The sequence below is a fragment of the Bradyrhizobium sp. genome, from assembly GCF_035652035.1.
GTDB lineage: Bacteria > Pseudomonadota > Alphaproteobacteria > Rhizobiales > Xanthobacteraceae > Bradyrhizobium.
Genome location: NZ_DASREO010000022.1, coordinates 57,672 through 233,029, shown reverse-complemented (window position 1 = coordinate 233,029; position 175,358 = coordinate 57,672). Strand labels below are relative to the sequence as shown.

The 175,358-nt window shown below is 61.9% G+C and carries 158 protein-coding genes (1 of these 158 only partly in view); 61 read left to right on the top strand and 97 right to left on the bottom strand.

Translation table 11 applies throughout. From position 1 onward, the window contains the following. Positions 1-44: 44 nt before the first annotated feature. Positions 45-713, top strand: coding sequence for a DUF4272 domain-containing protein (locus tag VFB05_RS09025; protein ID WP_325011208.1), 669 nt, complete (start codon positions 45-47; stop codon positions 711-713). A gap of 265 nt (positions 714-978) precedes the next feature. On the opposite strand, the gene VFB05_RS09020 is transcribed toward VFB05_RS09025, so the two are convergent. From VFB05_RS09020 to hpaR, 8 genes are all read right to left on the bottom strand, one after another. After that, the gene (locus VFB05_RS09020; RefSeq protein ID WP_325011206.1) at positions 979-2,502 is read right to left on the bottom strand and encodes an altronate dehydratase family protein; all 1,524 of its coding nucleotides are present in this window, start codon (positions 2,500-2,502) and stop codon (positions 979-981) included. 150 nt (positions 2,503-2,652) lie between these two features. After that, the gene (locus VFB05_RS09015; protein ID WP_325011204.1) at positions 2,653-3,429 is read right to left on the bottom strand and encodes an HpcH/HpaI aldolase family protein; all 777 of its coding nucleotides are present in this window, start codon (positions 3,427-3,429) and stop codon (positions 2,653-2,655) included. A 140-nt stretch (positions 3,430-3,569) separates the two neighbouring features. Beyond that, positions 3,570-4,655 carry a malate/lactate/ureidoglycolate dehydrogenase gene (locus tag VFB05_RS09010; protein WP_325011202.1) on the bottom strand — a complete coding sequence of 362 codons (1,086 nt, stop codon included), beginning with the start codon at positions 4,653-4,655 and terminating at the stop codon, positions 3,570-3,572. A gap of 37 nt (positions 4,656-4,692) precedes the next feature. After that, positions 4,693-5,421: an ABC transporter ATP-binding protein gene (locus VFB05_RS09005; RefSeq protein ID WP_325011201.1), complete on the bottom strand. Its 729-nt coding sequence runs from the start codon at positions 5,419-5,421 to the stop codon at positions 4,693-4,695. Beyond that, positions 5,421-7,202 carry a branched-chain amino acid ABC transporter ATP-binding protein/permease gene (locus tag VFB05_RS09000; protein ID WP_325011199.1) on the bottom strand — a complete coding sequence of 594 codons (1,782 nt, stop codon included), beginning with the start codon at positions 7,200-7,202 and terminating at the stop codon, positions 5,421-5,423. Before VFB05_RS09000 ends, VFB05_RS09005 begins: the two co-directional genes overlap by 1 nt. Next, positions 7,199-8,074, bottom strand: a complete 876-nt coding sequence (locus VFB05_RS08995; RefSeq protein WP_325011197.1) for a branched-chain amino acid ABC transporter permease — start codon at positions 8,072-8,074, stop codon at positions 7,199-7,201. Before VFB05_RS08995 ends, VFB05_RS09000 begins: the two co-directional genes overlap by 4 nt. Positions 8,075-8,151: 77 nt before the next feature. Continuing rightward, the gene (locus VFB05_RS08990) at positions 8,152-9,300 is read right to left on the bottom strand and encodes an ABC transporter substrate-binding protein (RefSeq protein WP_325011194.1); all 1,149 of its coding nucleotides are present in this window, start codon (positions 9,298-9,300) and stop codon (positions 8,152-8,154) included. A 179-nt stretch (positions 9,301-9,479) separates the two neighbouring features. Then, the gene (gene hpaR / locus VFB05_RS08985; protein WP_325011192.1) at positions 9,480-10,004 is read right to left on the bottom strand and encodes a homoprotocatechuate degradation operon regulator HpaR; all 525 of its coding nucleotides are present in this window, start codon (positions 10,002-10,004) and stop codon (positions 9,480-9,482) included. A gap of 187 nt (positions 10,005-10,191) precedes the next feature. Here hpaR and VFB05_RS08980 point away from each other — a divergent pair, with 187 nt between their 5' ends. The 11 genes from VFB05_RS08980 (at position 10,192) to VFB05_RS08930 (ending at position 21,033) form a co-directional block, all read left to right on the top strand. Then, positions 10,192-10,590 carry a 5-carboxymethyl-2-hydroxymuconate Delta-isomerase gene (locus VFB05_RS08980; protein ID WP_325011190.1) on the top strand — a complete coding sequence of 133 codons (399 nt, stop codon included), beginning with the start codon at positions 10,192-10,194 and terminating at the stop codon, positions 10,588-10,590. Continuing rightward, the gene (gene hpaE / locus VFB05_RS08975; protein ID WP_325011189.1) at positions 10,583-12,121 is read left to right on the top strand and encodes a 5-carboxymethyl-2-hydroxymuconate semialdehyde dehydrogenase; all 1,539 of its coding nucleotides are present in this window, start codon (positions 10,583-10,585) and stop codon (positions 12,119-12,121) included. The genes VFB05_RS08980 and hpaE overlap by 8 nt, the downstream gene beginning before the upstream one ends. Positions 12,122-12,126: 5 nt before the next feature. Beyond that, complete coding sequence (gene hpaD / locus VFB05_RS08970) at positions 12,127-13,110, top strand: 3,4-dihydroxyphenylacetate 2,3-dioxygenase (RefSeq protein ID WP_325011186.1); 984 nt, start codon at positions 12,127-12,129, stop codon at positions 13,108-13,110. 10 nt (positions 13,111-13,120) lie between these two features. After that, complete coding sequence (locus VFB05_RS08965; protein WP_325011184.1) at positions 13,121-13,885, top strand: substrate-binding domain-containing protein; 765 nt, start codon at positions 13,121-13,123, stop codon at positions 13,883-13,885. 27 nt (positions 13,886-13,912) lie between these two features. Then, positions 13,913-14,785 (top strand): fumarylacetoacetate hydrolase family protein, encoded by an 873-nt coding sequence (locus VFB05_RS08960; RefSeq protein ID WP_325011182.1) that lies wholly within the window; start codon positions 13,913-13,915, stop codon positions 14,783-14,785. A 20-nt stretch (positions 14,786-14,805) separates the two neighbouring features. Beyond that, on the top strand, positions 14,806-16,431 hold the full coding sequence (locus VFB05_RS08955) for a thiamine pyrophosphate-dependent enzyme (protein ID WP_325011180.1): 1,626 nt from the start codon (positions 14,806-14,808) through the stop codon (positions 16,429-16,431). Between the two features lie 164 nt (positions 16,432-16,595). Beyond that, positions 16,596-17,375 (top strand): phosphonate ABC transporter ATP-binding protein, encoded by a 780-nt coding sequence (phnC, locus tag VFB05_RS08950; protein ID WP_325011178.1) that lies wholly within the window; start codon positions 16,596-16,598, stop codon positions 17,373-17,375. Between the two features lie 28 nt (positions 17,376-17,403). Beyond that, positions 17,404-18,279, top strand: a complete 876-nt coding sequence (gene phnD, locus VFB05_RS08945; RefSeq protein ID WP_325011176.1) for a phosphate/phosphite/phosphonate ABC transporter substrate-binding protein — start codon at positions 17,404-17,406, stop codon at positions 18,277-18,279. Beyond that, complete coding sequence (gene phnE / locus VFB05_RS08940) at positions 18,276-19,082, top strand: phosphonate ABC transporter, permease protein PhnE (RefSeq protein ID WP_325011174.1); 807 nt, start codon at positions 18,276-18,278, stop codon at positions 19,080-19,082. Before phnD ends, phnE begins: the two co-directional genes overlap by 4 nt. A gap of 12 nt (positions 19,083-19,094) precedes the next feature. After that, the gene (locus VFB05_RS08935) at positions 19,095-20,126 is read left to right on the top strand and encodes a phosphonate dehydrogenase (RefSeq protein WP_325011172.1); all 1,032 of its coding nucleotides are present in this window, start codon (positions 19,095-19,097) and stop codon (positions 20,124-20,126) included. Then, positions 20,050-21,033: a LysR family transcriptional regulator gene (locus tag VFB05_RS08930; protein WP_325011170.1), complete on the top strand. Its 984-nt coding sequence runs from the start codon at positions 20,050-20,052 to the stop codon at positions 21,031-21,033. Before VFB05_RS08935 ends, VFB05_RS08930 begins: the two co-directional genes overlap by 77 nt. On the opposite strand, the gene alkB is transcribed toward VFB05_RS08930, so the two are convergent. The 11 genes from alkB to VFB05_RS08875 are packed head-to-tail and all read right to left on the bottom strand — an operon-like array spanning position 21,005 to position 30,757. Then, a complete protein-coding gene (gene alkB / locus VFB05_RS08925; protein ID WP_325011168.1) occupies positions 21,005-21,658 on the bottom strand; it encodes a DNA oxidative demethylase AlkB in 654 nt (217 codons plus the stop codon). The two genes, VFB05_RS08930 and alkB, sit on opposite strands and share 29 nt — an antisense overlap. Before the next feature lie 37 nt (positions 21,659-21,695). Continuing rightward, positions 21,696-22,442, bottom strand: a complete 747-nt coding sequence (locus VFB05_RS08920; protein WP_325011166.1) for a 2OG-Fe(II) oxygenase — start codon at positions 22,440-22,442, stop codon at positions 21,696-21,698. A 47-nt stretch (positions 22,443-22,489) separates the two neighbouring features. Continuing rightward, positions 22,490-23,179, bottom strand: coding sequence for a DUF2848 domain-containing protein (locus VFB05_RS08915; RefSeq protein ID WP_325011164.1), 690 nt, complete (start codon positions 23,177-23,179; stop codon positions 22,490-22,492). Further along, positions 23,172-24,527 carry an amidase gene (locus VFB05_RS08910; RefSeq protein WP_325011162.1) on the bottom strand — a complete coding sequence of 452 codons (1,356 nt, stop codon included), beginning with the start codon at positions 24,525-24,527 and terminating at the stop codon, positions 23,172-23,174. Before VFB05_RS08910 ends, VFB05_RS08915 begins: the two co-directional genes overlap by 8 nt. Before the next feature lie 17 nt (positions 24,528-24,544). After that, entirely contained in the window at positions 24,545-24,865 is a 321-nt protein-coding gene (locus VFB05_RS08905; protein WP_325011160.1) for an AtuA-related protein, read from the bottom strand. A gap of 3 nt (positions 24,866-24,868) precedes the next feature. Further along, positions 24,869-26,212 (bottom strand): acyclic terpene utilization AtuA family protein, encoded by a 1,344-nt coding sequence (locus VFB05_RS08900; protein WP_325011158.1) that lies wholly within the window; start codon positions 26,210-26,212, stop codon positions 24,869-24,871. After that, positions 26,212-26,925, bottom strand: a complete 714-nt coding sequence (locus VFB05_RS08895; protein WP_325011156.1) for an ABC transporter ATP-binding protein — start codon at positions 26,923-26,925, stop codon at positions 26,212-26,214. The genes VFB05_RS08900 and VFB05_RS08895 overlap by 1 nt, the downstream gene beginning before the upstream one ends. Beyond that, positions 26,915-27,655: an ABC transporter ATP-binding protein gene (locus tag VFB05_RS08890; RefSeq protein ID WP_325011154.1), complete on the bottom strand. Its 741-nt coding sequence runs from the start codon at positions 27,653-27,655 to the stop codon at positions 26,915-26,917. Before VFB05_RS08890 ends, VFB05_RS08895 begins: the two co-directional genes overlap by 11 nt. Beyond that, positions 27,645-28,568, bottom strand: coding sequence for a branched-chain amino acid ABC transporter permease (locus VFB05_RS08885; protein ID WP_325011152.1), 924 nt, complete (start codon positions 28,566-28,568; stop codon positions 27,645-27,647). The genes VFB05_RS08890 and VFB05_RS08885 overlap by 11 nt, the downstream gene beginning before the upstream one ends. Next, the gene (locus VFB05_RS08880) at positions 28,558-29,484 is read right to left on the bottom strand and encodes a branched-chain amino acid ABC transporter permease (RefSeq protein WP_325011150.1); all 927 of its coding nucleotides are present in this window, start codon (positions 29,482-29,484) and stop codon (positions 28,558-28,560) included. Before VFB05_RS08880 ends, VFB05_RS08885 begins: the two co-directional genes overlap by 11 nt. 31 nt (positions 29,485-29,515) lie before the next feature. Beyond that, positions 29,516-30,757, bottom strand: a complete 1,242-nt coding sequence (locus VFB05_RS08875) for an amino acid ABC transporter substrate-binding protein (protein WP_325011148.1) — start codon at positions 30,755-30,757, stop codon at positions 29,516-29,518. Between the two features lie 366 nt (positions 30,758-31,123). On the opposite strand from VFB05_RS08875, the gene VFB05_RS08870 reads away from it, so the two are divergent. The 5 genes from VFB05_RS08870 (at position 31,124) to VFB05_RS08850 (ending at position 36,156) form a co-directional block, all read left to right on the top strand. Then, entirely contained in the window at positions 31,124-31,534 is a 411-nt protein-coding gene (locus VFB05_RS08870; RefSeq protein ID WP_325011146.1) for a Zn-ribbon domain-containing OB-fold protein, read from the top strand. Positions 31,535-31,539: 5 nt separating this feature from the next. Beyond that, complete coding sequence (locus VFB05_RS08865) at positions 31,540-32,679, top strand: thiolase C-terminal domain-containing protein (protein WP_325011145.1); 1,140 nt, start codon at positions 31,540-31,542, stop codon at positions 32,677-32,679. 108 nt (positions 32,680-32,787) lie between these two features. Beyond that, positions 32,788-33,702 (top strand): SDR family NAD(P)-dependent oxidoreductase, encoded by a 915-nt coding sequence (locus tag VFB05_RS08860; RefSeq protein ID WP_325011143.1) that lies wholly within the window; start codon positions 32,788-32,790, stop codon positions 33,700-33,702. A gap of 173 nt (positions 33,703-33,875) precedes the next feature. Next, positions 33,876-35,015 (top strand): SMP-30/gluconolactonase/LRE family protein, encoded by a 1,140-nt coding sequence (locus VFB05_RS08855; protein ID WP_325011141.1) that lies wholly within the window; start codon positions 33,876-33,878, stop codon positions 35,013-35,015. A 115-nt stretch (positions 35,016-35,130) separates the two neighbouring features. Next, positions 35,131-36,156 carry an SMP-30/gluconolactonase/LRE family protein gene (locus VFB05_RS08850; protein WP_325011139.1) on the top strand — a complete coding sequence of 342 codons (1,026 nt, stop codon included), beginning with the start codon at positions 35,131-35,133 and terminating at the stop codon, positions 36,154-36,156. Between the two features lie 175 nt (positions 36,157-36,331). Here the strand turns inward: VFB05_RS08850 and ppc are convergent, their stop codons facing one another. Continuing rightward, complete coding sequence (ppc, locus tag VFB05_RS08845) at positions 36,332-39,130, bottom strand: phosphoenolpyruvate carboxylase (protein WP_325011137.1); 2,799 nt, start codon at positions 39,128-39,130, stop codon at positions 36,332-36,334. Between the two features lie 130 nt (positions 39,131-39,260). Continuing rightward, positions 39,261-40,073: a crotonase/enoyl-CoA hydratase family protein gene (locus VFB05_RS08840; RefSeq protein ID WP_325011135.1), complete on the bottom strand. Its 813-nt coding sequence runs from the start codon at positions 40,071-40,073 to the stop codon at positions 39,261-39,263. Between the two features lie 93 nt (positions 40,074-40,166). On the opposite strand from VFB05_RS08840, the gene VFB05_RS08835 reads away from it, so the two are divergent. The 3 genes from VFB05_RS08835 (at position 40,167) to VFB05_RS08825 (ending at position 43,726) form a co-directional block, all read left to right on the top strand. After that, on the top strand, positions 40,167-41,039 hold the full coding sequence (locus VFB05_RS08835; RefSeq protein WP_325011132.1) for an SDR family oxidoreductase: 873 nt from the start codon (positions 40,167-40,169) through the stop codon (positions 41,037-41,039). A gap of 96 nt (positions 41,040-41,135) precedes the next feature. Beyond that, entirely contained in the window at positions 41,136-42,713 is a 1,578-nt protein-coding gene (locus tag VFB05_RS08830) for a fatty acid--CoA ligase (RefSeq protein WP_325011130.1), read from the top strand. Between the two features lie 8 nt (positions 42,714-42,721). Next, a complete protein-coding gene (locus tag VFB05_RS08825; RefSeq protein WP_325011128.1) occupies positions 42,722-43,726 on the top strand; it encodes a tripartite tricarboxylate transporter substrate binding protein in 1,005 nt (334 codons plus the stop codon). A 4-nt stretch (positions 43,727-43,730) separates the two neighbouring features. On the opposite strand, the gene VFB05_RS08820 is transcribed toward VFB05_RS08825, so the two are convergent. Beyond that, positions 43,731-45,392, bottom strand: coding sequence for an NAD(P)/FAD-dependent oxidoreductase (locus tag VFB05_RS08820; RefSeq protein ID WP_325011126.1), 1,662 nt, complete (start codon positions 45,390-45,392; stop codon positions 43,731-43,733). 205 nt (positions 45,393-45,597) lie between these two features. Here VFB05_RS08820 and VFB05_RS08815 point away from each other — a divergent pair, with 205 nt between their 5' ends. Beyond that, entirely contained in the window at positions 45,598-46,731 is a 1,134-nt protein-coding gene (locus tag VFB05_RS08815) for a nitronate monooxygenase (protein WP_325011124.1), read from the top strand. A 125-nt stretch (positions 46,732-46,856) separates the two neighbouring features. Next, on the top strand, positions 46,857-48,374 hold the full coding sequence (locus tag VFB05_RS08810) for an acetyl-CoA acetyltransferase (protein WP_414643168.1): 1,518 nt from the start codon (positions 46,857-46,859) through the stop codon (positions 48,372-48,374). Positions 48,375-48,519: 145 nt separating this feature from the next. Here the strand turns inward: VFB05_RS08810 and VFB05_RS08805 are convergent, their stop codons facing one another. The 5 genes from VFB05_RS08805 to ltnD all read right to left on the bottom strand — a co-directional run bounded on the left by VFB05_RS08805 (position 48,520) and on the right by ltnD (position 56,046). Beyond that, positions 48,520-49,713, bottom strand: coding sequence for an efflux RND transporter periplasmic adaptor subunit (locus VFB05_RS08805; RefSeq protein ID WP_325011120.1), 1,194 nt, complete (start codon positions 49,711-49,713; stop codon positions 48,520-48,522). Further along, entirely contained in the window at positions 49,703-52,882 is a 3,180-nt protein-coding gene (locus VFB05_RS08800) for an efflux RND transporter permease subunit (RefSeq protein ID WP_325011118.1), read from the bottom strand. Before VFB05_RS08800 ends, VFB05_RS08805 begins: the two co-directional genes overlap by 11 nt. Positions 52,883-53,050: 168 nt before the next feature. Beyond that, the gene (gene otnK, locus VFB05_RS08795) at positions 53,051-54,328 is read right to left on the bottom strand and encodes a 3-oxo-tetronate kinase (RefSeq protein WP_325011115.1); all 1,278 of its coding nucleotides are present in this window, start codon (positions 54,326-54,328) and stop codon (positions 53,051-53,053) included. Beyond that, a complete protein-coding gene (gene otnI, locus VFB05_RS08790; RefSeq protein ID WP_325011113.1) occupies positions 54,325-55,107 on the bottom strand; it encodes a 2-oxo-tetronate isomerase in 783 nt (260 codons plus the stop codon). The genes otnK and otnI overlap by 4 nt, the downstream gene beginning before the upstream one ends. 24 nt (positions 55,108-55,131) lie before the next feature. Next, positions 55,132-56,046, bottom strand: coding sequence for an L-threonate dehydrogenase (gene ltnD / locus VFB05_RS08785; RefSeq protein WP_325011110.1), 915 nt, complete (start codon positions 56,044-56,046; stop codon positions 55,132-55,134). 263 nt (positions 56,047-56,309) lie between these two features. Between ltnD and VFB05_RS08780 the strand changes: the two genes are divergently transcribed. Next, complete coding sequence (locus tag VFB05_RS08780) at positions 56,310-56,969, top strand: aldolase (protein ID WP_325011108.1); 660 nt, start codon at positions 56,310-56,312, stop codon at positions 56,967-56,969. An 84-nt stretch (positions 56,970-57,053) separates the two neighbouring features. On the opposite strand, the gene VFB05_RS08775 is transcribed toward VFB05_RS08780, so the two are convergent. From VFB05_RS08775 to VFB05_RS08750, 6 genes are all read right to left on the bottom strand, one after another. Continuing rightward, entirely contained in the window at positions 57,054-57,758 is a 705-nt protein-coding gene (locus VFB05_RS08775) for an ABC transporter ATP-binding protein (RefSeq protein ID WP_325011106.1), read from the bottom strand. Continuing rightward, positions 57,742-58,473 carry an ABC transporter ATP-binding protein gene (locus tag VFB05_RS08770; RefSeq protein ID WP_325011104.1) on the bottom strand — a complete coding sequence of 244 codons (732 nt, stop codon included), beginning with the start codon at positions 58,471-58,473 and terminating at the stop codon, positions 57,742-57,744. The genes VFB05_RS08775 and VFB05_RS08770 overlap by 17 nt, the downstream gene beginning before the upstream one ends. Further along, complete coding sequence (locus VFB05_RS08765; protein WP_325011102.1) at positions 58,470-59,450, bottom strand: branched-chain amino acid ABC transporter permease; 981 nt, start codon at positions 59,448-59,450, stop codon at positions 58,470-58,472. The genes VFB05_RS08770 and VFB05_RS08765 overlap by 4 nt, the downstream gene beginning before the upstream one ends. Then, the gene (locus tag VFB05_RS08760; protein WP_325011100.1) at positions 59,450-60,328 is read right to left on the bottom strand and encodes a branched-chain amino acid ABC transporter permease; all 879 of its coding nucleotides are present in this window, start codon (positions 60,326-60,328) and stop codon (positions 59,450-59,452) included. The genes VFB05_RS08765 and VFB05_RS08760 overlap by 1 nt, the downstream gene beginning before the upstream one ends. A 186-nt stretch (positions 60,329-60,514) precedes the next feature. After that, positions 60,515-61,765, bottom strand: a complete 1,251-nt coding sequence (locus tag VFB05_RS08755; protein WP_325011098.1) for an ABC transporter substrate-binding protein — start codon at positions 61,763-61,765, stop codon at positions 60,515-60,517. A gap of 80 nt (positions 61,766-61,845) precedes the next feature. After that, positions 61,846-62,664, bottom strand: coding sequence for a putative hydro-lyase (locus tag VFB05_RS08750; protein WP_325011096.1), 819 nt, complete (start codon positions 62,662-62,664; stop codon positions 61,846-61,848). Positions 62,665-62,778: 114 nt separating this feature from the next. Here VFB05_RS08750 and VFB05_RS08745 point away from each other — a divergent pair, with 114 nt between their 5' ends. From VFB05_RS08745 to VFB05_RS08735, 3 genes are all read left to right on the top strand, one after another. Continuing rightward, positions 62,779-63,735, top strand: a complete 957-nt coding sequence (locus VFB05_RS08745; protein ID WP_325011093.1) for a LysR family transcriptional regulator — start codon at positions 62,779-62,781, stop codon at positions 63,733-63,735. Between the two features lie 173 nt (positions 63,736-63,908). After that, positions 63,909-65,159, top strand: a complete 1,251-nt coding sequence (locus VFB05_RS08740; protein WP_325011090.1) for a Zn-dependent hydrolase — start codon at positions 63,909-63,911, stop codon at positions 65,157-65,159. Between the two features lie 31 nt (positions 65,160-65,190). Then, entirely contained in the window at positions 65,191-66,105 is a 915-nt protein-coding gene (locus VFB05_RS08735; protein WP_325011088.1) for an NAD(P)-dependent oxidoreductase, read from the top strand. A gap of 51 nt (positions 66,106-66,156) precedes the next feature. Here VFB05_RS08735 and VFB05_RS08730 read toward each other — a convergent pair whose 3' ends face one another. Next, positions 66,157-67,236 (bottom strand): tartrate dehydrogenase, encoded by a 1,080-nt coding sequence (locus VFB05_RS08730; RefSeq protein ID WP_325011086.1) that lies wholly within the window; start codon positions 67,234-67,236, stop codon positions 66,157-66,159. A 164-nt stretch (positions 67,237-67,400) separates the two neighbouring features. Here VFB05_RS08730 and VFB05_RS08725 point away from each other — a divergent pair, with 164 nt between their 5' ends. After that, a complete protein-coding gene (locus tag VFB05_RS08725) occupies positions 67,401-68,177 on the top strand; it encodes an SDR family oxidoreductase (RefSeq protein ID WP_325011084.1) in 777 nt (258 codons plus the stop codon). Positions 68,178-68,202: 25 nt separating this feature from the next. On the opposite strand, the gene VFB05_RS08720 is transcribed toward VFB05_RS08725, so the two are convergent. The 5 genes from VFB05_RS08720 to VFB05_RS08700 form a co-directional block, all read right to left on the bottom strand. Then, positions 68,203-69,048 (bottom strand): carbohydrate ABC transporter permease, encoded by an 846-nt coding sequence (locus VFB05_RS08720; RefSeq protein ID WP_325011082.1) that lies wholly within the window; start codon positions 69,046-69,048, stop codon positions 68,203-68,205. A 1-nt stretch (position 69,049) separates the two neighbouring features. Continuing rightward, positions 69,050-69,979, bottom strand: a complete 930-nt coding sequence (locus VFB05_RS08715; RefSeq protein WP_325011080.1) for a sugar ABC transporter permease — start codon at positions 69,977-69,979, stop codon at positions 69,050-69,052. A 12-nt stretch (positions 69,980-69,991) separates the two neighbouring features. Next, positions 69,992-71,017, bottom strand: a complete 1,026-nt coding sequence (locus VFB05_RS08710; protein ID WP_325011078.1) for an ABC transporter ATP-binding protein — start codon at positions 71,015-71,017, stop codon at positions 69,992-69,994. Between the two features lie 157 nt (positions 71,018-71,174). After that, the gene (locus VFB05_RS08705) at positions 71,175-72,521 is read right to left on the bottom strand and encodes an ABC transporter substrate-binding protein (RefSeq protein WP_325011076.1); all 1,347 of its coding nucleotides are present in this window, start codon (positions 72,519-72,521) and stop codon (positions 71,175-71,177) included. A gap of 214 nt (positions 72,522-72,735) precedes the next feature. Then, positions 72,736-73,581, bottom strand: coding sequence for an alpha/beta hydrolase (locus VFB05_RS08700; protein ID WP_325011074.1), 846 nt, complete (start codon positions 73,579-73,581; stop codon positions 72,736-72,738). A 97-nt stretch (positions 73,582-73,678) separates the two neighbouring features. Between VFB05_RS08700 and VFB05_RS08695 the strand changes: the two genes are divergently transcribed. From VFB05_RS08695 to VFB05_RS08675, 5 genes are all read left to right on the top strand, one after another. Then, positions 73,679-75,106 (top strand): amidase, encoded by a 1,428-nt coding sequence (locus VFB05_RS08695; RefSeq protein WP_325011072.1) that lies wholly within the window; start codon positions 73,679-73,681, stop codon positions 75,104-75,106. A gap of 133 nt (positions 75,107-75,239) precedes the next feature. Continuing rightward, positions 75,240-75,449, top strand: a complete 210-nt coding sequence (locus VFB05_RS08690) for a ferredoxin (RefSeq protein ID WP_325011070.1) — start codon at positions 75,240-75,242, stop codon at positions 75,447-75,449. Between the two features lie 47 nt (positions 75,450-75,496). Then, positions 75,497-76,690 carry a cytochrome P450 gene (locus VFB05_RS08685; protein WP_325011068.1) on the top strand — a complete coding sequence of 398 codons (1,194 nt, stop codon included), beginning with the start codon at positions 75,497-75,499 and terminating at the stop codon, positions 76,688-76,690. 40 nt (positions 76,691-76,730) lie between these two features. Next, on the top strand, positions 76,731-78,056 hold the full coding sequence (locus VFB05_RS08680; RefSeq protein ID WP_325011066.1) for an MFS transporter: 1,326 nt from the start codon (positions 76,731-76,733) through the stop codon (positions 78,054-78,056). Positions 78,057-78,120: 64 nt separating this feature from the next. Then, entirely contained in the window at positions 78,121-79,344 is a 1,224-nt protein-coding gene (locus VFB05_RS08675) for a bifunctional alpha/beta hydrolase/OsmC family protein (RefSeq protein WP_325011064.1), read from the top strand. A gap of 2 nt (positions 79,345-79,346) precedes the next feature. Here the strand turns inward: VFB05_RS08675 and VFB05_RS08670 are convergent, their stop codons facing one another. The 15 genes from VFB05_RS08670 to VFB05_RS08600 all read right to left on the bottom strand — a co-directional run bounded on the left by VFB05_RS08670 (position 79,347) and on the right by VFB05_RS08600 (position 91,927). Beyond that, positions 79,347-80,414: a YeeE/YedE family protein gene (locus tag VFB05_RS08670; RefSeq protein ID WP_325011062.1), complete on the bottom strand. Its 1,068-nt coding sequence runs from the start codon at positions 80,412-80,414 to the stop codon at positions 79,347-79,349. Positions 80,415-80,423: 9 nt separating this feature from the next. Continuing rightward, entirely contained in the window at positions 80,424-81,437 is a 1,014-nt protein-coding gene (locus tag VFB05_RS08665; RefSeq protein WP_325011060.1) for a zinc-binding alcohol dehydrogenase family protein, read from the bottom strand. Positions 81,438-81,476: 39 nt separating this feature from the next. Continuing rightward, the gene (gene paaK, locus VFB05_RS08660) at positions 81,477-82,808 is read right to left on the bottom strand and encodes a phenylacetate--CoA ligase PaaK (protein ID WP_325011057.1); all 1,332 of its coding nucleotides are present in this window, start codon (positions 82,806-82,808) and stop codon (positions 81,477-81,479) included. Positions 82,809-82,868: 60 nt separating this feature from the next. Next, entirely contained in the window at positions 82,869-83,309 is a 441-nt protein-coding gene (paaI, locus tag VFB05_RS08655; protein WP_325011056.1) for a hydroxyphenylacetyl-CoA thioesterase PaaI, read from the bottom strand. Beyond that, on the bottom strand, positions 83,302-84,378 hold the full coding sequence (gene paaE, locus VFB05_RS08650) for a 1,2-phenylacetyl-CoA epoxidase subunit PaaE (RefSeq protein WP_325011054.1): 1,077 nt from the start codon (positions 84,376-84,378) through the stop codon (positions 83,302-83,304). The genes paaI and paaE overlap by 8 nt, the downstream gene beginning before the upstream one ends. A gap of 103 nt (positions 84,379-84,481) precedes the next feature. Further along, a complete protein-coding gene (gene paaD / locus VFB05_RS08645) occupies positions 84,482-84,985 on the bottom strand; it encodes a 1,2-phenylacetyl-CoA epoxidase subunit PaaD (RefSeq protein ID WP_325011051.1) in 504 nt (167 codons plus the stop codon). Then, positions 84,979-85,773 (bottom strand): 1,2-phenylacetyl-CoA epoxidase subunit PaaC, encoded by a 795-nt coding sequence (paaC, locus tag VFB05_RS08640; RefSeq protein WP_325011049.1) that lies wholly within the window; start codon positions 85,771-85,773, stop codon positions 84,979-84,981. The genes paaD and paaC overlap by 7 nt, the downstream gene beginning before the upstream one ends. A gap of 128 nt (positions 85,774-85,901) precedes the next feature. After that, positions 85,902-86,189, bottom strand: coding sequence for a 1,2-phenylacetyl-CoA epoxidase subunit PaaB (paaB, locus tag VFB05_RS08635; RefSeq protein WP_325011047.1), 288 nt, complete (start codon positions 86,187-86,189; stop codon positions 85,902-85,904). Positions 86,190-86,201: 12 nt separating this feature from the next. After that, entirely contained in the window at positions 86,202-87,197 is a 996-nt protein-coding gene (paaA, locus tag VFB05_RS08630) for a 1,2-phenylacetyl-CoA epoxidase subunit PaaA (protein WP_325011045.1), read from the bottom strand. A gap of 76 nt (positions 87,198-87,273) precedes the next feature. After that, the gene (gene paaX, locus VFB05_RS08625) at positions 87,274-88,140 is read right to left on the bottom strand and encodes a phenylacetic acid degradation operon negative regulatory protein PaaX (protein WP_325011042.1); all 867 of its coding nucleotides are present in this window, start codon (positions 88,138-88,140) and stop codon (positions 87,274-87,276) included. A gap of 50 nt (positions 88,141-88,190) precedes the next feature. Continuing rightward, positions 88,191-88,958, bottom strand: a complete 768-nt coding sequence (locus VFB05_RS08620; protein ID WP_325011040.1) for an esterase/lipase family protein — start codon at positions 88,956-88,958, stop codon at positions 88,191-88,193. A gap of 231 nt (positions 88,959-89,189) precedes the next feature. After that, positions 89,190-89,666, bottom strand: coding sequence for a phasin (locus VFB05_RS08615; RefSeq protein WP_325011038.1), 477 nt, complete (start codon positions 89,664-89,666; stop codon positions 89,190-89,192). 184 nt (positions 89,667-89,850) lie between these two features. Beyond that, complete coding sequence (locus VFB05_RS08610) at positions 89,851-90,447, bottom strand: GNAT family N-acetyltransferase (protein ID WP_325011036.1); 597 nt, start codon at positions 90,445-90,447, stop codon at positions 89,851-89,853. Next, complete coding sequence (locus VFB05_RS08605; protein ID WP_325011034.1) at positions 90,444-91,541, bottom strand: alpha/beta fold hydrolase; 1,098 nt, start codon at positions 91,539-91,541, stop codon at positions 90,444-90,446. Before VFB05_RS08605 ends, VFB05_RS08610 begins: the two co-directional genes overlap by 4 nt. Then, complete coding sequence (locus VFB05_RS08600) at positions 91,538-91,927, bottom strand: poly(R)-hydroxyalkanoic acid synthase subunit PhaE (protein WP_325011032.1); 390 nt, start codon at positions 91,925-91,927, stop codon at positions 91,538-91,540. Before VFB05_RS08600 ends, VFB05_RS08605 begins: the two co-directional genes overlap by 4 nt. A 231-nt stretch (positions 91,928-92,158) precedes the next feature. Between VFB05_RS08600 and VFB05_RS08595 the strand changes: the two genes are divergently transcribed. Both VFB05_RS08595 and VFB05_RS08590 read left to right on the top strand, forming a co-directional pair. Next, positions 92,159-93,082, top strand: coding sequence for an alpha/beta hydrolase (locus tag VFB05_RS08595; protein ID WP_325011029.1), 924 nt, complete (start codon positions 92,159-92,161; stop codon positions 93,080-93,082). Between the two features lie 16 nt (positions 93,083-93,098). Further along, on the top strand, positions 93,099-93,512 hold the full coding sequence (locus tag VFB05_RS08590; protein ID WP_325011027.1) for a GFA family protein: 414 nt from the start codon (positions 93,099-93,101) through the stop codon (positions 93,510-93,512). A gap of 4 nt (positions 93,513-93,516) precedes the next feature. On the opposite strand, the gene VFB05_RS08585 is transcribed toward VFB05_RS08590, so the two are convergent. From VFB05_RS08585 to VFB05_RS08560, 6 genes are all read right to left on the bottom strand, one after another. Beyond that, positions 93,517-96,753: a bifunctional cytochrome P450/NADPH--P450 reductase gene (locus tag VFB05_RS08585; RefSeq protein ID WP_325011025.1), complete on the bottom strand. Its 3,237-nt coding sequence runs from the start codon at positions 96,751-96,753 to the stop codon at positions 93,517-93,519. 109 nt (positions 96,754-96,862) lie between these two features. Further along, positions 96,863-97,858 (bottom strand): alpha/beta hydrolase, encoded by a 996-nt coding sequence (locus tag VFB05_RS08580; protein ID WP_325011023.1) that lies wholly within the window; start codon positions 97,856-97,858, stop codon positions 96,863-96,865. A gap of 173 nt (positions 97,859-98,031) precedes the next feature. Then, complete coding sequence (locus tag VFB05_RS08575) at positions 98,032-99,582, bottom strand: wax ester/triacylglycerol synthase family O-acyltransferase (protein ID WP_325011021.1); 1,551 nt, start codon at positions 99,580-99,582, stop codon at positions 98,032-98,034. Between the two features lie 70 nt (positions 99,583-99,652). Beyond that, positions 99,653-100,462, bottom strand: coding sequence for an alpha/beta hydrolase (locus tag VFB05_RS08570; RefSeq protein WP_325011018.1), 810 nt, complete (start codon positions 100,460-100,462; stop codon positions 99,653-99,655). Continuing rightward, the gene (locus tag VFB05_RS08565) at positions 100,459-100,713 is read right to left on the bottom strand and encodes a DUF6489 family protein (protein ID WP_325011016.1); all 255 of its coding nucleotides are present in this window, start codon (positions 100,711-100,713) and stop codon (positions 100,459-100,461) included. Before VFB05_RS08565 ends, VFB05_RS08570 begins: the two co-directional genes overlap by 4 nt. Before the next feature lie 90 nt (positions 100,714-100,803). Further along, positions 100,804-102,045, bottom strand: a complete 1,242-nt coding sequence (locus VFB05_RS08560) for an FAD-dependent oxidoreductase (RefSeq protein WP_325011014.1) — start codon at positions 102,043-102,045, stop codon at positions 100,804-100,806. Between the two features lie 185 nt (positions 102,046-102,230). Here VFB05_RS08560 and VFB05_RS08555 point away from each other — a divergent pair, with 185 nt between their 5' ends. The 12 genes from VFB05_RS08555 to VFB05_RS08500 all read left to right on the top strand — a co-directional run bounded on the left by VFB05_RS08555 (position 102,231) and on the right by VFB05_RS08500 (position 116,180). After that, positions 102,231-103,826 (top strand): ABC transporter substrate-binding protein, encoded by a 1,596-nt coding sequence (locus VFB05_RS08555; RefSeq protein ID WP_325011012.1) that lies wholly within the window; start codon positions 102,231-102,233, stop codon positions 103,824-103,826. Positions 103,827-103,923: 97 nt separating this feature from the next. Then, positions 103,924-104,904, top strand: coding sequence for an ABC transporter permease (locus VFB05_RS08550; protein ID WP_325011009.1), 981 nt, complete (start codon positions 103,924-103,926; stop codon positions 104,902-104,904). A gap of 10 nt (positions 104,905-104,914) precedes the next feature. Further along, complete coding sequence (locus tag VFB05_RS08545) at positions 104,915-105,874, top strand: ABC transporter permease (RefSeq protein ID WP_325011006.1); 960 nt, start codon at positions 104,915-104,917, stop codon at positions 105,872-105,874. Next, on the top strand, positions 105,871-106,857 hold the full coding sequence (locus VFB05_RS08540; RefSeq protein ID WP_325011004.1) for an ABC transporter ATP-binding protein: 987 nt from the start codon (positions 105,871-105,873) through the stop codon (positions 106,855-106,857). Before VFB05_RS08545 ends, VFB05_RS08540 begins: the two co-directional genes overlap by 4 nt. Beyond that, positions 106,854-107,855, top strand: a complete 1,002-nt coding sequence (locus VFB05_RS08535) for an oligopeptide/dipeptide ABC transporter ATP-binding protein (protein WP_325011002.1) — start codon at positions 106,854-106,856, stop codon at positions 107,853-107,855. The genes VFB05_RS08540 and VFB05_RS08535 overlap by 4 nt, the downstream gene beginning before the upstream one ends. Before the next feature lie 267 nt (positions 107,856-108,122). Next, positions 108,123-109,925, top strand: coding sequence for a gamma-glutamyltransferase family protein (locus tag VFB05_RS08530; protein WP_325011000.1), 1,803 nt, complete (start codon positions 108,123-108,125; stop codon positions 109,923-109,925). 5 nt (positions 109,926-109,930) lie between these two features. After that, the gene (locus tag VFB05_RS08525; RefSeq protein WP_325010998.1) at positions 109,931-110,641 is read left to right on the top strand and encodes a DUF1028 domain-containing protein; all 711 of its coding nucleotides are present in this window, start codon (positions 109,931-109,933) and stop codon (positions 110,639-110,641) included. Then, positions 110,638-111,627, top strand: coding sequence for an ABC transporter ATP-binding protein (locus VFB05_RS08520; RefSeq protein ID WP_325010996.1), 990 nt, complete (start codon positions 110,638-110,640; stop codon positions 111,625-111,627). The genes VFB05_RS08525 and VFB05_RS08520 overlap by 4 nt, the downstream gene beginning before the upstream one ends. Next, the gene (locus tag VFB05_RS08515; RefSeq protein WP_325010994.1) at positions 111,624-112,703 is read left to right on the top strand and encodes a dipeptide ABC transporter ATP-binding protein; all 1,080 of its coding nucleotides are present in this window, start codon (positions 111,624-111,626) and stop codon (positions 112,701-112,703) included. Before VFB05_RS08520 ends, VFB05_RS08515 begins: the two co-directional genes overlap by 4 nt. Before the next feature lie 51 nt (positions 112,704-112,754). Beyond that, positions 112,755-114,266, top strand: a complete 1,512-nt coding sequence (locus VFB05_RS08510; RefSeq protein ID WP_325010992.1) for an ABC transporter substrate-binding protein — start codon at positions 112,755-112,757, stop codon at positions 114,264-114,266. Between the two features lie 82 nt (positions 114,267-114,348). Next, positions 114,349-115,290: an ABC transporter permease gene (locus tag VFB05_RS08505; RefSeq protein WP_325010989.1), complete on the top strand. Its 942-nt coding sequence runs from the start codon at positions 114,349-114,351 to the stop codon at positions 115,288-115,290. A 2-nt stretch (positions 115,291-115,292) separates the two neighbouring features. Beyond that, positions 115,293-116,180: an ABC transporter permease gene (locus VFB05_RS08500; RefSeq protein ID WP_325010987.1), complete on the top strand. Its 888-nt coding sequence runs from the start codon at positions 115,293-115,295 to the stop codon at positions 116,178-116,180. Positions 116,181-116,186: 6 nt separating this feature from the next. Here VFB05_RS08500 and cnbZ read toward each other — a convergent pair whose 3' ends face one another. From cnbZ to VFB05_RS08470, 6 genes are all read right to left on the bottom strand, one after another. Next, positions 116,187-116,942, bottom strand: coding sequence for a 2-amino-5-chloromuconate deaminase CnbZ (gene cnbZ, locus VFB05_RS08495; protein WP_325010985.1), 756 nt, complete (start codon positions 116,940-116,942; stop codon positions 116,187-116,189). 73 nt (positions 116,943-117,015) lie between these two features. Beyond that, on the bottom strand, positions 117,016-120,111 hold the full coding sequence (locus VFB05_RS08490) for a multidrug efflux RND transporter permease subunit (protein WP_325010982.1): 3,096 nt from the start codon (positions 120,109-120,111) through the stop codon (positions 117,016-117,018). Between the two features lie 39 nt (positions 120,112-120,150). After that, positions 120,151-121,344, bottom strand: a complete 1,194-nt coding sequence (locus VFB05_RS08485; protein ID WP_325011219.1) for an efflux RND transporter periplasmic adaptor subunit — start codon at positions 121,342-121,344, stop codon at positions 120,151-120,153. Between the two features lie 2 nt (positions 121,345-121,346). Continuing rightward, complete coding sequence (locus VFB05_RS08480) at positions 121,347-122,051, bottom strand: helix-turn-helix domain-containing protein (protein ID WP_325010979.1); 705 nt, start codon at positions 122,049-122,051, stop codon at positions 121,347-121,349. A 111-nt stretch (positions 122,052-122,162) separates the two neighbouring features. Then, positions 122,163-122,765 carry a thiamine pyrophosphate-dependent enzyme gene (locus VFB05_RS08475; RefSeq protein ID WP_325010977.1) on the bottom strand — a complete coding sequence of 201 codons (603 nt, stop codon included), beginning with the start codon at positions 122,763-122,765 and terminating at the stop codon, positions 122,163-122,165. Beyond that, entirely contained in the window at positions 122,762-123,307 is a 546-nt protein-coding gene (locus VFB05_RS08470; protein WP_325010975.1) for a phosphonopyruvate decarboxylase, read from the bottom strand. Before VFB05_RS08470 ends, VFB05_RS08475 begins: the two co-directional genes overlap by 4 nt. A 111-nt stretch (positions 123,308-123,418) precedes the next feature. Here VFB05_RS08470 and VFB05_RS08465 point away from each other — a divergent pair, with 111 nt between their 5' ends. Further along, on the top strand, positions 123,419-124,633 hold the full coding sequence (locus VFB05_RS08465; protein ID WP_325010973.1) for a cytochrome P450: 1,215 nt from the start codon (positions 123,419-123,421) through the stop codon (positions 124,631-124,633). 102 nt (positions 124,634-124,735) lie between these two features. Next, the gene (locus VFB05_RS08460; RefSeq protein ID WP_325010971.1) at positions 124,736-126,232 is read left to right on the top strand and encodes a hypothetical protein; all 1,497 of its coding nucleotides are present in this window, start codon (positions 124,736-124,738) and stop codon (positions 126,230-126,232) included. Between the two features lie 40 nt (positions 126,233-126,272). Here the strand turns inward: VFB05_RS08460 and VFB05_RS08455 are convergent, their stop codons facing one another. The 8 genes from VFB05_RS08455 to VFB05_RS08420 form a co-directional block, all read right to left on the bottom strand. Then, positions 126,273-126,590, bottom strand: a complete 318-nt coding sequence (locus VFB05_RS08455) for an antibiotic biosynthesis monooxygenase (protein WP_325010969.1) — start codon at positions 126,588-126,590, stop codon at positions 126,273-126,275. A gap of 94 nt (positions 126,591-126,684) precedes the next feature. Continuing rightward, positions 126,685-127,548 carry a sugar phosphate isomerase/epimerase family protein gene (locus VFB05_RS08450; protein WP_325010966.1) on the bottom strand — a complete coding sequence of 288 codons (864 nt, stop codon included), beginning with the start codon at positions 127,546-127,548 and terminating at the stop codon, positions 126,685-126,687. Continuing rightward, positions 127,548-128,741 (bottom strand): dihydrodipicolinate synthase family protein, encoded by a 1,194-nt coding sequence (locus tag VFB05_RS08445; RefSeq protein WP_325010964.1) that lies wholly within the window; start codon positions 128,739-128,741, stop codon positions 127,548-127,550. Before VFB05_RS08445 ends, VFB05_RS08450 begins: the two co-directional genes overlap by 1 nt. Before the next feature lie 13 nt (positions 128,742-128,754). After that, positions 128,755-129,906, bottom strand: a complete 1,152-nt coding sequence (locus VFB05_RS08440; RefSeq protein ID WP_325010962.1) for a Gfo/Idh/MocA family oxidoreductase — start codon at positions 129,904-129,906, stop codon at positions 128,755-128,757. Then, positions 129,903-131,306: a hypothetical protein gene (locus VFB05_RS08435; RefSeq protein WP_325010961.1), complete on the bottom strand. Its 1,404-nt coding sequence runs from the start codon at positions 131,304-131,306 to the stop codon at positions 129,903-129,905. Before VFB05_RS08435 ends, VFB05_RS08440 begins: the two co-directional genes overlap by 4 nt. A gap of 12 nt (positions 131,307-131,318) precedes the next feature. Continuing rightward, positions 131,319-132,161 carry an ABC transporter ATP-binding protein gene (locus VFB05_RS08430; protein WP_325010959.1) on the bottom strand — a complete coding sequence of 281 codons (843 nt, stop codon included), beginning with the start codon at positions 132,159-132,161 and terminating at the stop codon, positions 131,319-131,321. Between the two features lie 108 nt (positions 132,162-132,269). Continuing rightward, positions 132,270-133,253 carry an ABC transporter substrate-binding protein gene (locus VFB05_RS08425; RefSeq protein ID WP_414643171.1) on the bottom strand — a complete coding sequence of 328 codons (984 nt, stop codon included), beginning with the start codon at positions 133,251-133,253 and terminating at the stop codon, positions 132,270-132,272. 68 nt (positions 133,254-133,321) lie between these two features. Continuing rightward, positions 133,322-134,092, bottom strand: a complete 771-nt coding sequence (locus VFB05_RS08420; protein WP_414643170.1) for an ABC transporter permease — start codon at positions 134,090-134,092, stop codon at positions 133,322-133,324. 284 nt (positions 134,093-134,376) lie between these two features. Here VFB05_RS08420 and VFB05_RS08415 point away from each other — a divergent pair, with 284 nt between their 5' ends. Then, on the top strand, positions 134,377-134,646 hold the full coding sequence (locus tag VFB05_RS08415; protein ID WP_325010952.1) for a hypothetical protein: 270 nt from the start codon (positions 134,377-134,379) through the stop codon (positions 134,644-134,646). Between the two features lie 54 nt (positions 134,647-134,700). Here the strand turns inward: VFB05_RS08415 and VFB05_RS08410 are convergent, their stop codons facing one another. Further along, complete coding sequence (locus VFB05_RS08410; protein ID WP_414643167.1) at positions 134,701-135,411, bottom strand: TetR family transcriptional regulator; 711 nt, start codon at positions 135,409-135,411, stop codon at positions 134,701-134,703. An 86-nt stretch (positions 135,412-135,497) separates the two neighbouring features. On the opposite strand from VFB05_RS08410, the gene VFB05_RS08405 reads away from it, so the two are divergent. Together VFB05_RS08405 and VFB05_RS08400 are read left to right on the top strand one after the other, a co-directional pair. Further along, positions 135,498-136,655: a quinone-dependent dihydroorotate dehydrogenase gene (locus tag VFB05_RS08405; RefSeq protein WP_325010948.1), complete on the top strand. Its 1,158-nt coding sequence runs from the start codon at positions 135,498-135,500 to the stop codon at positions 136,653-136,655. 194 nt (positions 136,656-136,849) lie between these two features. After that, complete coding sequence (locus VFB05_RS08400) at positions 136,850-137,761, top strand: sugar kinase (protein WP_325010946.1); 912 nt, start codon at positions 136,850-136,852, stop codon at positions 137,759-137,761. On the opposite strand, the gene VFB05_RS08395 is transcribed toward VFB05_RS08400, so the two are convergent. Beyond that, positions 137,762-138,982, bottom strand: coding sequence for an NAD(P)/FAD-dependent oxidoreductase (locus tag VFB05_RS08395; protein ID WP_325010944.1), 1,221 nt, complete (start codon positions 138,980-138,982; stop codon positions 137,762-137,764). A 4-nt stretch (positions 138,983-138,986) separates the two neighbouring features. Next, positions 138,987-140,189, bottom strand: coding sequence for a cytochrome P450 (locus tag VFB05_RS08390; protein ID WP_325010942.1), 1,203 nt, complete (start codon positions 140,187-140,189; stop codon positions 138,987-138,989). Positions 140,190-140,318: 129 nt separating this feature from the next. On the opposite strand from VFB05_RS08390, the gene VFB05_RS08385 reads away from it, so the two are divergent. Then, complete coding sequence (locus VFB05_RS08385) at positions 140,319-141,113, top strand: enoyl-CoA hydratase/isomerase family protein (RefSeq protein ID WP_325010940.1); 795 nt, start codon at positions 140,319-140,321, stop codon at positions 141,111-141,113. Between the two features lie 112 nt (positions 141,114-141,225). Here VFB05_RS08385 and VFB05_RS08380 read toward each other — a convergent pair whose 3' ends face one another. The 5 genes from VFB05_RS08380 to VFB05_RS08360 all read right to left on the bottom strand — a co-directional run bounded on the left by VFB05_RS08380 (position 141,226) and on the right by VFB05_RS08360 (position 147,225). Then, positions 141,226-142,566 carry a TRAP transporter large permease gene (locus tag VFB05_RS08380; protein WP_325010938.1) on the bottom strand — a complete coding sequence of 447 codons (1,341 nt, stop codon included), beginning with the start codon at positions 142,564-142,566 and terminating at the stop codon, positions 141,226-141,228. A 2-nt stretch (positions 142,567-142,568) separates the two neighbouring features. Then, on the bottom strand, positions 142,569-143,144 hold the full coding sequence (locus VFB05_RS08375; RefSeq protein ID WP_325010936.1) for a TRAP transporter small permease: 576 nt from the start codon (positions 143,142-143,144) through the stop codon (positions 142,569-142,571). Between the two features lie 165 nt (positions 143,145-143,309). Further along, a complete protein-coding gene (locus VFB05_RS08370) occupies positions 143,310-144,314 on the bottom strand; it encodes a TRAP transporter substrate-binding protein (RefSeq protein WP_414643166.1) in 1,005 nt (334 codons plus the stop codon). A 32-nt stretch (positions 144,315-144,346) separates the two neighbouring features. Then, entirely contained in the window at positions 144,347-145,294 is a 948-nt protein-coding gene (locus VFB05_RS08365) for a TRAP transporter substrate-binding protein (protein WP_325010933.1), read from the bottom strand. Positions 145,295-145,521: 227 nt separating this feature from the next. Beyond that, positions 145,522-147,225: an IlvD/Edd family dehydratase gene (locus VFB05_RS08360; RefSeq protein ID WP_325010931.1), complete on the bottom strand. Its 1,704-nt coding sequence runs from the start codon at positions 147,223-147,225 to the stop codon at positions 145,522-145,524. Positions 147,226-147,375: 150 nt separating this feature from the next. Between VFB05_RS08360 and VFB05_RS08355 the strand changes: the two genes are divergently transcribed. Then, complete coding sequence (locus VFB05_RS08355) at positions 147,376-148,068, top strand: GntR family transcriptional regulator (RefSeq protein ID WP_325010929.1); 693 nt, start codon at positions 147,376-147,378, stop codon at positions 148,066-148,068. Between the two features lie 14 nt (positions 148,069-148,082). On the opposite strand, the gene VFB05_RS08350 is transcribed toward VFB05_RS08355, so the two are convergent. Beyond that, positions 148,083-148,901, bottom strand: a complete 819-nt coding sequence (locus VFB05_RS08350) for an NAD(P)-dependent oxidoreductase (RefSeq protein WP_325010927.1) — start codon at positions 148,899-148,901, stop codon at positions 148,083-148,085. Between the two features lie 132 nt (positions 148,902-149,033). Here VFB05_RS08350 and VFB05_RS08345 point away from each other — a divergent pair, with 132 nt between their 5' ends. Next, positions 149,034-149,999: an SMP-30/gluconolactonase/LRE family protein gene (locus VFB05_RS08345; protein WP_325010925.1), complete on the top strand. Its 966-nt coding sequence runs from the start codon at positions 149,034-149,036 to the stop codon at positions 149,997-149,999. Between the two features lie 144 nt (positions 150,000-150,143). Here VFB05_RS08345 and VFB05_RS08340 read toward each other — a convergent pair whose 3' ends face one another. Continuing rightward, positions 150,144-151,574 (bottom strand): aldehyde dehydrogenase family protein, encoded by a 1,431-nt coding sequence (locus VFB05_RS08340; protein ID WP_325010923.1) that lies wholly within the window; start codon positions 151,572-151,574, stop codon positions 150,144-150,146. Between the two features lie 281 nt (positions 151,575-151,855). Further along, positions 151,856-154,222 carry a transketolase gene (locus VFB05_RS08335; protein WP_325010921.1) on the bottom strand — a complete coding sequence of 789 codons (2,367 nt, stop codon included), beginning with the start codon at positions 154,220-154,222 and terminating at the stop codon, positions 151,856-151,858. A gap of 154 nt (positions 154,223-154,376) precedes the next feature. On the opposite strand from VFB05_RS08335, the gene VFB05_RS08330 reads away from it, so the two are divergent. Further along, positions 154,377-154,838 (top strand): Lrp/AsnC family transcriptional regulator, encoded by a 462-nt coding sequence (locus tag VFB05_RS08330; protein WP_325010919.1) that lies wholly within the window; start codon positions 154,377-154,379, stop codon positions 154,836-154,838. A gap of 6 nt (positions 154,839-154,844) precedes the next feature. Here VFB05_RS08330 and VFB05_RS08325 read toward each other — a convergent pair whose 3' ends face one another. Further along, positions 154,845-155,780: a DMT family transporter gene (locus tag VFB05_RS08325; protein WP_325010917.1), complete on the bottom strand. Its 936-nt coding sequence runs from the start codon at positions 155,778-155,780 to the stop codon at positions 154,845-154,847. 205 nt (positions 155,781-155,985) lie between these two features. Beyond that, positions 155,986-156,825: an aldo/keto reductase gene (locus VFB05_RS08320; RefSeq protein ID WP_325010915.1), complete on the bottom strand. Its 840-nt coding sequence runs from the start codon at positions 156,823-156,825 to the stop codon at positions 155,986-155,988. A 202-nt stretch (positions 156,826-157,027) separates the two neighbouring features. Here VFB05_RS08320 and VFB05_RS08315 point away from each other — a divergent pair, with 202 nt between their 5' ends. From VFB05_RS08315 to VFB05_RS08300, 4 genes are all read left to right on the top strand, one after another. Further along, positions 157,028-158,350 carry a sugar ABC transporter substrate-binding protein gene (locus VFB05_RS08315; protein WP_325010913.1) on the top strand — a complete coding sequence of 441 codons (1,323 nt, stop codon included), beginning with the start codon at positions 157,028-157,030 and terminating at the stop codon, positions 158,348-158,350. A gap of 17 nt (positions 158,351-158,367) precedes the next feature. After that, positions 158,368-159,288, top strand: coding sequence for a sugar ABC transporter permease (locus VFB05_RS08310; RefSeq protein WP_325011215.1), 921 nt, complete (start codon positions 158,368-158,370; stop codon positions 159,286-159,288). After that, entirely contained in the window at positions 159,285-160,112 is an 828-nt protein-coding gene (locus tag VFB05_RS08305; protein WP_325010911.1) for a carbohydrate ABC transporter permease, read from the top strand. The genes VFB05_RS08310 and VFB05_RS08305 overlap by 4 nt, the downstream gene beginning before the upstream one ends. Before the next feature lie 176 nt (positions 160,113-160,288). Continuing rightward, positions 160,289-161,287 carry an aldo/keto reductase gene (locus tag VFB05_RS08300; RefSeq protein WP_325010909.1) on the top strand — a complete coding sequence of 333 codons (999 nt, stop codon included), beginning with the start codon at positions 160,289-160,291 and terminating at the stop codon, positions 161,285-161,287. 25 nt (positions 161,288-161,312) lie between these two features. On the opposite strand, the gene VFB05_RS08295 is transcribed toward VFB05_RS08300, so the two are convergent. The 9 genes from VFB05_RS08295 to VFB05_RS08255 all read right to left on the bottom strand — a co-directional run bounded on the left by VFB05_RS08295 (position 161,313) and on the right by VFB05_RS08255 (position 172,272). Continuing rightward, the gene (locus VFB05_RS08295) at positions 161,313-164,027 is read right to left on the bottom strand and encodes a molybdopterin-dependent oxidoreductase (protein ID WP_325010907.1); all 2,715 of its coding nucleotides are present in this window, start codon (positions 164,025-164,027) and stop codon (positions 161,313-161,315) included. A 13-nt stretch (positions 164,028-164,040) separates the two neighbouring features. Further along, entirely contained in the window at positions 164,041-165,258 is a 1,218-nt protein-coding gene (locus VFB05_RS08290; protein ID WP_325010904.1) for an NAD(P)/FAD-dependent oxidoreductase, read from the bottom strand. Positions 165,259-165,266: 8 nt separating this feature from the next. Then, positions 165,267-165,692, bottom strand: coding sequence for a globin family protein (locus VFB05_RS08285; protein WP_325010902.1), 426 nt, complete (start codon positions 165,690-165,692; stop codon positions 165,267-165,269). Positions 165,693-165,803: 111 nt separating this feature from the next. After that, positions 165,804-167,186 carry an MFS transporter gene (locus tag VFB05_RS08280; RefSeq protein WP_325010899.1) on the bottom strand — a complete coding sequence of 461 codons (1,383 nt, stop codon included), beginning with the start codon at positions 167,184-167,186 and terminating at the stop codon, positions 165,804-165,806. A 538-nt stretch (positions 167,187-167,724) separates the two neighbouring features. Then, positions 167,725-168,435, bottom strand: a complete 711-nt coding sequence (locus tag VFB05_RS08275; protein ID WP_325010897.1) for an ABC transporter ATP-binding protein — start codon at positions 168,433-168,435, stop codon at positions 167,725-167,727. Further along, positions 168,432-169,187 (bottom strand): ABC transporter ATP-binding protein, encoded by a 756-nt coding sequence (locus VFB05_RS08270; protein WP_325010895.1) that lies wholly within the window; start codon positions 169,185-169,187, stop codon positions 168,432-168,434. Before VFB05_RS08270 ends, VFB05_RS08275 begins: the two co-directional genes overlap by 4 nt. Beyond that, entirely contained in the window at positions 169,184-170,137 is a 954-nt protein-coding gene (locus VFB05_RS08265) for a branched-chain amino acid ABC transporter permease (RefSeq protein WP_325010893.1), read from the bottom strand. The genes VFB05_RS08270 and VFB05_RS08265 overlap by 4 nt, the downstream gene beginning before the upstream one ends. Beyond that, on the bottom strand, positions 170,134-171,033 hold the full coding sequence (locus VFB05_RS08260; protein WP_325010891.1) for a branched-chain amino acid ABC transporter permease: 900 nt from the start codon (positions 171,031-171,033) through the stop codon (positions 170,134-170,136). The genes VFB05_RS08265 and VFB05_RS08260 overlap by 4 nt, the downstream gene beginning before the upstream one ends. A gap of 6 nt (positions 171,034-171,039) precedes the next feature. Next, the gene (locus tag VFB05_RS08255) at positions 171,040-172,272 is read right to left on the bottom strand and encodes an ABC transporter substrate-binding protein (protein WP_325010889.1); all 1,233 of its coding nucleotides are present in this window, start codon (positions 172,270-172,272) and stop codon (positions 171,040-171,042) included. Between the two features lie 191 nt (positions 172,273-172,463). Between VFB05_RS08255 and VFB05_RS08250 the strand changes: the two genes are divergently transcribed. Then, positions 172,464-174,140, top strand: a complete 1,677-nt coding sequence (locus VFB05_RS08250; RefSeq protein ID WP_325010887.1) for an NAD(P)/FAD-dependent oxidoreductase — start codon at positions 172,464-172,466, stop codon at positions 174,138-174,140. Positions 174,141-174,184: 44 nt separating this feature from the next. Then, positions 174,185-174,973, top strand: coding sequence for an SDR family oxidoreductase (locus VFB05_RS08245; RefSeq protein ID WP_325010886.1), 789 nt, complete (start codon positions 174,185-174,187; stop codon positions 174,971-174,973). 211 nt (positions 174,974-175,184) lie between these two features. Here VFB05_RS08245 and VFB05_RS08240 read toward each other — a convergent pair whose 3' ends face one another. Beyond that, positions 175,185-175,358 carry the end of an alpha/beta hydrolase gene (locus VFB05_RS08240; RefSeq protein ID WP_325010884.1) on the bottom strand. It continues 552 nt past the right edge of the window, so 174 of the gene's 726 nt are visible here — the last part of the coding sequence; the start codon falls outside the window, past its right edge — the gene reads right to left on this strand; its stop codon occupies positions 175,185-175,187.

Below are 175,358 nucleotides of genomic sequence, written 5' to 3'. Positions count from 1 at the left end.
AAGCTTCGTGATATCGTACGCCTGACAAGCGTGGGGGATTGGCGATGGTGTCGACGGAGAACGGAGAAATTTCAGCGGAAGCTATTGAGCGGAAGCTCAGATCAGAAGCGATCCTTCGGGCCGAAGGCGTACCTTTCATTTCCCATTTGCCCGTTATCGAGACGGCGGCTGAGGCGCTTAAGCGATCCAAGGAAGAGGTCGCGCTGCGCACGCTTTGTGTCGTTTTGGTTGCTGCAAAGGGCTCAGGACTCGAGGAAGAAATAGTAGAACGGGTTCTGAAATCATTGGAACTCCGGCCACATCTCTCGCCTAAAGAACTCGCCTTCGTGCTCGACAGTTCCCCCTCGCGGCAAGACCGGGTTCGATTCTCCTGGAGGCACGAAGCCGCCTGGGCCCTGCTTTGGGCATTGGGCTTCGTGGGCCAGCTGGGCAAGCCAGCTCAGATGTGCGACGCGGACTTCATCGGAAGCACGGTGTCCGGAAGGACAAGGTCACAGTTCATCAACGACGCCGAACTTCGTCCGATCGCCGACATTCTTGATCAGGCCGATCTGATTTACAGGTATCACTGGGCCGTTGTAGACGCACGGATCAACGGACGACAAATACCCGCAGCTCTCCACCCTGGCGTGACAGAAGAACGACACTACGCCTTGAACTGGCTTATCGGATACCTGGAGCAGGCGTGGGATGATGTCACGACCGACACCTGACAACTTCATTTAGCGAAGATCCTGCTGGCGCCGCGCCGTGCCCCCGCGCACGCGGGGATCCAGCTCGCCATCACGACGTTCATTCCGTCATTGCGAGGAGCCCCCGACAAAATTGCAGAGCAATTTTGCGCAGGAGCGACGAAGCAATCCAGAATCCTTGCGCGACTGGATTGCTTCGCTAACGCTCGCAATGACGGCAGCAGCACATATCGGTGGCCATGGGTCCCTGCTTCCGCAGGGACGACGAGAGAGCCCGTGGCTTTCGCTACATCGTAGCCCCAAGCACCCAGGGCGCGAATTCGGCGCCGCCGAAATCAAAACTCTCGCTCTTGGTCGGCTGGCCCGAGGCGGTCTTGAGCATGAGATCAAAGATGCGCTCGCCGCATTGCTGCACGGTCTCATCGCCGTCGAGGATGGTGCCGCAATTGACGTCCATGTCGTCTTCCATGCGCCTGTACATCGGCGTGTTGGTGGCGAGCTTGATCGAGGGTGCCGGCTTGCAGCCGAACACGCTGCCGCGCCCGGTGGTGAAGCAGACGAGATTGGCGCCGCCCGCGACCTGCCCCGTGGCCGCGACCGGGTCGTAGCCGGGCGTATCCATGAACACAAAACCCTTCTTGGTGACGGGCTCGGCATAGTTGAGAACGTCGACGAGATTGGTGCTGCCGGCCTTCGCCATCGCGCCCAGGGATTTTTCCAGGATGGTGGTGAGGCCGCCGGCCTTGTTGCCGGGGCTCGGATTGGCGTTCATCTCGGCGCCTTCGCGCGCGGTGTAATCCTCCCACCAGCGCATCAACCCGACGAGCTTTTCGCCGACCTCGCGGCTGACCGCGCGCCGCGTCAGAAGATGCTCGGCGCCATAGGTCTCCGGCGTCTCCGACAGAATGACGGTGCCGCCGTGGCGCACCAGGAGATCGCTTGCGGCGCCGAGCGCCGGATTGGCCGACACGCCCGAATAGCCGTCCGAGCCGCCGCATTGCAGCGCCACCGTGAGTTCGCTCGCCGGGACCGCCTCGCGCTTGACCTTGTTGGCGTCAGTGAGCGCCTCGCGCACGAAGGCAACGCCGGCCTCGACCGTCTTGCGCGTGCCACCGGTCTGCTGAATCTCCAGCTCGCGCAGCCGCCCGGCGAGTTTCTGTTCCTGCATCAGCCCGCCGATCTGGTTGACCTCGCAGCCGAGGCCCAGCACGACGACGGCGGAAAAATTGACGTGCCGCGCATAGCCGCCTAGCGTGCGGCGGAGAAGCGCGAGCGGCTCGTCCTGCGTCATGCCGCAACCGGTCTTGTGGGTCAGCGCAACGACGCCGTCGACATTGGGAAAATCGGCGAGCGGATTGTCGCCCGTGAACGGATTCTTCCGGAACACGTCTGCAACGAGACCCGCGACATGCGCGCTGCAATTCACCGAGGTGAGGATGCCGATGTAATTGCGGGTCGCGACCCGGCCGTCGGGCCGGCGGATGCCGTCGAACGTCGCCGGCAGATCGAAGTTCGGCACAGGTTTTACGTCGACGCCGAACGCATAGTCCTTGGCGAAATCGCCCATGCCGCAATTCTGGGTGTGGACGTGCTGGCCCGGCGCAATCGGCTGCGTCGCAAAGCCGATGATCTGGCCGTAACGGCGAACCGGCTCGCCGACCGCGATCGGTTTGATCGCGACCTTGTGGCCGGCCGGAATGCGCTCGACCGTGGTCACGCCCTCGGCGACCACCAAACGCGGTGGCAGGCTCGAGCGCGCGATCAGCACGCCATCATCGGGATGCAGACGAATGACGGGTGCCGGGGTCATGGGTGTCTCCTTCAAACCGGTATCGCAACAATCACGAACCTCATCCTGAGGAGCAGGCGCAAGCCTGCGTCTCCAAGGATGGCCGCGGAAACCGCGGGTGCCTCATGCTTCGAGACGGCTCTTCGAGCCTCCTCAGCATGAGGAACGCGCTCACGCCTTGCCGCCCGAATCCTTGCGGGTCTGCGCAACCTGCATCCGCGCATAGGTCGCCATCAGGCCCACTTCGTTGAACAGCGTCACCAACTGGAAGCCCATGTTGATGGCGCGCAGCGCGCCGTCGGCGCCCGAGCAATGGATGCCCGGATGCAGTCCGCGCTTGCCGCACTCCTTCACGATTTTCTCATAAATGTTGAGAATCTCGGGCTCCTCGCGATCGAGCTTCGGCACGAGGCCATAGGAGAAACCGAGATCGGACGGCCCGATGTAGACGCCATCGATGCCTTCGACATCGAGGATCGCCTCCATGTTGCCGATCGCGGTCCTGGTCTCCATCATCGGCAGCAGGACAATGTCGTCGTTCGCCGTCTTCTGATAGCTGCCGGCCGTGCCGTAGAGACCGGCGCGGATCGGGCCGTTGGACCGTGTGCCCATCGGCGGGTACTTGCTGTAGGAAACGAGGTTCTTGGCCTCTTCCGGCGTGTTGATCATCGGACAGATCACGCCATAGGCGCCGCCATCGAGCACCTTGCCGATGATGCCGGGCTCGTTCCACGGCACGCGAACCATCGGCGTCACCGGATGGCCGTGCATGGCCTGGAAACACTGGATCATCGACAGATAGTCCTGCACGCCGTGCTGCATGTCGACGGTGACGCTGTCGAAGCCGCATTGCGCAATCACCTCGGCCGAGAAGCCGGAGGGAATCGCAAGCCAGGAGTTCAAAACCACCTTGCCCGACGCCCAGATTTCCTTGACCTTGTTTGCCATCATTCTGTCCCTGAGTTTTGTCCCTGCTTTGCAAATCTGTTCCGGCCTCGCGAACGGAGGCGGCTAAAGACCAACTTGATACCCGCTTGTAGCGTCGAACCAGGCCCTTGGCTCGCCAAAATCGCGCATTACTGGGTTGCTTACTGGGTCGCCCTTTGAATGCTTGCCTCGCTGACGCCGACCTCGCGGGCGGTGTTGACGATGGCAGCCCAGGTGTCGTCCGGCAGCGGAATGCCGTTCTTGGTCCGCTCGGCGCGCGTCTTGCGCTCGACATCGCCCGGGATCATGACCGGCTCGCCGCCCGCAATCGGCTTGGTGCCGCGGATAAAGTCGACATAACGCGAGACCTCGCCATCGAAGAAATGGGCGGGGTCGACGACTTTGGGATCGATGTAGAACGCGAGCATGCCATTGGCGAAGCGCCGGTTGGGTGCGGTCGCGCCTGTTCCGGTCAGAGCGCCGCCGAGCAGCTCGCACATGAATGCAAGCCCCGACCCCTTGTGTTCGCCGAAGGCGCGGATCGCCCCTGTCCCCTTGGTGTGGTCGCGCGGACCATCAGGCGTGTACGGCCCGTAGAGCACGTGCGGGTCTTCGCTCAACGTGCCGTCGCCATCGATCAGCACGCCCTTCGGCAATTTCTTGCCGCCGCGGCTTGCAACGAGGCATTTGCCTTCCGCTACGATCGAGGTGGCGAAGTCGAGCACGATTGGATCCGCACCCTCGCGCGGCACGCCGACGCAATAGGGCGCGGTCGACAGCCGCTTCTCGACCCCGCCGAACGGCGCCACCAGCAGCGAGCCGGCCGCATTGACGAAATGCACGGAAACAAGACCTTCGGCCGCCGCCATTTCAGCCCAGTCGCCGACCCGGCCGATATGCCCGGCGTTGCGCAATGCGACAGCGGCAAGCCCCACCCTCTTGCACTTCTCGATGCCGACCTTCACCGCAACCGGCGCGACGGTCTGGCCGTAACCGAACCTGCCGTCCACGACAGCAAGCGACGGCGTGTCGACGACGACTTCGGCGGTCTGGTTCGGCACGACGTTGCCGGTTTTCTTCCAGCGCATGTAGACCGGCACGCGGATCACGCCGTGGCTGTCGTGGCCGGTGAGGTTCGCGGTCGTCAGATACGTCGCGATACGCCGCGCCTCTTCCGAAGAGGATTCAGCGTGACCGAAAATGTCGGCAACAAAATCGATGAGATGGGAAACCTTGATCGTGACCATTTCTTCGTCGCTCTTCTTTTTATGCGTGTCGTGGCGCTCAAGCGCTCACCTTGGCATGTCCGCCGAGATAGGCGGCGCGGATCGCTTCATTGCCCCAGAGTTCGTCGGGCTTGCCGCCGAGCACGATCCGCCCCGTCTCCAGAACGTAGCCGTGATCTGCGACCGACAATCCCATGCGCGCGTTCTGCTCGACAAGCAAGACCGTGGTGGTGCGGCGGATCTCGGCGATGATGCGGAACACCGCCTGCACGATGACGGGCGCAAGGCCCAGCGACGGTTCGTCGAGCAGGAGCAGCCGCGGCTTGGCCATGAGCCCGCGCGCAACCGCGACCATCTGCAACTGGCCGCCGGACAGGGTCCAGCCGAGCGCGTTGGCGAAGATGCGAATATCCGGAAACAGGTCGAACATGGCGTCGGCTTCACGCGACAGCTCGGCCTTGCCGGCGCGACGGTTCGATCCGCCGAGCATGATGTTTTCCTTGACGGTGAGCCCGGGAAAGACCCGCCGTCCCTCCGGCACATGCGAGATGCCGAGCCGCACGATCGCCTCCGGCCCGAGCCCTGCGATCGGCTTGTCGTCGAACAGGATCTCGCCCGACGCCGGCTTGATCAATCCGGAAATCGCCCGCAGCGTGGTCGACTTGCCGGCGCCGTTGGCGCCCAGCAACGTGACGACCTGACCTGCATCGACCGCGAGCGAAACGCCGCGCAAGGCTTCGATCTCGCCATAGCGCACCACCAGATCGTTGATTTGCAGCAGCGCCATTATTCGGTTCCAAGATAGGCGGAGACGACATCGGGATGGCGCAGCACCGAAAGCGACTCGCCGTCGGCAATGCGCTTGCCGAAATTGAGCACGGTGATGTGTTGCGCGGCTTCACTGACCAGCGTCATGTCGTGATCGATGATCAGGATGGTGAGACCCTGCGCTGCGATGCGCTTGAGCAGTGCGTGCAGTTCGAGCTTCTCGCTGGAATTCAGTCCTGCCGCCGGCTCATCGAGCAGCAGCAGCGTCGGATTGGCAGCGAGCGCGCGTGCGATCTCGATCAGGCGCTGATGACCATACGAGAAGCTTGAAATCAGTTCGTTGGCGCGCGAACCAAGCCCGACGAAGGTCAAGGCTGACATTGCGCGTGCGGTAAGCGCTGCATCGTCGCCCTTGCCCGTCAATGTATTGCCCGGCCGCTCCGCGCCGATCACGACGTTCTCCAGCGCCGTCATCGTGCGGAACAGGCGGATATTCTGGAAAGTCCGTCCAAGACCGGCAGCCGCACGCTGATGCGGCGGCATGTCTGACATGTCGGTGCCGTCGAGCACGACCGTCCCGCTGGTCGCCTTGTAGATACCGGAGAGGACGTTCAGCGTGGTCGTCTTGCCGGAGCCGTTCGGGCCGATCAGCGCATGCACCCCGCCGCGCCTGACGTCGATGTCGACGTTGTCGACGGCCTTGAGGCCGCCGAAATGCTTGGAGAGGCCGCGTACGGACAGCACGATGTCGCCGCCTTTGGCCGCCGGCGCGAGTTGCAGAGCCGGCCCCGCCGCAAGCGCCCTCGCCTTCAGCCACCAGCGCTCGGTTGCGAGTTTGACAAAACCCCAGATACCATCGGGCATGTAGCGGATGATCAGGATCACCGACAGGCCGTAGATCGCGAGATAAAGTCCGGGAACGCTCTTGAGGAAACGCAGCCACTCCGGGATCAGGATCAACAAGCCGGTGCCGATTGCCGACCCGATCGGCGAGGCCACGCCACCGAGCAGGGACATCGTCAGGAACACCACGGATTCGGCGAACGAGAATTGATCCGGGCTGACATAGGCAAAGCCGCCCGCGAACAGACCGCCAGCCAAACCGCCCAGCACCGCGCAGAGCGCGAAAGCGATAACCTTCGTGCGGAACACGTCGACGCCGACGACGCCGGCGGCGAGCTCATTGTCGCGCACCGCGCGCATCGCCCGACCAAGCCTTGTGTCGGCGAGATGCCAGACCACGTAGCCGACCAGCGCCAGCATCGCGACGCAGAAGGCAAGATACGACTGCGAGGATTGAAAAAGTTCGGGCCGTCCGATGCGCGACACGCCATCAGGACCGTGCGTGAGCCAGATCGAGTTGATCATGACGAGCGTCACGATCTGCTGGAACGAGATCGTCACCATGGCGAGGTAATGCCCACCGAGCCGTAGCGTCGACATGCCGAGAAAGGCGCCCGCCAAAAGCGCGATCACGCAACCGCCGGCGAGGCAAAGCCAATAGCTGAGATAATAGTCCGAGGTGCCGAGCCCGACGGCATAGGCGCCGAGGCCAAAAAACGCCGCCTGCGCCAGGTTGATCTGGCCGCACAGCCCCAACACGACCGACAGACCAAAGACGGCGATCGCGAACGTCGTCGCCTCCATCAGGATGTTGTGGATGTAACCGTCGAACTGAACCGTGGCGGCGAGCGCCACAAGAACGGCGCTGCCCGCGAAATACGGCAGGTGCCGCAGCAACAGCGGTTTCCCACGCGGCGCCATCGCAGGTACGGCCAGGTTCTCGCTCGGCGCGCTCATGCCTTCTCCGCGACGCGTTCGCCGAAGATGCCCTGCGGGCGGAACACCAGGAAAGCGACCAGCACCAGAAAGGCAAAGCCGTCCTTGTAAGGAACGGAGATATAAGCCGCGCCGAATGTCTCGATGATGCCGAGCGCCAGTCCACCGATGATCGCGCCGGCGACGTCGCCGAACCCGCCGATGATGGTCGCCGCAAAGGCCTTGAGCGCGATGGTCGATCCCATCTGGATCGACACGAACAGGATCGGCGCCACCAGGATGCCGGCCAGTCCGCCGAGCACGGCCGAATAGATGAAGGTGATCATGATCATGGCGGACACGGAAATGCCGAGCAGCGAGGCCATCTCCTTGTCCTGCGAGGTCGCCTGCAATTTCTTGCCCAGCATGGTGTGCTCGAAGAACCAGTAATTGAAGATGACGAGCACGATCGTCACCGCGATGATCAAGAGGTATTGGCTGTCGAGATAGACCGGGCCGAGCTGAATGCCAGGCGTTTCGAACCAGCCTTCCAACACCTGCGGCTGCGGCCCGTAGATCGCGAGCACCGAATTGGCGAGCAGGATCGAGGCGCCGATGGTTGCGATAATGACAGGCAGAAAGCTGCGGTGACGCAGCGGATAATAGACGCCGAGGTTGAAGATTACCCCGAGCAGCGCCATCCCTGCGAGCGCCAGCAGGAACGACAGCCAGTACGGCCAGCCGAGATCGACCGCAAACACCACCATCAGATAGGCGGCGACCATCGAGAACTCGCCTTGCGCGAAGTTCACCACATTGGTGGCGCGGAAGATCAGCACGAAGCCGAGCGCGACCAGCGCATAGACGGCGCCGATGCCGATGCCGGTGAAGAGCAGTTGCAGTACGAGATCCATGAAGGTGCCGGGCTAATGCTGGGAGCGAACGTCAAAAACGGCCTCGCCCGTCGCGGGCGAGACCGCAATCCGCGCGATCAGTCCTCGAACTCGATGTGTTTGTCGAAGACGATGTTCCCCTTGTCGTTCCGCACGACATTGTAGCCATGCAGGCCGTCGCCGTTCTGGTCGAAATTATATTCGCCCTCGGCGCCCGGGAATTTCTTCAAGCCGAGAATGGCCTCGCGGATCTTGCCGGGATCCGTCCCGCCTGCCTTGTTGATCGCGGCCGACAGAACCGTCACGGCATCATAGGTCCAGGCGCTCTGCAGATCCGGCGCGGTCTTGTAGGCCTCGCGGTAGGAGTTGCCGAAGTTCTTCGACGCCTCGCTTGATTGCTCGGCATAATCGGCAACGCCATAGGTGCCGTAGAGCGCGGGCCCGGCGAGCTTGATCGATGACACAGCAACCGTCGACGGCGATCCCACCCAGGGAATGTTGACGCCGAGCTGGCGCAATTGACGGGAGAAGATGCCGAGGTCGTTTTCAAATGTGAAATAGGTACCGAGCACATCCGCACCCGACTGCTTCACCGCGAGCACCACTGGCGTGAAATCCTGGCTCTGGTTGGCATAGCCCTGATCGAGGACTGCCGGCGTGCCCATTTTTTCCAGCGCAGCCGACAGCGCCTTGCCGCCGGCCGTGCCGAACGCGTCGGTCGAATGCACGATCGCCCACTTCTTCTTGCCGAGCGTGTTGACGCCGAAATCGGCGATCACGCGGCCGGAATAGCTGTCATTGGGGCGGAAACGAAACAGCCAGGGATTATTCATGTGCGTGAGGTTCGGGTCGGTGCCACCGATCATCACGGGCTTGCCGAGCTTGAGCACGTCGGGCGCCATCGCGTGGACCTGGGTCGAACGGACTGACCCCAGAAATCCGACGATGTCGGACTGCGCCGCGAGCTTCGAGAATGCCAGCACGATGCCGGGATTGGTGGTCTGATCGTCTTCGATCACGAGCTCCACCTGCTTGCCGAGCACACCACCGGCCTTGTTGACGGCCGCGAGCGCGAGCTTGGCGCCGTTCTGCGCCCAAAGCCCCTGCTCCGCCGCAGGCCCCGTGACCGGAACGCACATCCCGATCTTGATCGTGGAGGCGCCTTGCGCGCTCGCGCGGGTCACGACATAGGGCGCCGCAATACCGGCTGCCAAACCCGCGGCAAACTCACGTCTCGTCAGACTCATTCAATCCTCCCTGGAGCCGTGCTTTTTGCCGGCTCTTAATTCGCCTACTTACGAACTCTTCAACCGCGAGTAAATTGATATTGCAGCGATTTGGGCTCCAGCTCCATCAATGAGCCATGCGATTTGCGATCTTGCCTCTTGCGATATTGGCGATGCTTAAATTCGCGGCAGCCCTGCAGCTATCTTTCACTTTCCGAAGGCCCGCCATCCGTCGCCTCCAGCGTCGCCAGCTTGTTTTCCAGGACGGCCAACATATCCTGAAGTTCGGCAAGCTTTTGGGCGCCATAGCGCTGCGTGATCGCCGCGTAGACGGCTTCCGACGTCGGCGCCACCAGCTCGATGAGCTTCAATCCCTTCTGCGAAATCGAGACGACGCCACGGCGCAGATCATCCTTGGCCGTGCGGCGGTCGATCAGCTGACGCGCCTCGAGGTCGCGCAAGATCCGCGACAGGCTCGGCCCAAGCAGGAAGGCAACGCGCGCCAGCTCGGTTACCTCAATTGCTTCGACGGCCGACAGCGCGCGCAAAATTCGCCACTGCTGCTCGGTCAATCCATGACGGCGCAGCGATGGCCGGAACTGTTTCATCACCGCCTCCCGCGCGCGGAGCAGCGCCATCGGCAGCGACCTGGAAAAGTCCCGCATCGGAATTCGACGCTCAAGGGCATGCGCGGCGCGGCTGCCGGCCGATTTTCTCAATGTCATGGTCGTGTCCGTTCGCGCAAGGATGGGATCGATGCGCAACATCCGCTGCGCCGCACAAATCCCAATTCGGTTTGCGAGACGTAACTTAACATGTTAATCATTTTTCCGACACCGGGATTTTCGCGTTCCTTGATCGGGGACGACAAATCGCTGCCGATGATGGCGTCTCAACGTGGAGCAGCCCGCCATGCCGCATTTCACGCTTCAATACTCTGCAAATCTTGAGGGGCATGTCGACATCGCCAAAGCGGTGGAAATCGTTCGCAAGGCCGCGGTGGAGACCGGTATCTTTCCGCTCGGCGGCATCCGCGTGCGCGCGGTGCGCTGCGAACATTATGCCATCGGCGACGGCAATCCTGATTTTGCCTTTCTCGACATGGTGCTGCGGCTTGGCGAGGGCCGCGATCTTTCGACCCGCAAGGCGGCCGGCGAACATATCTTTCGCGCATTGTCGGCCCATCTCGATCCGGCTTTTGCGACATGTAAATTCGCCTTGTCATTCGACATGCAGATCAACGACAAGGACACCAGCTGGAAGCGCAACAACATTCATGAGGCTTTGAAATCGGAGGGCGTCCATGGATAAAGCGACGCCAAAAGCCGACCAGTTCCAGGTCAACATCGAGCGTGCCGCTCCCTTGCTCGCGAAACTCAAGGCGGAAGGCATCGCGCACATGATCGGTGGCGAGAGCGTACCGTCGATTTCCGGCGCGAGCTTCGAGACTCGCTCACCGATCGACAATACGGTGCTCGCTCATGTTGCGCGTGGCAACACTGAAGACATCGACCGCGCCGCAACTGCGGCCAGCCACGCTTTCAGTGCCTGGCGCAACGTCGATGCCGCGATGCGCCGCAAGCTTCTGCACCGTGTCGCGGATGCCATCGAGGATCATGCCGACGATATCGCCGTGCTCGAATGCATCGATACCGGGCAGGCCTACCGCTTCATGGCCAAGGCCGCGGTCCGCGCAGCCGAAAACTTCCGTTTCTTCGCCGACAAGTGCGCGGATGCCCGCGACGGCCTCAACATGCCGAGCGGAGAGCATTGGAATATCTCGACGCGCGTGCCGATAGGCCCGGTTGGCGTGATCACGCCGTGGAACACGCCGTTCATGCTTTCGACCTGGAAAATTGCGCCGGCACTGGCGGCCGGCTGCACCGTCGTCCACAAGCCCGCCGAATGGTCTCCGGTCACCGCCGACTTGCTTGCGAAACTTGTCAAACAGGCCGGTATTCCCGACGGCGTCCTCAATACGGTCCAGGGTCTGGGCGAAGAGGCCGGCAAGGCTCTCACTGAACATCCGGCGATCAAGGCGATCGGCTTTGTGGGCGAAAGCGCGACGGGATCTGCGATCATGGCTCAGGGTGCGCCGACCCTGAAGCGCGTTCATTTCGAGCTTGGCGGCAAGAATCCGGTGATCGTATTCGACGACGCAGAACTGGATCGCGCGCTCGATGCCGTGGTGTTCATGATTTACTCGCTCAACGGCGAGCGCTGCACCTCCTCCAGCCGGCTCCTAGTCCAGGAGAGCATTGCCGACACATTCGTTGAAAAACTCGCTGCACGCGTGAAGGCTTTGAAAATAGGACATCCGCTCGATCCGGCCACCGAAATTGGGCCGCTGATCCATGAGCGGCACCTGGCAAAGGTGTGCAGTTATTTCGACGTGGCGCGAACAGACGGCGCTGACATCACGGTGGGCGGCGCGGCGCATGCAGGTCCTGGCGGTGGGCACTACGTTCAGCCGACCCTCGTCACTGCAGCCCGACGCGACATGCGCGTGGCGCAGGAAGAGGTGTTCGGGCCGTTCCTGACCGTGATCCCGTTCCGCGACGAACAAGACGCTGTCGCCATCGCCAACGACGTGAAATACGGGCTTACCGGTTATGTCTGGACATCAGACATGGGCCGCGCGCTACGTGTTGCGGACGCGCTGGAAGCGGGCATGATCTGGCTCAATTCGGAAAACGTCCGTCATTTACCGACACCGTTCGGCGGGATGAAGGCTTCCGGTATCGGCCGCGACGGCGGTGACTACTCCTTCGATTTCTACATGGAAACAAAGCATGTCTCGCTCGCGCGCGGCACACACAAGATCCAGCGATTGGGGATTTAACGCCGATGCCCGTTCCACAACACGTGTTCGATCCGCCTTTCAACATCGTCAGGAGCAGCCATGTCGTCCTCGACGTGGTGGACCTGACCAAGGCTTGCGCGTTCTACGAAAACGCCGTCGGCCTGCATGTCGAGGATCGCGGCAACACGGCGATTTATCTGCGCGGCAGCGAAGAGCATCAGCATCACTCACTGGTGCTGCGCAAGGCGCGAGAGGCCGCCTGCCACCGGCTGGGGTTCAAGGTCGGCAACGAAGACGATCTCGACAAGGCCGCCGCGTTCTTTTCACAGCATGGCATCGCTCACACGTTTTCCGACCAGCCGTTCCAGGGCCGCACGTTGCAGTTTTCCGATCCCTTCGGCTTTCGGATCGAACTCTATGCGGCCATGGAAAAGCGCCCTCATCTCTTGCGTCGCTACGATCTCTACAAGGGCTGCCATCCGCAGCGGCTCGATCACTTCAATGTTTTTGCCGCCGAGGTGCAGGATACGGTCGACTTCTACGCGCGGCTCGGCTTTCGGCTGACCGAGTATGCCGAGGAAGACGGACCCAACGGGCGCATCGCGGCGGCCTGGTTGCACCGCAAAGGCAATGTTCACGATTTCGCTATCACCAACGGCAGAGGTCCTCGCCTTCATCATTTTGCCTATTGGGTGCCGACTGCCATGAACATCTTGCATCTTTGTGATGTGATGGCCTCGAGCGGGTACCTTAAGAATATCGAGCGCGGCCCCGGCAGGCATGGTATTTCGAATGCGTTCTTCCTTTACGTCCGCGATCCCGATGGTCACCGCCTTGAGCTCTACACCAGCGATTACTTCACCGGCGATCACGACCATGCACCGATGCGCTGGTCGTTGAACGATCCGCGTCGGCAGACGCTGTGGGGCGCACCCGCCCCGCGCTCGTGGTTCGAGCAGGGATCGCCGTTCCCCGAACAGGCCGTGCGCGAACCGCAATTCGTGGCTGACGTCACAGTTGCCGATTAATGGAGACCCTATGAAGATGTCCCTGATTGTCGCTGCGGCCTCGCTGCTCGGCCTGACGCCCGCGGTGGCACCCATGGACGGCGCGCACGCCGACGAGTTGAGGGTTTTGGCGGGCGGCTCATTGCGCAGCATTTTGACCGAGCTCGCGCCGCAGTTCGAGAAGGCTTCCGGCCACAAGCTTGCCATCCATTTCGACACCACGCCCAATCTGATCAAGGCCGCGACGACGGGCGAGCCCTTCGACGTCGGTATCGTTCCGATCGACGTCTTCTATGATCAGGCGGCAAAGACCCACTTCACACCGCCGGTCGAGTTTGCACGCGTCGGCTATGGCGTCGCGGTAAAAGCCGGCGCACCAAAGCCGGATATCTCTACGCCGCAGGCTTTCAAGAAAACGCTGCTTGAAGCAAAATCCATTACGTTCCTGCCGGCGAGCGCGGCTGGCTCCTATATCCTGAGATTGTTCGAAAGGCTCGGCATCGAAGACGAGATGCGGGCCAAGACCATCGCGCAGGACCAGCCGACCGGCATTATCCCGGCCGTCGTCAATGGCGAGGCGGAACTGGCCGTGTTTGTGAACAACGTCCTGACTGCTCCGGGCGTCGACATCGTCGGCCCCTTCCCCGCCAAATACCAGCAGGAGCTGGTTTTCCCGGCGGCGCTGGCCGTCGATACCAAACAAAAGGAAGCCGCCAAGGCGTTCATCGACTTCATCATGTCGCCGGCAGCCACCGTCGTCGTCAAAGCCAAGGGCATGACCCCCGGTCGCAGCTGAGGACCGCTCATCGGTTTCAAGACATTCATGATCCCCTCCCGCATCGCCACTTTCGCCGTCAATGGCGCCACCAAATACGGCGCCGTAACCGATCGCGGGGTCGTCGATCTCTCTGCGCGATGGGCCAAGGATTTTCCGACCTTGCGCGAGGTGATCGCAGCCGGCGCCCTGAACAGGCTCGCCGAGGATGCGGCGCGTCATCCAGCCGATCACGCGATCGAAGCCGTCACCTGGCTGCCGCCAATTCCTTCGCCGGAAAAAATCATCTGTATTGGCGTCAACTATCCCGACCGCAACGCCGAATATAAAGACGGCTCGGACGCGCCGAAATATCCGAGCATGTTCCTGCGTAACCCGCGCTCGTTCGTCGGCCACGAAACGCCGCTGGTGCGGCCGAAAGCCTCCGCGCAGCTCGACTATGAAGGCGAGCTCGTGCTCGTCATCGGCAAGGCCGGCCGGCATATCACCGAGCGTGATGCGCTTGGCCACGTCGCTGGCGTCACGCTGTGCAACGAGGGCACCATCCGCGACTGGGTGCGCCACGCCAAGTTCAACGTCACGCAAGGCAAGAATTTCGATTCCACCGGCAGCCTCGGCCCCTGGCTCGTTCCCTATCTGAGCGAGTCCCAGATCGCCGATGTCAGGCTGACCACCAAAGTGAATGGCGAGACACGGCAGGATGACCGCACCTCGCGGCTGATCTTCGGCTTCCGCTATCTGATCAATTATATCTCGACCTTCACGACGCTGGTGCCCGGCGACGTCATCGTCACGGGCACACCGACCGGCGCCGGCGCGCGTTTCGATCCGCCGCGCTATTTGAAACCCGGCGATGTCATCGAAGTTGAAGCCGATGATATCGGCGTGTTGCGCAACGGCGTGATCGACGAAGTCACGTAGCTTTTTGATTGGATCATTCAATGCCCCAAATTTCCGGCGGCGAAGCCATTGTCAGCGGTCTGGTCGCGCACGGCGTCGACACAGTGTTCGGCCTGCCCGGCGCGCAGATCTATGGCCTGTTCGACGCCTTCCATCAGGCACAGCTCAAGGTGATTGGCGCGCGGCATGAACAGGCCTGCGGCTACATGGCTTTTGGCTATGCGCGCGCCAGCGGCAGGCCTGGCGTGTTCAGCGTGGTTCCCGGCCCCGGCGTGCTCAATGCCAGCGCGGCGCTCTTGACGGCCTTTGGCGGCAACGAGCCGGTACTCTGCCTGACCGGACAGGTGCCGACAGCTTTTCTCGGCAAGGGACGCGGGCACCTGCACGAAATGCCGGACCAGCTCGCAACCTTGCGCAGTTTCGTGAAATGGGCCGAGCGCATCGAATATCCCGCCAACGCGCCTGCCCTGGTCGCTCGCGCATTCCAGGAGATGATGTCGGGACGCCGCGGCCCGGCCTCGCTGGAAATGCCTTGGGACGTGTTCACGCAGAAGGCGGAAACAGGCGCCGCCGAAGTTTACGATCGCTTTCCGGTGCCGCAGCCCGACCCCGACCGGATCAAGGCCGCGGCGAGTTTGATCGCGGCCAGCAAGACGCCGATGATCTTCGTCGGCTCAGGCGCAATCGAGGCCGGCGATGAGATTCTGGAGCTGGCTGAGTTGATCGACGCGCCTGTTGTCGCCTTCCGCAGCGGGCGCGGCATCGTCTCCAACGCACACGAACTCGGACTGACCATGGCGGCCGCCTATGGGCTGTGGCCGCAAACCGACCTCATGATCGGCATTGGCACGCGGCTGGAATTGCCGACGATGACGCGCTGGCCGTTCCGCCCCGACGGATTGAAGTCCATCCGTATCGATATCGATCCGATCGAGATTCGGCGATACCCGCCGACGGCCGCAGTTGTGGCCGACGCCAAGGCCGGCACATCGGAGCTCTTGGCCGCCGTCAGGAAGACCGGCTACTCCAAAACCCAAGGCCGACGTGCGGCAATCCGCGAGGCTTCGGCCGTGGCGTTGGAAGAGATTCAGAAGATCCAGCCGCAGATGGCGTACCTCAACATCCTGCGCGAGGTCTTGCCGTCGAACGCGATCGTCACCGACGAGCTGTCGCAGGTCGGCTTTGCGTCCTGGTATGGCTTTCCCATCTACGAGCCACGGACGTTTATCACTTCAGGCTATCAGGGCACGCTCGGCTCCGGCTTTCCGACCGCGCTCGGCGCCAAGGTCGCCCATCCCGACCGGCCGGTGGTCGCGATCACCGGCGACGGCGGCTTCATGTTCGGCGTGCAGGAATTGTCGACCGCCGTGCAGTTCAAGATCGGCGTCGTGGTCCTCGTGTTCAACAACAATTCTTACGGCAACGTGCGGCGCGACCAGCGCGAGCGCTTTGACGGACGTCTCGTCGCCTCCGACCTGGTCAATCCGGATTTCGTCAAGCTCGCGGACTCTTTTGGCGTCGGCGCGGCTCGCGTTACCTCGCCGGATCATTTCAAGCCGGCGCTGGAAAAGGCGCTGAAGGACGGCGGTCCCTATCTGATCGATATCGAAGTGCCCCGCGATTCCGAAGTCAGCCCCTGGGCCTTCATCCATCCGGCCAAGCCTTAGCTGAAATATCCACTTAGCGGAAATATCCACGACCGGGGCTCCCTCCGCGGCCTGCGGCTGCGAAGCCGTCATTTGATTGTCGTGTGCGGCTGCTAACCGGATTTACCGAACAAAACGGTCTTCTGTTTGCAAATGCCGATCACCTTCGCCACCAGGGCGGGGGCATGGCGGCTATTGGGAATCCAACGATGCTGCAATTGCGCGATGTTGCGATGACCTATCCCAACGGCATGCGGGCTGTATTGCCGACGAGTATCGACGTGCCGAAGGGGCAATTCCTCGTCCTGCTGGGTCCGTCCGGCGCCGGCAAGTCGACCCTGCTTCGATGCATGAACGCTCTGGTGAGGCCGACGCAAGGCGATGTTATCGTCGACGGCCTGGGCTCGATCTTTGGGGATAGCCGCACTCTCCGTGAACACCGGAAGCGAACGGGCATGATCTTCCAGCAGCATCATCTGATTGGCCGCCTGACGGCCCTGCAAAATGTCCTGCTCGGCCGCATCAGCGCACATGGCGTCCTGAGAACGCTGCTTCCCTTGCCACGCACAGACCGCCTGCTCGCGCTGCAAGCGCTCGACCGGGTCGGCCTGATCGATCGCGCCCTTGATCGCGCGGACGAGCTCTCCGGTGGACAGCAGCAACGCATCGGAATCGCCAGAGCCATGGCACAGCGCCCGCAGATCGTTCTGGCGGACGAGCCAATTGCAAGCCTCGATCCGGCAACCGGCGAGAAAGTGCTCGCCGATCTTCATCGTATTTGCCGCGAGGACGGCATCACCGCAATTGTCAGCCTGCATCAGGTTGAACTGGCCAGGCGCTTCGCCGATCGCGTGATCGGACTGACGAGCGGCCGCGTCGTGTTCGAAGGGCCGGCTTCGCAGCTCGGCCAGAACGTTCTCGATCAGATTTACCTCACCGCATCGTCCCGAATGGCCGCAGCTTAAGTCACGGCACATCAGAACAGGAAAAGTCATGGAACGCAGAAGCTTTCTGTTTGCTTGCACGATCGGCAGCCTTGGCTTCGTCCTCGGCAAGGCCGAAGCGGAGCAGGCGTCAAACCCCGCCAATTTGCGTGTGGCGCTCCTCCCCGACGAAAACGCATCCACGATCATCCAGAACGCGGCGCCCTTGAAGGCCTATCTGGAGCAGACGCTGGCGAAGAGCATCGAGCTCGTCGTCACCACCGACTATTCCTCGATGATTGAGGCGATGCGGTTCGGCCGCATCGAAGTCGCGTATTTTGGTCCGCTCTCCTACGTGCTGGCGAAATCAAAGGCTCCGGACATCGAGGCTTTCGCCGTTGGCATTTCGAAGGGCTCTCCCACCTACAAGAGCGTCATCATCGCGCGGGCGGACGGCCCCGTGAAGACGCTGGCCGACATCAAGGGAAAGATGGTCGGATTTGGCGACTTCGCCTCGACCTCCAGCCATCTGATCCCGCGTGCGCTGCTCGCCCGCCACGGCCTCGTCGGCGATACCGATTACAAATATGTTCTTCTTGGCGCACATGATGCGGTGGCGCGCGCCGTCCAGTCCGGTCAGGTTCAGGCGGGCGGCCTCAGCCAGGAGATCTTCAAATCGCTCGTTGCCAAGGGCTCGATCGACGGAAGCAAGATCACCGTTCTGGCGGAAAGCGATCCGATCCCGAACTATCCCGTCACCATGCAAGGATACCTTTCGCCGGACCTCAAGGCCTCCATCAAGAAGGCCTTCCTCGACCTCAACGACAAGGACATCCTGAAGACGTTCCGCGCGGAAGGCTTCGTGGCGACGGACGACCATGCCTACGACATTCTGCGCGAAACGGCGAAGCTGCTCGATCTCGATCTGGCAAAGCTCAAGGGATGAGTGGTGTTCCTTCAGCGTATGAAGCGCTCCTCGCCCGTGACGGCGCGGCGCGATTGAGACGCGGCGCTGCGGTACTGATGATTATCGTTCTGATCGTCATCGCGATGGCGCTGACCGGCCTACTCGACCCGAGACGCTTCGCGGATGCGTGGCCCGCGGTCAAGCAGCTCTCCAGTGAAATGTTTCCGCCCGACTTCAGGCGTTTCGACGCCTGGATCAGGCCGCTGGCAGATACGCTCGCGATGTCGGTCGCAGGAACTGCGCTCGCGGTCGCGATTTCGCTGCCGCTTGCTTTGTTTGCCGCGCGCAACACCACGCCAAATCAAATCGTCTACCGCGCCTCACGTGCGCTGTTGAATTTGCTGAGGTCGATTCCCGAACTGATCATGGGAATCATCTTCGTTGCGATGGTCGGCTTCGGAGCGTTACCCGGCGTCCTCGCCGTCGGCATCCACTCTGTCGGAATGATCGGAAAATTCTTTGCCGAAAGCATCGAACATGTCGATCCAAAGCCGATCGAGGCCGCCCGGGCAGCGGGCGCCTCGCCGCTCCAGGTCGTATTCCACGCGATCTTGCCGCAAGTGTTGCCGCAACTGGCGGACACGACGATCTATCGCTGGGAATACAATTTCCGTGCGTCTACCGTGCTCGGCGCGGTCGGCGCCGGCGGCATCGGCTTCGAGTTGATCGCGGCGCTCCGCGTCCTCGAATACGCCCAGGTCTCCGCCATTCTGATTTGCATCCTGGTCTGCGTGACCATGGTCGACGGGATCGGAGATCTCATGCGAAATCACCTCAAATAAGTAGACCACGACATGGCCCCAAAACCGAAGGTCCTTGCCACCAACCCCGTTTTCCCCGAGACGCAGGCGCTTCTCGAGGCGCATGCGACTGTCGAGATCAACCGATCGCTTGACCCGTGGAGTTATCAGGAAGTGCGGCAACGGTGCCGGGACGCCGCGGGCCTGCTTGTGTTCATGAATGACAGCATCGATGCGAATTTTTTCGCTGCCTGTCCCGATCTTCGAGTCATTGGAGCGGCGCTGAAGGGTTTCGATAACATCGATGTTCAGGCCGCAACGGATGCAGGCGTATGGGTCACGATCGTGCCCGATCTTCTGACGATCCCGACAGCGGAACTCGCGATCGGGTTGATGCTGTCTCTCGGACGAAACATCGTCACTGGCGATCGAAACATCAAGGCGAACGGATATAGCGGCTGGCGCGCCGAGCTTTACGGCGCAGGCCTTGCGAGCGCGACAGTCGGAATCGTCGGATTTGGCCTTGTCGGACGTGCGATCGCCGAAAGGCTCGCCGGATTTCAGTGCCGCCTGCTGGCGTACGATCAGTCGGTATCCGTCGCGCTTGCAGCGTCATGGCCCAGCGTCACCATGACGAGCCTTGAGGACGTGATGGCCCGGTCCGACTATGTCGTGCTGGCGTTGCCTTTGACGGACGACACCCGGCACCTGATCAATTCCAGAACCATCGCAGCCATGAAGCGAGGCGCCAGGCTGGTCAATCCTGCACGCGGATCGCTGGTCGACGAGAGCGCGGTGGCGGATGCCATCGGACGCGGGCACCTTGCAGGTTATGCCGCTGACGCGTTCGAGTGCGAGGATTGGGCGCTCGAGCACAGGCCGTCCGGTATCGATCGGCGGCTGACAGATTTGTCGGCGCCGACCGTATTCACGCCCCATATCGGATCAGCCGTCACCGACGTGAGACGTGAAATCGAACTGTCGGCAGCGCGGAGCATACTCGACGCTCTTGCCGGGCGCGTTCCGTCCGGCGCAGTCAACGATCCCGGCAAGCAGTTGGCTCATGCTCAACCTGCTGCACGCTAGGACATTCCTCGCCGTTCTCAGCGAGCGCGGGTTCCGAGCCGCAGCGCGGGACCTGAAGCTGTCGCCTTCGACCGTCGTCGAACATATCAGGCAGCTTGAGGAAGACCTGGCCGCACCACTGCTCGTGCGTCGTCACGGTGTCGTCGAACCGACCTCTCAAGGCGCAGCCTTTGTGCCGCTCGCACGGGCCATGCTGGAAACAGCCGAACGAAGTCGCGCCATGATTGCGCGGCCGTCCCTGCATGTCGCGGCATCGAGCAACATCGGCATCTACCTGCTGCAATCGATGCTCAGGGCTTTCCAGGCCGGCGACCCGCTTGCAGTCGATCTTTGGGTCGGTCCCAACCATGATGTCGCCGAGCGTCTGACAAACGGCAGCGCTGACGTGGCATTGATGGAATGGTGGAGCGATCGTCCGGGTTTTACCCAGTACAGCTGGCGCCGGGAGCCGCTCGTCGTCATCGTCGCGCCTGACCATCCCTGGGCAAGGCGCGGCGCGATCGAGGCAAGCGAGCTTGCCAGTCAAGCACTGCTCGGGGGCGAACCGGGCACCGGCACGAACACAGTTCTGAGGAAGCAGTTCGGGCACTTTGCAGACCAACTGACCGCCGTCAGAGGGCTCGGAAGCACGGAGGCCGTCAAACGGGCCGTCCGTGCCGGTCGAGGCATCTCGCTCGTGATCGAGGCCGCAGTCACGGACGAGGTCCGGGCAGGACAGCTCGTCGTCTTGCCGCTGAGCGGCATCGAACTTGCGAAAGACTTGAAGGTCATTTCACCAAGCGGGTTACCGGAAGCGGCGCCCGCGTCGCGCTTCATTGCCCATGTTCTGAAAGAGAGCCGTCAGCCGTTGACACGCCGTGACGGGCAAGCCCCTGATATCATCGTATCTTGCGAAACGTCAGATTGAGACGCTGCGGTCCCATCACGGGGTGATCGCCTTCGGCGAGCGGCGCGACGCCGTGATAGAACAGCCGAGACGGTCCGCCCCACACCGCGACATCGCCATGCTCGAGGCGAAAGCGCCGCGGCTTGTCGCTCCGCTTCAAGCCGCCGAACATGAAAATCGCAGGCAGACCGAGCGATACCGAGACAATCGGCGCGCCGAAGTCGAGTTCATCCTTGTCCTGATGCAATGACATTTTCGCGCCGGGCACATAGCGATTGATCAAGCAGACCTCTGGCGCGAAACCGGAGAAGCCGGCGGCCTCGGCAGCACGATCGGCAAGCTCGCGAAGGACCGGCGGCATTGCCGGCCACGGCTTGCCGGTTTCGGGATCGACGGGATCGTAACGATAGCCGCTGCGATCGGTGACCCAGCCCGCGCTACCGCAATTGGTCATTGAGACCGACATCTGGTGACCGCCGGGCGTGAACATCCGGCGAAATGGCGCGGCGGCCACGATCTCGCGCAACGTGGCAATCAGGTCCGCTTCGGACTCACCGATGAAGCCGCGCAACAGCACGGCGCCTTCGGCCATCTGCTCGCGCGACGCCCGAACCTTGGGAAGACAAGCAAACAAATCCGCCGTCAACGCGACCCATCCTCACAACAATTCGTCACACCGATCGCTACTTGGCGTCATGGAAGATCACGCCGACCGTATGACGTCGGCCGGAGCGAAGCCGGCTGACGCCGTGGCGCATATTGACACGATAGGCGCCACGCGTCCCCTGCACCGGGCGGACATGCACAGCAAACGCGACGCCGTCGCCTTGCCGAAGCGGAACGACTTCGGCCCGTGATTGCATGCGCGGGCGTTGTTCGGTCAGCACGAACTCGCCGCCTTCGAAGTCGCGCTGAGGCTCCGACAGCAGGATCGCGACCTGCAATGGAAACACGTGCTCGCCGTAGAGATCCTGATGCAGGCAATTGAAGTCGCCTTCCTCGTATTGCAACAGCAGCGGCGTCGGCCGCGGCTGGCCGGCATCATGACATCGCTTCAGGAATGCCGCGTGGTCTTCGGGGTAACGGATATCGATCCCCATGGTCTCGTTCCAGCGATTGGCGATCGGCTGAAGGCCCGCATAAAGCAGCGGCCGCAATTCCGCGATCGGCTGCGGCAGCGGATAGGAAAAATACTTGTATTCGCCGCGGCCAAAGCCGTGGCGGCCCATCACGACCCGACTGCGAAAAATCCTGTCTTCAGGATAGAGCGCCGCCAGCGCGCGGCATTCGTCCGGCGTGAGCAATCCCTTCAGAACGGCGCAACCCTGTGCGTCGAGATCGTTTGTCGCTTGCGTCCAATCGATCGCGGCCACGCGAGCGGCGATATCGGATTCAAGCTGGGGACGTCTATTTTGCGTTGCTGTTTTCATGCGGGCACCTTCCCAAAACAGGATGCCCGCAGCCACCCGATTTCTGGCTACCCCAACACCGGCAGCTCAAGCACATCATAGGCGTGGCGGATGGTGCGTTTCAGGGCTGGATCTTCCAGTTCATATTCGAACCGGCTGGCGGGGCGGATGCCGCCCTTGGCGGCAAATGTGCCGCCGAACATGGCGCATCCGTCGGGTAGTTTTCCGTCGGAAAAGCCGCGCACGAGCAACTCTGACACCGGCAGCATCGCGTCCAGTGTTCCCTCCTGGTAGAGTTCCCGTTTTCCCCCGATCCAGGCGTAGGAACGCAGGATCAGCTGGTCCCAGTGATCGATGACGTCCTCGAGTTCCCAGAGTGTCGCGGCCATCGGCTTGTCGCACATCTGCTTGGACACGGTGACGCTGTAACTCTCGACCCTGCGGTCGGTGTGATCGGAGCCGAGGCCGACGAACGTGCGGCCCTCCCAGCCGATCAGCACGAACTCGACCTCGCCGCTTGAATTGCCGCCGCAGACCTCGATGCTGTCTTCCTGGGTCAGCCGCCGCGCCGAGCACCGATAGTAGATCGGCGTCGTCGCCGGCCGGGCAATGCCGATCGCTTCGAGCTCCGCGATGTGCTTGTCGCGCGCCACCGGATCGCGCCCGGTCCACCCGGCGATCACGGCCTGGTCGATCGCGAGCGTTAGCGGCGTGGTGCCGCCATCCCTGGTTTGAATGGTGAAGGTCAGGTCAAACATGGATTGCAGCCTCCACGCCAGCGCCCAGTGCGAAGATGCGGCGGTCCGAACCGCCCACCGCGCTCAGCATGAACCCGACCGGCGCCTCGCCCGCTTGATGACAGGGCACCGAAATGGAACAGCCATCCATCATATTGATCAGCGTGCAGTTGCGCAGGGAAAGCAGATTGGCCTTCGCGAAGGCGCGGTCGTCGACAAGATCCAGGATCCGCGGCGGTGTGATCGCAGAAGTCGGCATCACCACCGCGTCATAGGGGGCGAGCCGCACGGTCGCGCGCGCGATCAACGACTTTCGCGCTTGCAGAATGTCGATGTAGTCGGCCGCCGTGATGGCTTCGCCGCGGGCGATGCGCGACGAGACGCGTGGATCGTAGATATCGCCATGGTTCTCGATCAGGTAGCGGTGCCAGGCATAGCTCTCTGCCGCGGCGAAGCCGCCCTTGCTGTTCATGACACCGACATCGAGAAATTCAGGCACTTCGATGTGTTCGATCGATGCGCCCTGGCGCGACAACTTGTCGAGCGTTCGCTCAAAGCTCTTTGCCACGTGATCGTCGAGATCGTCGAGGGCAATCGTCGTCGGCACCGCGAGCCGCATTCCCTTGACGGGACGCGGGTTGAGCGGCCGGACCGGCTCATCGGCGAGGATGGAATCGAGCACGGCGCAGCACTCGACGGTGCGCGCCAGCGGCCCAAAGCTGTCGAGTGTGAAAGAGAGAGGCACGCCGCCATCGCGCGGGATGCGCTGCTGCGTCGGCTTGTAGCCGACGATACCGTTATAGGCCGCCGGAATGCGGCACGATCCGCCGGTATCCGAGCCAAGCGCGCCGTAGGCCATGCCATCGGCGACCGACACGGCCGCTCCCGACGACGATCCACCGGGCACATGGCCGACTTCGCGTCGCCAGACGCTCTTCGGCGTGCCGTAATGCGGATTGATGCCGATGCCCGAATAGGCGAACTCGGTCATGTTGGTGCGCCCGATCAAGATAAATCCGGCGCGACGCAGGCGCGACACGACCGGCGCATCGGCCTCGGCCGGCGGTGAATCGTCGAGCGCGCGCGAGCCGGCCCGCGTCACCTGACCCTTGATGTCGAACAGATCCTTGATCGAGATCGGAATGCCGGCAAACGGCGACGGCGCGGCGCGCACTTCGCGAAGCCGGTCCATCGCTTTCGCAGCCTCGATCGCGGCCTCGACATCGACATGCACAAAGGCGCGAGCCCCCTCGCCTGACTTGTCGGCGATCTTGTCGAGGCATTCGTCGACGAGTTTCCGTGCATTGGTGCGGCCGCTTTCGAGATCGGCTGCGAGCGAGGTCAGTGTCGGCGTGTTCGGCATGGTCATCATTTCTCGTCGATCGGTTATATTTTATCCGGAACAGCATCAATCTCCAGATCGAGCAAGGCAGAGCTCAGCGATTTGCCATGCGCGTCGAGCGCCAGCGACCGTGTGACTCCGCCTCCCAGCGCCCGGTCCATCACGAAGTTGAGTGCGAAAATCTTCGGCAGCTCATAGCGGACCACTTCGCCTTCGACAACGCCGGCGAAATGCGCTTTCACACGCGCAGGCGTCACCTGCGCCACCAGCAGCGGGTAATTCTTCGCGTCATAGGCGATGACGGAAATATTGGAGATGTTGCCCTTGTCGCCGGTGCGGGAATGAGCGATCTCGCGCAGCTTCATCGCTTAAGTACCTCCGACGAACTGTACTTGCGGCGCCGCCAATTCGCGCGGCAGTAGCACGGAAGCAACCGCGACCACATCGCGCGCGGATTTGAATGCCCCGCCCCCACCGGCCGGACCATTGGTGTAGAGCGTTTCGACCTCGTTACCGATCCGAACCGCCTCACGCAGGTTTTCCGTGCGGCCAGTGACGCGAACGCGCACCTCATAGGGGTCGTTGGCGTGACCTGAGACTTGCGCGCCATGCAGGGAATCGACGCCGATCAAATCGAAGCGCAATTCGCTTGTCGCAACACCCGTGAGCTCGAGCCGCTCGCGCACGATGTCGAGCGCGAGCCGGCCACGCGCGAGCGCACCGGGACCGGCATAGGAGATCTGGCCCTCGCCAATAAAACTGTCGACATAACCGACCGATACCTTGAACGTCGGCGGGCGAGCGCTGCCCCGACCGCCGCTGATGCGCACACGATCCTTAGCGAGCTCCTCGATCTCGATTTGCGAGAAGTCCGCGACCACGTCCGGCTGGATATATCTCGCCGGATCATGCACTTCGTAAAGCAGTTGCTCCTTGCAGGTCTGCGCGGTCACCGCGCCACCGGAGCCATCAACCTTGGTGATGATGAGACTTCCATCCTCGCCGACTTCGCCGATCGGAAAACCAAGCCGCGCGAGATCAGCGACGTCCTTGTATAAGGGATCGGCGAAGTAACCGCCGGTGACCTGGCCGGCGCATTCCAGCAAATGCCCGGCAACGATGCCCTTGCCGAGCAAATTCCAGTCATCCATCGGCCAGCCGAAGGCATGGATCAGGGGCGCGAGGAACAGCGCAGGATCGGAGGCGCGGCCGGTGATCACGACATCGGCGCCGCCAGCGAGCGCTTCGACCATCGGCGCTGCGCCGAGATAGGCGTTGGCGGAAATCAGGCGGTTGCCGAGCTGGCTGATCCTGCCGTCGAACTCCATGATCGGCAGGTCGCGCTGCTTGCAGGCCTCGAGAACGTCGTCGCCGACGACCGCCGCAACTTTCAATCGCGAGAGATTCATTGACGCCGCGATGGCGGCGGTCTTGCGCGCCGCCGCGAGCGGATTGGCCGCACCCATATTGGTGACGATCTTGATGCCTTTGGCGGCGCAGATCGGCAGCACCGCCCGCATCCGTTCTTCCAGCAACGGGTCAAAGCCGCTTTCCGGATTCTTTAGGCGCGCCTGCTGGGCCAGCGCCACGGTGCGCTCGCCCAGACATTCGAATACGAGATATTGGATGTCGCCCTTTTCGGCGAGTTCCACCGCGGGCTCGATGCGATCGCCCGAGTAGCCCGCGCCTGACCCGATCCGGATGGTTCGCATTACTTCAGTCCGAAATATGCCTGCCGCAACGCCTCGTTGTCGCTCATTTCCGCGACCGTTCCGGAAAAGCGGATACGGCCGCCTTCGAGCACGAACACGCGGGTCGCCACCTCAAGGAAGCCGATATTCTGCTCGGCGATCAGCAAAGCCAATCCCCTTCCGCGCAGGTCGCTCAGGATCCGGATGACCTCCTTGACGAATAATGGCGACAATCCGGCGGACGGCTCGTCCATCACCAGAAGGCGAGGTTCGGCCGCTAGCGCCTTGGCGATGCCAAGCATTTTCCGCTGACCGCCGGAAAGGCTGGACGCGGGGTTCCGCCGTTTGTCGCGCAGGACCGGAAAGGTGTCATAGAGATCATCGATTTTTGGGTTGGGATGCCCGAGCGCCTGCGCGCCGATGCGAATGTTTTCCTCGATCGACAGGTCGGGAAATACGGCAAGCTCCGACATGTAGGTCATGCCGAGCCGCATCCGCTCGCTGGAGCGCATCCGCGTCACGTCAGCCCCACCCAACCGGATATGACCGTGGCGTGCCTCGATCAGGCCGACCAGCGATTTGAGGAAAGTGGTTTTGCCGGCGCCGTTGGTGCCGAGCAGCAGCACGGTTTCCCCGGCGCGGACGTCGAGGTCGACGCCCCACAGCACCTGCATCGTGCCGTAACCGGCATCGACGCCCTGCGCGGTCAACAAGGGCGTGGCTTCAGGCGGCATGTTCGCCTCCCAGGAACACCTCGATCACCTGCGGCACCTTGACCGCAACCGCAAGCTTGCCCTCGAAGATCTCCTTGCCGGCGTTGAGAACGATAACACGGTCGGTGATATGCTCGATGAAGCCCATGAGATGCTCGACCACGATGATCGCCATGCCGCTTTTGGCGAGCGCCTGGATGCGCCCGGCGATCCAGTCGAGCTCCGCCGGGTTCAGTCCCGCAGCAAGCTCGTCAAGCAACAGCAGCCGCGGACGGGTGGCGAGCGCACGCACGAGATCGAGCATCTTCTGCTGCGCATTGTTGAGATCGGCTGCCGGGCGGTCAGCCACGTCCGCAAGGCGATACTCGTCCAGCAAATCGGCCATCACAGGCGCCGCTGCAGCGCCGCCATAGGCCAGCGCAACCTCGACGTTCTGACGCACGGTCAGCGAGAGGAAGGGTTTTGGAACCTGGAAGGTGCGGTTGATGCCGCGATGAACGAGCTTGTGCGAGGCAACGCCGCCGATCGACGCCCCTTCCAGCATGACTTCGCCGCCATCCGGCGCATAAAGGCCGGAGATGACATTGATGGCCGTGGTCTTGCCGGATCCGTTGGGACCGACCAGCCCCAAAATCTCGCCGGCCGAGACATGGAAGCTCAAGCCGTCCAGCGCGAAGAAGCCGCCGAAGCGCTTCACGAGCTTGGAGACGCCAAGAATGGGTTCAAGGATGGGCGCGTTTTCAGGGGACATGCCACCCCCTGCGCGTTGCGAGCGATACGAGGCCAGCGGGCAGGAACAGCACGAGCCCCATGATCAAGAGGCCATAGATCAGCTGAAAATATTGCGGCGTCGTGAAGCCGATCAAATTGTAGATGCCATAGAGAATGATCACGCCGACGATCGGCCCCGTGATGGTGGCAACGCCGCCGAACAGCGCGAACACGATGGCGAAGATGCTGAATTCGCCGCTGAACACGTTGTCCGGATAGAACACCGAGACGTACCAGGCATAGACGCCGCCGGCGAGGCCGGCGACCAGCGCGGAGGCAAGCCAGGCAATGATGCGCATGCGCACGACGTTGACGCCGGCCATCGATGCGCTGACGGCATCTTCCCGCACCGCCTGTAACGCCAGGCCAAAGCGCGAGTTCTTCAGAAACACCACCGCAGCGAGCGTGAGCGCCAGCACGACCAGCGCCGCCACATAGGCGTGATCGGGGTTGAACGTGCCGGACAGCGAGACGCCGTACGGACCGCGCGTGATCTGTTCAAGCGCCGGATTGGCGATGAAGTGCAGCACCGCAAGCGACGCCGCCAGATTGGCGATCGCGAAATAGGCGCCGGAGAGACGCAACAGCGGCGTCAATATCAGCCCAAGCACGACGCCGACGGCACCACCGGCGAGCACCGCTATGACCGCCGGCGTCTGGAAATGCATCACCAGCACCGCAAAGCCATAAGCGCCGGCGCCGAAGAAGCCGACATAGCCGAACGGCAGATAGCCGGTGAAGCCGTAGATGATGTTCACGCCCTGCGCGAGGATCAGGAAGATCACGAAGTTGAACAGCAGCAGATGGTTTTGATAGACGCCCGGCAGCGCCGCGAAGATGACCAGCAGCGGTAGCGCAATGAGCAGTGTGTGTTTAAGGGCGTTAGGCAACACGCACCCGCCTTCCGAGCAGACCGCTCGGACGAAGCAGCAGGATGAAGATCAGGAGCACGTACGGCAGCAAGTCCGCCCACGAGCTCAAATAGGTCTGCACCACCATGTAGCAGATGCCGTAGACGACGCCGCCGAGCGCGGTGCCGAGGGGATTGCCAAGCGAGCCCAGCACGACGATGGCAAATGACGTGACGGTAGCGTCAGCGCCGAAAGCCGGGGTGACCGAGCCAAACATGAAGGGCACGAAAATGCCGGCGATCGCCGCCAATCCCAGCCCGATGCCGAACGCCGCCGCCGAGACGCGATCGACGTCGATCCCGGTTGCAAATGCCTCGTCACGCCGCGACATCACGGCGCGTGTCAGTGTACCGAGGCGAGTCTGATAGAGATAAAGGTAGACCAGCCCGATCGCGATCAGGCTGGTGACGGCCGCAATCACCCAGGGCGCGGGGAATCCCTGGCCCAAAATCTGCACTGGCCCGGTGCTACCAGGCGTACCGCCGAACAGCTTGACCTTGATGGTGGAAAACACGCTCCCCAATGTGCGGCTTGGTATCGAGCGCTCGCTGGTGCCAAGAAAGATCGTGGTGACGGCTTCGATGACCTGCGACAGGCCGAAGAACAGGATGATCGACAGCATTTCCGGGTTGGTCGAGCCCTGCAGCCGCGGCACCAGCACCCAGTACAAAAGAAGCCCTGCGATCAGAAAGATCACAAAGGCAAGCGGCACGGCGAACAAGGGATCGATCCCGGTCAGCGCCACCAGGCCGAATGCGATGAACGCACCCAGCATCAGGCAGTCGCCGTGCGCGAGGTTGACGATGCGCATGACGCCAAAGACGAGATTGAGGCCAATCCCAACCAGGCTGAAATACAATCCAAAGAGAACGCCGGCGACCAGCGCATAAGTCAGCATCGGCGCTCTACCCCCAACAGGCTACCAACGCTCACGGCCGCGGATAGACGGGCTTGCCGGTCGCTGTCTCATGCGGATAGATCGACACGAACTTCAGATGTCCGTGGTCGTCGAATTCGAGCTGGCCGAGCGGGGTCAATTCGCCGGTCTGCCCGCCCGTCTCATCAAGCGCAAAAGGTCCGCACAGGGTCTTGAGATTTCCGGACAGGCTGAACACGGCGCGACGCAACTCCATCTGGTCGAGGCTGGTCGCGACCGACAGCGCCTTCTCGATAACGAGCCCGGTGGTGTAACCAGCAATGGCATTGAGACCGAACTCCAGCTTGCCATCGGCATTCTTCTTGTCCCACGCCGCCTTGTAGTCCTTGAGGTTCATGCCGAAGTTGACCGGGTATTCCAGGTCGGACGGCGGCACGTAGGTGAACACGTGCTCAAGGCCTTTGTCGCCGACATTCTTCTCGAGAAGCTCCTTCTCGAGGCCCGCATAGATCACAAACAGCATTTTGAACTTGACGCCGACATCCGCGACATTGCGCAGGAAGGCGATGTCGTTTGGCGCGTAGCCGAAGGTAAAGACCGCATCAGGCTGGGCGTTGTTGATGTTGTTGATGATGACCGTGTAGTTGGTGGTCTCGGTCGGCACGCCCTGGTCATAGACGATCTCGACCGGCACACCGGAATCCTTGATGAACTTGCGGAACGCATTGGCCTGGGTGCCGGTGAACTCGTTGGTCGAGTACAGGATCGCGATCTTCTTGATGCCGAGCGCCGGGCCGTCATGGATGACGAAATCCGCCACGGGCTTGGGCCAGATGGTCGACACCGGGTCGGCCATCAGCGCGATGTAGGGATTGTCTTTCGAGAAGAAACTGGCGCCGGTGCCGGTCTGGTCGAACAGGAAGTACTTGTGGTCGCGCGCGATCGTCACGGCGGGCGCGGTCAGGACCGAACCGGAATCGGCGGCCAGCAAATCGACCTTATCCTGGGTGATGAGCTGATTATAAAGTGTGGAGGCCGTCGCGGTGTTGCTCTGGTCGTCATAGGCGACAATCTTCACGGGCAATTTCTTGTCGAACGCCTTGACGTAGACCCCGCCATCGGCGTTCTTCAGATCGGCCCAAAGCTTGAGGCTGGTGTAGACCGGCATCGAAATCGATGCGAAGCGCCCGGACGAGGCGTAGAGGGTGCCGATCTTGATTTCCGTCGGCGCATCCGCAGCATAAGCCTGCGCGGCAAACAACCCGGCAAGCGCCGCAACTACCACCCTCAACATGACTTTCTCCCGGCTTTTTCTTGAGTTCCGGCGGACCATAGCCCGGGGGGTTGCCGGGATACAAGCGCCCCCGTCTAGGCAAAAATCACTAGGGAATCGAAGCGCATCGGGCGGGTCGACTGGACCGTTGACGGCACGCGGTCCATTGTCGCATCAACGATCAAAACGCGGGGCCTAATGTCCCGTTCCTAGTGTGGCGACTCTGACGTTCCTTTCAGTTCTGCTGCGACCTCGTCAAAGGAACGTCAGAGTCAAAGCCACACTAGAATCATAGGTTTGCTAGTGTCCCTTGGGTTCTGACATTCGTAAACCAACCCGCCGCGACATCATACGAATGTCAGAACCGGGACACTAGTGGAGGATAAGATGGCCGAGCCGGCGCGTGCGCGACCAAAGCCGACACCCGAAACGCAACATTTCTGGGATGGCACGCGCGCGGGCGAGCTTCGTCTCCAGCGCTGTGACGCCTGCGCGACAGCCTACTTCCCGCCCCGCCCCTTTTGTCCCGCCTGCGGCTCGCGCGAGGTCAGCGTCTTCAAGGCCAGCGGCAAGGCCACGCTTTACAGCTATGTCATCCATCACCGGCCGGTCCCCGGCTTCACCCCGCCCTACGCGATCGCCGTGGTTGAGCTGGAAGAAGGCCCGCGCATGATGACCAACATTGTGGATTGCCCGCCGACGCCTGAAGCGCTCGAACTCGACATGAAGCTTGAGGTCGTCTTCGAGAAGCTCGACGACGCCACCACCCTGCCTCTGTTCCGGCCAGCGAAGGATTGAGCGGCATGCGCAGGAATGAAGTGGCCGTCGTCGGCGCTGCGGAGACCACCGAGCTTGGCGTCATCCCGCATATGTCGCAAATCCAGCTCCATGCCGATGCGGCGCTGAATGCGATCGCGGATGCCGGTCTGAAACTGTCCGACATCGACGGCTTTGCGACGGCGGTCGAGACCCCGCAGCAGATCGCGCACTATCTCGGCATTACGCCGACCTGGGTCGACGGCACGTCGGTCGGCGGCTGCTCGTTCATGCTGCATGTCCGCCATGCCGCCGCTGCGATCGAGGCTGGCCTTTGCAAGACCGTCCTCATCACACATGCGGAAAGCGGCAAATCGAATATCGGCCGCACCCCGCGCATGATCGGGCCCGACAGCTTGAACGGTCAGTTCGAATTGCCCTACGGCGTCTCGACGCCGGCAAGCCTCTTCCCCATTCCCGTGCTGCGTTACATGAAGACGCACGGCATCACCCACGAGCAGCTCGCGATGGTCGCGGTGGTGCAGCGCGAATGGGCGGCGAAAAATCCGCGCGCCACCATGAAGACGCCGATCACGGTCGAGGACGTCTTGAATTCGCGGATGATCGCCTATCCGTTTCGCATCCTGCAATGCTGCCTCGTGACCGACGGTGGCGGCGCGCTGATCCTGACGTCAGCCGACCGCGCCAGGGATTTTCCGCAGAAGCCGGTCTATGTTCTCGGTACCGGCGAGAGCGTGGAAGCGCCGATGGTCAGCCAGATGCAGAGCTTCGACAGCTCTCGCGCTTTTCGCGTCGCCGGCCCCCTCGCCTTCAAGGAAGCCGGCATCACCCACAAGGACGTCGATCATTTGATGATCTACGACGCGTTTGCGCATTTGCCGCTCTACGGCCTGGGCGACCTCGGCTTCATGCCGCATGAAGAGACGGGCAAGTTCATCGCCGACGGCCACACCAGGCCCGGCGGCAAGCTGCCGCTCAACACCAATGGCGGTGGGCTGAGCTATATGCACTCCGGCATGTACGGCATGTACGCGCTGCAGGAGAGCGTGCGGCAAATGCGCGGCATCGCGCCGGCGCAGGTTCAGGGCGCGAAAATCTCGGTCTGCCATGGCGTCGGCGGCATGTTTGCCGCGTCGGGCACGATCATTTTTACGAACGAGAAATAGCCTCGTCATTCCGGGATGGTCCGAAGGACCAGACCCGGAATCTCGAGATTCCGGATTCGACGCTGACGCATCGCCCCGGAAATGACAAAAGATAACCGGGAGATCCTCATGACAAAATCACTCGACGGCAAATCCATCATCGTGACCGGCGCTGGCCGCGGCATCGGGCGCGAAATCGCGCTGTTATGTGCGGCGGAAGGCGCCAAGGTCGTCGTCAACGATCCCGGCGGCGCGGCCGATGGTTCGGGCACAAGTGCAGCGCCGGCCGAGGAAGTCGTCGAGGAAATCAAGAAGCGCGGCGGCACGGCAGTCGCCAATTTCGAAACGGTTGCTGAAGCCGTTCCGGCAAGCCGGATCGTCAAGATGGCGGTCGATCATTTCGGCAAGCTCGACGGCGTCGTCAACAATGCCGGCATCCTGCGCGACGCGATCTTTCACCGCATGAGCATCGATGCCTTCGAATCCGTCATCAAGGTGCACCTGATGGGCTCATTCTATGTCTCGCATGCCGCAGCGCGCCTGTTCCGCGAACAGGAAAGCGGATCGTTCGTCCACTTCACCTCGACGTCTGGCCTGGTTGGCAATTTCGGTCAGGCAAACTATTCGGCGGCGAAGCTCGGCATTGTTGGTCTCTCAAAATCGATTGCGCTCGACATGAACCGCTTCAACGTGCGCTCGAACTGTGTGTCGCCCTTCGCCTGGAGTCGTTTGATCGGCACCATTCCGACCGAAACGGAAGCCGAGAAGGCCCGCGTGGCGAATATCCAACGGATGGGTCCCGAGCGGATCGCGCCTGTGGTCGCCTACCTGCTGGGCGATGCGGCCAAGGATGTCACAGGCCAGATTTTTGCGGTGCGACTGAACGAGATTTTCCTGATGAGCCAGTCGCGCCCGCTGCGCTCGGTTCATCGCGGCCAAGGCTGGACGGTGGAAAGTCTTGCGGAGCACGGCATGCCCGCGTTGAAGCCATCGTTCTACAAGCTGGACCGCTCGGCGGATATTTTCAGCTGGGATGCGATCTGAGAGACGGCTCCCAGCATTTTGTTCCTAATCGCGCTCGCGCTAAATCCAGTTGGCCGACGCCAATCTGCATAGCCGCCATACCCGCGATCTGCAGTTGCCTCTGTTGCGCCGCCCGTTTTGTGCCGGAATTCGGGCAGACGTTTCGCTGCCAAAGCAAAACAAACGGAGGAAACATGACGAACAGATTGCACTCTCATGATGGCGACCAAAGGTCAGGCGGCGTCGATCGGCGCAAGCTGATCAAGGGAGCAGCCGCCCTCGCCGCAACCGCGGTAACCGCGACGGCGGCCTCTGCGACCGAGCGGCCGTTGGGCGAAACGGCGGTTCGGCTCCGGGAGACCCAACCGTTCCCGTTGGGGCCACTGCCCGGCACGCGCTACCCCGACGCGCATATCGAAGCTCTGGACAAGAGCTTCAAGGGCAGTCCCGGGACCGGCGCGGTTGAGCGCGTGGCGACCGGCTTCCGCTGGGCCGAGGGGCCGGTCTACTTCCCGGCCGGGCGCTTTCTCTTGTTCAGCGACATTCCGAACAACCGCATCATGCGCTACAGCGAAGATGATGGGCACTTGAGCGTCTTTCGTCAGCCGTCGATGAACTCGAACGGCAACACCATCGATCGGCAGGGGCGGCTGCTCACGTGCGAACATAGCGGCCGACGCGTCACGCGCACCGAGCTTGACGGCTCGCTCACCGTCATCGCCGACAAGTACCAGGGCAAGAAGCTCAACGCGCCGAACGACATCGTCGTCGATTCCACTGGCGCGATCTGGTTCACGGATCCGGGCTACGGGATCAAGGGAGACTATGAGGGCCTCAAGGAGCCGTTCGAACAGGACAAGCACAATGTCTTCCGGGTCGATCCAAAATCCGGCGAGATCAAGGTCGTCGCCGACGATTTCGTGATGCCGAACGGCATCACGTTCTCGCCCGACGAGAAGAAGCTCTATGTCATCGACACCGGCCTCACCGAGGGAGAGGGAAATCCGGCGTGGATCCGCGTGTTCGACGTCGATATCGATGCGGGCAAGTTGTCGAACGGCAAGGTCTTCGCCAAGGACTTCGCGCCCGGCTTTACCGACGGAATGCGCTGCGACACCGACGGGAATGTCTGGTGCTCCATGGGTTGGGGTGACCCCAAGGAAGATGGGGTGCGCTGCTACAATCCCGAAGGCCACCTGATCGGCAAGATTCATCTGCCGGAGACGGTTGCCAATCTGACCTTCGGCGGCCAGCAACGAAACAGGCTCTACATCTGCGGCTCGACGTCGCTTTATGCGCTGTACACCAGCGCGAAAGGCGCCATGAAGCCGTGATCGCTTCCTCTTCGCATAATTGCTGAGAAGCGCAGTTCGCGTTAGCTTGCCTCATTCGGGACGCGGTGACGCGTCCCGAATGTCATGTAAGGGCGGCTAAAGGCGAGAAGCGAAAATGACCAACGAGTTGCGGCCTCCGCGCGGACCCGCGCGTGATTTCGGACCGAACGCGCCACCCCAGCGCTATCCCGATCCCGACATCGTCGTCATCGATCGCAAGCGCTTCAAGGCAAAGGTCGGCAACACCTCCATCAAACGACTCTATACCGGCTGCCTGTGGGCGGAGGGCCCGGCCTGGAATGCACAAGGCCAGTATCTCGTCTGGAGCGACATTCCGAACAACCGGCAACTGCTTTATCTCGAAGGCGATGGGCACGTCTCCGAACAGTTCCGCAAGCCCACCAACGAAGCCAACGGCAACACCTTCGATTTTCAGGGACGGCAGATCACCTGCGAGCGGACGCGCGTGGTTCGCTTCGAGCACAACGGGTCGGTCACGGTACTCGCCGAACATGCAGGCGGAAAGCCGTTGAACAGTCCGAACGATGTCGTCGTCCATCCCAATGACGGCTCGATCTGGTTCACCGATCCCGGCTATGGCGCGATTGTCCTTTACGAAGGGCAACGCACCACCGACGGCTCGGTCCAGCCGTATCAGAAGGAAGCCGTGTACCGCGTCGATGCGCAAACGGGCGAGGTCAGGAAGGTCGCCGACGAAGCATTCAAGCCGAACGGCATCGCCTTCAGCCCGGACTACAAGAAGGTCTATATCTGCGACAGCGGGATCACCCACTATCCGCAGGCCAGAAACGTCGTCTGGCAGTACGACCTCAACGGCGACAAGCTCTCAAATCCGCGCCCGCTGATCGACATGGCGCTCAATGGAAGATCGGGTTTTCCAGACGGACTGCGGGTCGACACCGAAGGCAACATCTGGGTCGGCGCCGGATGGGTCGGCGAAGGCTATGACGGGGTACAGGTGTTCGCGCCCGACGATGGCCAGCGGATCGGCCAGATCTGCCTGCCGGAGTGCTGCGCCAATCTCTGCTTCGGCGGCAAAAAGCGAAACCGCCTGTTCATGACCGCGAGCCAGTCGCTCTACGCGGTCTATGTCGAAACGCAGGGCGCACACAATTGCTAGCCGCCACGGCAGTGTGCTCCCTCTCCCTTTGGGAGAGGGTTGGGGTGAGGGGTTACGGTCTTTCCTGAGGCGAACCCCCTCACCCGGATCGCACTGGACGATGCTGACGCATCGCCAGGAGCGATCCGACCTCTCCCCATGGGAGAGGTGACGCCCGCAGGAAATCCCACCGCGTTTAGCCGCTGTTACGCAAGCCGGCGGAAATTCCGTTGATGGTGATCTGAATGCCGCGCAGCACCTGCTCGTCGGTGTTTTGCGCCCGATGCTCCTTCAGAAGCTCGACCTGCACGTGATTCAATGGATCCATGTAAGGAAAACGATGGCGGATCGAGCGCTCGAGCGGCGGATTGCTTTCAAGTAGCCGTGTCTGCCCCATGATCTCCAGCAGCGCGTCGATCGAACTCTGCCATTCGCGCCGGATGCGCTCGAAGATCTTTTCGCGAAGCGCGACGTCGCCCACGAGCTCCGCGTAGCGTGAGGCGATCGCGATCGAACTCTTGGCGAGCACCATGTCCATGTTCGAGAGCAACGAGCGGAAGAACGGCCACTCCTGATAGAGCTCCTTCAGGAAGGCCATACCGGCGTCGGGATTTTCCTTCACCCATGCCTCAACCGCGCTGCCAAAGCCATACCATCCCGGCAGCATCAGGCGGCACTGCGCCCAACTGAACACCCAGGGAATGGCGCGCAGGTCCTCGATCGCGCGCGTCTTCTTGCGCGACGCCGGCCGGCTGCCGATGTTAAGCGTTGCGATCTCGGTGATGACCGTGGAAGCCCAGAAGTAATCCGAAAAGCCCTCGGTCTCATAGACCAGACCGCGATAGGCCTTGAAAGCGTGCGCCGAGAGCTGTTCCATCGCCTTCAGATATTCCGCACGGGGAGCGCTTTGTCTCGGATGCAGAAGACTCGCCTCCAGCGTCGCCGCCGCCAGAATTTCGAGATTGTCGAGGCCAACATCCGCATTGGCGTATTTGTTGAAATTGATTTCGCCCTGTTCGGTAATCCGGATCTGGCCGTTCACCGCGCCACCCGGCTGGGCGATGATCGCATCGTAGCTCGGGCCGCCGCCCCGTCCGACCGATCCACCGCGGCCGTGGAAGAGCCGCAGCCGCACATGATGCCGCTCGAACACGTCGACGAGACCGATCTCGGCCTTGTAGAGCTCCCAGCCCGAGGTGACATAGCCGCCATCCTTGTTGCTGTCGGAGTAACCGAGCATCACCTCCTGCACAGAGCCGTGGCAATCCACGAGCTTGCGGTAATCGTGCATCGACAGGATGCGGTCCATGATATGGGCGGACGCCTGCAAGTCCTCGATGGTCTCGAACAACGGCACGATGTTGACCGCGCTGCGGCCGGAAGGATCGACGAGGCCGACCTCCTTCAACAGAACCGCGACCTCCAGCATGTCGGAGATACCCTTGCACATCGAGATGATGCAGTGTGGGATCGCATCCGCTCCGTACATGGCATGGGCCTCGGCGGCAGCGCGGAAAACCGCGAGTTCGCCCAGCGTCTCCTCGCTGTACTTGACGAAGGCCGACGTCAGCGGCCGCGCATTGCGCAGCTCGCTGGTTAGAAGCGCGATCCGCGCCTCCTCGCTCAAAGCAAGGTAAGACTTGCCCGGCATCGCGGCATCGATCAGTTCGGCGATCGTGCGCTCATGCACGGCCGAGTTCTGACGCATATCAAGACGCGCGAGATGAAAGCCAAAACAGTCTGCGGCACGCCGGAGGTGACGCAACCGGCCGCGGGCGATCACGCGGGAATTATTCGCAAGCAACGAGCGGTAGAGAATATCGAGCTCGGCCTTGAATTCGGCGGCGCTGGCATATGGCGCAGCTTCGCCGACCGCGGCGCGCGTGGTTTCGACCTCAAGCCGCGCGGCGGTCGCGGTGAGCCGGGCGAAGATGCCGGAGACCGCGAGCCGATAGGGCTCACCGCTTCGATGCGGTGACTTGTCCGGCGATTTCTCGGCCAGTGCCCGCAGATCCTTCGAGACGTCGGCGAGATGCGCGGCCAGCGACAGCTCGGAGCCGAGGATGTGCAATTCATCAAGATAGAAGCGAAGCACGCGGCTCGACTGCATCTTCAGGGTGCCGCGCATCACGTCGGCGGTGACGAACGGATTGCCGTCGCGGTCGCCGCCGATCCAGCTACCCATCTTCAGGAAGGATGCGAGTTCGCCTTGCGCAGTCCCATCGCTTTCGTTGAGGCGGTCTTCGAGCCTGCAATGCAGGTTCGGAACTTCGTTCAGAAACGTATAGTCATAGAAGGACAGGCCGTTGGCGACTTCGTCGAGCACGGTCAGCCGCGTGCGGCGCAGGATGTTGGTTTGCCACAGCGTCAACACCGCCCGCCGCAACTGTTCGTCGCTGGCGGCGAGTTCCTCCGGCGTGAACTGCACCCGTTCGCGGTGGCCGAGAACGGTGGCAATTTCCATTTCGCGGTCGATGGTGCTCTTGCGGCGGACTTCGGTCGGATGCGCGGTCAGCACGGGACTGACCAGCGCGGAGGCAAAGAATTTGCGCAACTTTGCTGCGCTGATGCCGGCCGTGCGTGCATGCAACAAAGTTTGCGCCAACGTCCCCGGCCGTGGTTCCCCGCCGGCCCTGGCGTGCTGGCGCATCCGGCGGATGTTGTTCTGGTCTTCGGCGATGTTGGCCAGATGCGAGAAATAGCTGAAGGCGCGCACGATGCGTACCGTCTGGCTGATCGACATGCTGTCGAGGATCAGTTCCAGCTCGCGCCGAGCCGCCTTGTCGTCGCCACGGTGAAAGCGGATCGACGTCTGCCGGATGCGTTCGACCAGATCGAAGACGTCAGCTCCCTCCTGGTCGCGGACGGTATCGCCGAGGATGCGGCCCAACAGGCGGATGTCGTTCCTCAACCGGACATCTTCCTCAAGCGCGGCAGCCTCTTCGCCGCGACTGGATTCGAGCCCGTTTTCAGAAAGCATGGTGTGCGACGACATCGCTAAAATGCTCCAGGGTGCACCCTTGAGTCGCAATTTTTGCGGCGCAGCGCAAGGTCAAGAAACAGGCGGATTGCCCTTGCCATGCCCCAATCGTTTCCGTCGGCGCGGATTGCGTGGCGGATGCGCGTTACGGATCGACAAATTGCGGGGCGCGCTTGTCGATATTGGCGCGCACGGCCTCCTGCTGATTGCGGCTGCCGATCAGCTTCTGCTGTTCGACCGATTCGGCAAGGAGCGCTGGCGCAGCATCGACCGAGAGCTTGTTGAGCAGGCGCTTGGCCGCCCTGATCGCCTCGGGGCTCTTGGCGGCAATTTCACGCGCGACTTCAAATGCAGCCGTGCGGGGGTCATCGCAGATCCTGGTCGCGAGACCGTAGCCGAGCGCCTCCTGTGCCGAGAAGATCCTCCCGGTATAGGTCAGCTCGCGCAGGATATCGTCGCGCACGAGGCTGGCCAGGATCGGCGTTCCCGCCATGTCCGGCACCAGACCCCATTTGATTTCCATGATCGACATCCGCGCATCAGCGCTCAGGAACCGCATGTCTGCACCCAGCGCGAGCTGAAAGCCGCCGCCGAATGCGACCCCGTGAACTGCGGCGATCACCGGGACCGGAATCTGTCGCCAGCCCCACACCGCCATTTGCGGGAAATTCGCGATGCCGTGAGTGCGTACGGTGAGATCGCGCGCTTCGGCGCCGGCAATGCCGTTGCCGCCCTTTTCCTTCATCGCGGCGAAGCGGCCCATGTCGAGCCCTGCACAGAATGCACGGCCCTCCCCGGACAATACTACCGCGCGTAGGCCTTTCTCCGCGGCAAGTCGCGTCGCGGTTGCGACCAGCGCATCGAACATCGCGGCATCGAGTGCATTCATCTTGTCGGCGCGAACCAGGCGGACATCGGCAACGCCGTCCGTGATCGTCACTTGCACCCGATCGTCCATGTCGATTCCCTCCTATATCCAACGAACAGCTTTACACGAAAGCCTGGTCCGGTTTTAGTCGGCTGCTTGTCAGGCAAGAAGGGGGACCACATCATGTTCAGCGAAAAACTCCTCGAAGGCCGGCGAATTCTTGTCACCGGCGGCGGCACCGGGCTCGGCAAGGCAATGGCGACCCGCTTTCTCGAACTCGGCGCCGAAATCCATATCTGCGGACGCCGCAAGAGCGTCTGCGACGAGACCGCGACGGAATTGATGGACCTCTACGGCGGCCGCGTGACCAGTCACGGTGTCGATATCCGCAATGCGCAGGCCGTCGACGAAATGGTCGAGTTGATTTTCAAGGACGGTCCACTGACCGACCTCGTCAACAACGCGGCCGGCAATTTCATCTCGCGCACCGAGGATCTTTCGTCGCGCGGATTCGACGCCGTCGCCAACATCGTGATGCATGGCACATTCTACGTCACCCAGGCCGTCGGGCGGCGCTGGATCGCCAGCAAGCTGCCCGGCAACGTGGTGTCGATTACCGTCACCTGGGTCCGCAACGGCAGTCCTTATGTGGTGCCGTCGGCCATGAGCAAATCCGCCGTGCATGCCATGACGATGTCGCTTGCGGCCGAATGGGGCCGCTATGGCATCCGGCTCAACACGATTGCCCCGGGCGAAATTCCGACCGAAGGCATGAGCAAGCGCATCAAACCGGGCGACGAGGCCGGTGCGCGCACCAAGGCGATGAACCCGATGGGTCGTGTCGGCACGATGGAAGAGCTGCAAAATCTCGCGGTGTTCTTGATCTCCGGCGGCTGCGACTGGATCAACGGCGAAACGATCGCAATGGACGGCGGCCAGGCGCTCGCGATGGGCGGCAATTTTTATCAGCTGCGCGACTGGTCCGACGCCGACTGGGAAGCTGCGCGCGAACAGATCAAGGCGCAGAACGAGAAAGACCGCGCTGCAAGACAATAGAAGCTTCGTCCGGTCCGGGAGTAAGGACGCAGCGCTATTGTCTTTACTGCCGGATGCCGCCAAACTCCTCGCAAAATAATACGTCGGGAGGAGGACATGGCCGTTACGGAGCAGCCGGAGCATCTTGCCGGCGTGGTACGCGCACTCGCGACGTCACGAGCGAAGGAAATCGTCTTCGAATTCGAGGGGCGTCAGACCACATTCGCTGAATTCGACGTCCTGACCAATCGCGTCGCCAACGGCCTGATCGCGCTTGGCGTCCGCCAGCACGAACGGATCGCCTATCTCGGCAAGAACAGCGACATTTATTTCGAACTGCTGTTCGGTGCGGTAAAGGCCAATGTCGTGATGACGCCGGTGAATTGGCGGCTGGCATTGCCCGAAATCGCGTTCATCGTCGCGGACTGCAAGGCCCCTGTTCTCTTCGTCGGGCCCGAATTCACGGCGCAGATCCACGGCATCCGGGAGCGCGTACCGGAGCTGCGCGTCGTGATCGTCACCGAAGGCGATGCGGGTGAATGGCAAGGCTATTCGGCCTGGCGAGATGCGCAGAGCGCCGAAGACCCACAGGTCGAGATCAGCCGGAACGATGTTGCGATCCAGCTCTATACGTCAGGCACCACCGGCAAGCCGAAAGGCGCCATGCTGTCGCATGCCAACCTTTTCAATCTGATCGAGGCCGGAGACGGTGAAAAGCCGGAATGGAACCGCTGGAACGAAGACGATGTCTCGCTGGTGGCGATGCCGGCCTTCCATATCGGCGGGACCGGCTGGGGACTGCTTGGCCTCTATCACGGCGCCAAGGGCGTGATCGCAAGGGAGTTCGATCCCACTAAGGTGCTCGATTTCATCGAGCGCGACAAGATTACCAAGATCTTCATGGTTCCGGCTGCGATGCAGTTCGTGGTGCGGCAGCCGCGGGCGCGCAGTGTCGATTTCTCGCGCCTGAAATACATCCTCTACGGTGCATCGCCGATTCCGGCAGCCCTGCTGAAAGAATGCATCGAGGTGTTCGGCTGCGGCTTCGTGCAGCTTTACGGCATGACCGAGACCACCGGCACCATCGTCGCGCTGCCGCCGGAAGATCATGTCGAGGGGCTGGAGCGGATGCGATCCGCCGGCAAGGCGTTGCCGGGCGTCGAACTTGCAATCCTGGACGTCGACGGCAAGCACTTGCCGCCCGGCGAGGTCGGCGAGATCGCGACAAGGTCCGGCTCCAATATGGTCGGATACTGGAATCTGCCGGAGGCGACCGCAAAAACCATCGGCCGCGATGGTTGGCTGCGCACCGGGGACGCCGGCTACATCGACAAGGACGGCTATCTCTACGTTCAGGACCGCATCAAAGACATGATCATCTCGGGCGGCGAGAATATCTATCCGGCGGAGGTCGAGAGCGCGGTTTGCGATCACCCTGACGTGGCGGAGGCCGCTGTGATCGGCGTGCCCGATGACACCTGGGGTGAAGCGGTGAAAGCGATCGTGGTGCTAAAGCCCGGCAAGCAGGCGACGGCCTCCGACATCATCAGCTTTGCGCGTTCGCATATCGCGGCGTTCAAGACGCCGAAGACCGTCGACTTCATCGATGCCCTGCCCCGTAATGCCTCGGGCAAGATCCTGCGCCGCCATCTCCGTGACCCCTATTGGGCCGGACGCGAGCGGCAGGTGAATTGAAGGAGCATATGGCAGTCGTTGAGCAAATCGGGCTGCGACGACCGGAGCGGAGTCTGCGCTGGGTCGCCGTGTTGGCGTTCGTCCTGACAGCTCTCACCTGGCACCCAAGCCGCGCCGGCGAGTATCCGGAGCGAACCATCAAGATCGTCGTTCCCTTTCCCGCCGGCGGCCCCACCGACGTGGCCGCGCGGCTGATCGCACAGTCGCTTGCGACAAAATTCGGCAAAGGCGTCGTCGTCGAAAATCATCCCGGCGCCGGCGGCCGGATCGGCGCTAAAGTGGTCGCGACCGCGACGCCCGACGGCTACACGCTCCTGCTCGGAGGGACCAACGTCAACGCGATCGGCGCGATCTACACCGACCTTACCTTCGATCCGGTCAAATCCTTCGCCCCGATCGGCGTGGTCTGCGTCGATTCGCTGGCGATCGCGATCTCGCCGCGGGTGCCGGCGAACGACTTCAAGGAATTCGTCGCTTACGCGAAGAGCCATCCCGGGCAACTCAAATACGGCGCATCACCGGGCATCTACACCCAGTTTGCCGGCGAGTACTTCAAGCTGAAGACCGGCACCGATATCCTGTTCGTGCCTTACAAGGGCGGCGCGCCCGCGGTCACCGATGCACTCGGCGGCCACATCGAGATGGTCGTCAACAACAAGTCGAACCTGTTGCCGCAGTTCAAGGACGGCGGGCTGAAGGCGCTTGCGGTGACGAGCGCGGAACGCTGGCCGGAAATGCCGCAGACGCCGACCATGCGCGAGGTGGGCATTCTCGGCTTTCCGGAGGAGGTCCTGTTCGGCCTGCTGGCGCCGGCCGGAACTCCGCGCGACATCGTCATGAAGCTCAACAGTGCGATCAACGAGGCGCTTCAGTCGGCGGATGTCCGCGCCAGCCTCGAGGGCATCGGCGTGGACGCAAGGATCGGAACGCCGGAGGCTTTCACCTCGGCTCTCGATGAACAGGCGCGTGAATGGAAGCGCGTGATCGAGGAAACCGGCATCCAGGTGGAGTGACGCTTCACGGAGTCGCCGCAACCGGTTCGACCTCGCGCGCGGTCATCGTAAAGCCCTCATAGCCCTTGGCCGCCACATCATCGCAGGTACGCCGATAGACGCCGACGCCGCCGATATAGGGCATGAAGATGCGCGGCTTGCCGGGGATGTTGGCACCCATGTACCAGGAATTGGCCTGCGGATAGAGCGTCATGTGCGCGACTTCGTTGACGTGCGCGACCCACTGCTCTTCGGCCTCGCGGCTGGCTTCCATCGACGTGAGTGCGCGGCGGCGCATGAAAGCCAGACAATCGGCGATCCAGTCGACGTGCTGCTCGATCGAAACGATCATGTTGGAAAGCACCGATGGGCTGCCGGGTCCGGTGATGATGAAGAGGTTCGGAAAGCCCTCGCTCATCAGACCGAGATAGGTTTTCGGACCCTCCGCCCATTTCCGGTTCAGCGTCATGCCGTCGCGACCGCGAATGTCGATCTTGGCGACCGAACCCGTCATCGCGTCGAAACCGGTTGCCAGCACGAGCGCGTCGATCTGGTAATTCTCGCTGCCCGCCCGCACCGCGTTCGGCAGGATTTCCTCGATGCCACCGTCACGTATATCGACCAGCGTCACGTTGGGCCGGTTGAACGTTGCGTAATAGTCGGTGTCGACACAGATGCGCTTGGTGCCGATCGGATGATTGTTCGGCTGGAGCCGCTTGGCGGTCGCAGGATCCTTGACGATCTCGGCAATCTTCTCGCGGACAAAATCGGCGGCCGTGTCGTTCGCGGCCTTATCCAGCAGCAGATTGTTATAGGCGAGCATGAAAGTAAGACCGCCTTTCTCCCATCGCTGCTCATATTTGGCCTGCCGTGCATTCTCGCCGTCATCCAGCGCACCATGGTCGGGCAGTTCCGCATAGATGCCATTGCGCGTCTCTTCGCGCGCAAAACGCCTGATCTCGGAATAGTTGTTGCGAAAGGCGTCACGGTCCTCCACCGTCAGCGCCGCGTTGCGGGCCGGAATTGAAAAATTCGGCGTGCGCTGGAAAACAAAGAGATGGCTCGCCTGCCCGGCGATCACGGGGACGGACTGTATAGCCGAGGAGCCGGTGCCGATCACGCCGACGCGCATCCCTGAGAAGTCGACGCCTTCATGCGGCCAGTGGCCGGTGTGATAGACCTTGCCTGCAAACTGCGCCAGGCCCTTGAAGTCGGGCATCCTGGCATTGGACAAACAGCCGGTCGCCAGCACGACAAATTGAGCCTGGACCGTATTTCCGTCCGAGGTCGCGACCTGCCAAGTGGCAGTGCTCTCATCGAATTCCGCCCGCTCGACGCAAGTGTCGAACACAATGTCCGGGCGCAGGCCGAAACGGTCGGCGACATGCCGGGCGTATTTCAAGATTTCCGGCTGCGGCGCGTAACGCTCGCTCCAGTTCCACTCCTGCTGCAGTTCCTCGGAGAAAGAATACGAGTACTGCATGCTCTCGACGTCGCAGCGCGCGCCGGGATAACGGTTCCAGTACCAGGTGCCGCCGACATCGCTGCCCTGCTCATAGACGCGAACGGAAAATCCGAGCTCGCGCAGCCGGTGCAGCATGTACATCCCGGCAAAGCCCGCGCCGACCACGACAACGTCAAAAGCCCGGTCGCGGCTGCTTTCCGCAATGGATGGCGCGACAGGCATCGGGGCACTCCCTTGGCAATTCCGTTCTCGGTCAGGGGTCAGCATTCTCCGCATTGCGCGAAAGCGCAAGGCCGAATGCAGATGCGATGGCGCCGCGGGATATTCTATGCTGCGGAAAGCTTTCATGTCGGCACGACGTGATTTATCGTCCGGGCCATAGCAAGCGCGCGCCAGGGAGCGGACTAAAGAGGGAGCGGACACAAGAATGAAATCGCCGGTCTGCGAGATGCTGGGCGTCGAGTTTCCACTGTTTGCCTTCAGCCATTGCCGCGATGTCGTCGCAGCCGTGAGCCGCGCCGGAGGGTTCGGCGTGCTCGGTGCCACCACCCATTCGCCTGAGACCATCGAGCAGGAATTGACGTGGATCGACGATCACGTTGGCGGCAAGCCCTATGGCCTCGACGTTCTCATTCCCGAAAACACCTCGACCTCAGGCGAAACCGACGTCAGCTGGCAGAGCCTTGAGCGGCGAATTCCAACCGAGCATCGCACTTTCGCCCGCGACCTCCTGAAGAAATATGGTGTCGAGCCTGCAAGCACGCCGGTTCCCGCCGACACGCCGCAGCCCTTCGATACGAGCCGCGCGCTGGAGGTGTTGGAGGCTTCGTTCCGTCATCCTGTGCGGCTGATCGCGAACGCGCTTGGCGTGCCGCCAAAGGCGATGATCGAGATGGGCCGCAAGCACGGTGTCCCCGTTGCAGCGCTCGTCGGCGCCAAAGAGCACGCGCTGCGTCAGGTCGCTGCCGGCGTCGATATCCTGGTGGTACAAGGCACCGAAGCTGGCGGCCATTGCGGCGAAGTCTCGACCATGGTGCTGGTACCCGAAGTGATCAAGGCCATCAAGCCCGTTCGCGATGTGCCGGTGCTCGCCGCCGGCGGCATCATGACCGGGCGTCAGATGGCGGCCTGCATGGCGATGGGCGCAGCCGGCGTCTGGACCGGTTCGGTTTGGCTCGCGACGAGCGAATCCGAAACCAGCGAGATCTTCCGCGAGAAGATGATTGCAGCCTCCTCCCGCGACGCCGTGCGCTCGCGAGGTCGCACCGGCAAGCCGGCCCGGCAATTGCGCTCGGTCTGGACTGATGCCTGGGACCGAGACCCGCAATCGCCCGGCGCACTACCGATGCCGCTGCAAAGCATCATCAGCCGCGATGCGTTCCAGGCCATCGACCGCGCCGCAGCCGCGGGCAATGCCCAAGCGCGCGACCTCGTCAGCTATTTTGTCGGCCAAGGCGTCGGCCTGATCGACAGCGTGAAGTCGGCGACCTCAGTGGTACAGGAATTCAAGGAAGACTTTGCGCAAGCCGTGGAGCACATGAACGCGCTGGTCGGGGACTGATCGCGGCCGCACCGTCATTGCGAGGAGCAAGGCGACGAAGCAATCCAGTACCTGATCGCATCTTCTGGATTGCTTCGCTTTGCTCGCAATGACGGAAAGACAACCTTCTAAGACAAGAAAGAATGATGAACTCAGTCTCAACCCCACCGCCCGATCGCATCCCCGTCCTTGTCGGTATCGGCGAAATCACCGACCGCCCGAAAGAGATCACCGACGGCCTCGAGCCGCTTGCGCTGTTGGTCGAGGCGCTGAGGCGCGCCGAAGCCGATAGTGGCGCCAGGCTGCTCGGCGAGATCTCTTCGCTCGATATCGTCAATTTCCTGAGCTGGCGCTATCGCGATCCCGAAAAGCTGCTCGCCTCGCGTCTCGGCATTCAACCGAAACACGCTTACTACGGACCGGTCGGCGGCGAGAGCCCGATCCGCTACCTGCACGAAGCGGCACAACGCATCGCGCGCGGCGAATGCCAGGTAGCGGCCGTATGCGGCGCCGAAGCGCAAAGCACGGCGACGCGAGCCCAGCGCGCCGGCATCACCCTGCCCTGGACTCCGTTTGCCCATGACGTCGAGGAGCCGAAGCGCGGCGCGGCATTCCAGAAGCCGGCGGCCGTGAAGCTCGGGGTCTTTCGCCCCGTCAGCGTGTATCCGTTCTATGAAGCGGCGACCGCAGCGCATTGGGGCCAGACGCCGCGTGAGGCCATGGCCGAGTCAGGCAGCCTGTGGTCGGCTTATTCAGAAGAGGCCAGCGAAAATCCCAATGCCTGGCTAAAGCGGCGCTTTACGCCTGAAGAGATCACGACACCATCAGCCGACAACCGGTTGATCGCCTGGCCTTATACGAAGCTCATGGTGGCCAACCCGACGGTCAATATGGGCGGCGCGCTTCTGATGACGAGTCTCGCCAAAGCGCGCGCGGCCGGAATCCCCGAACAAAGGTTGATCCATATCGTTGGCGGCGCTTCGGCGGAGGAACCGCGCGATTACCTCGAGCGCGACCAGTTCGCGGAAAGTCACGCGCAGAACGCGGTGCTCAAGGCGGTGACGGAACTGGTAGGCGGCGACGCAAAGGCTTTCGATGCGATCGAGCTCTATAGCTGCTTTCCCTGCGTGCCAAAGATGGCGCGGCGGACGCTGGGATTGGGCGCGGACGTCAAGCCGACCGTGACCGGCGGGTTGACGTTCTTTGGCGCACCGCTGAACACCTATATGACGCATGCGGCCTGCGCGATGGTACGAAAGTTGCGCGAGGACGCCACGCTCGGCTTGCTCTATGGCCAAGGCGGCTTTGTCACCAAGCATCATGCGCTGGTGCTGTCGCGGCGGGCCTCAGGCGAACCGCTGGCGCAGGCGACGAGCGTCCAGAGCGAAGCGGATCGCAATCGTGGCGTGGTGCCGCCGTTCGTCACCGAAGCCAGCGGCCCTGCGACCGTCGAGAGTTTTACCGCCCTCTATGGCCGCGACAACGCCATCGAGCACGGCGTGGTCATGGCGCGGACGCCAGACAATGCGCGCGCATTGGCGCAGGTGCCCGCCTACGACAAGGCGACACTCGCGCATCTCTTGAATATGGACCGAAGTCCCGTCGGCTCGTCCGGCGCGCTTTCGCGCGCCGATGACGGGGGGCTGGAATGGCGGGTGGGTTAGCGTCGTGTCCCGGACGCGGTGCAGCGTCCTTCACGCTGCTCCGCAGAGCCGGGACCTACGATCATGCCGTGCTCGCCAATGTGGGCCCCGGATCAGCAGCGCATCGTTTCACGCTGCGCAGCATCCGGGGCACGTCAGCAGCGCCCTAGCCCTTGCCGCCCGGCTTGGCCGTCGCGGTCGCCGGCCGGCCTTTGGTACTGACGACACGCACGGGATCGCCGTCGACGATGCCGTCGGGCGGCGTGCTGATCACGCGGTCGTCTTGCGAAATCCCCCCGGCAAGCTCGATGTCGCGCCCAAGGTCGCGCGCGATCGTTACCGGCTTGAACAGGATCTTGCTATCAGCCGTTACCGTCGCAACGCGCAGGCCCGCCTGGTCGAAGATCAGCGCGCTGGAGGGAATGTGCAGCGGCACGCTTTCGCGCTGCAACACCAGCCGCACATTGGCAAAGCCGCCGGGCATCAACTCACCGACGGAATTGTCGAGACCAAGCTGCATTTGCGTCGTGCCGGACGTTACGTCGACCGACTGCGCCGAAGCCTCGACCGTGGCTTCAAAGGTCCGGGTCGGATATTCCGGCACCGAAATCGTCGCCTTGGCGCCGATCTTCACCGACGGCACGTATGTTTGCGGGACGTTGACGTAGACGCGCAACTTCTTGATGTCGGAGACGATGAACATCGGCGCACTGTTGGTGCCACCGGCATTGATCAAAGCGCCGACGTCGGTGTTGCGCGCGGTCACGATGCCGTCGAACGGCGCGGTGATCTTCTTGTAGCCGGCCAGCGCCTCAAGCCGCTCGACATTGGCCTGGCTTGAGTTGACGGCGGCGTTCTTGTTGGCGAGGTCGGCAGTGCGCTCGTCGATCTCCTGCATCGATACGAAATTCGAGGCGATCAGCGTCTTGCGGCGGGCCAGCGTGACTTCCGAAAGCTTTGCACTGGCCTGCTGATTGGTCAGATCGGCGCGCGCCTGCAGCAATTGCTGATCGAGGTCCGGCGCGTCGATTTCGGCGATCACGTCGCCCGCTTTCACCCGCGCGCCGATATCGGCGCTCCAGCTCTTCACGTAGCCATTGACGCGGGCAAAGATCGGGGCGCGGTAATAGGCTTCCAGCCGCCCCGGCAAATCGATCGTGGCGGTCAGCGCGCCGGCGTCCGCGTAGATCACGGCAACAGCCGGGATGGCCTGATCGTCCGTCCATTCCTTCAGCTTGACGCTGGAGTCCTCCCGGGCGCGGATGCCGGTGACAACCAGCGTCAGCGCGCCGACGACGGCGAGAACGCCGAAAATGCCCAGTTTCCGGCGAGATATCGTCGGGCGTGTTTCAGTGGGCATTTTCTTTCTCCGATTGGACGGCGACTTTGGCGTCCTGCTTTTTATGCAGCATACTAAATACCACCGGAACAAACATCAATGTTGCAACGGTGGAGAACATCAACCCGCCGATCACGGCCCGGCCGAGCGGCGCGTTGGCCTCGCCGCCATCACCGAGACCCAGCGACATCGGCAGCATGCCGATGATCATGGCAAGCGCCGTCATCAGCACCGGGCGGATACGGACAAAGCCGGCCTCGATGGCGGCGGCGACCGGATCGCCCAGCTCGTCATACCGTTCGCGGGCAAAGCTGATCACCAGCACGCTGTTGGCCGTCGCGACGCCCATGCACATGATCGCGCCGGTCAGGGCCGGAACCGACAGCGTGGTGTGGCTCGTGAACAGCATCCAGACGATGCCTGCAAGTGCCGCCGGCAGCGCCGTAATGATGACGAACGGGTCCAGCCAGGACTGGAAGTTCACCACGATCAGAAAGTAGATCAGCACGATTGCGCCGAGCAGACCGAACAGCAGCCCGGAGAACGAGCTGTTCATGGTCTGCACCTGGCCGGACAGCACGACAGTCGAGCCCTTCGGCACCCCCTTGGCGTTGGCCGCGATCACCTTGCTGATGTCGGAAGCAATGCCGCCGAGGTCGCGCCCCTGCGGCGTTGCGAAGATCTGGATCAGCGACTGGATGTCATACTGCGAAACCATCGCGCTCGAAGCCGTACGAGAGATATTGGCGATGCCGCCGAGAATCGGAGCCTGCGTCGGCGCACTGGAGGTGATCGGCAGTGTTTCCAGCGCACTCAGGGAATCGACCTGGTATTGCGGCGTCTGCATCACGACCGCGTAGTTCACGCCGTTATCCGGATTGAGGTAATAGGTCGGCGCGACCTGGCCGCTGCCCGACAGGTTGACAGTAAGACTGTTGACGACGTCGCGCTCGGTCAGGCCGACATACTGCGCGCGCGTGCGGTCGACATCGATGTTGAAGGTCGGGTTCTTCATCGACTGTTGAATACGCGCGTCGGCGACGCCGGGAATTCGGCGGATCTGACTGAGTAGCTTGATCGCGTAGTCGAAATTGGCGTTCAGATTGTTGCCCCGGATCTGCAAATCGATCGGCGCGGGCGCACCGAAGTTCAGGATCTGGTTGACAATGTCGGCCGGAAGGAAGGCAAAACTCGTTCCGGGGAAGAGCCGCGGAAGCTGCTCGCGCATCGCCTTGATGTAGTTTTCCGTCGGCGGATGATCTTCCTTCAGCTTGATCTGGATGTCGCCGTCCGACGGACCCATGACGCCAGTGTTGTTATAGGTCGTATTGATCCCCGAGATCGGCATGCCGATGTTGTCGGTGATCGTATCAATCTGGTCTGGCGGAATGATCTTGCGGATCGCCTTCTGGATGTCGGCGAAGTGATAGGCGTTCTCCTCCACACGGGTGCCGACCTGGCTGCGCACATGCATCAGGATCTGACCGGCATCGACCGACGGAAAGAAGTTCTGGCCAAGATAAGGCACGAGCGCGAACGAGGCGGCGACAAAAGCCAGGAAACCGACCACGAAAGTCGGACGGTGGCGCAGCGCCAGCGTCAGCAGATCGCGGTACCCCGCGCGGAAACTCTCAAACCTGGCCTCGAAGCCGCGCTGGAACCAGACGAGCGGATTGCGCGTCGGCGGCGGCGCGCCGTGCTGGTGCTCGTGCGGCTTCAGCAGGTACATCGCCATCGTCGGCACCAGGGTACGCGACAGGATGAACGACCAGACCATCGCGAAAATCACTGCTTCCGCCATCGGCACGAACAGGAAGCGCGGAATGCCTTGCAGAAAGAACATCGGCACGAACACGATGCAGATGCAGAGCAGCGAGACGAACGCCGGCACTACGATCTGCTGCGCACCGTCCATGATCGCGGGGCGAACTTCCTTGCCCTGCTCCAGATGCCAATTGATATTTTCGATGGTCACGGTCGCTTCGTCGACGAGAATGCCGACCGCGAGCGCAAGGCCGCCCAGCGTCATGATGTTGAGGGTTTCGCCGAACGCCGCCAGCATGATGATCGAGCCGAACACGGCGAGCGGAATCGATGTCGCGATAATGATCGTCGAGCGCCAGCTTCCCAGAAACAGCAGGATCATGACGCTGGTGAGCAGCGCCGCGATGACGCCTTCGCGTACCACGCCTTCGATAGAGGCGGCGACGAACACGCCCTGGTCGCCGACGAAGCCGACCTTGAGCGCATCGGGAAGCGAATCCTTGTAGGCCGCAACCTTGTTCTTGATGCCGGCGATAATATCGAGCGTCGAGATGTAGCCGTTCTTCAGCACCATCATCAGCACGGAACGGTTGCCGTTGACGTGGACGATATTTTGCTGCGGTGGGTTACCGTCGCGCACCGTCGCGACGTCGCGGATGTAGACGGTGGCGCCATTGACGACCTTGATCGGGAGATCGCCCATCTCGCCGGCCTTCAGCGGCGAATTGTTGACCTGGATGACGTATTCGAAGCTGCCGATCTTCGACGTGCCGGCCGGTTGAATCAGGTTCTGCGCGGCGAGCGCAGCGGCGACGTCCTGCCCGGACAGTCCCAGCGACTGCAATTTTGACGGATCGACGTCGATCTGGATCTGACGCTGCTTGCCGCCGTAGGGATACGGAATGGCCGCGCCGGGCACCGTCACCAGCGGCGTACGCAACTGATTGATGGCGATGTCGCCGAGGATCTGCTCGGTGAGCCCTTCGCCCGACAGTGCGAGCTGAATGATCGGAACCGTCGAGGCGGTGTAGTTGATGATCAACGGGGGCGTCGCGCCCGGCGGCATCTGCTTGAGGATCGTTTGCGAGACCGAGGTCACCTGCGCATTGGCGGTACGGATATCGACATAAGGCTGGAAGAAGATCTTGACGATGCCGATGCCGTTATAGGAGTTCGCGGTGATGTGCTCGATATCGTTGACGGTCGTCGTCAGGATTCGCTGGTATTGCGTGGTGATACGGCCAGCCATTTGATCCGGTGGCAGGCCGGTGTACTGCCAGATCACGCCGATCACCGGAATCCGGATATCCGGAAAGATGTCGACCGGTGTGCGCAGCGCGGCCAGCGGCCCGATGATCAAGAGGAGCAGCGCGAGCACGACAAACGTGTATGGCCGGTTCAGGGCAATACGGACCAGTTCGGTCATAGCACAGGCATTCCCGAATCTAACTTATCAGATGATCAATGATGCAGCGCGGCATTTACCTGAAATGGCGTCAAATGGCCAATGTCACGCACGTCAACACACTTCAATTCCGCGCGAACCACGGCGTCCTTTTCGCAATATTTCTGGCGCCGCAGTGCCGGTGTTCGGTTAACGCATCAGATCGAGCGCATCGGTGAAGAATTGCGGCCCGCCGAAATTGCCCGATTTGAGGGCAAGCAGCATATCACCCTCTTTCGCACCGACAGCCCGCAATACAGGCACTCCGGCTGCGATTTCCGTCCCGACCAGAAAACCCGGAATGCCTAAGCGATCCACAACCGCGCCTGAAGTTTCGCCACCTGCAACAACGAGCCGCCGCACGCCTGATTGCACCAATCCTTCGGCGATGTCGGCCATGGCTTGCTCGATGGCATGTCCGGCTGCATCACGGCCATGACGGGATTGCAGGGCTGCGACCTCATTGGGCGTTGAGCTGGAGGCGATCAAGACAGGGCCTTCGGCCAGCCTTTGCCTGGCCCAGGCGAGCGCGCGCGCGACCTCATCCTGCCCCGCAATTATACGGTCGGGATCGAGATGAAGGACGGGCATCTTCTCCTCCGCGATGGCAATCTGCTGCAACGTGGCCTGCGAGCAACTGCCGGCAAGGCAGGCGGCCGGGCCGCCGACCGCGGCTTCCGCCATTGTGCTCGACGCACCCTTCTGCGCCCTGCCCGATCCGACCAGCGCGCGCGCCAGGCCGAGCCCGATGCCGGAAGCGCCAACCGACATCCGATGATCGAGCGCAACGGCTCCAATCGTCTCCAGATCGAGATCGAACACCGCATCGATGATGGCAGCGCCGATGCCGTCGGCCGAGAGATGTGCCAGATGCGTCCGCACCGCCTCAGGTCCGCGAACGACAGTTGCGAGATCGACGAGGCCGACCTTGGTTTTGCTTTGCCGGGCCAGCACGCGCACAAGATTTGAATCGTGCATCGGATTGAGCGGATGATCTTTCAGCGGGCTCTCGTTCAAAGGCACGGAGCCGACGAACAGATTAGCCTGATAGACGGTGCGCTTGGTCTCGGGAAAGGCGGGCGTGACCAGCACGATTTTCTCGCCGCAATCGGCGCGCAGCGCATCCATCACCGGGCCGATATTGCCGGCGTCTGTGGAATCGAAGGTCGAGCAGATCTTGAAAAGCACATGGTCTGCGCCGCGTGCGCGCAGCCATTTCTCGGCGGCGCGCGAACGCGAGACCGCAAGGCCCGCCTCGATCGAGCGGCTCTTCAGCGATACCACCACGGCATCGACGTCGGGCAGATCGAGATCATCCGAGGGAACGCCGATTGTCTGCACGGTGCGCAAACCGGCGCGCGTCAGCGTGTTGGCAAGGTCGGACGCGCCGGTATAGTCGTCGGCGATACAGCCCAGCGCCAGTTTCACGACTTCACTCCTGCATAGGGCTTGAACCAGGCGAGCCCGTCGGTGGTTTTGCCGCGCGGGTTATATTCGCAGCCGACGAAGCCGCTATAGCCAAGCTTGTCTAGCTCGGCGAACAGGAACGGATAGTTCAGCTCCTCGTCATCCGGCTCGTGGCGCGAGGGAATGCTCGCGATCTGGATATGGCCGGTGATCGGCATCATTTCACGGAGCCGCATGGTCACATCGCCATGCAGGATCTGGCAGTGATAGATATCGAATTGCAATTTCAGGTTCGGGATTTTCAATTCCTGGATGACATCGCGCGCAAAACCGAAGTCATTGAGAAAATAGTTCGGCGTGTTGCGGGCGTTGAGCGGTTCAAGCACGACGTCGATGCCGTGAGGGGCGAAGAATTCCGCCGCATGTGCTATCGACTTGTAGAACGCTTCCACAGCGCGCCGATCTTTTCGATCGGCCAGCCCCGCCATCAAATGCAGGCGCTTGACGCCGGTCACCTGCGCATAGGGCAAGGCCGTGACGAGGCTCTGCTTCAAATCGTCAAAACGCTCAGGCAACGCGGCAAAGCCCTTCTCTCCGGCATCCCAGTTTCCCGGCGGCAGATTGAACAGCGCCTGCGTCAGGCCGTTGTCGCGCAAGCGCTTGCCGATCTCTTCGACCGGGTGAGCATACGGAAACAGGAATTCGACTGCCGTGAAGCCGGCTTTTGCCGCAGCCTCGAAACGGTCGAGAAACGGCACCTCGTTGAACAACAGCGTCAGATTGGCGGCAAAACGGGGCATCGGATTGTCCTCTTGTTCTCACGCTTACTTCGGCTCGCCGGGCAGATGCGTGCCGGTGACGCGCGCATACATCCGCGCCACCGATGCATCGTCGTCGCGGCCCATGCCCGAGGCTGCCGTCATCAGGAACATTTGCAGCGCGGCAGCCGAAACCGGCACCGGAAACTTCGCGTTGCGCGCCATGTCCTGAATGATGCCGAGGTCCTTGACGAAAATCTCGACCGCGCTGCGCGGCGTATAGTCGCCGTCGAGCACATGCGGCATGCGGTTTTCGAACATCCAGGAATTGCCCGCCGACGCCGTGATCACCTCATAGACCTTGCGGATATCGAGGCCCTGCTTAGCGGCAAACGCAATCGCCTCGGACGCCGCCGCAATATGAACGCCGGCGAGCAGCTGGTTGATCATCTTGAAAGCCGCGCCCTGGCCGGGCGCATCGCCGAGCTCGTAGAGTTTCGCTGCCATCGCATCGAGCGCCGGCCTCGCCTTGGCAAACGCAGCCGGGCTGCCCGAAGCGAGGATCGTCAGCTCCCCCTGCGCCGCGCGCTGCGCGCCGCCGGAAATCGGCGCGTCGAGATAATGCCGGCCGGTCGCTTCCAGTTGCTTGGCAAGCCGCCTTGCAATCTCTGGATCCATGGTCGCGGAGGACACAAACACGGCGTCCTTGGCCAGCGTCTCGGCGACGCCATTCTTGCCGAACAGAATAGCTTCGGTCTGTGCGGCATTGACGACCACGCTGACCACAATATCTGCGTCTTTGGCGGCTTCCGCCGGGTTTCCTGCGCCCTTCCCGCCCTCGGACGCGAAGCGCTTGACCGCGTCGGCCGACACGTCGCAACCCGTCACCTCAAATCCGGCGCGTTTGAGCGCGCTGGCCATGCCGTAGCCCATCGAGCCCAGCCCGATCACGGCGATGCGCGGTTTGGCGGAAGAAGTCATGTGGCGTTCCCTCACGCTTTTTACGAATTTGTCCCCTGCCTATCACGGCTTGGCCGCGCTGCCAAAGCGTGAGACAAGCGGGCAACAAGGATAGCGGTACGGCAGATTTGGCATTCGCCACGGTATTTGCGACCCCCGTTATGGCGAATGCCAAATCCGAAGCCGTACCGGTAACCTATATTTGCTAGTGTCCTTTGCGCTCTAACATTCGCATATGGAATTCGCGGCAACGGAGTGCGAATGTTAGAGCGAGGACGCTAGCCATGAGCGAAACAAAACTCCGCGAGGACATCTGCCGCCTGGGCCGCTCTTTGTTCGAGCGCGGCCTGACGCCGGGCTCCTCCGGCAATATTTCGGTCAAGCTGGACGACGGCGGCTGGCTGGTGACGCCGACCAATGCCTCGCTCGGCTTCCTCGATCCGGCGAAGCTGTCGCGGCTCGATGCGGCCGGCCGGCTCCTGTCCGGCGACGCTCCGACCAAGGAAGTGCCGCTGCACAGCGCGCTGTACGAAACGCGTGGCGCAGCCCGCGCGGTCGTCCATCTGCACTCGACCCACTCGGTCGCACTGTCGATGCTGCCGGAAATCGATCCGCGCGCGGCGCTGCCGCCGATGACGGCCTATTACCTGATGAAGTGCGGCGCGACCGGGCTTGTGCCGTACTACCGGCCCGGCGATCCTGCCGTCGCCGGCGCCATCAAGGGCCTCGCGGGGCAATATTCGTCGGTACTGCTCGCAAATCATGGCCCGGTCGTTTCGGGCGATACCTTGGAGGCCGCCGTCTTTGCGGTCGAGGAGCTGGAAGAAACTGCAAAGCTCTATCTGCTGCTGCGCGGGTTGAACCCGCGCTATCTCACGCCGGCGCAGGTAGCTGATTTGACTGACGTGTTCGGGGTGACGTTGCCGGAGCAACACGAGCATTGATTTCGTCATTGCGAGGAGCGGAAGCAACGAAGCAATCCAACCCTACGATTCTGGATTGCTTCGCTTCGCTCGCAATGACGGAACTCACAGCCCCAGATACGCTTTGCGCACGTCCGGGTTGGCCTTGATCTCGTCGGCCGTGCCCTGCATCTGCAAACGGCCGGTTTGCAGGATGTAGGCGCGGTCGGCGATGTCGAGAACTTCGGCGATGCGCTGCTCGACGATCAGCACGGTCACGCCGATATCGCGGATACGCTTGACCGCCTGAAAGATTTCATCGACCAGTTTCGGCATGATGCCCTGCGACGGCTCGTCCAGCATCAGAAGCCGCGGCCGGGTCATCAGGGCGCGGCCGATTGCAAGCATCTGCTGCTCGCCGCCGGACAGCGTCTCGGCGCGCTGGTCGAGCCGCTCGGATAATCGCGGGAAAAGTTTGAACACGAGGTCCAGCGGTCCTTCGCGGTCGGCCTTGCCGCGATAGAGGTAGCTGCCGAGCCGCAAGTTGTCGCGCACCGAGAGCCGCGGAAACAGCCTGCGGTTTTCCGGCACGTAGGCAATGCCACGCGCCGTGATCAAATGCTGCACCATGCCGTCGATGCGGACGCCATCGAAAGTCACGCTGCCCGATCGCGGCCGCTCGGCGCCGGCGATGGTCTTCAAAAGCGTGGACTTGCCTGCACCATTGGCGCCGGCCACAGCGACGACCTCGCCTTTTTCGACGTCGATCGACACGGAGGAGATCGCGACCAGCCCCTTATAGGCGGTGGTGACGTCACGCACTGACAGCATGGCGATCCCCAAGGTAGGCGCTGATTACTTTCGGATCGCGCACGACGTCGGTGGGTTTGCCCTCGACCAGGACCTTGCCAAGGTCGAGCACGATGGCGCGATCGACCAGCGGCATCACGATTTCCATGACATGCTCGACCATCAGCACGGTGATGCCGGTGGTGCGCACCTTGCGAACCAGTTCGACACCGGTTTGCGCCTCGATCGGCGTTAGTCCAGTCAGGACTTCATCGAGCAGCAGCAGTTTCGGTTCGGTCGCGAGCGCCCGCGCCACTTCGAGGCGCCGCTTCTCCGACGGGATCAACTGGCTTGCCAGCACGTTTGCGCGCGCGCCGAGCCCGCAGAATTCCAGAACCTCGTGAGCCTTGCGGCGCGCCTCGCGCATCACGGTCGTCCGGATCAGCGCGCCGACGATGACATTATCGATGACTGTCATGGTCTCGAAGCTTTTAACGACTTGAAAGGTGCGCCCGATGCCGCGCTCGCAGCGTTCTGCTGCCGACATGCGGGTGACGTCCTCGCCATCGAAAATGATCGAGCCCTGGGTGGGCGTGTAGACGCCTGCGATCAGATTGAACAAGGTCGACTTGCCGGCGCCGTTGGGTCCGATCAGGCCAACGATTTCGCCGCGTCCAACCGAGATCGAGACGTCGCTGTTGGCGACGAGGCCGCCGAAGCGTTGCCAGATGCCTCGTGTTTCGAGGAGCGCCGTCATCGAGCGGCCTCTTTACGCCGCAGCGAAAACAAACCCACCAGCCCCTCCGGGCGCGCCAGCGAAATCAGGACAATCAAAGTCCCATAGACGATCAGGTCGACGCCACGGCCGGAGCCGCCAATGAACGAGCGCGTCAATTCCGTGAGTGGAATGAGAATGACGGCCCCCAACACGGGGCCCCACAAGGTGCCGATGCCGCCCAGCACTGCCGGCAGCGCCATCAGGAGCGAGAACTGAAAGCCCATCACGCTTTCGGGGTCGATGTAGGAGACAAATTGCGCGTAAAAACTGCCGCCGATGGCCGTGAGAAAGGCCGAGACCGCGGCCGCGCCCATCTTGGAATTGAAGACGACGACGCCGAGACTCTCGGCGGCGTCCGGGTTGTCCTTCACCGCGCGCCACCAATAGCCCCACTTGGAATCCTCCAGCCACCAGGTCACGAACCAGGCGATGCAGGCAAGGACGAGCGCGAAGTAGAAGTAAGGCAGCTTGCTGCGGGTGAACTGGAATTTCAGCCAGCTATCGCCGCGCACGGGGATATCGATGCCGAGCGCCGCCCCTGCCCAATCCCAGTTCTGGAACAGGAGAAGCCCGGTCTCGGCGATCACAATCGTGGCGATGACGAAGTAGTGGCCGCGCAGGCGGAAGCAGGGATAGCCGAGCGCCATCGCAACCGCTGCCGAAATCAGCCCGCCGCCGAGCATGCCGAACCACGGCAATACGCCGAACTTGGTGAAGAGCAGCGCGGTCGTATAGGCCCCGAGCCCGAAATAAAGCGCATGCCCCAGCGAGATCTGTCCGCAATAGCCGGAGAGGATATTCCAGCTTTGCGACAGCGCCGCATACATCAAGGTCAGCACCATGATGTTCTGGACGTAGACGTCCTTGACGAACAGCGGCACCAGCGCCGAGATCGCGGCAAAAACGGCGGCGATAACAAGATCGCGGCGGCGGCGCTGGGCGAAGGCCGTATCCATCAGAGCGATCCGAACAGGCCGCGTGGCCGGATAAAGACAACCAGCAGGTAGACGGCGTAGATGCCGACCGATTTCAGCGATGGCGGCAGGATCAGCGCGGTGGTGGCTTCAACGAGGCCGACGAGGAGACCGCCGGCGAAAGCGCCGAACACGCTGCCGAAACCGCCGAGCGCCACAGTGACATAGGCGATCAGCGCGAAGGACGCCCCGACGTCGGGATAGATGTAGAAGAAGATCGCCATGATCGCGCCGGCAAGTCCGACCAGCGCAGCACCAAGGCCCCAGCCGAGCGCAAACACCCTGTTCTTGTCGATGCCGACCAGCGCGACCGCGCCGGCGTCTTCGCGCGTTGCCTCAAGAGCTCGGCCGAAGTCGGTGCGGTTGATGAAGAAATAGAGCGCGACGAACGCGGCGATTGCTGTCAAGGCGCCGAACAGCTGCGGCACCGGCAAGAAGATGCCGGCGACCGAGATGGTTTTCCCGCCAAGCCAGGAATGGGTGATGCTGCGATAATCCGGCGTGAAGAAATATTGCGCGAGCCCGCGCATCACGATCGCAAGTCCAAAGGTCGAAAAGATCTGCACCATGCCGGCATTGGCCTTGGCGCGGACCGCAAACCTCACGATCAGGAGATAGACAACCGCCCCGAATACGAACAGTGCCGCCGCCACCAGCGGCGCCGACAGCAAGGGGTCGATCGCGAAGAAGGCGAACAGGAAAAACGTCGCATACATCGCGATCATCAGGAATTCGCCGTGGGCAAAGTTCACGACGTCCATCAGGCCGAAGATCAGCGCAAGGCCTGCGGCGATCAGGCCGTAGAGCAACCCCATCAGGAGGCCGCTCGCCAGGCTCTGGATGATAGTCTCGGCTGTCACGCCTTCCCCCGCCCCATCAGTGGAGCGGATTTGACATCCGCCAGGCGCCAGGCCGCGAGTTCGGTTGCGAATGTCAAATCCAAAGCTCCACTAAAAAATAAAATTTGCTAGTGGTCCTTTGATTCCAACATTCGCAAACATCCTGCCGAGACGGGATGCGAATGTTGGAATCGGACCACTAGTCGTTTACTTCGAAGGCATCGGCCAGACGGCCTCGGATACCGCGACCTGCTCCGGCGCAATGGTGACGAACTTCTTGCCGATATATTGCAGCAAGACGGGATCGGCATCGTTGTTCTGGCCCATCTCGTCGTACTTCACGCGCTTCCACGGCATGATGGTGACGTCGCCCGGCATGTCGGTCGCCGCCAGCGCCTCGCGAATCTTTTCGCCGTCGGTCGATTTGGCGCGGTTGATCGCCTCGGCCATCAGGATCAGACCCATGAACTGGCGCGACGAATAGTCGTTGAAATCCTTGCCCGAGCGCGCCTTGTACATCTCGTTGATCATGCCGACCATGGGACGCTTTTCGGCAAGGTCGAGCGAGAAGCTGCCGCGCGAGATCACGCCTTCCAGCCTGTCGCCGACGGCATCATAGAGCGCCTTCTCGGAGAAACCGGCGTCCTGCGCCATGATGTTCTTCGGCTTGTAGCCGAGTTCGCCCATGGTCTTGACCAGCAGGATTGCGTCGGTGGTGTAGCTCGAGGGCATCAGCACGTCGGCATTGGCCGCCTTGAGCTGCTGCACCTCGGCCGACAGCGACGGCGAGTTGGCGCGATACTTGATGTCGGCAACAATCTTGTAACCGCGCTCGGAAGCAAGCTTGGTCTGCGCATTGGCCGAATCGGTGCCGAAGATCGTGTCCTCGTGGAACAGCGACAGGGTTTCGATATTGGTGCCCTTCTTCTTCAGCGCATCGAAGAAATCGAACATCGCTTTCGAGAACATCTCGTCATGCGGCGAGGCACGGAAATAGAACTTCAGGCCGCGGCGATGCAGGCTCGGCGAGGAGTTGTCGGCGGACAGGAACGGAATCTGATAGCGCTCGCAGGTCTGGCTCACGGTGACCGCCACCGCGCTCTGATAGGTGCCGATCACGGCGCACACCTTCTCCTGAGTGATCAGGCGTTCGGTTTCGGCGCGGCCCTTCTGCGGGTCGGCCTGGTGATCGGCGAATACCAGCCTGACCTTCGCTCCGCCGAGTCCCGGCAGGCCCTCGCCCTTGGCGAGCGGCAGCTTGAAATCATAATCCTTGTTGATGATGTCGGCTGCGGTCTCGAACGCCTTCTGCGCATCGACGCCGATCTGCGCGCTGGAACCGGAGAGCGGATAGATCACACCGATCACCACTTCGGAGGCCTGCGCGCGGGCGGCGACCGGCAACAAGGCGGCGCTCGCGGTGGCTCCTAACAACACGTCACGGCGGGAGATACTCATCGGAAAATCCTCATCTGTCGGCAGCTATCGATGAAACGATTGAAGGCAGCGGTAAAGCTCGAAAGAACAGCAAACCCTGCCTAAAGCACGGCAAGGTCCTTGTTCTTCAGGTCCGTGACCAGCATCAGACCCGGTGCGTGCGTAATAGCAAATGGGACTTTCGCTGCAGCGATGACCGCCTGCGGTGTGACGCCGCACGCCCAGAACACCGGGATTTCGTCAGGCTCGACCGGAACTGCATCGCCGTAATCCGGTTTGGCGATGTCCTTGATGCCGATCGACTGCGGGTGGCCGAGATGGACCGGCGCACCATGCACCGAAGGAAATCGCGATGTGATCTGCACGGCGCGGATCGCCTGCGCCGGCTTGAATGGGCGCATCGACACCACCATGGGACCTGCGAACGGCCCGGCAGATGCGCAGGCGATATTGGTCCGGTACATCGGCACGCGAACGTTGCGTTCGATGTGGCGGATCGGCAGCCCTTCGTCCAGCAGCGCTTCCTCGAATGAGAACGAACAGCCGAGCACGAAAGCGACGAGATCGTCGCGCCAATGCGCCATGACGTCGGTCGGCTCGTCGATCACCTCGCCATCACGCCAGACGCGGTAGCGCGGAATGTCGGTGCGGATATCGAGATCGAGGCCGAGCGAGGGAATACGGGGATCGCCCACATCCGACATGCCGATGATCGGACATGGTTTCGGATTGAGCTGACAGAAACGGTGGAACGAGGACGCGAGGTTTTCCGGCAGGATCGCGAGGTTGCCCTGGACAAAGCCGCTGGCAACGCCGGCGGTCGATCCGGTCTTCCCGTTGCGATAATCGAGCCGCGCCTGACGGCTCGTAAGGTGATCGTCTTCTTTTCGGAGGGGCTGGATTGCCGCGGAAATAGTCATGACACCGTCCTCCCCATGATCTCGACATAAGTGAAACCCACACGTACTATAAAGTCTAATCGTACTTTCTAATCAGTTTGGATAATTTCCTCTTATCGCTGTGAGGCGCACCCAATGGTGGATTTCAAGTCGATCGAGACGTTCCTCTGGGTGGTGACACTGGGCAGCTTCCGCGGCGCCGGTCAACGCCTCAACACCACGCAGCCTGCTATTTCGCAGCGGATCGCCCAACTCGAGCGCGAGATGGGGGTGAAGCTCCTGAACCGCGACAATCGCATCGTCTCGCCGACGCCGAGCGGTCGGCAACTGATGGTCTATGCCGAAAAGCTGATCTCGCTGCGCGCCGAGATGATGGCGGAAGTTGGCGATCGTTCGGCGATGCGCGGCGTGCTGCGGCTCGGCGTCGCCGAAACCATCGTGCACACCTGGCTGTCCCGGCTGATCAAGAGCGTCAACACGACCCACCCGAACCTCTCGCTCGAGATCGAGGTCGACATCACGCCCGATCTGAGCGCTCGCCTGCTGGCGCAGGAGATCGACCTCGCTTTTCTGGTCGGCCCGCTATCGGCCTCAGGCGTGCGAAATCGGGTGCTCTGCGATTATCCAGTCGGCGTGCTGGCCAGCCCATCGCTCGGCCTCGGCAACAGAGCCCTGAAGGTACAGGATCTCGCAGCATTTCCGATCATCACCTTCCCGCGCAGGTCACAGCCTTACGAAACGATTCAGTCCCTGTTTAACCGGCCGCATCTGCCGCCGATCCGCCTTCACGCCAGCGCCTCGCTCGCGACCGTCATCCATATGGCGGTCGAAGGGCTCGGCATCGCCGTGATCCCGACGGCGATCGTCGAAAACGAACTGGCAAGCGGCCGGCTTCAGCTGCTGTCGACCGATCTCAAAATCCCGCCTTTGACATTTTCGGCAAGCTGGCTGGAATCGCCAGATACCCTCGCCGTCGAGCGCGTCGCCGACCTCGCCGCGAAAATCGCGCAAGGCAGCGCTGCGATCGCGGATGGCCCCGACGTTGACGCAGAACAACGAACGCGCCATCAAAAGCTAGTGGAGCGGATTTGACATTCGCCACCCGCCTGGCCGCGAGTTCGTCAAGCGAATGTCAAATCCTAAGCTACACTAGAAACTTGTATTTGCTAGTGGTCCTTTGATTCTAACATTCGCAAAGTGGCCGCTGAAACGAGATGCGAATGTTAGAATCGGACAACTAGCGCCATCAGTCCCGGACGAAAATCATGAACCCCGTCGCATCCAACCTGCAAATCGACTCTGCAAGACTGTGGGGAACGATCCACGAAACCGCTAAATTCGGCGCCACGCCCAAGGGCGGCGTGCGGCGTCTGACGCTCGGACCGGAAGACAAGCAGGTCCGCGACTGGTTCCGGCGCGAATGCGAAGCCGCGGGCCTCGAAGTGCATGTCGATGCACTCGGCTCGATGTTTGGCTTACGCAAAGGCCGCGACATGTCGAAACCGCCGATCGGGCTTGGCTCGCATCTCGATACGCAGCCGACCGGGGGCAAGTTCGACGGCGTGCTCGGCACGTTGGCGGCGCTCGAAGTCGTTCGCACGCTCAACGACGCCGGGATCGAGACGGAAATTCCCATCTGCATCGCCAACTGGACCAACGAGGAAGGCTCGCGCTTTGCGCCGGCGATGATGGCCTCGGCCGCCTATGTCGGCGATTTCACCACCGACGATATTCTCTCGCGCAAGGATGCCGAGGGCGTCACGGTTGCGGAGGCGCTCGATGCCATCGGTTATCGCGGCGACAGGCCGGTCGGCTTTCAGAAGTTCTCAGGCTTTGTCGAACTGCACATCGAACAAGGACCGATTCTGGAAGCCGAAGGCAAGACCATCGGCGTCGTCGATTCCGGCCAGGGCGTGCTGTGGTACGATGGCAAGATCACCGGTTTCGAGAGTCATGCCGGCACGACGCCGATGCCGCTCCGGCGCGATGCGCTCGCCACCTTGTCGGAAATCGTCCTCGCTATGGAAACGACGGCGAGACAATACGGGCCCAAGGCGGTCGGCACCATCGGCGAAGCCGTGATCGCCAATCCCTCGCGCAACGTCATTCCCGGCGAAATCGCGTTCACCGTCGATTGCCGCAGCGCCGATGCCGCAATCATGGATGCGCTCGATGCCGGCTTGCGCGCCGCCATCAAGGAGATCTCGGCGCGCCGCAAGGTCGACGTGAAGCTCGATCTGGTCTGGCGCAAGCCGCCGACGCATTTCGATCCGAAACTGGTCAATGCGGTTGAAGAGGCCGCGAAAAAGCTCGGCTTCCCGCATCGGCGCATCACGTCGGGCGCGGGTCACGACGCCTGCAATCTCAATACTAAGATCCCGGCTGCCATGGTCTTCGTGCCCTGCAAGGACGGCGTCAGTCACAATGAACTCGAGGACGCCACCCAGGCCGATTGCAGTGCGGGCGCCAACGTGTTGATGCACACAGTGCTAGCGCTCGCCGGCGTTGCGTCTTGAGCGCGGCGAGATTTTAAACAGGGAGATTATCGTGCGCGGGGTTTTTGTCGACGCCAACGGGTCGCTTGCAGATATTTTCGAGCGGCAAAGGAAGCCCGGCGACCCGGATGTGCGGGTCAACCGCAATCCCGACATCACGTCCGAAGACATGCCGGGCCTGCTCGACGGTGCCGGGATCGTTGTGATCGATCACACGGAACTGCCGACCGAGATTGCGAAGCGGTGCAATGGGCTCAAACACGTGGTGTTTCTTGGCACGGGCGCCCGCAGCTACATGAACCCGGAAGAACTGGCAGAGCTCGGCATCACCGTTCACCTGATCAAGGGCTATGGCGACACGGCGGTTGCCGAATGCGCCATCGCGCTGATGTGGGCGGCGGCGCGGGGCCTCGCAGAGATGGATCGCGAAATGCGCTCTGGCAACTGGCTGCGCGAAGACGCCATGCAGCTCACCGGCAAGACGCTCGGCCTGATCGGCTTCGGCGGGATTGCGGCAGAGGTTGCGCGCATCGCGCTTGGCAGCGGCTTGAAGGTGATCGCCTGGAACCGCTCGCCCAAGAGTTTTTCCTGCGTCGAGTTCGTTTCGCTCGAGACGCTGCTTGAAAATAGTGATGTTGTCTCGTTGCATCTTTTGCTCAACGACGACACCCGCGGATTCCTGTCGCGTGAACGAATTCAAGCCATGAAACCGGGCGTCATCCTCGTCAACACGGCGCGCGCCGCCGTGGTCGATGAAGCTGCCATGATCGAGGCGTTGAAGTCAGGTCACATCCGCCACGCCGGGCTCGACGTCTTCAACACCGAGCCGCTGCCGGTTGACCACCAGCTGACCAAAACCCCGAACGTGACGCTGTCAGCGCACTCGGCCTTCCGCACGCCGGAAGCAAGCGAGAATCTGATCCACGCCGCGTGGGAGCATAGCCGACGGGTGGCGAGGGGCGGGTAGCCGCGATCTCATTGTCATGCCCGGGGGTTGACCCGGCCATGATGACAGCCGCTACTCCACCATCTCCGCAACCGCCTTGCCGCAAGCCGTCGTATCCGCATTGCCGCCGAGATCGCGGGTGCGCAGCGTGCGTTCGCCGAGCGTGCGCTCGATCGCCGTCACGATGGCCTGCGCTGCATCCTTCTCGCCGAGATGCTCCAGCATCATTGCGCCCGACCAGATCATGCCGATCGGATTGGCGATGCCCTGCCCCGCGATATCAGGCGCCGACCCGTGGACCGGCTCGAACACGGAAGGATAATCGCCTTCCGGATTGATATTACCCGACGGCGCGATGCCGATGGTGCCGGTGCAGGCCGGCCCGAGATCGGAGAGAATATCGCCGAACAGGTTCGAGCCGACCACGACGTCGAACCAGTCCGGATGCAGCACGAAGTTCGCGGTCAGGATATCGATGTGGAACTTGTCCCACTTCACCTTCGGATAGTTCTTCGCCATCGCCTCCACGCGCTCGTCCCAATAAGGCATGGTGATCGAGATGCCGTTGGACTTCGTCGCCGAGGTCAGGTGCTTCTTCGGCCGCGACGCGGCGAGTTCAAACGCGAACTTCAGGATGCGATCGACGCCGGTGCGCGTCATCACTGTCTGCTGGGTGACGAATTCGCGGTCGGTGTCCGGAAACATGCGCCCGCCGACGGATGAATATTCGCCTTCGGTGTTTTCCCGCACCACCCAGAAATCGATGTCGCCGGGCTTGCGGCCCGCCAGCGGCGACGGCACGCCCGGCATCAGCCGCACCGGTCGCAGGTTGGCGTATTGATCGAACTCTCGCCGGAATTTGATCAGCGAACCCCACAAGGAAACGTGATCGGGAATTTTCGCGGGCCAGCCGACCGCGCCGAAATAGATCGCATCGTGCTTGCCGATCTTGTCCTTCCAGTCGTCCGGCATCATCTGGCCGTGCTTCTCGTAATAGTCGTAAGAAGCAAAATCGAAGTGCTCGAATTGCACGGCAACGCCGTGCTTTTTCGCCGCTGCCTCGATGACGCGCAGACCTTCCGGCATCACCTCCTTGCCGATCCCGTCGCCGGGAATGACCGCGATCCGGTATTGCTTTTTTCCGCTGCTCATCGAGAAGATCCTTGGGTTTGCCTCACCGACTGTATGACGGGACTGCAATGGACCAAACCAGGTTTGCACGCAACGGTGCAGTGCAAGATTGACCGTTTCTTCCCTAACTGCCTAAGTGACAATATCCCTCACCTTTTCAGTCATCCCATTCAGCGAGTAATCCCATGGACCTTCATCTGCGCGGCAAACGCGTCCTCATCACCGGCGCCTCGAAGGGCATTGGCGCGGCAGCTGCCGAAAGCTTTGCCGAGGAAGGCGCTCACCTGCTGCTGGCGGCCCGCAATGGCGAACAGCTCAAAGCCGTCGCCGACCGCCTGCGCGCCGCGCATCAGATCGACGCCGCCACCATCGTGACCGACCTGCGCAAGCCGGAGGACATCACGCGTCTGGTCAAGGAAGCCGCCGATATCGACATTCTCGTCAACAACGCCGGCGATATCCCCGGCGGCTCGATCGACAAGATCGATGAAGCGACCTGGCGGCATGCCTGGGAACTGAAGGTGTTCGGCTACATCAACATCACGCGCGCGATCTATGCGCAAATGAAGGCGCGCGGCGGTGGCGTGATCGTCAACGATATCGGCGTCGCTGGCGAAAAGTTCGACGCCAACTATATCTGCGGCTCGACCGGCAACGCCGCGATCATGTCGTTCACCCGCGCGCTTGGCAGCAAGAGCCTCGCCGACAATATCCGCGTGGTCGGGATCAATCCCGGCCCGGTCGGCACCGATCGCCACATCACGCTTTTGAAAACCCGCGCCAAAAACCAGTTCGGCGACGAGAACCGCTACAAGGAATTCCAGAAGGGCCTGCCGCTCGGCCGCCCCGCGCATGCGCGTGAGATCGGCGACCTGATGGCGTTCCTTGCCTCCGACCGCTCCGGCTATACGTCAGGCGTGATCTTCACGGTCGACGGCGGCATCGCGGCGGGTTGGGGATAGTGCGATCGCCGTGGATGGAGGCGCCCTATTTGGTGGCGCCTCCGGTGATGCCGGAAATGAAGCGATCGAGGAAAAGATTATAGGCGATCGCGACCGGGATGCTGGCGATCAGCGCGCCAGCCATGATCTCACCCCAGAAGAAGATATCGCCGCGAACGAGGTCGGTCGCGACGCCCAGGGTGATCGGCTTCTGGTCGGAGGCGGAAATGAACGTCAGCGCGTAGATGAACTCTTGCAGAGTCAGCGTGAAGGTAAAGATAACGGCCGTCAGGATGGCCGGCAGCGACAGCGGGATCACCATCCTGACGAAGGCACCGAACAGGCTGCAACCGTCGACGATCGCCGCCTCCTCGATTTCGACCGGCATGGCTTTGAAGAATCCCATCAGCAGCCACGTGCAAAATGGAATTGTGAAGGTCGGGTAGACCAGGACCAGCGACCACATGGAATTCTGTAGCCCAAGGTCGGCGATGATCCGCGACAGCGGCAGGAATAACAGCGTCGGAGGCACCAGATAGGTCAGAAAAATGACGATGCCCAAGCTCTCGCCGCTGCGACCGGTCATGCGCGCGAGACTATAGCCGGCAGGCAGCGCGGTCACGAGCGTGATCGCCACGACGCAAACACCGATAATCAGCGAATTCAACAGCCAGCGCGTGAATAGCGTCTGCTCGAACAAATAACGGAAGTGCGCGAGGGTCGGCGCCTCGTTGAACCAGAACGGAATATTGGTGACATTGTAGAGATCGGGATTCGTCTTCAGCGAGGTAATCAGCATCCAATAGAACGGGAACGTAGCCAGAATGACAAAGAATGCGATCGCCGCGTAAAACGCTGCTTCCTTGCCAAGATTCGCCATCCTGTACCGCATTTCAAATCTCCCGCCGCCGGATAAATCGCAGCATACCGACGACCACAAGCAGCAGCACCGGCAACATGAACAACGAAATGGCTGAGCCGTGCGATACATCGCCGGATACGATGCCGACCTGGAATCCCTCAAATCCCAGCACCGAAGTCGCATTCTGAGGGCCGCCATTGGTCAGGAGATAAACCACTGAAAGATCGGTGAACGTAAATACGATTCCGAAGATCAGACCGACGGCGACGATCGGAAGAATCATCGGCAGGATGATCTGATAATTACGGCGCCAGAAACCGGCGCCGTCGACGATTGCGGCGTCGACGATATCTTGCGGGACCGACGTGATGCCGGCGAGAAAGATGACGATCGCAAACGGAAAAAAGCGCCAGGCATTGACGATGATCACACACAGCATCGCCAGGTGTGGGCTGCCGAGCCAGTTCGGCGCCTCTGAACGTGTGATGATGCCAAGAGAAATCATCGTCCAGTTGATCACGCTGTAAAGCGAATCGAACATCCACTCCCAGGCGACGGTGGCAAGCGCAATCGGCACCGCCCAAGGTAGGATGATCAGCGCCCTGACGATCTTGCGTCCCGGGAACGGCCGCAGCAGCAAGAATGCGCCAAACTTGCCAAGCACGAGGCCGAGGAACTGCGAGCCAAAGGTGAACAGGAAGGTGTTGCCCAGCGTTTCCTGAAAAACCGGATCCGTTGCGATCTGCCTGAAATTCGCGAGGCCCACAAACCTCCAGGAGGGATCGTAGATCGTATAGGCGCTGACCGAATAATAGACCGCCAGCAAGAACGGTACGCCGACCAGCAGCAGCACATAAAGAATTGCCGGTGCGACGAAGATCGAGCCGAGCACAGCGCGCCGGTCGAGAAGAAAGCTCAGTCGCGAAACCGGCTTGGCGATAGGCTCGGCGATTGTCGCCATCGGCGAATATCCCTAGCGTCGATTTGCCCGCTTGCCGTCCTGGTTGAAATAGCGGAGCGCGCGGTTCCGGACGGCGAAGGGATGAAACTGGCCCGGCCGAATGCTCGCCTCGGGAACGTGCGCCGCAGGCAGTTTCGCGGTGATGAGCTGGTTCGGATCGGAGCCTTCGATCACCCCGTATACGATGCGTTCGGAGCCGAGATATTCGGACCGGTCGACGCGAAACGAGAACTCGGCGAACGCGCCGTCATCGATCATCTCTCTGGGCAGGAAGTTCTCAGGCCTGAAACCGAGATAGAAGCCATTGCGCGCGAGCAGATTCATTGGCGGCGAGCCGACAAAGGTTGCGACAAAGCGGTCAGCGGGCTCGTCATAGATCTCCGCCGGCGTGCCGACCTGCCGGATCTTGCCGTGGTCGATCACGGCAATGCGGTCGCCCATGCCCATAGCCTCGACCTGATCGTGGGTGACATAGATGGTGGTGACCCCGACCCGCTGCTGGAACTGCTTGATTTCCTGGCGGGCTGAGGCACGCAATTTGGCATCGAGATTGGAGAGCGGCTCGTCGAGCAAGAGCGCGGTCGGCTCGCGCACAAGGGCGCGCGCCAGCGCGACACGCTGGCGTTCCCCGCCCGACAGCTGGCGCGGCCGTCGATCGAGGAATTGCTCAATTCCGAGCAAACGGGCGGCCCAGTCCACCTTCCTTTTGATCTCCGCGCGCGGCACATGCTGCGTGCGTAACGGAAAGGCAATGTTGTTGCGGACCGTGTAATGCGGATAAAGCCCGTAGCTTTGGAACATCATTGCGACGCCGCGGGCGCGGGGCGGCACGTCGTTGACGAGGTTGCCATCGATGATGAGGTCGCCGCTGGTCTGGCTCTCGAGCCCGCAGATAATGCGCAGGAAGGTGGTCTTGCCGCACCCCGACGGTCCCAGCAGAACCATGAATTCGCCGTCCGGTATCGCAAGGGTCATGCCGTTGACTGCGGTGACTTCTGCAAATTTTTTAACGATGTCCCTTGCCAATACCGCGGACATTGAGGCTCCCGGAATCCGAACACTGCTTTCCGCCGCGCCGCTCATTCGGCGAGGCGCCGTTCATCGCCCCCTAACCTTGCCCCTTGTCTGGCGGTTCGATATGCCGCAGGCAACAGACCCGCGCGGCAGAACGCAGCCCACGCTCAGCCGACCCCGCTCATGCCTTGTGCTGCCACTTGTCGAAGATGCCTTCGCACTGTTGCGCGGCCCACTTGACCGCCTCTTCGGCCGTCATCGCGCCGGTCGCCGCCTTCGCCATCATGTCGCAGATGACGAAGTCGTTGTAGACCTCGTCGGTCGCCGCCCAGGACGGCCCCGGATAGCCGGTTGCGGCCGACCACTCGTCCGAACTCTGCAGAAGCGCCAGCTTGTCGTGTGGGGTCGAGGTTGGGTCGTTGGACAGGATCGGCATCGGTTTGGGCACGATATTGGCATAGATCGGCATGTTGTACCCGGTGCTTGCCTTGAAGGCTTCGACCCAATGGTCGGCGTAGTATTTGAGAAACTCGAGGCCCGCCTCCTTGTTCTTGGCGAAGTTCCAGATTCCATAGGAATTCGGCGAGGTGCCGATCAATTGGCGCACCGGACCTTTCGGCGGTTTCGCAACAAAAATATCGTCGGCGACCTTGGGGTTGAGTTGCTGAGCCGTCCGGTATGCCGAGATCGGGTTTGAGATATACGAGCTTACCCCTGAATCGATGTACTGGTTGTTGCTTGCGTCGCTCCACGAAAGGACATCCGATGTCATCGCCTCCTTGTAGAGTGCGGTGGCGAACTTGACCGCCTCGACGCTTTCCTTGCTGTTGAGGACGACCTTCTTGCCGGCTTCGTCCTGAACGGCACCGCCATAGCTCCACAACACGCCGCGCCAGGTGCAGTTCGGATCGTTGCTGTGACCGAGCGAAATCCCGACCGGATGGCCTTTGGCTTTCAGCTTGGCTCCGCCTCTTCGGATGTCATCCCAGGTATCCGGAGTGACGCCAACCTCATCCCACTGGCTCTTGCGGTACATACTCGGGTAATCGATGTAGTAGTCGGGGTACGCAGACCAGGTCTTGTCGTCCGGGTTGTAACCGATCTGTTTGCCGATGATGCTGACCTTGCCGTACTTCTTTTCGACATACCCCACCACGTCAGTCATATCGATGAGGAACTTCCGGTAGAGATGCGGTCCGCCCGCCCCGTTCCACATGAAGATGTCGTGGCCCGATCCGGCCGAAGCTTCAGCAGCCGCGCGTGAAGCGACGTCCTGCACCGGAATGTGATCGACCGTGACCTGGATGTTGTTCTTCGTTCCCCAGTCCTTTGCAAATCGGTCGAACCATTTGTCGAATGCCGGTACGAAATGGCTCCATTGGACCATCGTCAGAGTCTTGGTGTCGGCCATGGCCCGCGATATCAACGGCGCGGAAAGAATTGGTGCCGTGCTTGCCGCGAGAAGGGTGAGCCCCGCATCCTTCAGGAATCGGCGTCGCGTGGCACGCGCCAAAGTGGTCGTGCTCATTTTGCGATTCCTTCTCTTCAGTTCCTGTGGGAAGGCAAATCCCGCCGGGGATTGTCTCGCCCACTGGTTCTTTGTCTAGCTGTTGGCATAACGCGCGAAAGCGCTGCATCGCCCACTTGAACTAAAGCAGTAGTGGTGACCGCGCCTTCGCGCCGCAAAAATGAAGCGCGCCGACCGCCCACGGATGGCTCGATTTGATTTGCGCAGCCGGAGACTAGGCCGTCCGCCCGAACAACTCCCGGATCATCGCGGTGATCCGCCCCTCAGGCTTCGCCATTTCGTCCATGATGGTGAAGTGGTTGGCGCCGGGGATTTCCTCGTAAGTGACGGGCAACCCGTGTTTGGCGCGATGGGCCGCGAAATCGGCGGTCTGCTTGCGTAAGAGCGGCAACTCCGCAGCCCCCACCGTCAGCGCCATCGGCTTGAGCGCATGCGTCAGCAACATCGGCGAGTTGCGTCTCGACATCGCCTCGTCAAGGCCGAGCTTGACGTTGAGATAGGAGTGGCGGATCGGCTCGAGATCGTAAATGCCGCTGATGGCAACGCCGCCCTTGATGCGAGGGTTCATCATCGCCATGGCGGTCAAATGCCCACCGGCGGACCATCCGGACGCAATCAGCCTCTCGGCGTCGGCGCCGAGATCGGCCAGTTGCCCCGCGAGATAGTCAATTCCGGAATGAATTTCCGCGACGATCTGTTCGAGCGTTGCGTCGGGCGCAAGCGTATAGCCGATCAGCGCGACATTGATGCCGTGCGCCATCGTTCCCTTGGCGAACAGCGTAAAGCTGTCCTTTGACCGCATCTGCCAATAACCGCCGTGGATGAAAAGGAGTGTCGGCGCGTTCGGCGCGGCTTTGAGAAAGTCGATGCGATTGCGCTCGCGGGGGCCGTATTGAAGATTGAGATGCGCGCCGTGCCGCGCCCGCATGTCCGCCGACATCTTCTCCCAGCCCGCCACCATGTCTCCGCTGCCGGCAACGGCTGCGGAGTTGTTGAGGCCGCTATCGAGCGCCTCACGGCTCAGCTTGCGCCAATCCACGGCATCGAACGGCATGGTCATCTCACTTCTCCGTATTCGCCTTTCCTGCTTGTCGTAGGATGTTTTACAAGGCTACACAATCGGTCAACCGGGAAACGAGGCTCGAGGGGAGGCATGAATGTCATCTGATCAGGCGCTGATACGGTCAACGGCATGCGCGATCGTCGACCGGCTCAATTCCGGCGAGGTCACGCCCCTCGACCTGCTGGACGCGCTGGAGAACCGGATCGCCGAAGTCGACAGCAAAACCAACGCGCTGCCGACCCTGTGCTTCGACCGGGCCCGCGCGAACGCCAAAGCGCTGATGGCCAAACCAGCGGGCGAACGCGGCCTGCTCGCCGGCCTTCCGATCCCGATCAAGGACCTCACCAGCGTCGCGGGCGTGCGGACCACCCAGGGCTCGCCGATCTTTAAAGACAGCGTTCCAGCACGCTCCGATATCGTCGTCGAGTTGCTCGAACGCACTGGCGGCATCGTGTACGCCAAGTCCAATACGCCGGAATTCGGCGCCGGCGCCCATACGTTCAACGAGGTGTTCGGCGCGACGCGCAATCCGTGGGACACCTCACGCTCCGCGTCCGGCTCCTCGGGCGGCGCCGCTGTCGCGCTCGCAACAGGCACCGCGTGGCTCGCCCATGGCACGGACATGGGCGGCTCGCTGCGCAACCCGGCAAGCTTCTGCGGCATCGTCGGCATGCGCCCGAGCATCGGTCGCGTGCCGCATAGTCCCGCGTTCAAGATCGACCGCAACCTCACCGTCCACGGTCCAATGGCGCGCAACGTCGAGGATCTCGCACTGTTTCTTGACGCAATGAGCGGCGAACATCCCGCCGATCCGCTGTCCCTGCCCCGCCTGCCGACATCCTTTCGGTCGGCGGCGCGTTCGGGAGAGAAGCCCAAGCGCGTCGCCTATTCGCCCGATCTCGGCATCACGCCGGTCGATCCTGAGGTCGCCGCGATCACGCGAAGAGCGGCCGCTCGTTTCACTGAAGCCGGCGTCATCGTCGAGGAAGCCCATCCCGACCTGCGTGAGGCCCATGAATGCTTCCATGTGCTGCGCGCTTTCGATTTTGCGATCACCAAGGCGGCTTTGTTGCGCAACAAGCGCGAACAGCTCAAGCCGGAAGTCATCTGGAATATCGAGGAAGGCCTGAAGCTTTCGGTCGAGCAGCTTGCGCGCGCCGAGGCCCAACGCGTTGCGCTGGCCGCCCGCACGTTGGCGTTCTTCGAGAACTATGATTTGCTGCTGACGCCTGCGACGATCGTCCCGCCATTCCCGATCGAGCACCGCTATGTCAGCGAATGCGCGGGCAAGAAATTCGATAACTACGTCGAATGGCTTGGCATTGTTTATGCCATCACGCTCGTGTGCTGCCCGGCGCTGTCCCTGCCATGCGGATTTACCGCTTCCGGCCTACCGGTCGGTTTGCAAATGGTCGCTGCCCCGCGCGGCGACGCCGCGCTTCTCGCCGGCGCCAGGGTTTTGGAAGATATTCTGGGTGTCCGCGGCACGACCCCGATCGATCCCAGAACTGCGCCGCAGTAGGTTTCTCGCACCAGCGATTCGCCTGGTAAACTTGCGATTTGAGCGCTGGTGAAGCGCACATAGCCCGCTATAATCGCCGCAAACAGAAAGACGAGCGCGCCGATTTGAAAATCGGCCCGGGGGAGGAATCCGAATGTCGGGAAAGCTGCGAGTTCGCGTCGATCAGGACAAATGCCAGGGGCACGCCCGCTGCAAATCGCTCGCGCCTGAACTGTTCGAGCTCGACGCGTTCGGCAATGCGCATGAAGTCGGCGACGGCACGGTGCCTGCCGGACTGGAAGACAAGGCCTGGCTCGCGCAGTCCAATTGTCCTGAAATTGCGATCGAAGTGATCGAGGAATAGGCCCGTTCGCCGGATCATCCGATTTTACTGACCGAGAGGAACTGCTCATGTCCGATCATTCTCCTGTCACGGATTGGGTTCACGACTTCGATCACACCGATCCGCGCTGGACTGAAAATCCGTACCCGATCTGGGACGAGCTTCGTGCCGCAAGTCCGGTGGTCCATACCGAGCGCTATCTCGGCTGCTACATGCCGACCACCTTCGAAGCCGTGAAGCAGGTCGCCTACGACACCGAACATTTCTCCTCGCGCCGTGTCGTCGTCCGCAACGCGAGGCCAGAAGTCATTCCGTCACCGCCGATCACTTCCGATCCGCCGCAACACAAACCTGCCAAGCAATTGCTGTTGCCCCCGTTTACGCCCGACGCCATGAAAAAGCTCGAGCCGCGGGTGCGCGCAATCTGCAATGAACTCATCGACGGCTTCATCGATGAAGGCGGATGCGATGCCGCCGCGCGCTACAGCAAGTATATTCCCGTTCGTGCGATCGCTCATATGCTCGGCATTCCGGAAGATGACAGCGACCGCTTCATCAAATGGATCCACGAAATCCTGGAACTCGGCATCAAGGACGAGGCCATCCTGATGAACGCGGTTCACGAGATGATGGCCTACTTTGGCGGTCATATCGAACGCCGCAAGACGGAGCCGACAGACGACCTGATTTCGACGCTGATGAATGCGCGCGACCAGAACGGTCAGCCTCTGCCCGACATGCACGTGCAGGGCACACTGCGGCTGCTATTGATCGCCGGCATCGACACCACCTGGAGCGCCATTGGTTCATCGCTGTGGCATCTGGCGCGGACGCCGGCCGACCGCGAGCGGCTGCTCGCCGAACCGGCGCTCTTGCCCTCCGCCGTCGAGGAATTCCTGCGGGCCTTTGCCCCGGTGACGATGGCGCGCGAGGTCATGAAGGAGACCGAGATCGGCGGCTGTCCGATCAAGCCCGGCAACATGGTGCTGTTGTCTTTTCCCGCAGCGAACCGCGATCCGACCGTGTTCCCGGATGCCGACAAGGTCGTGATCGATCGCAAGCAGAATCCGCACGCAGCCTTTGGCCTCGGGATTCACCGCTGCGTCGGTTCAAACCTTGCGCGCATGGAAATGACGGTCGCCATCGAGGAATGGCTCAGGCGCATTCCCGATTTCAGGCTCGACCCTGCCGGCAAGGTCACCTGGTCGGAAGGCACGGTGCGCGGGCCGCGGCAACTTCCCGTGCTGTTCGGCAAAGCCTGAGCGGCCTTTCTTCTTTTTCATGAATTTTCGGGGAACTTAAGTGACTGAGCAAGCTGCAACCGTGAACGCCGACGACCATCTCGACATTCACGACGTCGAACGGCGGGTGAAGGCGATCTTCATCGGCTCCATCGGCAATCTCGTCGAGTGGTATGACTTCTACGCCTATACGGCGTTCGCGCTCTACTTCGCCCCCGCTTTCTTCCCCAGCAGCGATCCGGTGGTGCAGCAGCTCAACGCCGCCGTGTTGTTCGCCGCGACCTTCCTGATGCGGCCCCTCGGCGGCTGGCTGTTCGGCTATCTCGCCGACCATTTCGGCCGCCGTCTGTCGCTGACACTGTCGGTCGTCTGCATGTGCTTTGGCTCGCTGATCATCGCCGTCACGCCAACTTATGCTTCGATCGGGCTGGCCGCGCCCGCGATCCTGGCGCTGGCGCGCGTCATCGAAGGATTGAGCCTCGGCGGCGAGTATGGGGCGAGCGCGACATATCTGAGCGAAGTGGCGGACGCCAAGCATCGCGGCTTTTATTCGAGCTTCCAGTACGTGACCCTGATCGGCGGGCAGCTCACGGCCATCATCGTCCTGTTGCTGCTGCAAAAGGTTTTCCTCACGCCAGAGGAATTGAAGGCGTGGGGCTGGCGGATTCCCTTTGTCATCGGTGCGGTGCTGGCGATCTTCGCTGCAGTGATGCGGCGCGGCCTGCATGAGACCGAAGCCTTCGTGGAAGCGAGCAAGACCGTCAAACCGACCGGTTCGATCCTCGGACTGTTGCAATATCCGCGCGAGCTTCTGCTGGTCGTAGGCTTGACCGCTGGCGGCACGGCGGCCTTCTACACCTTCACGACCTACATGCAGACCTTTGTCAAATTGTCGGTCGGCCTGACCGAGGACCAGACGACGCTTGTAATCTTCGGTTCGCTGGTCTTTGCAACCTTGCTGCAACCGATCTACGGCGCCATCTCGGACCGGATCGGCCGCAAGCCGGTCCTGATCTTCTTCGGCGTGGTCGGAACGCTCGCCACCGTACCGATCCTGACCACGTTGAAAGCGACCCAATCGCCCCTGATGGCGTTTCTGCTGATCTGCGCCGCCTGGATCTTCGTTGCGGGCTACACCTCGATCAATGCGGTCGTGAAGGCGGAGCTGTTTCCGACCAAGATACGGGCGATGGGCGTCGGCATCCCCTATTCCATCACGGTCTCGATCTTCGGCGGCACAGCGCCAGCGGTGGCGCTCTATTTCAAGAGCATCGGCCACGAGCAATGGTTCTACTATTATCTCTGCGGCATCATCTTCCTGTCGTTGCTGATTTATTCAACCATGCGAGACACCAAGCATGAATCGGCGATGCATCGCCACGAATAGAGCTGCTTTACGGAGCGCCGCTTCTTCCTGAAGAGATGGCGCTCCAAAAAACACGGAGACGCCCATGCCCACCGAACGATTTCAATTTCCGGGTTCGGAGGGCCAGCTACTTGCGGCCACCCTGGACACGCCGGACGGGCCAGCCCACGCCTATGCGCTGTTCGCCCATTGCTTTACCTGCGGCAAGGACGTGCTGGCGGCAAAGCGGATTGCGGTTGCGCTCGCCGCAAAGGGCTTCGCGGTGTTGCGGTTCGATTTCACCGGCCTTGGTTCGAGCGAAGGCGACTTCGCCAATTCGACCTTTTCCTCCAACGTCGCCGATCTCGTGCGCGCCGCCGATCACCTGCGCAAAACCCATGCGGCGCCGGCTCTCCTGATCGGTCACAGCCTCGGCGGCGCTGCCGTCTTGGCGGCGGCGCGTCAGATTCCCGACGCGAAAGCAGTCGTGACCATCGCCGCGCCGTCCGATCCATCCCACGTCACCGGCATGTTTTCCGGTTCGATCGAGAAAATTCGCCGAGACGGCGAAGCCGAGGTATCGCTCGCCGGCCGCCCCTTCACGATCAAGCGTGCGTTCCTCGACGACGTCGCCGAGCACAGCCTGATGCAGCACATCGCCCAATTGCACAAGGCGCTGCTCGTCATGCACGCACCGACCGACGATACCGTCGGCATCGACAATGCGACCCGCATTTTTGTGACCGCCAAGCATCCCAAGAGCTTCGTGTCGCTGGCGGACGCGGACCATCTCCTGAGCGATCGGCGCGACTCCGCCTATGCCGCCGACGTCATCGCGGCGTGGGCCTCGCGCTACCTCGAGGCCGCGAAGCCGAACGAAGATGCCGATGAAAGCAAAGCCCCGCGCGAGGTCGTGGTTCGCGAAACCCGCAACGGCAAGTTCCAACAGATGGTCACTGTCGGCCCGCATCAATTGCTCGCGGACGAACCCTCGACCTCCGGCGGCGACGACACCGGACTTGCGCCCTACGACTTCCTGCTCGCCGGTCTCGGCGCCTGCACCTCCATGACCATGCGGCTCTATGCCGACCGCAAGTCACTGCCGCTGCAACGAACCACGGTGACGCTCCGGCACAGCAAGATTCATGCGGAGGATTGCGCCGAGTGCGAAACCAAGTCTGGCATGCTTGACCAGATCGAACGGGTGATCGCCATGGAAGGTCCGCTCGACGCCGAACAACGCAAGAAGCTGATTGAAATCGCTGACAAGTGCCCAGTTCATCGCACGCTGACTTCAGAGGTGCGCATATTGACCAGCGCTGCCGACTGAATTCAGCGTCGAGCGTCCGGAATTTTCAGCAGTGGCACGCGAAGCACGCCGCGCAGTCCTCCGGCGGTGCCGAGCAGGATCCCGGCGACCGCCACGAAGGACGAGAGCGCGAGCGTCGAAATTCCGGTCAGACCCTGCCCGATCGAGCAGCCCAGCGCCATCGCACCGCCTGTTCCCATCAGCGCGGCGCCTGCGATCGAACGCAGCATGTGCTGTGGCGAGACAAAGCCTTCGAGATAGAAGCGGCGCGTGGCCAGCGCCGTGAGCAGACTGCCGGCGAACACGCCAAAAACCATGACGATGCTGAAATTGAGCGTCAGCCCGGTCGACAGCATCACATACTGCACGGTGTCGACGACGGGAGCGATAAAGGTGAGCGAGGTCACAGCGGCCGGATTGAATTCATCCGCGCCGAGATAGCCGGTCGCAAACCAGCCGGCCGTCACCAGCAAGCCAACCGCAATCCCCGCCGCGACCTGACCACGCGCCCGCCGGAATGGCTCATGCGCGAAGGCAAAAATCGCAAGCGCGACCGAAATTGCCAAAGCGACCGCCAGGCGCGCTGTCATCCCGCCACCGATCGCCGGCAAAAGCTCCGGCAAGGACAGATGAGCCGGCCTGGTCAGCGTCGACTGCAACAGGGGCATGCGGATCGGCGCAATCAATCCCCTCAGCGTCATCTGCGCCGTGATGCCGAGCACGATCACGACGACGAACGAACGCAGATTGCCGCGCCCGAGCAGCACCAGCGCGCGCGAGCCGCAACCGTTCGCGAGCACCATGCCGTAGCCGAACATAAGCCCGCCGACGAACATCAATGGCACGGAAAATGACGGCTGGAGATAGACCGACTTCGAAAGATCGACCGCGCCGTAGACCGCGAGGCCCTGCGTTGCGATCAGCGCCACCGCGAGCGCAAGCGCAAAGGTGCGGATCAGCCGCGTGTCACCTTCCGCCCACCAGCCGCGCAGGCTGCTCAACAGACAAAAGCCGCTCAAAAGCCCAACGATGCCATAGGCGAGGCCGATCAGGAGACCCGCGCCGACGACGATGTTGAAATCCGCTGGCACTGCCGTCGCCTATGGCCGCAGGATGACGCGGTCGCGCGAAGAGCCGGCGACAGCGATGAACGCGGACTTTGCATCTTCCAGCGGATAGATCGCGGTTGGCTTGATCGGGAATGGCTTGAGGTGTCCGCTGAGGAAGCCGGGAACCAGTTCGCGAAGCACGGCGCCGGTTGCGACCGACGACAGGCCGAGTGAATCGATGCCGACATAGGTGTGCTGGCCACGATAGAATTCGAGGATATTGAACTGCACGATGCGGTCGATGGCCGCGATCAGAATCTGCCGCCCGCGCAGAGCGAGCGACTTGTGCGCCGCTTCGAAGTATGGATCGCCGACGGTATTGAACACGATGCTGGCGCCCTTGCCGTCCGTCAGCTCGCGAACGCGCGCCGCCACGTCGGTCGTCGAAACGTCGATCATCTCGACCGGCCCGTTGCTGTATCCGGCGTAAGCCTCGTTCTTGCGCGCCACGCCGATCACGCGCGCGCCGCGCCAGCTCGCAATCTGCACGGCGGCCTGTCCGACCTTGCCGGTGACGCCAAACACCAGCACGGTCTCGTGTCTTTCCGGAAGCCCCGCGCGGCGAAAGCCCTCGATTGCGGTGACAAAGGGCACGCCAATGCCGGCCGCCTCGGCCCACGACAGGTTCTTCGGCTTGTCCACGACCGCATCGGCCTCGACGACCAGGTGCGTCGCGTGAGTGCCGTCACGGCGGATCCCGAGATCGCCGGACGAGCCGAACACTTCGCGGCCGATCATGCCAGCCGGGCCGTCGATCACGACACCGGCGTAATCGCGGCCCGAGGTACGCGGAAACACCGCGTAAGGCATCAAGCCGGTGGCAGCCTTGATGTCGGAAGGATTGACGGCGGCGGCCTTGACCTCAAGCAGCACCTGACCTTCGCCACGCGACAACGGCTGCATCTCGACAACCGGGGCCACCTCTGCCGGAGTGTCCGCCTTGGCGTTCAGCCGGACGCAGCGCGCCTCAACGGCAAGATTGGGGCCGGATTGGGCAGTCGACATGAAGTGTTCCGTTTCTCAGATATCTCGGAGAAACAGCAGTTACCCTTTTGGCCGCTTGTCGTAAACACGCTTCGCCTTGCCGAGCGAGCGTTCCAGCGTCTCCGGGGCGACAACCTTGACCTGGGCCGTCACCCCGATCGTGTTCTTGATATAGAGACTGACCCGTTCGGCCTCCGTGGTGAGACCTGCCCCGTCCCAACGCTCCTGGCGCGCCTCGGCAAGGACCGTCATTTCGTCGAGACGCCCTTCACGGGTCAATTCCAGAATGAAATGGCCGCCGCACCAGTCGGTCGCCAGCAGCACCTCCTCGATCTGGGTCGGGAACAGATTCACCCCGCGCAGGATGATCATGTCATCGGAGCGCCCGGTGACCTTTTCCATGCGCCGCATCCCCGGACGCGCCGTGCCGGGCAAAAGCCGAGTCAGGTCACGCGTGCGGTAACGAACGATCGGAAAGGCTTCCTTGGTCAGCGAGGTGAAGACCAGTTCGCCGCGTTCTCCGTCCGGCAGGACGGCGCCGGTCTCGGGATCGATCACCTCGGGATAGAAATGATCCTCCCAAATGTGCAGACCATCCTTGGTTTCCAGGCACTCCTGCGCGACGCCGGGGCCAATCACTTCCGACAGCCCGTAAATGTCCGTCGCGTGCATGTCGAAGGCGGCCTCGATCTCGGCCCGCATCGCATTCGTCCAGGGCTCGGCGCCGAAAATGCCGATCTTCAGTGAGGACTGGCGCGGGTCCAATCCCCTGCGCTTGAACTCGTCGAGGATCGCCAGCATGTAGCTCGGCGTGACCGTGATGATGTCCGGTTTGAAATCGTTGATAAGCTGCACCTGCCGCTCGGTCATGCCACCGGACACCGGCACGACCGTACAGCCGAGTTGCTCGGCGCCGTAATGCGCACCGAGCCCGCCGGTGAACAGGCCGTAGCCATAGGCATTGTGGATGATCATGCCACTGCGGCCGCCGGCGGCACGGATCGAGCGGGCCATCACCGTCGACCAGGTGTCGATATCGGCCCTCGTATACCCGACCACGATCGGCTTGCCCGTCGTACCTGACGATGCGTGGACACGGACCAGCTGTTCGCGGGGCACCGCAAACATGTCGAACGGATAGTTGTCGCGAAGGTCGGTCTTCACAGTGAAGGGAAATTTGGCGAGGTCGGAAAGCGCCTTGAAATCGGACGGGTGAACACCGGCCTTGTCGAACGCTTTCTTGTAATGCGCGACGTTGTCGTAGGCGTGGGCGAGCGACCAGGCCAGTCGCCGGGTCTGTAACGCCATGATCTCGTCCCGCGATGCGCGCTCCGCGTCATCCATCTCGGGAACGTAACCACCTGATCCCAGTCGAAGCTTGCTCGAAGCCATCGCGCGTTTCCTCGGGGCTATATTTTCGCAACGTTGTTTTTGTTCTTGTTGGGAGCCTTCTCAGGCCTCCGGCAACCACGTCCCGCTGATGCTACGGGAATGACCGCGAAATTCCGCGATCACCACCTCGCCCGCCGTGACCCTGACGTCGTAGATACCCGAACGGCCGTTGCGCGATACTTCGCGCGCCCGTGCGACCAGGAAATCGCCGAGACTGGCCGGCCGGATAAAGGTGATGCTGCCTTGCGCCGCGACAACGCGCTCGTTGTAGGTGTTGCAAGCAAAGGCAAAGGCGGAATCGGCCAGCGTGAAGATGAAGCCGCCATGCGCAATGCGCTGGCCGTTGACCATGTGCGGGCCGACCGTCATCGACAGCGTTGCCTGACCGGCGCTGACTTCGAGGATCTTCATGCCGAGACCCTTGCTGGCGTCGTCCTCGCGCCACATCGCCTCCGCGCAGGCTCGGGCGAGTTCGTCAGGTGAAAGCCGAACTTCAGACATGGTCATAATCCACCACGACGCGGTCAGTGACGGGCCTCGCCTGGCAGGTCAGGATAAACCCTTTCTCGAGCTCCCATGGCTCGAGCGAGTAATTTAATTCCATCCGAGCATCGCCCTCGACCAGCCTGGCGCGGCAAGTCGAGCACATGCCGCCCTTGCAGGCGAACGGCAGATCGACGCCGGCGCGCAACGCCGCATCGAGAATGGCCTCGCCGTCGGCGACCGGCACCTCGCGGCGCTTGCCGTCGATGATGAGCGCGGCGAATGCCTTCGGCGGCGCACTTGCCGGCACAACGGCTTTCGGCCGCGGCTTGCCGCCAAGACCGGACACAAAGCGCTCGATGTGGATGCGGTCTTCGGGAATGCCAATTTCGCGACAGGTCGCCTCGATCTCCTCGCTCATCCCGGTCGGACCGCAGATGAAGACGTGATCGACGCTGGCCGCGGGCACCAGCGAACGCAAAAGCACCCGCACCTTCTCGCCGTCCAGCCGCCCATCGAGGATCGGAATATCCTGCTCTTCGCCCGAAATAACGTGAAACACCGAGAGCCGCTCAATGAAGCGATCCTTGAGCTGTTCGAGCGCTTCGCGGAATAACATGCTGGTGGTCGAGCGGTTGCCGTAGAACAAAAAGAACCGGCTGTTCGGCTCGCGCGCGAGCACGCCCTTGACGATCGAGAGGATCGGCGTGATGCCGGAGCCGGCGGCAAAGCCGACATGGATGCGCGCGGCTTCCGGCGCAGGCGCGATTCCAAAGCGTCCGGTCGGCATCATGACGTCGATCTCATCGCCGCTCTTCAGTTCATCCGCCGCCCAGCTCGAGAACGCGCCACCGTCGACCTTCTTCACGGCGATGCGCATTTCGCCATCATCAGGCCCGGAGCAGATCGAGTACGAACGGCGCACCTCTTCGCCATCCATCGTCGTTCGCAACGTCAGATATTGGCCGGGCGAAAAGCGATAAGCGTCCTTGAGCGCATCGGGAATCGCAAAGGTCAGCGAGACCGCGTCAGCGGTTTCGCGGCGCAAATCCTTGACAGCCAGACGATGAAAGCGCGGGGTGGACATCAGAGAGCTCTCTCCGTCATCGCGAGGAGCAAAGCGACGAAGCGATCCAGCACTTCCTTCGTTTCTGGATTGCTTCGCTTCGCTCGCAATGACGGCAGCATGATCAATGACACTTGAAATAGTCGAAAGGCTCGCGACAGCTCTTGCAGCGCCATAGCGCCTTGCAGGAGGTCGAACCAAATTCCGAGAGCAATTCGGTGTCGCCGGAACCGCATTGCGGACACGGGACCTGCTCCACACCGAACAGCGCGCGACGGGAGGTTGAGGCGATCGGCGGCGCAATACCATAGTCGCGCAACTTGCGGCGGCCGTCGTCGCTCATCCAGTCGGTGGTCCAGGCCGGCGACAACATCGTGCGGATTTTCGAACCGCGAAAACCTGCACGTTCCAGCGCCAGCTCGATTTCAAGCGCGATCATGTTCATCGCGGGACAGCCCGAATAGGTCGGCGTGATCGTGACCTCGACGCGGCCATCATTCAGGGTAACGTCACGCAACACGCCGAGGTCGGCGATGGTCAGCACCGGAATTTCGGGGTCAACAACCCCGGCCACGGCGTCCCAGGCGCGCTGTTTCGTTAGCGCATTGGAGATCGCGTCGATCACCATGACGCACCCGGAAAGGTTCGCTGCATCGATTGCAGTTCGCTGAGGAGATGGCCGAGATGCTCGCTGTGGCGGCCGCTACGCCCGCCCTTTTGCATCCATTCGGCGCTCGGCAACGCAAGCGTTGCTTCACTTGCAACCAACGAAACGGTCTTCAGCCATTGTGCACGCAACGTCGCCGGGTCGACCGCAACGCCGGATTCGATCAGCGCGCGTTCGCTGTCGTCGGCATCGAACATCTCCGCCGTAAAGGACCAGAGGTCGTCGACGGCGGCTTGCGCGCGAGCGTGGCTCTCGGCCGTGCCGTCGCCGAGCCGGATCACCCATTCCGACGCGTGCCGCAAGTGATAGGCGCTTTCCTTTTCCGACTTTGCGGCAATCGCCGCCAGCGTCGCATCGGAAGATTTCGTCATCGCGCGCCAGTAGAGATCGGCGAATGCCGCATAGAAAAATTGCCGCACAATGGTGCGGGCAAAATCGCCGTTCGGCTGTTCGACCAGAAGGAGATTGCGGTACTGCCTGACATCGCGCAGATATGCGAACTTGTCCTCGTCGTTGCCCTTGCCTTCGGTTTGCGCCGCGTAGGAATAAAGCTCGCGCGCTTGCCCCAGGAGATCCAGGCCCATATTGGCGAGCGCCATATCTTCCTCGAGCATCGGTGCGTGTCCGCACCATTCCGACAGGCGATGCCCAAGGATCAATGCATCGTCGGCGCGGCGCAGCGCATACAGCACCAGCGGAGTTTCGAGGACTTCTATGTTGGCAGCGACGACCATGGCCTTGAACTGCATCCACTTCGGTTGACCTCATCCCGAGGAGCCTGCGCAGCAGGCGTCTCGAAGGATGGGACAAGAGCACTTTTCGGGGCCTCATGGTTCGAGACGGCGCTTCGCGCCTCCTCACCATGAGGAGTTGAAATTCACATATGCCCGACTTCGTCGGGCACCTCGTAAAAGGTCGGATGACGGTAGATCTTCGATTCCGCCGGTTCGAACATCATGCCCTTCTCGGCCGGATCGGATGCGGTAATCGCGCTCGACGGCACCACCCAGATCGATAGACCCTCGCCGCGGCGGGTGTAGACGTCGCGCGCGGCCTGCAGCGCCAGCGTCGCATCGGTCGCATGCAGCGATCCGACATGTTTGTGCGCGAGCCCATTGCGGCTGCGGATGAAGACTTCCCACAGCGGCGTGTTCGGTGTGGCCATGATGAAACCTCCTTATTCCGCTGCTTGAGCCATAACGCGTTGCCGGCGCTTTTCCGCATAGGCCGCAGCGGCCTCGCGTACCCAGGCGCCCTCGTCGTGCGCCTTGCGCCGCGCCGCCATCCGGTCGCGGTTGCAGGGACCGTTGCCGGCAAGCACCTGCTTGAACTCGGTCCAGTCGATCGCGCTGTGGTCCCAATGGCCGGTCGCCTCATTGAGCGTCATGCCGGGATCGGGGATCTTAAGGCCGAGATATTGCGCTTGCGGCACTGTGGCATCGACGAACTTCTGGCGCAGCTCATCGTTGGAAAAGCGCTTGATCTTCCATTTCGTCGAGGTATCGCTGTGCTGGCTCGCAGCATCAGGCGGCCCAAACATCATCAGCACCGGCCACCACCAGCGATCAAGCGCATCCTGCGCCATCGCCTTCTGCTCTTCCGAGCCGCGCGACAACGTCAGCATGATCTCGTAGCCCTGACGCTGATGAAAGGATTCTTCCTTGCACACGCGGATCATCGCGCGCGCATAGGGACCATACGAGCAACGGCACAGCGGAATCTGGTTCATGATCGCGGCGCCATCGACCAGCCAGCCGATCACGCCGATATCCGCCCAGGTCAGCGTCGGGTAATTGAAGATCGAGGAATATTTGGCCTTGCCGGCCAGCATCTGGTCGACGAGTTCTTCGCGGGACGAGCCGAGCGTTTCGGCGGCGGCATAGAGGTAAAGGCCGTGGCCGCATTCGTCCTGAACCTTGGCGAGCAGCGCGGCCTTGCGGCGCAGCGACGGCGCGCGCGTGATCCAGTTGCCTTCCGGCAGCATGCCGACGATTTCGGAATGCGCGTGCTGCGAAATCTGCCGCGTCAGCGTCTTGCGATAGGCTGATGGCATCCAGTCATTCGGCTCGATCCGCTCTTCGGCATCGATCCGAGCCTGAAACTGCGCCTCGCGCGCGGCATCCTCGACGATCCGTCCCTCACCGTCTGAGCTATTGAGCGCTTGGGTGTACATGCGCCCGTCTCCGGAGTTGTTGTAGCTGCAATATATATAACAAAATAATCAGACAGCAACACTTTTCTGTAACATATCAATCGCGGAACCGCCGTGCCAGTTCCGCAGCCGCCGACGGCAGGGCGCCGCTTTCGCTCTGGCCGTGATGGTCGAGCCATTGCTCGGACGCTGGCAGTACCGCGCGATAGATTTTACCGCACAGCTCTCGCGCCGCGTGTCCCGGCCAGTTCTTGGGCAGCAAAGCGAGCGGCAGCAAGGGATCGCGCAGCACCACGCGCCTGTAATGATGGATCAGCAGAATCCGCGCGGTGAAAGCTTCAAGCTCCGATAACCGCGCACGACGGCCAAGCCAGGCGCTAAACGGCTCGAACGCCTTGATGAACTTCAGGTAGGCATCGGCTGTGCGATCGAGCGGCCAGCTCTCGGACAAGAGACGCCGGCCGCTTTCATCCTCCGCCGAGACTTCGAGCCGGATTGCGGATGCGGCCTCCTCCGGGATCTCGACGCCCGAGAGCGCGACCCAGACACCCGGTACCGGGCTGCCGAAGCCGGCATTTCGCAGGGCGTCGCGCGAGGCGTCGCGATCGGCTGCCTTGCCGATCAAAAGCAGTTCGAACCGCCCGCTCCAGTCGGATGGCGGCGGATCATAGATGTGCCGCGTCGCTGCCTCGAACGTCCGGCGGCCGCTTGGCGCCAGACGATAGAAGCTGTTGCGGCCGGCCTTCTCGCGCTCCAGCCAGCCATCGGCCGCCAGCCGCGACATCGCGGTGCGCACCACGCTGCCGTCGATATCGATCGCTTCGAAGAATTGCAGCAGCGTCCCTAGCCAGACAGAGCCGCCACGCGGGACGATCGCATCGCCAAACACGGTGATGACGATCGAACCGGTGCGCGAGGGCTCGCGCTTGAGCTGATCGACGATGCGGGCAAGCGGCTGCGACATGCGCAACGCATAGCGCGTTTTGCGGATTCTCGAAAATCCGGAGACAGTCGCTACCGGTTCGGATCGGGATAGACGAGGCTGCGCCAGCCCGAGCGGTCGAACGGCGCCCACTCGCCTTCAGCCTGGGCCAGGCGATCGGCGACCGCATAAACGACGGCCGGATGATGGCCCATGCCACAATGGCTGCTTTCGACCTCGATGCTCTCGGCAATCGGCGACGCCTTTTCCTTGCAGCCCTGCCAGGCGCAGATGCCGTCGGTTCGGCTGAAGATCGCCGTGGTTGGCACCGGCGGCGGCTCCGATAGCGCGCCGCCAAAACGATGGTCTTCATCGGCCCGGCGACCGCTCGCCATCTCATAGACGCGCCAGGCGTTGGTGGCCTTGGGGTGACCGGCAAACGGGCTGCCGAGCGTGATCACGCTGCGGACGCGATCGGGCATCATCTTGGCGAGCTGGCGCGCATAAAGGCCGCCAAGGCTCCAGCCGACCAGGCTGATCTTGCGTCCATGCGTTTCGCTGAGGTCGCGTACGAGATCGACCATCGCGTCCTGCACTCCATGGCGCAGGCCGAGGTTGCGGCCCTGCCGCCAGCCGCTGACGGCGTAACCCTTGTTCTTCAGAAAGCTGCGCAGCGGCCGGGTGGAAACATCGGAAGCGACGAGACCAGGAAGCACAAGCACCGGATGCCCGTCGCCGCGCGGTGCCAGGCTCAAGAGCGGCAAGGCGCCGAGAAACGCACCAAACTCGTGGATCGCCCGCCCCTCAAGAAACATCAGGGTTCTGGACGGCGGGCGCAGCGTTTGGGCGGTCGCGGACATCGGATCTCCCTTCAAGCTCCAACCTTAGGAGCTATGGACCTGATTCTCTCATTCAAGCTGCTGCAGCGTGACCGGACAATAGCCGCCGTCACAAAGAAGCTGGAAAATTCAGGACGTAAGCCCCCTTGCACAACCGGGAAACCCCGCTTAGCGGCCATACCGTGCAGCGCAAAAAAGAAGGCCCGCCAAAGCGAGCCTTCGAAGAACACTACGCTACTAAAAAGAGAGCGATCAGGCAGTCTTGTTGTAGACCTTGGCGAAGTTGTCCTGCGCGTTCTTCGCACCTTCGGTGACGAGCTTGCCGAAATACTCGGTCGAAGCCTTGGCGCGCGAAACGATCGTCTCGCCATGAGCGCGGAGCAGGTCCGACTGGATCTGGACAGCCTCGTTGATCGACTTCGCAGAAGCGAGCTTGTCGATGCCGGCGAAGAAGGTCTCGGCGTCCTGGTACATCGCCTGCTGGATGTTGCGGCCGATCTTGGCGACTTCGCTGACCGAACCGGTAACGGCGGACTCGATCACTTCAGAAGCCTTCTCCGAACCGGCGTAGAAGTCGGCGGCGCGCTCCTTGGCGGTCTCAGCCTGCTTCTTGACGAATTCACGGGCAGCCTCCGGCACTTCCAGGTTCTGGAAGTTCTTGAAGGCTTCGGTCACGGGCGCGAAGGCTTCTTTGAAGCTGGTGAACACGGTGTTGGTCTCGGTGGTCATTGGGGGTTCTCCTCATCCTCAGGGTTTGAGCTATGGGCTCGCCCCGTCCGTTTGGCCCGGGGTGACCTCTATATGACACGGTTAATGGTGCGATGCAATATGGATGTTGCATCGCGATATCACAAATTAGTGATATGCGGAATAATTTAGCAATTTGCTTATGAAAACAGCGAATTAGCGCCCTTCAGGAGGGCATAACGGCTCCCGGAAGGCCATAGGCCTCGAGCTGTGCCCGAACCTGCGCCACATTGTGCCCAAGCACGACAATGTCGTGTTTTTGGCCGGCTGCGTCCCGGACATGGTCCCTCAGGAGCGCTTCGGCCTTGAAGCCCAGGCTCTCGAACAGCGCAATGGCCGCCCGCTGATCGACCGTCATCTGCACCGACAGTTTTTCGAGGCCAGAGCTCAGCGCCAGCGCAAAGGTCTCTTGCGACAGCGCCCGGCCGACCCTCTGCCCGCGCACGTCGAGCGAGACCACCATCCGGATTTCCCCGACATGGGGCGACCAGGAACGGGAATCCTTCACCAGCGTGCCGCAGCCGACCACGGCGCCGCCTTTGCGCGCCAGGAGGCTTACGATATCGCCGGCCTCGATCTCGTTGATCCAGGCCGACAGCACCTTCGGCTGGCTGATATTGCGCGGCAGGAACAACAGGTCGTGGGTCGGCAACGCCTTTGCGAAGGCGAGCACGGCGGCTTCGTCGGCACGCCGCATCAGATCGAATTCGATTTCACCGGCCTCCGTGTTGACCCGGCGCGGATAGGAACGTGTCTCACTCATGTCGATCTCTCGCAAAGCCAGGAATCCAGTTTGGGCCAGAGGCGGCGGACGGCGTTGGCGCCTGCGACCAGGCTGACATGGCCGCCCTTGAGGATCACCTCTTCCTTGTCGGCCGAGCCGATCTTCTCGATCAGCGGCCTCGCGGCCTCGTAGGGAACAATGTGGTCGTGTTCGGCGACCGCATGCAGGATCGGCACCTTGATGTCAGCAATGTTGGCCTTCCGCCCGCCGACCGTCATGGTGTCGTTAAAGAGCTTGTTGTCCCACATCAGGTCCTTGGTGATGGCGCGAAAGTATTCGCCCGCGAGCGGCAGCGTATCGGTCGCCCAGCGGTCGAACATCCGGTACGACTTCACGAACTCGTCGTTCCAGATATTTTCCCACAATTGCACCTGGCTCGCCGCACGCGAGGCCGGGCGCAACATCTCGAAGGATGAGAGGATCATCTCCGGCGGCACGTTGCCGATGTTGTCGACGAGGCGATCGACGTCGAAGTAGCGGCGGTCGGAAAAATTCTGGAACAGCTTCATCCCGCGGAAATCGATCGGCGTGGTGAAACAAATCAGGTTTTTCATCGGCCCATTGGCAAAGATCGAGCCGTAAAGCAGCGACAGCACGCCGCCGAAGCAGTAGCCGATCACGGTGACATCATTCTCGCCCGAGTCCTGCTGAACGTGGCGGACGCAATCCGGAATGAAGTCGAGGACGTAGTCCTCCATCCGAAGGTTTTTCTCTTCGGGCTTCGGCGCGGTCCAGTCCAGCATGTAAACGTCGTAACCGCGCTTGAGAAGAAATTCGATGAAGCTCTGGCCAGGCACCATGTCGAGGATGTAACCGCGATTGGTCGTCGCCATCACAATCAGGATCGGCACGCGGTAGATTTCATCTGCAATCGGCCGATAGTGATAGAGATTCATCGTGCCGCGGGTCGAGAGAATGTCCTTGGGTGTCGAACCGAGCGAGGGTCCCGATGTCGAGATATATTCGACGCCCTTGATGCTGCGCTGGATCGCGCGCTGAACCTCGGACTGAATCCGCTCCGGGATCGAAGCCAGGTCGAAACCTGCAAGATCCGGAGCGGAAGCCGGCTTCATTTGGGCTCTCCGCCAGCAGGGGGCGGCGGCCGCTTGGTGCGCGGCGGCCGTGGCGCTTGCGAAGATCCGCCCGCAGCACCACCCGATGCGCTTTGCATCTGATGCAGCATCGCCTTGATCTCGTTGAGCTGGCCTTCGATCGATTGCAACCGCTCGGCCATGCCGACCATCTGGGATCGGCTCGGCATGTTCATCGAGACAAGATATTTCTCCATCAGCTCGCCAAGCTGCTTTTGCGCGCCCGCCGTCGCCCCGCCGACCTGATTGACGACCTTGCTGAATTCCGGAGACGCCATCGCCTGATTGGCGAAGGCGTTAAATCCCTTTTCCATTTCGCCGATCATGTTCTGCCAAAGTGCGACCGGATCGTTGCTCTTGTCTGCCATCGGCGTTCTCCAGCATGACCGCGACATCAACGTCGGTTACGTCGGCAAATCAGCGGCCTTATTCCGTGAAACGGGAAAGTCGCCGCAATGATCCCTCTCATACGACACCGTTGTGCGAAAACGGTCAACCGCGCTCGGCCAATTAAATGCAAAGCCTTCTGCAGCGCGAAAAAGCATGTCATAAAATGACGTTGCGGAATGCTCCCAAACCATTCGACAAGGAAACGCCAGGTGAACCTCTCCGCCCACCAGCCGCCGCAGATGGCGCGCACCAACGGTATCGAGCTCTGCTACGAGACCTTTGGCGACCCAGCCGCGGAACCGCTGATCCTGATCATGGGATTGGGCGCCCAGATGGTTCTCTGGTACGACGATTTCTGCCGCCAGCTTGCCGCGCGCGGCTTTTACGTCATCCGTTTTGACAATCGTGATATCGGCCAGTCCAGCAAGCTTTCCGGCGGCAAGCCGCTCGGCGCTCTTGAGTTGCTCAAGCTGCGGCTTCTGAAAATCCCGGTCAAAGCGCCCTACCGGCTGCGCGACATGGCGGAAGATACCGTCGGCTTGATGGATACGCTCGGCATCGCCTCGGCGCACCTGGTCGGCGCTTCCATGGGCGGCATGATCGCCCAGGAGATCGCGATCTCGTTTCCGCAGCGGCTGCGATCGTTGACCTCGATCATGTCGACGACCGGCAACCCCAAAATTCCCGGCCCGACGAAGGAGGCCATGGCCATCTTGATGGCACCGCCGCCAAAGTCGAAAGAGGAATATCTCACCCGTTTCGGCCAGACCTGGAAGATTTTGCGCGTAGGCTCGTTCCCCGAGGACGAAGCGCGCGATCGCGCACTCGCCGAACGCACCTTTGCCCGCGGTCTCAATCCCGCCGGCGTCGGCCGCCAGATGCGCGCCATTCTCGCCTCCGGCAGCCGCAAGGAACGGCTGCGCACGGTGAAAACGCCGACGCTCGTCATTCACGGCACCGTCGACCCGCTGGTGCATCCCGCCGGCGGCAAGGACACCGCCGCTTCGATTCCCGGCGCAAAACTGATGATGATCGAACGCATGGGTCACGCGCTGCCGATTCCGATGTGGCCGCAGATGATCGATGCAATCGACAAGCATGCGCATGGCGCATCAGTGAAGACCACCCATTAGGTGACAGGAGTAGCCCATGAAGCTGGAAGGCGGATGCTATTGCGGAGAGGTGCGTTACGTTGCCGAGGGCGACCCGATGTTCAAGGGGCAATGCCACTGCCGGGAATGCCAGTACATCTCCGGCGGCGGCCCCAATTTCTTCATGCTGATGCCCGTCAAGGGCTTCAGCTACAGCAAGGGTTCTCCGAAAAAATTCAGCCGCAGCGACCTCGAGAGCCCTGTCACACGTGAATTCTGCCCCAGCTGCGGTACGCATCTGACGACGCTACGGCCGGGACTGCCGGCGGTGATCCTGAAAGCCGGCACGTTCGACGATCCCGCGCTGTACGGCAACCCGCAATCGGCGATCTACACCTGCGACAAGCAGGCGTTCCACATGATCCCGGAAGGGCTGCCGGCGTTCGAGAAGCTGCCGCCGCCGCGAGGCTAGCGCCTCAGCCGCCCGCCCATACGTCAAGCACGTAGCGGTTCTTCGTCCCGAGATCGTCGATCCAGCGCGCCGCGCTATTTGCATCGCTGCCACTCTTGTCGCGATAGATCGCCATCAGCGTGGCCTTGACGTCGGGCTCCATCTTGCTGCCGTCGCCGCAGACATAGACGATCGCGCCCTGCTCGATCAGCGCCCAGACGCGATCCTTCTCGGCCGCGATCAGATTCTGCACATAGGTCTTGGGCCCGTCGCCGCGCGAAAACGCGGTGTACAGCTCGGTGATGCCATCGGCCTCAAAAGCCTTCAACTCGTCAGCGTAGAGATAATCCTGTTCCGGATGGCGGCAGCCGAAGAACAGCATCGCAGGACCAAGGGCAGCGCCCTTCGCTTTCAGCGCCGCGCGCTCCTGCAGAAAGCCGCGGAAGGGCGCCAGGCCCGTGCCAGGGCCGATCATGATCACCGGCACTCCCGAATCCGCCGGGAGACGGAAGCCCGCCTTGGTCTCGCGCAACGTCGCATGAACGGTGTCGCCGGTGCGCCGTCGCGCCAGATAGTTCGAACAGACGCCCTTGTAGATGCCGCGTCCGGAAGTTGCGGGCGCTTCCACCACGCCGACAGTCACGCTGCAACGTGTGGGATCCGTCGATGGCGACGACGAGATCGAGTAATAGCGCGGCGCCAGCAGCGAGAGCATCTCGAGATAGATATGGAACGGCAGCTCGCAGGCCGGATGTTCCTCAAGCAAATCGAACAACGACTTGCGTTTGTCGAACACCTCTAGGCGGTAGTGCTGCGCGGACGCCTCGTCGTCGGCTGTGAAAGCCGCGAGCTTCGGCTTGGTGACGGGGCAACGCGTGTGCTCGGACATGGTCTGGATCTGCTTGCGGGTTGCGACCTGCTGCAACTCGACGAATTCCGTGAGCAGCCGGCCGACCGATATGGCATCGCCGACCGGCAATTGTGCGCGGCGGCCTTCCGCGACCTGCAAGCGGATCTGGTCGGCGGGGAGGAATCCGAACCGGCGCGCAACAGCATCGACCAATGTCGGGTCGTTGCGCGGCACGACGCTCAAGTGATCGCCGACGCGATAAGTCGCGCCGGCCGGCAATTGCACCTCGATATGCCGGGTCGACCGGTCCGATGGGCTCGCGCCCGACTTGTTCTGCAACTCGCTGTTCGCCAGCACTTTCATCGGCACGGCGCCGCCCTGCGCCACGATGGTGTTGACGGCCGATGGCGCCACCGGCTCAATCGCATAAAGCGGCTCGTCTTCGGCAGTGCGGGTGAAATTCCAGTCGATGCCGAATTCCTTGGTCGCAACCTGCGCAGCCGCCGGGAACCATTTCTGGAACTGTCCGTCGAGATCGCCGCGCGCATCGCCTTCGCCGCGCCGATAGACGGCGCGCGCGCCGTGCGTGGTCAGCTGCTCGTCGATGAAGCGCGGCACCGATTGATAGGTCGCGGCCCAGTCGCTGTTGCCGCAGCCGAACACCGCGTAGCGCACCTTGGCAAAGGCATTGTTCGGGAGATCGCTGCCGAGCCACTTGACGAATTGCGTCGCGTTGTCCGGCGCAGCGCCGTTGTAGGACGCGCAGATGATCAGGACGCCGCCTTCCTCCGGCAGCTTGCCGACGTAATCATCGAGCGGGCCGAGTGTCGTTTTGAAACCATTGACTTCGGCAAGGTCGGCCATGCGCGTCGCGAGCTCCTCGGCGGTGCCGAGATTGGAGCCGTACAGCACGAGCATCGGCGTATTGTGGCTGGGGCGCGTCTGGGGAACAGGCCTTTTCGGCGCTGTCGTAGTCGGCGACGCGGATACCTCACCAGCAAACGCGCCACGCTCCCTGTCGTCGCGCGGCCGCACCTTGATCTTGAACCCGTCAGGCTTGATGGTCAGCGTTTCCTTCAGGTGCATCTGATAGCGGTGCACATCGATCAGCTTGAAGCGCTGCAGGATCATGCCGATCGCGAGCGCGGCCTCATGCATCGCAAAGCCGCGGCCGATGCAGGCCCGCTGGCCATTACCGAACGGCTTCCAGGCGTTCGCAGGCCGCCGGGCTTCGGCTTCGCGCGAAAAGTTCTCCGGATCGAACACATCGGGATGCGGCCCCCACACGGAGGGGTCGCGATGCAGCGCCAGCACCAGCACGGTAATGAAGGTGTTCTTCCTGAGCTTGTACTTTCCGCCGATCGTCTCGTCGTTCAGCGGCGAAATGCCATAGGCCGGCGCCGGCGGCCACATCCGCAGCGCTTCTTTCAACACTTGCGTGATGTAGGTGAGCTGGTGCACCTGCTGATAGGTGGGCCTGACGTTGATATCCGGCCCGAGCACGCGGTCGACCTCTTCATAGGCCTTCTTCAGCACCTCGGGATGTTTCAACAGCGCATAGATCGTGCAGGACAACAGGCCGCTCGTAGTCTCGTGGCCCGCGATCAGGAAGGTGTTGATCTGGTAGCGGATGTTGACGTCGTCAAGCTGCGTGCCGGTGACGCGGTCGACGCCGGTCATCATCGCGGCCAGCATGTCCTTCTTGTCATCAGTCGCAGCCGTGTTCTTGCGCCGCTCGGCGACGATCTCGTCCACCATCCTGTTCATGAAGTGGACGTCAGCGGCGAGGTCTCGCCGCCGCTTCTGCATCCAGAAATTTTCCAGCGGCAGGCCGCGGATCATCATGATGGTTTCAAGCGAACGGACCAGCGACTCGACGAAGGGGTGATAGTCGCGCCGGTAGAACGAGTTGAAGCGATAGTCGAAGCCGCATAGCCCGATGGTATCGAGCGTTAGCGCCGTCATGTCGTGCACGACGTCGATCTCGTCGTCGGCGTTTAGCCGCTCCCATTTCTTCACGAGCTGTTCGGCGATATCCACCATGCTCGGGTGGTACGACTGCATGGCGCGGTTGCCGAACGGCTGCAGAAGGATGTTGTGCGCCTTGCTCCAGTTCGGTTCTGACGTGTCGGCTGTGAACAGGCCGTCGCCCGCGATCGCGCGCACGCGGCGCAATGGCCCACGCACCGCCTTGTCAAACCGCTTCTCGTCGCTGAGTTCGTCGACGAGGTCATGGCCGGACACGATCACGATCGGCGCACCCATCATGTCGAGCCAGAAAATCGGTCCCAGTTCCTTGGCAAGCCGCGCCAGATTTTGCACCGGCGCCGTCGAATCCAGCGACAGCATGTTGCCGACCACAGGCTTGGTCGGCGGATGCGGGATCGGGCTCAGTCTGTTCTTCGACGCCATCGTCTAACTGTCCTCTACCTCATCCGTCATCGCGAAGAGCGAAGCGACGACGCGATCCAACCTCTAAATTGCTGGCTGGATTGCTTCGCTTCGCTCGCAATGACGTTTCTCAGCCAAACCGCTTCCGCCGCCATTCGATCAGTTTCGCGCTGACCTCTTCCGGCTTTTCCTGCTGCGTCCAATGTCCGCTGTCCCGCACCAGGTACTTTTCCAGATCGGGCACCAGTTTTTCCATGCCCTCAGTGGCCGACGGCGGCAGCACCGCATCGTTCTCCGCCATGATCATCAGCGCTGGCACCCGCACGGTATGGTCGAGTTCGGCCGCGCGCTCCCAGTTTCGCGTCCAGTTGCGATACCAGTTGATGCCGCCGGTAAAGCCGGTTCGCCTGAAGGTATCGACGAAGACTTTCTTTTCTTCCGCCGACAGGATCGGCGTACGCGGATCGTATTTGGCGTCGTAGGCTGCGATCATCTGCGGAAAGGCCAGATTGGACTTGCTCGACGCGCCGACGCCGGCGGTCGCGGGCTCCGGCGGTACGGCCTCCTTGCGGGGCAGCGGCTTGCGCATGAAGGCATCGAAAGTCTGCTCGACACGGCTGCCGAAAATCTTGTCCGGCTCGCGCGCCGGATTTTGAAACTGCACGATATACATGCTGTCGCCGAACCGCTTCCGAAACAGTTCGATCGGGTCGATCGGCGCGCGCGGAAAATGCGGTGTGTTGACGCCGACGACGCCTGCGACGCGGCCCTGATGCCGAAGCGCCATCTGCCAGACGACAAAGCCGCCCCAGTCGTGGCCGACAAAGATCGCCTTGTCGATCTTGAGATGATCGAGCAAGCCGACGAGATCGCCGGTCAGATGCTCCAGATCATAGGCTTCGACCGGCTCAGGGGCGTCCGTTGCGCCATAGCCGCGCTGGTCCGGCGCGATGACGCGAATGCCGGCTTCGCCAAGCGCCTTGATCTGATGGCGCCACGAGAACGCAATCTCCGGCCAGCCGTGACAGAGAATGACCGGCGGCGCGTCGGACTTCGGGCCCGCCTCGTAAAAGCCCATCCGAATCCCGTTGACTTGCGCGAATTGCAGCGGCGGCATTTCGATCATGGCGCGTGCCCACTTTCCGAAGTTCGTGCTCCATCGCAGCACCCACTTTCACGAACTTCGGAAAGTCATGGGCACTTGCAAACTTATCGATTCTAGTACCGCTTTATCGATCTGAAATCCCTGGTTGAACCCGCCGCTTGGAATGCAGGGACTTCAGATCGGCGGTACTAGCTCTACTCGGCCGCGCCTTTGACGTCGGCGGGCGGCGGCGCGAAGGCCGCCTCAAGCGCGGAAAATTCCTCCGGCAGCATGTCGCACAAGAGCTGAACATGCGGAATGATATTGGCGCCTGCGATAAAGCCGAAATCGAGCTGGTCACGGTAGCTTTGCACGGTGATGTTGAGCGCAAGCCCGTGGGTCGAGATCGACACCGGGAAGATGTGCAAGAGCTCTGCGCCCGCCGCATAAAGCGTCTGCCGCGGTCCGGGAACGTTCGACACCGTGATGTTGGCGGCCGGCGGCAATACGTCTGAGAGACTGGAACGGCTGTAGAGCAGCGAAAGAATCTGGACGAAGATCGGCGCACCCAGCATCGAGACGTTCTGGATCTGGGGCATCAAGGCACGCAAGGGATGGGACATCTCCTTGGACTTGGTGGATTGCGCGATGATCGTCTCAAGTCGTGCTCTGGGATCGTCGACGTTGGTTGCAATCGAGCAAATCATCCCGAACACCTGGTTGTTGGCGTCGGTGTTGCCCTCTTCACGTAACGAGATCGGCACGGCCGCCGTCATCGACTTTGACGGCAGCGCGCCACGCTCGACGAGGTAACGCCGGACCACGCCGCTCGAAATCGCCAGAACGACGTCGTTGAGTTTGCCGCCGGCCGCTTTCGCAACCGCCTTGGCCCGGGAGAGCGGAATGGAGACGCCGGCAAAGCTGCGCTCGGAGGAGATATGTTTGTTGAGCATGGTCGGCGGCGACAGCATGCTTGCAATGCTGTCGCGCGACTTCGGATCGGTGATCTTTCCAACGACTTCCGAAACGCCCTTGAGCAGGGTCGGCACGTTGCCGGCAAATTTCACCGCGTTCTCGATCTGGAACATCGCATTGTCGAACAGGATCGAGCCAAGATCGCTCTTGCCGGACCGCGGCAGCTCGATGCTCTTGGCGGCCGCGGACGCATTGAACGGCTCGCGCCAAAGCTGCTGGTAGGAATCCAGAAGGTTGGCCGCGATGTCGCGCGGCTCCTGCCCAACCCTGGCGCGCTCGGTCGGCGGCTCGATCTTCCGCGGTACCGGCGTCACGTCATAGATCATGTTGGTGAGCGCCGCCCCCGCGCCGCCGTCGATGCAGGCATGGTGCATCTTGGAATAGAGCCCGATCTCGTTGTCCTTCATGCCTTCGAAGACATAGAACTCCCAGAGCGGGCGGGCGCGATTGAGCAGTTTGGCATGCATCCAGCCGACGATGCGTTCGAGCGTGGCGCGGTCGCGCGGCGCCGGCAGGCTGGCGCGGAAGATGTGACGGTCGATGTCGAACTGGTCATCCTCGACCCATGATGGATGATCGATGTCGAGCGGCGCCTTTTCCAGTCGCGCTTTCAGGATCGGCGCGATGTGCAGGCGCGAGGCGATCATCGCCTTGAAGTCTTCGAAGAAGTCGCCCTTGTAACCGTCTGGCAGGCGGAAGATCGCCATGCTTCCGACATGCATCGGCATTTCCGGCGTTTCCAGATAGAGAAACGACGCGTCCATGGCCGACAGTTTCCTGGCGTCACTCATAGGCTCCTCCCGCGAGCAGTTACGCAGCGCCTTGAATGGCGTTTCTTGTTCTTGCGTTCAGACAATCCGGTTAACTTTTGAAGGATTGTGCCCGTTCCGGTGGCGCATATGCAATGGCAAAGGGCCCCGATCGGTCAAATTGGCTGAATTGACCTTCGTGCTGGGCCAGACGGTCGGCAACCGCCCACAATACCGCCGGGTTGACGCCAAGGCCGACGTGGCTCGCGAGGTAGACCTCGACATTCTCCGCCGTGGCCGATGGACGCAACAAACATGTATGCCAGTTCACCACGCCATCGGCGCGCGAAAAGATCGAGGTTGTCGGGACCGGGAGATCGCCGCCGATCGCGTTAACGAATTGAGGATCCTCGCCGACCACCTCACCCGACAATGCTTCGTAGAGCCGCGTCGCATTGGTGGCCCGCACATCATTGGCAAACGGACTTCCCAGCGTCACGACATAGCGCACCATGTCGGGCGCGCTGAGCGCGAGGTCGCGCGCATAGACGCCGCCAAGGCTCCAGCCGACGATCGACACCTTGCGGCCGGAGTTCGCATGGATTTCGGCAAGCCGTTCGCGCAACGCCGAACGCAGGCGCGTGACGCCGCCGAGGTTTCGGCCCATCTGCCAGGCATGGGGCTCGTATCCGAGCTCGGTCAGATAGCGGCGCAGCGGCGCCATCGAGAGGTCGCTGGCGAGAAAGCCCGGCAGCGCAAGCACCGGATGGCCGTCGCCCCTCGGCGCGCGCAGCAACAACGGCGCCGTCATCAGGCTGGCGTTGAATTCGAAGATGCCGCGCATCTCGGCCAGGAGCAGGCCGAGCCCGGGCGGACGAAGCGGCTTGCGCGCCGGTTCGCTTCCCTCAGGCGATGGCGTCATTTCTTGTCTGACGTCCGCGTGGTGCCAAGACCGGTCATGGCCGCAAACATGTCGGTGAACCGCTCGGCAAATTTCGGATCAAACGAAAGCCAGCTCTGCATCAAGGCTTCGGGCGAAACCTTCTGGATGTTGTCGAGCATCTGGTTCTGCAGCTTATCCATCACCGCCGTCTGCATCGGCTGGACATCCGGAAGCCCGAAAAACTGCCGCGCCTCAAGCGGCGTGCAGTCGATTTCAACATTAACTTTCATGCGCGCTCCCAATGCTTTCGACTGCCCAGCTTACACTATCGCCGCGACGGCCACGGGAGCAAGCCGTCCGAGCGGCGGCGGCGAATATGCTTAACCAAAGCGGCCGGTGGCGAACGGACGGGGATCGGCAAACGGCGTCGTGCCCGTCATCATCTCCGCCAGCAACCGGCCGGACACGGGACCGAGCGTCAGCCCGTGGTGCTGATGGCCGAAATCGAACCAGAGCCCCGGATGGCGCGGCGCCTGGCCGATCACCGGCAGCATGTCCGGCAGGCACGGCCTTGCACCCATCCAGGGTTTGGCTTCGACGGCCTCGCCCAAGGGAAACAGCATGCGCGCCCTCGGCAAGGCTTGCTCCACCTGAGTGGGTCTTGGCGGCGCATCCCGCCGGGCGAACTCGGCGCCGGTACACAGACGGATGCCCTGGTTCATCGGCGCGATCAGGTAGCCAAGATCAGAGTCCAGCACCGGGTGGTTGAGCACCGCGTTGCCATTGGCCTTCAGATGCAGGTGATAGCCACGTTTGACGCCAAGCGGAAACGAATAACCAAGCGGACGGAAGACCAGATCGGACCACGGGCCGAGCGCCACCACGACCTCGCGCGCGGATGCCCCATTGACGCGCCAGCCGCCCCCTTCTTGGGTCAGCGTTCGCGCGTCCGCGACGACGAAGCGTCCACCTTTGCGGAAAAACAGCGCCGCATAGGCCTTGGCGAGCGCGCCGGGATCGGCGATGAATCCAGGGGTCGGAAAATGGACGGCGCCGGCAAAGTCGCCGGTCAGATGCGGTTCGCGCGCGGCGATCGATTTGGCGTCGAGAACCTCGCTGGGCACACCAAACTGGCCTGCCCGCTCGGCATCGCGCGCCGCATTGGCGAGGCTTCTCTCCGATCGAAACAGCTTGAGCCACCCGCTGCGGCGCAAGAGCTCAGGAACGCCGGCTTCCGCGATCAACGCTTCATGCTCGATGAGGCTCTGCCGGATCAGCGGCAACACCGACATCGCGCTCTGCTTCGCTTTATCGGGCGAAGACGCGAGATAGTAGCGCAGAATCCAGGGCAGGAAATCGGCCAGATCCGACATGCGGTAGCGCACCGCCGGCGAGCGGTTCAGCGCATATTGCACGATCTGGCTGACGTCACGCGGGAACATATAGGGAAAGACCGAAGCACATTCGATCACGCCCGCATTGCCATAGCTGGTCTCCTCGCCAGCATACTCACGGCGGTCGACCAGAATGACGTCGCGCCCGAGCTTTTGCAGGTGCAGCGCCGCGCTGACGCCGACCATGCCGGCCCCCAGCACCAGAACGTCCGCCTTCGGTTCCGCCATCGATCATCCCTCTTATTCGGCGCGATCCAGAAAGCAGCCGGCGTTAAACTTAGGTCGGACACAATGCCCGCAGGCCATAGCAGCCAGAGCAAACCGCCTTTGCGTGGCGGGCAAACTCTGGCAACATGGACCGGGCATCTTTATTGCATGCGCGAAATGTACACCAGCGTGGAGAGCGTTCACCAATGCCGTTACGTCAGATCTTGCTTGCAACGGCCACACTTTCGATTGTCGCCTTTGCCGCCGTGCCGGCCTCAAGCCAGACCATACGCTACGCCAACCAGGGCGAGCTCAAATCGCTCGATCCCTATACGCTCAAGGAAACCACGACCATCGCCCACCACGCCCATGTCTATGAGGGGCTGGTCACGCGCGACAAGGACCTGAAGATCGCCCCGGCGCTGGCTGAAAGCTGGGAAATTCTCGAGCCGACGCACTGGCGTTTTCACCTGCGCAAGGGCGTCAAATTCCACAACGGCGACCCCTTCACCGCCGATGACGTGATCTTTTCCGCCGAGCGGGTCCGCGCCAAGGGCTCGAACTTCCTCACCAACGTTCCCGCCGATGCGAAGTTCATCAAGGTCGACGACTACACGGTCGACGTCAAACTCGACGCGCCCAATCCCATTCTGACCTCGCAATGGGACGGCTGGTTCATCATGGACAAGAAATGGTGCGAGGAAAACAATTCCGTCGCGCCGACACCGGCTTCAGCGACCACGCCGAGCTATGCCTCGCTGCACGAGAACGGCACCGGCCCTTTCATCATCGAAAGCCATCAGCCCGGCGTGAAGACCGTGTTCAAGGTCAATCCGAACTGGTGGGGCAAACCAGAACATAACATCAAGGAAATCGTCTTCACGCCGATCGCATCTGCTTCGACGCGCGTCGCGGCACTTTTGTCGGGCGAAGTCGACGTGATCGAACCGGTGCCGACGCAGGATATTGCCCGCGTCAATGCCGGCGGCAATGCAACCGTCCTGACCGGACCCGAGGTGCGCACCATCTTCCTCGGCATGGATCAGGAACGTCCCGAGTTGCTCTATTCCAACATCAAGGGCAAGAACCCTTTCAAGGACATCCGCGTCCGCGAGGCCTTCTACAAGGCGATCGACGTCGACCTGATCAAGACGCGCGTGATGCGCGGGCTCTCGACGCCGTCAGCGCTGATGGTCGCGCCGCAGCTGTTCCCGCTGTCGAAGGATTTCGTGCGGCCCAAGGCCGATCCGGAAGCCGCCAAGAAACTGATGGTGGAAGCCGGCTATCCCGATGGATTCGAAGTCACGATGGACTGTCCCAACGACCGTTACATCAACGATGCCGATATCTGCCAGGCCGTGGTCGGCATGCTTGCGCGCATCGGCGTCAAGGTGAACCTGCTGGCGCAACCCAAGGCGCAGTATTTTGGCAAGGTGCTCAAGCCCGGCGGCTACCAGACCTCGTTCTATCTCCTGGGCTGGACGCCGGCCTCGATGGATTCCCACAACGTGCTCTACGACATCATGGGCTGCCACGATCCCAAGCAGCCGACGCGCGGCGAGGCCAATCTCGGCGGCTATTGCAACAAGGACCTCGATGCACTCACCGACAAGATCCTGGTCGAGCCCGATACGGCCAAGCGCGACCAGATGATCAAGCAGGCCTTCGAGCTCGGCATCAAGGACTACGGCTATGTCCCGCTGCATCAGCAGTCTCTGGCCTGGGGCGTTTCGAAAAAGGTGAAAATCACCCAGCGCGCCGACAATCAGGTCCTGTTCTACTGGGCCACAAAGCAGGAATAGCGTTTGACGACATGTGACGTCCCGGAAGTTATCTTCCGGGATTTGTCGTTTCAGGCGTTACCACCGAGCAACCGACACAACGAAGTGAAGGAAAGAAATGCTGGCTTTCACGCTTCGCCGGGCCATTCAGGCGATCGGGGTCATGATCGCCGTCGGGATCATCTCGTTCTCGATGTTCCGCTTTGTCGGCGATCCCGTGAGCCAGATCGTTTCGATCGATACGTCCGCAGCCGAGCGCATGGAAATCCGGAAATCGCTCGGCTTAGATGATCCCGTCGCCGTGCAGTTCCTGCGCTATTTTGCCAATGCCGCGCAATTCAAGTTCGGCGTCTCCTACCAGTTCCGCCTGCCTGTCGCCGATCTTCTGAAAGAGAGGATGCCGGCGACGCTGGAGCTCGCCACCTGTGCCACTATCCTGGCGCTGGTGTTCGGCATCCTGATGGGGGTCTATTCGGCGCTGCGGCGCGACAGCTTCCTTGCAAAACTGTTCCAGGCGATCTCGCTGATCGGCATTTCGCTGCCGACCTTCCTGATCGGCATTCTCCTGATCTATCTGTTTTCCGTGACGCTGGGCTGGCTCCCCTCCTTCGGCCGCGGCGAAGTCGTCAAGCTCGGCTGGTGGACCACGGGCCTTCTGACGGTTTCAGGCCTCAAAGCCCTGATCATGCCGTCGATCACGCTCGGCCTGTTCCAGATGACGCTGATCATGCGGCTGGTGCGTGCCGAAATGTTAGAGGTGCTGCGCACGGACTACATCCGCTTCGCCCGCGCGCGCGGGCTAACGACACGCGCCATCCATTTCGGCCATGCGCTGAAGAATACGCTCGTGCCCGTTATCACGGTGGCGGGCCTGCAATTTGGCTCGGTTATTGCATTTGCGATCATCACCGAAACCGTCTTTCAGTGGCCCGGCATGGGGCTTCTCTTCGTGCAGGCCGTGCAGAATGTCGATATCCCGATCATGGCGGCGTATCTGCTGATGGTGTCGCTGATCTTCGTCACCATCAACCTCGTGGTGGATGTGCTCTATACGGTGGTCGATCCGCGCCTGCGCGCCACCGTCGGCCGCCCCGCGTAAGAGAACTGATATGACCGACGCCGCCCTTCCCCACAAAGCCGTATCGAACCCGCCGACAGCGGGTCTCATCCGCCGGGCACTCGACAGCGACATCTTCTATTCGTTCCGCCGCTCAAAACTGACGATGGTTGCCGCAGTGGTCACCCTGCTGTTCTTCTTGCTGGCAATCGCGGCTCCCTTGATCGCGGTGCAGAATCCGTTCGATCCCAGCCAGCTTCAGCTCATGAATTCGCGCATCGCGCCGCTCTGGATGGCGGACGGCCAGAGCCCGTTCCTGCTCGGCACGGATGAGCAGGGCCGCGATGTTCTTTCGGCCATTCTTTATGGTCTGCGCATCTCGCTTGTTGTCGGCATTCTGGGCGTGGTGTTTTCCGGCGTGCTCGGCATCGCGCTTGGGCTGATCGCTGGCTATTTCGGCGGCGTCATCGACACCGTGATCATGCGCATCGCCGACGTGCAGCTCACCTTCCCCGCCATCCTGATCGCGCTTCTCATCAACGGGATCGCCATTTCCCTGTTCGGCAACCGGCTGGACGCCATGAGCATGCTTGTCGTGCTGGTGCTCGCGATCGGCCTGAGCTTCTGGGTGCAGTATGCGCGCACCGTGCGTGGCTCGGTCATGGTGGAAAAGAACAAGGACTATGTTGCGGCCGCGCAATTGATCGGCCTGCCCGCGCCCGTCATCATGCTGCGCCATGTCCTTCCCAATGCGATGGGTCCGATTCTCGTGATCGCGACCATCAACCTCGCGCTCGCCATCATCACCGAGGCGACCTTGTCGTTTCTCGGCACCGGCATGCCCGACACCATGCCTTCACTCGGCACCCTGATCCGCATCGGCAACAACTATCTGTTCGCCGGCGAATGGTGGATCGTGGCCTTCCCGGGCATCGCGCTTGCGGCACTGGTTCTATCCGTGAACTTGCTCGGCGACTGGCTGCGCGACGCCCTCAACCCGAAACTCCGATGAGCGAACCCGTTCTTTCCGTGCGTAACCTGCGGGTCGAATTCGCCACCCGCCACCAGACGCTGCGCGCGATCGATGGCATTTCCTTCGATATCGCCAAGGGCGAGGTGTTAGGTGTGGTCGGCGAATCCGGCGCCGGCAAATCCGTGACCGGACTTGCCGTGATCGGCCTGATCGACCCGCCCGGTCGGATCGCCGGCGGCGAAATCCATCTCTCGGGCCTTAGGATCGACAATCTGCCTCCCGAAGAGATGCGCCGCATCCGGGGCAAGCGGATCGGGATGATTTTTCAGGACCCGCTGACGAGCCTCAATCCGCTTTATCGGATCGGCGATCAGCTGGTCGAGACCATCCGCACCCATACCAATCTGTCGGAGCAGGCTGCGCGACGGCGCGCTATCGATCTGCTCGCCGAGGTCGGCATCCCCGCCCCCGAAAAGCGCATCGATTCCTATCCGCACGAATTTTCCGGCGGCATGCGCCAGCGCGTCGTCATTGCGCTGGCAATCTGCGCCGAGCCGGAACTGATCATCGCCGACGAGCCGACCACGGCCCTCGACGTCTCGGTGCAGGCCCAGATCATCGCCTTGATCAAGCGCCTCGGGCGTGACCACGGCACCGCGGTGATGCTGGTGACCCACGACATGGGCGTGATCGCCGAAACATCCGATCGCGTCGCGGTGATGTATTCCGGCCGTATCGCCGAAATCGGCCCGGTGCACGACGTCGTGCAAAATCCGCTGCACCCCTACGCCAAGGGCCTGATGGGCGCGATCCCGACGCTTGCCAGCGACACGCCGCGTCTGGTCCAGATTCCCGGCAGCATGCCGCGGCTGTCGGCGATCCCGCCGGGCTGCCCGTTCAATCCACGCTGCGCGTTCGCATTCGATCGCTGCCGCAGCGAGCGGCCGGAACCGATCGCTCACGGCACACAGGCGGTCGCCTGTCATCTCTACGATGCCGCACCGGCGGAGACGGCGGCATGACGGAAAAGCCATTTGTCGAAGCAAAAAACTTAAGACGCGTCTTCGATGTCTCAAAGCCGTGGCTCAATCGCGTGCTCGAGGGCGGACATCTCGAATTCCTGAAGGCGGTTGACGACGTCAGCTTCGACATCGCCAAAGGCGAGACCTTTGCGCTGGTCGGTGAATCCGGTTCGGGCAAAACTACGGTGGCGCGCATGGTGGTCGGGTTGTTGCCGCCGACCTCAGGCGACGTTGTCATCGACGGCGTCTCGATGACCGATCCGCGCCAGGCGCAAGCGCGGCAGCAATTGCGCCGCCGCATCCAGATGATTTTCCAGGACCCCTATGCGAGCCTCAATCCACGGCTTCGGGTCGATGCCATCATAGCAGAACCCATCCGCGCTTTCGATTTGATCAAGAGCGAACCCGACATTCGCGCGCGAGTCGGCGAATTGCTTGGCCTCGTTGGCCTGCATGCCGATGACGGCTGGAAATTTCCGCATGAATTTTCCGGCGGCCAGCGCCAGCGCATTGCGATTGCGCGCGCACTCGCTTCCGAAGCCGAGTTCATCGTGTGCGACGAGCCGACTTCGGCGCTCGACGTTTCGGTGCAGGCGCAGATCCTCAACCTGATGCGCGACCTGCAGGACAAGTTCGGCCTCACCTACCTCTTCATCAGCCATAATCTCGCCGTGGTGCGGCATATGGCGAAGCGCATCGGCGTGATGTATCTCGGCCGCGTCGTCGAGATCGCGGAATCGCGCGAATTATTTGCGATGCCGAAAATGCCCTACACCAAAATGCTGCTTGGCGCGGTACCCGACCTCGCCATGTCCGGCCGCCAGCGCATTCCCGTCAAAGGCGAGATCCCGAACCCGATCAACCCGCCTGCCGGCTGCGCCTTCAACCCGCGCTGCCCCCTGGCCTTCGATCTGTGCCGACGCGAGGCGCCCAAACTGGTCAACGGGGTGGCCTGCCACGCCGTGAATAGCCCCGCGAAAGCAGAAGTCGGCGTATGATGACAACATCTCAGGCCGAAGACCGCTAGTGGAGTGGATTTGACATTCGCTACCCCATCTGGCCGGGGGCTCGTCAAGCGAATGTCAAATCCAAAACTCCACTAGAAACTGATATTTGCTAGTGGTCCTTTAATTCTAACATTCGCAAAAGTGCCGGCCGAAAAAGGGATGCGAATGTTAGAATTGGACCACTAGTTGGCAGCGCGCTCCGGCTGTGGTCAATTGCAGCCCCACAAATTCAATAAAAGCAAAAAATCACGGATCCCCATGGGCCACATCAATCCCAATCCCTTCACCACCCGCCCCGAAATCGAGGGCATGTTCGGCGTGGTGACTTCCACCCACTGGATTGCGTCAGCGGTCGGCATGGCTATCCTGGAAAAAGGCGGCAACGCCTTCGACGCCGGCGTCGCGACCGCCTTCACGCTTCAGGTGGTCGAGCCGCATCTGAACGGCCCCGGCGGGGATGTGCCGATCATCGTTCATGACGTCAAACGCGGGCGCACGGAGGTGATCTGTGGCCAGGGCCCCGCGCCGGCCCGTGCGACCATCGCGCATTACAAGAGCGAAGGGCTGGAAATGGTGCCCGGCACCGGGCTGCTTGCGGCCTGCATTCCCGGCACCTTCGAATCCTGGATGCTGCTGCTGCGCGACTACGGCACCATGAGCCTGCGCGATGTGCTGGAACCGGCAATTGCCTATGCCCGCGACGGCTATCCGTTCCTTGAACGCGCGGCCGCAACAATTCAAATCGTCGAGCAACTGTTCCGCAAATACTGGCAGACATCGGCTGCGGTCTATCTGCCGAACAACGAGGTGCCGAAGCCCGGCGCGATCTTCACCAATCCGAAGCTCGCCGAGACCTATACCCGCATCCTCAAAGAAGCCGAGAGTGCTGGCGGCAACCGCGAGGCGCAAATCGAGGCCGCGCGCAAAGCCTGGTCGAAGGGTTTTGTGGCGGAAGCGATCGACAAATTCTGCCGCACCCAGGAGGTGATGGATGTGAGCGGCTCGCCACATCGCGGCGTGCTCTCCGCCGACGATATGGCGCGCTGGCAGCCTTCCATCGAAGCGCCGCTGACCTACGACTACCGCAACTACACGGTCTGCAAGGCCGGCGTCTGGAGCCAGGGCCCGGTGATGCTACAGCAGCTTGCGCTGCTGAAAGGCTTTCAGCTCGACGGTCTCGATCCCGCGGGGCCTGACTTCATCCACACCCAGATCGAATGCGCCAAGCTCGCTTATGCCGACCGCGAGAAATTCTACGGCGATCCGAAATTCACGGAAGTGCCGATCGCGACGCTGTTGTCCGACGCCTACAACAACGAGCGGCGCAAGCTGATTTCGGACAAGGCCTCGCTCGACTTCATTCCGGGCTCGGTGGAAGGTTTTGGCGGCGTGGTGAAGCTGCGCCGTCAGGAAGGAAGCCGCGAAGCGGTCGGCGCCATGGGCGCCGGCGAACCCACGGTCGGGCGGATGGGCGAGGTCAACGGCGACACCGTTCACTTCGATATCATCGACAAGGCCGGCAACATGATCTCCGCCACGCCGTCCGGCGGCTGGCTGCAATCTTCGCCCGTGATCCCCGAACTCGGCTTCTGCCTCGGCAGCCGCGCGCAGATGTTCTGGCTCGAGGAAGGCCACCCCGCCTCGCTCGCGCCGGGCAAGCGCCCGCGCACAACGCTCTCACCAACCATGGCGCTGCGTGACGGCGAGCCGTATCTCTCGTGGGGCTCGCCCGGCGGCGACCAGCAAGATCAATGGATCACGCAATTCTTCCTTCGGCACGTCCATGCCAATATGAACTTGCAGGAAGCGATCGACGCGCCGGCCTGGCACTCCGAGCATTTCCCGATCTCGTTCTGGCCGCGCACCTCGCGGCCCGGTGTGATGGTGGTCGAGAACCGCGTGCCAAAGGCGACGGTCGAAAACCTGCGCGGACGTGGTCACATCGTCGAGATCGGTCCGGACTGGTCCGAGGGCCGTCTGACCGCCGCTTCCAAAATCGGTCGCCGCCGCCGTGCCGCCGCCAACGCCCGCGGCATGCAGGGCTACGCCGCCGGACGTTAAAACCCATGACTTGGTCGATCATTGCGAAAGACAATGCCACCGGCCAGATCGGAATAGCGGTTGCCACGAAATTCTTCGCGGTCGGCGCGCGCGTCCCTTACATCGCGCCCAAAATCGGCGGGATCGCCACGCAGGCGCTGACCAATCCTTACTACGGCATCGACGGCCTCAGGCTGCTTCGCGAGGGACACGCGCCTCGCGAGATCATCGAAACGCTCATTGCATCTGACGCCGGACATGAAAGCCGGCAGATCCACATCATGGACGCCAGGGGACGGATTGCCGCGCACACCGGCAAGGACTGTGTCGACTGGTGCGGACATCTCCAAGGTGACGGGTTTTCGCTTGCAGGTAACATGCTGGCCGCCGCGCGAGTTCTGGACGATACGGCGAAGGCCTATGTTGCCAACATCGGCATGCCTTTTGCACAGCGCCTGATCGCTGCCATGCGCGCGGGCGAACTGGCGGGCGGCGACAAGCGCGGCAGGCAATCAGCCGCGCTTTTGATTTACGGCGAAGAGGAATGGTCCGACCTTGACCTGCGTGTTGACGACCACAGCGATCCGCTCGCTGAACTCGAACGGCTGGAATCCGTGAGCCGCGAGCGCTGGGTGCATTTTCGAAAATACCTGCCGAGCCGCAAATACCCGGCCGGGATCACCGATCGCGCCGTCATTGACGCTGGCATTGCCAAAGCCGTCGAAAGCCAGCAATGACCGATGCGCCGCTGATCGAGATCAGGGATTTGCGCGTCACCTTTCGCGGCGATGACGGCCGCACCACGCATGCGGTCGACACTGTCGATCTTGCCGTCGCGCGCGGCGCGACGCTTGGCCTCGTCGGAGAATCCGGCTGCGGCAAGAGCGTCACATCGCTCGCGGTCATGGGGCTGTTGCCGAAGCAATCCGCCGAGGTGACAGGATCGATCCGCTTCGACGGCTTCGATCTTCTCGATGTGCGCGATCAGGTCAGGCGCGACCTGCGCGGCAATCGCCTCGCGATGATCTTTCAGGAGCCGATGACCTCGCTCAATCCGAGCCTCACCATCGGCGATCAGATCATGGAGTCCATTCTCCGCCATCGCGGCGGAAGCCGCAGCGCCGCGCGCAAGCGCACGATCGAACTGTTGCGCCGGGTGCATATTCCCTCGCCCGAGCGGCGGATCGACGAATACCCACACAAGCTGTCGGGCGGCATGCGCCAGCGCGTGATGATCGCGATGGCGCTGGCCTGCGATCCGCGCCTCTTGATCGCCGACGAGCCGACCACCGCGCTCGACGTCACTTTGCAGGCCCAGATTCTCGACCTGATGCGGGAGCTGAAGGCAGATAGCGGCGCCGCGATCATCCTGATCACCCATGATCTCGGCGTCGTTGCCGAGGTCTGCGACGAGGTCGCGGTGATGTATGCCGGCGAAGTCGTCGAACGCGCCGATGTCGACGAGCTGTTCGCGTGCCCGCAACATCCCTACACCGTTGGTCTGCTTGGCTCGATCCCACGCCTCGATCAGCGGACCTCGCATCTGGCGACCATCGAGGGCATGGTTCCGAACATGAGCGCGCCTCCGAAGGGTTGCCGGTTCGCCGCGCGATGTCCTTTCGTCGAAAGCGCCTGCACCGCCGCCCCGCCGCCCTTCGCGCAAGTCAGTCCTGGCCATTGGTCGCGTTGTGTTCGGGCGCCGCTGGAAAGGCTGGTGTCATGACAGCCCTTTTGGAAGTCAGCAATCTGGTCAAGCACTTCGTCGCCGCGCGCACCCCGTTCGGGCGGCCGGCAGCCTTCGTCAAGGCGGTCGATGGCGTCTCTTTCACAGTTGATGCCGGCGAGACACTGGCGCTGGTCGGCGAATCCGGCTGTGGCAAGTCGACCGTGAGTCGCCTCGTGCTGCGCCTGATCGAGCCGGATCAAGGCGAAGTCCGGTTCGAAGGCCGCGATCTTCTCGCGATGAACGCGAACGAACTGCGCGCCTTCCGCCGCGATGCGCAGATCATCTTCCAGGACCCGTATGCCTCGCTCAATCCACGAATGACCGTTGGGCAAATTCTGGCCGAGCCTCTGGTGCTGCATGATCTCGTCCCGAGCGAGCGACGCCGCGAACGCGTTGAGGAGCTGTTGCGGCTGGTTGGACTGGAACCGCGTGCGGCGCGGCGTTACGCCCACGAGTTCTCCGGCGGCCAGCGGCAACGCATCGCGATTGCGCGGGCGCTCGCGGTCGAGCCAAAGCTGATCATCTGCGACGAGCCGGTTTCGGCGCTCGATGTTTCGATCCGCTCGCAAATCCTCAATCTGCTGCGCGAACTGCAACAGCGGCTTGGGCTCGCCTATATCTTCGTTTCGCACGACCTCGCCGTGGTCAAGCATATCGCCGACCGTGTCGCGGTGATGAATCTCGGCCATATTGTCGAGACTGCGGACACCGAGACACTGTTCGCCTCGCCGCGTCACCCCTATAGCCGCGCACTCCTGTCGGCCATTCCCGTGCCCCGGCCGCAAGGAAAGCGCAGCCGTATGGTGCTCGAAGGCGAGATGCCGAGCCCGATCGATCCGCCGTCCGGCTGTCGCTTTCATACCCGCTGCCCCTATGCGATCGAGCGCTGCAAGGACGAGGCGCCGCAACTGTTGCCGAGCACGGCGGGACACCTCACCGCGTGCCATCGCGCCGATGAATTGCCGGCTCCTGATGCGATCATTCCGAGCGACGGCGCTTTTTCACCGGCGCTGGAACGATTGGTCGCAGCTTTCAATCGGCAGGACGGAAGCGAACCGAGATTTCGGGGTTAATATGGCGAGCGCGACGAGAGCGGCTGCGTACGGTGTCAATGGAGACGTCCGATGAAGACGATGCGTTTGGTAGCCTTGGCAGCAGCGATGCTGCTCTCACTTGGAGTGGTTTCGCAGGCCCAGACCACGCTACGGATCGGCCTTGCCGAGGATCCCGACGCGCTCGATCCCTCCACCGCACGGACCTATGTCGGCCGCATCGTGTTTGCGGCGTTTTGCGACAAGCTGTTCGACATCGACGAGAAACTCAATATCGTGCCTCAGCTCGCGCTGTCACACGAGACCTCCGCCGACGGCAAGGAAGTCACGATCAAGCTGCGCCCCGGCGTCAAGTTTCACGATGGCGAGCCGTTCGACGCGGAAGCCGCAAAATTCTCGCTCGACCGTCACCTCAACCTGCCGGTTTCATTCCGCAAGCCTGAGCTCGCCGCACTCGATCATGTCGAGGTGGTCGATCCCTTGACGATCAAGCTTGTGCTGAAAACGCCTTACTCGCCTCTGATCGCGCAGCTCACCGACCGCGCCGGCATGATGGTCTCGCCCAAAGCTGCCAAAGAAGAAGGCGACAAGTTCGGACTGCATCCGGTCTGCGCCGGACCCTACAAGTTCGTCGAGCGCGTGCAGCAGGACCGTATCGTCTTCGAGAAATTCGCCGACTACTGGAACAAGGACAACGTCTTTATCGACCGTATTGTGTATCTGCCGATCGTCGATGCCACGGTGCGACTTGCCAATCTTAAATCGGGTGGGCTCGATCTGATCGAGCGCGTGCTGGCCACCGACATCAAGGACGTCCGCGCCGATTCGAGGCTAAAGCTCTCGTCCGCGCTGGAACTCGGCTATTTTGGTCTCACGCTCAACATCGGCAACGACAAGAACAAAGGCGGCCTCAGCCAGTCTGCCAAAGTACGCCAGGCGCTCGACCTGTCGATCGACCGCGACGCGCTCAACCAGGTTGTCTTCAATGGCGAGTTCGTGCCCGGCAACCAATGGGTCAGCCCTGAGCATCCCTATTATCAAAAGACATTTCCGGTCCCGAAACGCGATGTCGAAAAGGCCAAGGCGCTCTTGAAGGAAGCGGGTGTCACTCCGCCCGTCAGCGTCGACATGATGGTGCCCAAGGGCGCGGAGAACGAACAGGTTGCCCAGGTGCTGCAATCGATGGCGACTGAGGCCGGCTTCGACCTCAAGATCCGCCTGATTGAATTCGCGACCTCCTTCAAGCAGGCGCAGGCCGGCGAGTTTCAGGCCTTCCTGATCGGCTGGAGCGGCCGCATCGATCCCGACGGGAACTCCTACGTCTTCCTGCACAGCAAGGCGCCGCAGAACGATGGCGTCTATTCCAACCCGGATGTCGACAAAGGCTTTGAAGACGCGCGCCTGACCAGCGATCCCGCGCAGCGTAAAGCGATCTACGAAAAAGTGACGGGACAGGTGCTCAAGGACGAGCCGATCATCTATCTCTATCATCGCAAGCTCCTGATCGCCCACACGACCAAGCTCGAAGGATACCGGCCGATGCCGGACGGGCTGGTCCGCGTGATCGGGCTGAAGCTGAAGTGAACAAGGTCACGGCGATGGTCTCGTGTCCCGGATGCGGTGCAGCGCGACAGCGGTGCGATGCGCCCGGGAAATGCGTCCGACCATGCTGAATTTTCTCGGCAAACGCATTCTGCAACTGATCCCGACACTGTTCTTCGTGTCGGTACTGATCTTTCTGTTGCAGCATTTATTGCCCGGCGATCCCGCGCTGGTCATGGCGGGCGAAGAACGCAATCCCGCCGTGATCGAAAAAATCCGCCAGCAGTATCGGCTCGATCAGCCGATCCCGGTGCAATATTTCTACTGGGTCAAAGGCGTCGCATCCGGCGACTTCGGCGAGTCCCTGCGCATCAAGGTCCCCGTGCGTCAACTGATCGCCGAGAAGCTGCCGGTGACGATGCAGCTCGCCGCGATGGCCATCCTGATCGCTTTCCTGATCGGCATTCCCGCCGGCATTATCTCGGCGGTGAAGAAGGGCACGGCCTGGGATTACGGCGCCAACCTGTTTGCGCTATGGGGCATCTCGACGCCGAATTTCTGGCTCGGGATCATGCTGATCTTCCTGTTCTCGATCAAGCTCGGCTGGCTGCCGGCGTCGGGCTACGTTCCCCTCGCCGAGAACTGGCGCGCGAGCCTTGCTTCCACCATCATGCCGGCGTTCGTGCTTGGCAATGCCATTGCGGCGATCCTGATGCGGCACACCCGCAGCGCCATGCTGCAGGTGCTCGAAAGCGACTACGTCCGCACCGCCCGCGCCAAGGGCCTTTCCGAACGCACCGTTATTCTCAAGCACGCCATGCGCAATGCGTTGACGCCCATCATCACGCTCGGAGCGCTTGAGCTTGGCACGTTGCTGTCGGGCGCGGTGCTGACCGAGCAGATTTTTTCAATCCCCGGCTTTGGCAAACTGATCGTCGACGCCGTGTTCAACCGCGATTATGCCGTCGTTCAGGGCGTCGTGCTGGTGACGGCAACGATCTACATCACCCTGAACCTGGTTGCCGACATTGCCTACATCCTCGTCAACCCGCGGCTGAGGAGCTGACGATGGCCGACGCCACGCTCACAGCCGCCGTCGTTTCCGGTCGCGATGATTTCGAGACGCCGGCACGGCGGGCGCTGCGGCGGCTGTTTGCCCGCAAGGGTGCGGTGGTCGGACTTGTCGTAATTGCGACCTTCGTCACCCTCGCGCTGCTGGCGCCATGGATCGTGCCCTACGATCCCGTCGCGACCAGCTGGGCGCTGGTGCGCAAGCCGCCGTCTGCCTTGCACTGGTTCGGTACCGACGAGCTCGGCCGTGATGTCCTCAGCCGCGTCGTCTTTGGCGCGCGTGCCTCGCTGGTGGCCGGCGCGATTTCAGTCGGGATCGCGCTGTCGATCGGCGTGCCCTTTGGACTTCTCGCCGGCTATCGCGGCGGCTTTATCGACGCGCTGATCAGCCGGATCACGGATGCGATGCTGGCCTGCCCGTTCCTGATCCTTGCGATTGCGCTTGCCGCTTTTCTGGGACCCAGCCTGCGCAACGCCATGATCGCGATCGGCATCTCGACGACGCCGGTCTTCATCCGATTGACCCGCGGCCAGACCCTGAGCGTCAAGGTCGAGGATTATGTCGAGGCTGCGCGCGCGATCGGCAACCCGCCCTGGCGCATCGCGCTGTTTCACATCCTGCCGAACATCCTGCCCGCGCTTCTGGTGCAGGCGACGCTGTCGATCGCGGCTGCCATCATCGCCGAAGCGGCGCTGTCGTTTCTCGGTCTCGGCCAGCAGCCGCCATCGCCCTCCTGGGGCAGCATGCTCAACGCGGCGCAGCGCTTCCTGACCAACGCGCCCTGGATGGCGATCTGGCCGGGCTTGGCGATCTTCCTCGTGGTGCTGTCGTTCAACCTGATCGGCGACGGCCTGCGCGACGCGCTCGATCCAAGGCAGCGGTGACGGTCGCTAAACCACCACCTCCCGGCACACCCTGCGGCAATCCACCTCGAATTCGAGATCGACCACTGGTGGACGCGCGAAGTGCCAGGTCAGACCGGAACGCATGGCGCCAGGGCGCACCAGTTCTTCGGTCGTCGCATGGTGGAAGTCGTGCACGGTATAGGCTTGCGTCGCCGTCGTGTCCTTCCAGGCAAAACCGAGCCCGGCGAGCCGGCTTTCCATTTCGCGCACCACGAAAGCGACTTTCTCCTTCATCCCCTCCGGGCTGAGATCGCGGTAGCGCACGATCCGCTCGGGATAGCTGCCGGTGCCACCGCGCGCTTCCGCGCTGCCGGCAATGACGAAATCGGGCGTCGCGGCACGGCTTTGTCCATCGACCGGGCAAACGAAGGAGAAGGCAAAGAACGACGGCACGGCCGGCGGATCGATCTCCGGGCAGACATTGCTGCGCGCCACGGGATTGGTGGTGCCGTCGAAGATGCCCCACTCGGCGAGCGTCTTCACATAGTGCTGGTTGAAGGCGAGGAAGCCGGCTTCGCTGAACGCTGCCGGCGAACGCAATTCGCAGGCACAGAATGACGTCAGCCTTTGCCCGGCGGCCTGGATGTATCTGGCCGCCTGCGCAAAGCCTTCGGCGAGCGGCAGCAATTTGTCGAAGCGCACGCGCTCGATCGCAAAGCCGGGCAGCGCGCAGACGCCACTCGAATACTGGAACACGCCCGGGATGAAGCGATAATTGCCGGCTGCGAAATCACTGACCATGTATGGCGCTCCTAACTCCAAAGGAGCGCCATACGATCATTTCGGCCAGAACGAGTCCAGCCGGCAAGCAGGCTCACGTCGGCTTCAAAGCCTTGTTGCCGAGATCGAACTCGGCGATTTCCTTCGCACGTTCGGATTCGGCGCCGGCGCGGTGGTCGGTTGCGATCCACACATAGACCGCCGGCAGCACGAACAGCGTGAACAGCGTGCCGATGGTCATGCCGGCGACGACGACGAGGCCGATCGAGAATCGGCTCGCTGCGCCTGCGCCTGACGCGGTGAGCAGCGGCAACAGGCCGGTGACCATCGCCGCCGTTGTCATCAGGATCGGGCGAAGCCGGACGCGGGCCGCCATCTCGATCGCGGAACGGCGGTCGAGGCTTTCATTGAGCTGCAGCTCGTTGGCGAACTCCACCATCAGAATGCCGTGCTTGCTGATCAATCCGACCAGCGTCAGCAGGCCGACCTGAGTGTAGATGTTCATCGTCGCCACGCCGAAGAACAGCGGGATGAGCGCGCCGACGATCGCCATCGGAACGCTGATCATGATGACGAGCGGATCGCGCAAGCTTTCGAATTGCGCCGCCAGCACCAGGAAGATGATAATCAGCGCGAAGGCGAAGGTGATCGCGAGCTGATTACCTTCCTGGACGTATTGCCGGCTATCGGCAAGGTAGTCGTGGGTAAAGCCGGCGGGCATCTTTTTCGCCTCACCCTCGAGGAAGTCGACAGCCTGTCCCACCGTCACACCGGGCATCGGCACCGCCTGGAAGGTTGCCGAGTTGAGCTGATTATAATGGGTCAGCGCGTTGGGATCGGTCCCGGTTTCGATCGATACCACCGTTGACAGCGGAATCTGCTGGCCAGTCGGTGTCGACAGATAATAGTTGCCGAGGGCCTCTGGCGACAGCCGGCTCACGCGCGGCACCTGCGGGATCACCTGATAGGATCGTCCCTCGAGGTTGAAGCGGTTGACGTAGTTGCCGCCGAGCATCGTGGCAAGCGAATTGCCGATGCTCGCCATGGTCAGCCCAAGATCGCTTGCCTTCGCGCGATCGACCTTGATCCGGACCACCGGCTGATTGAAGTCAAGATCGCTGTCGGAAACGATGAAAAGTCCGCTCTTGCGCGCAGCATCCTTCAGCTTGGCCATCTGTTCGTAGACGGCCTGGAAACCATTGGTCGAGGAAATCACCATCTGGACCGGCAGGCCGCCGGGACCGCCCGGCAGCGGCGGCAGGTTGAACGCAAACGCGTTGACGCCTTCAATCTTGCTCAGCTCTGCCTGCACCAGCGGCTTCAGCTTGATGGATGAGCGCTTCCGCTCATCCCACGGCGTCAGCAGCATGCCGGCAATCCCGTTCTGGGGCCCGTTGATGCCGTTGAGAACGAAGCGCAGGTCGGTTTCGGGAAACTTGGCGAAGGTCTTGTCAAGCTTGTCGCCGTAGTAGTCGATGTAGTCGATGTTGGCGTATTTCGGCGCCTTGGTCACCGCAAAGACGATGCCCTGGTCCTCTTCCGGAGCGAGTTCCTTGGCGGTGGACAAATAAAGGAATCCGACTAGTCCCAGGATCGTGAGCGCGAACAACCCGGTGATCGGGCGATAGTCGAGCGAGCGATCGAGCAGACGCCCATACCCGCGCGTTATTGCACCGAATACCCGGTTCACGATCCGGGCAAACCGTCCTTCTTCCGCGCTTCGGAGGAACATCGAGCACATCATCGGCGACAGGGTCAGCGCGATGACGCCGGAGACGATCACCGATCCGGCAAGCGTGAACGCGAATTCGCGGAACAGCGAACCGGTGAGGCCGCCGAGGAAGCCGATCGGCGCGTACACAGCGGCGAGTGTAATGGTCATCGCGATAACGGGGCCGACGATTTCGCGCGCACCGATCATGGCAGCCTGCACCGGCGGCTTGCCCTCTTCCAGATGGCGGTGAATGTTCTCGACGACGACAATCGCGTCGTCGACGACAAGGCCGATCGCGAGCACCATCGCGAGCAGCGTCAAGAGGTTGAAGCTGAAGCCGGCAGCCAGCATCAGGCTGCATACGCCGATCAGCGACAGCGGAATGGTCACCACCGGGATCAGCACTGAGCGGAACGAGGCCAGGAACAGGAAAATGACGACGACGACGATGAGGACCGCCTCACCGAGCGTCTTCTCCACTTCGTCGATCGAGGACTGAATGAACTTGGTGGAGTCGTAGGCCACCTTCATTTTCATCGACGGCGGCAGATTTCGCTCGAGTTCCGGGAACAGCGCGCGCACACCCTTCACCAGCGTCAGCGGGTTGCCGGTCGGCGTCGCCTGCACGCCGATGAAGATCGCGTGCTCGCCGTTGAAGGCGACGCTGGCGTCGGTGCTTTGCGCCGCAAGTTCGACGGTTGCGATATCGTCGATCCGGACGAAGCCGCCGTCCTTGGACTTGACGATCATCTTCTTGAACTGCTCGAGATTTTGCAGGTCGGTGTTGGCCGAAACGTTGGAGACGATAAAGAAGCCCTTGGCCTGGCCCGCGGCCGCCTGGAAATTGTTGGCGGCGATCGCGGCCTGCACATCCGCCGGCGAAACGCCACGGCCGGCCATGCGAACGGGATCGAGCCAGACCCGCATCGCGAAAGTCTGCCCGCCGAGAATATCGGCCGAGGCAACGCCGTCGACTGTGGAGAGCACCGGCTGCACCACGCGCGTCAGGTAGTCCGAAATCGCCGATCCCGACAGCACCTCGGACGAGAAACCCAGATACATCACGGCGGTGGTCTGCCCGGTCGTCTTGGTGACGATCGGGTCGTTGGACTCCTTGGGAATGAGGTATTTGACCGAGTTCACCTTGGCGAGAACTTCGGTCAGCGCCTGGTTCGGATCGAAATTGAGCTTGATGTAGACCTGGATCGTGCTGGTGCCGAGCACCGACGACGAGGTCATGTAGTCAACGCCTTCGGCCGAGGCGACCGCCTGTTCGATCGGCGTGGTGATGAAGCCCTGGATCAGGTCAGCCGCCGCACCGGGATAGACGGTCGTGATGTTCACGACCGTATTCGACAGTCGCGGATACTGCCGGATCGGCAGCACGGCCGCGGCGCGCAAGCCGATCAAAAGGATCAGCAGGCTGACGACGACCGACAGCACCGGTCGCTTGATAAAAATATCGGTCCAGACCATCGGACGCTCCGACTCTCTTGAATTAGCAGACGCGCACTATCAGTAGCGCGGCGGTTTCGCCGGAATCGGCGGCGGCGGATCGGTCGAGATTGCGACGGCTATCCCCGATTGCAGCTTGTTTTGGCCCACCGCAACCACGCGATCGCCGGTCTTGAGGCCTTCAAGGATTTCGGCACGGCCATCGACCCGATCACCTGTCCGCACGAAAGTGCGCACGGCCGTCAAGCTGGTCTTGCCGTCATCGCCCTTCTTCTCGGTGATCACGAAGACGGAATCGCCATACAGCGTGTAGTCGACGGCGGTCTCCGGCACAGTGACGACCGCCGGCTTGTCTGGCAGCACCACGGTCGTGGTCGTGAACATGCCGGGCTTGAGGATCTTGTCCGGATTGGCGATCGTGGCCTGGACGCGGATGTTGCGCGTGTCAGACTGGATCTGCGGCTCGATGGTGGTGATCTTGCCATCGAAGGTGCGACCCGGATAAGCGTCGACGGAGATCCGCACCGTCTGGCCGACCTTGAGCGCGCCGCTAGCCTTCTCTGGCACGGTGAAGTTGGCGTACAGCATCGACAGATCGGTCAAGGTGACGATCTGGGTTCCGGCGCTGAGGAACTGACCGAGTTCGACCCGACGAACGCCGAGTTCGCCATCGAACGGCGCACGCACGAGTTTTTGCGAAATCAGTGCCTCGGTCTTGGAAATGCCGGCGATGGCCTGATCGTAAGTGGCCTGCGCGGCATCGACCGTCGATTGCGGTCCGAACTGGCGCGCCGCGAGCTGCTTGGCACGGTCGAGCGCAAGCTGCGCGCCCGTCGCCTGCGCCTTGAAGCTGGCGAGATCGCCCTGCTCAGGACCGTCGAACAACTGCACCAGCGGGCTTCCCTCTTTCACCGAGGCGCCGGCCGTGAACATGATGTCGGTGATGCGCCCGGAGACATCGGAGGTCACGTTCACCTGGTGCACCGCAGCGAGATCGCCGACCGCCGTCAGCAGATTCGGAACCACTTCGGACTTCGCCTCGGCAATACTGACGCTCGCCGGCGGCTGCGGCTTGCTAAAGATCTCCTTGAACAGATTCGGCAGGAATACGAATTTGAAATACACGAGAACGCCTACCACAACGGCAAGCAAACTCCCGACAATGATGAACCAGCGCACCGTCCGAACCGGACGCGAATGCGGTTTCTCGCCGACCGGCTTTCCCGAGATATGGCTTTCGGTCACAACGTTCATGGTCATGCGCTCTCTGCAATTGCCGGCTGCCCGGAAACCCGAGCCAAATCACGGTCGAGGTAGTGGGTGATCGCAGCTTCGTTCAGCCCGATGCCGCGGAGGATAAATTCGCAAAGCTGCCGTTCGAAATCCGCGCCTTTGTTGCCATAGGAAAGGCACGGAACGGCCGGCAGGCGCGTGAGCGTTACCATCATCAGGCTATGATGGGCAAACCAGAACAGGTTCATGGGTTCGCGCCCGATATGCGTGGCGTCTCCGGCTTCGATCGCGCGCTTGACCGAAGCCTCGAAGATCGGACCAATCAAACCGCCGACCTTTTCGTAGATCAGCCGCGCGAACTCTCCATCATCGAGGTGGCTCGCCAGCATCAGGCGCATGCGCTGGGCTTCCTCCTGATCGGGCAAGGTGTGCACCTCGTCGAAATGGCGGACCATCTCGCGGATCAGGATCACCAGCGTCTCAGTCGACGGCTCGAGTTCGAGCAGGCTTTGCAGCGCCGGATCGGCGGCGCACTCTTCTGCAAGGATTTCCGCATAGAGCGCCGATTTGGTGGGAAAATGCTTGAACAGCAATCCTTCGGAAATCGAAGCCGCCGCCGCCACGCTTTTGGTCGTGGTGCCCGCAAAACCATGGCGTGCGAAGCAGCGCTTGGCGGCGCCCAGTATCAACTGACGCCTCAGATCACTTGTCATCCGAAGGGTGCTCATCGTTGTGAGTAAGCACTCACCTTTATGGCGAAGTCAAGGAGAATGCTGCAACGCAAAATTATCGTTGCAGACCCGTAGGTTGCATCGCTCGCGGTAGTCGCGCGGACCGAGCTAGATCGGGCTATAGCCCAGCGCGCCCCGAATCCGGTTCACGATAAAGGTGCCGTCGCGGTTGGCGAGCACCCGCTCGAGATTGGCGCTGTCGATCTTGATGCAGGCAAAGCGCGGTCCCGCCGCAACGTTCTGCATCGAGGCCGCAAACGTGTCGATCTCGGCGAGCGTGGCCAGCGTGCTGGCATGGCTGATGCCGCAGGCCCTGGCCACGCCGACGAGATCGGTGTTCCCCCCGGTGTGGCTCGCCTGCCCGCCGGTCTCGCCATAGACCTCATTGTCGAGCACGATGATGGAAAGGTTCTTCGGCTGTTGCAGACCGACGGTGGCGAGGCTTCCCATCCCCATCAGCATCTCGCCGTCGCCCGTGATCACGACGACCGGGAGTTCCGGCTGGGCCAGCGCGATGCCAAGTCCGATCATGACGGCGCCGCCCATCGCGCCCCACAGATAGAAATTGCGGTCGTGGTCGCCAGCCGCGGCAATATCGTAGGTCGAGGCGCCAAGCCCGCCGACGACAATCGCATCCTTGCGGCCCTCGAGCAGGGCAGCGACGACGCTGCGGCGTTCGAGAAGATTTGCCTTGTTCGTTTCCTTGCTCATTTCACGAACACCTTTGCGCCGATCAAACGTTGCGACAACAGCACGGCCGTCGGCGTGCAGGCATTGTAGGCTTGGCCTGCCGCCGCCTCGACGACGTCACGCACCTCACCTGAATGCGAGGCCCGCAGGACCTTGATGCCGGACAGCTCGAGCACATCAGCGGTGGTCGAGCCCATCGGCACCTGCCACGGATTGAACTCACCCCATTCGCCGCGCATCGTCACCAGCGTCAGGAATGGAAATCGGAAGATTTGCGTCAGCGAGAACATGTTGATGCAATTGCCGACCCCGCTCGATTGCATCAGCATGACGCCGCGCTGACCGCCGGTCCAGGCGCCGGCGAGCAGCGCCACGCCCTCTTCTTCCGTCGTCAGCGGCACCGCCCGCATCGAGCGCTCGCCAAGCACGCGCTGGATCAGCTGCGAATGCCCTGCATCCGGTACATAAGGCACCTGCCGGACATCGAAGCGCTGCAAGATTTCAAAGATATCATCCGGCCAGGAAGCCGCGGTCTCAGTTGGCGCTCCGCTAGGGGCGTGCATGTTTCATGTTCCGATCAGTGTCTGGCTGCTTTCCGCGACGGACTTTAGAGGGACTTGTGCTTTTCGAAAGACCGAAAATGGCATATCGATCATCGCCAAGGGTATAGCGGCATGAGCAAAAAAGAACTGTCCGATAGTTTCGACATCGAGAAGCTGACGGCCGAGTTCTACGCGGATCCCTATCCGACCTATCGTGCACTGCGGGAACACGCGCCGGTCAAGCGCATGGCCAGCGGGTCGTATTTCCTGACCCGCTACGACGACCTGCTCACGGCCTACAAGAACACCCGCGTGTTCTCTTCCGACAAGAAGAAGGAATTCGCGCCGAAATACGGCGCGTCCCTGCTCTACGATCATCACACCACGAGTCTCGTCTTCAACGACCCGCCTGCCCATACACGGGTGCGGCGGTTGATCATGGGAGCGCTGTCGCCGCGGGCCATCGCCGAAATGGAGCCCGCCTTAAGAACGCTTGTCGATCGGCTGCTCGATAATTTGGGACGCAAAAGCGAGGTCGATCTGATCGGAGATTTCGCCGCCGCGATCCCGATCGAGGTGATAGGCAACCTCCTCGGCGTGCCGCTCGACGAGCGCGAGCCGTTGCGCGACTGGTCGCTTGCCATTCTGGGGGCGCTGGAGCCCGTGATCGGCGAAGAGGCATTTGCGCGCGGCAATAACGCGGTCAAGGAATTTCTTAGCTATCTCGAAACGCTGGTGGCGCGCAGGCGCGCGAAACCGGGCGATCCCGAACGCGACGTGCTGACGCGCCTGATCCAGGGCGAAACCAACGGCGAGCGTTTGACGGAAAAAGAACTTCTTCACAATTGCATTTTCCTCCTCAACGCCGGCCACGAGACCACCACCAACCTGATCGGCAACGGCCTGGTGACGCTCGCACATCACGCTTCGGAAAAAGCGCGGCTGATCGAAAATCCCGCTTTGATCAAAACGGGAATAGAAGAAATGCTGCGCTATGAGAGCTCCAACCAACTCGGCAACCGGATGACGACGGAAAGGGTCGAACTTGGCGATGTTGAGCTTGCCCCCGGCACGTCCGTCACGCTTTGCATTGGCGCTGCCAACCGCGACGAGAAGCAGTTCGAGAACGCCGAAACCTTCGACGTCGGTCGCACGCCGAACCGGCATCTCGCCTTTGCCACCGGCGCGCATCAATGCGCCGGCATGGCGCTGGCGCGGCTCGAAGGCGCGGTCGCCATTTCAGGTTTTCTGGCGCGGTTTCCGCACTATGCGCTGAAGGGCCAACAGGTACGCGGCGGCCGCGTCCGCTTTCGCGGATTTTTGAGCGTGCCCTGCACGATCAATTGAGCCATCGGGACCACCTGCTCTGAATTGACAGTCGGCCCAAACCCGGCGAGGATTTTCGCTGACGGCAAAAATACCAACAACGAAAACAAAAAGAGCCCGGGGATGAAAAACGCACAAAAATTTACGCTGCTCGTTTCCTGCTTACTGTCAGGCCTCTTAGGCGCGCCGGCGCGCGCCGACGATGCGAGCCCGTTGAAGGCAGGCGCCATCGTCGATGCCTTGCAAAAGCAAACCGGCGTCTATGACCGCTCCACGGCCGGCAAGACGCCGGAGTTTGTGGTCGATCCCACCTGGCCGCAGCCGCTGCCGCATAGCTGGCTGCTGGGCCAGATCGGCGGGCTCTATGTCGATCATCATGATCATATCTGGGTCTATCAACGGCCACGCACGCTCAACGACGATGAAGTTGGCCTCGACGGCCCAATCCCCGGCGCAACCGACGCCAAGGGTCAGCCGGTCAACGGTCTCGGCTTTGTGCGCGCAAATGGTTTTGGCGCCGATTGCTGCCGCGCGGCTCCTTCCGTGATGGAATTCGACGCAAGCGGCAAACTGTTGCGCGCCTGGGGCGGCCCGGCCGATCCGAACTTCATCGGCGGCAAATGCAAGGCGGACGCCGGCTGCATTTGGCCGAATGTGGAGCACGGGATTTATGTCGACGCGAAGGATAACGTATGGATCGCCGGCAATTCCCCTGCGCACAAGACCGGCGATAAGGAAATTCCCTGGACCACCAACAAGGATGGCGGCGATGGCTTCATCCTGAAGTTCGACATGGACGGCAATTTCAAGATGCGGATCGGCGGCACGCCGTCCGCGCCCGACAGCAACAGCAAGGAGGGTGGCATCAACGGCACGCCCCTGCTCTATCGTCCAGCCGATATGGTCTACGATCCCAAGACCAATCGCCTCTATGTCGCCGATGGCTACGCAAACCGGCGCATCCTGATCGTCGATGCCGATACCGGCAAATATGTCGGCCATTTCGGCGCCTACGGAAACAACCCGATCGATGATGCGGCAGCGGCTGCTGCCGGCACCTGGCCGCAAGGCTCCGCCAAAGGCGAAACCAAGCCCGCCTTCTTCCGCAATCCCGTGCACTGCGTGAAGATCGCCGACGACGGCAAGATCTACGTCTGCGATCGCGGCAACGATCGCATCCAGGTGTTCGACAGCAAGGATCCCAACCTCGGCAAGGAATGCAGCAATCCGAACGGTGAAGCCGGCAAGTGCGGCTTTGTGACTGAGCGTTTCATCAGCGCAAAAACCTATACCCAGCCGATCATGCCCGGCACCGCGGTGTCGATGAATTTCTCGCCCGACAAGGAGCAGAGCTGTCTCTATGTCGGCGACAACACCAACCAGACGATCTACATCATGGGCCGCGACAAGCTCGAGCAGCTTGGCCGGCTCGGACATGGCGGGCGGATGGCCGGCGATTTCCACTGGCTGCATCAGGTGAGCCTGGACAGCCAGGGCAACGTCTATACCGGCGAGGTCGACACCGGAAAACGCGTGCAGAAGTTCGTGCGTTACGGCGCGAGCGGCTGTAGCGGCACTGGCGCTGCCAACATTGGCGGCGAAGCGGCGGAGAGGAAATAAGCCGGCTGGCCGCGCCGTGAGGCGCGGCCTTTTGATTTCTTCAGCCGTGCTTGAACGGCCCGGCCTCGCGGATCACCTTGCAAATCTGGAAGGACGCGCTGGTGTAGAATTCGGCATGCCCACGCTTCATGGTTTCGACATGTTCCGGGTGGGTCCGCCAGGCTTCCAGCGCGTCCTCGGAGGCAAAGCGAAACAGGGTGATTTCTTCGCCATCGTCGGCCTTGAACGACTTGACGGAGAGAAAGCCCGGCAATCGGCTGACGATGCCATACATGCGCTCGCCCAGACGGTTATACTCCTCCAAGTTGGCGCCTTCCCGCAGCTTCAAATCGCCCAGCACAATCACTTCGCCGATCATTGTCTCCCTCCCGTCAATCGAATTGCCCCGGCCTGAGCCGAGTATGCCGATACGATAGTTCGATCTGAGGAGGGCTTTTGTTACACCGGCGCTGCTACACGACGGTGCGATGCCGCTCGATACAGGTGCGCAGGACGTCGTCGAGCGGCCTCGTCCACCAGGCTTCCGAAAAAATCTCGATTTCCGAATAGCCGGAAAACCCTTGCGCCTCGACGGCGCGGCGGAGCGATTTGATGTCGATCACGCCGTCGCCCATCATGCCGCGGTCGTTGAGGATGTCCTTGGTCGGCACCAGCCAGTCGCAGACGTGAAATGCCAGCAGGCGGTCCTTGCTGGCGCGTGAGATTTGCGACAGCACCTCCGGATCCCACCAGATGTGATAGACGTCGAGCGCCACGCCGAGCGCGCCGGTGCGGGCGGGATCGAGCCGATCGCAGATGTCGAGCGCCTGCTTCGTGGTGTTTACGCAGGCGCGGTCGCCAGCATAGGCCGGATGCAGCGGCTCGATCGCAAGCGGCATTTTCGCCGTCTTTGCGTAGTCCATCATCTCGGCGATGGCGTCTTCGACCTGCGCCCGCGCACTGACGATGTCTTTGGATGGCGTACTCCCCGGCCGCGAATATTGCGGCAAGCCGCCGACCACGAGCACGATGCAGGGCGCGCCGAGCGTCTTTGCCTCGTCGACCGCACGGCGGTTATCGTCGCGCACTTCGGTGCGACGGGTAGCGTCCGAGGTGAACATGCCGCCGCGGCAATAGCCGGACAGGTCAAGGCCCGCATCGCGCACGGCGCGCGCCGCGCGCTCGAGCCCGACGGTTGCGACCTGGTCGCGCCAGGGATCGATGGCGCGAATGCCATGCCGGGCGCAGGCCTCGATGATCTCGACGAGATCGCCCTGCTTGCGGACGGTTGCGGTATTGAGCGACAGCCAGCGGTGATCGACTGAGAAATCCCGCATCAGGCTTCCAGCCCACGAAGCGCAAGCACGGTCTTCATGCGCCGTGTCGCCAGTTCCGGATTGGCGAGCAATCCCGCCTGATCCGCCAGCCGGAACAATTCGGCGAGATGCAAGGTCGAGCGTGTGCTTTCCTGCCCGCCGACCATGGTGAAATGATCCTGATGCCCGTTGAGATACGCCATGAACACGATGCCGGTCTTGTAGAACCGCGTCGGCGCCTTGAAGATGTGACGCGACAGCGGCACGGTCGGCCCAAGCACGTCGTGAAATCCTTGCGTGTCGGAGGCAGCTAACCGCGACAGCGCATAGGACGCAGCCGGTGCGATCGCGTCGAAGATGCCGAGCAGCGCGTGCGAATAGCCCTGGTCGTCGCCGGCGATCAGCTCGGCGTAATTGAAGTCGTCGCCGGTATACATCTTGACGCCGTCAGCGAGCCTGCGCCGCATGTCGATCTCGCGTTGCTTGTCGAGCAGCGAAATCTTGACGCCGTCGACCTTCGTCGCATGGGCGTTGAGGATGGCAACCGCCGTGTCCATCGCCTTGCCGAGATCGGTCGAGCCCCAATAACCAGCGAGCGCCGGATCGAACATGTCGCCGAGCCAGTGGATGATCACGGGCTCGCGCACCTGCGACAGCACGCGGCCATAGACCCTGGCGTAGTCGTCGGGGCTACGGGCGATTTTCGCCAGCGCCCGAGACGCCATCAAAATGATGCGTCCTCCGGCCTTCTCGATCGCTGCGATCTGGTGCTCATAAGCGCGGATCACGTCGTCGATGCTTTTTGCATCTTCGATTGCGAGATGATCAGTGCCGGCACCGGAGAATACCAGCGCTCCGCCCCTCGCCTTCGCCGCGCGCACCGACCGCTGGATCAGTTCGAGCGAGGTCGGCCAATCAAGCCCCATGCCGCGCTGTGCCGTGTCCATCGCTTCAGCCACGCCGAGGCCGAGGTCCCAGACGTGCTCGCGAAAGGCAATTGTCTTGTCCCAATCAACCGCTGATGTCAGCCACGGATCGACATCGGCGAGCGGATTGGCAACGACGTGCGCCGCCGAGAATGTCACGCGGTTGAGCGTGCCTTCGAGTTTCGAAGGAAAGCTGCGGGAGGCCGCGAGGCGATAGGCTTCCATGGCACCGCTGGCGGTCGGCAACTTCAGCGACAGCGATGAGGCGGGCATCACGGGCTTGTTCATGGCCGCTCTCCTCTCAAACCTTGATCGGCGCAACGTCGATCCAGCGCTTCTCGCGCCAGCTCTGCAGCGCGCATTCGGCGAGCTGTACGCCCTTGGCGCCTTCGAGCAGCGTGAACTTGTACGGCGCGTCTTCGCAGACGTGACGGATGAACATCTCCCACTGTTCCTTGAAGCCGTTGTCGTAGGTCGCGTTCTCCGGCAGCTTCTGCCAATCGCCATAGAAGTCGTGCAGGCGCTTCTCGTCCGGATTCCAGACTGGCCGCGGCGTCATCTGCCGCGCCTGGATCATGCAGTCGGTCAGTCCGGCGACCGCCGAGCCATGCGTGCCGTCCACCTGGAAAGTGACGAGGTCGTCGCGGTAGACCCGCGTCACCCAGCTCATGTTGATGTGTGCGATCACGCCGCCCTTGAGGCGGAAGGTCGCGTAAGCCGAATCGTCGGCGGTCGCCTTGTATTTCTTGTTCTGCTCGTCCCAGCGCTCGGGAATGTCAGTGTTGCCGATGCAGACCACGCTTTCGACCTCACCAAAGAGATTGTCGAGCACGTAGCGCCAGTGGCAGACCATGTCGAGAATGATGCCTCCGCCGTCTTCCGTGCGGTAATTCCACGATGGCCGCTGCGCTTCCTGCCAGTCGCCCTCGAACACCCAGTAACCGAACTCGCCGCGCACCGAGAGCATGCGGCCGAAGAATCCGGACTCGCGCAGGAAAGCGAGTTTCTTCAGCCCCGGCAGGAACAGCTTGTCCTGGACCACGCCGTGCTTGAGGCCCTTGCTGTTGCCAAGCTTCACGATCGCAACCGCTTCTTCGAGATTGGTCGCGGTCGGCTTTTCGCAATAGACATGCTTGCCGGCGTTGAACGCTCGCGTCAGCAGGCCCGGGCGGGCTTGCGTGGTCGCGGCGTCAAAGAACACGGCGTCTTTCTTGTCGGCAAGCGCCGCATCGAGATCGGTGGTCCAGCGCTCGACGCCGAAGCGCTTCGCCAGCGCCTCGATCTTGTCCGGGTTGCGGCCGACCAGAATCGGATCCGGCATCACGTGATCGCCGTTGGAGAGTTTCACGCCGCCCTGCTCCCGGATCGCGATGATCGAACGGATCAGATGCTGGTTGAGACCCATGCGGCCGGTAACACCGTTCATGATGATGCCGAGGCGTTGCGTCGTCATATCGTCTGCTCCTGCAATATTCTTGCTTTTGCTTGTTGGAAGGGTTGCATGGCTGGCCACAGCGGATGCGTGGCAGAGGCAAAGCCCGGTGCGGTCAGCGATCCCGTGAGGAGATCGCCATCATGGATCGCGAGCCGGACTTTGTCGCCGGCGCGGGCATAGAGATCAGGATGCGCAACGAGGAACGCGTTGGCCTCGTCAGCCGGCGTATCGCCAAAGCCGTCGACATAATGGTGGCCGTTGCGCTCGGCATGTGTCACGCCAAGAAACGCGCCAAGGGCAAGGTCCTGCTGCACGGCAAGGCCGGCCTGACAGGTCAGGTCCTCGCCCGCGATGAAGAATTTTTCGCCACCCGCGCTCCATTTGGCGGCGCGCGTTGCATTGACTACGGACTTGTAGATGCCCTTGCAGGATTTTGAGGAAATGCCGCGATAGCCGAGCGCGCGTGCGCTGACAAACGCGTTATAGGAATCGTCCGCCTCGTCGATGATGAAATCGCAGGCCGCGACGTCCTTGAGCGGCGAAGTACGGGTCACCTCACGCGGCATCGGCTGCTCGATGTAAAGCAGCCGGCTTGCGATTGGTGCCAACGCAGCGTCGCGGCCGAGACGATCGACCAGGGTGCGCAGATCGATCAAGTCAGCATACTGTTCGTTGGCGTCGAGCGTGACGTGATAGGCGTAAGGCAGTTTTGCAAGCTCCCGGCCGATGCCGACCAGCCGCGCGGCATCCGTCTCTGGATTACCAGCGAGTTTCAGCTTGAAATAACGTGTGCCGGAATTCTCGTGGGGATCAGCTACGCCGCCCTCGCCTTCAACCTTGTCATCGAGCCCGACAGTATGGCGGATCGCGACGCGGTCGCGCCGGCGGCCTCGTGCGAGGAACCGCGTAATGTCGTCGTTCGAAAGATCCGGCGATAACCGCGCGTCGACGCCGGCGACATTCGCCGCCATCCCGTCAAAGAAATTGACACCGGCGCCGCGCAACAACGCATCGAGAATGGCCTTATCGATTTCCGCCGGGCCGAAGTTCGCGGCAAGCGGCGGAATGTCTTCCTTCGCGCAAGCCTCGACCTGCGCCGCAATCCGCGAGGCATGATGGGCGAAGGCGGTATCGTATCCCGAACCCGCCATGTAAAGCTCGCGTGCGATCGCAAGCGACCGCCGCAGCTCATCGACCGTCTGCTCGGGTGACAGATGCGCCCGCTTGTCGAACCACTTTGGCACGATCAACTCGGCGCTTGCCCCAATTGATCTGCCCTTGCCTTCAATCTCGATTTCGGCGCGCACAAACACCTGCGCGGCCGCCTCGACGGTAACGGCACCGAAGCGGAACGGGCGGGCGAAACGCACCGGTCGTTCGAAAAGCGTGATATCCCGCACGGCGAGAGGCAGCGGCATCGGACTACACCTCTAATCCAGCGTGCTTTGGGTGAAGAAATGCTTGCGGATGCGCTGCACCAGTTCCGAGAACAACGGATCGCTCATCACATCGAGCGAGCGCGGACGCGGCAGCGGCACGTCGTAGATCGCTGCAATCGCGCCTGGCCGTTCGGTCATGACCAGCACGCGATCGGCAAGGAACACGGCTTCCGGAATCGAATGCGTTATCAGCAGCACGGTCTTGCCGGTCTCGCGCTGGATACGCATCAATTCGACATTCATGCGCTCGCGCGTCATGGCGTCCAGCGCCCCGAACGGCTCGTCCATCAGCATGATCTTGGGATCGTGCACCAGCGCACGGCAGATCGAGGCGCGCTGCTGCATGCCGCCGGAAAGCTGCCAGGGCAACTTCTTCTCAAAGCCTTCGAGGCCGACCAGCTTGAGCAGCGACCTGGCGCGCGGCAAGAACTCCTCGCGCGACAGGCGCTTCATGTCGATCGGCAGCATCACGTTGTTGAGGATGTTGCGCCAGGGCAGAAGCAGCGCATTCTGAAACACGATGCCGACATTGCCATGCGGCTTGTCGACCTTCTCGCCTTCGACGTATATTTCGCCGGTCGAGGGTGGCAACAAGCCAGAGATCATCTTCAAGAGCGTTGACTTGCCGCAGCCGGAAGGCCCGACCACGACAAAAAATTCGCCATCATTGATATGAAAGTCCAGCGGCCGCAGCGAGGGCACGTCACCATCACGCGAGCGATAGGTCTTTGAGACGCCCGACAGCCGAATGCCGGGCGTGGCCGTCACGCCACGATCGGACACGACGCGCAAGTGCGCGGCGGACGGGTTTGAGGCTTTGCTAGCTGCGTTCATTCGGAACTCATTGAAGCCGTCGTCTTTGCGAGGAGCGTAAGCGACGAAGCAATCCAGTCCTTGCTTCGTAACGCTGGATTGCTTCGCTACGCTCGCAATGACGATTTCTCACTTCGGCAAGTACTCATTGGTATAAAATGCCTTCGGATTATCCTTGGCCTTGGCATCGAGGCCGCCGTATTCGACCATCAGGTTGACAGTGTCGGTCATGTTCTGGTCGGTCACCTGGAACGGCCGCCTGTCCTTGGTCTCCGGCGTGCGATAGAGCGGGATCGTCAGCTCGAAGCCCTGCGTGAGTGTATCGATCTTGCCGCCCTTGGGGTTGGCATCGAGGATCGATTGCGCCGCACCCTTCGGGTCCTTCTCGGCCGCTTCGACCGCCTTGGTGGTCGCAGCCATGAAGCGCTTCACGACATCCGGATTGGCCTTGACGTAGTCGGTATTCGCGACGAGGCCCGACGACACCATGTTGATGCCGTAGTCGGCGAACTTGATCGGATAGACGTCTTTGCCGGTCGCGTCCTTGATCTTCATCGACTGATCCATGACGTAACCGAGCAAGAGATCGGCCTGGCCGTTGATGACGGCGTTGAGCTTGGTCTGGCCGTCGCCGGCCACCGTCGTGAAGTCGCTTTCCTTCAGGCCGGTCTTCTTCAAAAATAACGGCCAGATCTGCGTCATCGAGTCGGCGGGTGTGATTGCCACCGTCTTGCCCTTGATGTCCTCGGGCTTCCTGATGTTCTTCTCGACCAGGCCCATCACCGACATCGGGCTGGTCTGGAGCAGCACGCCGGTTGCAATGATCGGCGCGCCTTTCACCGCCGCGCGCATCATGGTCGGCACGTCGACATAACCGAAATTCGCGGTTTTCGCGGCCACCGCTTGCGTGGTCGCAGCCGAACCGCGGCCTTCCTGGATTTCGAGATCGATGCCCTCAGCGGCATAAATGCCCTTGGCCTTGCCGTAATAGAACGGCGCATGCTCGCCATAGACGTACCAGTTGAGCATCAGCACGACCTTGTCGGCGGCTTTCGCCGGCGCCGCCAGCATCGTTCCGATCAGCAGCGTTGCAAGGATCGCAACCAAACGCATCATGTCATTCCTCCCGGTCGTATTCTTGAACTGCCCTTTGTCGGGCTTTCCCTGTCTCGATGAACCGCTCACGCGGCGACGATGATGTCTTCGCGCTGGCTGACATGCCAGGGCACGACGAGCCGTTCGATCCGGTCGACGATCCAGAACAGAATCACCCCCAACAGCGCGAGGATCACGAGTGCAGCGAACATGGTGGGCAAATCGAACGTGCCGATCGAACGCTGCATGACGTAGCCTATGCCGGAATTGGAACCGACGAATTCACCGACCACAGCGCCGACGACCGCGAGCGTGACCGAAACTTTCAAGCCGGAAAAGATCGCCGGCATGGCATGCGGCAAATTGACCGCCCGGAAGACGTGAAAGCGGCTGCCCTGCATGGCGCGCGCGAGGTCCACCATGTCGGGATCGACCGACTTGAAGCCCTGCACCGCAGAAACCACGACCGGGAAAAATCCGAGCAGGAAGGCCGAGATGACTTTCGGGATAATGCCGAAGCCGAACCAGACCACGAACAAGGGCGCGATCGCGATCTTCGGGACCGATTGCGAGAACACGAGCAGCGGGTAGACGTAACTCTCCACCGTCTTCGATCCCGCGATCAGCATCGCGACCGGAATGCCGAACAGCGCCGACAACAGGAAGCCGCAGATGGTCGCGTAGGTGGTCGGCCACGATTGCCGCGCCAGTTCCGGCCAATCCTGCCACAGCACCGCGACGACGTCGGCGGGCGCAGGAATTTGATAGGCCGGAATCTTGAACAGGCGGATCGACAGATCCCAGACGATGACGATGAAAATCAGGAACAAAAACGGCCGCACCCACGCCGCGTTCATTGCTCTTGATACGCTGGTTGGCGCCTTCCGCTCGGCCAAGCTTCACTCCCTGAAATGCTCGATTTTCAATAAAATTAACCCGTTGGATAAATACTGTCCAGCGGTTTCGGCCCGTTCCATTTGAGGACCTAAACAGAATTTTAGGGGACACGGTCGGCGCGTGTTCCGCACTCGGGCGTTATCTCCCCAGCAGCCGAACGGCGCGAGCAACGCGGCGTGTTTGAGCTGCGACAAGTCCGCGCGGCTGCCGCTTTTGCGTGCGCCGTGGACCAAGGAGAACCGTTATGACGAAATTCAAATTGATCGGAGCCGCGATACTTTCCCTGGCGATCGCCGGGCCCGCGACAGCGGCGGCCTATGTTTCCCGCAGCGAACTGCCGGGCGGATATTACGGGCACTACCGCGTGACACACCGGATGACAGCCGAGGACTTCAACCATCAAGACTTTGGTATCGCGCGGCCGACCTATCACTCCGGCTGGGGCGGCCAATATGGCGACGGCGACTACCCCGGCACGATCGACCAGAATATGGGACCGCCTTACTGGCGCTAGGGCCGATCGCGCGTAACCTACAATGTGATTTCATTGGCGATTTTTCGGCGAACTTCATTCGGCACTTGAAAACGCGGGCAACGACATCGCCGGCGCTTTCTTCTTGCCGAAGGCTGCAAAGGATTTGCCGGTCAAAGCCGCCAGCACCAGCGCGACCATATGATCGAGGCGTTCGTCCCGCGCCTCTTCGTTGAGGAGGTCGCGGCCGAAAATCACGCTCAGCGTGGCGCTGTTGGAGAGATAGAAGAAGCACAGCGCGGCAATCGAGATGTAAAGCTGCACCGGATCGACCGCGACCACGAAATCGCCGCTCGCTACGCCCCGCCGCACCACCGTGCGGATCATTTCGACGAACGGCGAGTGCATCGATTTGACCTTGGTCGAGCGCTTCAGATGCCGCGCCTTGGCGAGGTTCTCGGTGTTGAGCAGCGCCAGGAATTCGGGATTGCGCAGGAAATAATTCCAGGTGAATTCGATCAAACGCTCGATCGCCGTTGGCGGATCGAGGTGTTCGAGATCGAGCCCGCGTTCCTCGACCCTGATCTTCTCATAGGCGCCTTCCAGCACCGTGAGATAAAGCTCTTCCTTCTTGCCGACGTGATAATAGAGCATGCGCTTGTTGGCGCCGGCCTTGGCTGCGATCCGGTCGACCCGCGCACCGGCAAGTCCATGCGCGGCGAATTCCTCCTTGGCCGCCTCGAGAATGCGAAGCCGCATCCCTTCGGGGTCACGCTGCCATTTCTGGTTTCGCCGCGTCTTGCTCAAATCGTACAACCCTGCCGGGGCGCCCTCGCGCTGGCCTCATCTGCCGCGTGTAGCATGCGACGCGAAGAAAATGAACTGGATCGGGCATGACTGTGCGCCGCGATGGCGATAGTGGCGCTGATGTCGCCGAGAGGCATATGATCCCGATCATGAACCTCTACTCGACCATTGTTCGGCCGCTGGCGTTCCGGTTCGAACCGGAGACCGCCCATCGTCTGGCGATTGCCGCAGGCGGATGCCTCGGCTGGGCGGCGGGCGCGATGCGAGCAGCAACAAGCGTCAACGATGCCCGGCTCGCAGTCGACATCGCGGGCCTGCATTTTCGAACGCCCATTGGGCTCGCCGCCGGCTTTGACAAAAGCGGCGGGGCAATCTCGGCGCTTGCGGGTCTCGGCTTCGGGTCGATCGAAATCGGCTCGATCTCGATCGATCGGTCCATCGGCAATCCCAAGCCGCGGCTGTGGCGTCTGCCCGACGACCGCAGCATCATCGTGCATTACGGGCTGCCGAACGACGGCGCCGTAGCGATTGCCGAGCGGCTGTCGAGGACGCGTCTTCCGGTTCCTCTCGGCGTCAATCTGGTCGTGACCAACAGAGGCACAAGCGCCCCTCCGCCGACGGCAGACCAGATCATCGGCGAATACGCGGCCGCCGCCCGGGTCATGGCGCCGCACGCCGATTATCTGATGCTCAACCTGTCATGCCCGAACACGGTCGACGGCCGTGATTTCTTCGCAGACAGTGGACATCTCGACGCCTGCCTTGGCGCGCTGGATGAGTTGAAACTCAAACTGCCGGTATTCCTGAAAGTCTCGCCGCTCGGCGGCGTCGAGGCGATCGAGCACGTGCTCGCAGCCGCCGATGCGAGAGCCTTTGTCTCCGGCTTCATGTTCAATCTGCCGCCGGTCAAACCAGAGGGAATGAAGACGCCTGAGACCATCTGGCGCACGTTACCGGGCGCAGTCTCCGGCCCGCCCGCATCCGCCCTCGCAGATTTCTGCATCCGCGAAACCTTCCGCCGCATGGATCGCAAACGCCATGTGCTGATCGGCGCCGGCGGCGTGTCCTCCGCGGAAGACGCCTATGCCAAGATCCGAAACGGCGCATCGCTGGTGCAGCTTCTCACAGCCTTGATCTATGAGGGACCCGGCACCGTGCGAAGGGTCACGGAGGGATTGGCGAAATTGCTGGCGCGCGACGGCGTCAAGCATGTCGCCGATGCCGTCGGTGTCGATGCGGTCTAGGCATGTCCGTAGCGGAACCCGTTCCCATTGATATCGGTTGGGATCGGCGCTAGATGCGCGTTTCGGGCGACGGTGCACTGCCCGATTTTGCGACGGGCATGGGCTAATTTTGCGAATAATTTCAGCGGATCAACTGATGGAACCGGTGCTAATCTTGACGCTGGTCTCACTCCTCAACCCATGACGGGCAAGGCATGCAGGCTCTCTTCATCGGACAAACCTACATCGACGTGACCTTCATCACCGACCACATGCCGACTGGCGACGAAAAGCATGTGGCCTCGGCCTATGCGGTGTCCTTCGGCGGCAACGCGGTCACCGCGGCGTTCTGCTGTGCCAAGCTCGGGATCGTGCCGGACCTGATCGCGACCGTCGCCAATGACTGGCTGGGTCGGATGTTCCAGGACATGTGCGCGAAGTACGGAATCTCGATCCATCCGCGCAAGGTCGCGACGTCGTCGCTGTCCTTCATCATGCCGAAGGATGGCAAGCGCGCGATCGTGCGATGCCGCGACGACGAGCACATCCATCCCTTTCCGCATTTGAATCTCACCGGATGCCGAGCGCTGCACATCGACGGGCACCAGCCGGATGCAGCGATCTATTATGCCAAGCACTGCCGCGAGGCCGGCATTCTCACCTCGCTCGATGGCGGCGGCCTCCGCTCCAACACCCGTGAACTGCTCGAATTCATCGATGTTGCGATCGTCGCCGAGCGGCTCTGCGAGCAGATGAACTTCTCACCGAAGGAAATGCTCGACTATCTCAAGGCCCGCGGCTGTCGCATCGGCGGCGTCACCATGGGCGAGCGCGGGCTGTTCTGGTACGACGAGGCGGGTGTGTTTCGTACCATGCCGGCCCTTCCGATCGCGCCCGAGCGCGTCATCGACACCAACGGCGCCGGCGACGTGTTCCATGGCGCTTACGTCTATTCCTATCTCGCCCATCCCGACAAAGGCTGGAACGCCCATTTCGAGTTTGCGCGCGCCGCCTCGACCTACAAGATTCAACGCCTGGGAAACGAGGCTGGCTTGCCAACGCTCGCCGATATCGACACGGTCAAGCAGGAGTTTCAGGTCGGTCGCAAGAAGGAATTCTGGGACTAATTACGCCAGCGCGGACTTCAGATCGAAGCCGGGATCAGCCGCCTTTTCGGCCTCGATCGAGCGGTTCATGCCGAGGATCTTGCGGCCGAACACGTGGTCGGCGGCGCGGTTGACGGACTCGATGCCGACAAGCTGGCCCTGCTTGTAGCAGAACGCGGAAAACGAACGCTTCTCGCGATCGCCGCGCACCACGACCTGGTCGTATCCGGTCGTAAGCCCTGCGATCTGCAGCTTGTCGTCGCCCTGATCGCTCCAGAACCACGGCAGGCCGTCGTAAACCTTGGCATCGCCGGTGAGCCGTGCGGCCACGCAGCGCGCCTGGTCGGTGGCGTTCTGCACGGATTCCAACCGGAGCGAACCGCCAAAGCGCGGACTTTCGAACAGCGCGCAGTCGCCAATCGCCGAAATATTCGGATCGGCGGTCAGTAGATGCTCGTTGACGATGATGCCGGATGCGACGGGCAAGCCGGCTTCTGCTGCGATCTCGACATTGGGCAGCACGCCGACGCCGACCACCACAAGATCGGCGGGAACATGATGCCCGTTGCTCAGACTGATCCCGGCAAGCTTGCCGTTCGCGCTTTCGATGCTGGTCGCCTGCACGCCGAGATGAATGCGGATGCCGGCAGACGCATGTCGCTCCTGGAAATACTCCGAGATTTCGGCGGTGACAGCGCGCGCCATCACCCGACTGCCTAATTCGATCACATCGACCTCGAGCCCCTTGATGCGCGCGGTCGCAGCAAATTCGAGACCGATGAAGCCGGCGCCGATCACTGCAACATGCTTTGCCGAAGCAATCCGCTGCCGCAATACCTCGCTCTCGTCGAGAATGCGCAGATACTTGACGTCGGGAAGGTTGGCGTTGGGCAGATCGAGCAGGCGGTTGCGGGCACCGGTCGCCAGCACAAGATGTCCATAGTCAAGGAAGGCGCCAGAGGCGAGCACGAGCCTCTGTGCGGCACGGTCGATGAAGGCAGCGCGGTCCGCGATCAGCTCGATAGTCTGGTCGCGGTAGAATTTGTCGGGCCGGAACATCAGGCTGTCGGGTTTCCCCTCGCCTTTCAGGTAGGCCTTCGACAGAGGCGGCCGCTGATACGGCAAATGCGCCTCGTCATTGATCAGGCAGATGCGCTCGGCAAAGCCATGCTGGCGCAAGGAGGCCGCAACCTGGAAACCGGCGTGGCCGGCGCCGACGATCAAAACGGATTTCTGTGTCATAGGGTCAAACTGGTACGACACGAAGCGGCAAAGTGTCAAAGCCGCGGAGCGTGTTGTTCAGCCGGCGCTTCGGTTCGGCCGTCAGTTCGAACGATTTGACGTGTTTTGCAAGCGCAGCCAGGATCGCTTCTGTCTCCAGGCGGGCCACCGCCTGCCCGACGCAGCCATGAATGCCGGTGCCAAACGTCATATGCCCGGCCGCGCGGCGGTTCACATCGAAAACATCCGGCCTTTCCCACCGGCGCGGGTCGCGGTTGGCGGCCGCCAGAAACAGCAAGACCTTCTCGCCTTCGCCGAGCTCAACGCCGCCGACCTCGACCGGTCTCGTGGTGGTGCGGAAGAAAGTCTGGACCGGCGCCTCGAAGCGCAACACCTCTTCGAAGGCATTGCGGATCAGGTTCGGATTGTTGCGCAGGGCCTGCCATTGCTCGCCATAGCGCGCCATGCAGTAGAGCGCGTTGCCGAGGCCGTAGACGGTGGTGTCAATGCCTGCCGACAGGAACGAGCGCACCAGCATGCCGGCTTCGTCCTCCGAGAGATCGCCGGCATCGACAGCATGGAAAATCTGCATACCGAGCCCATCTGGCGCCAGCGCCGCCCGGCTGCATTTCGACATGATCCAGTCGCGCACCGGGCCTGCATTGGCCATCGCTTTTTGAAACAGGTCGTTGCGCGGGCCGAACGAATTGAACACCATGGTGCCATACGGCATCAGGTTCTCGCGGCCCTCCTGCGCGATACCAACCGCATCCGGAAACACTTTTAGCGGATAGGCTTCGGCCAGATCGGCGACGCCGTCGAATTCGCGCCGCTCGACCAGCCGGACAATCAGCGCCTGCGCCTCTTGCTCGAAGGTCTCGCGCAGCACCTTGATCGCCATGGGCGAGAGAATGCGCGTCAGCACAGAGCGGGTGCGCGTATGCAAGGGCGGATCGGCTTCGAGGATGATGCTTGGCGGCCGCCATGGCGGTTCTTTCCGGAAATCACTGAGGCCTACGCCCGCCGATGAACAATAGGTCTGCCAGTCGGTTAGCGCATCGCGGACCTGCTCGTGCCGGGCCATCGTCCAGATGCCGTATTGGTCGAGCCACGCGACCGGCCCGGCCTCTCGCAGGGCCTCATGGTGCGGATAGGGATCGCTGAGAAACTCGTGCGAAAACGGATCGACGGTCGAAACCGGCCGGCTCAACGTTGCCTGAACGCCCACGACGCCTCTCCCTGTTAGCCGCACTTTGTTCCGTGCTTTGCCGATATCTTGCAGGCTTCGCACGGGATTGTCACGACTTCTCGCTTCGATTTAAATGCCGTCGATCCAGACAATGCCGAGGTATTCCCGATGGCTGTGACCCCAGATGAAACTGCCGACCTGGCGCTGCTCGCGATTGAAGGGCCGGTCGCGACGGTCACCCTCAATCGTCCCGCGAGTTTCAACGCGATCGATCTTGCGATCGCCAAACGGCTGGAACAGATCGCCGCCGAAGTCGAGGCGTCGGACGACATCAAGGTGCTGGTGATCGAAGGCGCTGGCCGCGCCTTCTGCGCGGGCGGCGATCTTCAGACCATTGGCGCGGCCGTCGCAGCCGACACGATCGCCTCCACCGTCGGCGAGATGCTGCACCACTACCACGCCTTCATCGCCGCCTTGCGGCGAATGCCCAAGATCGTCGTCGCGAGCGTGCATGGCTCGGCGGCCGGCGCCGGTCTCTCGCTCGCTTTCATGGCCGATCTCTGTATCGCTGCCGAGGACGCACGCTTCACACCGGCCTACGCCAAGATCGGCGCGTCTCCCGATGGCGGCGGAACGGTCGGCGTCACCGCCGCAGTCGGCCCGCGGCGGGCCTTACAGATATTTCTCGCCGAAGACAGTTTCTCGGCGGCGCAGGCGATGCAATGGGGGCTGGTCGTCAAGGTGGTGCCCGCGACTGAGCTGAAGGCGGCGACGCGCGAACTCGCGCAGCGGCTCGCGCAAAATACGATCGCCGCCATCGCTGCGACCAAGATGCTGGTCCAGCGGGCGCCGACCAACCCGATCGAGCAGCAGCTTGCGGCCGAACGCGACGCCATCATCGACTGCATGCACACCGACGAGGCGCGCGCCGCGATCGAGAAGTTTACGCGCAAGGGGAAGTAGGAGTCCCTCATGGTGAGGAGGCGCCCTTGCGCCGCCTCGAACCATGAGGCCGCAGTTGGGCCTTATCCTTCGAGAGGCGTGTTGCCGCTCCTCAGGATGAGGATGAACACATCTAATTCGGGCAAATATACCCTGTCCCCGCCGGTGACTTGAAGCATCCGACCGACTCCGGAATGACGTGCTTGGGCAGCCATAGCACGACCTTCGGGAAATAGATGGTGAAGACGATCGTCACCAGGAACACGACATAGATCGGCAATGCGGCGCGTAATGCCTTGGAGAATGGCACACCGACGAATTTCGACGCCATCAGCAGCACGAGCCCGTATGGCGGCGTGATCATGCCGAATGCCAGCGTCGCGATCAGCACGACGCCCATGTGAACGCCATTGATGTCGCCGGCCTGCGTCAAGGTGTTCACCAGCGGCATGAAGATGATGATGGTCGGCACTGGCTCGATGAAATCGCCGACCACCGTGAACAGCAGCACCAGCAACAACATCATGAACTGCGGATCGTTGCCGGCGATCGAGGTGATCCAGTCTGCAATCACGATGGCACCGCGCAAGTAAGCCAGCATCCATCCGAAAGCGTTGGCTGCGCCGATCGTGATCAGGGGCAAGGAGAAGATCAGCCCCGCCAGGCAGAAGTCATAGGGAATTTTGCGGATATGTCCGCGGTTCAGCGCGGGGATCACGACCGCGATGATCCAGATCACCGCGACCACGCCGGCTTCGGTCGGCGTGAACCAGCCGGTCAAAATGCCGCCGAGCAGGATCACCGGAATCATCAGTGGCAGCGCGGCGTCTCCCGTCGCGAAGATGACCTGGCGCAGCGATGCGCGCGGCTTGCGCGCCCCCACGGGTCCAAAGAAATAGCAATAGATCATCAGGCCAATGCCGATCATCAGTCCCGGCACGAAGCCGGCCATGAACAGGCCCGCGATCGAGACGTTGCCGACCGCGCCATAGACGACAGCCGTGATGCTCGGCGGCACCAGTGCCGCGATGGTGGAAGCGGCTGCGATGATGGCGGCGATGAAATCGGGGCTATAGCCCTCGCGCCGCATCGGCGTGCCGAGCGCGCGGCTCATCACCGCAACGTCGGCCGTGGTCGAGCCTGACATCTCCGAAAAGAACATGCTGAACACGACGACGACCTGCGACAGCCCGCCCTTGATATGGCCGACCAGCGACAGCGACAGGTTCGCGATCCGCACCACCACATTGGCCGAACTCATGAGCTCGCCGACCAAAAGGAAGAACGGAATTGCCAGCAGCGCTTCCGAATCCACGCCGTCGAAAATCTTCTGGACGATAGCAGCGAACGAGACATCGGTCAGAAACGCGCCAACGAATACGCCCGCCATCAGCGAAAACGGCACGGGCACGCCGAGATAGCCGAAGAACAGAAAGCAGAAGCACATCAGCGCGAGAATGACCGGCGGACTCACGGTTATCTCCTCCGGTCCAGTGACATTTCAACCGGCGGGATGATCATCTCTTCTTCCGGCTCCGGGTGGTCGAAGCCGTTGCGGATGCCGTTGACAAGCTGTTCGACCGTGAACAGCGCGATCAAGATCGCGGAGAGCGGGATGATGGCATAAAGCGAGGCGATCGGCGTTCCCGACGGCAGGCGGAAGCTACCAAAGCCTCTGAGGTAGTTGATATAGCCGAACCAGATCAGGCAAAGCGCAACGGCCAGCACGACGAGGCGAACGATGACCTCGACGATCATCCGTGGCGTGCCATGCAGCGAATCCGAGATCGCAGCAAGATACAGGTGGTCGTTGCGCCGCGTCGCAACTGCAGCGCCGATGAAGATCGCGTAGATGAACAGGGTTGAGGTGACTTCCTGCAACCAAAGCCAGGGGTGGCCGATGGTGCGGGTGACGATATCGAACGTCACCGATAGCGAAAAGCCGAAACACAGGACACCGCAAATAACCATCAGCACGAGCTCGAGCCAATCGAGCGCGCGCCATTTCAGATGATGCTGCCGCTGCAGGACCAGTTTGTCGGCCAACGCCATGGTTCAACTCTCTATAAGCTTCTTAAGTCTTTCTTGTCGTCCCGGCGAACGCCGGGACCCATAACCACCGGCGCTTGTTGTCGAAGGAAGTGGGCGACTTTCTCGCCTCATCCGAAAGGCCGCGGCGTATGGGTCCCGGCGTTCGCCGGGACGACGGGTTGCGGTTCAATTGATCGCCTTGATCAGATCCTTGATCTTCTCGGCATGCGGACCAAGGTCCTTGGCGAGCTTGTCGAGATAGGGATCGGCGATTTTCTGGAAGCTGGCTTTGTCGACGTCCTTTACGATCTTGACGCCCATCTTCTCCAGTTTAGCGCCCGCCGCCTTCTCCAGCTCGAACGCCCGCTTCGGCTCCTGCGTGCTGACGTCGCGCGCGGCCGCCTGCACCCATCCGCGCTGCTCGGCATTGAGGCTTTGCCACAGCTTGTCGCTGATCCAGAGGATGGCGTTGTTGGCTTCGTGCTCAGTCATCGAGAGCACCGGCGCCACTTCATAGTGACGATTGATCAGATAGACGTTGACGGCGTTCTCGCCGAAATCGACGACGCCGGTTTGCAACGAGGTGTAGACGCTGCCGAACGGCATATGCACCGTTTGGGCACCATAGGCCGGGAACATGGTGTCTTCGGTCGCGGTCGCCTGCACGCGCACCTTGTATCCCTTGAGGTCGTCGACCTTGTGAACTTCGTGCTTGCCATACATGTGCCGGAAGCCCTGGGTGCCGAGCCCGATGGCGTGAATGCCGGTCACCGTCTGGTCGATCATGTCGCGGACGGCCTCGAACACCTTCTGGTCGCCGAGCGCCTTGACGTTGTGGTCCTCGTTGCGGAACAGGAAATGCAGCGACATCACGCCCGCCTGCGGTGCGATCGTCGACGTATTGGCCGACGACACGATGGCGAAATCGATATCGCCCGAGCGCACCAGTTGCAGGATTTGCGGCTCCTGGCCAAGCTGCGCGCCCGGATACTGGTCAACCAGCATCGTTCCTTTGCTGAGTTCCTTCAGCTTGGCGGAGAAGATGTCGTAGGCGATGCTGTAGCCGGAATTCAGCTGCTGATCGTGGGCGAAGCGATAATGCTTGACTTCCTGCGCGCCGGCGGCGCCAGCGAAGACAGTCGCAGCCAGAATGCCCAGCAACGCTGTAAATCTTGTTCCTTCGTGACGCAACGTCCATTCCTCCCGTTGATGATCCCTTGGGGTCAGTTGATGGCCCGGATCAGGTTCTTGATTTTCTCGGCGTGCGGGCCGAGCTCGTGGGCGAGTTTGTCGAGATAAGGATCGGCGATCGCAGTGAAGCCGGACTTGTCGACGTCGGTCACGACCTTGACGCCGATCGACTTGAGTTTCTCTGCCGATTGATGCTCGAGTTCGAGCGCTTTCGCCGGCTGGGTGCGGTTGACCTCGTCAGCTGCCGCCTGCACCCAACCCTGCTGCTCCGGCGTCAGGCTGTTCCACAATTTGTCGCTGATCCAGACCAGGCTGTTGTTGGCCTCGTGTTCGGTCAACGACAGAACTGGCGCCACTTCGTAATGCTTGTTGGCGAGATAGACGTTGATGCCGTTTTCGCCGACGTCAACCACGCCGGTTTGCAGCGAGGTGTAAACACTGCCGAACGGCATGTGCACGATCTGCGCGCCGTAGGCCGGGAACATGATGTCCTCGGTCGGCGTCGCCTGGACGCGGACCTTCAGGCCCTTGATGTCGTCGATCTTCTTGATCTCGCGCTTGGAATACATGTGGCGCAGGCCAAGCGTGGCGAGCGCGATGACATGGGCGCCCTGCACGGTCTCCGCGATCATCGCCTTGACGGCCTTGGAGACTTCAGGGTCTGCAATCGCCTTGATCAGGTGCGCTTCGTTGCGGAACAGGAAGTGCATCGACATCACGCCGGCCTGCGGCGACAGCGTCGCGGCGTTGGCGGATGAAGAGATGCAAAACTCGACGTCGCCCGCCTTGACGAGCTGGAGCACTTGCGGCTCCTGCCCGAGCTGCGCGCCAGGATACTGGTCGATCAGCATCGTGCCCTTGCTGAGCGTCTTCAGCTTCTCGGCAAAGATATCGCCGAGAACGCCATAACCGGTGGTCTTCGGCTGATCGTAGGCGAAGCGGTAATGCTTCACCTCTTGCGCCTGTGCGGATGCGCACATCGCTATAAATGCCGCAGTAACGGCAGCAGCAATCCGTCTCCTTGCGTACTCCATCCCCGCCTCCCGTTTTGATTTTTTCAATCATCCCATCGGGGTTATTTGAATGTCAATTCGACCTCAGTGGTCGTCTTGTCGCGTGCGTGAGTGCCGTTCGCGTAAGCATCCTTGAAGCTGTGTGTCGCTGGTTGAGACCTTCTCAAACGGGTCCCTTCTTTAGTCGGGTGTCCTCAGCCGGGTCCTTGGCGTCGCATGAAATCGAAATCGCAGCCTTCGTCGGCCTGCAAAATGGTCTCGTTAAAGAGGTGGGCGTAGCCGCGTTTGGCCCAGTCCGCCTTTGGCGGCTTGAGGACGGCACGGCGCTTTTCAAGTTCTGCCGCGTCGACCAGAAGATCGATGCTGCGTTTAGCAACGTCGAGGCGGATCATGTCGCCGGTCTTGACCAGCGCCAAGGGCCCGCCGACGGCGGATTCCGGCGTGATGTGCAAGACGATGGTACCGAACGCCGTGCCGCTCATCCGCGCATCGGAAATCCGCACCATATCCTTGACGCCCGCGCGCAGGAGCTTTGCCGGGATCGGCAGGTAACCTGCTTCCGGCATGCCGGGCGCGCCCTTCGGCCCGGCGTTGCGCAACACAAGCACGTCGTCGGCCGTGACTTCGAGCGTGGGGTCGTCGACCCGCAGCGTCATGTCTTCGACAGATTCGAACACGACCGCGCGCCCCGTATGTTGCAACAATTTTGCCGTCGCCGCCGACTGCTTGATCACGGCGCCGCGCGGCGCGAGATTGCCGTGTAGCACGGCCATGGAGCCCACGTCCTTGATCGGATTATCGCGCGAGCGGATGACATCCTGGCCCGGCACCTCCTCGGCCTCCGCGACGACGTCGCGCAGCGTCGCCCCGGTAATCGTCTTGGCATCGAGATCGATCAGGTTGCCGAGCTGCGCCATCAGCTTCGGCACGCCGCCGGCATGGTGGAAATGCTCCATGTAATGCGCGCCCGACGGTTTCAGGTCGATCAGCACCGGCACCTCGCGGCCGAGTTTGTCAAACGCTTCGAGGTCAATACGATGCGGCGTGCGGTTGGCGATCGCGGTCAGGTGAATGAGGCCGTTGGTCGAGCCGCCGATCGCCTGCATCACGACCTGCGCGTTACGGAATGACGATGCGGTCAACAACTCGCTCGGCTTCGGCCCCTTGGCCTTGGCCATTTCGGCCGCGACCTTGCCGCTGGCTTCGGCCAGACGAAAACGCTCGGCATGGGGTGCAGGAATCGTTGCGCTCATCGGCAGCGACAGCCCGAGCGCTTCGGTGACGCAGGCCATGGTGCTAGCGGTGCCCATCACCATGCAGGTGCCGACAGACGGCGCAAGGCGGGAGCTGACGGCTTCGATTTCGACGTCGTCGATTTCGCCGGCGCGATGCTTGCCCCAGAGCCTGCGGCAATCGGTGCAGGCGCCCAGCACCTCACCACGGTGATGGCCGACCACCATCGGACCGACCGGGATCACGACAGTCGGCAAATCGGCCGAGAGCGCGGCCATGATCTGCGCCGGCAAGGTCTTGTCGCAGCCGCCAATCACCACCACCGCATCCATCGGCTGGGCGCGGATCATCTCCTCGGTGTCCATCGCCATCAGATTGCGCAGGTACATCGAGGTCGGATGCGAAAAGCTTTCCGCAATCGAGATGGTCGGAAACACCATCGGCATCGCGCCCGATAGCATCACGCCGCGCTTCACCGCCTCGACGATCTGCGGTGCGTTGCCGTGGCAGGGATTGTAGTCGCTATAGGTGTTGGTGATGCCGACGATCGGGCGATTCAGGGCATCGTCCGAATAGCCCATCGCCTTGATGAAGACCTTGCGCAGAAACAGCGAAAAGCCGGGATCGCCGTAACTCGCCAATCCCTTGCGCAATCCGTCAGCCATGTCAGGACAATCCCTTTCGATCCGCCTTCAGTAAGAAGCGTCATGCTATTATTGTCAATATCTGTTTCCAATCGTCACTTTCGGCCGAATTAGCCATCCGGGATCGCAAGATTATTGACAATCTTGCCCGGGCCGTGCTGATTTCCCGATATGACCAGCCAGGCCACGCTGCCGGACGGCACGCCGCTCTCCCGCGAGGAAGAGCAGGCCGAGGTCATTCGCCGCCTGGAAGAGGACATCATCTTCGGCCGTTTCGCACCGGGTTCGCGCCTGATCGAAGACACCCTGATGAATCGTTACGGCGCGAGCCGGCACTTCGTCCGTCAGGCGCTGTTTCAGCTTGAGCGTCGCGGCATCGTGCTGCGAGAAAAGAATGTCGGCGCCACGGTGCGCTTCTATTCCGCCGGCGAAGTCAGCCAGATCTACGAGGTGCGGGAAATGCTGACGCGCCAGGCTGCGCTCATGATCGCCCTTCCCGCACCGCCTGAATTGATCGCGCAACTCTCCGAGTTGCAGCGGCTTTATTGCGCAAAGGCGGACGCACACGACCTGCGCGGCATTCACGAGGCCAACGACGCATTTCACCTCGCGCTGTTTTCCGCCTGTGGCAATCCGTACCTCGTGCGCTCGCTTCAGGACTACATGAACCTGACCTTGCCGATGCGCGCCAAAAATCTCGCCGACAAACAGGGGCTCGCGCAGTCACGTCGCCAGCACGATCTGATGATCGAGCTGTTGAAGGGCCGCGACAGCTGGGCGCTGGCGCAGCTTTGCGTCGATCACATGCAATTCAGCAAGAGCGATTATCTCGGACGCATCGGCGGAGATCGCGCCGATGCGTGAGAGGTGTCATCGGATCATTTCAGATCGATGATGCGGCTCCGTTCGCCGTCGAACTCCATGCCGCAAAACGTCCCGCCCTGATAGAAATCGCTGACCGGATCCGCCTTGAGCTTGGCCTGCTCGGCAAAGGCATGTTCGCGGAACTCTTCGGCGCGGCCGGTCGGGCGATAGCCGAGATCGATGGCGCGATGATTGTCCCACCAGGAACGCTCGTTGTTGGAAGCGCCGTAAAAAATCTCGAAATGGATGTCGGGGTGTTCGAGCCCGATCCGGCAGAGCTGCACCAAATCCTCCGGCTTCAGCCAGATCGAAAGCCGGCGGTGATCGAGCGGCTTGTCGCCGAAATTGCCGATCCGGATGCAGGTGACCTTCATGCCGTGCTTGTCGGCATAGAGCGCGCCGAGCGATTCACCGAACGCCTTGCTCACGCCGTAACGACTATCCGGCCGCGGCGTCACATCGGTGCCAATGCGATGATGACGCGGATAGAAACCGACCGCATGATTTGACGACGCAAAGATGATGCGCTTGACGCCCTTCTTGTGCGCGGCCTCGAACAGGTTGTAGCAGCCGATGATGTTGGATTGCAGGATGGCGTCCCAGGGACCTTCAACCGAATAGCCGCCGAAATGAATGATGCCGTCGACGCCTTCGCAGATCGCCTCGACCTCGGCCAAGTTGGCGAGATCGGCGGCCTTGAATTTTTCGCTCTTGCCGAGATCGGCAGGCGCTTTCAGGTCGCTGAGCAGCAGATCCGGATAGATCGGCGGCAACAGCTTGCGCAAGCTCGTGCCAATTCCACCCGACGCACCGGTCATCAATATCCGTGGCATTTCATCCCTCATTTTCGGATTGCTTGGTGATTATGGCGCGACGCGCAATGCGCGGCAAGCGCGCTTGCCGCAAGGGTACGTCGATGTTAGCAGGTAGCTTGCGAGGAAACCAAACAGCAACGAGAACACAAAATGTCCGAAAAGGCAGCGCGCACCGGCTTTGTCCCGGCAACCCAATATCCTGACCCTTGCATTCACGCGCTCGATCCGCGGTTCGAGAAATACTGGCTGAAATTGTCAGCCGTAGAGCGGCTCGCCACCGGCTTGCGCTGGGCCGAAGGGCCGGTGTGGTTCGGCGACGGGCGTTATCTGCTCTGCAGCGATATTCCCAACCAGCGCATCATCAAATGGGAAGAAGAGACCGGCACGGTCAGCATCTATCGCAAGCCGTCGAACTTCGGCAACGGCAACACCCGTGACCGTCAGGGGCGTCTGATCACCTGCGAGCACGGGGGGCGACGCGTCGTCCGGACCGAATATGACGGTTCGATTACGGTGCTGATGGATTCATTCGACGGCAAAAAGCTGAATTCGCCAAACGACGTCGTGGCGAAATCCGACGGCTCGATCTGGTTCACTGATCCGGTGTTCGGCCTGCTCGGCAACTACGAGGGCTATGTCGCCGAATCCGAGATCGACGCCAATGTCTACCGGATCGACGGCGAAACCGGAAAGGCGACCATCGTTGCCGAGGGCGTGCTGGGGCCGAACGGGCTTTGCTTCTCGCCGGACGAAACGATTCTCTATCTCGTTGAATCGCGCGGCGTCCCGAACCGCAAGATTTTGGCCTACGACGTCTCACCTTCGGGCGACAAGATCACAAACAAGCGTGTGCTGATCGACGCCGGTCCCGGCACGCCCGACGGCATGCGTTGCGACATCGAGGGCAATCTCTGGTGTGGCTGGGGCATGGGCAGTGCCGAACTCGACGGTGTCATGGTCTTTGCGCCCGACGGCAAGCCGATCGGCCGCATCGCGCTGCCCGAGCGCTGCGCCAACGTCTGCTTCGGCGGATTGAAGCGCAACCGCCTGTTCATGGCGGCGAGCCAGTCGATCTACGCGCTCTATGTGAACACGCAAGGCGCGCTCGGCGGGTAAACCCACTTCGTCGTCCCGGCGAACGCCGGGACCCATACCGCGTGATCTATCGGCAAGAAGAAGGCCGGCGTTCTTCGCAAAACGCCGGCCTGTGGTTATGGGTCCCTGGGTGCGCAGGGACGACAGCACACAATGGGATAAAGCCTACGCCGCGTTGAAACCGGCGACGGCCTTGACCTCGAGATATTCCTCGAGGCCGAACTTGCCCCACTCGCGGCCGTTGCCCGACTGCTTGTAGCCGCCGAATGGCGCGGTGCGGTCGTTCGGAACTCCCTGCAGATTGACGTTGCCGGCGCGGATGCGGCGGCCGACGCGGCGCGCGCTTTCGACGGAATCGCCGGAGACGTAGCCGGCGAGACCATAAGGCGTGTCGTTGGCGATCCGCACCGCGTCTTCCTCGTCCTTGGCGCCGAGGATGGTCAGCACGGGCCCGAAGATTTCTTCCCGCGCGATCGTCATGTCGTTGGTGACGTCGGCGAAGATGGTCGGACGCACGTAGTAGCCCTTGTTGACGCCGTCCGGCAAACCGGGACCGCCGGCGACGAGCGTCGCACCTTCCTCGATCCCTTTATTGATGAGCGCCTGGATCTTGTCCCACTGGATGCGCGAGACGACCGGACCGATGGTGGTGCCTTCGGCGCGCGGATCGCCCGCCTTGGTCTTTTCGGCCACGCCCTTTGCGATGGCGGCGACTTCCTTCATCTTCGACAGCGGCACGATCATCCGGCTCGGCGCATTGCACGACTGGCCGGAGTTGTTGAACATGTGCATCACGCCGCCGGTCACTGCCTTGGTGAGATCGGCGCCTTCCAGGATCACGTTCGGCGACTTGCCACCGAGTTCCTGGCTGACGCGCTTGACGGTCGGCGCGGCGCGCTTCGCCACATCGATGCCGGCGCGGGTCGAGCCCGTGAACGAAATCATGTCGATGTTCGGGTGCTCGCTCATGGCGGCGCCGACTTCGGGGCCGAGGCCGTTGATGAGGTTGAACACGCCCTTCGGCACGCCGGCTTCATGCAGGATTTCGGCAAAGATCAATGCCGACGTCGGCGTAAATTCCGACGGCTTGAGGATCATGGTGCAGCCGGCCGCAAGCGCGGGCGCCACCTTGCAGGCGATCTGGTTCAGCGGCCAGTTCCACGGCGTGATCATGCCGACGACGCCGACCGGCTCGCGCACCACCACGGCGGAGGGGAGCGGCTCTTCGAAGTGATAGTTCTTCAGGACTTCCAGCGTCGACATGATGTGGCCAAGGCCGGCGCCAGCCTGCAGCTTCTCGGCCATCGGCAGCGGCGCACCCATCTCGTCGGATACCGCAGCGCCAATCTCCTTCATGCGGCCCTTGTAGACACTGATGATCTTCTCCAGGAGAGCGACCCGCTCCTCTCGGCTGGTCTGCGAATAGGTCTCGAAGGCGCGCCTGGCAGCGGCGACGGCCTTGTCGACGTCGGCCTTGGAGCCGAGGGCAACTTCATACATCGCTTCTTCCGTCGCCGGATTGACGACAGGCGTGGACTTCTTGACGACCGGATCGACCCAGGCGCCGTCGATGTAGAATTGCATACGGTTGACCATCGGAAACCTCTTGATGTCGGTGGCTATGGAGGGGGCGTTCAGCCAACATCCTCGCACGAAAGCCGGATCAGTTGAACCCGCCACATGCGGGACGCCGCGTTGCGGCTATAGTCGAGATATAAGAGTGCAGGCGCTCGGGTGGCAAGGCTCCGATCCGAAATAGGTCCCGGATCAGCGTCGCGTTTGCATGCCGCGCCGCGTCCGGGACACGGAATATTTTTTCAGGCTACTCGATCTCGTTCCCCGGCGTGAAACGATGCGCTGCTGCTCCGGGGCCCACGTCACACGGCCAATTTCCGGTGACGCACCGGCGCGCCGGAGGTGAGGCTTTCCGCCGCATCGATGATGGCGTTGGCATCGATGCCGTAGTGGCGATAGAGGTCGTCGATCGTGCCGGTCTGGCCGAAATGTTCGACCCCGAGCGCTTCGACCCGATGGCCGCGCACCCCGCCGAGCCAGGCCAGCGCCGACGGATGTCCGTCGATCACGGTCACGAGGCCGCAATCGCGCGGCAGGGGCGCAAGCAGCTTTTCGATATGAGACAGGTGCGCGACACCGCGACGATCCCTGCGCAAGGCCCGCGCGGCGGTCCACCCGGCATGCAGCCGGTCGGCCGAGGTGATCGCCAGGAGCCCGATGTCGCGGCGGCTTTCGCCCAAAAGCCCGACCGCCTCGATCGCTTCCGGCGCGACCGCTCCGGTATAGGCAATGACGACTTCCGCATTCGGCCCAGGCTTGCGTAACCAATAAGCGCCCTCGGTGATGCCGGATTCCAGTTCGCCCGACATGATGCGCTGCGGCTGATCGATGCTGCGCGTGGTCAACCGTAAATAGACCGAACCGCCCTCGCCGTATTCGCGCTGCATGTGCTGGAAACCCCAGCGCATGATCACGGCGAGTTCGTCGACAAAGGCCGGCTCAAAGGACGAAAGCCCATCCTGCGCCATGCCGATCAAAGGCGTTGCGATCGACTGATGCGCGCCGCCTTCCGGCGAGAGCGTGATGCCAGACGGCGTCGCCGCCACCATGAAGCGTGCGTCCTGGTAGCAGGCATAGTTCAGCGCATCGAGGCCGCGCTCGATAAAGGGATCGTAGAGCGTCGCCACCGGCAGCAGCCGCTCGCCGTTGATCGCATGCGACAGCCCCAGCGCCGACATCAGGATGAACAGGTTCATCTCGGCGATGCCGAGTTCGATGTGCTGGCCTTTTGGCGACGCATCCCAGTTGAAGGTCGAGGGAATCTTTTCGCTGCGGAACAGGTCGGCCTTCTCGGCGCGCGCGAACAGGCCCCGGCGATTGACCCAGGCGCCCAGATTGGTCGACACCGTGACGTCAGGCGAGGCCGTGACGATGCGCTCGGCAAGCTTGCTGTCGCCGCGCGCGAGTTCGTTCAGCAAAAGTCCGAATCCTTGCTGGGTCGACATCTGCGCCGACGGCGAGAAGGTGAGCCGCTCGGGAACGTCGATCACGGGCGCGCTCAAGCGCCGCCGGCCGTCGCGATTGAAGGGCACTTTTGACAGGAACGCTTCGATCTCGGCCGGCGTCTGTGGCAGCCCCTCGAACTTGTCCCATTCGTGGCCGGGGCGGATGTTCTGGGCGCCGCGCCACTTTTCCATTTGGGCGACCGTCATCAGGCCGGCGTGGTTGTCCTTGTGGCCCTGGAACGGCAGGCCGACGCCTTTGATGGTGTAGGCGATGAAGCAGACGGGGCGATCATGATCGATCGCCTCAAAGGCCTCCAGCATGCTCGCCATGTCGTGGCCACCGAGATTGGACATCAGCGCCAGCAATTCCTCGTCGTTGCGCTTGTCGATCAGCCGCGATATCGGGCCCTGGTCGCCGATTTCATCGCGCAAATGCTTGCGGAACGCCGCGCCGCCCTGGAAGCACAACGCCGAATAAAGCTGGTTCGGGCATTGATCGATCCATTTGCGCAGCGCTTCACCACCCGGCTCGGCAAAGGCCTCGCGCATCAGGCTGCCGTACTTCACGATCACCACGTCCCAGCCGAAATTGCGGAACATGGATTCGAATTTTTCCCACAGTCCCTCACGCACCACCGCATCAAGACTCTGGCGGTTGTAGTCGACCACCCACCAGGTATTGCGCAGGCCGTGCTTCCACCCCTCCAATAGCGCCTCGAAGATGTTGCCCTCGTCCATCTCGGCATCGCCGACCAGCGCAATCATCCGCCCTTCGGGGCGTTGTTTGGCCCAGCCATGCGCCCTGACGTAATCCTGCACCAGCGAGGCAAACAGCGTCTGCGCGACGCCGAGACCAACCGAGCCGGTCGAGAAATCGACGTCGTCAACGTCCTTGGTGCGCGACGGATAGGATTGCGCGCCTTTAAAACCGCGGAAATTCTCCAGCTTCTCGCGGGTCTGATGTCCGAACAAATACTGGATCGCATGAAATACCGGGCTCGCATGCGGCTTCACCGCGACGCGGTCCTGCGGCCGCAGCACCGAGAAATAAAGCGCCGACATGATGGTGGCGAGCGAAGCGGACGACGCCTGATGGCCGCCGACCTTCAAGCCGTCGACATTCGGCCGGATGTGGTTGGCGTGGTGAATGGTCCAGGAAGACAGCCACAACACCTTGCGCGTCAGCGCGTTCAGAATGTCCAGGCGTGCGGGTTCGATCGGCATGGCGCGGCTCCCGGCCTCGCGGCGCGTTTTGGGTGGCGATTTAACGCCGATGTTACTGCGGCCGCCTCATCGGAAAATCTCAATTTTTGGCGACATACCCTGATATTTTGGGATAACTTTCCAATTCGTGCTCTCAAATCGACGGTTCATCCCAATGACCAGCCTCGACGCCATCGACCGCAAGATTCTCAGCCATCTGCAATCCGACGGCCGCATCACCATGGCCGAGCTCGCCGAGAAGGTCGGGCTTTCGATCTCACCGTGTCATCGCCGCGTAAAACTGCTCGAGGAGCGCGGCGTCATCAGCCGTTATATCGCAACCGTCGACCAGAAATCGGTCGGGCTGCATGTCAGCGTCTTCATTTCGATCAAGCTTGCGCGGCAGAAGGAGGAAGACCTCAATCGCTTTGCGCGCGCGATCTCGAAATGGGAGGAAGTGCTGGAATGCTACCTGATGACCGGTAATCGCGACTATCTGCTCCGCGTCGTCGCGGCCGATCTCTCATCCTACGAGGCATTCCTGAAGAACAAGCTGACCCGGCTCGACGGCATCGCCTCGATCGAGTCAAGCTTTGCGCTCAGCCAGGTGAAATATTCGATCGCACTGCCGGTGTGATCGGGCTTACGGGTTCGGCGAACGCGCGGCTTGCACCAGAACTTCCGACCGCCGCACGCGCTCGCGATGGGCGGTGTAAAGGCCGCTCGCGACGATGATGGCCGCGCCGGTCGTCGTCCAGACGTCGGGGACTTCGCCAAAGATAAAGAAGCCGAGAATGCTGACCCACAGCAACTGAGTGTAGGAAAACGGCGCGAGCACCGAGGCATCCGCATAACGAAATGCCAGCACGACGATCCACTGCCCTGCTGTCGAAGCGATGCCGATCAGTGTTCCGAACAGGATATCGTGCCAGGTCGGGGTAACCCAAACGAACGGCACCAACGCGGTAATGATAGCAAAGCCCACGATCGACGAATACGCCATGGTAGTGGCGGCGTGCTCCTTGCCGCTCATCATGCGCGTCATGACAAGTGTGAAGGCCCACGCTGTTGCCGAAACCAGCGGAAAGAACGCGGCGACGTGAAACGCGCCGGTGCCTGGCCGCAGAATGATCAGCACACCCAACAGGCCGACCGCGGTTGCGATCCAGCGGCGCAAGCCCACTTTTTCGCCAAGAAAGAGAATCGAAAGCGCGGTCACGATCAACGGCGCGACGAAACTTGTGGCCGAGGCTTCCGCGATCGGAAGAAACCGCAAGCCGGAAATGAAAAGCAGCGAAGAGCTGAGCACAGCGACGCCGCGCCACAGCTGCAGGGGACGCTGACCCGTGCGCAGCGAATGCAACGGCGAGCCAGGCAACATCGCGGGAAGCATGATCAACGCAAAGATCAGAAACCGGATCCAGGCGATCTCGATCGAGGGCAGCGTCTTTGACAGATACTTTGACGTAACGTCTGACGTTCCGAGAAAGACCGTTGACGCCAGGATCAGCGCAATTCCGCGAAATGGACGATCGGCGCGCGCCGGCGCGGTATTGGCCGGTTGCTTGTTCGCAGGCATAGGCTTTTCGGGCAACGGGTCTTCAGGCAACGGCAATGCCGCGCTGTCCAGCCGGAAGGCTGTTGCGGAACGGGTCACGTTTTGAACTCAGATCGAAAGAATCAAATCGGGGTGAGGTTCAAGAAAAGCGCGATCGCGCCGGCGGGACAACACCCGAAAACAGGCAGCGGATATGCAGGCTCCTCGAAATGGTCTGGCGAGTCCTCTAAAGCATTGGCAGGCTTCGAGGTTTCGGCCCGCGCGGGAATGCCTGATCAAGCGCGGCGATGTCGTCGGCGCTCAGCACAAGATCGCCAGCCGCGGCGTTTTCGGCGGCGTGTTCCATGCTGGAAGCTTTCGGTATCGGAAACACGTGCGTTTCACGCGCGAGAAAAGCGAGCGCGACCTGTCGCGTCGAAACACCGAGTCGTTTGGCAATCGTCTGCAACACCGCGCCGCCTTTGCTGCGCTGATCGGGAAAGTCGTTGTGGCCGAACGGCGAATAAGCGACGACGGCAACGCCGTGCTCCGCGCACCACGGAATCACCGCATGCTCGATCGCGCGCTCCTGCAAATGATAGAGCACCTGATTGCAGGCAATCTTGCCCTCGCCCGCAACAGTCAGAAGCTCATCGAGATCGCCGGCATCGAAGTTGGAAACGCCCCACGAGCGGATTTTTCCGGCGCTGACCAGTTGCTCGAAGGCTTCGACGGTGTCGGATAAGGGAAAGCTGCCCTGCCAGTGCAACAGATAGCAATCGAGCCGATCGGTTTTCAGCCGCTTCAGGGAGCGTTCGCACGCGGTGATCGTGCCGCGGCGCGAGGCGTTACTCGGCAGCACCTTCGACACCAGATAGGCCTCGTCGCGGCGTCCGTCGATCGCCTCGGCAATAACGAGCTCGGCATCACCATACATCTCGGCCGTATCGATGTGCGTCATACCAAGATCGAGACCGCGCCGTAACGCCGCGACCGCCTGCTTGCGATCGCCGCGATCAAGATACCAGGTGCCCTGCCCGATGATGGATACATCGTGGCTGGTGTTGCCGAATTTTCTATACTGCATGTGATTACCTGTGATGCGGGGAGCGCACCATAATCGAGCACGCCCAAGCCGTCGATGCCCAGGCATGCCAAAGGAGAGCGCGACGAAAGTCGCGTCCTTGTCCTGCTCGTGCCGCGTGCTATGAATCGGCGCAAGGCCAGCCGCGTCAAACATGCCGGCCAAACGACTAAGCGCCGCTAAGGGCGAATTTGGGGAGGAAAACATGGCCCATTCTGGCCCGAGCCGGCGTTCTCTGTTGCAGGGAACGATTGCGGCGAGCGCGCTTGGCTTAAGCGGATTGCCGGCGCGCGCCGACGTGCAGTGGAAGAAATATGCCGGCACCACAATCGAGGCCAACCTGATCAAGGGGCCGCGCGGCGAGCTATTACAGAAATATGCGGCCGAATTCACCGAGCTGACCGGCATCAAGGTCGAATCCGAACTCATCCCCGAACAACAGCAACGGCAGAAGGCCGTTATCGAACTCACGTCCGGCAAGCCGAGCTTCGATGTCGTCCACGTCAGCTATCACGTGCAGAAGCGGCAATTCGACAAAGCGGGTTGGCTCGCCGACCTCACGCCGTTCATGAAGGATCCGAACCTCACCACGCCTGACCTCACCGTCGACGATTTCTCCGCCGGCGGGCGGCTGTTCGCCCAGAATGAAAAAGGTGAGATGCGCTCGCTGCCCTGGTCGGTCGATTATTTCATCCTGTACTGGAACAAGGAGCTGTTCGCCAAGAAAGGCGTCGCAGTGCCGAAAACCATGGACGAGATGGTCGCCGCTGCCGAGAAGCTGAACGATCCCGCGAGCGGCGTCTATGGCTTCACCGGCCGCGGCCTGCGCAACGCCAACATGACATTGTGGACCAACTTCTTCCTCGACTACGGCGGCGAGTTTCTCGACGCCAAGGGAAATATCCTGACCGATGGACCGGAAGCAATCGAGGCGACGAAAGTTTATCAGCGCCTCATGACCAAGAGCGCACCTCCCGGCGCCGCTGGATTCAACTGGATGGAATCTATGGCCTCGCTGACGCAAGGCCGCGCCGCGATGTGGATCGACGGCGTCGGCTGGGCGCCCCCGATCGAGGATCCCAAGGCCTCGCGTGTCGTCGGCAAGATCGGGTACACGCTCGTGCCGGCTGGACCCAAGGGTCAGTATTCCGCGACCTATGGCGACGGCATCGGCGTGGCGCAAGCGAGCACAAAGAAAGAGGCCGCTTATCTATATTGCCAGTGGGCCGTGTCAAAGACCATGGGCGCGCGGCTGTTGCAGGCCGGCGGCGGCGTGCCGTTCCGCAACTCCGTCCTCAGCGATGAGACGGTGCGCAAGGGCGTCAAGACGCAGGAATGGCTGGACTCGGTGATCGCGTCCGCGAAGATCAGCAAGCTCGGCCTGCCCGTCATCATTCCGGTTGCCGAGTTTCGCGACATCGTCGGCGCGGCCGTGACCGCGACGCTGTCGGGCGCGGACCCGGCGACGGAACTGAAGAAGGCGCACGAACAGTTCCGTCCGATCCTGGAGCGAAGCGAAAAGACGTGAGCTTCAGCTCCGCAGAAATCTCTCCCGCGCAGACGGAGGCGGCCGCGCGTGAACCGAACGGGTGGCGACCTCCATCCTACTGGCCGTTCGTGCTGCCGGCGCTGCTCGTCGTGCTCGCGATCATCATCTTTCCGTGGGCCTACACCATCTGGATGAGCCTGCACGAGTGGAAGGTCGGCTCTGCACCGACCTTCATTGGCCTTTCGAACTACATTCGGCTACCGAGCGACATCAGGTTCATCGAGGCGATCGGGCATACGCTGGTCTACAGCGCGCTGTCGGTCGCCCTGCCGCTGATATTCGGTACATTCGCGGCGGTGGTGTTTCACACCAAATTTCCGATGCGCGGCTTCCTGCGCGGTCTCTTCATCATGCCGATGATGGCAACTCCGGTGGCGATCGCGCTGGTATGGACGATGATGTTCCATCCGCAGCTCGGTATCCTCAACTATCTCCTCTCGCTGGTCGGCGTCCCGCCGCAGCTCTGGGTGTTTCATCCCGCAACCGTCATTCCCTCACTGGTGATGGTGGAGACCTGGCAGTGGACGCCGCTGGTGATGCTGATCGTGCTCGGCGGCCTCGCTTCGATTCCGACCGAGCCCTACGAGAGCGCCCTGATCGATGGCGCGACCCGCTGGCAGACCTTCCGCTACATTTCGTTGCCGCTGATTGCGCCGTTTCTCTTCATCGCCTCGATGATCCGCATGATCGACGCGGTGAAGAGCTTTGACATCATCTTCGCGATCACCCAAGGCGGTCCGGGCAACGCCTCGGAGACAATCAACGTCTACCTCTATAGCGTCGCCTTCGTCTATTACGACGTCGGATATGCCTCCGCCATCGTGGTGGTCTTTTTCGCGCTGATCGTGGCGCTCGCCGGCGCATTGCTGTGGCTGCGGCGCAGGACGCACTGGAACGACGGCGGAGACGTGCGATGACGCCGTTGCGCCGATTGGCCGGCCAGGCCGGACTTGCACTGGCGGTCCTCGCCGTCGTCTCGCCGGCGATCCTGTTCTTCCTCTGGATGCTCTCCCTGTCGCTCAAGTTCGAGATCGACAACGCGTCCTATCCGCCGATCTTCATCCCCGAGCATTTCAACTGGGGCAACTATTCCGCCGTCATCGCCTCCAACCGGTTCGTCACCTATTTCTTCAACAGCCTGATCGTCACGGGCGCGGCGACGGCGTTTGCCCTTTTGGTCGGCGTGCCCGCCGGCTATGGCCTCGCGCGGATGCGGGCGCACAAGGCAGCCGCCGTGATCCTGATCGCGCGCATCACGCCCGGCCTCTCCTACCTCATTCCGCTGTTTCTGTTGTTTCAATGGCTCGGCCTGCTCGGCACGCTGTGGCCGCAGATCATCATTCATTTGGTGGTGACGGTACCGATCGTGATCTGGATCATGATCGGCTATTTCGAATCCACGCCGAACGAGCTCGAGGAGTCGGCCATGATCGACGGCGCGACGCGCTGGCAGGTGTTTCGTTATGTGGCGCTGCCGATCGCGCAGCCGGGAATCGCGGTCGCCTTCATCCTCGCCGTGATCTTTTCGTGGAACAATTTCGTGTTCGGCATCGTTCTGGCCGGACGCGAGACGCGCACGCTGCCCGTCGCCGTCTACAACATGATTTCTTACGACCAGCTGAGCTGGGGTCCGCTCGCGGCTGCAGCCTTGATCGTCACTTTGCCGGTGCTGTTGCTGACGGTGTTTGCGCAGCGTCAGATCGTGGCGGGCCTGACCGCGGGCGCAGTCAAGGGCGGCTAGTGTGGCGGTTCAGAAGTCCGCATCATTGCTGCCGCGGGTTCGTCATGCGGACTTCTGAACCAAAGCCACACTAGATCAATAGGTTTGCTAGTGTCCTTTCGATTCCGAAGTTCGAAAGTGGCTCCAGAAATGGTTACGAACTTCGGAATCGGGACACTGGTATCGGAGGAGCAAAGATGCAGTTGCGGACCTTTGGGCGCACGGCAATGCAGCTCTCGGCGCTCGGCTTCGGCTGCGGCGCCGTCGGCGGAATCATGGTGCGCGGCGATCCTGCCGACCAGGAGCAAACCATCGCGCGCGCGATCGCAGCCGGCGTGAATTACTTCGACACGGCGGTGCAGTACGGCGACGGCGAATCCGAAAGGAATCTTGGCCGCATCTTGCAAAGGCTGAAGCCGCCCGACGTGGTCGTCGGCACCAAGGTCAGGTTGCAGGCGAATGAGTTCGGCCGCATTGCCGATGCCGTCACGAGGTCGCTCGAAGGCAGTCTGGCGAGACTAAATCTTGATCGGGTCGACATCTTTCACCTCCATAATGCAATTACTGAGACGGAAGGCGGATCGGCGCTGAGCGTCAGCCAAGTGCTCGGCGACGTGGTGCCGGCATTCGAGCGCCTGCGCCAGCAGGGAAAAATCCGCTTTCTCGGGATCACGGCCGTCGGCGACACCGCGGCCCTGCATCAAGTGATCGATGCACGCGCCTTCGACAGCGCCCAGGTCGTCTACAACATGCTCAATCCATCGGCGGGCGAAGAATTGCCGATCAATTATCCGGCGCAAGACTATGGACGACTATTCGATCACACCAAAGCGGCCGATGTTGGCGTCGTTGGCATCCGCGTGCTCGCGGGCGGCGCGCTGTCGGGGTCGGCCGAGCGTCATCCGATCGCGAGTCCACCACCCGCGCCGATCGGCTCGGCCATCAGCTATGACGCCGATCTCGAACGCGCAGGCCGCCTGATGCCGCTGGTGAACGAAGGCTTCGCTGCCAGCCTGACTGAAGCCGCCACGCGCTTTGCGCTGTCGCACCCGGCGATGGGGACGATTCTGGTCGGCATGGCGACGCCGCAACAGTTTGAGGATGCATTCGCAGCGGTGCAAAAAGGCCCGCTCCCGAAAGCTGCGCTTGACCTGACGTCGGCACTCCAGCGGACGTTCTCCGGCGAACCGCGGTGATCGCCCCGCCAGCGCTGAACCGTCGTCAGTTGGCGACGCCGGCCAGCCGGCGTTGCTCGAGATCGGGCGCAGTACCGGCCGCTGCGATCAGGCGCTTCATTTCGGGAATGCACGAACCGCAATTGGTACCGGCCTTGAGCCGCGCGCCGATCTCGGCCGCCGAACGCGCGCCGGCGGCAATCGCGTCGCAGATCGTGGTACGGCCGACGCCAAAGCAGGCGCAGACCACCGGTCCCGTGCTTGCAAGGCCTTCCACCGGCTTGCCTGACAGCAGCACCCGTCGCTGGTCGTCGGTGAGCTGGCCCGCCGCGAACAATTCCTTGACGACATCCCAGTCGCCGGCGTCGCGCGCCGGCCCCAGAAACAGGCAGGTCTCGATCGCATCGCCAGTAAAGGATGCCGCGCGATAGACGCCGCCGCCGAAATCGCTGTATTCGGCGAATTCGCCGCCATCGACCGAACGCAGCCATGCCGACCAATCCTTCAGGTCGGCATTGTCGGCGATGAGATAGCCGAGCCCGCCGCTGACAGTGGCGCGCGCCCACCACGCATGCTCCGGCAAAGCGAGCTGCTTGCGCGACAGCACGAAGCCACGGAAGACATAATCATATGGGGCGATCGACGCCGGCGTCGCCTTGGCTTCCGGCTGGCCGGAGAACGGATCGGTGAAAGGCGCCACCAGCGCGCCAACGCGCGCACTGGAGGCGTTCGCTTCACTCCAGTGGATCGGCGCAAACAGCATGCCGCGCTGTTGCCGCGGGCTGACCACGACCTTGAGCGTGCATTGGCCGTGATCGGTGGTGACGCGCGCGAACGAGCCGTCGGCGAGGCCATGCCGCGCGGCATCGTCGGGATGCACCTCGACGAACGGTTCCGGCAGATGCGCACCCAGCCGCGGGCTGGTGCCGGTGCGCGTCATGGTGTGCCACTGGTCACGAATACGGCCGGTGTTCAGCCGCAGCGGTCGCCCCTCATGGGTCTCGGTGCGCAGCACAGGCCGTTCCGGCGCAACGAAGCGCGCCCTGCGATCGCCGGTGAAAAATTCGCCTTTGGAAAAAAATCGTTCCGATGGCTCGAGATCGCCTGATCGAAACGGCCACAGGATCGGCGCCATGCCGTCGAACCCTTCGTCGGACACCGAGCTCAAGGCGCCGATATCGAAATCGCGACTGCCGTTGTTTTCAAAGGCGGATAGCGCCGCATGCTCGCGGAAAATCTCGGCTGCTGATTTGTAGTCGAACGCCGCGCCGAAGCCGAGACGTTTTGCGACTTCACCGATGATCCACCAGTCCGGCCGCGCTTCGCCGGGCGCCGGCAAAAACGCGCGCTGGCGCGAGATGCGCCGCTCCGAATTGGTGACGGTGCCGGACTTCTCGCCCCAGGCAAGCGCCGGAAAGAGCACATGCGTACCGGCGCCGACGGTGTCGTTGGAAAGCACGTTTTCCGAAATCACGAACAGTTCGAGTTTCTTGAGCGCCGCGCGCGCGGCGTCGGCGTCTGGCAGCGACACCGCCGGGTTGGTGCCCATCACCCACAGCGCCTTGATCTCGCCGCGGCCGATCGCCTCGAACATCTGGACCGCTTTCAGCCCTTCATGCGTCGCGATGCGCGGCGCGTTCCAGAACCGCCGCACACGATCGATGTCTGGCGGCGTGAAGTTCATGTGCGCGGCGAGCTGATTGGCAAGCCCGCCGACCTCGCGGCCGCCCATCGCATTGGGCTGACCGGTCAGCGAAAACGGCGATGCGCCGATTTTGCCGATCCGTCCCGTTGCGAGATGGCAATTGAGGATCGCGTTGACCTTGTCGGTGCCCTGCGCCGACTGATTTACGCCCTGGGAATAGAGTGTGACCACGCGCGGCGTCGACGCAAAGAGCTGGAAGAACGCGGCGACGTCCTGCTCGGCAAGGCCAGTGGCCAAGGCGGTTGCCGTCACGCTCCCGGCCAGCCCTCGGGCGCGCGACAGCGTCTCGTCGAACCCCGCCGTATAACGATCGATGTACTCGCGATCGAGCAAGCCGTTATCGGCAAGATGCACGAGCAGACCGGAAAACAGCGCGGCATCGGTGCCGGGCTTCACGCCGAGGAACAGATCGACGTCTTCCGATGTATCGGTCTTGCGCGGGTCGATCACGACCATCCGCGCGCCGCGCCGCTGCCTGTTGGCGATCATGCGCTGGAACAGGATAGGATGACACCAGGCGGCATTGGAGCCGACCAGCACCAGAAGATCGGCTTCGTCGAGATCCTGGTAAACGCCGGGTACCGTGTCGGCGCCGAAGGCGCGACGGTGGCCCGCGACCGAAGACGCCATGCACAGCCGCGAATTGGTGTCGACATTGGCGCTGCCGATGAACCCCTTTATCAGCTTGTTGGCGACGTAGTAGTCTTCGGTCAGCAATTGCCCGGAAAGATAGAACGCCACCGCGCCCGGACCGTCGCGCGCCACGATATGGGCAAAGCGATGCGCGACATGGTCGAGCGCATCCGTCCAGGCGATCCGCTCCATCGAGCCACTGCTGCAACGGATCATCGGATGGAGCAGACGGTTCTCGAGGCCCAAAGTCTCGCCGAGCGCCGAGCCCTTCGAACAAAGTTTTCCGAGATTGGCCGGATGCGAGGGATCGCCCGAGATCGCCGCGCCGCCCTGCCCGTCCGGCGTTGCCAGCACGCCGCAGCCGACGCCACAGTAAGGGCATGTGGTGGAAGTTGCGCGCAGAGCAGGATCGATCGCCGTCATTGCACCCGCTCGGTCATGCGGCCCTGGCCAATGTTGCGGCCGGCCTGCCGAACATCATGTCCTTGCGAACGGCAGCGATAGTCTCGCGATTGCGGATCAATTCGAGATACCAAAGCGCATCCACGGTATCGCCGACCAGCACGGCGCCTGTCAGCCGGCCATCCTCGATGACGAGCTTTTTGTAAGTGCCGCGCCTGACGTCGCTGAGCACGACAGACTCGCTGCGGTCGGTGCCGAGAAATTCGCCGGCTGAAAATACGCTGACGCCGGACACCTTCAGATTGGTCGCGACCACGCTGCCAGGGTAAGCCGCCTTGCGGCCAGCGAGATGCTGCGCCAATACCCGCGCCTGTTCATAGGCCGGTTCGACCAGGCCGTAACAGATGCCGCGGTGCTCGGCGCATTCGCCGAGCGCGAAGATATCTTCGGTGCCGGTCTGAAGGTGATCGTCGACAATGATGCCGCGATTGACCGCAATGCCGGCTTCCTTGGCCAGTGTGATGTTCGACCGGACGCCGGCGGCGAGAATCACGGCGTCGGCATCGATCCGATGCCCATCGCTGAGCTCAACAGCCTCGACGCGCTTCTCGCCAATGATGCGGCCGGTGTTGGCGTTGAGCAGGACTTTGATGCCCTTCCTCTCGACCAGCGATTTCAGAAGCGCCGCCGCCGGTGCGTCGAGCTGGCGCTCCATCAGCCGGTCCATCAGGTGCACCAGCGTCACCGGAGATCCTGCCTTGGCAAGCCCGTAAGCGGCTTCAAGTCCGAGCAGGCCGCCACCGACGACGACCACGCGCTTCTTGCCTGCGGCCAAGGACAGCATCAGGTCGGCATCCCGGCTGTCGCGAAAGGTGTGCACGCCCTGAAGCTCCGCGCCCGGAAGGTTGAGCCGCAATGGGGTCGACCCCGTGGCGAGGACCAGCTTTGAATAGGTCACGCTCTCTTCGCCCGCGATCTTGAGCTCGCGGCGACCGACGTCGATCTCGTCGACGGTGCAGCCATATTTCAGCGTGACGCCGCGGTCGCGCCACCAATTGGCGGGCTTGAGCTCGATTTCGTGCGAAGTCGTTTCACCTGCCAGCACGGACGACAACAGCACGCGATTGTAGGCAAGCCTCGGCTCCGCGCCGATGACAGCGATGGCGTAGCGTCCGAGCGCGACCTTGGCGAGTTCGTCGACCAGGCGGACCGCGGCCATTCCATTGCCGACGATGACGAGCTGTTCGCTCATGGCCTCTCCTATTCGGCTGCCTGTGGGGTGCCGTAGGCTTCGGAAATCATGAAGCCGGACAGCGTGCCGTACGCCGCGGTCCACGCCGCCGCGACATCAGACGTCCAACTGCTGCCGAGTCCCTTTTCCAGCGTCCAAAGCAGGGCCGATCCGACCACGGGGTAATGCTCGGGCCTAGCGCCATAGGCGACGTGACGTTTGGCGAGCGCGCTTGCCGCCGGAAGGATCGAAGGAAGATCAGTCAGACCGTTGACCACGACCGCGAGCGTCGCCATCAGTTTCTTCTTCTGTTCGCTGATGTCGGCGGGAAACATCGCCTTCACCTGCGGTGCGACCTCGAACAGGCGGTCGTAAAAGATAGTTGCCGCCTGCTCGGAGATCGGCGCGACTTTCGAGAAGCTCTGCTGCACAAGTTTGATCTGATCGGGTGTCATGTTCTTCTCCTGTCCGGTTGCTTGCGCTTTGTAGTCATCGCACCCCGCTTGCGGGTTCACAGGATGAGCCGATTTTGAAAGCCGCACGCTTCTCGGATCTGGCTCGCACTCCTAGATGCGCGCCTGGGCCAGGCTGGTCGCACCTGCTTCCGCGGGACTGCGGCGCAGGTAGAACCACCAGGTGAAAGCCAGGCAGATCGCGTAGAAGCCGAGATAGATGACGAGCGCGAGCTGCGGGCCGCCGGTGATCGCGATCGATTTGCCGAAGCCGCTCGGGATGAAGTAGCCGCCGCAAGCGCCGATCGCGCCGATGAAGCCAAGCGCCGCGCCGCTTTCGATGCTCGCGGTCTTGAGCGCGAGCGCGCGGCCGGCTTCGCCCTTGCCTTGCGCTTTGCGCAAGTTTTCCTCGCGGAAGATCGAGGGGATCATCCGGTAAGTCGATCCGTTGCCGATGCCGGTCGTCACGAACAGGATCAGGAACATCGCGAGGAAGCCGATGAAGTCCTTGTTACCGACGAAATAGATGACGCCGATGGTAGCAGCCGCCATCGCGATGAAATTCCAGAATGTGATGATCGCGCCGCCGATCTTGTCAGCGAGCAGACCACCGAACGGGCGCGACAGCGAGCCGACCAAAGGCCCAAGGAACGCGATGCCGATGGTGATCGAGGGAAACTGCGTCTTGATCAGGAGCGGAAACGCCGCCGAGTAGCCGATGAAGGATCCGAACGTCCCGATATAGATAAAGGACATGATCCAGGTGTGCTTGCGCTTGACGATCGCAAGCTGATCCCTGAACGACGACTTCGCCGAGGTCAGGTTGTTCATGAAATAGACGGCGCCGAACACGGCGACGATGAGCGGCAGCACCCACATCAACCCGGCATTCTGGAGATAGACACCGGAGACGGGCGCCGCCTGGTAGAGATTGATGAGGCCGGCGCCCATCAGGATCGGCGTGATCAACTGAACGCTGGAAACGCCGATATTGCCGCCGGCGGCGTTGAGCCCGAGCGCCCAGCCCTTCATGCGGTCCGGATAGAAGAAAGAGATGTTGGCCATGCTGGAGGCGAAGTTGCCGCCGCCGAGACCCGCGGTCGACGCAACGAGCAGCATCAGCCAGAACGGTGTGTCGGGCTGGCTGACGAAATAAGCGAGCCCGAAGGTCGGGATGAAGAGTACGGAGGCCGAAAAGATCGTCCAGTTGCGCCCGCCGAACGTCGTCACCGCAAAGGTATAGGGGAAGCGCATGAAGGAGCCGATCAGCCCCGGAATGGCGACGAGCTGAAACAACTCGTCGGTGGTGTAGTGGAAGCCCGCCGCCGGAAGTTTCGTGGCGACGATGCTCCAGATCAGCCACACCGAAAATCCGATGTGCTCGGCCACGATCGACCAGATCAGGTTGCGGCGGGCGATCACCTTGCCTTTGGTTTCCCAGAAGGCTGTGTCTTCGGGGTTCCAGTCCGAAATCCAGGTCGGGTCTTTCGCGCTCATTGAGACTTCCTTGGTTGCGTGAAGGGGGCCTGTCGGCTCGTCATCCCTGGTCATGGCGAGGCAGACCGAGCGAAGCCCGGGCAAGCGGTCGCTAATCGGATGAATGGCTTTTCAGCGACGGCATCGATGGCGTCGGCATGATGCTATTCAAGCTTCGTGCCAAGCCGCCGCATCGCGAAAAACAATTAAATTACATTGGCTTACGTAACCGACGGCCATCGCCTGGATCGCAGCAATCAGCATTCAAAATTTGCAGCCGCTCAATTGTTGTGCGCCGCACAAACCTTGGGCATAGACGCTCAAAAAAAAGCACCGAATGGTGGGCAAGATTCACTGTTTGACTGCTACGCGGGCAGCGTGCTGCGCAACCGCTACACACGTTGCACAAATCGACTGCGATTCGACGCGGGAATTTCAAACAAGTCGCGACTGTCAACGCAGGAGCAGCGATGGCCTCGCTCAATCGCTAGTCAACGAAGATGACAATCGGCCGGATCATCAAGAGCAATTACTGGCTGAAAAACAATCAAGGCGATCGCTACATCGCAAGATAGCGGCGGCGGATATCCTCATTGCGGGCGAGACCAGCCGTGTCCTGTCGGTGCACGACCTGTCCCTTGTCGATGACGGCGGCTTCCCCGGCAATGCGCAGGCAGAAATGCATGTTTTGTTCGGCGAGCAGAATGGTGGCGCCGCCCGCGCCGAGTTCGCGCAGCACTTTGCCGATGGTGGCGACCACGATCGGGGCAAGGCCCTCGCTTGGTTCGTCGAGCAGCAGCACGAGAGGATTGCCCATCAACGCGCGCGCGATCACGAGGATCTGTTGCTCGCCGCCGGACAGGCGGCCCGCATGTCGCGAACGGAGCCTCGCGAGCATCGGGAAGGTTTCCCAGATGCGCGGCAGCGTCCAGTCCCGCCGCCCGTCCGGACCGGTCTTGGCGGCAATCAGCAGATTGTCTTCCACGCTGTGTTCCGGGAAGACCTGCCGATCTTCCGGCACATAAGCGAGTCCCAACCGAGCGCGCACATGTGGCGGCGCGCGCGTGATATCGCGTCCGGCGAAGAAGATGCGGCCGCCTCGCGCCGGGACAATTCCCGCAAGCGTCTTCATGGTTGTGCTCTTGCCCGCGCCATTGCGCCCGAGCAACGCCAGCGTGCGTTTTTCCGGTAACGCGAGATCAATGTCGAACAAGATCTGGCTCGCGCCGTAAAAGGCGCTTAACGCTTCGGCGCGGAGGAGCTCTGTCATTCCGCCTGAGCCTCCTCGGTTCCGAGATAGGCGTCGATCACGGCCTGGTTGTTGCGGATCTCGCTAGGGGTGCCTTCGGCGAGGACGCGGCCGTAGCAAAGCACGCGGATGGTGCTGGCGACCTGGAAGACGATATCCATGTCGTGCTCGATGAACACCAGCGTGAGCTGGCGTTGCTCCCACAGATCGCGCACGCGGCGGATCATGCGCCAGCGCTCCTCCGGACCCATGCCGGCGGTCGGCTCGTCGAGCAGAAGCACCTTGGGCTCCAGCGCAAGCGCCAGCGCGATATCCAGCAGTTTCTGGTCGCCGTGCGAGAGGATCGCCGCCTCGACATCAGCAACGTGCGTCAGGCCTGCCAGCTCCATCATCTCACCGGCGCGCTCGCGCACGCCGATTGGCGGAAAGCGACGGGAGAGATCGCCCCACCGGCCGGCATGGGCGGTGACGGCAGCCATCAGATTTTCTTCCACCGTCATGGTCGGAAAGCAGCTTGCGACCTGAAACGCCCGCCCGATACCGCGGCGCATCCGATCGTTCTTGGAGAGGCGAATGACGTCCTCGCTGTCAAGCAGCACCTGACCCGCGTCCGCCGGGAATGCGCCGCTGATCAGGTTGAAGAACGTGCTCTTGCCGGCGCCATTGGGACCGATCACCGCCGACAGCGAGCCGGACGGAAAGGTCAAGGAGACGTCGTCGATGGCGCGCACGCCGCCGAACGCCTTGGTAAGATTTTTGATCTCAAGCTTCATCGCGTTCGTCCGGGCAAGGCCAGCTTGAGAAAATCGAGCACGCCGCGGCGCAGGCCGAGCGCAAAGGCCAGGATGATGATCCCCAGAACCAGGCCATAATATTCGGTGAAGCGTGTCACCACATCGTTCAGCGCGAGCAGGATGGCGGCGCCCAGCACGGGCCCGAGGAAGCTGTTGATGCCGCCCAGCATGACGGCAAAGATCGCCTGCCCCGAATTCGGCCAATCGGCGAGTTCGGGATAGGCGCCCGAGACGAACAACGCGGCGAGCACGCCGCCCAGTCCGGCGAACGCGCCGGCGATCGTGAACGCCCAAAGCCGCGCCCGCCACAAGACCACGCCGAGGAAGCTCGCGCGCTCCTCGTTGTCGCGGATCATGCGCAGCGTCTGGCCGAACGGGCTCGCCGAAATATGACGCAGCGCCAGAAGGCCGAGCACCGCCACGACGGCGCAGAACTCGTAGCGATGAAGCTGCGAGGTGAGCTCGAAACCGAAGATCTCGCGGCGCGGGATGCCGCCGCGCAGACCCTGGTCGCCGCCGGTGAGGCTCTGCCAGGAGATAATCACGCTGAAGAACAGCATCTGAAACGCGAGCGTGATGAAGGCGAAGTAATCCGTTGAGAGCCGGACGCAGATGGCGCCGACGCAGAGCGCGGCGAAGGCCGTGAGCAGCACCGCGAACGCGGCAGCGACAGGCAGCGACAGGTCCGTCATCTGCATCGTCAGCCCGAAGGCATAGGCGCCGAGGCCGTAGAACATGCCGTGGCCGAACGACACCATGCCAGCGTTGCCGACCAGGAGGTTGAGCGAAGTCGCAAACAGCGCCATGGCGCTCAAGCGGATGATGAAATCCTCGAAGGCTGCATTGCGATAGAGATACGGGATCGCCAGTACGACGATCAGGACAAGAGCTGATATCGCTGCATCGCGTAACGCGGGACGCTTCTTCATTGCCGGCGTCCGAACAGGCCCTGCGGGCGCAGGACCAGAATGCCGATCATCACGATGTAGATCAGTCCGTCGGTGAACTTTGGAAAGCCGATCGTGCCGAAGCCGCGGACCATGCCGATCATCAGTGCCGACACAAGAGCGCCCGCGATCGAGCCCATGCCGCCGATCACGGTGACGATGAAGCTCTCGATCAGGATCGAGAACCCCATGCCGGGCGACAGCGAACGCACGGGCGCCGCGAGCGCGCCTGCCAGTCCCGCCAGCCCACCGCCGATCGCGAACACGACCGCGAACAGCAGCGTCGTGTTGACGCCCAGTGCCGAGACCATCTGCGGATTGATCGCAGCGGCGCGCACCGTCTTGCCGAGCCTCGTCAGCGAAAGGCCGAGGCCAAGCACGATCGCGATCAGCGCGGCGATTCCGATCAGCACGGCGTAAAACGGCGGCACAACGCCGCCTGCAATGAAGAACGGCATCACCTGGAACGCCGGCGGCATTCCCATCGCGTGGAACTCGGGGCCCCAGACGATCTTCACGATGTCATCGAAGATCAACACCACCGCGTAGCAGATCAAAAGCTGCATCAGCACGTTGGAGCCATAGACCCGGCTGATCAAGGCGCGCTCGAACGCTACACCGAACAGCGCCATCGCAAGCGCCCCCGCCAGCACTGCAAGGGCATAGCTCTCGGTTGCGCCGAATGCGCTATAGGCGACGTAGCCGCCGAGCATATAGAAGGTGCCGTGGGCGAAGTTGACAATCTTCAGCACGCCGAAGATCAGCGTCACGCCGGCGGCGACAAGGAACAGCAGCATGCCCACGATCAGTCCGCTGGTGGTCTGGGTGACCACGCAGGCGGGCGTTGTGAGGCAGGCGCCGAGGGCGTCGAGATCCATCGGAACCTAGATGTACTTCTGCTGCTTCTTCCAGTCCGTCTCGAGCTCGACGATCTTGCCCCAGTCGGCGGGTTTGACATCGATGATGTACGGCTCCTTCGGCGTGGTCTGGCCCCAGCCGATGGCATAACCGACCATGGTGTGGTCATCGCGCATGGTGATCGTGCCGTCGGCGCCGAATGGCGAGTTGATCTTCATGCCGGTCAGGGCCGCGGCCAAGGCCTTGGCATCGAGCGAGTTGGCCTTCTTGACCGCTGCCTCGTAGAAATGCATGGCCACCGAATTCTGCCACGACCAGTTGGTCGGCCGCTCGTTCCATTTCTTGAGATAGGCCTGGCCCCATTCCTTGTTGGCGGGCGTATCCGGAAATGTTTCAAGATAGCGCGTCGCCGACTGAATGCCGGGCGGGAGCTGCTTGATCGCCGCCAACACCGGATAATCGACATTCGGCGTTGCAACCGTCATCTGCGAAAACAGCGCATAAACGTTGCCCTGGTTCACGAATGCCGAGAGATCGCCGGCATAGAGCAGCGTAAACAGCGCCTGCGGCTTGGCCTGGATCAGCTTGGTGATGACTTCAGTGAAGTCCGGCTGGCCGAGCTTGGGCCAGCCCTCGGTGACGATCTCGATGTCCGGTTTGAACTTCTTGAAGAATTCCAGGTACTGCGCCGTGGTATCACGGCCATAGGCATAGTCCGGCGAGCAGGTCGCCCACTTGTTGAGTTTCTTGATATTGGCGTAGTCGGCAAGATAGATGCTGCCGGCCACCGCATCGTGAACGCCCTGGCGCGCAACGCGGAAGGCGGTGGGAGCGCGGATTTTGGGATCAGCCGTCAGCGACGAGGTCTCGCTGTTGGTGTGCAGGCAGGCGACACCGAGGTCGCGTACGACTTCCTGGACCGCAAAGGCGCCAGATGAGGCCTCCGCGTCGATCAAGAGCTCGCAGCCTGCGCTGTTCACCAGTTCGCGCGTGATGCGGGCGGCTTCCTGGGGCTGGCCTTTTGAATCGCGGAAGACGAATTCAATCTGCCGCCCGAGAAAACCACCGGCGGCGTTGATGCGCTCCTGCTCGATCATCAGCGAGTTGCGCGAGGAAGTGCCAAGCAGCGCGATCGGACCTGACAGGATGCTCTGCATCCCGATCCGCAATGTATTGGCTTGCGCCCTGGCCACCCAGGGCGAGGCTAACAGGCTGGCGCTGCCGGCCAACATCGTGCGACGCGTAATGAGCCCGCTCATTGAACTGCACCTCCCGTGACTTGTTTGTTGCGTTCGGCTTCTGATACGAGCCGACTATTTTTTCCAAGCTTAGATCAACGACAGCTTCGTGATCAAGCTGGCAATCGTGCAGGCGATGCTTCCAACTTCCGAAAGGCCGGCATAGACTTGCCGTTGCAATCCACGCAAACCCGACGCCTCCCGAGGAGATGATGGGGCAAGCCAAAACCCATTATGAGGTGATTGTCGTCGGCGCTGGCGTCGCGGGCATTTACCAGATCAAGCGGCTCGTCGACCTCGGTGTCGACGCCACCGTACTTGAATCCGCGCCCGATCTCGGCGGCACCTGGTACTGGAACCGCTATCCCGGCTGCCGCTTCGATTCCGAAAGCTACACCTACGGCTTCTCCTTCTCGCGCGAACTGCTCGATGAGTGGCACTGGAACGAGCATTTTTCCAGCCAGCCCGAAAATCTGCGCTACCTCAATTACGTCGCTGAAAAATTCGATTTGCGAAAGCACATGCAGTTTGGCTGCAAGGTCGTGGCGATGCAGTTCGACGACGTACACGACCTCTGGCACATCAAGACCGGCGACGGCCGCGAACTGACGTGCCGTTTCGTCAGCCTCGCGATCGGACTGCTGTCCACGCCAACCTTGCCGAAACTCGAAGGCATGGACGACTTCAAGGGCCGCTCATTCCACACCTTCTACTGGCCGCACGAGGGCGTCGATCTCGCCGGCAAGCGGGTGGCCGTGATCGGCACCGGCGCAACCGCTATCCAGTTGATCGGCGAAATCGCCGACAAGGTCGGCGACCTCACGGTGTTCCAGCGCAGGCCGAACTGGAGCGCACCGCTCAACAACGCAGCGATCTCCGAGCACGAAATGGCCGACATTCGTGCGCGCTATGACGCAATCTTTGCCGCCTGCGCGTTGACGCCGGGGAGCTTCGTGCATGGACCTCAGGAACACGGCTTCTACGAGGTGAGCCGCGAGGAACGCGTCAAGCTGTGGGACAAGCTCTATGACGAGCCCGGCTTTGGCATCTGGCTTGCGAATTTTCGCGAGATCTTCATGGACGAAGCCGCCAATGCCGAGCTGTCGGATTACATCGCAGGGCGCATCCGCGGCCGCGTGAAGGACCCCAGGGTTGCGGAAAAGCTGATCCCGAGGGACCACGGCTTCGGCGTGCAGCGCTTGCCGCTCGAGACGAATTATCTGGAGGCCTATAACCGCGACAATGTGCACCTCGTCGACATCAGCGAGACGCCGCTCGTTCGTGTCACCGAGGATGGCCTCAAGACGAGCGAACGCGACTATCAATTCGACATCATCGTCTACGCCACCGGATTTGACGCCATCACCGGCGCCTTCGACCGGATCGATATCAGAGGCGTCGGCGGCAAAACACTGGCCGAAAAATGGAAGGATGCGCCGTCGACTTTCCTCGGGATTCTCATTCACGGCTTTCCCAATCTGCTGATGCCGACCGGACCGCAAAGCGCGTCCGCCTCGACGAATTTCCCGCGGGGCATCGAGAGCAATGTCAACTGGTGCACGGACCTGCTGCAATACATGTGGGATCGCGGCTACGTCAGGGCCGACGCAAGGCGAGAGGCGGAGGAGCGCTGGACCGCTTACGTGGTCAAGACCTACGAGATCATGCTGATGCGCAAAGCCAAGTCGTGGTTCACCGGCTACAACTCAAACGTCGCCGGCCATGAGGAAGGCACGATCCGCTACTTCCTCTTCAACGGCGGCACGCCGAAATTCCGCGCCATCGCCGATGGCGTCGCTGCGAAGGGTTATCAGGAGATCGAGTTCAGCTCCGCAGCTCAAAAGGAGCCCGATCGACGCGGCGCAGCAGTTGCGCACAAGGCCGTGTAGCAGAACCGAACCGATCTCACCTTGCAGCAAGACGCGGATGTCATATGAGCCTCCTCAGCAACCCCTTCGATCCAACGCATGAAGCCGCCCTCGTCACGGGTGCGGGAAACGGAATCGGCCGCGCCATCGCGCATGCTCTGACCGGCGAAGGGGTGCGAACCATCTTCGCGGATGTGAGCGCGGAAAGAGTGACTGCGGCGGTCGAAGCCGCGCCGCGCCCGGAGCTGGCGGTGCCGTGGGTTGGAGACCTGGCGCGTCGTGACGCTTGGGACGCCCTGCTGACACATGCGCAGGCAGCGCTGGGGCAAGTGACGCATTTCGTTCACAGCGCTTCGCCCCCACGCCGCGAGGCCGACCACGCCTTCGCGGTCGATGCTGACACCTGGGAGGCGATGCGCGCGGTCAATGTCGATGCCGCCTTTTACCTGTCGCGCGAATTGGCCCGTCAGCTCATTGCGACGAAGACGCCGGGATCGTTTCTGATGCTGACGTCACTCCACGCCGGCACGCCGCGAAACCTGCCGCATTACAGCACGTCCAAGGCGGCGCTCACGATGATGGTGAAGGAGTTGGCGAAGAGCCTTGGCCGCTTCGGCATTCGCATCAACGCACTCGTCCCGGGCGCTATCGCCGCCGGCGGATTTGTCGCCGATGCCTCGCTCTCGCGTCATATTCCGCTTGGCCGCATCGGCAAGGCCGAGGATCTGGCGCCGATGGCGCTCGCCGTGCTCTCAAACCGGATCTCCGGCTACGTGACCGGAGCAGCCTTTGTGGTTGACGGCGGCTTGTCCCTGACGAACTGGTTCGATCCGCCAGTCCTGGATGACCTGTAGGCGTCACGCCAGTAAGCCTTCGAACCGAAACGCTTGCCGCTTCGGCGGAGCTAGTGTCCCGATTCCGAAGTTCGCAGCATTTTTGGGAGCCACGTTTCGAACTTCGGAATCGAAAGGACACTAGCCAATTTAATGATCTGGTGTGGCTTTGGTTCAGAAGTCCGCATGAAGAAACCGCGGCAACAGTGCCGCGGACTTCTGAACCGCCACACTAGTCTCTCCCCGCCTCCATGATCGCTGTCGCCAGTCGCACGGGATCGGAGAAGCACAGTTCATGGCTGCCGCGGACCTGCACCAGACGAAACAGTCCGAGTTTTTCCGACAACCGCGGATGCCAGGGATAGCTATGCGGCAGCGCGACGTCTTCGGTGCAGTTGAGATAGGA

Excerpts from the sequence above, each read along its gene's own strand:
- VFB05_RS08345 (WP_325010925.1), top strand. The coding sequence starts at position 149,034 with ATGTCCGAAAAGGCAGCGCGCACCGGCTTTGTCCCGGCAACCCAATAT.
- hpaE (WP_325011189.1), top strand. The coding sequence starts at position 10,583 with ATGGATAAAGCGACGCCAAAAGCCGACCAGTTCCAGGTCAACATCGAG.
- hpaD (WP_325011186.1), top strand. The coding sequence starts at position 12,127 with ATGCCCGTTCCACAACACGTGTTCGATCCGCCTTTCAACATCGTCAGG.
- VFB05_RS08745 (WP_325011093.1), top strand. The coding sequence starts at position 62,779 with ATGGTGGATTTCAAGTCGATCGAGACGTTCCTCTGGGTGGTGACACTG.
- VFB05_RS08695 (WP_325011072.1), top strand. The coding sequence starts at position 73,679 with ATGTCATCTGATCAGGCGCTGATACGGTCAACGGCATGCGCGATCGTC.
- VFB05_RS08665 (WP_325011060.1), bottom strand. The coding sequence starts at position 81,437 with ATGTCGACTGCCCAATCCGGCCCCAATCTTGCCGTTGAGGCGCGCTGC.
- VFB05_RS08730 (WP_325011086.1), bottom strand. The coding sequence starts at position 67,236 with ATGAGCAGCGGAAAAAAGCAATACCGGATCGCGGTCATTCCCGGCGAC.
- hpaR (WP_325011192.1), bottom strand. The coding sequence starts at position 10,004 with ATGACATTGAGAAAATCGGCCGGCAGCCGCGCCGCGCATGCCCTTGAG.
- VFB05_RS08835 (WP_325011132.1), top strand. The coding sequence starts at position 40,167 with ATGTTCAGCGAAAAACTCCTCGAAGGCCGGCGAATTCTTGTCACCGGC.
- paaE (WP_325011054.1), bottom strand. The coding sequence starts at position 84,378 with ATGTCCACCCCGCGCTTTCATCGTCTGGCTGTCAAGGATTTGCGCCGC.
- VFB05_RS08875 (WP_325011148.1), bottom strand. The coding sequence starts at position 30,757 with ATGTTGAGGGTGGTAGTTGCGGCGCTTGCCGGGTTGTTTGCCGCGCAG.
- VFB05_RS08675 (WP_325011064.1), top strand. The coding sequence starts at position 78,121 with ATGCCCACCGAACGATTTCAATTTCCGGGTTCGGAGGGCCAGCTACTT.
- VFB05_RS08775 (WP_325011106.1), bottom strand. The coding sequence starts at position 57,758 with ATGCTGTCAGTGCGTGACGTCACCACCGCCTATAAGGGGCTGGTCGCG.
- VFB05_RS08770 (WP_325011104.1), bottom strand. The coding sequence starts at position 58,473 with ATGACGGCGCTCCTCGAAACACGAGGCATCTGGCAACGCTTCGGCGGC.
- phnD (WP_325011176.1), top strand. The coding sequence starts at position 17,404 with ATGGAACGCAGAAGCTTTCTGTTTGCTTGCACGATCGGCAGCCTTGGC.
- VFB05_RS08725 (WP_325011084.1), top strand. The coding sequence starts at position 67,401 with ATGGACCTTCATCTGCGCGGCAAACGCGTCCTCATCACCGGCGCCTCG.
- VFB05_RS08415 (WP_325010952.1), top strand. The coding sequence starts at position 134,377 with ATGACGAAATTCAAATTGATCGGAGCCGCGATACTTTCCCTGGCGATC.
- VFB05_RS08685 (WP_325011068.1), top strand. The coding sequence starts at position 75,497 with ATGTCCGATCATTCTCCTGTCACGGATTGGGTTCACGACTTCGATCAC.
- VFB05_RS08515 (WP_325010994.1), top strand. The coding sequence starts at position 111,624 with ATGACAGCCCTTTTGGAAGTCAGCAATCTGGTCAAGCACTTCGTCGCC.
- VFB05_RS08270 (WP_325010895.1), bottom strand. The coding sequence starts at position 169,187 with ATGAAGCTTGAGATCAAAAATCTTACCAAGGCGTTCGGCGGCGTGCGC.
- VFB05_RS08365 (WP_325010933.1), bottom strand. The coding sequence starts at position 145,294 with ATGTGCGCATCCGCACAGGCGCAAGAGGTGAAGCATTACCGCTTCGCC.
- VFB05_RS08505 (WP_325010989.1), top strand. The coding sequence starts at position 114,349 with ATGCTGAATTTTCTCGGCAAACGCATTCTGCAACTGATCCCGACACTG.
- VFB05_RS08750 (WP_325011096.1), bottom strand. The coding sequence starts at position 62,664 with ATGACTATTTCCGCGGCAATCCAGCCCCTCCGAAAAGAAGACGATCAC.
- VFB05_RS08705 (WP_325011076.1), bottom strand. The coding sequence starts at position 72,521 with ATGAGCACGACCACTTTGGCGCGTGCCACGCGACGCCGATTCCTGAAG.
- VFB05_RS08580 (WP_325011023.1), bottom strand. The coding sequence starts at position 97,858 with ATGATCGAAATGCCGCCGCTGCAATTCGCGCAAGTCAACGGGATTCGG.
- VFB05_RS08405 (WP_325010948.1), top strand. The coding sequence starts at position 135,498 with ATGACTGTGCGCCGCGATGGCGATAGTGGCGCTGATGTCGCCGAGAGG.
- VFB05_RS08585 (WP_325011025.1), bottom strand. The coding sequence starts at position 96,753 with ATGGCGTCGAAGAACAGACTGAGCCCGATCCCGCATCCGCCGACCAAG.
- VFB05_RS08710 (WP_325011078.1), bottom strand. The coding sequence starts at position 71,017 with ATGTCCGCGGTATTGGCAAGGGACATCGTTAAAAAATTTGCAGAAGTC.
- VFB05_RS08440 (WP_325010962.1), bottom strand. The coding sequence starts at position 129,906 with ATGACGACGCAACGCCTCGGCATCATCATGAACGGTGTTACCGGCCGC.
- VFB05_RS08305 (WP_325010911.1), top strand. The coding sequence starts at position 159,285 with ATGACGCCGTTGCGCCGATTGGCCGGCCAGGCCGGACTTGCACTGGCG.
- VFB05_RS08545 (WP_325011006.1), top strand. The coding sequence starts at position 104,915 with ATGACCGACGCCGCCCTTCCCCACAAAGCCGTATCGAACCCGCCGACA.
- VFB05_RS08255 (WP_325010889.1), bottom strand. The coding sequence starts at position 172,272 with ATGAGCGGGCTCATTACGCGTCGCACGATGTTGGCCGGCAGCGCCAGC.
- paaI (WP_325011056.1), bottom strand. The coding sequence starts at position 83,309 with ATGTCTGAAGTTCGGCTTTCACCTGACGAACTCGCCCGAGCCTGCGCG.
- VFB05_RS08830 (WP_325011130.1), top strand. The coding sequence starts at position 41,136 with ATGGCCGTTACGGAGCAGCCGGAGCATCTTGCCGGCGTGGTACGCGCA.
- VFB05_RS08280 (WP_325010899.1), bottom strand. The coding sequence starts at position 167,186 with ATGAGCGCGAAAGACCCGACCTGGATTTCGGACTGGAACCCCGAAGAC.
- VFB05_RS08395 (WP_325010944.1), bottom strand. The coding sequence starts at position 138,982 with ATGACACAGAAATCCGTTTTGATCGTCGGCGCCGGCCACGCCGGTTTC.
- VFB05_RS08920 (WP_325011166.1), bottom strand. The coding sequence starts at position 22,442 with ATGAAAACAGCAACGCAAAATAGACGTCCCCAGCTTGAATCCGATATC.
- VFB05_RS09020 (WP_325011206.1), bottom strand. The coding sequence starts at position 2,502 with ATGACCCCGGCACCCGTCATTCGTCTGCATCCCGATGATGGCGTGCTG.
- VFB05_RS08245 (WP_325010886.1), top strand. The coding sequence starts at position 174,185 with ATGAGCCTCCTCAGCAACCCCTTCGATCCAACGCATGAAGCCGCCCTC.
- VFB05_RS08995 (WP_325011197.1), bottom strand. The coding sequence starts at position 8,074 with ATGGATCTCGTACTGCAACTGCTCTTCACCGGCATCGGCATCGGCGCC.
- VFB05_RS08530 (WP_325011000.1), top strand. The coding sequence starts at position 108,123 with ATGGGCCACATCAATCCCAATCCCTTCACCACCCGCCCCGAAATCGAG.
- VFB05_RS08765 (WP_325011102.1), bottom strand. The coding sequence starts at position 59,450 with ATGGATACGGCCTTCGCCCAGCGCCGCCGCCGCGATCTTGTTATCGCC.
- VFB05_RS08560 (WP_325011014.1), bottom strand. The coding sequence starts at position 102,045 with ATGGCGGAACCGAAGGCGGACGTTCTGGTGCTGGGGGCCGGCATGGTC.
- VFB05_RS08900 (WP_325011158.1), bottom strand. The coding sequence starts at position 26,212 with ATGCGAACCATCCGGATCGGGTCAGGCGCGGGCTACTCGGGCGATCGC.
- VFB05_RS08285 (WP_325010902.1), bottom strand. The coding sequence starts at position 165,692 with ATGACACCCGATCAGATCAAACTTGTGCAGCAGAGCTTCTCGAAAGTC.
- phnC (WP_325011178.1), top strand. The coding sequence starts at position 16,596 with ATGGCGGCTATTGGGAATCCAACGATGCTGCAATTGCGCGATGTTGCG.
- paaB (WP_325011047.1), bottom strand. The coding sequence starts at position 86,189 with ATGGCCACACCGAACACGCCGCTGTGGGAAGTCTTCATCCGCAGCCGC.
- VFB05_RS08890 (WP_325011154.1), bottom strand. The coding sequence starts at position 27,655 with ATGTCCCCTGAAAACGCGCCCATCCTTGAACCCATTCTTGGCGTCTCC.
- VFB05_RS08590 (WP_325011027.1), top strand. The coding sequence starts at position 93,099 with ATGAAGCTGGAAGGCGGATGCTATTGCGGAGAGGTGCGTTACGTTGCC.
- VFB05_RS08780 (WP_325011108.1), top strand. The coding sequence starts at position 56,310 with ATGAGCGAAACAAAACTCCGCGAGGACATCTGCCGCCTGGGCCGCTCT.
- VFB05_RS08480 (WP_325010979.1), bottom strand. The coding sequence starts at position 122,051 with ATGAGCACCCTTCGGATGACAAGTGATCTGAGGCGTCAGTTGATACTG.
- VFB05_RS08445 (WP_325010964.1), bottom strand. The coding sequence starts at position 128,741 with ATGAACAAGCCCGTGATGCCCGCCTCATCGCTGTCGCTGAAGTTGCCG.
- VFB05_RS08865 (WP_325011145.1), top strand. The coding sequence starts at position 31,540 with ATGCGCAGGAATGAAGTGGCCGTCGTCGGCGCTGCGGAGACCACCGAG.
- VFB05_RS08605 (WP_325011034.1), bottom strand. The coding sequence starts at position 91,541 with ATGAAGCCGGCTTCCGCTCCGGATCTTGCAGGTTTCGACCTGGCTTCG.
- VFB05_RS08805 (WP_325011120.1), bottom strand. The coding sequence starts at position 49,713 with ATGCCCACTGAAACACGCCCGACGATATCTCGCCGGAAACTGGGCATT.
- VFB05_RS08720 (WP_325011082.1), bottom strand. The coding sequence starts at position 69,048 with ATGCGGTACAGGATGGCGAATCTTGGCAAGGAAGCAGCGTTTTACGCG.
- VFB05_RS09000 (WP_325011199.1), bottom strand. The coding sequence starts at position 7,202 with ATGAGCGCGCCGAGCGAGAACCTGGCCGTACCTGCGATGGCGCCGCGT.
- VFB05_RS08540 (WP_325011004.1), top strand. The coding sequence starts at position 105,871 with ATGAGCGAACCCGTTCTTTCCGTGCGTAACCTGCGGGTCGAATTCGCC.
- VFB05_RS08450 (WP_325010966.1), bottom strand. The coding sequence starts at position 127,548 with ATGCGGGATTTCTCAGTCGATCACCGCTGGCTGTCGCTCAATACCGCA.
- paaA (WP_325011045.1), bottom strand. The coding sequence starts at position 87,197 with ATGTACACCCAAGCGCTCAATAGCTCAGACGGTGAGGGACGGATCGTC.
- VFB05_RS08435 (WP_325010961.1), bottom strand. The coding sequence starts at position 131,306 with ATGCCGCTGCCTCTCGCCGTGCGGGATATCACGCTTTTCGAACGACCG.
- VFB05_RS08620 (WP_325011040.1), bottom strand. The coding sequence starts at position 88,958 with ATGTCCGCGACCGCCCAAACGCTGCGCCCGCCGTCCAGAACCCTGATG.
- VFB05_RS08470 (WP_325010975.1), bottom strand. The coding sequence starts at position 123,307 with ATGCACGCCCCTAGCGGAGCGCCAACTGAGACCGCGGCTTCCTGGCCG.
- paaX (WP_325011042.1), bottom strand. The coding sequence starts at position 88,140 with ATGTCGCAGCCGCTTGCCCGCATCGTCGATCAGCTCAAGCGCGAGCCC.
- VFB05_RS08320 (WP_325010915.1), bottom strand. The coding sequence starts at position 156,825 with ATGCAGTATAGAAAATTCGGCAACACCAGCCACGATGTATCCATCATC.
- VFB05_RS08555 (WP_325011012.1), top strand. The coding sequence starts at position 102,231 with ATGCCGTTACGTCAGATCTTGCTTGCAACGGCCACACTTTCGATTGTC.
- VFB05_RS08905 (WP_325011160.1), bottom strand. The coding sequence starts at position 24,865 with ATGAAGCTGCGCGAGATCGCTCATTCCCGCACCGGCGACAAGGGCAAC.
- VFB05_RS08350 (WP_325010927.1), bottom strand. The coding sequence starts at position 148,901 with ATGCCACGGATATTGATGACCGGTGCGTCGGGTGGAATTGGCACGAGC.
- VFB05_RS08960 (WP_325011182.1), top strand. The coding sequence starts at position 13,913 with ATGATCCCCTCCCGCATCGCCACTTTCGCCGTCAATGGCGCCACCAAA.
- VFB05_RS08475 (WP_325010977.1), bottom strand. The coding sequence starts at position 122,765 with ATGAGCAAGGAAACGAACAAGGCAAATCTTCTCGAACGCCGCAGCGTC.
- ltnD (WP_325011110.1), bottom strand. The coding sequence starts at position 56,046 with ATGACTTCTTCCGCCAAACCGCGCATCGCCGTGATCGGGCTGGGCTCG.
- VFB05_RS08330 (WP_325010919.1), top strand. The coding sequence starts at position 154,377 with ATGACCAGCCTCGACGCCATCGACCGCAAGATTCTCAGCCATCTGCAA.
- VFB05_RS08420 (WP_414643170.1), bottom strand. The coding sequence starts at position 134,092 with ATGAACGCGGCGTGGGTGCGGCCGTTTTTGTTCCTGATTTTCATCGTC.
- VFB05_RS08325 (WP_325010917.1), bottom strand. The coding sequence starts at position 155,780 with ATGCCTGCGAACAAGCAACCGGCCAATACCGCGCCGGCGCGCGCCGAT.
- VFB05_RS08295 (WP_325010907.1), bottom strand. The coding sequence starts at position 164,027 with ATGACGGCGATCGATCCTGCTCTGCGCGCAACTTCCACCACATGCCCT.
- VFB05_RS08460 (WP_325010971.1), top strand. The coding sequence starts at position 124,736 with ATGAAAAACGCACAAAAATTTACGCTGCTCGTTTCCTGCTTACTGTCA.
- VFB05_RS08815 (WP_325011124.1), top strand. The coding sequence starts at position 45,598 with ATGAAATCGCCGGTCTGCGAGATGCTGGGCGTCGAGTTTCCACTGTTT.
- paaC (WP_325011049.1), bottom strand. The coding sequence starts at position 85,773 with ATGCAGTTCAAGGCCATGGTCGTCGCTGCCAACATAGAAGTCCTCGAA.
- VFB05_RS08500 (WP_325010987.1), top strand. The coding sequence starts at position 115,293 with ATGGCCGACGCCACGCTCACAGCCGCCGTCGTTTCCGGTCGCGATGAT.
- paaD (WP_325011051.1), bottom strand. The coding sequence starts at position 84,985 with ATGGTGATCGACGCGATCTCCAATGCGCTAACGAAACAGCGCGCCTGG.
- VFB05_RS08525 (WP_325010998.1), top strand. The coding sequence starts at position 109,931 with ATGACTTGGTCGATCATTGCGAAAGACAATGCCACCGGCCAGATCGGA.
- VFB05_RS08870 (WP_325011146.1), top strand. The coding sequence starts at position 31,124 with ATGGCCGAGCCGGCGCGTGCGCGACCAAAGCCGACACCCGAAACGCAA.
- VFB05_RS08935 (WP_325011172.1), top strand. The coding sequence starts at position 19,095 with ATGGCCCCAAAACCGAAGGTCCTTGCCACCAACCCCGTTTTCCCCGAG.
- VFB05_RS08810 (WP_414643168.1), top strand. The coding sequence starts at position 46,857 with ATGAACTCAGTCTCAACCCCACCGCCCGATCGCATCCCCGTCCTTGTC.
- VFB05_RS08375 (WP_325010936.1), bottom strand. The coding sequence starts at position 143,144 with ATGGCGTTGGCCGACAAACTGGTCCTGCAGCGGCAGCATCATCTGAAA.
- paaK (WP_325011057.1), bottom strand. The coding sequence starts at position 82,808 with ATGGCTTCGAGCAAGCTTCGACTGGGATCAGGTGGTTACGTTCCCGAG.
- ppc (WP_325011137.1), bottom strand. The coding sequence starts at position 39,130 with ATGTCGTCGCACACCATGCTTTCTGAAAACGGGCTCGAATCCAGTCGC.
- VFB05_RS09010 (WP_325011202.1), bottom strand. The coding sequence starts at position 4,655 with ATGGTCACGATCAAGGTTTCCCATCTCATCGATTTTGTTGCCGACATT.
- VFB05_RS08465 (WP_325010973.1), top strand. The coding sequence starts at position 123,419 with ATGAGCAAAAAAGAACTGTCCGATAGTTTCGACATCGAGAAGCTGACG.
- VFB05_RS08965 (WP_325011184.1), top strand. The coding sequence starts at position 13,121 with ATGAAGATGTCCCTGATTGTCGCTGCGGCCTCGCTGCTCGGCCTGACG.
- VFB05_RS08910 (WP_325011162.1), bottom strand. The coding sequence starts at position 24,527 with ATGACCATGCCGAACACGCCGACACTGACCTCGCTCGCAGCCGATCTC.
- phnE (WP_325011174.1), top strand. The coding sequence starts at position 18,276 with ATGAGTGGTGTTCCTTCAGCGTATGAAGCGCTCCTCGCCCGTGACGGC.
- VFB05_RS08250 (WP_325010887.1), top strand. The coding sequence starts at position 172,464 with ATGGGGCAAGCCAAAACCCATTATGAGGTGATTGTCGTCGGCGCTGGC.
- VFB05_RS09015 (WP_325011204.1), bottom strand. The coding sequence starts at position 3,429 with ATGGCAAACAAGGTCAAGGAAATCTGGGCGTCGGGCAAGGTGGTTTTG.
- VFB05_RS08490 (WP_325010982.1), bottom strand. The coding sequence starts at position 120,111 with ATGGTCTGGACCGATATTTTTATCAAGCGACCGGTGCTGTCGGTCGTC.
- VFB05_RS08600 (WP_325011032.1), bottom strand. The coding sequence starts at position 91,927 with ATGGCAGACAAGAGCAACGATCCGGTCGCACTTTGGCAGAACATGATC.
- VFB05_RS08800 (WP_325011118.1), bottom strand. The coding sequence starts at position 52,882 with ATGACCGAACTGGTCCGTATTGCCCTGAACCGGCCATACACGTTTGTC.
- VFB05_RS08340 (WP_325010923.1), bottom strand. The coding sequence starts at position 151,574 with ATGGTCAACCGTATGCAATTCTACATCGACGGCGCCTGGGTCGATCCG.
- VFB05_RS08300 (WP_325010909.1), top strand. The coding sequence starts at position 160,289 with ATGCAGTTGCGGACCTTTGGGCGCACGGCAATGCAGCTCTCGGCGCTC.
- VFB05_RS08700 (WP_325011074.1), bottom strand. The coding sequence starts at position 73,581 with ATGACCATGCCGTTCGATGCCGTGGATTGGCGCAAGCTGAGCCGTGAG.
- VFB05_RS08690 (WP_325011070.1), top strand. The coding sequence starts at position 75,240 with ATGTCGGGAAAGCTGCGAGTTCGCGTCGATCAGGACAAATGCCAGGGG.
- VFB05_RS09025 (WP_325011208.1), top strand. The coding sequence starts at position 45 with ATGGTGTCGACGGAGAACGGAGAAATTTCAGCGGAAGCTATTGAGCGG.
- VFB05_RS08400 (WP_325010946.1), top strand. The coding sequence starts at position 136,850 with ATGCAGGCTCTCTTCATCGGACAAACCTACATCGACGTGACCTTCATC.
- VFB05_RS08430 (WP_325010959.1), bottom strand. The coding sequence starts at position 132,161 with ATGAACGCAGCTAGCAAAGCCTCAAACCCGTCCGCCGCGCACTTGCGC.
- VFB05_RS08820 (WP_325011126.1), bottom strand. The coding sequence starts at position 45,392 with ATGCCTGTCGCGCCATCCATTGCGGAAAGCAGCCGCGACCGGGCTTTT.
- VFB05_RS08355 (WP_325010929.1), top strand. The coding sequence starts at position 147,376 with ATGACCAGCCAGGCCACGCTGCCGGACGGCACGCCGCTCTCCCGCGAG.
- VFB05_RS08485 (WP_325011219.1), bottom strand. The coding sequence starts at position 121,344 with ATGAACGTTGTGACCGAAAGCCATATCTCGGGAAAGCCGGTCGGCGAG.
- cnbZ (WP_325010985.1), bottom strand. The coding sequence starts at position 116,942 with ATGGTCAGTGATTTCGCAGCCGGCAATTATCGCTTCATCCCGGGCGTG.
- VFB05_RS08275 (WP_325010897.1), bottom strand. The coding sequence starts at position 168,435 with ATGACAGAGCTCCTCCGCGCCGAAGCGTTAAGCGCCTTTTACGGCGCG.
- VFB05_RS08550 (WP_325011009.1), top strand. The coding sequence starts at position 103,924 with ATGCTGGCTTTCACGCTTCGCCGGGCCATTCAGGCGATCGGGGTCATG.
- VFB05_RS08615 (WP_325011038.1), bottom strand. The coding sequence starts at position 89,666 with ATGACCACCGAGACCAACACCGTGTTCACCAGCTTCAAAGAAGCCTTC.
- VFB05_RS08715 (WP_325011080.1), bottom strand. The coding sequence starts at position 69,979 with ATGGCGACAATCGCCGAGCCTATCGCCAAGCCGGTTTCGCGACTGAGC.
- VFB05_RS08565 (WP_325011016.1), bottom strand. The coding sequence starts at position 100,713 with ATGAAAGTTAATGTTGAAATCGACTGCACGCCGCTTGAGGCGCGGCAG.
- VFB05_RS08260 (WP_325010891.1), bottom strand. The coding sequence starts at position 171,033 with ATGGATCTCGACGCCCTCGGCGCCTGCCTCACAACGCCCGCCTGCGTG.
- VFB05_RS08755 (WP_325011098.1), bottom strand. The coding sequence starts at position 61,765 with ATGAGTATCTCCCGCCGTGACGTGTTGTTAGGAGCCACCGCGAGCGCC.
- VFB05_RS08990 (WP_325011194.1), bottom strand. The coding sequence starts at position 9,300 with ATGAGTCTGACGAGACGTGAGTTTGCCGCGGGTTTGGCAGCCGGTATT.
- VFB05_RS08315 (WP_325010913.1), top strand. The coding sequence starts at position 157,028 with ATGGCCCATTCTGGCCCGAGCCGGCGTTCTCTGTTGCAGGGAACGATT.
- VFB05_RS08510 (WP_325010992.1), top strand. The coding sequence starts at position 112,755 with ATGAAGACGATGCGTTTGGTAGCCTTGGCAGCAGCGATGCTGCTCTCA.
- VFB05_RS08880 (WP_325011150.1), bottom strand. The coding sequence starts at position 29,484 with ATGCTGACTTATGCGCTGGTCGCCGGCGTTCTCTTTGGATTGTATTTC.
- VFB05_RS09005 (WP_325011201.1), bottom strand. The coding sequence starts at position 5,421 with ATGGCGCTGCTGCAAATCAACGATCTGGTGGTGCGCTATGGCGAGATC.
- VFB05_RS08740 (WP_325011090.1), top strand. The coding sequence starts at position 63,909 with ATGAACCCCGTCGCATCCAACCTGCAAATCGACTCTGCAAGACTGTGG.
- VFB05_RS08535 (WP_325011002.1), top strand. The coding sequence starts at position 106,854 with ATGACGGAAAAGCCATTTGTCGAAGCAAAAAACTTAAGACGCGTCTTC.
- VFB05_RS08290 (WP_325010904.1), bottom strand. The coding sequence starts at position 165,258 with ATGAGCGAACAGCTCGTCATCGTCGGCAATGGAATGGCCGCGGTCCGC.
- VFB05_RS08855 (WP_325011141.1), top strand. The coding sequence starts at position 33,876 with ATGACGAACAGATTGCACTCTCATGATGGCGACCAAAGGTCAGGCGGC.
- VFB05_RS08980 (WP_325011190.1), top strand. The coding sequence starts at position 10,192 with ATGCCGCATTTCACGCTTCAATACTCTGCAAATCTTGAGGGGCATGTC.
- VFB05_RS08825 (WP_325011128.1), top strand. The coding sequence starts at position 42,722 with ATGGCAGTCGTTGAGCAAATCGGGCTGCGACGACCGGAGCGGAGTCTG.
- VFB05_RS08840 (WP_325011135.1), bottom strand. The coding sequence starts at position 40,073 with ATGGACGATCGGGTGCAAGTGACGATCACGGACGGCGTTGCCGATGTC.
- VFB05_RS08860 (WP_325011143.1), top strand. The coding sequence starts at position 32,788 with ATGACAAAATCACTCGACGGCAAATCCATCATCGTGACCGGCGCTGGC.
- VFB05_RS08335 (WP_325010921.1), bottom strand. The coding sequence starts at position 154,222 with ATGCCGATCGAACCCGCACGCCTGGACATTCTGAACGCGCTGACGCGC.
- VFB05_RS08895 (WP_325011156.1), bottom strand. The coding sequence starts at position 26,925 with ATGCCGCCTGAAGCCACGCCCTTGTTGACCGCGCAGGGCGTCGATGCC.
- VFB05_RS08915 (WP_325011164.1), bottom strand. The coding sequence starts at position 23,179 with ATGTTTGACCTGACCTTCACCATTCAAACCAGGGATGGCGGCACCACG.
- VFB05_RS08955 (WP_325011180.1), top strand. The coding sequence starts at position 14,806 with ATGCCCCAAATTTCCGGCGGCGAAGCCATTGTCAGCGGTCTGGTCGCG.
- VFB05_RS08570 (WP_325011018.1), bottom strand. The coding sequence starts at position 100,462 with ATGACGCCATCGCCTGAGGGAAGCGAACCGGCGCGCAAGCCGCTTCGT.
- otnI (WP_325011113.1), bottom strand. The coding sequence starts at position 55,107 with ATGCCCCGTTTTGCCGCCAATCTGACGCTGTTGTTCAACGAGGTGCCG.
- VFB05_RS08610 (WP_325011036.1), bottom strand. The coding sequence starts at position 90,447 with ATGAGTGAGACACGTTCCTATCCGCGCCGGGTCAACACGGAGGCCGGT.
- VFB05_RS08455 (WP_325010969.1), bottom strand. The coding sequence starts at position 126,590 with ATGATCGGCGAAGTGATTGTGCTGGGCGATTTGAAGCTGCGGGAAGGC.
- VFB05_RS08575 (WP_325011021.1), bottom strand. The coding sequence starts at position 99,582 with ATGAGTGACGCCAGGAAACTGTCGGCCATGGACGCGTCGTTTCTCTAT.
- VFB05_RS08360 (WP_325010931.1), bottom strand. The coding sequence starts at position 147,225 with ATGGCTGACGGATTGCGCAAGGGATTGGCGAGTTACGGCGATCCCGGC.
- VFB05_RS08265 (WP_325010893.1), bottom strand. The coding sequence starts at position 170,137 with ATGAAGAAGCGTCCCGCGTTACGCGATGCAGCGATATCAGCTCTTGTC.
- VFB05_RS08385 (WP_325010940.1), top strand. The coding sequence starts at position 140,319 with ATGGCTGTGACCCCAGATGAAACTGCCGACCTGGCGCTGCTCGCGATT.
- VFB05_RS08425 (WP_414643171.1), bottom strand. The coding sequence starts at position 133,253 with ATGCGTTTGGTTGCGATCCTTGCAACGCTGCTGATCGGAACGATGCTG.
- VFB05_RS08850 (WP_325011139.1), top strand. The coding sequence starts at position 35,131 with ATGACCAACGAGTTGCGGCCTCCGCGCGGACCCGCGCGTGATTTCGGA.
- VFB05_RS08520 (WP_325010996.1), top strand. The coding sequence starts at position 110,638 with ATGACCGATGCGCCGCTGATCGAGATCAGGGATTTGCGCGTCACCTTT.